Origin of the sequence: Sorangium sp. So ce1153 (genome assembly GCF_051521595.1) — a bacterium.
Taxonomy (GTDB): Bacteria; Myxococcota_A; Polyangia; order Polyangiales; family Polyangiaceae; genus Sorangium.
This window is the reverse complement of record NZ_CP150361.1, coordinates 8,858,121-9,088,806: the sequence shown is the minus strand read 5'-3', so window position 1 is coordinate 9,088,806 and position 230,686 is coordinate 8,858,121. Positions and strand designations below refer to the sequence as shown.

General features: G+C 70.8%; 154 protein-coding genes and 3 pseudogenes. 100 read left to right on the top strand and 57 right to left on the bottom strand.

The window, feature by feature from the left end; translation table 11 throughout:
* Positions 1-199 precede the first annotated feature (199 nt).
* Together WME85_RS32645 and WME85_RS32640 are read left to right on the top strand one after the other, a co-directional pair.
* Positions 200-305, top strand: a pseudogene (locus WME85_RS32645) (helix-turn-helix domain-containing protein); the annotation flags it as partial.
* A 570-nt stretch (positions 306-875) separates the two neighbouring features.
* Positions 876-2,183: an ABC transporter substrate-binding protein gene (locus WME85_RS32640; RefSeq protein WP_437827013.1), complete on the top strand. Its 1,308-nt coding sequence runs from the start codon at positions 876-878 to the stop codon at positions 2,181-2,183.
* Positions 2,184-2,289: 106 nt separating this feature from the next.
* Here WME85_RS32640 and WME85_RS32635 read toward each other — a convergent pair whose 3' ends face one another.
* The gene (locus WME85_RS32635) at positions 2,290-3,162 is read right to left on the bottom strand and encodes an STAS domain-containing protein (RefSeq protein WP_437827012.1); all 873 of its coding nucleotides are present in this window, start codon (positions 3,160-3,162) and stop codon (positions 2,290-2,292) included.
* A gap of 417 nt (positions 3,163-3,579) precedes the next feature.
* On the opposite strand from WME85_RS32635, the gene WME85_RS32630 reads away from it, so the two are divergent.
* Positions 3,580-6,021: a family 43 glycosylhydrolase gene (locus WME85_RS32630; RefSeq protein WP_437827011.1), complete on the top strand. Its 2,442-nt coding sequence runs from the start codon at positions 3,580-3,582 to the stop codon at positions 6,019-6,021.
* 39 nt (positions 6,022-6,060) lie between these two features.
* Here WME85_RS32630 and WME85_RS32625 read toward each other — a convergent pair whose 3' ends face one another.
* Positions 6,061-7,086: an NAD-dependent epimerase/dehydratase family protein gene (locus tag WME85_RS32625; RefSeq protein WP_437827010.1), complete on the bottom strand. Its 1,026-nt coding sequence runs from the start codon at positions 7,084-7,086 to the stop codon at positions 6,061-6,063.
* A 378-nt stretch (positions 7,087-7,464) separates the two neighbouring features.
* Between WME85_RS32625 and WME85_RS32620 the strand changes: the two genes are divergently transcribed.
* Positions 7,465-8,904, top strand: coding sequence for an FAD-binding oxidoreductase (locus WME85_RS32620; protein ID WP_437827009.1), 1,440 nt, complete (start codon positions 7,465-7,467; stop codon positions 8,902-8,904).
* A 77-nt stretch (positions 8,905-8,981) separates the two neighbouring features.
* Entirely contained in the window at positions 8,982-9,500 is a 519-nt protein-coding gene (locus WME85_RS32615; RefSeq protein WP_437827008.1) for an SRPBCC family protein, read from the top strand.
* Between the two features lie 99 nt (positions 9,501-9,599).
* On the opposite strand, the gene WME85_RS32610 is transcribed toward WME85_RS32615, so the two are convergent.
* A complete protein-coding gene (locus WME85_RS32610) occupies positions 9,600-10,817 on the bottom strand; it encodes an alpha/beta fold hydrolase (protein ID WP_437827007.1) in 1,218 nt (405 codons plus the stop codon).
* 493 nt (positions 10,818-11,310) lie between these two features.
* Between WME85_RS32610 and WME85_RS32605 the strand changes: the two genes are divergently transcribed.
* The 5 genes from WME85_RS32605 (at position 11,311) to WME85_RS32585 (ending at position 16,940) form a co-directional block, all read left to right on the top strand.
* Positions 11,311-13,581 (top strand): GMC oxidoreductase, encoded by a 2,271-nt coding sequence (locus WME85_RS32605; protein ID WP_437827006.1) that lies wholly within the window; start codon positions 11,311-11,313, stop codon positions 13,579-13,581.
* 89 nt (positions 13,582-13,670) lie between these two features.
* Positions 13,671-14,876 (top strand): esterase/lipase family protein, encoded by a 1,206-nt coding sequence (locus WME85_RS32600; protein ID WP_437827005.1) that lies wholly within the window; start codon positions 13,671-13,673, stop codon positions 14,874-14,876.
* Between the two features lie 195 nt (positions 14,877-15,071).
* A complete protein-coding gene (locus tag WME85_RS32595; RefSeq protein WP_437827004.1) occupies positions 15,072-16,025 on the top strand; it encodes a LysR family transcriptional regulator in 954 nt (317 codons plus the stop codon).
* A 14-nt stretch (positions 16,026-16,039) separates the two neighbouring features.
* The gene (locus WME85_RS32590; RefSeq protein WP_437827003.1) at positions 16,040-16,669 is read left to right on the top strand and encodes a class I SAM-dependent methyltransferase; all 630 of its coding nucleotides are present in this window, start codon (positions 16,040-16,042) and stop codon (positions 16,667-16,669) included.
* A gap of 142 nt (positions 16,670-16,811) precedes the next feature.
* Positions 16,812-16,940, top strand: coding sequence for a hypothetical protein (locus tag WME85_RS32585; protein ID WP_437827002.1), 129 nt, complete (start codon positions 16,812-16,814; stop codon positions 16,938-16,940).
* 16 nt (positions 16,941-16,956) lie between these two features.
* On the opposite strand, the gene WME85_RS32580 is transcribed toward WME85_RS32585, so the two are convergent.
* Positions 16,957-17,706 carry a helix-turn-helix domain-containing protein gene (locus tag WME85_RS32580; RefSeq protein ID WP_437568361.1) on the bottom strand — a complete coding sequence of 250 codons (750 nt, stop codon included), beginning with the start codon at positions 17,704-17,706 and terminating at the stop codon, positions 16,957-16,959.
* Positions 17,707-17,837: 131 nt separating this feature from the next.
* Here WME85_RS32580 and WME85_RS32575 point away from each other — a divergent pair, with 131 nt between their 5' ends.
* Positions 17,838-19,016: a cytochrome P450 gene (locus tag WME85_RS32575; RefSeq protein ID WP_437827001.1), complete on the top strand. Its 1,179-nt coding sequence runs from the start codon at positions 17,838-17,840 to the stop codon at positions 19,014-19,016.
* A 229-nt stretch (positions 19,017-19,245) separates the two neighbouring features.
* Here the strand turns inward: WME85_RS32575 and WME85_RS32570 are convergent, their stop codons facing one another.
* Complete coding sequence (locus tag WME85_RS32570) at positions 19,246-20,466, bottom strand: FAD-dependent monooxygenase (RefSeq protein WP_437842412.1); 1,221 nt, start codon at positions 20,464-20,466, stop codon at positions 19,246-19,248.
* 84 nt (positions 20,467-20,550) lie between these two features.
* On the opposite strand from WME85_RS32570, the gene WME85_RS32565 reads away from it, so the two are divergent.
* The 3 genes from WME85_RS32565 to WME85_RS32555 all read left to right on the top strand — a co-directional run bounded on the left by WME85_RS32565 (position 20,551) and on the right by WME85_RS32555 (position 23,998).
* Positions 20,551-21,507, top strand: coding sequence for a LysR family transcriptional regulator (locus WME85_RS32565; RefSeq protein ID WP_437827000.1), 957 nt, complete (start codon positions 20,551-20,553; stop codon positions 21,505-21,507).
* Between the two features lie 574 nt (positions 21,508-22,081).
* Positions 22,082-22,348, top strand: coding sequence for a hypothetical protein (locus WME85_RS32560; protein WP_437826999.1), 267 nt, complete (start codon positions 22,082-22,084; stop codon positions 22,346-22,348).
* A 912-nt stretch (positions 22,349-23,260) separates the two neighbouring features.
* A complete protein-coding gene (locus WME85_RS32555; protein WP_437842410.1) occupies positions 23,261-23,998 on the top strand; it encodes a cytochrome P450 in 738 nt (245 codons plus the stop codon).
* Here WME85_RS32555 and WME85_RS32550 read toward each other — a convergent pair.
* The 4 genes and pseudogenes from WME85_RS32550 to WME85_RS32535 form a co-directional block, all read right to left on the bottom strand.
* Positions 23,989-24,305 (bottom strand): annotated as a pseudogene (locus WME85_RS32550) (VOC family protein); the annotation flags it as partial. The gene WME85_RS32555 and the pseudogene WME85_RS32550 sit on opposite strands and share 10 nt — an antisense overlap.
* Positions 24,306-24,366: 61 nt before the next feature.
* Positions 24,367-25,140 carry a YsnF/AvaK domain-containing protein gene (locus WME85_RS32545; RefSeq protein ID WP_437826998.1) on the bottom strand — a complete coding sequence of 258 codons (774 nt, stop codon included), beginning with the start codon at positions 25,138-25,140 and terminating at the stop codon, positions 24,367-24,369.
* 110 nt (positions 25,141-25,250) lie between these two features.
* On the bottom strand, positions 25,251-25,622 hold the full coding sequence (locus WME85_RS32540) for a DUF2382 domain-containing protein (RefSeq protein ID WP_437826997.1): 372 nt from the start codon (positions 25,620-25,622) through the stop codon (positions 25,251-25,253).
* A 471-nt stretch (positions 25,623-26,093) separates the two neighbouring features.
* Positions 26,094-26,699: a hypothetical protein gene (locus tag WME85_RS32535; protein WP_437826996.1), complete on the bottom strand. Its 606-nt coding sequence runs from the start codon at positions 26,697-26,699 to the stop codon at positions 26,094-26,096.
* Between the two features lie 258 nt (positions 26,700-26,957).
* Between WME85_RS32535 and WME85_RS32530 the strand changes: the two genes are divergently transcribed.
* The 4 genes from WME85_RS32530 (at position 26,958) to WME85_RS32515 (ending at position 31,962) form a co-directional block, all read left to right on the top strand.
* Entirely contained in the window at positions 26,958-27,869 is a 912-nt protein-coding gene (locus WME85_RS32530; RefSeq protein WP_437826995.1) for a hypothetical protein, read from the top strand.
* Entirely contained in the window at positions 27,866-28,726 is an 861-nt protein-coding gene (locus tag WME85_RS32525; RefSeq protein WP_437826994.1) for a S8 family peptidase, read from the top strand. Before WME85_RS32530 ends, WME85_RS32525 begins: the two co-directional genes overlap by 4 nt.
* Positions 28,713-30,551, top strand: a complete 1,839-nt coding sequence (locus WME85_RS32520) for a hypothetical protein (protein ID WP_437826993.1) — start codon at positions 28,713-28,715, stop codon at positions 30,549-30,551. The genes WME85_RS32525 and WME85_RS32520 overlap by 14 nt, the downstream gene beginning before the upstream one ends.
* 547 nt (positions 30,552-31,098) lie before the next feature.
* Positions 31,099-31,962, top strand: coding sequence for a PAS domain-containing protein (locus WME85_RS32515; RefSeq protein ID WP_437826992.1), 864 nt, complete (start codon positions 31,099-31,101; stop codon positions 31,960-31,962).
* 108 nt (positions 31,963-32,070) lie between these two features.
* Here the strand turns inward: WME85_RS32515 and WME85_RS32510 are convergent, their stop codons facing one another.
* Complete coding sequence (locus tag WME85_RS32510) at positions 32,071-32,394, bottom strand: hypothetical protein (RefSeq protein ID WP_437826991.1); 324 nt, start codon at positions 32,392-32,394, stop codon at positions 32,071-32,073.
* A gap of 354 nt (positions 32,395-32,748) precedes the next feature.
* Here WME85_RS32510 and WME85_RS32505 point away from each other — a divergent pair, with 354 nt between their 5' ends.
* Positions 32,749-32,883, top strand: coding sequence for a hypothetical protein (locus tag WME85_RS32505; protein ID WP_437826990.1), 135 nt, complete (start codon positions 32,749-32,751; stop codon positions 32,881-32,883).
* 292 nt (positions 32,884-33,175) lie between these two features.
* On the opposite strand, the gene WME85_RS32500 is transcribed toward WME85_RS32505, so the two are convergent.
* The 4 genes from WME85_RS32500 to WME85_RS32485 form a co-directional block, all read right to left on the bottom strand.
* Positions 33,176-33,691, bottom strand: a complete 516-nt coding sequence (locus WME85_RS32500) for a hypothetical protein (protein ID WP_437826989.1) — start codon at positions 33,689-33,691, stop codon at positions 33,176-33,178.
* A 405-nt stretch (positions 33,692-34,096) separates the two neighbouring features.
* Positions 34,097-38,224: a CHAT domain-containing protein gene (locus tag WME85_RS32495; RefSeq protein ID WP_437826988.1), complete on the bottom strand. Its 4,128-nt coding sequence runs from the start codon at positions 38,222-38,224 to the stop codon at positions 34,097-34,099.
* Complete coding sequence (locus tag WME85_RS32490) at positions 38,221-40,074, bottom strand: CHAT domain-containing protein (protein ID WP_437826987.1); 1,854 nt, start codon at positions 40,072-40,074, stop codon at positions 38,221-38,223. The genes WME85_RS32495 and WME85_RS32490 overlap by 4 nt, the downstream gene beginning before the upstream one ends.
* 45 nt (positions 40,075-40,119) lie before the next feature.
* Positions 40,120-41,634, bottom strand: coding sequence for a sigma 54-interacting transcriptional regulator (locus tag WME85_RS32485; RefSeq protein ID WP_437826986.1), 1,515 nt, complete (start codon positions 41,632-41,634; stop codon positions 40,120-40,122).
* Positions 41,635-41,995: 361 nt separating this feature from the next.
* On the opposite strand from WME85_RS32485, the gene WME85_RS32480 reads away from it, so the two are divergent.
* Positions 41,996-42,571 carry a hypothetical protein gene (locus WME85_RS32480; protein ID WP_437826985.1) on the top strand — a complete coding sequence of 192 codons (576 nt, stop codon included), beginning with the start codon at positions 41,996-41,998 and terminating at the stop codon, positions 42,569-42,571.
* Between the two features lies 1 nt (position 42,572).
* Here the strand turns inward: WME85_RS32480 and WME85_RS32475 are convergent, their stop codons facing one another.
* Positions 42,573-43,727, bottom strand: a complete 1,155-nt coding sequence (locus WME85_RS32475) for a helix-turn-helix transcriptional regulator (protein WP_437826984.1) — start codon at positions 43,725-43,727, stop codon at positions 42,573-42,575.
* A gap of 730 nt (positions 43,728-44,457) precedes the next feature.
* On the opposite strand from WME85_RS32475, the gene WME85_RS32470 reads away from it, so the two are divergent.
* The 3 genes from WME85_RS32470 (at position 44,458) to WME85_RS32460 (ending at position 48,945) form a co-directional block, all read left to right on the top strand.
* The gene (locus WME85_RS32470) at positions 44,458-45,252 is read left to right on the top strand and encodes a sensor histidine kinase (protein ID WP_437826983.1); all 795 of its coding nucleotides are present in this window, start codon (positions 44,458-44,460) and stop codon (positions 45,250-45,252) included.
* A 655-nt stretch (positions 45,253-45,907) separates the two neighbouring features.
* Positions 45,908-47,389, top strand: coding sequence for a hypothetical protein (locus WME85_RS32465; RefSeq protein ID WP_437826982.1), 1,482 nt, complete (start codon positions 45,908-45,910; stop codon positions 47,387-47,389).
* Positions 47,386-48,945, top strand: a complete 1,560-nt coding sequence (locus tag WME85_RS32460) for a flavin monoamine oxidase family protein (protein WP_437826981.1) — start codon at positions 47,386-47,388, stop codon at positions 48,943-48,945. Before WME85_RS32465 ends, WME85_RS32460 begins: the two co-directional genes overlap by 4 nt.
* Positions 48,946-48,976: 31 nt before the next feature.
* Here the strand turns inward: WME85_RS32460 and WME85_RS32455 are convergent, their stop codons facing one another.
* Positions 48,977-50,830 (bottom strand): sigma 54-interacting transcriptional regulator, encoded by a 1,854-nt coding sequence (locus tag WME85_RS32455; RefSeq protein ID WP_437826980.1) that lies wholly within the window; start codon positions 50,828-50,830, stop codon positions 48,977-48,979.
* A 235-nt stretch (positions 50,831-51,065) separates the two neighbouring features.
* On the opposite strand from WME85_RS32455, the gene WME85_RS32450 reads away from it, so the two are divergent.
* Positions 51,066-53,273: a TOMM precursor leader peptide-binding protein gene (locus WME85_RS32450; RefSeq protein WP_437826979.1), complete on the top strand. Its 2,208-nt coding sequence runs from the start codon at positions 51,066-51,068 to the stop codon at positions 53,271-53,273.
* 216 nt (positions 53,274-53,489) lie between these two features.
* Positions 53,490-54,662, top strand: coding sequence for an amidohydrolase family protein (locus WME85_RS32445; RefSeq protein ID WP_437826978.1), 1,173 nt, complete (start codon positions 53,490-53,492; stop codon positions 54,660-54,662).
* A gap of 1 nt (position 54,663) precedes the next feature.
* Here WME85_RS32445 and WME85_RS32440 read toward each other — a convergent pair whose 3' ends face one another.
* Entirely contained in the window at positions 54,664-55,113 is a 450-nt protein-coding gene (locus WME85_RS32440; RefSeq protein ID WP_437826977.1) for a BMA_0021/BMA_0022 family TOMM bacteriocin, read from the bottom strand.
* 121 nt (positions 55,114-55,234) lie between these two features.
* Complete coding sequence (locus WME85_RS32435; RefSeq protein WP_437826976.1) at positions 55,235-59,467, bottom strand: TOMM system kinase/cyclase fusion protein; 4,233 nt, start codon at positions 59,465-59,467, stop codon at positions 55,235-55,237.
* A 330-nt stretch (positions 59,468-59,797) separates the two neighbouring features.
* Between WME85_RS32435 and WME85_RS32430 the strand changes: the two genes are divergently transcribed.
* Both WME85_RS32430 and WME85_RS32425 read left to right on the top strand, forming a co-directional pair.
* Complete coding sequence (locus tag WME85_RS32430) at positions 59,798-61,138, top strand: MFS transporter (RefSeq protein ID WP_437826975.1); 1,341 nt, start codon at positions 59,798-59,800, stop codon at positions 61,136-61,138.
* A 172-nt stretch (positions 61,139-61,310) separates the two neighbouring features.
* Positions 61,311-62,147, top strand: a complete 837-nt coding sequence (locus WME85_RS32425) for a hypothetical protein (RefSeq protein ID WP_437826974.1) — start codon at positions 61,311-61,313, stop codon at positions 62,145-62,147.
* A 21-nt stretch (positions 62,148-62,168) separates the two neighbouring features.
* Here the strand turns inward: WME85_RS32425 and WME85_RS32420 are convergent, their stop codons facing one another.
* Positions 62,169-63,236 (bottom strand): GDSL-type esterase/lipase family protein, encoded by a 1,068-nt coding sequence (locus WME85_RS32420; RefSeq protein ID WP_437826973.1) that lies wholly within the window; start codon positions 63,234-63,236, stop codon positions 62,169-62,171.
* 692 nt (positions 63,237-63,928) lie between these two features.
* On the opposite strand from WME85_RS32420, the gene WME85_RS32415 reads away from it, so the two are divergent.
* The 8 genes from WME85_RS32415 (at position 63,929) to WME85_RS32380 (ending at position 74,573) form a co-directional block, all read left to right on the top strand.
* Positions 63,929-65,170 (top strand): enolase C-terminal domain-like protein, encoded by a 1,242-nt coding sequence (locus WME85_RS32415; protein ID WP_437302891.1) that lies wholly within the window; start codon positions 63,929-63,931, stop codon positions 65,168-65,170.
* Positions 65,167-66,285, top strand: a complete 1,119-nt coding sequence (locus WME85_RS32410; protein WP_437826972.1) for a hypothetical protein — start codon at positions 65,167-65,169, stop codon at positions 66,283-66,285. The genes WME85_RS32415 and WME85_RS32410 overlap by 4 nt, the downstream gene beginning before the upstream one ends.
* Complete coding sequence (locus WME85_RS32405) at positions 66,282-67,055, top strand: SDR family NAD(P)-dependent oxidoreductase (RefSeq protein WP_437826971.1); 774 nt, start codon at positions 66,282-66,284, stop codon at positions 67,053-67,055. The genes WME85_RS32410 and WME85_RS32405 overlap by 4 nt, the downstream gene beginning before the upstream one ends.
* Positions 67,052-68,716 (top strand): MFS transporter, encoded by a 1,665-nt coding sequence (locus WME85_RS32400; protein ID WP_437826970.1) that lies wholly within the window; start codon positions 67,052-67,054, stop codon positions 68,714-68,716. The genes WME85_RS32405 and WME85_RS32400 overlap by 4 nt, the downstream gene beginning before the upstream one ends.
* Before the next feature lie 110 nt (positions 68,717-68,826).
* Positions 68,827-69,924, top strand: coding sequence for a PfkB family carbohydrate kinase (locus WME85_RS32395; protein ID WP_437826969.1), 1,098 nt, complete (start codon positions 68,827-68,829; stop codon positions 69,922-69,924).
* Positions 69,925-69,944: 20 nt separating this feature from the next.
* The gene (locus tag WME85_RS32390; protein ID WP_437826968.1) at positions 69,945-70,586 is read left to right on the top strand and encodes a bifunctional 4-hydroxy-2-oxoglutarate aldolase/2-dehydro-3-deoxy-phosphogluconate aldolase; all 642 of its coding nucleotides are present in this window, start codon (positions 69,945-69,947) and stop codon (positions 70,584-70,586) included.
* Positions 70,587-70,832: 246 nt separating this feature from the next.
* Complete coding sequence (locus tag WME85_RS32385) at positions 70,833-72,293, top strand: hypothetical protein (protein WP_437826967.1); 1,461 nt, start codon at positions 70,833-70,835, stop codon at positions 72,291-72,293.
* A 216-nt stretch (positions 72,294-72,509) separates the two neighbouring features.
* A complete protein-coding gene (locus tag WME85_RS32380; RefSeq protein ID WP_437826966.1) occupies positions 72,510-74,573 on the top strand; it encodes a dipeptidyl-peptidase 3 family protein in 2,064 nt (687 codons plus the stop codon).
* Between the two features lie 78 nt (positions 74,574-74,651).
* Here the strand turns inward: WME85_RS32380 and WME85_RS32375 are convergent, their stop codons facing one another.
* Entirely contained in the window at positions 74,652-75,539 is an 888-nt protein-coding gene (locus WME85_RS32375; RefSeq protein WP_437826965.1) for a phosphotransferase family protein, read from the bottom strand.
* Positions 75,540-75,777: 238 nt separating this feature from the next.
* Between WME85_RS32375 and WME85_RS32370 the strand changes: the two genes are divergently transcribed.
* Together WME85_RS32370 and WME85_RS32365 are read left to right on the top strand one after the other, a co-directional pair.
* A complete protein-coding gene (locus WME85_RS32370) occupies positions 75,778-76,218 on the top strand; it encodes a hypothetical protein (protein ID WP_437826964.1) in 441 nt (146 codons plus the stop codon).
* 36 nt (positions 76,219-76,254) lie between these two features.
* Positions 76,255-76,845 (top strand): antibiotic biosynthesis monooxygenase family protein, encoded by a 591-nt coding sequence (locus WME85_RS32365; RefSeq protein WP_437826963.1) that lies wholly within the window; start codon positions 76,255-76,257, stop codon positions 76,843-76,845.
* A gap of 217 nt (positions 76,846-77,062) precedes the next feature.
* Here the strand turns inward: WME85_RS32365 and WME85_RS32360 are convergent, their stop codons facing one another.
* The gene (locus WME85_RS32360; RefSeq protein WP_437826962.1) at positions 77,063-77,746 is read right to left on the bottom strand and encodes a TetR/AcrR family transcriptional regulator; all 684 of its coding nucleotides are present in this window, start codon (positions 77,744-77,746) and stop codon (positions 77,063-77,065) included.
* Between the two features lie 99 nt (positions 77,747-77,845).
* On the opposite strand from WME85_RS32360, the gene WME85_RS32355 reads away from it, so the two are divergent.
* The gene (locus WME85_RS32355) at positions 77,846-79,198 is read left to right on the top strand and encodes an alpha/beta hydrolase family protein (protein ID WP_437826961.1); all 1,353 of its coding nucleotides are present in this window, start codon (positions 77,846-77,848) and stop codon (positions 79,196-79,198) included.
* Positions 79,195-80,250, top strand: coding sequence for a DUF6268 family outer membrane beta-barrel protein (locus WME85_RS32350; protein ID WP_437826960.1), 1,056 nt, complete (start codon positions 79,195-79,197; stop codon positions 80,248-80,250). The genes WME85_RS32355 and WME85_RS32350 overlap by 4 nt, the downstream gene beginning before the upstream one ends.
* 40 nt (positions 80,251-80,290) lie before the next feature.
* Here the strand turns inward: WME85_RS32350 and WME85_RS32345 are convergent, their stop codons facing one another.
* Positions 80,291-81,502, bottom strand: a complete 1,212-nt coding sequence (locus WME85_RS32345; RefSeq protein WP_437826959.1) for a lactonase family protein — start codon at positions 81,500-81,502, stop codon at positions 80,291-80,293.
* 689 nt (positions 81,503-82,191) lie between these two features.
* Here WME85_RS32345 and WME85_RS32340 point away from each other — a divergent pair.
* Positions 82,192-82,824, top strand: coding sequence for a MarC family protein (locus WME85_RS32340; RefSeq protein WP_437826958.1), 633 nt, complete (start codon positions 82,192-82,194; stop codon positions 82,822-82,824).
* A gap of 27 nt (positions 82,825-82,851) precedes the next feature.
* Here WME85_RS32340 and WME85_RS32335 read toward each other — a convergent pair whose 3' ends face one another.
* The gene (locus WME85_RS32335) at positions 82,852-83,721 is read right to left on the bottom strand and encodes a PAS domain-containing protein (RefSeq protein WP_437826957.1); all 870 of its coding nucleotides are present in this window, start codon (positions 83,719-83,721) and stop codon (positions 82,852-82,854) included.
* A 786-nt stretch (positions 83,722-84,507) separates the two neighbouring features.
* Between WME85_RS32335 and WME85_RS32330 the strand changes: the two genes are divergently transcribed.
* Both WME85_RS32330 and WME85_RS32325 read left to right on the top strand, forming a co-directional pair.
* A complete protein-coding gene (locus WME85_RS32330) occupies positions 84,508-84,723 on the top strand; it encodes an NAD-dependent epimerase/dehydratase family protein (protein ID WP_437826955.1) in 216 nt (71 codons plus the stop codon).
* Positions 84,724-84,931: 208 nt separating this feature from the next.
* On the top strand, positions 84,932-87,064 hold the full coding sequence (locus WME85_RS32325; RefSeq protein ID WP_437826953.1) for a hypothetical protein: 2,133 nt from the start codon (positions 84,932-84,934) through the stop codon (positions 87,062-87,064).
* Positions 87,065-87,190: 126 nt separating this feature from the next.
* On the opposite strand, the gene WME85_RS32320 is transcribed toward WME85_RS32325, so the two are convergent.
* The 3 genes from WME85_RS32320 to WME85_RS32310 all read right to left on the bottom strand — a co-directional run bounded on the left by WME85_RS32320 (position 87,191) and on the right by WME85_RS32310 (position 88,929).
* Positions 87,191-87,613, bottom strand: coding sequence for a hypothetical protein (locus WME85_RS32320; protein ID WP_437826951.1), 423 nt, complete (start codon positions 87,611-87,613; stop codon positions 87,191-87,193).
* Between the two features lie 166 nt (positions 87,614-87,779).
* Positions 87,780-88,283 (bottom strand): DUF1801 domain-containing protein, encoded by a 504-nt coding sequence (locus tag WME85_RS32315; protein ID WP_437826949.1) that lies wholly within the window; start codon positions 88,281-88,283, stop codon positions 87,780-87,782.
* Positions 88,284-88,503: 220 nt separating this feature from the next.
* Positions 88,504-88,929 (bottom strand): DUF6184 family natural product biosynthesis lipoprotein, encoded by a 426-nt coding sequence (locus WME85_RS32310; protein ID WP_437826947.1) that lies wholly within the window; start codon positions 88,927-88,929, stop codon positions 88,504-88,506.
* A gap of 672 nt (positions 88,930-89,601) precedes the next feature.
* On the opposite strand from WME85_RS32310, the gene WME85_RS32305 reads away from it, so the two are divergent.
* The 7 genes from WME85_RS32305 to WME85_RS32275 all read left to right on the top strand — a co-directional run bounded on the left by WME85_RS32305 (position 89,602) and on the right by WME85_RS32275 (position 99,168).
* Positions 89,602-90,816 carry a glycosyl hydrolase family 8 gene (locus WME85_RS32305; RefSeq protein ID WP_437826945.1) on the top strand — a complete coding sequence of 405 codons (1,215 nt, stop codon included), beginning with the start codon at positions 89,602-89,604 and terminating at the stop codon, positions 90,814-90,816.
* 115 nt (positions 90,817-90,931) lie between these two features.
* Positions 90,932-91,768, top strand: coding sequence for a hypothetical protein (locus tag WME85_RS32300; RefSeq protein ID WP_437826943.1), 837 nt, complete (start codon positions 90,932-90,934; stop codon positions 91,766-91,768).
* Positions 91,769-91,786: 18 nt separating this feature from the next.
* Entirely contained in the window at positions 91,787-92,383 is a 597-nt protein-coding gene (locus tag WME85_RS32295; RefSeq protein WP_437826941.1) for a hypothetical protein, read from the top strand.
* 94 nt (positions 92,384-92,477) lie between these two features.
* A complete protein-coding gene (locus WME85_RS32290) occupies positions 92,478-93,485 on the top strand; it encodes a quinone oxidoreductase family protein (RefSeq protein ID WP_437826939.1) in 1,008 nt (335 codons plus the stop codon).
* 756 nt (positions 93,486-94,241) lie between these two features.
* Complete coding sequence (locus tag WME85_RS32285) at positions 94,242-95,759, top strand: DUF1592 domain-containing protein (protein ID WP_437826937.1); 1,518 nt, start codon at positions 94,242-94,244, stop codon at positions 95,757-95,759.
* Between the two features lie 13 nt (positions 95,760-95,772).
* On the top strand, positions 95,773-97,125 hold the full coding sequence (locus tag WME85_RS32280) for a DUF1552 domain-containing protein (protein ID WP_437826935.1): 1,353 nt from the start codon (positions 95,773-95,775) through the stop codon (positions 97,123-97,125).
* Positions 97,126-97,680: 555 nt separating this feature from the next.
* Positions 97,681-99,168 (top strand): PQQ-dependent sugar dehydrogenase, encoded by a 1,488-nt coding sequence (locus WME85_RS32275; RefSeq protein WP_437826934.1) that lies wholly within the window; start codon positions 97,681-97,683, stop codon positions 99,166-99,168.
* Between the two features lie 310 nt (positions 99,169-99,478).
* Here WME85_RS32275 and WME85_RS32270 read toward each other — a convergent pair whose 3' ends face one another.
* Positions 99,479-100,630 carry a hypothetical protein gene (locus WME85_RS32270; RefSeq protein WP_437826932.1) on the bottom strand — a complete coding sequence of 384 codons (1,152 nt, stop codon included), beginning with the start codon at positions 100,628-100,630 and terminating at the stop codon, positions 99,479-99,481.
* Between the two features lie 481 nt (positions 100,631-101,111).
* Between WME85_RS32270 and WME85_RS32265 the strand changes: the two genes are divergently transcribed.
* The 3 genes from WME85_RS32265 (at position 101,112) to WME85_RS32255 (ending at position 107,360) form a co-directional block, all read left to right on the top strand.
* Positions 101,112-101,543 (top strand): DUF4180 domain-containing protein, encoded by a 432-nt coding sequence (locus tag WME85_RS32265; protein ID WP_437826930.1) that lies wholly within the window; start codon positions 101,112-101,114, stop codon positions 101,541-101,543.
* Positions 101,544-102,024: 481 nt separating this feature from the next.
* A complete protein-coding gene (locus WME85_RS32260) occupies positions 102,025-103,158 on the top strand; it encodes a cytochrome P450 (RefSeq protein ID WP_437826928.1) in 1,134 nt (377 codons plus the stop codon).
* Positions 103,159-103,451: 293 nt separating this feature from the next.
* The gene (locus tag WME85_RS32255; RefSeq protein WP_437826925.1) at positions 103,452-107,360 is read left to right on the top strand and encodes an ATP-binding protein; all 3,909 of its coding nucleotides are present in this window, start codon (positions 103,452-103,454) and stop codon (positions 107,358-107,360) included.
* 63 nt (positions 107,361-107,423) lie between these two features.
* Here the strand turns inward: WME85_RS32255 and WME85_RS32250 are convergent, their stop codons facing one another.
* Entirely contained in the window at positions 107,424-109,184 is a 1,761-nt protein-coding gene (locus WME85_RS32250; protein WP_437826923.1) for an ABC transporter ATP-binding protein, read from the bottom strand.
* 491 nt (positions 109,185-109,675) lie between these two features.
* Between WME85_RS32250 and WME85_RS32245 the strand changes: the two genes are divergently transcribed.
* A complete protein-coding gene (locus tag WME85_RS32245; RefSeq protein WP_437826921.1) occupies positions 109,676-109,813 on the top strand; it encodes a SapB/AmfS family lanthipeptide in 138 nt (45 codons plus the stop codon).
* A gap of 253 nt (positions 109,814-110,066) precedes the next feature.
* Positions 110,067-112,694 (top strand): class III lanthionine synthetase LanKC, encoded by a 2,628-nt coding sequence (lanKC, locus tag WME85_RS32240; RefSeq protein WP_437826919.1) that lies wholly within the window; start codon positions 110,067-110,069, stop codon positions 112,692-112,694.
* Between the two features lie 73 nt (positions 112,695-112,767).
* Here lanKC and WME85_RS32235 read toward each other — a convergent pair whose 3' ends face one another.
* Positions 112,768-113,664, bottom strand: coding sequence for a hypothetical protein (locus WME85_RS32235; protein WP_437826917.1), 897 nt, complete (start codon positions 113,662-113,664; stop codon positions 112,768-112,770).
* A gap of 166 nt (positions 113,665-113,830) precedes the next feature.
* Between WME85_RS32235 and WME85_RS32230 the strand changes: the two genes are divergently transcribed.
* Entirely contained in the window at positions 113,831-115,150 is a 1,320-nt protein-coding gene (locus WME85_RS32230; RefSeq protein WP_437826916.1) for a flavohemoglobin expression-modulating QEGLA motif protein, read from the top strand.
* An 80-nt stretch (positions 115,151-115,230) separates the two neighbouring features.
* On the opposite strand, the gene WME85_RS32225 is transcribed toward WME85_RS32230, so the two are convergent.
* A complete protein-coding gene (locus WME85_RS32225) occupies positions 115,231-117,297 on the bottom strand; it encodes a hypothetical protein (RefSeq protein WP_437826914.1) in 2,067 nt (688 codons plus the stop codon).
* Between the two features lie 414 nt (positions 117,298-117,711).
* On the opposite strand from WME85_RS32225, the gene WME85_RS32220 reads away from it, so the two are divergent.
* From WME85_RS32220 to valS, 6 genes are all read left to right on the top strand, one after another.
* Positions 117,712-117,951, top strand: coding sequence for a ComEA family DNA-binding protein (locus WME85_RS32220; RefSeq protein ID WP_437826912.1), 240 nt, complete (start codon positions 117,712-117,714; stop codon positions 117,949-117,951).
* Between the two features lie 397 nt (positions 117,952-118,348).
* Positions 118,349-119,440, top strand: a complete 1,092-nt coding sequence (locus tag WME85_RS32215; RefSeq protein WP_437826910.1) for a lipase family protein — start codon at positions 118,349-118,351, stop codon at positions 119,438-119,440.
* 161 nt (positions 119,441-119,601) lie between these two features.
* On the top strand, positions 119,602-120,315 hold the full coding sequence (locus WME85_RS32210) for a hypothetical protein (RefSeq protein WP_437826908.1): 714 nt from the start codon (positions 119,602-119,604) through the stop codon (positions 120,313-120,315).
* 790 nt (positions 120,316-121,105) lie between these two features.
* Positions 121,106-121,312 (top strand): hypothetical protein, encoded by a 207-nt coding sequence (locus tag WME85_RS32205; protein WP_437826906.1) that lies wholly within the window; start codon positions 121,106-121,108, stop codon positions 121,310-121,312.
* 272 nt (positions 121,313-121,584) lie between these two features.
* On the top strand, positions 121,585-122,331 hold the full coding sequence (locus WME85_RS32200) for a ferredoxin--NADP reductase (protein WP_437826904.1): 747 nt from the start codon (positions 121,585-121,587) through the stop codon (positions 122,329-122,331).
* Between the two features lie 164 nt (positions 122,332-122,495).
* Positions 122,496-125,198, top strand: a complete 2,703-nt coding sequence (gene valS / locus WME85_RS32195) for a valine--tRNA ligase (protein ID WP_437826902.1) — start codon at positions 122,496-122,498, stop codon at positions 125,196-125,198.
* Between the two features lie 142 nt (positions 125,199-125,340).
* Here valS and WME85_RS32190 read toward each other — a convergent pair whose 3' ends face one another.
* A complete protein-coding gene (locus WME85_RS32190) occupies positions 125,341-127,482 on the bottom strand; it encodes a DUF6055 domain-containing protein (RefSeq protein WP_437826901.1) in 2,142 nt (713 codons plus the stop codon).
* A gap of 412 nt (positions 127,483-127,894) precedes the next feature.
* Between WME85_RS32190 and WME85_RS32185 the strand changes: the two are divergent.
* From WME85_RS32185 to WME85_RS32175, 3 genes and pseudogenes are all read left to right on the top strand, one after another.
* Positions 127,895-128,199, top strand: a pseudogene (locus tag WME85_RS32185) (hypothetical protein); the annotation flags it as partial.
* 2,311 nt (positions 128,200-130,510) lie between these two features.
* The gene (locus tag WME85_RS32180; RefSeq protein WP_437826899.1) at positions 130,511-131,959 is read left to right on the top strand and encodes an SPRY domain-containing protein; all 1,449 of its coding nucleotides are present in this window, start codon (positions 130,511-130,513) and stop codon (positions 131,957-131,959) included.
* Between the two features lie 294 nt (positions 131,960-132,253).
* Entirely contained in the window at positions 132,254-133,975 is a 1,722-nt protein-coding gene (locus tag WME85_RS32175) for a hypothetical protein (RefSeq protein WP_437826897.1), read from the top strand.
* A 73-nt stretch (positions 133,976-134,048) separates the two neighbouring features.
* On the opposite strand, the gene WME85_RS32170 is transcribed toward WME85_RS32175, so the two are convergent.
* The 4 genes from WME85_RS32170 to WME85_RS32155 form a co-directional block, all read right to left on the bottom strand.
* Positions 134,049-134,318 carry a response regulator gene (locus WME85_RS32170; protein WP_437842407.1) on the bottom strand — a complete coding sequence of 90 codons (270 nt, stop codon included), beginning with the start codon at positions 134,316-134,318 and terminating at the stop codon, positions 134,049-134,051.
* Between the two features lie 63 nt (positions 134,319-134,381).
* Positions 134,382-134,729 (bottom strand): hypothetical protein, encoded by a 348-nt coding sequence (locus WME85_RS32165; RefSeq protein WP_437826895.1) that lies wholly within the window; start codon positions 134,727-134,729, stop codon positions 134,382-134,384.
* Between the two features lie 424 nt (positions 134,730-135,153).
* The gene (locus WME85_RS32160; protein ID WP_437842383.1) at positions 135,154-136,062 is read right to left on the bottom strand and encodes an IS630 family transposase; all 909 of its coding nucleotides are present in this window, start codon (positions 136,060-136,062) and stop codon (positions 135,154-135,156) included.
* On the bottom strand, positions 135,957-136,286 hold the full coding sequence (locus tag WME85_RS32155) for a helix-turn-helix domain-containing protein (RefSeq protein ID WP_437826894.1): 330 nt from the start codon (positions 136,284-136,286) through the stop codon (positions 135,957-135,959). The genes WME85_RS32160 and WME85_RS32155 overlap by 106 nt, the downstream gene beginning before the upstream one ends.
* Before the next feature lie 187 nt (positions 136,287-136,473).
* Here WME85_RS32155 and istA point away from each other — a divergent pair, with 187 nt between their 5' ends.
* The 5 genes from istA (at position 136,474) to WME85_RS32130 (ending at position 141,986) form a co-directional block, all read left to right on the top strand.
* The gene (istA, locus tag WME85_RS32150; protein ID WP_437826892.1) at positions 136,474-137,961 is read left to right on the top strand and encodes an IS21 family transposase; all 1,488 of its coding nucleotides are present in this window, start codon (positions 136,474-136,476) and stop codon (positions 137,959-137,961) included.
* Complete coding sequence (gene istB / locus WME85_RS32145) at positions 137,958-138,746, top strand: IS21-like element helper ATPase IstB (RefSeq protein ID WP_437826890.1); 789 nt, start codon at positions 137,958-137,960, stop codon at positions 138,744-138,746. The genes istA and istB overlap by 4 nt, the downstream gene beginning before the upstream one ends.
* A 1,032-nt stretch (positions 138,747-139,778) precedes the next feature.
* A complete protein-coding gene (locus WME85_RS32140; protein WP_437826888.1) occupies positions 139,779-140,189 on the top strand; it encodes a hypothetical protein in 411 nt (136 codons plus the stop codon).
* Positions 140,186-140,887: a hypothetical protein gene (locus WME85_RS32135; protein WP_437826886.1), complete on the top strand. Its 702-nt coding sequence runs from the start codon at positions 140,186-140,188 to the stop codon at positions 140,885-140,887. The genes WME85_RS32140 and WME85_RS32135 overlap by 4 nt, the downstream gene beginning before the upstream one ends.
* A gap of 4 nt (positions 140,888-140,891) precedes the next feature.
* Positions 140,892-141,986, top strand: a complete 1,095-nt coding sequence (locus WME85_RS32130) for a hypothetical protein (protein WP_437826884.1) — start codon at positions 140,892-140,894, stop codon at positions 141,984-141,986.
* 1,030 nt (positions 141,987-143,016) lie between these two features.
* Here the strand turns inward: WME85_RS32130 and WME85_RS32125 are convergent.
* The 5 genes from WME85_RS32125 to WME85_RS32105 all read right to left on the bottom strand — a co-directional run bounded on the left by WME85_RS32125 (position 143,017) and on the right by WME85_RS32105 (position 149,070).
* Positions 143,017-143,319: a hypothetical protein gene (locus tag WME85_RS32125; protein ID WP_437826882.1), complete on the bottom strand. Its 303-nt coding sequence runs from the start codon at positions 143,317-143,319 to the stop codon at positions 143,017-143,019.
* Positions 143,320-143,885: 566 nt separating this feature from the next.
* Positions 143,886-144,482, bottom strand: coding sequence for a hypothetical protein (locus WME85_RS32120; protein WP_437826880.1), 597 nt, complete (start codon positions 144,480-144,482; stop codon positions 143,886-143,888).
* A 317-nt stretch (positions 144,483-144,799) separates the two neighbouring features.
* On the bottom strand, positions 144,800-146,035 hold the full coding sequence (locus tag WME85_RS32115; protein ID WP_437826878.1) for a protein kinase domain-containing protein: 1,236 nt from the start codon (positions 146,033-146,035) through the stop codon (positions 144,800-144,802).
* Positions 146,036-146,355: 320 nt separating this feature from the next.
* Positions 146,356-147,222 (bottom strand): hypothetical protein, encoded by an 867-nt coding sequence (locus WME85_RS32110; protein ID WP_437826877.1) that lies wholly within the window; start codon positions 147,220-147,222, stop codon positions 146,356-146,358.
* Positions 147,223-148,485: 1,263 nt separating this feature from the next.
* Complete coding sequence (locus WME85_RS32105; protein ID WP_437826875.1) at positions 148,486-149,070, bottom strand: hypothetical protein; 585 nt, start codon at positions 149,068-149,070, stop codon at positions 148,486-148,488.
* 96 nt (positions 149,071-149,166) lie between these two features.
* Here WME85_RS32105 and WME85_RS32100 point away from each other — a divergent pair, with 96 nt between their 5' ends.
* Entirely contained in the window at positions 149,167-149,391 is a 225-nt protein-coding gene (locus tag WME85_RS32100; protein ID WP_437826873.1) for a hypothetical protein, read from the top strand.
* A 575-nt stretch (positions 149,392-149,966) separates the two neighbouring features.
* Here the strand turns inward: WME85_RS32100 and WME85_RS32095 are convergent.
* Positions 149,967-150,128, bottom strand: coding sequence for a hypothetical protein (locus WME85_RS32095; RefSeq protein ID WP_437826871.1), 162 nt, complete (start codon positions 150,126-150,128; stop codon positions 149,967-149,969).
* 224 nt (positions 150,129-150,352) lie between these two features.
* On the opposite strand from WME85_RS32095, the gene WME85_RS32090 reads away from it, so the two are divergent.
* From WME85_RS32090 to WME85_RS32075, 4 genes are all read left to right on the top strand, one after another.
* Positions 150,353-152,245 carry a DUF262 domain-containing protein gene (locus tag WME85_RS32090; RefSeq protein WP_437826869.1) on the top strand — a complete coding sequence of 631 codons (1,893 nt, stop codon included), beginning with the start codon at positions 150,353-150,355 and terminating at the stop codon, positions 152,243-152,245.
* A 160-nt stretch (positions 152,246-152,405) separates the two neighbouring features.
* Positions 152,406-153,560, top strand: coding sequence for a restriction endonuclease (locus WME85_RS32085; RefSeq protein ID WP_437826867.1), 1,155 nt, complete (start codon positions 152,406-152,408; stop codon positions 153,558-153,560).
* A gap of 486 nt (positions 153,561-154,046) precedes the next feature.
* On the top strand, positions 154,047-155,486 hold the full coding sequence (locus WME85_RS32080; protein ID WP_437826865.1) for a trypsin-like peptidase domain-containing protein: 1,440 nt from the start codon (positions 154,047-154,049) through the stop codon (positions 155,484-155,486).
* Between the two features lie 100 nt (positions 155,487-155,586).
* Positions 155,587-158,385 carry an effector-associated domain EAD1-containing protein gene (locus WME85_RS32075; protein WP_437826863.1) on the top strand — a complete coding sequence of 933 codons (2,799 nt, stop codon included), beginning with the start codon at positions 155,587-155,589 and terminating at the stop codon, positions 158,383-158,385.
* Between the two features lie 395 nt (positions 158,386-158,780).
* Here the strand turns inward: WME85_RS32075 and WME85_RS32070 are convergent, their stop codons facing one another.
* A complete protein-coding gene (locus WME85_RS32070) occupies positions 158,781-160,475 on the bottom strand; it encodes a recombinase family protein (RefSeq protein WP_437826861.1) in 1,695 nt (564 codons plus the stop codon).
* A 136-nt stretch (positions 160,476-160,611) separates the two neighbouring features.
* Here WME85_RS32070 and WME85_RS32065 point away from each other — a divergent pair, with 136 nt between their 5' ends.
* Together WME85_RS32065 and WME85_RS32060 are read left to right on the top strand one after the other, a co-directional pair.
* Positions 160,612-162,147 carry a hypothetical protein gene (locus WME85_RS32065; RefSeq protein WP_437826859.1) on the top strand — a complete coding sequence of 512 codons (1,536 nt, stop codon included), beginning with the start codon at positions 160,612-160,614 and terminating at the stop codon, positions 162,145-162,147.
* A gap of 268 nt (positions 162,148-162,415) precedes the next feature.
* On the top strand, positions 162,416-165,529 hold the full coding sequence (locus tag WME85_RS32060; RefSeq protein WP_437826857.1) for a PAS domain S-box protein: 3,114 nt from the start codon (positions 162,416-162,418) through the stop codon (positions 165,527-165,529).
* Between the two features lie 33 nt (positions 165,530-165,562).
* Here the strand turns inward: WME85_RS32060 and WME85_RS32055 are convergent, their stop codons facing one another.
* The 3 genes from WME85_RS32055 to WME85_RS32045 all read right to left on the bottom strand — a co-directional run bounded on the left by WME85_RS32055 (position 165,563) and on the right by WME85_RS32045 (position 170,322).
* Complete coding sequence (locus WME85_RS32055) at positions 165,563-167,113, bottom strand: ATP-binding protein (protein ID WP_437826855.1); 1,551 nt, start codon at positions 167,111-167,113, stop codon at positions 165,563-165,565.
* Positions 167,114-167,197: 84 nt separating this feature from the next.
* Positions 167,198-167,989, bottom strand: coding sequence for an OmpA family protein (locus WME85_RS32050; protein ID WP_437826854.1), 792 nt, complete (start codon positions 167,987-167,989; stop codon positions 167,198-167,200).
* Positions 167,990-168,129: 140 nt separating this feature from the next.
* Positions 168,130-170,322 (bottom strand): OmpA family protein, encoded by a 2,193-nt coding sequence (locus WME85_RS32045; protein ID WP_437826852.1) that lies wholly within the window; start codon positions 170,320-170,322, stop codon positions 168,130-168,132.
* 462 nt (positions 170,323-170,784) lie between these two features.
* Between WME85_RS32045 and WME85_RS32040 the strand changes: the two genes are divergently transcribed.
* The 3 genes from WME85_RS32040 to alaS all read left to right on the top strand — a co-directional run bounded on the left by WME85_RS32040 (position 170,785) and on the right by alaS (position 177,173).
* A complete protein-coding gene (locus WME85_RS32040; RefSeq protein WP_437826850.1) occupies positions 170,785-173,061 on the top strand; it encodes a TIGR04551 family protein in 2,277 nt (758 codons plus the stop codon).
* A 268-nt stretch (positions 173,062-173,329) separates the two neighbouring features.
* On the top strand, positions 173,330-174,169 hold the full coding sequence (locus WME85_RS32035) for a HEAT repeat domain-containing protein (protein ID WP_437826848.1): 840 nt from the start codon (positions 173,330-173,332) through the stop codon (positions 174,167-174,169).
* A 253-nt stretch (positions 174,170-174,422) separates the two neighbouring features.
* The gene (gene alaS, locus WME85_RS32030; RefSeq protein WP_437826846.1) at positions 174,423-177,173 is read left to right on the top strand and encodes an alanine--tRNA ligase; all 2,751 of its coding nucleotides are present in this window, start codon (positions 174,423-174,425) and stop codon (positions 177,171-177,173) included.
* Positions 177,174-177,348: 175 nt separating this feature from the next.
* On the opposite strand, the gene WME85_RS32025 is transcribed toward alaS, so the two are convergent.
* Positions 177,349-177,741, bottom strand: coding sequence for a hypothetical protein (locus WME85_RS32025; protein WP_437302809.1), 393 nt, complete (start codon positions 177,739-177,741; stop codon positions 177,349-177,351).
* Positions 177,742-178,519: 778 nt separating this feature from the next.
* On the opposite strand from WME85_RS32025, the gene WME85_RS32020 reads away from it, so the two are divergent.
* The 3 genes from WME85_RS32020 (at position 178,520) to WME85_RS32010 (ending at position 183,137) form a co-directional block, all read left to right on the top strand.
* Complete coding sequence (locus WME85_RS32020) at positions 178,520-180,421, top strand: HTH domain-containing protein (RefSeq protein ID WP_437826844.1); 1,902 nt, start codon at positions 178,520-178,522, stop codon at positions 180,419-180,421.
* A 181-nt stretch (positions 180,422-180,602) separates the two neighbouring features.
* Positions 180,603-181,490, top strand: a complete 888-nt coding sequence (locus WME85_RS32015; protein WP_437302807.1) for a LolA family protein — start codon at positions 180,603-180,605, stop codon at positions 181,488-181,490.
* A gap of 168 nt (positions 181,491-181,658) precedes the next feature.
* Positions 181,659-183,137, top strand: a complete 1,479-nt coding sequence (locus WME85_RS32010; protein ID WP_437826842.1) for a protein kinase domain-containing protein — start codon at positions 181,659-181,661, stop codon at positions 183,135-183,137.
* Positions 183,138-183,333: 196 nt separating this feature from the next.
* Here WME85_RS32010 and WME85_RS32005 read toward each other — a convergent pair whose 3' ends face one another.
* Positions 183,334-184,122 carry a glycerophosphodiester phosphodiesterase gene (locus WME85_RS32005; RefSeq protein WP_437826840.1) on the bottom strand — a complete coding sequence of 263 codons (789 nt, stop codon included), beginning with the start codon at positions 184,120-184,122 and terminating at the stop codon, positions 183,334-183,336.
* Positions 184,119-185,123, bottom strand: coding sequence for a hypothetical protein (locus WME85_RS32000; RefSeq protein WP_437826838.1), 1,005 nt, complete (start codon positions 185,121-185,123; stop codon positions 184,119-184,121). The genes WME85_RS32005 and WME85_RS32000 overlap by 4 nt, the downstream gene beginning before the upstream one ends.
* 133 nt (positions 185,124-185,256) lie before the next feature.
* On the opposite strand from WME85_RS32000, the gene WME85_RS31995 reads away from it, so the two are divergent.
* From WME85_RS31995 to WME85_RS31970, 6 genes are all read left to right on the top strand, one after another.
* Positions 185,257-186,045, top strand: a complete 789-nt coding sequence (locus WME85_RS31995; protein WP_437826836.1) for a hypothetical protein — start codon at positions 185,257-185,259, stop codon at positions 186,043-186,045.
* 81 nt (positions 186,046-186,126) lie between these two features.
* Positions 186,127-187,182: a DNA-processing protein DprA gene (locus WME85_RS31990; protein ID WP_437826834.1), complete on the top strand. Its 1,056-nt coding sequence runs from the start codon at positions 186,127-186,129 to the stop codon at positions 187,180-187,182.
* A gap of 127 nt (positions 187,183-187,309) precedes the next feature.
* Complete coding sequence (topA, locus tag WME85_RS31985; protein WP_437826832.1) at positions 187,310-189,913, top strand: type I DNA topoisomerase; 2,604 nt, start codon at positions 187,310-187,312, stop codon at positions 189,911-189,913.
* Positions 189,914-189,952: 39 nt separating this feature from the next.
* Positions 189,953-191,371 carry a methylenetetrahydrofolate--tRNA-(uracil(54)-C(5))-methyltransferase (FADH(2)-oxidizing) TrmFO gene (gene trmFO / locus WME85_RS31980; protein ID WP_437826830.1) on the top strand — a complete coding sequence of 473 codons (1,419 nt, stop codon included), beginning with the start codon at positions 189,953-189,955 and terminating at the stop codon, positions 191,369-191,371.
* 234 nt (positions 191,372-191,605) lie between these two features.
* Positions 191,606-193,087, top strand: a complete 1,482-nt coding sequence (locus tag WME85_RS31975; RefSeq protein ID WP_437826828.1) for a DUF2330 domain-containing protein — start codon at positions 191,606-191,608, stop codon at positions 193,085-193,087.
* A 291-nt stretch (positions 193,088-193,378) separates the two neighbouring features.
* Positions 193,379-194,512, top strand: a complete 1,134-nt coding sequence (locus tag WME85_RS31970; RefSeq protein WP_437826826.1) for a phospholipase D-like domain-containing protein — start codon at positions 193,379-193,381, stop codon at positions 194,510-194,512.
* 306 nt (positions 194,513-194,818) lie between these two features.
* Here WME85_RS31970 and WME85_RS31965 read toward each other — a convergent pair whose 3' ends face one another.
* From WME85_RS31965 to WME85_RS31950, 4 genes are all read right to left on the bottom strand, one after another.
* Positions 194,819-196,615 (bottom strand): protein kinase domain-containing protein, encoded by a 1,797-nt coding sequence (locus WME85_RS31965; protein WP_437842405.1) that lies wholly within the window; start codon positions 196,613-196,615, stop codon positions 194,819-194,821.
* Positions 196,616-196,899: 284 nt separating this feature from the next.
* On the bottom strand, positions 196,900-197,367 hold the full coding sequence (locus WME85_RS31960; protein ID WP_437826825.1) for a hypothetical protein: 468 nt from the start codon (positions 197,365-197,367) through the stop codon (positions 196,900-196,902).
* Positions 197,368-197,714: 347 nt separating this feature from the next.
* Positions 197,715-203,570: a HAMP domain-containing protein gene (locus WME85_RS31955; protein WP_437826823.1), complete on the bottom strand. Its 5,856-nt coding sequence runs from the start codon at positions 203,568-203,570 to the stop codon at positions 197,715-197,717.
* A 550-nt stretch (positions 203,571-204,120) separates the two neighbouring features.
* The gene (locus WME85_RS31950) at positions 204,121-204,741 is read right to left on the bottom strand and encodes a hypothetical protein (RefSeq protein ID WP_437826821.1); all 621 of its coding nucleotides are present in this window, start codon (positions 204,739-204,741) and stop codon (positions 204,121-204,123) included.
* Between the two features lie 413 nt (positions 204,742-205,154).
* On the opposite strand from WME85_RS31950, the gene WME85_RS31945 reads away from it, so the two are divergent.
* The 3 genes from WME85_RS31945 to WME85_RS31935 all read left to right on the top strand — a co-directional run bounded on the left by WME85_RS31945 (position 205,155) and on the right by WME85_RS31935 (position 208,216).
* Positions 205,155-206,327 (top strand): mechanosensitive ion channel family protein, encoded by a 1,173-nt coding sequence (locus tag WME85_RS31945; protein WP_437826819.1) that lies wholly within the window; start codon positions 205,155-205,157, stop codon positions 206,325-206,327.
* A 402-nt stretch (positions 206,328-206,729) separates the two neighbouring features.
* A complete protein-coding gene (locus tag WME85_RS31940) occupies positions 206,730-207,848 on the top strand; it encodes a CBS domain-containing protein (protein WP_437826817.1) in 1,119 nt (372 codons plus the stop codon).
* A gap of 215 nt (positions 207,849-208,063) precedes the next feature.
* Positions 208,064-208,216, top strand: a complete 153-nt coding sequence (locus tag WME85_RS31935) for a hypothetical protein (RefSeq protein ID WP_437826816.1) — start codon at positions 208,064-208,066, stop codon at positions 208,214-208,216.
* A gap of 142 nt (positions 208,217-208,358) precedes the next feature.
* On the opposite strand, the gene WME85_RS31930 is transcribed toward WME85_RS31935, so the two are convergent.
* The 4 genes from WME85_RS31930 to WME85_RS31915 form a co-directional block, all read right to left on the bottom strand.
* Positions 208,359-208,907: a hypothetical protein gene (locus tag WME85_RS31930; protein WP_437826814.1), complete on the bottom strand. Its 549-nt coding sequence runs from the start codon at positions 208,905-208,907 to the stop codon at positions 208,359-208,361.
* A gap of 10 nt (positions 208,908-208,917) precedes the next feature.
* A complete protein-coding gene (locus WME85_RS31925) occupies positions 208,918-209,448 on the bottom strand; it encodes a YtxH domain-containing protein (RefSeq protein ID WP_437826812.1) in 531 nt (176 codons plus the stop codon).
* Positions 209,449-210,219: 771 nt separating this feature from the next.
* Positions 210,220-210,792, bottom strand: a complete 573-nt coding sequence (locus WME85_RS31920) for an OmpA family protein (RefSeq protein ID WP_437826810.1) — start codon at positions 210,790-210,792, stop codon at positions 210,220-210,222.
* Positions 210,793-211,054: 262 nt separating this feature from the next.
* Positions 211,055-213,601: a PAS domain S-box protein gene (locus tag WME85_RS31915; protein ID WP_437826808.1), complete on the bottom strand. Its 2,547-nt coding sequence runs from the start codon at positions 213,599-213,601 to the stop codon at positions 211,055-211,057.
* A gap of 283 nt (positions 213,602-213,884) precedes the next feature.
* Here WME85_RS31915 and WME85_RS31910 point away from each other — a divergent pair, with 283 nt between their 5' ends.
* Positions 213,885-214,391 (top strand): hypothetical protein, encoded by a 507-nt coding sequence (locus WME85_RS31910; protein ID WP_437302787.1) that lies wholly within the window; start codon positions 213,885-213,887, stop codon positions 214,389-214,391.
* A 172-nt stretch (positions 214,392-214,563) separates the two neighbouring features.
* Here the strand turns inward: WME85_RS31910 and mug are convergent, their stop codons facing one another.
* A complete protein-coding gene (mug, locus tag WME85_RS31905; RefSeq protein WP_437842403.1) occupies positions 214,564-215,076 on the bottom strand; it encodes a G/U mismatch-specific DNA glycosylase in 513 nt (170 codons plus the stop codon).
* A 200-nt stretch (positions 215,077-215,276) separates the two neighbouring features.
* Here mug and WME85_RS31900 point away from each other — a divergent pair, with 200 nt between their 5' ends.
* The 8 genes from WME85_RS31900 to WME85_RS31865 all read left to right on the top strand — a co-directional run bounded on the left by WME85_RS31900 (position 215,277) and on the right by WME85_RS31865 (position 230,546).
* The gene (locus WME85_RS31900; RefSeq protein WP_437826806.1) at positions 215,277-218,513 is read left to right on the top strand and encodes a hypothetical protein; all 3,237 of its coding nucleotides are present in this window, start codon (positions 215,277-215,279) and stop codon (positions 218,511-218,513) included.
* Between the two features lie 126 nt (positions 218,514-218,639).
* Positions 218,640-219,293 (top strand): YdeI/OmpD-associated family protein, encoded by a 654-nt coding sequence (locus WME85_RS31895; protein WP_437826804.1) that lies wholly within the window; start codon positions 218,640-218,642, stop codon positions 219,291-219,293.
* Between the two features lie 65 nt (positions 219,294-219,358).
* Positions 219,359-222,574 (top strand): hypothetical protein, encoded by a 3,216-nt coding sequence (locus WME85_RS31890; RefSeq protein ID WP_437826802.1) that lies wholly within the window; start codon positions 219,359-219,361, stop codon positions 222,572-222,574.
* A 151-nt stretch (positions 222,575-222,725) separates the two neighbouring features.
* Positions 222,726-226,016, top strand: a complete 3,291-nt coding sequence (locus WME85_RS31885; protein ID WP_437826800.1) for a hypothetical protein — start codon at positions 222,726-222,728, stop codon at positions 226,014-226,016.
* 317 nt (positions 226,017-226,333) lie between these two features.
* On the top strand, positions 226,334-226,939 hold the full coding sequence (locus tag WME85_RS31880) for a hypothetical protein (protein WP_437302782.1): 606 nt from the start codon (positions 226,334-226,336) through the stop codon (positions 226,937-226,939).
* 109 nt (positions 226,940-227,048) lie between these two features.
* The gene (locus WME85_RS31875; protein WP_437826798.1) at positions 227,049-227,963 is read left to right on the top strand and encodes an MYXO-CTERM sorting domain-containing protein; all 915 of its coding nucleotides are present in this window, start codon (positions 227,049-227,051) and stop codon (positions 227,961-227,963) included.
* Between the two features lie 237 nt (positions 227,964-228,200).
* Entirely contained in the window at positions 228,201-229,670 is a 1,470-nt protein-coding gene (locus WME85_RS31870) for an alpha-amylase family glycosyl hydrolase (protein WP_437826796.1), read from the top strand.
* 42 nt (positions 229,671-229,712) lie between these two features.
* The gene (locus WME85_RS31865) at positions 229,713-230,546 is read left to right on the top strand and encodes a glutathione S-transferase family protein (protein ID WP_437826794.1); all 834 of its coding nucleotides are present in this window, start codon (positions 229,713-229,715) and stop codon (positions 230,544-230,546) included.
* The last annotated feature ends 140 nt before the right edge of the window (positions 230,547-230,686 follow it).

Below are 230,686 nucleotides of genomic sequence, written 5' to 3'. Positions count from 1 at the left end.
ATCCGAAAAGGTGCACTTGGGCCACTCTGACGTTTGCATCGTTCATGGTCGACGCGCTGCGCGACCGTGGACGGCGCGCTGACGCGCTGCACGGCCGCGGGCGACGCGCTGCGCGACCCGAGGTGGGGCGACTTCACCAGTCGACTCGCGAGCGGCCAGGCTGGTCATCAACTGAGCGGCCAGGCTGGTCATCAATAGCGAGGGGCCGGCCACGGCGACGACGCTGGCGGCCCGCCTCGGCCTCGATACAGGCGCGACGTCGTACCACCTGCGCCAGCTCGCCCAGCACGGCTTCCTCGTCGAGGACGAGGAGCGCGGGAACGCGCAGGACCGGTGGAAGGCCGTCCGCCGGTCGACGCGCACGGCGCCGGCCGATGCTCCCGACGCCCACGCCCTCGCTGGCGGGAGGTGGACGGGCGGCCGTCCCCCTCGGTGTCGCCCGACCCGGCTTGCCCGTGACCGGCCACCCGACGGACCGCCGAGATCTCCTGGCGAGGAGACGGCCCTCCACACGCTGGCTCGACAGCTCTGGAGCGCGGCCGGGAGCGCCGGTGAAGAGGCGGTGAGCCGCTCGATCCACAGCCGGCTCCACGCTCACGGTCCTGCTCTTCTCTCGCCCTGAAGACCGCGATTCGCCGACAGACACCGCGGTCGTCGACACGGACATGGCAGGTGTGAGCTGTGTTGCAAGGTGGTGCGAGTGTCCACGGTGATGCCACGTCCGGATCACGTACCATTTGTCGCGTGTGCCCTTGACAGAACGGTCCGCTGTGCGTTGTCATCCGCGCCGGGGGTCAAGCATGTTGCTTGGGATGCTTGCCGGTCCGGAACGCATGGATCGAACCGGCGCCTGGTTCGCTCGCCGCGGTCGACACATGCGCTGGATGCGGGCCGGGCTGCTCGTGGGGCTCGCTTCCCTGGGCTCGGCGTCGTGCTCGCCCACGCCGTCCGAGCTCCCCGAGGACGCGGTCGTCATCGGGGCGCTCCTGCCCTTCACCGGCAGCGAGTCGGCCATCGGGCGCAACCTCGAACAAGCCATGTTGCTCGCGGTCGACGATCTGAACGCCGCGGGGGGGCTCGACGGGAGGCCGTTCGGCATCCGGAGCCGAGACAGCCACTCCAGCGTGGAGCGTGGGTTCGAACAGCTGCTCGACCTGCTCTATGTGGATCAGGTCGCCTACCTCGTGGGACCCGAGGAGAACGAGCTCGCCCGAGAGATCGTGCGGGACGTGAAGGAGCTCGACGTGTTCCACATGCAGCCGGGGTATGCCGCGCCCACCATCGCGCGCAGCGAGACGAGGGGAGGCCGGATGCGGCTCGCCCCCACCTCGCTCGACGTCGGCTGCGCGCTGGCGAGGCTCGCTATCCAGGCGCGCATCGACACGGTGAACAGCCTCGCCGCGCGGGACGACTACAACACCAACGTCAGCAGCGCGTTCTCGACCCAGTTCGCGCGGCTCGGGGGCAGGATCCTCCCGTCGGTGACGTTCACGTCGGGCGAGCAGACGTACACGAAGAAGATCGAGTCCACGTTCGCGGCGAACGCCGAGCGCACGCTCCTCGCGGCGTACCCCGCCACCGCCTCGACCATCGTGACCGAGTGGGCCGTCTCCGGACGCCCGGGCACCTGGTTTCTCGGTCCGGCGCTGCGCACCGACGTGCTCCTCGCCAACATCCCGACGGGCTCCCTCGACGGGTATTTCGGGGTCTCGCCGTCGCTCAGCCTGCGGAGCGAGTGCGATGTCACGGGCGCGGCCGAGGAGAAGGTCGCCTGCGCGACCGGGAACGCCGCCGCCTTCATCGACCACTTCTCGCGCCGGTGGGACGGCGAAGCGCCGCTGCCCGCGGCGCACTTCTACTACGACGGCGTCGTCCTCATCGCGATGGGCCTCGTGTACGCCCAGGCGACGAGCGGGACGATCCCCTCGTCCGGGAACGAGCTGCAGAAGATCGTTCGCGAGCTCAACAACCCCGACAACGAGGCGGCCTCGTGGCGGGACATGGGGGCGGCGATGGCCAAGCTCCGCGCGGGGATCCCGCTCCGGTACGTCGGGGCAGCCGCAGAGTACGAGTTCGACGAGTACGGGGCGAACATCCACCGGTTCATGCAAAGGTGGACCATCGAAGGCGACGCCTTCGTCGACCTGTCCCCCGTCTCCGTGGCGTGCAACACCGATATATGATCTCGCCGCAAGCGAGCGTCTCGCGCAGGATCACGCAAGAACGATCGTCACGCGACGCGGGGCGCCGCGCGCGCAGGGGCCTGGCGCGACCCAGCAGCGGTGAGCGTCAAGGCGGGGGAGGCGCCGACGCCGAGCCCGCCGCGGTCGCGAAGGCGATCGCGCTCTGCAGATCGCGTCGGGTCACGATGCCGGCGAGCTCGATGTCGAGGCCGACGATGGCCCGGGACACCTCGGGCCGGATGCCGGTCAGGACGACCTGCGCCCCGAGCAGCCGGACCGCCCGCGCCACCTGAAGGAGGGCGTTCGCCGAGCTCGTGTCGATGTGCGGCACGCCGGTGACGTCGATGATCGCCACCCGCGCCTGCCGCTCGACCACCTTGCCCAGCAGGTTCTCCATCATCTGCTGCGCCCGCGCCGCGTCCAGCGCGCCGACCAGCGGCAGCACGAGGACGCCCTGGCTGATGGGCACGATCGGCGTCGACAGCTCCACGAGCGTCTTCGCCTGCATCCGGAGCGTATCCTCGAGCCGCTTTCGCTCGGTGATCACCTCCGTGAACAGCATGATCCCGCCGATCTCGCCGCCCGTCGTGTGCCACGGGAAGATCTTCCAGCGCACCCAGTCGACGCGCCCGTCGGCCCGCGGGAAGGGCTCCTCGTCATTCCCCTCCGAGGCCCCCGCGAGGCAGCGCTGGTGGACCGCCCGCCAGTGCTCGGGGATCTCTGGGAATAGCTCGTAATGGCTTCGGCCGATGATGTCTGTGTCCTTCAGGCCGAGATCCACGGTCCATTGGCGACTGGCCAGGATGTAGCGCATGTTCCGATCGAACATGGCCACGGCGGCCGGAGTGTAGGTGACGAAGAGGCGCACGTGCTCCTCGCTCCGGCGCAGCGCCGCCCGGAGGCTATCCCGCTCCTGCTCGACCTGCTCCAGCTCCTGGATGCGCTGCCTCAGGCGCTGGATCTCCGGAACGACATCCATGGTATCCGCTTCACGTGTCATCGGTCTGTCCAGTTCCATCACGCCCTGTATATCAAAGAAGCGCAGCGCATGGCGAACGGACGAGCGCGGCGCCGGCGCTGACGGCGCGCGGCCGCCGCTCGCCGCGCCTCGCGCGCGATGCCGTTTCAGCCCGCTCCAGCCCGCTTCAGCCCGCTCCTGGTCGCACAGTCAAGCCGATTGGTATTGACATTGCTCTTGTGAGCGTTCACATTGCGCCCGGGGCTCATCCTTAGGGAGCTGATGAACCCTGCACGGCTCGTCGTGCGCACCCGCCGGGGTTGCTCGCGGCCGGGATCTGCGGCCAGAGGGCTCATCCCCGAGCTGGAGAGGCGCCCGCGAAGGCTCCGCCGGCGCAGAGCTCAACATGCCAGCCGTGTCGCGCGGTAGGACATGACCATGAGAAATCACAGCGCTTTCATCACGGCGATGATCCTGTTCGGGTCTCTGCCCATCTCTTGCGGAGGGGACGAGCGACTATCGCCCCTCGAATATCCGCTGACCATCGAGGCGAAGGGGGACGGGACGACCGATCCGCCGCCCGGGACCTACCTGCACAGGGCCGGCACCGTGGTGACCGTGACCGCCAGGCCCGCGCCGAGCGCCGACTTCGCGGGATGGAGCGGGGCCGCGAGCGAGGCGGACGATGTCGTGGAGATCAAGGTGGACGGGAGCAAGGCGCTGACCGCCGCCTTCGAGACAGCGATCTGGCCGAAAGAGCCCCAGTCCACCTACCTCAATCCGATCCTGCCCGGCGATCACCCGGACATGAACATCTATATCGAGGGGGACGATTTCTACATCACCGGCTCCAGCTTCAACATCTCGCCCAACGTCGAGATCCTGCACTCGCGGGACCTCCTCCACTGGGAGCGTGTCTCGCGGGTCGTCGATCCGGCGTGGCCCGGCCTGGAGGCCTCGACCTCGGCGGGGGGCGGGACGTGGGGCGGCTTCATCGTCAAGTCCGCCGCCGGCTACAGGGTCTACTTCGCCGTCAACTTCAACCAGTACTTCGCGGAGTCGGACAGCCTGGCAGGACCCTGGGGAGAGCCCATCCACGTGGAGCCCGTGGGCCCCTACACGCCACCCGGAGAGGACCCGGAGCTCGTGTCGTTCGACCGCGGGACCGGCTACGACGACTCGGTGTTCATCGATGACGACGGGACCACGTACCTGGTCGTGAAGGCGGGGCAGTGCAAATGGAACGGAGCGATGGGCGGCGAGGCGAACAACTTCGGCGTCAACCTCCTCCAGAAGATCGATCCCGAGACCGGACAGCTCAGCGGCGAGTCCATCGATCTCAGCTTCGTCAACTGGGACGTGCAGAACGGGGGGTGCGGCGATCCCGCGGCCGACCCCGACAGCGCGGTCGAGGCCAACTGGGCCGAGGGGCCCACCATGACGAAGCGCAACGGCTTCTACTATTACTTCGACTCGACCCACACAGGGTGCGGCGGCGAGCAGTACGGGTGGCGCTCGGCCACGCTGAGCAGCGACCCCGACGACTGGACGCCGCTGGGCAGCGTCCTCACGGGAGAGGCCCCGTTCAGCGGCGCGCAGCACAGCACGGCGCCGTTCCAGATCGCCGACGGCACGTGGTGGGTATTCTCCCACTCGTACGAGTGCGACACCAACTGGCGCGGCCTGGGCCGCCAGGGGTTGCTCAGCCAGGTGACCTGGATCGACGACGAGAGCGGCGCCGGGGTCCCGGTCGTGAACGGCCGCCTCGGCGAGCCGGCGCCGGCGCCGGCGCTGCCGCCCAGCGACATCCCGTTCCTGCTGCCCGTCAACGACGAGTTCACCGGGGACAAGCTCGCGCCGGCCTGGACTTTTTACGGCAACATGCCGGCCGATCGCACCTCAGTCACCGACCGCGCCGGGTGGCTCCGGCTCAAGCCGGCAGAGGACGAGACGCGGTGGGTCGTCCAGAAGGACGCGCTGCACGCCAAGGCGATGATCGTGAAGATGGACTTCGCCCCCAAGGCGGAGGGCGACGCGGCTGGCGTTCGCCTGGGCAACCCCGTCCCCGAGCAGGATCTCACAGCGTTCCCGACCTGGGCCAACGCCATCAGCCAGGAAGTGTCGGTGGCGCGCGTCCGGGCGGACGGTGACGACCAGATCCGCTTCTCGTTCCGGTCGGTCGTCCCTGTCCTGAACGCCGACGGGAGCGCCTATGAGTCGGTGGACGCGACCGAGATCAGCTTCGATGCCCCGGCGCCGGGCGAGCGCACCCTCTGGCTGAAGCTGGTGCACGGCAAGGACCACGAGGCCACCGGCTGGTTCAGCACGGACCGCCTGACCTGGACCCAGGTGGGCGAGCCGATCGATATCAGCGCGCTCGAGAACTACGACACGGTCAACACCGGCTGGGTCGGCAGCCAGGCCGGCGTGTTTGCCAGGGGCGCGAGCGCGGACTTCGACCTGTTCACCTACCGCGACGGCTTCACCGCGATCCCGGCCGCCGAGCCGGATCAGGAGTCCGGCACCGAGGTGGTGTCGAGCCAGTCGGCGGGGCCGGTGCTCGGCGGCCTGGAGGACGGCGACTGGGCCATGTACGGCAGCGTCGATCTGGGCAGCGGCGGCGTGGCGTCGGCCGAGATCGAGCTGCAGGCCTCCAGCGTGAAGGGCGGCGCCGTCGAGGTATGGCTCGACCCGCTGGCGGGCGGCAGCCGCGTCGCGACCTGCGATGTCCCCGCCACGGGCGACTGGGAGGATTGGACGACCGTCACGTGCAAGGTGAGCGCCGCTGGCTCCCACGAGGTCTACCTGAAGGCGAAGGGCGGCTCGGGTGAGCTGCTGCGCCTGGTGTCGCTGCGCTTCATGCCCGGCGGGAAGCAATGAACGGATGAGCGGCCTTGGCCGCCGCCGGTCGCCGCCAGCTCACGCGGCGGCGACCGGCGCTCCCTCCGCCTCGGACCTGCTCGCCTGGGTCTTGTTTGCCCTGGCCATCTCCTCGAGCCCGGCATCTCGCGAGACGGTGCCCCGGTAGCCGAGCTCGCGGCGCGCCTTCTCGTCGTTCACGGTGACCTCGGCCCCGAAGAGCCGCACGACCGTGCGCGTGATCGGCGGCGCGCCCTTCAGGCGCAGGCCTGTCCACGTCCACTCGGCCACCTGCGCGAACGCCGCCGCGAGCCACCTCGGGACGCTGCGCCCCCCTGGATCGACGCCCTGCGTGGCCAGCAGCCTCGTGACGAACTCCCGGGTCTCGATCGGCGGACCGTCCGTGAGGAAATAGATCTCGCCGCCGCGGCCCTTCTCCGCGGCGAGGATCATCCCCTCGCACAGGTTCCGCACGTGGCAGGTCGACGTCAGCGCGCGGCCGCCGTCGATCCACATGAATTTGCCGGCGCGGACGGCCTCCACGAACTGTGGCAGCAGCGATGTGTCCCCGAGCCCCCAGATGAGCCGCGGGCGCACGACCACGGTCGCCAGCTCCGGAGAGCTCGCGGCGACGACCCGCTCCTCGGCGAGGCCCTTCGTGAGCGGATAGAGTCCCACCGGGCTGGGCGGGCGCGGCCGGCGCTCGTCCACGTTCACGAGCGGGTCGCCCCCGAGGAGGACGGCCTCGGTGCTGACGTGCACGAACCGGCGAGCACCGGCCGCCCTGGCCGCGGCGAGCGCGTGCTCCGTGCCGGCGACGTTGGCCCGCAGGTAATCTTCCCTGGGCCCCCAGTCCTGCACCAGCGCGGCCGCGTGATAGACCCCCTGCGCGCCCGCCATGCCCCGGCGGAGCGCGTCCACGTCGTCGAGGTCGCCGCGCACAGGCTCCGCGCCCGACCTGCTCACCGCCGCTGCCGCAGCATCGGAGCGCGCGAGCGCGCGCACCACCTCTCCTCGCGCGCGCAGCGCCGCGATGAGATTGCGCCCGACGAACCCGGAACCACCCGTAACGAAGCTGATCGACATCAGATTCCTCCCTTCACCGCTCCTCTGCAGTGACTCCTCTGCAGTGACTCCTCTGCAGTGCCTCATCGAGCTCGCCCCATTCCGCCGCGGGCGGACCGGGTTTGAACTCGGCAGCTCTCTCGGTAGCTCTCAAGGATACATTGACACCTGCGAAATACGTCTTGTACTCTCTTTATCGCAGGCGCGGGAGGAAGAAGCCTCGCGAGCGTCGACACGACGACCGCGGGCGGGGGGAAACGTTGAGAGCCTGCTGCCATGGAGTCGGTCTCCCGGGCGCGCAGTATTGCGCCCGGGGCGTCCGCCGCGTGCGGCACGGCAGATCGAGCAACAGGGGGGAGGCGCAGCTCGCGGAGCGGGCCGTGCGCCGGAGGCGTGCTCATGTCCCAACCGTACAAGTTCACCAGCCACGAAGGTTTCGCCCACGACAGCCTCGACAGCCTCGGCTACGACTGGGAGCGGATCGGGGCGCCGCAGATCAAGCCCAGGTACCCGTTCAAGATCTATCTGCCGATGACGACCGACGACATCGTGCTCGCCGTCAAGGAGACACGGTCGCTCGGTCAGAAGCTGATGATCCGGAGCAAGGGGCACTCGAGCAACGATCTGGTCCTCGCCGACCGCGGGTGCGTGCTGGTGATCGAGAAGCTCAACCGCATCCTCGATCTGAACGAGGCCGAGCGGACGGTGACCGTGCAGGCGGGCGTCGTCCTCGCCGAGCTCGACCTCCACCTCGCGGACAGGGGTTACGGCCTCCCGATCATCGGCGACCACAACCACATCACCGCCGGCGGGTTCGCCTCGGTCGGCGGGATCAGCCCGGCGTCGCACCGCTTCGGCATGTTCGTCGACAACGTCCGGCGGCTCGAGTACGTGAACCACGAGGGCGAGGTCGTGTCGTGCGGCCGGAACGAGCGCCCGGACGAGTTTTACCGCGTTCTGGCCGGCGCTGGCCAGCATGGCGTCATCGCAACCCTCACGCTCGACGTCATCCGGATCGACAAGTTCAACGTCATCCTGCAGAACGACAGGCGGCTGTACGCCGACCTCAAGAAGTTCCTCGACGAGGCCGGCCAGCTCATCCGCGACCCCGGCCAGGCGCTGATGGAGCGCGGTGTCTGGCTCGACTACGCCGTGCTCGGCACATCGGTCCGGATCGGCCAGTTCTCGAGCTACCACGAGGCGCCCCAGAGCCCGCTCAAATCGCTCTGGAACAAGGCTGCGTACGGCTACCTGCAGACCCTCGGGCTGTACGCAGGGCGCCTGCCGACCGGCGTCGATCAGGCGGTGAAGTACCTCGGCATGGCGGGCGTCGTCCTCAGCCCGCGTTACGCCTCGACCAAGAACATCGAGACGTTCACCGACCGGATCCTCGACTCCTCGGTCGGCGATCCGACGCGCATGTTCATCGTCCTGGGGCCGGCGGAGAGGTTCGCCCCGCTCTTCAACCGGCTCTACTCGCTCTTCCTGGAGTACCGCCTGAAGACCGGGTGTTTCACCTTCATCGCCATCTATGTGAAGGCGATCCGGTCCGATTACCTCGCGAACGGCGACCCGAGCAAGCGCTTCTGCGAGCTGATGCTCTACTGCGGCATCGACCCGGACAAGATGACGGAGCCGGTGCTGGAGGAGATCGTCTCGCAGATCGACGACGTGACCATCGCCTTCGGGGCGTACCGGTACATGCACACGAAGACCGTGAAGGACGAGAAGCGCCGCAGCCGCATCGACCCCAACGCGGTGCGCGCGTCCCTGGCGCTGCCGCACAGCGCCGGCGCGAACGGGACCCACCGGCTCGAGCAGCCGGACGCCGGCGAGTGACGGCGACGACCGGGAAGCTCGCCCCGGGGAGCTGACCGGCTCGTCCCTCCGCTTTTCGATTGCGCGCGGGAGGTTCGATGCGCTTCCTCAATCCTTTCTGGTTCAAGCTCGCGCCCGCCGATCTCGATTTCACGCGGCGCGCGCCGTCTCGGATCGAGGTGGCGTCCTTGCTCCAGGCTCCGCCGGAGAGGGTATTCGAGATCTTCGCGAAGCCGGAGGGCATGCGCGACTGGATCGCGGGCTTCGTCGGCTGCACGTGGACGAGCCCGGAGCCCCACGGCGTCGGATCCACGCGCGAGCTCGAGCTCGACGCCATCACGTTCCGGGAGCATTTCATCGGGTGGGAGCCGGGCCGGCGCTTCTGCTTCGCCATCGACGCGACGACGATGCCGCTGATGCGGAGGATGGTGGAGGACATCCAGCTCGATCCATCAGGCGCGAACGCGACCCTGCTGCGGTGGACCGTGCACTACGAGCCCAGGGGCCTCGTCCAGGCCATCCACCCGCTCGCGCGCCGCTTGATCGGCGCGGGCTACCGCGCGTCCGCGGAGAGGCTCTCGCGCTATCTCCTGAAGAACACCGCCGCCTCGGCGTGAGACGCGAGCCGCCGGGGTGGCCGGCGGGGCCGGGCCGCCGCCCGGTGGCGGTCCCCCGGTCCCCCCGATTGCGGGATCCGGGGGGACCGCGGCGCGCCGTCAGCGCCGGTGCTGGCGGAAGTAGTCGACGAACGTCGGGAAGATGTCCCTGTCGCAGTTCTTCCCCATGAAGACGTCCTGATGCCCGTAGTTCGGGAAGACGTGCAAGCGGTGCCTGCCCGGCACGATCTTCTCGAGCCGCTGGTGGCAGACGATGTTCGAGTCGGTGAACACCCGGTTGTTCGCGCCGGTGACGAAGAGCACCGGCGTCTGGATCTCCGGCGCCCTCGACAGGTAATCATCCGGCAAGGAGCTGAACCGCGGGTCCCTGGGGTTGTACTTCACCGCCCGGCTGTCGTTCTGGACCATCTTGTAGACGTGGCGGTAGTAATTCATGCTGGTGGCGCCGTAGAGATCCCCGCCCCGACGGTGGGTGACCTCGTGAAGGTTCTCGTGGCTGTAGAGGGCGGGCCAGCCGGTGCCCCACATCAGGCTGAGCATGTGACACGCGGGGACGTCGCACTCCCGGTGGAACGCCGAGACGACCTTGGAGAAGATCTTCCCGCGGCTCAGGACGGGGTCGTTGCTCCATTGCGGGCTCAGGTGGGGGAAGCTCAGGACCGACTCGACCAGGAACGGCGCGAGCCTGAGCTTGAGCTTCGACCACCCCGGCACCCGCGGCGTGAGCCCCACGCTGTTGGCGATCACGCTCGTGACCCCCCGGATCGACCCGCCGAACAGGCCCATCATGAACGAGACCGAGCCGAGACAGTGGCAGATCACGTGGATGCGCCGGTCGCCGATGTGCTCGCGCATCTTCGCGAGCGCGGCAGGGAAGTCGAAGAGCGCGATGTCGTCGAAGCTGTACCGGTGCGGCGTGAGGTTGTACGGGAGGCGGTTGCTCATCCGGAAGTCCACGGACCAGACGTCGGTGAAGCCGTGATCGTGGAGGTAGCGGACGATGTTGGTGTGCTCCGGCATGATGAACATGTCCGTCGACGTCGTCAGGCCGTGGATCAGGAGGACGACATCATCGCTCGGCGCTCGCTTGAACCGCGCGAGCCTCAGCCCGAGCTTGTCGTCCGTCGTGAACGGGTGCTCCGTGATCTCGGCGTCGGGCACCCCCTCGTACGTGAAGAGCGGGATCTCGCGCGCGACGCCCCCCGCCGAGCGATCGCCCCCGACGGACTGGACTGCAGTGGTCCGCGCGGCGGCGGGCGCGCCGATCGAGGGTTGAGCGCCCGGCTCTGGCCCGGTGGTCTGCACTTGCATGGACATGAGATCGTACCTCCTCAGGGGAATGGCCCGCGACGGCGGCGGCTCGTGCTCGAGGGCACCTGCGCCCTGGAGCTGTCGTGCTGGCCGAACGCCAGCCGTGCGCGGATCGGATCGCGGCGTCCGGAGCAAGGGCGCGCGCTCCCCGACCAAGCGCGCCTGCTCCAGTCTGCCTGAGGCGATGATGCCGCCCTGGCGGCGAGCCGTCAACCGCTCAACGCACACCGGACCACGCGTTTCGATCCAGTGTGGATAAACGCGCTGACCCGGCATTGCGACGCAGCGCTCATGCCACGTGAGCCGCGCCCGCGCATGCCAGGACCTTGCTGCATGTCCTTTTAGGCTTCTGAGGCCCGGTCGACCATGGTAATCCATGGTGGGCTGGGTGGGGTTGGTCTGAGCCATCACGACGGGCGCGCCCCGGTCGCCATCCTCATCGGGCGCACGAGCACGATCGGGTGCAGGGAGGGGCGGTGATATGGTTTACGATTCCGTGGTGATCGGATCGGGATTCGGCGGCGCCGTGGCGTCGTGCAGGCTCGCCCAGGCGGGTCAGCGTGTGGCGATCCTCGAGCGCGGGCGCCGTTACCCGATGCACAGCTTCCCTCGCGACTGGGGGAACCTGTCGAAGGGGTGGTTATGGCGAGAGGACCAGGGGCTCTTCGACGTGAAGCCCATCAACGAGATGCTGGTCGTCCAGGGGGCTGGCTACGGGGGCGGCTCCCTCATCTATGCCAACGTCCACCTCCGGCCAGAACCGAGCGTCTTCGCCAGGGGCTGGCCGAAGGGCTACGACCGCGAGACGCTCGACCCCTATTTCGATCTCGTCGGCTACATGCTCGACATCAAGCCGATCGGCGCGGCGGCCGGGGGCTCGTTGCCCGCCAAGGCCCTGCTGATGAAGAAGGTCGCGAAGGCGCTCGGCCGCGAGGACCAGTTCTTCTATCCGAACATCGCCGTCGACCTCGGCGAGCCGGGGGTCGTCCACCGGAACAAGTTCGGCGTGCAGCAGAGCGGCTGCAATCACTGCGGTGAATGTGACGTGGGCTGCAACATTCACGCCAAGAATACCCTCGATCACAACTACCTCGCGATCGCGGAGCGCCACGGCGCCGACGTCCGCACGCAATGCGAGGTGATCCGCATCGCGCAGACGCCTTCGGGCTACTCTGTCACGTACAGGGAGCACCGGAAGGGCGGCGTCCTCGCGAGCGTCGAGGCGACGAGCGTGTTCGTCTGCGCGGGGGCGGTGAACTCGACGGAGCTGCTGCTCCGCTGCCGCGACGAGCACAGGACGCTGCCGCGGATCAGCCCGCGCATCGGACACGGCTACTCCGCCAACGGCGATTTCCTGGCGCTCGCGGTCTGCTCGCAGGAGATCTACAAGCCCGCGAGCGGCCCGACCATCACGACCGGCATCGTGTTCTCCCGGGGCGAGGGCGAGGACAAGATCTGGTTCGTCCTCGAGGAGGGCGGCTTTCCGAGGGCCGTCGCCCAGCTCCTCGGGCTCATGGAGAGCCGGGGGCGCCTGCTCTGCGGGGGCGGGGACCTGCTGCGGGACGACATCGAGCGTCGGGTGCAGGAGGCGATGCGCAACCATCCGGGCGAGCCGGGCGCCAACGCCGCCGTCCTGCTGGCGATGGGGCGCGACCGGGCCGACGGGCAGATCAAGCTCAGGCCGATCGATCGTGGGCTGTGCGTGAAGTGGAACTCCCTCGCGAACCTCGCCCTGTACTCGATGGAAGAGCGGCTTTGCAAGGACGTGGCCAGGGCGCTTGGCGGCCAGCTCGTGAGCAGCCCGTTCTGGGAGGTCCTTCACCAGCCGGTCGCGGTCCACAACCTGGGCGGCTGCATGATGAGCGACGATCCCGAGCACGGCGTCACGGATCCGACCGGGCAGGTCTACGGATACGAGAACCTGTACGTGCTGGATGGCGCGCTCCTGCCGGCGGCGACAGGGGTTAACCCGTCGTCCACCATCGCCGCCGTGGCGGAGCGCAACATCGAGGCGATCATCCGGCGGCTCCCGGGAAGGTCGGGCTGGCACGCGCCCGAGCGCGCCGCCGCCCGCCCCATCGAGGATCCGCTCGGGCGCGTCGTGATCCCGGCCGGCGGCACCGCGCTCCCGGAGACGCAGGCGCTCGATCTGAGCTTCACCGAGACGATGAAGGGGTTCTTCCACATCAGCCATGCTCCGCTGGACGACTACCGGGGCGCGGAGTCGATCGGCAGGCGGGTGCGCTCGTCCGTCCAGTTCACGCTGACCATCACCATCCCGGACCTCGACCGCTTCATCTCGGAGAGCGCGCACGCGGGCGTCGCGAACGGGCGGCTGCACGTCGACGGCATCACGGACCATGAAGGGGCCGAGGTCGTCAACGGGGTCTTCAACCTGTTCGTGAAGGAGAGCAACTCCCGCGAGCGCAAGATGCTTTATGCGCTGCCGTTCGTGGGCGCGGACGGCAAGCACTACCTGCTCGACGGCACCAAGGAGGTCTTCGACGACCCGGGGTTCGACGTCTGGTCCGACACGACCACGCTCTTCACCGTGATCCGCGAGGGGCATGGCCGGTCGGATCCGGTCGTCGCGACAGGCGTCCTGCACATCCTCCTCCCCGACTTCCTCGAGCAGCTCACCACGTTCAGGGTGGGGGGGACGGACGACAGGCGCGAGAAGGTCGCCGCGATCGGCCGCTTCGGCAAGATGTTCATGGGAGACCTCTGGGACGTGTTCGCGCGGGCCAAGCTGTCGAGTCTCCCGTTCTGAGCCGCGCGGCGCGGCGGCCGGCGCGCCGGGGCACGCCGGGCCGCTGAAGAGCGACCACAAACTGCGTTTGTCGTGGAGGAGGTCCCATCATGTCGTCTCAGACAGCGGACGTCGTCGTCCTCGTGCCCGGCTTCCTGGGCTTCGGTCGGGTCGGGGAGTTCTATTATTTCGCCGAGCGCGTCATCTCGGTCATCCGCGGGGCGCTGGAGATGCGCCTCGGCCGCCCTGTCCCCGTGGTGCCGTGCTGCACGCTGCCCATGGGTCGCCTCGCCCACCGGCAGGAGTTCCTGCTGAAGTGGCTCGTGTCGCTCGACGCGCAGTTCGACGGAGCGCAGCGCATTCACCTGGTCGGCCACAGCGCCGGCGGCGTCGACGCAGAGCTCCTCACGTGCGCCGAGTCGATCTTCCACGACGGGGGTTCGTGGGGCGACGCCGCGCGGGTGCGCAGCAAGCTCGCGTCGGTCACCGCCATCGCGTCGCCGTTCCACGGGACGTACCTCGCGACCAGCGAGGTGGCGCGGTTCATCCTCTCGCCGAGCCTGAACCTGCGCTCTGCCCGGTCCGTGGCGCGGATGGCGTGGATCCTCGCCTGCCTCGTGCCGCGCGTCGCGCAGAGCGCGGACATCGTGAGGGGGATGGCGTCGGCCAGGCCCGAGACGGCGAAGTTCCTGTTCCAGCTATGGCAAAGCCGCGAGCTGATCGACGACCTCTCGCCGGTCTCGATGGCGCGGCTCCGGAGGCGCTGTCGCTCCGAGGGGCGCGTGCCCGTGACCTGCTTCGTCACGACCACGCTCACGACGGACCAGGCCTCGCGCGAGGCGGATGCGTTCTTCCTGGAGCTGCGCCGCCTCACGGCGGAGCACGATCCGGCCGGGGCGCCCTCGCCCGCGCGAGCGGCCCTCGCGCTCCTGGCGCAGCACGCCGAGGCCGCGATCCGGTGTCCCGAGGTGACCACGCCGCGCTTCGACCTCGCCGCCAGCGACGGGGTGGTCAACAGCGCCTGCCAGATCCTGGATCCCACGAACCCCGCCGGGCTCGGCGGCATCTGCGTGGCAGACCACGCCGACGTGCTCGGCCACTACGACCGGAAGGACGAGTTCATCCCCGGCCCGCCGCTCAACGCCGGCCTGTTCCACAGCGGATCCCGGTTCGGGGACGACCAGTTCTTCGAGCTCTACAAGCGCGTCGCCGCGGCCATCGTGCGCGCGATCGAGTCGAGCGCGGCAGTCGCGGCGGTCCCGGCGGTCCCCGGCGCCGGCGGCGCGAACGGACGGGCCTCGTTGCCGGAGGCCTGAGCGGGGCCCGCGCTTCGGGCGCGGGCCTGGGCCTCCTTTATCCTCGGTCCTCTTCGCGCTCGGCGATGCCTGGGCGTTCTCCTTGACGCGCGCCTCGGCCGTCACGTCGACCCGCAGCGCCTCGGCGCCCTCGGTCACGACGGCTCGTGTCTGCATCTGTCGCGCGCCCGCGCGAGGGGTATGCTGGCGGGCATCGTGGACTGGGATGACGTGCGCCATTTTCTCGCGCTCGCGCGAACGGGCTCCGTTCGCGCGGCGGGCTCGATGCTGGGCGTGAGCCACTCGACCGTGGCGCGGCGGGTCGAGGCCCTCGAGACGCGGCTCGGCGTGAAGCTGTTCGACCGGCACCGCGATGGGTACCTGCTGACGGACGCGGGCAACGAGATGGTCTCGGGGGCGGAGCGCGTCGAGCGGGAGATGGCCGCGCTGGAGCGCGGCCTCGCCGGGCAAGACGCGCGGCTCGAGGGGCCCGTGCGGGTGACCTGCACCGACCCCTTCATCGCGAAGATCCTCCTCCGCGCCCTGGCCGGCCTCTGCGAGCAGCATCCCGGCATCGAGCTCGAGCTCGATGCCGACGCCAAGAACCTGGATCTGTCGAGGCGCGAGGCCGACATCGCGGTCCGCGCGCTCCTTCCGAGCGCGTCCCCGCCGGAGCACCTGATCGGGCGGCGGCTCGTCCCCATCACCGTCTGCAACTACGTGGCGACCGCGCACGCGGTCCAGCTCGACCCCGAGCGCGGCGCGCGCCCCGCGCGCTGGCTCGGATCCAACCTGCGCAAGATCGCCGAGGAGCTCGTCGCGTCGTCGAGCTATCCCGAGGTTCCGATCTGGGGCACGTTCGAGTCGATGGCGATCATGATGGAGGCCGCACACGCGGGCCTCGGCTTCGTGATGCTACCCACTTACGCCGGCGATCCGGAGCCAGGGCTCCAGCGCCTCGCGAAGCCGGACCTGCGCTACGTCGCCGACTTCTGGCTCCTCAGCCACCGCGACCTCCGGGACAACGCGCGCCTGCGGGCCGCGCGCGAGGGCATCACCGCGGCGATGACAGAGCGCGCAGCGCTGTTCCGCGGCGAAGCCGAGCGGTGGCGCGAAACTGCGCCCTTGCGTCGCGAACTTGCACCGGGCGCAGACGCGCCGCGTGCATAGAATCGTCGACCACGATGAGCACCGACGCCAAGTTCTGGGACGACATCGCCGAGAAGTACGCCGCCAAGCCGGTGGGGAACGTCACGGCCTTCGAGCGCAAGAAGGCCATCACCCGCGAGCTCCTGCGCCCGGGCTCGACAGTCCTCGAGATCGGCTGCGGCACCGGCTCGCTCGCCCTGGAGATGTCGCCGTTCGCCGGCCACATCCACGCGATGGACGTCTCGTCCGAGATGATCCGCATCGCCAATCAGAAGAAGCAGGTCCAAGGCGCGACCAACGTCACCTTTCGCCAGGGCACGCTCGACGGACCTGCTCCGTATGAGCCCGAGCACTTCGACAGCGCCTGGGCCTACTCCATCCTCCACCTCGTCCCCGATCGGGGGCGCACCCTCAAGACGATCTTCGACCTCCTCAAGCCCGGCGGCTCGTTCATCTCGTCCAACGTCTGCCTCGGCGGCACCTGGGTGCCTTACGGCGCGCTCATCACCGTGCTGCGCTGGTTCGGGAAGGCGCCGGTCGTCCATGTCTACGATCGCGAGACGATCCTCCGCGAGATGCGCGAGGTAGGGTTCGTCGAGATCGAGGAGAGGGAGGTCGGTGGTGGGGGGATGGTTGCGTTCGTGGTGGCGAAGAAGCCGGGGTAGCGCGCAACTCGCTGCGACCGAAGATCATGCGACCGAGTTGCCGGCGACACGCGCCGGCGGGCTCAACGCCGCGGCGAGGGAGGCGCTCTTGCGCTGACTCGGTGCGCTTCTTCGCGGACCTGCCGAGCACCGTCGAGTCCGCGTGTACGCCCGCGTTCGACGGGTATCGGGCAGCGTCGTGCTGCAGGCGATCGTCTACTCGGCGGCCGGCGACACGACCGAGAGCTCCGACGACTACGGCCCCGCCGTGACGCTCGACGGCTGCCCGTGAACCGTCGAGGACGCGGCTACGTCGAGACGAACTCCCGGCGCAGCAGCGTGGGGGAATACCCCAGCATCCTCCGGCACGTCCGCGACAGGTGCGCGAGATCCGAAAAACCCGCGAAATGCGCTGCGTTCGTGTTGTCGAGCCGCACGCACGACGCGATCGCGATCAGGAGCCTCCGCCACAAGAGGTACGTGCGGATCGGCACCCCGACGTCGCGCACGAACAGCGCTTGCAGGTGCGCGGCGGAGAGCCGGGTCCTCGCCAGCACGAGATGCCGATCGGCGTCCGGATCGCGCAGCGCCTCGACCACGCTCGCGACCCGCGTGTCGAGATCGCGGCGCGGGGCCTCTTCCGCAAACCATGCTGCGGATTCGCACGCCAGACCCGCGAGCACGTCAGGGCGCGACAGCGAGGCGCGGTGCGAATGGAGGGCGCCGCCGAGGCGCGCGGCGAGGCGGCCCTCGAGCGGTGAGGCGCGACCCCGCTGGCGGGCGTAGACGGCGACCTCGGGCGCGAGCTCCGGATCGTGGTGGAGCACGATCGCGGGGCCCGGGCAGAAGGTGGCGTGATCCACCTCGGGGGGAACCACGACGACGCGCGCGCGGATCGGCGGGCTACCCTCCTCGGTGACGGTCACGTCGCCGTCGAGCCCGGCGTAGATCATGGTCGCGTGCTGGGCGTGGAGCGTCGAAACCAGCGACGGCGAGGCGCGCGCCGCGAACGCGTCCGTGATCACGCCGCCGATCCGGGATTCGTTCAAGCGCAGCATGGCGTAGGGCCGTACTGTAGCCGCATGCCTCGACCCGCTGCGCGCCTTTCTCCGGGGATCGCGGCGCGGGAGGCATGCTCGGGCGTCCGTCCGGGTCGCACCCCAACTCCGAGCGATGGAGGTCGAACGACGTGCTGAACTTCATCTCCGAAGACATGCGCCGCAACCCGTACCCGCTCTACGCGCAGATGCGGAGCGTCTCTCCGGTGCTCGCCGTGCCGGGCGGCGAGATCTGGATGATCCTCGACTACGAGGGTGTCAAACGTGCGATCCACGATCACGACACCTTCAGCTCCCGCGCGGCGCCGCCGGGCGGCGGGCCTCTCGACTGGATGATCTTCACCGATCCGCCGCGCCACACCAAGCTGCGATCCGTCGTGGTGAAGGCCTTCACCCCGCGCTCGATCGCGGGCCTCGAGCCGCGGATCCGCGAGCTGTCGCGCGAGCTCGTCGATCGGACCATCGAGCGCGGCGAGATGGATCTCTGCGCCGACTACGCCGTGCAGCTCCCCATCCTGGTGATCGCCGAGATGCTCGGGATCCCCCTCGCGGATCGCGATCGCTTCAAGCGCTGGAGCGACGCGATCCTGAACCTCAGCCAGACCATCGGCGGCGGCGAGGAGGGGGCGCGCGCAGCGCGGGAGTTCGGCGCGGCGCGGGAGGAGATCCGCGCCTACCTCGCGGGCATCCTCCCCGAGCGCAGGCGGGCGCCGGAGGACGATCTGCTGACCCGCCTCGTCGAGGCCGAGGTCGACGGAGAGCGGCTCGTCGAGGACGAGATCCTCGATTTCTTCCTGCTCCTGCTCCTCGCCGGGAGCGAGACCACCACCAACCTGATCACCAACGCGATCCTCTGCCTGCTCGATCACCCGTCCGAGCTCGCGCGCCTCCGCGCCTCTCCCGCGCTCTGGCCCTCGGCCATCGAGGAGGTGCTGCGGTATCGCTCGCCGGTCCAGGCGGTGTTCCGCGCGCCGCGGCGCGACGTCGAGATGCACGGCCAGCCGATCCCGGCCGGCAAGCTGGTGCTCGCGATGATCGGCTCGGCCAACCGCGATCCGAAGGTGTTCGAGGCTCCCGAGCGCTTCGACGTCGGCCGCGATCCCAACCCGCACGTCGGCTTCGGCCACGGCATCCATTTCTGCATCGGCGCGCCGCTCGCGCGGCTCGAGGCGAAGGTGGCGCTGCCCGATCTGGTGTCGCGGCTCGAAGGGCTGCGGCTCGCGAGCAACGCGCCGTGGGAGCCGCGCAAGACGCTCCACGTGCACGGGCCGACGCGGCTGCCGATCCGGTTCGAGCCGGGGAGGCGTTGAGGCGTCTCAGCCGCGCAGCTCGAGGGCTCGCTCAAGTGCCACGGTGCTCGCCGCGCTCGTGCTCGCGGGCCGACAGCATCTCCGCGGTGCTCTAGCCCTACTTTCGCAGAGTGCACCCGCCGATGCTCAGGAAGGTGCAGGTTTTCTGGGTGCTGCGTGACGTGCTGCGACCCCCGATCGCAAAGGAGCGCGTCGAGCGCAGCAGGCCAGGAAGATCGCAAGCCCCTGGCTACCGCCGCTTCGGATGGGCATCGCCGGCGCCGCCATCGTAGCTCTTGAAATCGAACGGCAGCGTCAGCGCTCCGAAGTCCGGGATGCTGCCGGCGGCGGCGGTCTGCCCCTCGTCGGTCGGTTCGTCAGGCTTTGCGTTCTGGTCCAGCGCGATGTCCTGATTGCGGATCACGTAGGCGCGCAGGGCGTCCTCGTACGCGGCGATGCCGCCCACCAGATCCTCCTCGTGCATGGCGATCTCACTGGCCAGAACGTAAGCGCCGACCATCGCGACCGAGGTAGCCTGCCCCGTACCCAGAGAGACGGCGTAGCCAGCATCGCCGACCAGCACGATCCGCCCGCGTGACCAGCTGCTCATGCGGATCTGGCTCAGCGAGTAGAAATGGAAGTCGGTCGCGCGCAGCATGTGCTCCACGATCTGCGGAATGACCCAGCCTGCGCCCGCGACGCGGTCGGCGAGCAATCGCTTCTGCGCGTCGATGTCGCGGAAGTCGTGGTCGAACCCCTTCGGCGCGTTGAAGCCGAGATACGTCCTCGCGTGGACATCCTTCTGCAGGCCCATGACCAGCGCGCCGACGGAGTCCGGCTGCCGGTACATGACCTGCCAGCGCTCGAGACCGAGGAAGTTCGGCATGCCGAACGTCGCGACGTACAGGTCGCCGAAGGCGCGGATGAACTGCTCATCGGGGCCGAAGGCGATCCGCCGCACCCCCGAACCCAATCCGTCGGCGCCGACCACCAGCTCGAAGCGGCGAGGCGCAGCCTTGGCGAACGTGACGTCGACGCCCGACTCGTCCTGGGTCATCGACGTGATGGTATCGGCGAAGAGGTACTCGACCCGGGGGCCCACGGCTTCGTGGAGCACGTGACACAGGTCGTCGCGCAAGATCTCGATGTCGGGGCTGTCGAGCCGGCCGCCCGTCAAGGTGCTCTCCGTGCTCCGAAAGATCTCCTGACCGGCCGAGTCGACCACGGAGATGCCCGTCAGCCCCGTGCTCCGATCGCGAAGCGTGGCGAGGATGCCCATCCGCTCCGCGACCTCCAGGGCCGGCCCCCGAACGTCGAGCGCGTGCCCGCCCGGGCGCAGGTGCGGCGCACGCTCGACCACCGTGACCGCGAAGCCGCGGCGGGCGAGCCAATAGGCGACGGTGAGACCGGAGACGCTGGCGCCGGAGACCAGCACCCGGGAGGCGGGACGCGTCGGGATCGTCGAGTTCATGGCGGGCAAGGTATGTTTCTCGAACCGAGCCGTCCAAGACATTGATCGCACGGCTATGATGCCTGTAGGGTAACGGTCGAGACCATGGAGCTCCGACACCTGCGCTATTTCGTCACGATCGCCGAGGAGCAGAGCTTCCGCCGAGCCGCCACCAGGCTCCACGTCTCGCAGTCTCCATTGAGCCGGCAGATGAAGGACCTCGAGGAGGAGATGGGCGTTGAGCTCTTCGCGCCCGAGGGGCGCGGGATCAAGCTCACGGCCGCCGGGAAGTCCTTCGCGGAGAGAGCCAGGAGCATCCTCGCGAGCGTTGACGCGGCCGTCGACGAAGCCAGGGGAATCGCCGAAGGCAGGCTCGGAACCGTGGTCATCGGCTTCGAGACGGGCACGACCTTCATGGGCTCGTTCTTGTCTCTCGTCGCGGCGTTTCGTCGGCGAGCGCCCCGCATCGGCCTCCAGCTCGTCCCCATGAGCAGCCTGGAGCAGTGGACGGCGCTGCGGCAGGGGACGATCGCCTTCGGCTACGGGGCCTACGCGCCCGAAGACGGCGCCCTCGGCCACCTCGAGATGACGCGCGAACGACTGGGGCTGCTGCTCTCCCCTGAGCATCGGCTCGCACGGCTCAAGAAGATCCGGCTTCGAGACCTCGAGAGCGAGCGCGTGCTGCTCCAGCCACGTCAGCTCTATCCGAGGCTCCACGCGGACATCATCACGGCGGCGCGCGCGCAGGGCGTGACGCTGCACGTGACGGCGGAGGTGCTCGACCTGGAGGCGCTCATGGCCCTGGTCGTGATCGGCGACGCGGTCACCTTCCTCTCGGAGAAGTTCTGGGAGCTGGCTTCGCAGACCTCGCTCCTGTGGCGGCCCGTCGAAGACCTCCACATCGATCTGAGCGAGGTCGTCACATGGCGCGCGGAGGACGACGGCGCGCCCGTGGTGCGAGCGCTGATCGAGGCCGCGCGAGAGGTGAGCCCGCTCCTGCAGCACGCCGCAGGCCGCGCGCGCTCCTCCAGGGCCGCCAGGCGAAAGCGCGACGAGCGCTGAGGAGTTTTCCCGGGCGGTCACGAGAGCAACACGCGTCGCCTCTTCGCCTGGGCGGCTGCTTTGCCTGTGCGTGAGTCATCTCGTGGCCCGCCGCTCCGGGTAGCTGCCGAATTGTCCTTCCGTGGTATCGAAGGGACGCGTGGTGTCACGGCGCCGTGCCATTTCGAGCGCGGTGCGAGCACGCTGCTGTACGCACCAATGGATGCCGAGGCGGAGGAATCAATGCGGCAGGTCGAGCAATGAATTTACCGGCGGCATGATCCGGTTGGGGGGCGCCCCGCGTCGGGTACTTGAGCCGGTACGCGATGCGCCCGGCCTAAGGCTGCGAGACGCGATCACTTCCCATCCGAGCGGGCCGATCCCACGGTTCAACCTTCGCCGCATTCCAGCAAGACTGGAAGCCAAAAATCGACATCGGCCCGTGCCCAGACCGGCTCCCCCACGTTCTCCATCGGGTGAAGGGGCCGGCGGCAACGGCGGGCCGCTTCCGGGGCGCCGCGCTGCATGGGCCGGCCAGCTCCCCTCCATCCACACGTTGCGAGCTGCAGAGCTGGATATGCACAAGAATTATCTCATGGCGTCGATTTTCATTGCGACCGCGCTCCTCGCGGCCGGCTGCAAGACGGGGAAATGCGCGGATGCCGTCGAGCACGCCGAGGCCTGCGGGGTCGACGCCCTCGAGCTCGACGACGACCTCTCCGGCTGCTCCGAACACGAGGAGTGTCGCGCGTCGTGCGTGCTCGACGCGCCCTGCGACGAGATCAAGGCGTCTTTCGCCGGCGGCACGGACCGCAGCACGGAGGCCTGGCGCTGCTACGAGCAGTGCCCTCTCTCTGATTGATGGCCATTTTACCGATCGGGTTTTCTCGGCTCGGCCAGACCAACGCCCGGACGGACACGTGTGCCCACGGCACGCCGATGCGCCCCGTAGCGCGCTCGGCGCCGCCCGGACCACGCTCTTTCGACCCAGGACCGAGCCATCATGACGCTCGCGGTCCCACCTTTTCGGTTTACTGCGCTATACTTCTTCGCGCTGCGATCCGGCTTCTTTTACCTACGTGCCGGGAGGGCGCCTGCCGGCACGGGCCCGCTGGCACCGCGCTGGCATGTGCCGCGTCCCATGCCAGCGCTGGCGCCGGGAGCAGGTGATCGCGCCGCTCCCGGAGGGCGTCACCGATGAGGTATCCTCCGGGCTCGGCCCGCTCCTCCCCAGGGCCGTCCAGGAGGCGACATCGTGAAGGCAGCTCCGGAGCAGATCCCGCCGCCGAGGGGCTCCCTCGGCGCGCTCTTCAACCCCTTCCTCCCCGAGCAGGTCGAGGACCCTTACCCGATCTATGCGCGCGCGCGGCGCGAGGAGCCGGTCTTCTATAGCCCCCGGCTCGACGTGTGGATCGTCACCAGGTACGCCGACATCGTGGCCGTCCTGCGGGACACGGACCGGTTCTCGTCCTTCAACTCGCTCTATGTCAGGGCCGAGCCGATCCCCGAGGTCCGCGCGGTCCTCCGCGAGGGGTACGAGGAGTTCACCTCGCTCGTGCAGAGCGACCCGCCCGATCACACGCGCGTGCGCGCCGTCTTCGGCAAGGCCTTCACCCCTCTGCGCGTGGCGGCGCTGGAGGGGCACATCCGCGAGCTCACGCGGGAGCTGATCGACGCCTTCATCCGCGATGGGCACGCCGAGCTGGTCTCGCAGATCGCCCTGCCGCTGCCGGGGTACGTCATCTGCGATCTGCTCGGGGTGCCGCGCTCCGAGATGAAGCAGCTCAGGGCGTGGCACGAGGACAAGCAGGCGCTGATGGCGGGGAGCGCGCCGCCAGAGGCGCAGGTGGCGAGCGCCCGCGGATACGTGGCGATGCAGCGCTATTTCCAGGCCCAGATCGGGGCGCGCCGCGCCGAGCCGCGGGAGGACCTGCTCTCGCTCCTCGTCCCGGAGGAGATCGGCGGGAGCGCGGCGCTGAGCATGCAGGAGGCGGTCTGCAACGCGATGGATCTGCTGGCCGCCGGGCACGAGACGACGACGGCCCTGCTCGCGAGCGGGATCGACCTCTTGCTCGCGCACCCGGAGGTGGCAGAGGCGCTGCGCGGGGACCCGTCGCTGATCCCGGGCGCCATCGACGAGATGCTGCGCTGCGAGTCCCCGGTCCGCGGCTTCTTCCGGGCGGTGACGGCGGACGCCGAGGTGGCCGGGGTCCGTATCCCGAAAGGCGCACGGGTGTACCTGCTTTATGCGTCGGGGAACCGGGACGAGGCAGAGTTCGCCGACGGCGAGCGCTTCGACATCCACCGCGGGGACACGGGCAAGCACCTCGCCTTCGGCAAGGGCATCCACTTCTGCGTCGGCTCGCTGCTGGCGCGCACGGAGGCGAAGATCGCGCTCGAAGAGCTCCTCGTGCGGCTGCCCGGCCTGCGGCGCGGGAAGGACCCCGCGCGCCGGAGCCCGTTTATCATCATGCGCGCGTTCGACTCGCTCCCCATCGCGTGGGACGCGTAGCCCTCCCCCGCGCCGCGCTGGCGACGTGGCAATTGTACCCCTTGTGCCTTCAGCTGGCGCTGCAGTCGCGGATATGGGTGAACGAGGCGAGCTTCTGGGCGTTCTGGTCCCAGCCGGGGTTGAAGGTGAGGATGTTCTTCTCGAACATCCCTTGAAACAGCCCGATCACGTGGTCGCCGTCCTTCAAGAGCAGCCAGTTCTGCGCGGCATCCCCGGCGAAGGCCTTGAAACCGAACTTCTCGTAGAACCTCCTCGAAGCCTCGAGATCCTTGACAGCCAGGCTGATCGAAAACGCGCCGAGCTCCATGCTTTGCTCCTTCCGGTACGGAGACGACCGTCTTCTCTGGCGGGATTTCCGACGCACGGAGCTAGGCTTTGCCCGAGACCTTGTCCCAGGCGTGGCGCACCGCGGCCTTCATGTGCTCCCACGTGCCAGGATTGCGCTCTTCCCACGCCTTGCCCGCTTCGGGCTCGATGCTCGTCCAGTCGTGTCCCTTGAAGTTCTGGGACGTCCCGAGCTGGTAGCCGAACAGGTACGCCGGGGCGACCTGATCGTAGGCATAGCCGTGCGTGGAGTACGGGCCGGCCTCGTAGTGCTTCCGGAAGTCAGCGTCGTACTGCTCGTATCCCCGCATCCCGTTCGTGCGCTCGACCGCGCTGATCGGCTCGACGTGCACCTCGGTGTGGCGCAGCGTCTCCCGGATCTGCTCGGCCCGCTGGGTCACCGCCTTGCTGACGACGACCTCCTCGATGACGCGCGCCTTCTTCGCGACGACGGCCTCCTCGTCGGTCTCGACGAGCTCCACCGTGCCGGACTGGAAGGTGTCGAGCGCGGCCGGCTGAAGCGGCCGATCGACCGGGTGCCGCTCGACGTGGACGTGCTCCTCGCGCAGCATCACCGACTCCTGGACCGGCTGCTCGACAAGGCGACTCGACACGCGCACGCCGCCGCGGTTCACCTCGCGCTTGCCGACCTGCAGCTCCTCCTCGATCACGGGGACGGCGACCTGCTCCTGCAGGACATCGGCCCGGAGCTCCTCGGTCTTCGCTGTCTTCTCGGTCGCGGTCCGGGTCGTCTGCTGGGACTTGCTCAGCTGTTGAGCACGCTGGGACGGCGACATGGAACGATCGGTGTGATTCATGGTATGACCTCCATCATTGTGGCCCCTCGGGGCGTTTCTCTCCCTCGCGCCGCGCGCGAGGTGGGGTTTGCTGATCGGGGCCCTGGATGCCGGGGCCCCTCGGAGACGCCTCAGCCTCCATCACGTCCGCGCGGGGGGACGCGCTCGACCTGGACGTCCTCGCTCCGGAGCGTCACGTGCTCCGGCGGGCTCATCTCGACCGAGCGGACCCGGGTGATGTGGAGCTCCTCCTTGAGCAGCAGGCGCTTCTCGACGACGAGCACCTCCTCGACGACTGGCACGATCAGGGTGTCGCCCTCCTGCCGGGTCGCGGGCGGCTCCTTCACCACCTGACCGATGGCGACGCGCTCCACGAAGACGCGCTCGCGCTCGAGCGGCTCCGCGACCGCCTCCACCCGCTCGTGGACCTGCTTGGTGATGCGGACACGGCCAGACTCGATCGTGCGCTTCGTCACCTCGAGCTCCTGCGCGACCACAGGCACGATGAGCTCGTCGACGGTCTCTGCGTTCCCGCCGGGCGGTTCCTGTCTGCTGCTCGAGTTCTGCACAATTCCCCGGTGCGCGCTCCGCGGAGCGCAGTCGGTCCCCTCGCTGACGTGCTCTCTGCGAGCGCTCCCAGGCCAAGCACGGCCCGGGCCAATGGCGGTCACGGGCGCGGGGCGCCGCGTGAAGCGTGATCGCGCCAACGCGCGCGCCGGGCCTCACGAGGCATCGCGCCACACGCCAGATAGAGAGATGTATTTACAAATGGATTGTCGCTCTGAAGGACGGCGCCAGAGACGATGACCAGAAGGCCACAGGTGAGACAGCAGCGCGGTTCAGCTCAGGGCGTATTGCGAGGCGTTGCCGGAGTAGCCCGCTCGCCTGTCGGAGCGTCTCTGCTGGAGTCGCCTGCTCGCGTGGAGCTCGCGGAGCTCAGGGATCTCGGGGGCTCCTCGCTCGCCCCAGCGGGCTCACGTGTCGTAGGGGCCGCCCGCCTGCACGGCCTGGCGGGCGAGCTGCTCCGCGCTGACCGCGGGCGGGGACGCGTCTTCCGGGACGTCCGGCGCGATGCCGAGCGGGCGGCCAGCGAGCCCCCGCGCCATGTCGACGAGGATGGCCACGGTCCCCCAGGCGAGCGCGAAGGCGACGCCGGCGTCGACGATGGCGCGGTAGGGCGGGGACATCTGCCGCACGAGCAGGATGAGCGCCACGATGCCCGCGATGAGCGCCCACGTCGCGATCAGCCGGCGGCGCGTCGCGTGGAAGAGCGCCATGCAGTAGAGCGGCGCCAGCGCGACGTGGAGCGGCCGCCGGCGCTCCGCGAGGTGGAGCGCGCGCGCGACGACCCGCGGCGAGAAGCGCTGCTGAAAGCCGCGGTACCCCTCGAAATAGGCGATCACGACCGTCCACGCGACAAGCAAGATGAGCTGGCCCGTCGTGAGCGCGTGCGTCGTGAGGATGCGAGCCGCCGTCGCGCCGAGCCGATAGATGGCCTCGACAAGGACGGCCACGACGCCGAGGACACCCCACAGCACGACGGCGAGGCGGCGCCGCTGCTCGCTCGCGGGCGGGCTCATCGCTCCCGCGCCGGAGCGAGAGGTCCGATGAGCCGCGACGCGTGCGCCGCGGGCGCGGGCGATCGCTGCGGACAGCGCGATGGGCAGCTGGATCGCCGCATGCCCTCTCATGCTAGGAGAGGCGCGGAGCACGTCAACCGGAACCTCGCGGGCGGGAGCGCGTCTTTCGTGTATGACGCGTAGGGCGCGTAGGGCGCGTCCGGCGCGGACGTGATGGCGGTTCGCTCCGGCGGCTTCCGGGGGTAGCATCGCCGCCCCATGCCGCTCGCCGATCGCTCCGCGCCGGGCGCTCCGCCCGCCCCGGCGCGGGCCCTCTCGCCCCACCCGCACGCGCTGCGGTCGCCGCTCGCGCCGTTCACCGCGCGCCTGCGCGATCTGCTCTCGACCGTGGAGTCGGCGGCGCTCCTCGGCGCGGTCGAGGCGCGCGTGCGCGGGCTCGGCGAGCACCTGCGCTTCGCCTGCCTCGCCATGCCTTGCGCGGAGGCGCTCGTCGCGCTCGAGATGGAGGCGCTCGGGCGGCTCACGGTCCCCGTCGTCGCGGACGCGGCCGGCTTCCGCGCGTCGGGCGCGGAGTTCCCGCCGAGCGGCACCCCGTTCGCGTACCTGCTCGGCGGCGGGGGCGGGCACGCGGTGGCGCTCTCCGACGGCGAGCCGATGATCGCGCCGCTGCGGCCGCTCCTGGCCGCGGCGCCGGCGGCCGCGATCTTCGTGCCGATCCGCGTGGGCGCGGCGACCGTGGGGGGCGCCGCGCTCTTCTCCCGCGATTCCCGCGCCGCGCCGCTCGGGGGGCGGGAGCTCGACCTGGCCGAGCGGCTCGCCGAGGTCCTCGCCCTCACCGTGGAGTCGTTCCGCACCGAGCGCGTCGTCTTCGAGCTCTTCGCGCGCGCGATGCCAGACCTGCTCGCGCCGGCGCCAGGTCAGGCGGCGTCGGGCGCCGGCGAGCCGGAGCCGGAAGGGGCGGCCGCGCCGCCGACGTCGCTCCGCGCCGCGCTGGAGCGGCACATCCACGCGCTCCGCCTCACCCCCGAGTACCGCCGGCGCCTGGAGCTCGCGGCCGTGGTGGGGCGGCTCGCCGAGCGCGGCGAGGCCGAGGCCCGCCTGGCGCTCGACCTGCTCGCGCGGATCGACGCCTACGCGAGCGGCGCGCAGGGGGAGGGGAGCGGGGCGTGACCGCGGCTGCTCCGGCAGGAACGGGCGGCGAGCGCGGCGGAGCCGGCGGCGAGCTCAGGGGCGCGCGTCACGGCGCGGGCGTGCGGGTCGCGCTGGTCGACTCCGGCGTCGACGCCTCGCACCCCGCGCTGCGCGCGGCGGCGCTGCGCCACGTCGCGCTGGTCCGGCGCGGCGGCGCGCACGAGGTGGCGCCGTGCGCGCCAGGAGACGTCAGCGGGCACGGGACCGCGTGCGCTGGCATCGTCCACCGCATGGCGCCCGGGGCCGAGATCACGAGCGTGCGCGCCCTCGGCGACGACGGGCGATGCTCGCGCGACGGGCTCATCGCGGCGCTGCAGTTCTGCGTCCGCGAGCGGTTCTCCGTGGTCAACCTGAGCCTCGGCATCGACATCCCGAAGGGCGCGCCGCTCCGCCCCGGCGACCACCGCTCCCTGGTCGAGCTCTACGAGGTCGCCGACGCGGCCTACACGGCGCAGGTCGTGGTCGTGGCCGCCGGCCCCAACGCGGCGGCGTTCCGCACCTATCCAGGGCGCTTCAAGTCGCTGATCGGCGTCGGCCGAGGGCCGTTCCAGGACCCGGAGGCGCTCCGGAGCGAGCTCACGCTCGACCACGAGATCCTCGCGCCCGGCGACGAGGTGCTCGCGCCCGCGCCCGGCGGCGGCGAGCAGCGCTGGACCGGCACGTCGTTCGCGGCGCCCCACGTGACCGCGCACGTCGCGCGGATCCGCGCGGCCTGGCCGGAGCTCTCGATCGAGGCGGTGAAGGCGGCGCTGCACGAGCTCGCGCGCGGTGCAGGCAGGCGCGCGGAGGGGAGCGGCGCCGCGGAGGAGCCGGAGGAGCGCCGTGCGCCCGCTTGAGCCGCTCGACCGCGTGTCGCCGCTGCCGCGGCTGCTCCGCAGCGCGCCGGCCGGGGAGGTCCGCGCCGAGATCGAGCGCGTCGAGGCGCTGCTCGGTCGTGGCGGCGAACCTGGGGCGGGCGGCGCGCCGGTTCCCGGCGGCGGCGAACCTGGGACGGGAGACGCGCCGCTCCCCGGCGGCGCGCTCCTCGCGGCGGCGCTCGGGTTCGCGCGCGGCGCGCTCGCGCTGCGCGAGGGCGCGCTGGACGCCGCGGTCCTGCACCTCGACGGGGCCGCCGCCGCGTTCGGCCGCGAAGGTGAGGTCGAGGGCCGGGAGCTCGCCCGTTGCGAGGCGGCGCTCGCGCGCCTGCGCCGCGACGGGCGGTCTGCCTGCGCGGCCGCCGTCGAGGAGCTCGACGCCATCGCGGGCGCGGGCGCTCCCGGCCGCCGCGCCGCCGTCGTCGCCGGCCACTACCGCGGCGCGGCCGAGCGGCTCCTCGGCGACGCCGCGGCCGCGCAGCGCACGCTGCTGTCGGCGCTGCGCCGGTCGGAGCCGTTCCTCGACGAGCGGGCGCAGATCCTGAACTCGCTCGGCACCCTCTACGTGACCCTCGGGGCCCACGGCGCGGCGGAGGCGCTGCTGGAGCACGCGGCCGAGCTCCACCGCCGCCGCGGCGACGCCGTGGGCGAGGCGATCGCCTGCGGCCAGCTGGGCGCGGCGGCGCTCGGCCTCGGCGCCCTCGAGCGCGCCCGCGCCCCGCTGCAGCGACAGGAGTGGCTCTGCGCGCGCCTCGGCGACGCGTTCGGCCGCGCCCGGGCGCTCACGTTCCTGTCGGATCTGGCGCTGGAGCTGGGGCGCGCCGACGACGCCCTCGCGCTCGCGACGTCCGCCCGCGACGTGGCCGCGCGCGCGGCGCCGCCGCTCCGGACCTGGATCGCCTACGCGGCGCGGGCGATCGGGCGCGCGCGGCGAGACCTCGGCGATGCCGGCGCCGCGGCGGCGCTCGACGAGGCGGGGGAGATCTTCCGCGAGCTGGGCCATCCGCTCGGGGCGGCGCTCGCCGCCTGGGATCGCGCGTCGGCCGGGGCGCTCGCGCCCGGGGAGCTTCTCTCTGGGTGTGCGCCGGGCGACTGGTTCTCCGCGGCGTGGGCGCTCGGCTCGCTGGGATTGCCCGCGCGGGTGGCCCAGCTCCTCCGCGAGCGGCTGGAGATCGACGAAGGCATGCCGCGCGCGGAGACGGAGGGCGGAGCGCCGGCGCCGGACGGGGAGACGCGCGAGCGGGCGCTCGCGGCGGCGGCGCAGACAGCGCCCCACGTCGCGGTGCAGCGCGAGGTCGAGCTCGTCTATGACCGGCCCGAGGAGCTCGCCGGGATCGCCGCCCGGAGGGCCGCGGCGCACCGCAACCTGGGTCGGCTCGCGGCGCTGACGCTGGCCCCGCCGGGGCTCGTCGTCGCCGCGGTGGCGGCCCCGCGGCTCGGCGCCCGCGGGACCGCGCTCCCGCCCGAGCGCGCGGCGGCGGCGTGCGTCGCCGATCTGCCCGGGATCGCGGTCTGGATCTGGCCGGCGGCGACGGCGCCCGCCGTCGTGGGCCGAGACCTCGCCGAGCTGGGCGCGGCGGTCGGCGAGCCGCCGCGCGCCGCGCTCGCGCTCGCGCCGGCGGGGCGCGTGCTCAGCCCGCCGTTCGCGGGTGACGCTGGGCCCGAGCTGGAGGCGGTCGAGGTCGGCGCGCTGCTCGCGCTGGCCGTGGCGCTCGCGCCGGGCGAGCTGCGCCTGGAGCCGCGGCTCGGCTGGGACGGCGACTCCTGCGCGGCCGTGGAGGCGCTGGGGTTCGCCGTCACGCGCTGACACGGCCGCGGCTGTCCCTCCGGCGCGGGACGCGGCGCGATCGCGGCAGCGCGGGCCTCGGGTCGTCGGCGGAGAGCCCGTTCCAGATCACGAGGATGGCACACCTCGTATCGTGTGCGCGCGGCACCGTGCTCATCACTCCCTCCTTCGAGCAAATGCCGTTTCGCGAGGTCGGTCCCGCTCGCTGCTCACGGGTTACGCGGTTCCGGACGGCGATCGCTCGAACCATGTGAGTAAGGCAACGTGAGCGCGGACGCGCCGCTGTTCTACAAACGACGCGCACATGGCCCTGCCGAGCATGGCATCGCACGCTGACGCACGCGGCGTGGGCCTTTCTTCCCTGTGTTCTCGTGCGGGCTCGGCAGGCGCACAGACAGGCTCTGACCACGCGACCTCCGCAGCAGGGGGCGACACGGCAGCGATCGAACGGCTGTTCTTCTCCTGGTTCACCGGGGCGAGCTTGTTGTGGATCGAGGCGCACCCATGTTACGCCTCGATCCGGTGCGGATCGTGCATGGCACGCAGGGGTAGGGAGGGGGGCATTCCAATGATGAAGGGTCCGGATGACCGAGAAGAGCTGAGCCGTCTGCGTCAACGCGTCGCCGAGCTGGAGCTCGCGGAGAAGGCCTGGCGCGAGCGTGAGCTCGCTCATCTGTCGCTCCTCGACCTGGTCCCTCAAAGCATCTTCCGGAGCGATCTGGACGGGCGGTGTGTCTTCGCGAACCGCGCGCTCCTCGAGTCGGTGGGGACGACCCTGGAGCAGCTCCGCGGAAAGACGCCGTTCGATATCTACCCGCGCGAGCTGGCCGAGAAGTACAGGCAGGATGACGCCCACCTGTTGAAGACCGGTCAGGTCTTCGAGACGATCGAGGAGCACAGGGTGCCTGCGACCGGAGAGACGATCTACGTCAGGGTGATTAAGGCGCCGGTGCGCGACCTGCGCGGCGAGATCGTGGGGATCCAGGGTATCTTCTGGGACGTCACGTCGGAGCACGTCGCACGGCAGCTCTCGGACGAGAGGGAAGCGCATGCGGCGGCCGTGCGAGAGCTCAGCACGCCGCTCATCCCGATCGCCGACAAGGTCGTGGTCATGCCGCTCATCGGCACCATCGACAGCACCCGCGCGAACCAGGTGCTCGAGACGCTCCTCGATGGCGTCGTCGCGAGGCAGGCGTCCGTCGCGATCCTGGACATCACCGGCGTTCGCGACGTCGACTCGAGCGTGGCAGATTCCCTCGTCCGCGCCGCCCGGGCGGTCGGCCTCGTCGGCGCGAAGGTCGTGCTGACCGGGATCAAGCCGTCGGTGGCGCAGACCCTCGTGGATCTGGGCGTCGATCTAGGGTCGATCGTGACGTCTGGCACGCTCCAGAGCGGCATTCGGTACGCGTTGCAGCAGATGCACCCCGCGTAGGCTCCGTCGCCGCAGCCAGCACCGGGGCGAGAGCGCGGGCCGGGGAGGCCGACGCGTACGAGCGCCGGGTTGTCTTCCGCGGGGGCGTCATGAAAGCCCCCGGCGCGCTCACGGGGTGAACGCCGCGACGAAGCCGTCCAGGGGCGCTGGGAGGGAGATCGGGCCGGCCCCGAAATCGAGGGCCGGGTCGCCATCCGCGTGGCCGGTGATCGCGAGCGTGCCGAGGGGTGACACGGCGAGGTCAACAATGTCCGCGCCTGCGATCGGGAGCGTCCAGAGCTCCGCTCCGTTTGCGCTGAATTTGGAGAGGCTGTTCTCGGAGGTGACAAGCATGTCGCCGGCGGCGTCAAAGGCGATCGTGGCATACCGGTGGACAAACGGGATCGACCGGCTGAGGACGTGCTCGCCATCGGCGTCCAGCTTGACGAGCATGCTCCCCGCGGGAAGCGCGTCGCCGCCGCAGCTGAAGCCGCCGGTGGTCTGGCCGACCAGCGCATCAATGCCTTTGCGCTACCGAGCAAACGCCCGTCGCGCGCGAGGACACACCCGGCTTCGGCAGCCCGGATCCAGCGCCATTCCGAGGCGAATTGCGCTCCGGCGTCAGCGTGGCGCACCGCAACCTGGGTCGGCTCGCGGCGCTGACGCTGGCGTCCCCGGGGCTCATCGTCGCCGCGGCGGCAGCGCCGCGGCTCGGGTCCCGCGGGGTCGCGCTCCCGCCCGAGCGCGCGGCGCCGACCTGCCCGGGATCGCGGTCTGGAGCTGCCGGCGGCGACGGCGCCCGCGGCTGTGGGCCGCGACCTCGCCGAGCTGATCGCGGCGCTCGGCGAGCCGCCGCGCGCCGCGCTCGCGCCGGCGGGGCGCGTGCTCTGCCCGCCGTCCGCGGGCGACGTCGGCGCCGAGAGCTGGAGGGGATCGAGGTAGGCGCGCTGCTCGCGCTGACTGGCGCGCTCGCGCCGGGCGAGGTGCGCCTGGATCCGCGGCTCCGCTGGGACGGCGAGGCGTGCGTGAGTGTGGCGGTCGTGGGGGGTCGTCATGTGACGCTGAGCAGGCTCGCGCCCTTCCACCGGTGAGGAGCACACGGGCCCGCTTCGAAAGCAGTCCAACTTCACAGCGCGCCCGAGCCTCCACCTCCGCTCACTCACCTGCCCCGGCAGCCGCTGCGCCGATCATCCCCCGGGACCGGGCAGGTGAGATCGACCCCCGTCGACATGCTTCAAAACGTGAGATCGAATGTGGTCGAGATGAGCCCTGCGTTCCAGCCAGACTGGGCGATCGGCCCAGTCTTCTTTCCCGTGAGAAGAGTCCTTCCTCTGTATGTGGCGCTGCCGGCAGCGATGAAGTTGGTGACTGTGTATGGCCAGGAATATGCGCCAAAGAACCTGCATGCGCCGCCGCTGCTCGTGGTAGTGAATCTGTCTTTATCCGTGTATCCACAAGTGGAGCACTCGTGGTAAGATACCTCCAGGATGCAGGTAGCCCCGTTTGCGCTGCCGAACCATCCTTCCTTGGTGTTGATGTTGATGTTGATCCAGCCCCCCGTGCCGAACCCGGCGGCGTCGCGCGCTTCCCCGATCTCCTCCGCTCCGTTGTCCGGCGTGGTCGCGACCTCACCCGATTCGTCCGCTTCGTCATCGCCGGAGAGCGACCCCGATGCATCGGCGACGCACCCGGCTGCATGAACTCCAAATGAGCCTGCAGTCAGCAGAAGAAGTATTCGTTTCCAGGACATGGACCTATCCCTCCAGAGATGTGCGACGTAGATCCTCTTCGCAGCGATTGTCCGGCGCAATCAATGCGCACCTCGTCGTTCCCACCGCGGGCCGCGGTGGTCGCGCTCGCGCGAGGAGCGCACCGAGCCAGCAACCATCGGGGAGATAATCAAGCCTGCGATGCTCTCTGGAAAGTACGAAGAAATGCGTACCTTGAGCGCAACCTCCGCTACGGCTTGAAGCGTGATACGCGGATGCCCGCACGCGCCCTCGGCGTCCATCCTTCCAGAGTTGCGTGTCAATATCGCTCGGAATGAAGGCGATCGGCTGCTGCGCGCCAGCACGGTCAGCCCCCGGCGAACCACGTCGGGCGAGGTCGTCCTCGGAGCACGAAGGAGGGCGCCGTCTTGCGCAGCGCCTGCCTCTCAGGCACCGTTGACGACGAACGCTCCCCAGTAGTACGGGTGCTCGAACGGTCGCACCGTCGGGGTCCGCTTTGCGATGAGCCGATAATGACGCCACAGTCGGAGCAGAGCCGCCGCGTCTTCCGGCAGAGACATTCGGTAGCAGTGCTCAGCGTACGACGCTACTCGACCGACAGGCGCATCACGAACCCACCCCTGGGCCTCGCGCAGCGCCGACGCCGCGCTCATCCTGCCGCTTGCGTAGTTGCAGTAGAAGCGATCCATCAGCAGCGCGGTGGAAAAATCGGATACGCTCCAGAGGCTGCTCACGACGCTGGGCACCCCTGCCAGCATGAAACCCGCCGGCAGGCCAACGTACTCGTCGACCCCGCGCACCACATCCGTCAGGCCGGTCTGGCACGCGGAAAGCGTGACCAGCCGGGCCGCGGCGAGGTCCATGCGGCCGCGCTGGAGCTCGTCCAGCGTGAGGCGACCGTCCGCGAGGCTCAGGCTCGATTGGCCAGGGTCATCCCAGCTGTAAGCGGCGTGGCAGGCGAAGTGGATGCACGCCCTGCCGCGCAACCCGGCCTCGACCGCCTCCCGGGTGGCATTCTGCTGCGAGCATACCTCCCGTTCCGCGAAGCGCGCTGCGATGGCCTCGCCCTCGACTCGCGCGAAAGGGAGCCTTGCCTTGGCGGACGGCTCAGGGTTCACTACAGCATACAGCCCGACTCCTGCGGGGCGGCTCGATCTCTCGCTCAGGCTGCTGAGGACCGCCACAGAGGGAGCGTATGTGATCTCGTAGCGCTCGTAGAGCCGCTCCACGGGCTCGCCCGGCAGCAGCGCGGCGTGAAGTGGGACGAGGAACAGCCAACCCGAAGGCAAGATCACGAGCCGGTCGATACGGGCAGGCAAGCTCGGGAGGACCGGTGCGATGAGCTTCTGTCCCACCTCGGGAAGCATACGATCAAGGATGAGTCGGTATCTGCCGACGTCGCTGCTCCAGGCGTCGCCTCCACCATCGGTCGGCGCGTCCGGACCTGCGTGCAGACTCGTCACGAGCTCCTCTAGCCACGCGGGATGGACGCCTGGTAAGTCGATCGCCCGCGGGGGCTCGCTCGGATCACGCGTCAGGACGAGCGCGACCGCTTCCCTCTCGGTGATGCAGAAGGAGAGCATCGCGGTGCGTTCATCCGGAATTGCAGCGCGGAGCGTGACAAGGTCGAGCTCCCGAAGAAAGCGGGGCGCGTGCTCGCGAATCTGCCCGATCACGGCGTCCAGCGCGGCCGCGGCTCCACGCGCCGCGTCGGCCCAGGCTGCGTGCTCCTCGGGCGTTCTCCGTGCTCCCTCAGCCGGGCTCACGCCGGGAAGGAGGTAGACCCTGGCCGAGGCGCCCGCCCGCTCGAACGTGGCCCAGAGGCTGTCCGGCACACCTTCCGGACGAGGCTCCCGCAACCGCAGCGCCTCAAACAAGAGGCGCGCCTTGCCGCGCTCGTGGATCACCCACGCTCGCTCGACGTCGCCGAGCCGAGCAGCGGCGATCACGGCGTGCCGGTGGATCGCGGCATTTTGAGATATCTCCGCTGACTTGCTCGCGGCCGAGAGCCCGGCCCGGTACATCCGCTCGCCCGCGTCCATGGCGACGTCGTACGCTTCCGCGGCCGCGTCCCAGTTCTGCCGCGCGAAGTGCAGGGTGCCGAGGTTGCTCGCGGCGCGGCGGGCATCGTGGGGGGCCGCCTCCCTGGTGAAGACGCGGAGCGCCTCCTCGAAGCAGCGGAATGCCCGCTCCGCGTCCTCATCTCGCACGTCACCGCCGCGACCGGCGAGGGCGATGCCGAGGTTGTTCTGCGCTGTCGCATACGCGATCGGCTCTGCCTCCAACGTGAAGAGCCGCAGCGCCTCTTCGAAGCACCTGATAGCCTCGACCGGGCGGCCCGCATCGAACGTCGCGAGCCCCAGGAGAGCCTGGCCCAGGGCGATCTGGACCCACCCATACTCCACGGGGTAACGCTCCTTCGTGAAGACGCGGAGCGCCTCCTGGCACGAGGCGATCGCCCGCCGAGAGTTCGACCCCGCGGCGTCCGTTGGGAGCTCGAGCTCGGCGTTCGCCAAGTTGGCGTGCGCGAGCGCATAGTCCGAGGGGTCATGCTCCGCGGTGTACACGTCCAGCGCGGCGCGGTAGCAGGCGATCGCTTCGCGCAGGTTCGCCGTTCGCTCGCCCACGGCGCGCTGCGCATAGGCACCGCCGAGGTTGTTCATCGTACGCGCGTAGCTGTAGGGGGCCGCCTCTCGAGTCCGGACGCGTGCGGCGTCGAAGTAGAACGCGATGGCCAGTTCGATGTGCGCCGAGCGGTCGCCCACAGTAACTCCATCGTGGGCGTTGCCGAGGTTGCTCTGGATCATCGCATAATCATGAGGTGATGAATCCGGAGTATACACGCGCAGCGCCTCGTTGAGGTAGGCGATCGCGCGACGGCGATTTTGTACGGGATCTCCTGTCGGGAGTGTCGTGTACGCCACGCCGAGGTTGTTGCACGCGAGCGCATACTCCTCGGGATGGGTGGCGAGCGTGAACACCTGCAGCGCGTCCGTGTAGCATGCAATGGCCTGCCGGAGATTCTCGCTCCGATCGCGCACGGGCAGATCGGCATAGGCGGCGCCCAGGTTGAGCTGCACAGAGGCGCGGTCGCGGGGCGCGTCGCTCAGAAGGTACAGATCGAGCGCCCTCTCGTAGTGCTCGATCGCCCGCAGGAGATTGGCCGTACGATCATCTGGCCGACCGGCATAGGCCATGCCGAGGCCGTGCTCGGCGAGCGCCACGTTGTCTGTCTGGCCCTCCCGGCGAAACCATCGGAGCGCCTCCTCGTAATGCGCGATGGACAGCCGCAGCTCCGCCTCGGCAGCACCGGCCTCTGGCAAAAAGGTTGACTCCATGACAGGCGATGCGGCCACTTGCAGCGCAGCTCGCTGACGGCGCTGCGCCTCGCCGGTGTAGCGGGGGAGCTGCGCGGGGTTGCTCCCTCGATGGTTGACTACGCGAAGACGGCGGCATTCGCCCAGGTAGAGCTGGATGTCTGCGTGCTCATCAGGGTGCTCGTCACGCGTGAGGAAGCGCAGGGCCTGCTCGTAGCAGGCGATTGCCAGCCCGAGCCAGCTGCGACGATCTGCGGCTGGATACGCGGCGTAGGCACTTCCCAAGGCGCTCTGTGCGCGCGCGTAATCAAGAGATGCGGACTCTGGCGTCCAGATGTCGAGCGAGCCCAGAAGGCACGCGATCGCCAGGTCCAGACGCTCCTGCCTGCCCTCCTTGGATGGGAGATCCAGCAGCGTATTGCCGAGGCTGAACAACGTCATTGCAAACTCGAAAGGTTCAGCATGCAGGCGCCGCAGGGGCAGCGCTTCGTTGAACCATGTGATCGCCCGTTGGAGGTTGTCACTCCGATCTTCACCAGGGAAGGCGAAATAGGCGCAGCCGAGCTCGTGCAGCAACGCGCCACGAAAGGCCGGATACTGGTCCGCATCAGCCCGCTCGAGGGCATGCTCGAGAACCTGAATCAGCAGGCGTGCGGCTCCCGGCTCGACCGTGCTCCGGGGCTTGAGCCAGGTGGCCACGTCCACGTGTGTCTCCAGCTCGGGCGGCGTCTCTACACTGTTCCATCCATCTCTCTCACGATACGCCCGAACGATGCCTCGCTCGCGACAGCGCCCGAGCAGAGCGCAGTGCTCGAGAACGAGCAGCCGACGGCTCCCGTCTTCCTGCTCTGCGGCGCAGGCTTCCAGCGCGGCGATGACCTCCGGGCGTAGTAGCTCGAGGTGCTGCTCGAGGAGGTCGCGAGACTCGGGCCAGCTCTCGGCATTGAGGAAAGCAGCCGCGGTTCTGCCAATTTCCGCCTGGTCGTATGTTGCCTCCTCCGCGAGCGCAGTCTCCACGCCGATCTCGGCGCAGCGTTTCAGAAGCGCGCCGAGCTCGAGCAAGATGCCCCGTGCGTCCTCGTCCTGCTGTTCGGCGGTGAGCTTGGCAATCTCCTTCACGCCGTCCGGTCCGATCAGCGCGGGGTGATCTCGGAGGCATCGGTAGCGCTCGCCGGGCGTGCGGGCCTGGAGCAGCGCACGGATGGACACCGTCATCGTCGCGTCATCGTCGCTCATCGTTGTACCCTCGCGCTGGGATTCGCGAAGACCGTGAAGGCGAGCGCCGCGACGGGATCGACGCGGCGGACGACGGCGCGCGCGTCGCGCGTCGCTTCGCCCACGGTTGCGCCCTCGAGCAGGCGTGCATAAAAAGCTCTCGTGAATCGGTATGCCGCGTAATCGTCGACGGCCCAGATCGGACCTACGACGGCGGCCGCTCCTGCGTGGACGAAGGCCCTCGCGAAGCCACCTAACCCGGTCAACGACAGCTCCTGGCGGCCGGAGTGACATGCGTTGAGCACGACCACCGGCCGCGTCTTTCCGCAGTTCTGCACAGTCCCCGAGATATCGTCTGAGGTGAGCTTGTCCCCGTTGTCCAGCATGATCGCTGCAGCACCCATGTCCATGCTGGGGCGCCTTCCATGGCCAGTGAAGTGCCAGGCGTCGTGCGTACCCTTCTTCATTGCATCGATCACCGAGAGCCACGAGGCGGGGATGTCCTCGATCTCCCGCCCCCCTCGGGAGAGTGAGCGAATGAATTTCCGCTCCTTTTCGGCGTATGGAAGGCTCGACGCAAGGCAGGTAACCAAGGCGATGCGGCGGAGGGCGCCCAGCGCATGTTTCATCCCGCGGTTGTTGGGTATCCAGCGGGTCATCGCGAACGCCTCGCAGAGATGCGGCCCCTCCACGGTGTGGCCGTGCTCATCTCTCCGCGTCATCCGGAGCAGCTCCCAAGGGATCCACGGCTCCTCTGACTGAACCAAGATCGTCTTGATGCGTCGTTGCAACGACCAGAGAAGGGAGCGCAGCTCCTCCGGCAAGAGGTTCTCGAACAGATCCGCGCCGATGCGAGCCAGCTTCTCCCTCGCCAGCGTCCTGTCCGAGATGGTAGCGAGAGGAAGCTGGTTGATCTTGTCATGAAGTGCATCGAAAAAATCGCGAGGATCCGCGCGAAGCTCCATCGGTCCGTACTGCTTCAGATTGATGTCCAGGGATTGGTCGGCCGCCGTCACCCTCAGCAAGATCTCGTGGCACCCGGTGTGGCCGTTCTGGGCCAGGATGAAGTGCATCATGAGATCAGGCTGCGCGGGCAGGAGCGCCGCGATCGGCCGGCGCTCCGGCTTGTGACGCTCTTCCGGCACCATCTCCTCGGGCGCGGTGTCCCTCTCCAGCCGCATCCGGCAGACCTCCTGCCCGGCATGGAAGCAGAGCACGTCCACGCTGGCCCGGCATCGCTCGGTCGCGCGCACCTTGAACTGAAGCCTGGGCGTCTCTGCCTCGGAGGTGACCACCAGAGACGCCTCACGACGACCATCCAGCGCGAGCCCCCGGCGTGGATGGACCACGATATCCAAGCTTGTCCCAGGCTGCATCGCGGAAGGGGAACGCGAGAGGGCCTCGGAGCGGACGGCCCAGACGACAAGCGAGCAGGTATGCCCCACCATGAGCGGGTCTGGCAGGTAAACTTCGATCGAGAGCGGCACCTCGCCCCCCTCGACGGCGCCGACCCGGAGGCCGAGAGGAGGTGGCAGGGCGTCGTCGAGGAAGCTGACGACGCGATCGCCGTCGAGGATGACGCAGCGCTCCGGAGCGGCCTCGGCGTCGGCATACGCATCCAACGTCGGCGTGCAGTTGCTGTCATCGAGGCCGAGCGCCTCGAACAGGCCGAGGTGCCCAGGCACCGTGGCGAGCCGAGCAGTGAAATCCTCGGTCGTGTAGAGATGATGCTTGCCCTGCTGGCCTCCGCGCCGGCGCACCACCACGGCCGTGGGGGCCAGGCGTCGTGACGCCTCCTGCGCCAGAGCGGCCGACAATTCGGCGTCGAGCAGGAGGAAATCCTCATTCGCGATTTCGTGCAGGTAGACCATGGGGCAAGATATCACGTTCGGCCGCGCTGTTGCCGCGGGTCGCCCTCACCCGACGTGGAACACGCGGTGCTCCGCGAGCCACCCCGGCCCCCAGAGATCGATGGCTATCCCTCGACCTAATTCGATCTGTGCCTGGTCAGGCATGACCGGCTCCGGATCAGCGGTATCGATCGCGACGGCTCCTCGGACTGCCGGGGGCGCGAGGTGTACGACGATCTGCTCGAGGCCTGGCGCTCCGCTGAGCTTGATGTCCACCGCTACTGGCTTGTCCTCCGTGACGCGCTTCCTGTCCACGATCGCCGGTGACGGCACCGGCTCGCGTCCCCTGACATGGGTGATCACGAGCACTCCGAGCTGGGCATTGCACCTCGTTCTCACCTCGATGCGCAGAAGATCGCCCGTACGGGCGACAGGTATCTCCTGGGTCCCGAGCGGAGCCCACACCCCGTGCCGCCGTTCGAGCAGCCACGTCTCCGCCGGAGGCCAGACCGCCTCGAGCTCGTCGCCGACGTGCCGGACGATGCCTGCGCGCTTCAAGACCGCGAGGTTGGTGTCCACGGTCCGGGCGTCCTCTACCGCAAGGATGTCCTTGAACTCCCCCTTGGTGAGCGGGCCCCCGAGCAGCCTCGCCGCGAGCCGCCTGGACGCCTCGGTCGATCCCGCCGCCTTGGGGCGACCGCGCCTGGGCTGGCCACCGGTGCTCCCGGGCGCTTCGTCACGGAGGCAGCGCTGGATGAGGAGCGCGAGCTGTGCGCAGTCACCAGGCGGCGCCGCGGGGGCGCGCACGATCTGGGGTGCCGGTGCGCGCTCCTCGGGCAAGTGCGCCTGGGTCCACTCGCGAAGGAGGAGTCGTCTCGCGTCCTCCAGACCGAGCGTCTTGCTGCGCTTGATGAAGGTCTTGAGCTCCCGCACATTGCCTGGCCAGGCGTTCGGCAGCGTGGATAGCTCCTCCACGGCGCGCACTACCTCGGCGCGGGTCGACGGAGCAGGAATGTGCTCGTCGGCGAGTCTACGGGCGATCTTCAAGGCGGCGCCATCCAGATCCCGGAGCGGCGGCATCGCCAGTGGGAGCGTGTTTATTCGATAGTAGAGGTCTCGCCGGAATCGGCCCGCAGCGCAAAGCGCCTCCAGGCCCTGATTCGTCGCGCAGACGAATCGGCACTTCGCCATCTCGCTCTTGTCGCTGCCGACACGGCGGTACTCTCGCTCCTCCAGCAGGCTGAGCAGCTTGGGCTGGAGCTCGAGCGGCATATCTCCGATCTCGTCCAGGAACAGCGTCCCATCCTGGGCAGAGGCCACCGCGCCGTGCCGGAAGGTGGCGCCGGTGAATGCGTTGGCGACATGGCCGAAGAGCTCGCTCTCGACGAGGTTCGACGGTATCGCGGTGCAGTTCAGGTGAATGAACGGACGTCCGCGCCGCGTGCTCCTGTCATGGATCCACTTGGCGAGCGTGCTCTTGCCAGAGCCGTGAGGGCCCGTGAGGAGCACGGGATCGTCGCTCTTGGCGATCTGCTCGGCTGTCCGCTGGTCTTCCGCTCGCAGATACACGTCGATTGACATGAGTACCTCGTAGGGTGGCTGCGCCAGCGTGGTCGGCGCGTACGCAGAACATACAGGATCGCAGCCCGGATGCCAGGGGCTATCGGGTCTCTGCAATTTGCGACAAATAGCTGCTCGCAAGCCCGATGATCTCTCTCTCCCGCGGACGGGCTCTCCTGCGCGGTTCGGCGGAGATTCCGCCTCGTCAGTCGTCGAGACGGCAGGGCACAGGGGTTGCCAGGCCTGAGTGACATCAAGCCAGGCAGCGACCTCCGCGCCGTGAATGCGGTCGAGCGAGAAGAGATAGCTGCGGGCTTAGCGCGTCACCTTCGCCACCGGGAGCCGCATCATGCCCATTTACGTCTACCCTCCTGAGCATCCCATGACCCAGATTGTCAGACGGCGCTTCAGGCTGTCGTCGTCCAAGTACTATGTCGGCTGGAGCGACGGTTTTGACGAACAGTTCGATTCGCGCGCCGTCTTGTTTGCGTACGGCGAGCGCCCCGACGCTGATCCCCTCGCGACGTTCAGGATCGTACACCGAGCGTACGGCGGTGTCGTTGGTAAGCTGCCAGTCGAGACGGGAGACATCAGCGCGTTTGTTCACCTGGATGGAGATGTAGATCGTGCCGTCGAGGGGACCAGTCTTTGTTATGTCAAGGCCGTTCATGGTATGAACGTGGTCCATGGTGCAGTAAGGTGGTTTCTTTCGAAGGGTCTGCATCGTGGATATGTGATCCATGATCCGCGTAACAAGATCATGAGAAGGTTTCACCTCGACCTGCTCGGGCTCAAGCTGGTGCCGAATGCAAAGGTCATCTTCGGATCGTTCAAGCGGAGGAGGACCCTCGAGCCGGTGGAGTGGCATGTTGCGCAGGGAGATGAAGAGACCTTCGCCAACGCAGTGAAAAACCTGGAGAGGGCGGGCGCGGTGCCGGTGCCGATCGTGGAGGTGTAGCCTAGCCAGAAGCGTGTTTTCTCACGAGCTCCGCGAGCTCGGGCCGAGAATGAACGCCGAGGGCCCGATAAACACGCTCGGCGTTCTTTCTCACGGTGCCCTCGGCGATCGCCAGCTTACTGGCGATCTGCTTGTATGAGAGACCTGACTCCGCGAGCAGCGTGGCGACCTCTCGCTGCCGTCGAGGAAGCGCCCGGAGCGACCCATCTCGTCCTGCCGCGATCGGGCGGTTCCACAGCGTTTCCCGAAGGTGGATCAGCGTGATGTCCTCGTTGATAGCGTAGCTCTCTTTGGCAAGGCAATGCACGTTCACGTCGAGGCAGCCGGAGCCGTCAGGGCATTGAACTGTCTGTCTGACGTCAGCGCCGGCTCGGGCCAGATGTATCAGGTCATCGACACGGCTACGCCACGCGGCGTCCCGGCGGAACCCATATTTTTGAGAGAGCAGCACCGCCCGCCGGTTGACCTCGAGGAGCGCGCCGTCCGAGCGCACTACGATGTATCCAAGTGACTGCTCCTGCATGATTTGAAACAAGATCTGCTGATGCGGGATCAGCGGCAGCCTCACGCGCTCCAGCGCCTCCTCGATATCACGGCAGAGAAGCTCCAGGAGGCGGCACTCCCGCCATGTAGGGAGGCGCGCATCGATCCCGCTGAACAGCCACAGGACGACCACCTCGGGCGTCGCGCGTTGCGCCGCGGTGGACAGGATCATGCCGGTCACGTTGTCGAGCCCAAACTGAGGGTACATCAACTGATTATAGGGCATTCGCTGGAACGCATCTTCCCCCAGCGCGTCGGGGCCGCGGAGCGCTAGCCCGGCCGGCAGCGTCATGGCCAGAGGGACGGCCGGGTCGTCCTCGATGAGACGCGCCCTTTCCGTCAGGAAGCCCTCCGGTACATCGTAGATGAAATTGACGAGATTGCTGGTACGCGAGGTTGGCAGCACATCGATCATGCCGGCGGCGAAGGGAAGCAGCCCGCGGATCGCGTCGAAGGTCGCGAATGCAGGCGACGACGCCGTGATTCGCCGCAGCGCGTTGCGTGTCGAGATCGCGAGCTTCGCCTCGCCGGAGGACCACGCGATGCGTGACCTGCGGGCGCGACGGATCGCATTTCCCACCATAACGTCGATCGGCAGCGCTTCTTTGCTCATCTTGCACTCCCTCTGTCGCCAAGGTGCTGTCTGGATTTTAGATGGGTCACGTCTCACGACAAAGCGATTCCGCTCGCGCGGAAGTCCAAGGGAGGCCCGCGACGAGCTCCACGGGGTTGTCTGTGACCCTGCAGGTACGCAGGTTTGCGTAGTTGACATGTTGATCGGGTCGTGCGGTTCGCGTCCAGGTGCTGGACCTTCAACGGATTTTGTCCTCGTGGAGTTCGCCGAACCGCGGCGCGCCGGCCAGGCGCGTGTCGAGCTCCGGGGCTGCCTGCGGCGCTCGCGAGCCGGCCGCGTGCTTACAGCGCTGACGCAACCGGTGCTCTCCACGGTGCCGCCGGCTCGACGGCGTTCCCTCTTCTTGGCTCGCCGTCCTCGACGGAGGCAACAGCTCCCGCATCCATGGCGGCTGAGCACGCTGACGTCGCCGATGACCCCTGCGGCACGCTTCTCGCGGCCTCCGCACGCTCGATCTGCTCCTCTTGGCCAGCGGGCGAGCCTGGCTTTGCCCCTCGCGGACACCGCCTCCGCCCCTTTGCGTTGCCGAGCAAAGCGCCCGCCGCGCGCGAGGACAATGCCGCCCTCGGCAGGCCGGATCACGCGCAAATTCCGGGCGAATCGCGCTCCGGCGCGAGCGTGGGCGGGTGGCATCGCCGATGCTTTGCCGATGCTCTGGACGCTCGACGAACGATCACCCACTCCACCATGGGATCTCATCATGCCCGCCATGAACGCTCAGCTCGCTGGAACCCTCGACGCACGCTGGCCCGCTCGCGCCTCCGCCAACGACAGAGGGGCCGCGTTCCGGGACGAGTTCCTGACGCTCGCGTCGCACGAGCTCAGGACGCCGCTGACCTCGCTCGCGCTCCAGGTGCAGAGGATGAGGCGAATAGGCGCGCGGCGACCGGAGGAGCCGCCCACGTGGGACGACTCGCTCGAGGTCGTCGGCCGGCAGGTCAACAGGCTCACCCGGCTCTGCGATGACATGCTCCAGGCGATGAGGCTCCGCTCGGGCGAGCTCGCGCCCCAGCGCCAGCGGGTCGATCTCGGGGCGCTCGTCCGGGAGGCGGTCGCCGGCCTCGCCGTGGAGCTCCGCGCCCCTCACGCCACCATCTCGGTCGACGCGCCGGATGGCACCGTCGGCTGCTGGGACCGCGAGCAGATCGGTCGCCTCGTGTTCCACCTGCTCAAGAACGCCGTCATGTTCGGCCAGGGCCAGCCGATCTTCCTCGAGGTGAAGGCCTGTGCCGGCGGCGCGCGGCTGCTCGTCCGCGATCGAGGCATGGGCATCGCGGAGGAGGACCAGGAGCGCATCTTCGCGTGCTTCGAGCGCGTGGGCGACGTGGAGCACTTCGGTGGCCTCGGCCTCGGGCTCTACCTCGCGCGCGAGATCGCGCGCGCCCACGGCGGCCACATCGGCGTCGAGAGCTCGCCGGGCCGCGGCGCGACGTTCCTCGTCGAGCTCCCCCTCGAGCCCGCGCCTGCCAGTCAGGCCCGCGCCGCGCGCTCCTCGACCCCGTAAACCACCCGGGGCCGGGTAGCGGTCAACTTTGCCCGGAGAGAGTCCACATGAAGGCGGGAAGGCGGGAAGGTTATTAAATTTTTCTTCCCGCCTTCCCGCCTTCATGTTCAAATTTGACCACTACCCGGGGCCGAGAGGTCACCGGGCTCCCGATCCTCGGGAGCGCCCGCGGGCGCCGTCCGGCGCGCTGCATTCCCGCATTCCCCCTCAGATCCAGCGCGACATCGGCGTTCGTTTCGCCGCGTCGCCGTGCGCCCGGCCCTCGCCATGGCAGGAAGCGCTCGGCCGAGCGGGGATCGACGCCGGCGACCTCATGACGGGATGGACCGAAAGGGCTCCTCGCGGCGAGATCTCGTGATCTTCGGCCACGTCGAGGGCGCTGTCGCCCGCGGCCAACGGCGGCGCGTCCGCCGGCGCGCAAGCCGTTGCTCGATGAGGCAATGGCCCCGCGCGTTCATCCCCGCTCGCGCGGCCACCGCGCCGATCTCCCGGCGAATCCGCGTGGGCGCCGCCGGCACGAGGCGTGCTCTGACGATGACGAGGTGACGACAACAGCGGCGAGATGCGCTGTCCGCTTCGACGAATGCGCGATCGAAGCGGATCCGTTCGCGCGACGGGGGGCTCCGTCGCGACGCGCGCGCCGCAGGGGAGGACCATGAAATTCGAGGCGACAAGCGAGCTCACCAGCGTGGTGCTCGGCGACCGGCAACCCACCATCGTCCCGGGTAGTAGGAGGGATACCGAGGCTCATCGCGCCCGTCATTCCGGGGGTGCGAGCGCCGCCAGCGGCGTCGCGAGGCGGCCCCTCGGCACGGACGACCCCACGGATCTCCATGGCGCGAGGGAGACCGGCGGCGCCTCCGCCGCCCCCCGCTACCAGAGCGCGGTGACCCAGCCGGCCGCCGGCCTGGCCAGGGCACCCGAGCTCCTCGCCGCGAAGCAGCGCGTGCTGTCCGGCGGCAGGCTGCCGCCGCCCTGGGCTCGCTTCGCGGGGCCCGCCGAGGTCGACGCCTTCCTCGGTGAGCTCGATCAGGCGATCCGCCCCTTCGAGGACTCCCTGCGGAGGGCAGGGGCGAGACACGTGGACAGGGCCGCCCAGCTCAAGGCCATCATCAAGAAGGCCTCGATCCAGACGAGCAAGACCCGGTTCGAGGACCCCCGGGACATGGCGGAGTTCGACGCCCGGCTCGATCAGGTGGTCCGGAGGGGTGAGCCGGTGGTGCTGGCCATGCCGGAGGGGGGCGGCAAGGTGCCGGTGCCGCTCAAGACAGGGAGGTTCGGCAGGGAGCCCGATTTCGCGGAGTTCCTCGGCCTGAAGATGCGCGCGGCGCTGGCGCGCGTCCTGCGCGAGTTCCACCCCGGCGGCGCCCACGTGGTGGTCGTGCCGGACACGTGCCTGCACACCCGGGATATGGGCTTCTCCGCGCGGGAGACCCGGAATCACCTGCGACAGCTCTGGCGCGATCTAGCCCGCCTCGGCATCCGCGACGAGGTGATCGTGGCCGATACCCTGGCGTACCTCCCCGGCGAGTGGGACCTGATCATCCAGCGGAGCGTGGCCGAGGTGGTGGCGTCGATCGCCGCGGACACGGCCGTGAGGGAGTCGGCGGCAGCCCAGGCGAGATCGCTGCTGTTCATCAAGGAATGCGGGCTATCGGACGAGGACGAGGCGGTCCTCTTCTATGCCGCCGCGGCCGGTTACCCGGAAGGCGTCCCCGCCCGGCTCGCCGCGCAGGCAAGGGAGTTCCAGGCGGAGACAGAGCGGGTGACGCCGCTCTACATGGCCATCAACCATCATGGCATCCGCGGCCTCGGGTTGATGGAACGGGTGGTCGACGGGCTCGGCTTCTCGAGCGCGAGCTACCTCCGCGCGAGCGTCCACGCGAAGCCCGGGTGCCCGCGGCCAGCGCTCAGCGTCTTCCACGCCCTCGCGCCGGTCGCGCTCCTGCCGATGCACGCCCTCGGCGTGCGCGTCATCGACGAGACGCCTCGCTGGGGGCTCTCGTTCGATGTCGTGGGGCGGATGCGCGGCTGGCAGGCCGTCTGCGAGGCCACCACGGGGCGCTTCCTGTTCTACGAGACAACGCAGCAGGACGTCGAGATGGGCGCCGCTGCCGACGAGCGAGCGGCGGCATGACGAAGCCGCGAAGGCCGGCGGGCGCGCCCGCCTCACCCCCTCTCCAGGAACGGAGCAGCCGCGTGCAGGAGTTCGATACGATCGTGGTGGGCGCCGGGATCACCGGCCTTTATTGCAGCTACCGACTGGCGCAGAGGGACCCTCGCCGCACGGTGGGCCTGTTCGAGGCCTCGGACCGGTTCGGCGGGCGGATCGAGACGGTCGAGATGGATGGATTCCTCGCGGAGTGCGGCCCCATGCGGTTCCACAGGCGCCGGCAGCCCCTCCTGATGGGGCTGCTCGACGAGCTCGACCTGAAGACCCGGCCCTTCGCCCCCTACACGGCCGAGCCCGCCGAGGGGCCGCGGCACCCGCTCGCCCCCGGCGAGGCCGGACCTGCCGATCGCCCGCACACGACGCTCGAGCTGATGAAGCTCGGCATCATCAGGATCCTGAAGGACACTGCGTGGAGGAGCCCGGGGGATCCGGACGATCCCCGGGACGAGAAGCACGGGGACTGGCTGAAGAGCCTCGACGAGGACGACTACGCGGGCATGCGCCGCCGGGCCAGGCAGGGCGGCGCGTTCCTCCACGAACGGGGGTTCTGGAACGCGCTGAGCGACGTCCTCAGCCACGGCGCCGTGCTCGCGATCCGGGATCTGGGCACGTTCTACCACCTGATTCCAGAGAACCCCAACGCGATGGACTGGATCATCTTCTGGCTGCGCGCGCTGTCCGGGGAGGGGGAGGGGGACGCGCCCCTCGTCAGCATCGAGGGGGGATCAGGGGCGCTCCCCCGCGCCCTGGTGCGGAGGCTCGAGCAGCGCCCGGAGCAGGTCTCCATCCACCTCCGTCACGCGCTCACGTCGCTCGAGGCGGCGGAAGGGGGGCGGCTCCGCCTGCGGTTCGCCCGCGGCGAGGAGACCGTGGAGGCCGTCGCGAAGCACGTGATCCTCGCCCTGCCCAGGAGCCCGCTGATGCGGCTCGCGGGCTGCTTCTCCCGCGAGATCCAGCAGGACCTCGATGCGGTGTTCGGGTTCCCGCTCCTCAAGTGTTTCCTGGTCACGGACGCGCCGTGGTGGACCGGGCGCACGCCACCCCAGCGGAACGCGTCGCTGATGCCCGCGAGGGAGGTCCACTACAGCTACCGCGAGAGCGACGGCAAGGGGATGGCCATGCTCTACACCGATCGACCGGCCACGGAGTTCTGGAAGGTGTATGTCGAGGGCGACGTCCACGATCGGGCAGAGATCGATCGCAGCGAGGAGCTGAAGCGACAGCTCTTGAAGTACCTCGGGGTGGACCTGCAGGCGCCGGCGGAGGCGCAGCGCGCCGCCGGGACGGTGACGACCTGGGGAATCCGGGACTGGAGCAGAGAGCCGTACGGCGCCGGGTGCCATACATGGCGGCCAGGGGCGAGGTCCTGGGAGGTGCTCGAGAGGCTGAGAGCGTTCCAGCTCCCCGGCAACGCCGCGCCGGCCGGCAACGTCCATGTCTGCGGCGAGGCGTACTGCGATTACCAGGGGATCGAGGGGGCGCTCCGCTCGGCCGAGAGCGCGCTGAAGACCGTGCCCTGATCCTCGATCCGGCGAGACGGCGCGAGTCGCGCTACGCATCTCCGGGCGGCGCGTACCCGAGCCGCTTGATCCCGAGCGCCTTGAGCTTGTAGACCAGCGTGCGCAGCGGCATGCCGAGCGCGCGCGCCGCCTCCGTCTGATTCCCGCCCGCCTTGCGGAGCGCCTGGACGATCAGGTCGGCCTCGCAGCGCTGCAGCTGCGTCTTCAGGAAGTCCGCGCCCGGCGGGGCGCTCGGGAGCTCGACGCCATCGCACGGCAGACCGTGCTCCGGCGCCGGCGCGGCCGGGGGCGCCGCCCGGGCGCGCTCGGGCAGATCCTCCTCCGCGATCCACTCGCCCTCGGCGATGACCACGGCCCGCTCGATCGCGTTCCGCAGCTCCCGCGCGTTCCCCGGCCAGGAGTACGCCCGGAGCCGCGCGAGCGAGCCGGCGTCGAAGCCGCGGATGGCGCGGCCGTTCGCCTGGTTCGCCTGCTCGAGGAAGCGGAGCGCGAGCGGCTCGATGTCCTCCGGGCGCGCCCGGAGCGGAGGGATCGTCATCGTCATCGCGTTCAGGCGGTAGAGCAGATCGGTGCGGAACGCGCCGGAGGCGCACATGGCCTCGATGTCGCGGTGGGTCGCCGCGACCACGCGCGCGTCGACGTCGATCGGCTTGTTCGAGCCGACGCGGGTCACCTGGCGGGTCTCGAGGACCCGCAGGAGCGCGGCCTGCGCCGCGGCCGGCAGCTCGCCGATCTCGTCGAGGAAGACCGTCCCCCCGTCCGCCGCCTCGAACACCCCCCGCTGCTGCTGCCACGCGCCGGTGAACGCGCCGCGCTCGTGGCCGAAGAGCGTGCTCTCGACGAGCTGCTGCGGGATCGCCCCGCAGTTGACGCACACCATCGGCCGCCCGCTCCGTGGGCCGCGATCGTGGATCGCGCGCGCGACGACCTCCTTGCCCGTCCCCGTCTCGCCCAGCAAAAGGACCGGGATCGACGACCGCGAGACCCGCGTGACCATCTCGAGGACGCGGAGCATCGCGGGGCTCACGGCCACAGGATCGGCGTGCCCGGGGCCCGGGCTGCTCTTCCATGTCCCGACCGGCGCCGACCGCACCGGCTGCTCCACCGTCGCGCTGCGCACCGCGCTCCAGCACCGATCGAGCAGCTCCTCCGCCACCGTCCCCGCCTCGGGGAACGTCGCGAAGCCCGAGAGCACCACGGGCGCGCCGCCCGCGGGCGGCTCGGCCAGCGCGCGCACCAGATCGAGCGCCTTGTCGGCCCCTGCCTCGAGGAGCAGCGCCGCCACCACGTCCGAGCTGTAGAGCGCGATCCGGTCCACGGGCCGCAGCAGCGCCCGCACGCGCAGGAACAGGTGGCTCACGTGGGCGCCCTGCGGGCGGGCGGATCGGGCCATGACGACGGCGAACCGCTGCCCGAAGTACCGCGCGCGCTTCACCTCCTCCTCGAGGGCGACGCGGAGCTGCTCGTGGCTCATCAGGCCAGGCAGCTCGCTCTCGGCCGCCGTGATCGAGCGGACGGCGACCACCACCTTGCCGAGGAGCACCTCGTCGCCCGGCTTCACCTCGGCGCGGGCGACGCGCGCCCCGCCGAGCCAGGTGCCGTTGGTCGAGCGCAGATCCTCGATGAGGACGCTGTCGCCGGACTGGGTGAAGCGGGCGTGCTCGCGCGAGAGGCTGGCGTCGCGGATCTGGACCTGCGACGGCGGCGCGCGGCCGATGACGACCGGCGCGCTCGGGCTCAGGACGACGCGCTCGGCGCCGTCGCGGTGATAAACGAGCAGGGCGACGCGTCGGTCGTCCTGCCTGACACGCTGGATCGCATCGATGAAGCTGCTCGACAGCGGCGTCGTCTCCATGCCGCTGTCCCTCTCGCGAATGACTGCCACGCTGCTAACCCCCTCTCACAAGACCTCGACCGGGGCTCTGTCGTCGTGCCGCTCGTGCCGCTCGTGCCGCCCGCGCCGCCCGTGCCGCTCGCGCCCGCGAGCCTGCGCTGGCGCGCGGCGGCCAGCCCGCCCGTCCGCCGCGCAGGCAGGCGCTCGCTGACGCTGAATTGCGCACCGGCACGGGCGTCTCCCGCGAGCCGCGACGCACCAGGTGGTTCACCAGGGTCCGGTGTTCATGTCGCTCATGCAGCGCGTCTTGCAATTCAAGCACCACCTGCGCGTCGAGCCCGGCGGTGACAAGGAGACCTTGTTCCTGATCGGCGAGCGCGAGCGATTCATGCTCCGCGGCCGCGTCTATCGCCTCCTCGGGCCGCTCCTCGACGGCCGGCGGACCGCGGGCGAGCTCGTCGCCGCGCTCGACGGCGAGGTCTCCGCTGCCGAGGTCCACTACGCCCTGAGGCGGCTGGAGGAGCGGGGCCATCTCGCCGACGCCACGCCGGCGCCGGAGATCGCGGGCTTCTGGCAGGCGCTCGGGGTGGACGCCGCCCGCGCCGCGGAGCGGCTCGCGTCGACGCCCGTCGCCGTGCGGGCGGCGGGAGGCGAGGACCCGGACGCGCTCGCCGGCGCCCTCGCGGAAGCGGGCGTCGTCGTGCAGCCGGAGGCCGCGATCGTGGTCCTGGTGACCGGCGATTACCTCGACCCCGAGCTCGACGCGTGGAACCGGCGCGCGCTCCGGGAGGCGCTCCGCTGGGCGCCGGTCAAGCCCGGCGGGGTCGAGCCGTGGATGGGGCCGATGTTCCGCCCCGGCGCGGGGCCGTGCTGGGACTGCCTCGCGCACCGGGTGCGGCACAACCGGCCGGTCGAGGCGTACCTGGAACGGCGGCGCGGCCTCCGCGAGCCGCTCCTGCCGCCGCTCGTCGGCCTGCCCGCGGGCCGGCGCGCGGCGCTCGGGCTCGCCGCCGTGCTGCTCTCGCGCTGGCTCGCCGCCGGGGGCGCCGGCCCGCTCGACGATCGCCTCTACAGCCTCGATCTCGCGCGCATGCGGCTCGCGGAGCACCCGGTGGAGCGGCGGCCCCAGTGCCCGGCCTGCGGCGACCCGGAGGGGGCGCGGGCGCGCGCGCTCGCGCCCGTGGCCCTGGAGCCCCGTCCGAAGCGCTTCACCGACGACGGCGGCCACCGCGCCGTCCCGCCCGAGGAGACCCTCGCGCGCGTCCTCCGCCAGGTGAGCCCGTCGACCGGCCTCGTCGCGAGCGTCGGTCCGCTGGAGGGGCGCGATCACCCGCTCCGGCCCGTCCACGGCGCCATCCACCGCGCCTGTCCCGCGGGCGACTCTCCCGCTTTCGCCGACTTCCACCGCATGAGCAGCGGCAAGGGCCGCACCGTCGCTCAGGCCCGGGCGAGCGCGCTGTGCGAGGCGATCGAGCGCTACTGCGCGACCTACCACGGCGACGTGCCCCTCCGCCGCGCGCGCCTCTCCGAGCTGGACGGGGGCGGCATTCCCCCGGACGCCCTGCAGCACTTCAGCGAGGCGCAGCGCCGCGCGGCGGAGGCGGGCGGCGCCCCGCCGCGCGACGCCTGGCTGGCCGTCTCGCCGCCGTACGACCCGAGCGCGGCCATCGACTGGGCCCCTGCGTGGTCGTTGACCCATGGGAGGCGGCGCTACCTCCCGGCCGCGGCTTGCTATCTCCACCTGCCGGCGGCGTCCGGCGAGCAGCCCTGTTCGTTCAACCCGAACGGGCACGCGGCCGGCAACTGCATCGAGGAGGCGATCCTGCAAGGCTTCCTGGAGCTCGTGGAGCGGGATGCGGTCGCGCTCTGGTGGTACAACCGCGCGCGCCGGCCCGCCGTCGATCTGAGGAGCTTCGGACAGCCCTACTTCGACGCGCTCGAAGGGCACTACCGGGAGCTCGGCCAGCGCCTCTGGGTGCTCGACGTCACGAGCGATCTCGGCGTCCCGGCGTTCGTCGCCCTGGCGCGGGCGGCGGGCTCCGCCCGGCTCACGTTCGGCTTCGGCTGCCACCTCGAGGCGCGCCTCGGGGTGCAGCGGGCGCTGACCGAGCTCAACCAGCTCTTCGACCCGCGCGGCCTCGCGCCGGCCCGCGGCTGGGACGGCGCGTCCCTGGCCGGCGAGGCCTACCTGTTCCCCGACGAGGAGGCGCCGGCGCGGACGCTCGGCGACTACCCTTTCGTCCGGCGCGACGACCTGCGCGACGATGTGATCGACTGCGTGGAGCGCGCCGCGCGCGCCGGCCTGGAGACCGTGGTGCTCGACCAGACGCGGCCGGACACCGGCCTGTGCGCCGTGAAGGTGGCAGTGCCCGGGCTGCGGCACTTCTGGCCCCGATTCGGGCCGGGGCGCCTCTACGACGTCCCGGTCCGCCTCGGGTGGCTCGAGCACGCGAATCGGGAAGGGGACCTGAACCCGGTGCCGCTCCACGTCTAGAATACCGATCACGTTGAGACCCGGAGAAATTTCACAGGGAGGCGGGGAGGCGGGGAGGAAGAAAAAAATGAAGTTCTTTCTCTTGCCGTCTCTCGCTCCCCGCCTCCCTGCCTCCCTGTGAATATTCTGTTTTCTCTCGTGGTTTCAAATCGTTTGTCGCTCCAGTCAGTCCACGGTTGGCCCCACGCAGCCCACGTTCGGCGGAGGAGACATCCCATGCGCGACGGCTATCGGATCCTCGACGCGGATCGTCACGTGATCGAGCCGCTCGATCTGTGGAAGGTCCACCTCGAGCCGGAGCTCCGCGCTCACGCGCCGTACCTCGCGTATGCCGGCGAGGGTGAGCCCCTGGCCGACCGCGTGGCGTCCCCTGGACCGGAGGGCCTGATCCCGCTCCCTCCGCGGCCGATGATGGACGGACGGCCGATCCATCACCGGATGAGCGCGCGGGCGTGGCGAGCGGTCGCCTCGGCCGGCCGCCGGCGGTCCGCGTGGCTCGCGCGGCTCGGCTCGCTCGAGCTGCCCCAGGCCCACATCGCGGACATGGATCGCGAGGGCATCGACGTGGCGTTCCTGTATCCGACGGTCGCGCTGATGCTCCTCGGCATGGCCCCGCTGGAGCCGGCGCTCGCGGGCGCGCTCGCCAGGGCCTACAATACCTGGTTGCGCGGCTTCTGCGATCACGAGCCCCGGCGCCTCCGGGGGGTGGCGTTGATGAGCCCTCACGATCCGGCGCAGATGGTGCCAGAGCTCGCGCGGGCGGCGGCGCTCGGGTTCCGCGCCGTCGTGCTCCGGCCGAACCCCGTCGCGGGCCGGACGCTGGGCGACCCCGCCTACGAGGCGTTCTGGGCCGAGTGCGAGCGGCGCTCCATCGCGGTCGCCGTCCACGAGGGCGCGCACGCGTCGCTGCCGGCCGCCGGCGCGGATCGCTTCCACAGCCGCTTCGCCCTGCACGCTTGCTCGCACCCGATGGAGCAGATGATGGCGCTGCTCGCCCTGATCGAGGGCGGCGTGCTCGAGCGCCACCCTGGCCTGCGGGTGGCCTTCCTCGAGGCCGGCTGCGGGTGGCTGCCGTACTGGCTCTGGCGGCTCGACGAGATCGAGTACCGCAGCCTGGCCGAGGAGGTCGCGCCGCACGTCCGCCGCGAGCCCTCCGCGTATTTCCGCCGCCAGTGCATCGTCGAGATCGAGCCCGACGAGCCGCACCTGGAGCAGGCGATCCCGTGGCTCGGGGAGGACCACGCGATCTTCGGGACGGACTTCCCCCACATCGACCACGACGCGGGCATGGTGGAGCGGGCGCTCGCGCTCCGCGGCAGGCTCCCCGGCGAGGCCCTCCGCAAGATCCTCTGGGACAACGCCGCGCGCTTCTACGGGGTCGGGGAATGACTCAGCAGATGCAGGCGGGAGGCAGAAAGTCGCTCGCGATCTCGGCCAGCGCGACGGGCTGATCCTCGAGCGCCGGCGGCGGTGGGACATAGAGCGTGATGGCGCGCGACGACGGATCCCTGCCCTCTCGCTGCTCGCAGAAGCGCCACGCCTCGCCGTTCGACGAGATCGGCTCCCGCGCCTCGCGGACGGTGAGCTCGATCCCCGGCGGCAGCGAATAGCTGCAGCAGACCATCAAGAACTCCCGCGGATCCCGCTTCAGGCTCTCGAGCTGCGCCGGGTCTTCCCAGCTGAGCGCGACGGCCCGCAGCCACGCTGTCTCGAGCTCCAGGAGGCCGTCGTCCAGCGCGACTCCTTCTCGTGCGGAACCAGCTTCGACAGGTCCACCGTCGAGCTGCGCGGGTGTGCTGTCAGTCCCCGACCTGTACTTCGATGATTGGCCGAAAAACATGGCTCTCTCCATTGTCGATGCCGTAGGCGCACCATGGAACGTGCAGCTCATGGAGCCGCCGTCGTGTTCCGTCGAGCCTTCCGCGCGTGATCGGATGCGCTCGAGAGCGTGCCGCGGCAGCTCAACCGGCCACCTCTTCGAGCATCGCTCGCGCCTCGGCGAAATCGGGCAGAGCGGCGTACTCGAGAGGCCAGCTGCCGATCTCTCCGAGCAGAGGGCGCGCTTCATCGCGCCGGTCCTGCCGCACGAGCATACGGCAGAGCGCCAGGGTCGAGCGCAGCTCGATCATCCGCGCACCTTGCTCGCGCGCGATCTGGACCGAGCGCTGCAAGCACCGCTCGCTCTCCTGCTCGGCGTCAGCGCCGCAGAGGGACAGTGCCTTCAGGCGGTAGAGCTCCGGGACGTAGTAGACGTCGCCCGACTCCTCGGCGAGCCGCAGGCAGACGGCGAGCTGCTCGACCGCGGCGTCGTGCTGCCCGCGCTCGGCCTCGAGCTCCGCCATGAGAGAGAGCCAGTACGGCAGCCCAACCTGCTGGCCGGCGTCCCGGATCGTCTCGATGTGCCGCCTCAGCTGATCGAGGTCGCGCTGTGCCCAGCAGCGCATGATCAAGCAGAGCTCCTTGAACCAGAGGTGATGGTGCTCCATCAGCTGGAGGAGGGAGTCGGTCACCGCGGTGACCTGCTCCCGTTCGCGGCCGAAGTGATAGATGCCGGCCAGGTAGAGCAGCGCCATCCCGAGGCTGTTCGGGTGGTCGAGCTCGCGCGCCCACGCTACCGCGGCCTGCCCGCGGGTGAACGCCTGCGCCGGGCAGCCCATCATGTAGAGCACCATCGCGAGCGTGATCAGCGCATAGAGCTTGGAATCAAGGCCATAGACGAAAGCGTGCTCTCGGTGCGCCGAAGGGTCGTAGAGCGCGATGACGCCGTCGAGCTCCCGGCGCGCCTCCGCGAGCTTTCCCTCATGCCACATGCACTGCCCCAGCAGCAGCATCGACGAGACCAGCTGGCCGGTGTCCTGCGACTTCCTGGCCATGCCGAGGAGCCGCTCCGCCAGCGCCCGCGCCTCGCGGCGGTGGCTCCCCATGTGGTGGTACATGAACATCGCCCACAGCGTCGGCGCCGTCATCGGGCTGTCGCCGAGCTCGTCGCTCAGCACCTGGCAGCGCTTGACCGACGCCGAGAGCTCCCGCGGCATGTACCCGCGGCGGTCCAGGAGCGCCAGGATCAGCAGGCTGTTCAGCCGCAGCTCGGCGAGCGCGCGCTCCCGGCCGTCCGGCATCGCCGAGAGCCAGCCGAGCGCCTGCGTCACGTGGCCGACCGCCTCGGTGTCATCGGCGTTCGCCGGCCGCTTCAGCGCGCGCTCCGCCGCCGCCTCCGCGTAGGCGATCGCCTGTTGCTTCTGCTCGGCGGCGGCGTGGTGGTGCGCGAGCAGGTCGGGCCGCGCCGCGACGATCTCGGGAAAGCGCGCCTCGAGCGTCCGCGCGATCTTCGCGTGCACCTGCCGCCGGCTCCGCTTCGAGAGCGACTCGTAGGCCGCGTCCCGGATGAGCACGTGCTTGAACTGGTACGTCGGGTGGTTCAGCCGGCGCTTCCTGTGGATGAGATCCGCGGCCATCAGCCGGTCGAGGTCCTCCTGCACCAGCTCCCCGTCGAGCGTGGACACGGCGCTGAGCACCTCCTGGCTGAACTCCCGGCCGAGCGCCGCGGCGATGCGGGCCGTCTCCTTGGCCCTGCCGAGCCGGTCGAGGCGCGCCATCAGCAGGCCTCGCAGCGTCGTGGGGATCGCGAGCGCCGAGATCGGCTCGGAGAGCGCGTAGTGGTCCCCCTTGTCCACGAGCGCCCCGGACTCGAGCACCATCCTCGTCAGCTCCTCGACGAAGAGGGGGACGCCGTCGGTCCTGTCGACCACCTGCGCCAGCACGGGCTCGGGCAGCGAGCGGCCGCCGGCGAGGCGCGCGACCATGTGCTCGACGTGCGAGCGATCCAGGCGGCCGAGCTGGATCTGGAGCATGCCCGACGTCGACCAGGGCGGCGAGAACTCCGGCCGCGCCGTGAAGAGCGCCATGATCCGCGCCGAGGGCACGTCGGCGATCATCATGCCGAGCCACTCCAGGCTCGTCGGGTCGGCCCACTGCAGGTCCTCGACCATGAACAGCACGGGGCGCTCCTCGGCCATGTCGAAGAGCATCGTCACGAGCGCGTTGAGCGTCCGCTCCTTCTGCCGAGGCGGCGGGTCCAGCGGGGCGGCGTAGCGCCCGTCCAGGGGGATCGACAAGAGCGCCGCGAGCAGCGGCACGGTCTCCACGAGGTCGAACCCGCGGCGCGAGAGGAGCGCCTCGAGCCGGGCGAGCCGGCGCCCCGGCGCGTCGTCCTGACCGGGGTCGATCAGCCGATCGAGCAGCTCGATCATCGGGTGGAGCGCGCTGTTGCGCCGGTCGGGGGTGCAGCGGCACTCGAGGCAGCTGTGCCACTCGCCCTGGAGCCGCCGGGCGAGCTCCCAGGTGAGGCGCGACTTGCCGATCCCGGGGCCGCCGGTGACGAGGGTGCTCTGCCCGATGCCCTGCCGGACCTGGCTCCAGCGCTGGAGCAGCAAGTCGAGCTCCTGGCTCCGGCCGATCAGCGGCTCCGTGTCGCGGCCGGCGGTGCTCCGGTCCTGGGTCGCGGGGGGGATCTCCTGCCCCATGCGGTAGATCGCGATCGGCCGGTCCGCGTGCGAGAGGTCGCGCGACGTCTCCTGCTCGAACATGAACCGGCTCCGGAGCAGCCGGAACGCGTCGTCGGTGACGACGACCGTGCCCGGGGCCGCGAGCGCGCTCAGCCGGGCGGCGAGCTGCGGTGTCGTGCCGAGGTGCTGCGTGTAGCCCTGGGACTGGCCGGCGATCACCAGGCCGGCGTGGAGCCCGATCCGGACCTCGAGCGAGAGGCCCCGCGTCGCCTGCAGGCGCGCGCTGCGCGCGCGGACATCCGCCACGATCTCCAGCGCAGCGCGGGCGGCGCGCCGGGCGTCGTCCTCCTGCGCCGACGGATACCCGAAGTGCAGCAGGATCTGATCGCCCAGCGCGCCAGCGAAGCGCCCGCGGTGGCGGCGGGCGATCTCGGCGCACACGTCCTGCTGCTCGCCGAGCAGGTCATCGATCTCCTCGACGTCGATGTTCTTCAGCGACGGGCCGGAGGCCGTGAAGGCGCAGCAGACGACGGTGAGCGGACGCCGCTCGCCGTCGAGGCCGCCGGCGCTCGCGCCGTCCACGCGCGTCGCCTCCGGCGCAGCGGGTCGCTCCACCGAGGTGGGCGTGGCTGGAGAGGGCAGCGTGGAGGCTTCCGCGCCGCCTCCGGGCGCCGCCCCGGTCTCTCGCGGCCTCCGGTCGAGCGGCGCCGTCTCGCCCACGTCGTCGCGCCACGGGCCCTCGCCCGCCGCGGCCGGCGCGCGGCCCCGCGGCGCGCCCAGCTCTCGCGCCGTCTCGGTGAAGTCCTCGCGGCTCAGCCCCTCGACGTCGCAGGCCTCGAGCTCGCGCAGCAGGCCCGAGGCGGTGACGACGCGCTCGGCCACGTCCTTGCGGGTCGCGCGCCGCAGGAGCGCGCCGAGCGCGTGCCCGAGCAGCGCCCGGGGGATCGGGATCGGCTCGGAGCTCGCCTGTCGGAACAGCACCTCTTGCAGCGACCTGCCCTCGATCGACGGCCGCCCGGTGAGGCACTCCAGGAAGACGAGCCCCCACGCGTACAGGTCCGAGCGCACGCTCACCGGCTCCCCGAGGAGCTGCTCGGGCGCGGCATAGGCGGGCGTACACAGGATCTCGTTGCTCGGGGTGAGCTTCGCGTCGACGCCCTCCATCGCCCCGGCGATGAGCGCGCCGATGCCGAAGTCGAGCACCAGCGCGTTCCGCCGCGCGCCGGTGGAGACGATCATGATGTTGCTGGGCTTGAGGTCGCGGTGGACGACGCTCTGCGCGTGGGCGCAGCCGAGGGCGTCGAGGACCTGGAGCATCAGGTGCCGCGCCTCGCGCGGCTCGATGGCGATCTCCTCGGCCAGCACCTCTGCCAGGTTCCGGCCGGGCACGAACTCGAAGATGGTGTAGAGGGTGCCCTCGTCCGTCTGTCCGGCGTCGATGAGCCGGACGATGTTGGGGTGGTGGAGCTGCGCGCAGAACCGCGTCTCCTGGTGGAACCGGGCGCAGCGACGGGCGACGTCGGCGGGCTTGCCGCCGCGCATCGGGTGCATGACCTTGATGGCCACCGCTTGCCCGGTGGCGAGCTGGCGCCCCTGGTAGACATCGGCGAAGCCGCTCTCCCGCAGCGCGGAGACGATCTCGTAGCGCCCCTGGAACACGGAGCCCGAGGCGATGCCGGTGCGGCTCATCGTCCGTCCCTCCGCCGTGCGGCGCGGCGTGATCGGGCGAGCGGCCGTGACCCGGGAGGAGCTGTGCGCCGCGCCGGCCGGCTCGCCTGGTCGATGGCGCGCTCGCAGGGGGCGGCCGCCGACCTCTTCATCACCGCCTCTCCACGGCCGACCTCGCTGCTCACGCTAGCTCATATAAGGTGTGGAGCCGCCGACGTCCGCCGAGGGGCGCCCCGTTCCGGCGCGCCTCATGAAGAAACACGGGAGCGCGCTCGCGCCCGGCCGGCGTCACCGGCCATGGCGGCGAGGCGGGCCGGTGGGCGGCGCGCCGCGGTGCTAGGCTCACGCCCCGTGACGCCACCAGCCCGCACGCATCGTGGAGGCTCGACGCTCGCCGCGATGGGGCGCGCGTTCCGGCACCCCAACTACCGCCTCTTCTTCTTCGGCCAGGGCACGTCGCTCATCGGCACCTGGCTCACGCGCGTCGCCACGAGCTGGCTCGTCTACCGTCTGACGGGCTCCGCCCTGCTCCTCGGCTTCGTCGGCTTCGCCGGCCAGATACCGACGTTCCTCATCGCCCCCATCGCCGGCGTGCTCGTCGACCGCTGGGATCGCCACCGCGTCCTCGTCGTCACGCAGGTGCTGGCGATGGTGCAATCGGGGCTGCTCGCCGCCTTCGCGCTCACCGGCACCATCACCGTCTGGCACGTCCTCTTCCTGGCCGCGTTCCAGGGGGTGATCAACGCCTTCGACACGCCGGCGCGGCAGGCGTTCGTCGTCCAGATGGTCGACGCGCGCGAGGACCTCTCCAACGCCATCGCGCTGAACTCCTCGATGGTGAACGGCGCGCGGCTGATCGGCCCCTCGGTCGCCGGCGTGCTCATCGCCGCCGTGGGCGAGGGCTGGTGTTTCGCCATCGACGCCATCAGCTATCTCGCCGTGATCGCCTCGCTCCTCGCGATGCGCATCGCCCGCCCGGAGCGGCGCGAGCGGAAGCGCGGCGACGTCCTCGCCGACCTGCGCGAGGGGTTCCGCTACGTCTCCTCGTTCGCACCCATCCGCGCGATCCTGCTGCTGCTCGCCCTGGTGAGCCTCACCGGCATGCCCTACACGGTGCTGATGCCCGTGTTCGCGGGCGAGGTGCTGCACGGCGGCGCGCACACGCTCGGGCTGCTCATGGCGGCGTCGGGCGTCGGCGCTGTCACCGGGGCGCTCTGGCTCGCCTCGCGGCGGACCGTCCTCGGGCTCGGGCGCGCGCTGTGGGTCGCCGGCGCGCTGTTCGGCGCGGGCCTCATCGGGTTCTCGCTCTCGCGCTCGGTGTGGCTGTCGGTGCCGCTCATGATGGTCACCGGCGGCGGGATGATGGTGCAGATGGCGGCCAGCAACACGCTCCTCCAGACGATCGTGGACGAGGACAAGCGCGGCCGCGTGATGAGCTTTTACACGATGGCGTTCTTCGGCATGGCGCCGTTCGGCAGCCTCATCGCCGGCTGGCTGGGCGGCCGCGTCGGCGCGCCCGCGACGGTGCTGTGGGGCGGCGTCGCGACGCTCGCCGCGGTCGGCCTCTTCGTGCGCAAGCTGCCGGAGCTGCGGCGGCTCACCCGGCCGATCTACGTGCGGCTCGGCATCCTGCCCGAAATCGCCGAGGCCCTGGGCCGGACCACCGAGGTGACGTCGCCGACCAAGGAATAGGCGCTTCAGAGAGCGCCAGAGATCGGCCACCCCGCGTCGTCCCAGCGACCCTGAGATTGCACTGCATTTTTCTTCTCTCGAGGCGCGTTTCTCTCTCTCCGGTCGCCGGCGCTATCGCGTGCTGTTGCGCGTGTGTGTAGACGGGTAAGGTTCCCTGGAAGGAGTACGAAGCATGGTGAGGTTCCTGGCGACGAACATCGTTCTGCTCGCGTTCGCGGCGGCTGGCCCGGCCGCGTGTACGGGATCGGAGGACAGCCCTGCGGACGCCGGCGGCAGCAGCGTCGCGAGCGGGAGCGGCGGCGCGGCGGCCGCCGGCGGACAGACCTCGGTCAGCAGCAGCGCCGGCGGGGACGGCGGGTCGGCAGGCAGCGACGAGGGGAGCGGCGGCGGCGGAACAGGCGGCGCAGGCGCGGGAACCGGCGGCGCTGGCGGCGCGGGAACCGGCGGCGCAGGCGCGGGAACCGGCGGCGCAGGCGCGGGAACCGGCGGCGCGGGCGGAGGCGGGACCGGCTGCGTGGGGATGGGCGGGATCACCTACACCCTCGCGATGGCGCCCGCGCCGACGGCGGATCAACAGTCTGCCTACGACATGATCACGAGCGCCATGGATGAGGCGCTGTCGCACTACAACTGCTACACGAGCATCGACAAGAGCCTGAGGGTGTCCTACGAGCCTTCCGTCGCGACGGCGGACGGCAACGTCAACGGCTCCATCAGGTTCGGCGCGCGCAGCTCCATGAACTACATCACCGCGATGCACGAGATCTCTCACACCCTGGGGGTCGGCAGCAGGGAGTTCGGGGCGCTGGTGGTGGACGGCGTCTTCACGGGCGCGGAGGCGACGAGCCAGCTCAGGGCGATCACCGGGAACGAGAGCGACGTCGTGCACGCGGACACCCAGCATTTCTGGCCGTACGGCCTCAACTACACGACCGAGGTCGAGACGACCGACGATCTCGTGAACCACTGCAAGATCGTGGTCGCCATCCGTACGGACCTGGGTTTCTGAGGGCGCCGCGCGGGCGCGGCCTCACTCGAGGTACGCGGCCAGGCCGAGCTCCTGATCGCGGATGGCCCCGGCCATGAGCTCGGCGATCTGCGCCGCGCCCGAGCGCGAGAAGTGCGTGTGATCGTCGCAGAAGAACTCGCCGACGGGCCCGCCGGTCGTCGCGCTCACGTCGCCCCCGGGGACCGGACAGAAGCCAAGGGTGTTGTACAGCGCGACGCTCTGCTCGTGCAGATCGATCACCGGCACGTCGTACTCCGCGCCCGCCTCGTGGGTCGCGGTCACGTAGCCGCCCCGGGTCCCCCGGGCCGTGGTGCCGCTGCAGGAGATCGCGCTCACGGGCGTCACGAACACGGGCTGGGCGCCCCGCTCCTTGGCCGCGAGGGCCATCATCCCGTAGCTGCTCTTGAACGCGTCGAGCCCCACGTGCCGGTCGCACGTGCGCGAGCCGTCGTTGATGCCGAACTGGATGAACACGTAATCGCCCCGCTTCATGCCGTCGAGCATCTGGACCCACCTGTCCTGCAGCACCGGCTCACCGCTCGCGTCGCGGGTGAGCTCGCACTCCCCGGTGCTGTCCATGGTGGTCTTCACCTCGTAGAGCCACGTGCGCACGCTGCGGCCGCCGACGGCGCTGTTCACGACGGTGACGCGCTCGTCGAAGAGCGCGTCGAACTGGCCACCCCAGCCCGACGGGCAGGGCGTCTGCCCGTTGGCGACCGTGGAGTCTCCCGCGATCCAGATCGTGATGTCCTCCGGCAGCGGCGCCGTGCCGCCCGACCCGGCGCCGCCCCCGCCGGCGTTGCCGGTCGATCCCGCCGAGCCCCCCGCTCCCGCGGTCGCGTCGCCGCCGGCCCCCGCGCCGCCGGCGCCCGACGCCGACGCCGACGCGGTGCTGCCCGCGACCGCGCTCGAGCCGCTCGCTGCGGGCAGCCCGCTCCCGCCGGCGCCGCCGGCGCCGCCCGTCCCGCCGCCGCCGCTGCCCCCGGGCGCCTCCGGATCACCGTTGCAGGCGGCGGTGAGCAGCGCGAGCCAGGCCACCCGGGAGGCCATCCGCAGGGCGGAGGCTCGATCGATCGAATCCAGGAACATGGGTTTCCTCCAGTCACGAAGAAGCATGAGCTGATGTACACAGGACGCCGCGCCGGAGGGCCCACGAACGGGAGCACAACGAAGCGAAGCAGCGCGGCGACGTCGAGCGGGCACCGCTGCTTCCCTTGTGTCGGCTGCACCCTCCAACCAATCACCATAAGGAGTAGATTTTCCGAAGCCTCTGGTCGAGCCGCGCTCCAGGGCTCACTTTTCGTGGCTTGTCGCAATTTTTAAAGAGCAGCAAAATGCGCCCTCGCGCGCCGAGCCGCGAGCCTCACCGGCCCGTCGTCAGATTTCGTACAGCGCGGAGCGAGCGGCGTGATCACTTCGTCGTGGTGCGGGAATTCACCGGCGCCGTACCGCACAGCGTCGTGCAGTCAACGTCGCCACAATTTTCTCGTCATGGCCGCTGATCTGGCCTGCGCTCTGCAGCAGATCAGGCGATGACACGCCGGGTCAGGTGTCGCTGCCCTCGGCGTTCCTCTGTCTTGTCGAGTCAGCTCGGAGAGCTGCAGACGGGGTGAAATCTTGGGACATCCGGTCCCCGTACCGCGTCGACACGAGGGGCGTCGCGCCTTCGGGCGATGATTCATGCGGTGATCATCCAACGATTGAGTTATTGGTGCCCTGGCGAACCTTGACGGCCTGGTGATGGGTGCCGGCAGCGCGAGGTCCCTGGAGTCCTGTCCTGCATGAGAATCGTCGACATCCGCGCCACCACCGTCACCGTGCCGCTCGAGGCGCCCCTGCGCCACGCGAACGGCTGCCACTGGGGCCGCTTCGTGCGCACGATCGTCGAGGTCGAGGCGGACAACGGGCTGGTCGGTCTCGGCGAGATGGGCGGCGGCGGCGAGTCGGCCGAGGCCGTGTTCCGCGCGATGAAGAGCTACCTCGTGGGCCACGACCCGGCCCGCCTCGAGGAGATGCGGTTCAGGATCGCGAACCCGACGGCCTCCCTCTACAACAACCGCACCCAGGTCCTCGCCGCGCTGGAGTTCGCCTGCCTCGACCTCCTCGGGCAGGCCTTCGGCGTGCCGGTCCACGACCTCCTCGGCGGCAAGCTGCAGGACGAGGTCCCCTTCGCTTCCTACCTCTTCTTCCGGTACCCGAACGCCGACGGCTCCGGCGAGGTCCGCACGCCGAAGCAGCTCGCCGACGAGGCGAGGGCGCTGAAGAAGAAGCACGGGTTCACCTCGCACAAGCTCAAGGGCGGCGTGTTCCACCCCGACTACGAGCTCGAGTGCTACCGCGCGGTGGCCGACGCCGTCGGCGACGATCGCGTCCGCTTCGACCCGAACGCCGTCTGGTCGACGGAGCAGGGCATCCGCTTCGGGCAGGCGATCGAGGACCTCAACAACGACTACCTCGAAGACCCCGTGTTCGGCCTGCACGCGATGCGGCGCACCCGCGAGAAGGTGCGGATGCCGCTCGCGACGAACACCGTCGTCGTCGGCTTCGAGCAGCTCGCCGCCAACGTGCTCGACACGGCCGTGGACGTCATCCTGCTCGACACGACGTTCTGGGGCGGCATCCGGCCCTGCGTGAAGGCGGCGGGGATCTGCGAGACGTTCGGCCTCGGCGTCGCCGTCCACTCCTCGGGCGAGCTCGGCGTGCAGCTCGCGACGATGCTGCACCTCGGCGCCGTCATCCCGAACCTCTCGTTCGCCGCCGACGCGCACTACCACCACCTGAAGGACGACGTGATCCGCGGCGGCCCGCTCCCGTACCGGAACGGGAAGATCCGCGTCCCCGAGGGCCCCGGCCTCGGCGTCCGCCTCGATCGCGAGAAGCTCGCCCACTACGCCGAGGAGTACCGGCGCCTGGGCTCCTATCCCTACGACAGGGACCCGCTGCGCCCGGCCTGGTGCGCGACCGTGCCGAACGACCGCTGGGCCGATCCGAAGGACGACCGTATCCCCGAGGTGCCGCGATGACCCTCGCCGAGCGCGTCTCAAAGGCCGTCGACGCCGCGCCCATCGTCGATCTCCACACCCACCTCTTCGCGCCCCAGTTCGGCGCGCTGAACCTCTGGGGCGTCGACGAGCTCCTGACCTACCATTACCTCGTCGCCGAGGCCCTCCGCGCCGCGCCGAAGGTCACGCCCGAGGCGTTCTTCGCGCGCGACAAGGCCGCGCAGGCAGACCTCGTGTGGGAGGCGCTCTTCGTCCGCCGGTCGCCGCTCTCCGAGGCCACCGCGGGCGTCGCCACCGTGCTCGACGCGTTCGGCCTCGACCCCGCCGCGAAGGATCTCCGCGAGGCGCGCGCCTTCTTCGCCAGGCGCCGCGTCGAGGAGCACGTGGAGGACGTGCTGCGCCTCGCCGGCGTCACCGCGCTCGCGATGACGAACGACCCGACCGACCCGGCCGAGCGCGCCGTATGGGAGTCGGGCGCCGCGCCCGATCCGCGGTTCCACGCCGCCCTGCGCCTCGATCGCCTCGTCGCCTCGAACGACCTCGCGTCCGAGCTCGACCGGTGGATCGCCCGCATGCGGCCGCGCTATCTGGCGATCTCCGTCAACGAGGTCTCGCCCCCGCCGCGCGCCGTGCTCGACGCGTGCCGCGCGCACGACCTGCCGTTCGCGATGATGATCGGCGTCCGGCGCGCGGTGAACCCCCGCCTCGGCGTGGCCGGCGACGGGGTGAGCACCGCCGACCTCGTGCCCCTCGAGCGGCTCGCCGCCGACAACCCCGACGTCCGCTTCCTCGTCACGACGCTCGCGCGCGAGAACACCCACGGCCTCTGCGTCGTCGCGCGCAAGTTCGCGAACGTCCTGCCGTTCGGCTGCTGGTGGTTCATGAACAACCCGAGCCTCATCGAGGAGACGACCATGATGCGCCTGGAGATGCTCGGGCCGACCTTCGTGCCGCAGCACTCGGACGCGCGCGTCCTGGATCAGCTGATCTACAAGTGGCGCCACACGCGGCGATCGATCGCCCGCGCGCTGACGCGACGCTACGAGGCGATGCCCGTGCCGCCGACCGACGCGCAGATCGAGCGCGACGCGCGGGCGCTCATGGGCGGTATCGCCGGGGAGTGGCTAGGAGCATGACGACCTTGTTCGATATCGCGGGCCGCACGGCGGTCGTGGTGGGCGGCACGTCCGGGATCGGGCGCGCGCTCGCCCTCGGCCTCGCCGAGGCGGGGGTCCACACCGTCGCCACGGGCACCCGAGCCGATCGGGCGCGCGCGGTAACCAAGGAGATCCGCGCCCGCGGGGTCCGCTCGCACGAGGCGACGTGCGACGTCGGCGACCGCGCCTCGCTCGACGCCCTGCGCGACAGCGTCGTCAAGGCGCTCGGCGGCGTCGACATCCTCGTCAACTGCGCCGGCCGGACCGCCCGGAAGCCGACGGCGGAGGTCGGAGACGCGGAGTGGAGCAGCCTGCTCGACACGAACGTCACTGGCATGCTGCGCGCCTGCCAGTCGTTCTACGGCCCGCTGCGGGAGAGCGGCCGGGGGCGCATCGTCAACATCGCCTCGCTCTCGAGCTTCGTCGCCTTCCACGAGGTCGCGGCCTACAGCGCGTCGAAGGCGGCCGTCATGTCGCTCACCCGGAGCCTCGGGGCCGAGTGGGCCAAGGACGGCATCCGGACGAACGCCATCGTGCCGGGGGTCTTCGTGACCGACCTCAACCGCGCCCTCCTCGAGGGCACCCCGCGCGGGCAGGAGCTGCTCGCCCGCACGCCCCTCGGCCGCTTCGGCGAGGCGCTCGAGCTGATCGGCGCGGCGCTCTTCCTCTGCTCCGACGCGGTGAGCTTCATCACCGGCACCAGCATCGCCGTCGACGGCGGCTTCCTCGCCTCCGGGGTGAACCAATGACCGCCACGACGCCCGTCGCCTCGGAGCGCCAGGTCGCCATGACCCGCGTCCGCTGGACCGTCTGCGCGCTCCTCTTCTTCGCGACGACGATCAACTACCTCGACCGGCAGCTCTTCTCGCTGCTCGTCCCGTTCTTCGAGAACGACCTGCGCCTCGGGCCGACGGACCTCGCGCTCATCAACGTGAGCTTCCTGCTCGCCTACGGCTTCGGCATGGTGTTCGTGGGGCGCTGGATCGACCGCGTCGGCACCCGCAAGGGGCTCAGCGCGACGTTCCTGCTCTGGAACGTCGCCTCCGCGGCCCACGCCTTCGTCGGCAGCTTCGGCGGCTTCGCCGCGATCCGCTTCCTGCTCGGGGTCGGCGAGGCGGGCAACTTCCCCTCCGCCGTGCGCACCGTCGCCGAGTGGTTCCCCAAGAAGGAGCGGGCGCTCGCGACCGGCCTGTTCAACTGCGGCTCGAACGTCGGCGCCATCCTCGCCCCGCTCCTCGCGGTGCGCATCGCGGAGGCGTACGGCTGGCGCACCTGCTTCCTCCTCCTCGGCGGGGTCGGCGTCGTGTGGATCTTCTTCTGGACGCGCTTCTACCGGCGCCCGGAGGAGCACCCGAAGGTGTCGATCCAGGAGCTCGCGCACATCCGCTCCGACGCGAAGGAGTCGACCGAGTCCCTCGGCGTCGGCGAGGTGTTCGGGATGCGGCCCGTCTACGCGATCGCGATGGCGAAGTTCTTCACCGACGCGCCGTGGTGGTTCTACCTCACCTGGCTACCGAAGTTCCTTATCAGCGAGTTCAAGCTGACGCCGACGTTCATGGCCTACGCGATCCCCGTCGTGTTCATCGTCGCCGACATCGGCGCGATCGGCGGCGGCTGGCTCTCCTCCAGGCTCATCGCGAGCGGCCGCTCGGTCGGCACCTCGCGCAAGCTCGCGATGCTCGCCTGCGCGCTCGCCGCGGTGCCGGTCATGTCCGTCGGGCTGCTCGTCGACGTCCCGACCGTCGGCGGCGTCCCGTCCGTCTACGTGGCTGTCGCGATCCTGTCGCTCGCCGCGGCGGCGCACCAGGGCTGGAGCAGCAACCTCTACACGCTCGTCTCGGACACCCTCCCTCGTCCCGCCATGGCGACGGTGGTCGGCATCAAGACGGCGTTCGGCGTCGTCGGCGGCGCGCTCTTCCAGATCTTCGTGGCCCGGTCGCTCACGCTCACCGGCTCGTACGCCCTGCCGTTCATGCTCGCCGGGAGCCTGTACCTCGTCGGGCTGCTCGTGCTGCACCTCCTCTTGCCGCGGGTCGAGCCGGTCACGCCGAAGCGGCGCGTGCCGCAGGCCTTCATCATCGCCGGCGGCCTGGCGATGCTCGCCGGCATCGCGGCGACGCAGTTCACCCTCAACCGCCCCCCGTACGCCTCCGTCGCCGACTACCGCGCGACGCGGACCGCCCAGCTCAGCGCCAGGGGCGCGCCGACCGAGGGCCCCGCCGCCCGCGTGGGCTGGATGGACGCGCGCTGGTACTTCTGGCCGACCGCCGAGGGGACCAAGGCCGAGCTGGTCAAGTTCGATCGCGACGGCCGGCCGATCGTCGAGACCAAGGGCGCCGGCGCCAAGGGCTACTCGGGCCCGTCCGCCGCCGAGGTCCAGTCCTCGCGAGCGCCTGGAGGCGGTCAGTGACCACCGCCCCCGGCGCGCTTGCTCGCTCCTCGGCGGCCCCGCCGGTCGCCGGAGCGCTCCGCCTCGACAAGGCCCTTCCGCCCCGCGGTGGGCGCGCTTACCGGTAAGCCATGTCCATCACGCTCCGCGATCCTGCCTCCTGCCGCTGGGACCTCGTCTCGCTCGGCGAGGTCATGCTCCGCCTCGATCCAGGCGACGGCCGCATCTCGACCACCCGCACCTTCAACGCCTGGGAGGGCGGCGGCGAGTACAACGTCGCCCGCGGGCTCCGCCGCTGCTTCCGCCTCCGGTCGGCGATCGTGACCGCCCTGGCGGACAACCCCGTCGGCCGCCTCATCGAGGATCTCATGCTGCAGGGCGGCGTGGACCTCACGCACCTGCGCTGGACGCCCCATGACGGCGTGGGGCGGACGGTGCGCAACGGCCTGAACTTCACGGAGCGGGGCTTCGGCATCCGCGGCGCGGTCGGCGCCTCGGACCGCGGCCACACCGCCGCTTCCCAGCTGAAGCCCGGCGACGTCGACTGGGACGCGATCTTCGGCGCGGAGGGCGCGAGGTGGTTCCACACAGGCGGCATCTTCGCCGCCCTCTCCGAGACGACGCCGGGCGTGGCCAAGGAAGCGATGGAGTCGGCCAGGCGGCACGGCGTCATCGTCTCCTACGATCTCAACTACCGCCCTTCGCTCTGGAAGTCGATCGGCGGCCAGGCCCGGGCGCGGGAGGTCAACCGCGCCCTCGCGCCGTACGTCGACGTGATGCTGGGCAACGAGGAGGACTTCACGGCCGCGCTGGGCTTCGAGGTCGAGGACCTCGACGACGCGCACAAGAACCTGCACGTCGGCGCGTTCGAGGCGATGATCCAGCGCGTCATCGCGGCGTTCCCGAACATCCAGGCGGTCGCGACGACCCTCCGCGTGGCGACGTCCGCGACGCGCAACGACTGGAGCGCGGTGCTCTACGAGGGCGGCCGGCTCTACCAGGCGCCCGAGCGCAAGGATCTCGAGATCTACGACCGCGTGGGCGGCGGCGACTCGTTCGCTTCCGGCCTGATCTACGGCTTTCTCACGGGCAAGGGGCCGCAGTGGGCGGTCGACTGCGGCGCGGCGCACGGGGCGCTCGCGATGACGACGCCCGGCGACACGACGATGGCCACCCTCGACGAGGTACTCAAGGCGATGAAGCTCGGCACAGCGCGGGTGGATCGATGAGCAAGGCGATGAGCAAGACGATGAGCAAGCAAGACGTGCTCGGGTGGATCCAGCGCACGCGCGTCGTGCCCGTCGTGCGCGCGGGCTCGGCCGAGGAGGCGCTGCAGGCGGTCGAGGCGCTCCTGGAGGGCGGCATCGACGTGCTCGAGATCACGATGACCGTGCCCGGCGCGGTGGAGGTCGTGCGCGAGATCGCGGCGCTCCACGGCGAGCGGGCGCTCGTCGGCGCGGGCACCGTGCTCGACGCCCGCACCGCCGAGGCGTGCGTCGAGGCCGGGGCGCGCTTCGTCGTCAGCCCCGCGCTGGACGAGCCGACGGTGAAGGCGTGCCGCGCGATGGACATCGTCCACGCCCCCGGCGCGCTCACGCCGACCGAGGTGGTGGCGGCGCACCGGGCGGGCGGAGACGTCGTGAAGGTGTTCCCCTGCGACGCCCTCGGCGGCGCCTCGTACCTCAAGTCGCTCAAGGCGCCGTTGCCGCATATCCCGCTCATGCCCACCGGCGGCGTGACGCTGCAGAACATCGGCGCCTTCCTCGCCGCGGGCGCGGTGGCGGTCGGCGTCGGCGGCAACCTGGTCGATCTCAAGCTCCTGCGCGAGGGGCGCCGCGAGGAGCTCGTCGCCCGCGCCCGCGCGTTCCGCGACGCGTGCCGCCCGACGTGAAGTGAAGCGCGCGCAGCAGGCGAGAGCGCCGCTCGTCTTTTCCATCCCGGCTTCCATCCCGGCCTGCGCCGCCGGGAGAGATTGACCTGCCGCCCGGGTCACGCTCTGCAGGGCACGACGAAAAAGTACAATAAAATCAATGATTTACGGCGATCTCGGGCATCCCGGGCGCCATCGAGAAACTGAGGGGCTTCGAACATGAACCAATCGCAGGTTGCGAACCTATTCGGTGCGTCGATTTTCCTCGTGGCTGCGGCCGCGCACGCCCAGGCCCCCGCGCCGGCTGGCGGGCAGGCGCCGCCGCCGGCCGCCGCTGCGCCGGCCCAGCCGACGGACGCCGCCACGACGCAGCTGCCGACGGGCACCGATGCGCCGGCGACGCCGCCGCCGCTCCCGGGCGGCGCGCCCGCGGCCGCGGCGCCGCCGCCGGCTCCCCCCGCGGAGGCGACGAAGCCCGCCGTCCCGGCCGCCGTTCCCGTGACCTCCAAGTGGAAGGCCACGATCTACGGGATGGCCGAGTTCAACATCATGCACGACTCCACCCAGAGCTTCGGCGAGTCGGTGGGGGCCACGGTCGTCCAGCGCGACGACACCTACGCTGGCTCGCACGGCCGCACGCACTTCACGACGCGCAACTCGCGGTTCGGCGTCAAGGTGAGCGCGCCCGAGTTCGCGGGGATGAAGACCACCGCCAACCTGGAGCTCGACTTCTTCGGCAACCAGCCGCCCACCGTCTCCGAGGCGTCGCTCGTGAGCAGCGGCACCTTCCGCCTGCGTCAGGCCAACATCAAGGTCGAGTCGGAGTACGTCGACGTCCTGATCGGCCAGTTCTATCACCTGTTCGGGTGGCAGCCGTTCTTCTTCCCGGCCACCACGTCCTTCTTCCCGGTGATGAACCAGGTCTTCGGCCGGATGCCGCAGCTCCGCGTCGGCCACACCTTCAAGACCGATCCCGTAAACCTGGAGATCGCCGCGGCCGCCGTCAAGCCGCCGCAGCGCGACGCCGAGGTGCCGGACGTGCAGGCGGGGCTCCGCTTCGGCATCAACGGCTGGAAGGGCATCCACACGCTCGGCGCCGGCGGCATGTTGATCGACCCGCTGACCATCGGCGTCTCGGGTCTCTACCGCCACTTCCGGGTCCCCGAGTTCGCCGCCGTCCCGGTCGACGCGAGCTCGGCGGACGGATACGGGCTCTCGCTGGACGCCATGATCCCCGTCATCCCGGCCACCGCGCTCGACGACCCTGGCAATGCGCTGACGCTGACCGGCTCTTTCTTCGCGGGCACGGGCATCGCGGACATCGTCGGCGTCGCGAACGGCGTGCCGCAGCCGGCGCTCCCCGACGGCGCGACCTACGCGCCGGGCATCGACAACGGCCTCGTCGTCTACGACGCGAACGGCAACCTGAAGACCATCGGCTGGAAGGGCTTCATGGTCGGGCTCCAGTACTACCTGCCCCCGTCGGGGCGCATCTCCATCTCCGGCAACTACACCCAGGGCTGGAACGACCGGGTGACGGAGGAGAACGGCTACGCCGGCCTCCGCACCGCCTTCCGCGAGTCGCGCTACATCGATGGCAACGTGTTCATCGACATCACGCCGGCCCTCCGCACGGGGCTCTCGTTCCAGTACTCGGAGCAGACCTTCGCCGACGACGTGACCGCGACCAACGAGCGCCTCGAGCTGTCGGTCTACACCTTCTTCTGATCAGCGCCGCCAGCGCCCGTTATCAGCGCCGCGGGCGCCCGTTCTGCTCAGCGCCGCGGGCGCCCCGCTGGCCACCGAGCGGGCGCGATGCGGGGCAGGGGGTGATCGCAGCGCCGGTCGAGCCCGGCACCCGCCACGACCGTCCGTGACGAACCCCTGCGCCGCGCCGCGGAGGCCTTCTCGCCGACGGGCGCATTCGGTACTGATCCCGCCACGATGTACCGCCAGCACCTCGTCGCCCCCCTCGCCCTGTGCGCAGTCCTCCAGTCCGCCTGCTCTCCGGCCCAGCCGCCGGCCGAGCCTTCCCCGCCGGCGCCGCCGCCGCCCGCGGCCGGGGTCGCGAGCGCGGCGCCGGCCACCGGCGCGGCCGCGCCGGGTAGCGCCGCGCCCGCGCCGGCCAAGAGCAGCGTCAAGGTGCTCGAGGAGGTGGGCGGCGTGACCGCGGCCTCGTACGCGCCGCGCGGCTTCGACAGGCTCACGGCCGAGCAGCGCGCGCTCGCTTACCACCTCGCGCAGGCCGCGCTCGCGGGAGACCCGCTGTTCACGATGCAGACCTCCAGGTACGCCTGGCCCGCGACGGAGCTCATGATCCAGCTCCTCGCGCAGAAGGACAGGCTCGATCCCGCGCTGCGCGACAGGCTGGCGACCTACCGGAAGATGCTCTTCCTGCACCACGGGATCCACGACGCGCGCACCGGGCAGAAGCTCGTCCCCCCCTTCTCGCAGCAGGAGCTGGAGGGCGCGGCCAGAGCGCTGAACATCGCTGTATCGAAGGACCTGCTCGCGGGGCTCTTCGACCCGAAGGTGGCGCCCGTCGTCACCAACAAGACGCCTGGCAAGGGCAAGGACCCTTTGCTCGAGTCCGCGGCCAACCATTACGAGGGGGTGAGCAGCAAGGACCTCGAGAAGTTCAAGGAGAAGTACGAGCTCAACGGCCGTATCGTCAAGAAGGGCGGCAAGCTCGTCGAGGAGGTCTATCGGGCCGGCGGCGACGGCGCGCCGCCCGGCGTGGGCGCGAAGGAGCTCGGCCGGGTGGTGAAGCACCTCGAGGCCGCCGTCGCGCTCGCGCCGCCCGTGGAGCAGGGGGCGCTCCAGCACCTCATCCGGTACCTGAAGACGGGCGAGCCGGGCGAGTTCACCGAGCACGACGTCGCCTGGCTCAAGCAGGTCTTCCCGGTCGACTACATCCTCGGCTTCATCGAGACGTACAACGACGTCCGCGGGCGCAAGGGCGGCTTCGAGGGCATCGTGTTCATCGCCGATCCGGAGCGCGATCCGCCGCTCCAGGCGCTCGCGAGGAACGCGCAGTACTTCGAGCAGAAGATGCCCTGGGAGGCGAGGTGGAAGCGCGACGCCTTCCAGGTGCCCGCGGCCGCGGCCGTGGTCGCCATCGCGGCCACGGGCGACGGCGGGCCGTTCACGTTCTCGGGCGTGAACCTGCCGAACGCGCAGGCGATCCGCGAGAAGCACGGCTCGAAGAACTTCGTGGTCCTCTCCACGATGGATACCCGCGAGGCGCTCACCTACGACAAGACCAACGACGAGTTCGCCCCGGAGGAGGCGCGCGCCGAGATCCGCCGCTGCGGGCGCCACCTGAACTTCGCGGCGACCTCGTTCCACGAGGTCACCGGCCACGGCTCGGGCAAGGTGAACCCGGATCTCAAGGCCGATCCGGCGGAGCTCCTCGCCCCCTACTACTCGGCCCTGGAGGAGAGCCGCGCCGAGCGCGTCGCCGACTGGCTGACAGGCGATCCGAAGACGGTGGAGATCGGCATCCTGCCGGACGCCGCCTGCGCGCGGGTCTTCCCCGTCTACGCGGCGATGACGCAGCTCGTGATGCTCAGGAATGTCCCGCAGGGCGACGTGGCCGAGGAGGATCACCTCCGCGCGGAGCTGATCGCCTTTGGCTGGGTCAAGGACAGGGGCGCTGTCGCCGTCGAGGTGCGCCAGGGCAAGACCTTCTTCGTGGTGAAGGACCCTGACGCCTGGCGCAAGGCCTCGGGCGAGCTGCTCGCGGAGCTCCACCGGATCAAGGCCACGGGCGATCGGGAGGCGCTGAAGGCGCTGGTCGAGCGCTACGGGAGCCGGATCAACCCGGCGTGGCGCGACGAGGTGCTGGCCCGGCTCAAGGCGCTGAACCTGCCGCGCACCATCGCGACGATCCCGCCGATGCTCACGCCGATCCGCGACGCGGCGGGGAAGGTGGTGGACGCGAAGGCCGAGCAGACGACCTCGCTCGATGCCTACATCGCGGCCCTCGAGCAGGTCTGGGCCGGCTGATCCCGGGACGGGCCACGGACGGCGCGGGCCACGGGCGGCGCGCGCCGCGGGCGGCGCTCGGCTCATGGCATGTCGACTTCAGCCGTGCGCCGCGGGCTCGAGCAGCACCTCTCGGCACCACTGATGCAGCCGCACGTCGTCTCGAGCGAACGACCAGCGGGCGGCCAGCCAGCGCTCCGCCGGCGCGAGCAGCGCGTCGAGGCGCCGGGCCTGCAGCCACTCGCGGGCGAGGCGCCGATCGCGATCCGTGGCGGTCGGGGTGATGAACGGCGTGAGATAAGCGACGGCCGACAGCGGCTCTAGCCGGGCGTCCCCCAGGGCGGATGGGCCCCCGAAATCGACCACGGCGCTCACCTCCCGATCTTCGACGAGCACGTTGCCCGGGAAGAGATCCATGTGAACGAAGCTCGGCCGAGCCGGCTCGGGCAGCGCGGCCGCGAGCCGCGACGGATCGACGCCCGCGAAGGCGCTCCCGGCGGACGCCAGGCTCTTCCTCGCGCGTTGCTCGAGGTAGGCGCGGTGAGAGCTCGCCCGGATCGGCTCGGCCTCGCACAGGTCGCCGTACCCTCCCTGGTCGAGGCGCAGGGCGCAGAGGCGCGTCGAGGCCTCGAGGAAGCGCGTGACGAGGTCGTCGCGCGCGGCGCCCGTCACCTCCCCGAGCACGCGCAGGAGAGGCCGCCCCGCGAGGCGCGGCTCGATCGTGATGAAGCGCCCGTGACGCTCGGTGATCTCCAGGACTCGCGGGATCGAGAACGGCACCGCGCTCGCGCTCTGGCGCAGGTCCTCGAGCAGCCGGGCGCGCAGGTCGACCGCGCCCCGCGCCGTCCCGGGGTGGTGGACGCGTGCGATCCTGTCCTTGCCGAGCGCGAAGACGCACGCTTCACCGCCGATGCCGAGCAGCGCGTCCTCGCTCAGGCCGAGGTGGCTCATCACCGACAGGAGCGGGGCGTCGTCCCGGATGCTCACGGCGCCCTTATCCTCCATCCGTCTCTGGCCATCAACACGCCATCAACGCGCCGCCGCCTCCGACTCCTTCAGGTGAATAACGCGTCGCGCTATCTCCATCTGCGTTCACGCTGACCGTCGCGAACGAAATCGCATCCGCGGTTGAACGTTCCGCGATGGTCCGGGAACGCAGGTCCATTCGGTGATGCAGCGGTGGCCCCAGGCGGGGCGCTCGCGGCGCGCCCTCAAGGAGTCCCAGATGATGCTCGTCTCCTCTGCCCGCGCGGCGCGGAGCGCGGCGCCGCGGCACGCCCGGCGTCGGCTCGTGAAGCCGCTCCTCGGCCTCACGGTCTTCGCGGCGCTCTTCGTCGCGCTCGCGTGGCGGCTCGACGGGCCCTCCGCGGCCGCTGGGCCCCTCGACGCGGTCGCCGCGAACCCGCTCGGCCAGCTCTCCCGCTCCGCCGCCGATCGCGCGTCCGTCGCCGGTCGCGTGGAGGAGCGCCTCCCGGCCGGCTCGTACACCTATGTCGCCGTGCGCGACGGCGAGGCCCTCACCTGGGTCGTCACGCTCGGCGACGCGCCGCCGCCCGGCACGCCGGTGCAGGTGCGCAGCATGGGCCGCAGGACGGACTTCCACTCTCGTCGCCTCGAAAGGACGTTCCCCGAGCTCGTGTTCGGGATCGTCTCGCGCGCCGACTGAGCTCCCCGGAGCACACGAACAGAAAGGACCACGACCATGAAGACACGTACGTTGAACGAGACGATCGAGCTCTCCTCGCGCGCAATCGCCGCCACGATCGTCGCTGTGCTCGGGGTGATCCTGTCGGGGTGCGGCTCCGACTCGGGCGGGACGGCGCCCCAGACTTCCGACCCCGAGTGCACGGGCGGCGCGCTCGAGGCCGATCTGCAGGCGTCGCCGCTGAGCGGGCCCGGCGTGGATCCCGAGACAGGCAAGCTCCGGCCGCCGCCGGAGGGCTCGTCGTACACGATCAGCGCGACCTACGGCGTCCCGCTGCCGGGGGACGCCGCGCGGGAGAAGTACATGCAGTATTTCGGGGCGATCCAGGCGCAGCTCGCGTCGCAGCCCGGCCTCGTGGCGATCCAGCTGGCCCAGTCGCCTTCCTGCGGCTCCGGGCGCACGCTGGCCGTCTGGGCCTCGACCGATGAGATGTACGCCTTCGTCATGAGCCCGGCCCACCTGGCGGCGATGGACGCGGTGAGCGAGCTGATCGAGCCGAACTACGCGGTCACCCACTGGGAGGCGGCCAGCACCGACGAGATCACCCAGGAAGAAGGGGCCCGTCACATCAAGGCGAGCGAGCCCTAGAACATCGATACGTTGAAACCCGGAGAAATTAAACAGGGAGGCGGGGAGGCGGGGAGGAAGAAAAAAATGAAGTTCTTTTCTCTTGCCGTCTCTCCCTCCCCGCCTCCCCGCCTCCCTGTTTAATTTCTGCTTTTTCTCGTGGTTTCAACCCGTTTGTCGCTCCAGGCGCGATGAGCTGACGCCGCCGGCCTCGCCCCGAGGGCGCCGGCGACGTCGTTCACCCGCGCTTCCGCCGCCGGCCGCGAGGCGCGGGGGATGGCGTGATGTCCGCGGACGGCGCCGTCGATGGCGATGGCGGGGGCGGGGGCGCCAGGGTCTGGCGCGCCAGCTCTCGCACGTAGGCGAGGCGGTCGGCTGGCGAGCCGAGCGCGCCCAGGCCCTGGAAAAGCCCCGCGAAGAACGCCGGAAAGAACACCGCCGAGAGCGCGGTCACGACGCGGTGCGCGGCCGCGCGCTGGTCGAGCCCGGGCACGGCCGCCTGGACGAGGTCGCGCAGGCGCTCGATCACGGGCGCGAACAGCACCGGAAAGGGACCGCTGTAGTCGTCGCCCTGAAACGCGTCGTTCAGGTGGGCCCTGCTCAGGTTCGGGAAGCGCAGGCAGCCCTCGAGGTAGTAGCCGAGCAGCCCGCTGAGCGCGTCCATGGGCTCGCCAGGCACCCGGGCGAGGAGCTCCTCGCCGTCCTCGAGCATGTGGCGGATCGAGCCCTCGAGCGCCGCCGCGAGGAGCGCCTCCTTGGACCGGAAATAGTAGTTCACCGCGGCGATGTTCACGCCGGCCGCGGCCGCGATCTTGCGCACCGTCGCCTGCCCGATGCCGTGCTGCTCGATCTGCTCGATCGCAGCGACGACGAGCCTCTGCCGTGGATCGTCCGCGTCGGTGGGTCGGTCTCGGTCGTTCATACAGGTGTTTGAAACGCACCTTGACAACCCTCCGCGCCGGTGTCAACAATTGAAACACTTGTTTGAATCGATTGTTTTATCGGCCCTGGAGGTGCACCGATGATCGAACGGCGGAGATTTCTCACCCACACGGCCGCCGCGGGCGGCGCGGCCGCGCTCGGCTTCGCCGCGGGCCGCCGCGGGCTCGACAAGGAGGTCGCTTCCGCGCGGTTCCACGGCGACGACATTCTCGGGCGAAGCGAGGGGGCGGGCGTCTGGTATCGCTACAAGTTCGTCGGCCAGCCGGTGATGGATGCGCAGATCGTGTTCTGGCTCGGCCTCGCGTCGATGGGCCTGACCGACGTGGGCGAGGTGCTCGACACGGCGACGCGCATCCGCCCGGGCGACGAGCGCTCGTGGTTCGAGCAGTGGCTGGCCACCGCGGCGCGCGTGCGAGGCTACGGGGAGGAGGCGGAGGCGCGCGGCCACACGCGGAGCGCCGCGTCGCACTTCCTCCGCGCGGGCGCGTACTACCGGGCCGGGCTCATGCGCTACGCGGACCGCGCCGATCCGCGCCTCGTCGAGGCGACGATCGCGGCGCTCGACCTGCACGGGCGGGCGCTGCGCATGCGGGGCTACGACTCGAGGCAGGTCGACATCCCCTACGAGCGCGGGGTGCTCCACGGGCGAGTCCATTACGCGGCCGGCGTCGAGCGCGCGCCCACGATCGTGCTCCAGCAGGGTCTCCACGCGTGGCCCGAGGACACGATGTGGGTCATCGACGGCGCGCTCGAGCGGGGCTACCACGTCCTCTCGTTCCACGGCCCGGGCCAGGGCGCCTCGCTGCGCCTCCATGGACACCCGTTCCGGCCCGACTGGGAGGTCCCTGTGGGCCGCGTGCTCGACTTCGCCGAGCGCGACGGGCGGCTCGACGCCGATCGGTTCGTGCTGATGGGCCTCTCGTTCGGCGGTTACCTCGCGCCGCGCGCGGCGTCGCGCGAGCGCCGCCTGCGCGCCCTCGTCGCCAACCCGGGCGTCGTCAGCTGGCGCGACGCGATGCTGCGCCACTTCGCGTCGATGCCCGGCGTGCTCGAGCTGCACAGGCGCGGGCCCGCGGCCTTCGACCGCGCCATCGACGCCGCGTCGGTTGTGCTGCCCGACGCTCGCTGGTACTTCGACGACGTGACCTGGAAGCACGGCGTCTCGACGCCGCACGAGGTGATCGACGAGCTCCGCAAATACGACAACAGCGACGGCGTCGCGGACATCCGCTGCGAGACGCTGATCATGGAGGGCAGCGCCGAGGACGCGTCTCCGGGCGAGTCGGAGCGCCTCCTCCGCGCGCTCACGTGCCCGAAGCACATGATGGTGTTCGACGCGAGCACCGCGTCGCAGGTGCACTGCCAGGGCGGCAACCAGCTGCTGGCCCAGGCGCGGCTCTTCGACTGGCTCGACGAGCGGGTGGCGCGATGAGGCCGGCCGATCGCGCCGCGGCGCGCTCCCTGCTGAACCTGCTGAACCTGCTGAAGAGGCGAGGGGGGGACGGCCCCCGCCGGAGCGCGCGGACCTCGCGGCTCCTCGTCCTCGCGGCGCTCCTGTGGGTCTTCGCGCCCGGCGTGGCGTGGGCCCAGCTCCCCGATCTCGTGGACCTGAGCGCGCAGTACATGCCGGGCGTCGCCCTCGAGGATCCGCGCCCCACGCGGGCGCAGGTCGCGTCGTACGAGGTGACCGCCAACGTGCCGATCCCCCTCGGAGAGAAAACGTTCCTGATCCCGGGGGCGACATACCACGTCGAGGCGGTCTCCTACGCCGATGCCGCGCCCGGCTTCGACCAGCTCCGGGCCTTCCACTCCGTCGACGTCTCCGCGCTCTTCGTCCAGCTCCTTCCCCGGGACTGGGCGCTCTCGCTGCGCGTCGCGCCGGGGCTGGCGGGCGACTTCGAGGGGTTCGACGGCGGGCTCGCCCGCGTCAGCGCGCTCGCGCTGGCGACCCACACGCTCTCGGAGAAGCTCGTCCTCGGCGGCGGAGCGCTCGCGTCCTTCAGCTTCGGGTCGTTCCTCCCGCTGCCGGCCGCTTACGTCGAGTGGGCGCCGAGCCCGTACTTCCGACTCGAGGCCTTCCTGCCGGGCTTCGCGGCGGCGAAGCTCACGTTCTCGGATCGCCTCGAGGTCGTCCTGCGCGCGGACGTGGCGGGGAACGCGTACGCCGTGCGCGATCCGCGCGTCACGGGCGCGTGGCCCTGCGCGGCGCAGCTGGCCGACGATCCTGCGACCGAGCAGGATGAGCGGGTGGCGCGGCCCGAGCAGTGTGTCGACCACATCGCCTACTCGGTCGCGACCGCGGGCGTCACCCTCGGCGTGCGCGCGTTCTCCTCGGTGTGGCTGACCGCCCAGGCGGGCCACAGCCTGTTCCGCCGCTTCGAGCCGATGAACGCCGACGACGACGGCATCCCCGGAGGCGGCCAGAGCCTCCCGAACGCGTTCTTCTTCCGGGCCGGCGCGACGTGGCGTATCCCGAAGACCTGAGGCGCCGGCCGCCACCGGCGAGCGCCTCGGTCCCGGAGCCTCACCGCGCGGCGATGCCCTGGGCGCCGCCGCCAGGCGTCAAGCCGCCCACCTCGCCGCGCGGGATCAGGCTGCCGTCGCGGCTCACCTGGAAGGCGGCGACCGTGCCGGCCCCGGCGTTGAGGGTGTACAGGAACCGACCGTCGCGCGTCATCGAGAGATCGATCGGCGCCGTTCCGGCGGCGAACGAGGCGGACACGCCGTCGTCGAGCAGCGTCAGCCCGCCGCGCGCGTCGACCTGGAGCCCGGAGAGCGTGTTGCTGCCCGTGTTGGCCGTGAAGACATAGCGGCTGTCGGGCGCGCCGGTGATCCAGCAGGTCGCCCGCTGGAACGTGTCGACCGTGTCGCTGATGACCGCGAGGCTCCCGTCCGCGCGGATGGCATACGAGGAAACGACGCTCGTGTCGCCGGTCGCGGGCACGCCGTCGCCGCCGACCTCCGCCACGATGAGGTGCCCGCGCCGATCGAAGGCGAAATCGAACGGGACGAGGCCGCGGGAGATCGTCGTGACCGGCGCGCCGCTGGGCAGGCCGCGGCGGTTCACGGGGAACACGTGGATCTGATTGGATCCCTTGCCCGCGACGACCAGCACCTCGCCGTCGGGAGAGAACCCGATCTGGCCCGGCGTCGCGCCGAGCGACGGCGGGGTCGTGCCGCCGAGCCCGAGATCGCGGATCGATCCGGCGAGCGGGGCGAGCTCGCCGCGCGAATCGACGTGAAAGCCGGCGATAGTGCCCTCGCCGCCCACGTTGAGGACATAGAGCAGGTCTCCGTGCGACGCGACGCTGACCGGGAAGTCGCCGCCCGAGTCGATCACGTCGAGCAGCGTCAGGCCGCGCGGGCCGACGCGGAACATCGACACCTCGTTGCTGCCCGCGTTCACGGCGAACAGGAGCTTGCCGTCGTCGCTGAGCACGAGCGATCCCTGGGAGCCGAGCGCGTTGACCGGCCGGGTCGGCGCGCCGAGCCCTCCGGTCGCGTACGTGCCTGCGTACGAGAGCGAGCCGTCCGCGGCCCGGTCATAGGCGGCGACGGCATTGCCGTCCTCGGCGTTGGTCATCACGAAGACCTGGCCGTGCCGGTGCCCGCCGGGGCCGTGCGCGCCGTGCGCGCCGTGCGCGCCGTGCGCGCCGTGTGCCATTGCGTCGCCGGGCGCGCTCGCCGCAAAGAGTCCGAGGCTCAGGGCCGTGATGCTCATCGTGCTGCGAAACATGAGATAGCTCCTGCGGAATGGCGCCGCGAACCTGGCGGCGCGGGCTTTGGTGTGCGTGGGTCGTCGAGGCGCACCTCGGCCGTGAAGGCCGAGCCGGGCGCCGTCGAGCTCACCGGGCCGCGCTTCCCTGCGCGGCCCGTCGAGCGGGTTCGTCGGTGCTACGCGGCAGCCCCGGCGCGGTTTCGCGGCTGCCTCGATCGGCCGCGGCGCGCTGCGCCTGGGCGACGTTCCGCCCGCGGCGGTCCGGGCGAGACGGGCCGGCCGAGGCGGTGCCAGAGAGAAGGCCACTTCCGTGCAGGCGCTCTCTCCATGCACCCTCGCGCTCTCGGTGGCCTGTTACCTCGTCTGGCAGACAGGGCTCTTCCCTTGGTGGGTTGTGGATGACGCGAGGGCGACAGGGAGAGCCTGAGCAGACGTCGCGCGGGCTACTCGAAACGCGCGGCGCCCGGCGCGTCGAAGCGCGTGATCTCGACACGACCGCGCCGGCGGCGGGCGGCCGCGCCTGTCCATCCCCTCGACCGCCGGTCCGTTCTCGTCCGGCGTTCGAGGCGCTGGAAAGACAGGCGACCAGGGGCCGAGGTGGAGCCGCCGGCCGGGGAGAGTGCTACTGAACTCGCCGTGCGCAGCGTCGACCTGTACCCCCACAGCACCCCTCGGCGCGCCGGGACCCGTTGCGGCGGCGGGCGGCCATGAGCGGGTACGTCTCGCTCTTTCTCGTGTCGCTGTCGGCGGTCTTCTTCGTCGTGGACCCCATCGGCATCGTGCCGCTGTTCCTGACCATGACCGCGGGCGATCCGCCGGAGAAGGTGCGGCGCACGGCGCGGCGGGCGTGCGCTGTCGCCGGGGGGCTGATGCTCTTCTTCGCCCTCTTCGGCGGCGTCATCTTCAAGATCTTCGGCGTCTCGCTCGGCGCATTCCGCGTCGCGGGCGGCATCCTGCTGCTCATCACGTCGCTGGACATGCTGCGCGCCCGCGCTTCCGCGACGCGCATGACCCCGCCCGAGGAGCAGGAGGGCATCGCGAAGGAGGACGTGGCGCTGGTGCCGCTGGCCATGCCGCTCCTGGCCGGGCCGGGCGCCATCGCCACGGTGATGGTGCTCATGTCGCGCGGGGGCGACGACCTCGTCGCCATGGCGCTGGTGCTCGCCAGCGTGGCCATCACCTTCGTGGCCTCCTACTTCGTGCTGCGCGGCGCGGGGCTCTTGCAGCGGGCGCTCAAGGCCTCCGGCGTGGCCGTGCTCGAGCGCGTCATGGGCCTGATCCTGGCCGCCATCGCGGTGCAGTTCATCGCCGACGGCGTGAAGGCGCTCTGGCGCGCGTGAGCTCGCGTCGCGCGCGGCGCGCCGGCGTCAGCGGGCTGGCGCGCTGGCCGCGCGCTTCGCCCCGAGGCGGCTCATCGCATATGCGAGGCCGCTCTGGAGCGTGCCCTGCGTGGTGATCCGGCCGAAGTCGACGCCCAGCCCCACGAGCGTCCTCGCGATCTCCGGCCCGATGCCCACCATCACGCTCCGACAGCCGAGCAGCTCCGCCGCCTGGACGGCGCGCACCAGGTGGCGCGCCACGGCGGTGTCGATGACCGGCACGCCGGTGATGTCGAGGATCACGAACTCCGCGCCCCGCTGACTGACGGCCTCGAGCAGGCTCTCGAGCGCCTGGGCGGCGCGCCGGTCGTTGATCTCCCCGACCAGCGGCATCAGCAGGATCCCCTGCCAGACCTGGATGACCGGCATCGCCACCTGAGCGAGCAACGACGCCTGCGCGTCGATGATCGCGCGCTGCTCCCGGTTCTCCGCCGCGATCCGCTCGGCCTCCATGTGCCGCCGCTTCAGGTCGGTGATGTCGGTGATGAGCCCGCAAAGGCCGACCACGTCGCCCCGCGCGTTCTTCATGGGGAACTTGCGGGTCCAGATCGTGCGCGTCACCCCGTCCGAGCCCGTGGCGACCTCCTCGTTCTCGTTCGGCTCGCCGGACTCGAAGACCGCATCGTCGTAGCTCCAGAAGAGGTCCGCCTGGTGCTTGGGCCAGTAATCCGGGTCGCTGCGGCCGATCAGCTCCTCGTAGCCCCGCCCGATCAGCCGGCAGAAGCCCGGATTGCAGGCGATCCAGCGATGTTGCCGATCCTTGACGAAGATGGGGTCCGGGATGGTGTCGATGACAAGCTGGAGCAGCTCGAATGTCTTCCAGTCCGAGACGTCGATGCAAGGGAGCGTGAACGCCATGCCGTCAAGCCGATCTCCCCCCGGCCAGCCTCTTCTTATCAGCCATTGTAGCTGGCTCTGCAAGGCCAGAATATCGATACGTTTCTGAAAGCCGGAGGCGAAGATGTGTTGGCGCACTCCAAGGCGTCTCGAACGTATTTCGCCTTTCTAACCGTCACCACAACTTTACGCGGAGGCTTCACATAGATACGGGCGCGTGAGCGCTCCGCGAGCGCCAGCTCAGCGCGCCGGCGAGGGGGCGGAGCTGCGCCGGGATCACCGCGCGCGGTCAGCGCGAGCCCGCGCCTCGCGCGGGCGAAGGGCGGCGCGTTCACGCCGACGCGAGCCGACGCGAGCCGGCGCGAGCCGACGCGAGCCGGCGCGAGCCGACGCGAGCCGACGCGAGCCGACGCGAGCCGACGCGAGCCGACGCAGCGCCGCGCTCACCGCGGGGGCGTGAGGTACAGGCGGCTCGCCGCCGTCGCGGCGCCGCCCGCGTCCGACGCCACGAGGAAGTCCCGGAGCAGGTCGACGTCGAGATCCTTCTCATGAATGTGATTCATGATTCAACTACATCCTCTTCACGCGACTTCATGGTGGGGCGGCTTGATCTCGCGAGCGTCGCCTGGGTGGGGGCTCAGGGCTGAGGAATCCCCTCACTTGCAGCCATTTCAGCGGAGAAATTGAACAGGGAGGCGGGGAGTCAGGGAGTATCTGAAGATTTCCCTCGCGTCTCCTCGCCTCCCTGTGAATTTCCCGAATAGTTTGAAGGGATGCCTCGGGGCTCAGCGGGAAAGGGTGGTGCTCATGCGGATACTGGTCACCGGAGCGACGGGGTATATCGGGTCACGGGCCGCGCGGCGGCTCCACGACAAGGGATACGCCGTCATCGCGGCGGTGCGCGACGAGGCGAGCGCGGGGCGCCTGCCTGGAAGACGACATCCCGCTCATCGCGGCGCGTCTCGCCTGAGCGCGGCGCTGCCCTCGACAGGCGCCGGGCGGGCGCCCGCTCCGGCGTCGTGAACCTCCCGGTGCTGGTACGATACGATGACACCTGCGGCGGTGGCGTGCGCGGCGCGGGCGGCGCGCGCGGCGCGGAACGATGTCTGCCGCCGAAATTCGTCGCGAGGCGAGGGCGCGAGCGGATAACCTATTGAGTTTCGAGCGCCACCCTCGCTCGCCGCGGATCGGTCGGGCGGCGGGGTGCAACCCGCGCTCTCAGGAGGACGCCTTGGACGCTTTGGACGAACGACGCGCTGTCGCCTTCTCGTGCTGGATCCCTGTTGCCGCTGCCGCGTGCGCCATCGCCGCCTCGAGCGCGGCCGGCTGCGCCCCCGCCGGCGGCGAGCCCGCCGGGGTCGCGCCGGCGGTCCGGCACGTGCGCGTCACCCAGGCCGACGTGGACGCCTTGCCGCCGGGGGAGCGGCTCCGCCTCGACCTCGGGGCGGCGCGGGTCGCCTACCATGTGGCGCTCGACCCGGCGCTCGACGCCGAGCGCATCCTGCTCGTCTCGGCGGCGGGCGCCGAGGCGTCGCTGGCGGCCGAGATCGAGGCGATCGAGCGCCGCGCGGCCGAGCCGCTCGCCGCGGTCGACGGGCGGCTGGTCCTCGCCGGGGACCCGGCGGCCTTCGAGGAGCTCGACGCGGCGGAGCTCGCCGCGCTGCGCGCGCGCGGCGAGCTGGTGAAGGAGATCGAGGCGCGATCGCCCGGCGCGAGGCCGCAGTCGACGGACCCGTGCGGGCGCACGGGCGTGTACCTGGGCAGCGATCTCCAGGGCGGCGCGGCGCCGAGCGTGTGGAGCAGCCACGTGGCCCTGATCTGCGAGGTGATCTGCGCGCCGGGGGCGACCGAGGGCTGCTACGGCGGGCCCGCGGTCACGCAGGGGGTCGGCGCGTGCCAGGAGGGCCAGCGCGCGTGCAACCTGACCGGCACCTCGTGGGGGCCTTGCAGCGGCGAGGTGAGGCCTTTGTCCGAGGCGTGCACCTCGACCACGGACGTCGACTGCAATGGCACGGTGGGGTGCGCGCCGGGGCACCTCTGGAGCAAGCTCTTCGGCGACGCGACCGCCCAGTCCGGCACGAAGCTCGTTTACGACCTCGCCACGGACGCGGCGGGCAACCTGCTGCTCACCGGGAGCTTCTCCCGCTCTCTGCCGGTCGGGTCGCAGACGCTCGTGGGCGGGCGCGGGTCGGACGCGTTCGTGATCAAGCTCGATCCGGCCGGCAATGTCCTCTGGGCGCGCAGCTTCGGCGGCGACGGCCCGGACCTGGGCGTCGGCATCGCCACGGATGCGTCAGGGGACGTGTTCGTCACGGGGAGCTTCTGGAACACGGTGGACTTCGGGGCCGGTCCGCTGGTCAGCGCGGGCAAAGCGGACGTCTTCGTGCTGCGGCTCGACGCGAACGGCACGACGCTCTGGAGCCAGCGGTACGGCACCCCGGACGCGCAGCAGCCGGAGGCGATAGCGGTCGGCCCCGGGGGCGAGATCACGGTGGCCGGGCGCTACTATGGTCCGGTCGATTTCGGTCAGGGGCCGCTGCCGGCCAGCGACATCACGAAGACCTTCGTGCTGCGGCTCGACCCCGGCGGCGTCCCGGTGTGGAGCCGGGGGTTCGACGTGGAGCACGTGATGTGGCCGAAGGACCTCGCGGTGGACGCGTCGTCGGGCGACGTGGTGCTCGCGGGCTGGACGCAGGGCTGGGTCGACCTCGGCGGCGGGCCGGTGAGCGGCGCCGGCGGGAAAGACGGGTTCGTGGTCCGGCTGGCGTCGAGCAGCGGCGCCACGGTCTGGGGGAAGACGGTCGGCGGGCCGGAGGACGAGCAGGTGACGGGCGCGGCGCTCGACGGGGCGGGCGGCCTGGTGGTGGCCGGTTGGTTCGGCGGGCAGGTGAGCCTCGGCGGGGGCGTGACGTTGACGAGCGCGGGGAGCACGGACGCGCTCGTCGCGAAGCTCGACGCGGGCAGCGGCGGCGTCCTCTGGAGCGAGGCGCTCGGCAACGCGTCGGCGCAGGACGCGAGCGCGGTCGCGCTCGACGCGGCCGGCAACATCGCGCTGCTCGGGCACTACCGGGGCGCGGTGGACCTCGGTGACGGGCTGATGACCTCGTTCACGGACTTCTCCATGGGCCGCTTCCTCGCCAAGCTGGATCCGGCGGGCTCGCTCCTGTGGAGCCGGGGGCACGCGTTCCAGAGTTACTCGATCCTGTACGGCGCCGAGGAGGAGCGCGGCCTCGCCATGGACGCGGCGGGGAACGTCTTCTTCAGCGGCGTGGCGTTCGACTCCGCCTGGTCGGTGGAGTACGGCGGCGGGCTGCTCACGCCGCTCGGCAACATGGACTTCGTCGTGGCGAAGTACGCGCCGTAGGCCGGCGGGCAGGGCGGCCCCCGGCGGGGGCGGCGGGTTCTGGACTGATCGTTCCAGAATGAACGTCCCGGATCCGGCCGCAGGAGCGAGGAGCACGGGGTCCTCAGGGGGGGTACGACCGCCGGGTCAGCGCCGGCGTATCCGCCCGACGGACCGGCCGAGCGCGTAGGACATGCTGCGAGGTGGCGTGCCCTGCGGCGCCGGCGCCGCCGACGACGACGGGGACGCGTCGCTGGCCCGAGCCCTCGCTGCGGCCTCGTGCGTCGCCCGCGAGAGCGCCGCCTCGGCCTCGGCGACCCGCTGCTCGAGCCAGACGAGGCGGGCCCTCGCTCCCGTGAGCTCGTGCGAGGACCCCTGAGGGCGCCTTCGCTGCCGCCCCAGCGCCCGGCCGAGGTGGTACATGAAGCGGCTGAACGGACGGCGAGCGCGAGGACCGAGGTTCGCTTCCGCCTCGACGAGGATCAGCTCCGCCCGCACGCGCCGCAGCCGCTCCTGCAGCTGCTGGACGTGGAGCCGCACCACCTCGATGTCGCTGCGGTACCTCGACATGACGACCCCGTTCTCGTAGCCGAACCGCGCTGCGGGCGCCAACCCCGCGGCGGCCGCACGGCAGCCCCGGCAGGTGCCGCAGCCTGGCCCTCGTCGGTCGTCCAGGGGGGGCGAGCTCCGCCGCGGACAGGGCGCTCGGCGGAGCTCGCCCGCTGCCAGGAAGAGGCTAGACCCATCGGAGCCACGCGCGCAGCACCGCCTCAAGCGCTGCCCGCTTCGCGTGGACGTCCTCTCCGTCGCTGAACGTCACGAGGCAGCGATCCTTGGCAAGCCACTCGAGCAGGCCAGCCGGGTCCGCGATCTCGAGCCCCTTCACCGCGGTGTCCTTCACCTTGGCTCCGAGGTGAAGGATGAGCCGGACACGGTCCTTTGTGCGCAAGTTGAACGTGGCGAAGTGTTCGGTTGTCCTGAAGCTCGGCGCGTTCCATTTGATCTCCTCGCGGATCGCCGGGCTGACGCCGAGGATGATCTGCCGCAGGGCCACGACCTCCTCCTTCAGCGGATGCTCCAGCTCGCGGAGGAACGCGGCGACGGCCGGGTTCTCCTGCGCGTCGCCCGGACCGGAGGGCGCGGCGGGCGCTCCAGCGGCCTCCCGGGGCTCGCTCCGCTCGGGCGGCGCCTTCCGCGCCTTCGCGCGCGGCTTGCTCGGCTTCTCGGCTGTGCGCTTCATGGTGCGCTGTATACCCGCCTCGACGGAGCGAGCCAAGGCGCCCTTTCACGGGATCTCGCTTGGCCCGACAGCCATGATCGGACGCGTCGAAGGGTAGAAAAGGCGAAGCAGTCCGAGGGGCATACGAAATCGCCGCGCTCGTCGCTGTGACGTGAGGCGACGGCCGCCCTGCCTCGCGGCGGCCGTCGCTTCACCCCGCGCCGCATCGCGCGGGGACGGGTCACTTGTCGGCGGGATCAGAGCACACGTTCTCGGCGCTGCACTCGTCCAGCGCGGCGATGGCGTCGAAGAAGCCCTCAGAGCAGGCGGCCGCCTTCGCGCGCTCTTCGCACACGTCGTAGCGGCTGTCATTGATCTGTCCCGAGCCGCACTCGGTCGCGGGCCAGAGCTCGCCCGCGCGATCCGCGAAGTCGCGCTCGCAGTCCTCTTCCGTCGCGTAGGTATGGTCGTCGGTGGTCCCGTAGCCGGGGCAGCCCGCCTCGGTGTCGGCGTAGCGCTCGCACGCCGCCTCGGAGATCTGCTCGATGCGCGCTTCGCGCGACGCCTCACCGGGAAGCACATCGTTGACCGTATCCGAAGCGTCGTCGCAGCCGACGGTCCCGACCATGATCGCGGTGGCCAAAGAAGCCCAGAGACACTTTTGCATGTTCGTTTTCTCCCTCACGGCTCGCCAGGATGTCTGATGGCGGCCTCGCGCGTAGCCCGCTTCGCAGTCCTGCGTCGCGAGCTCGCTATCCAGTTCCACCCGATCTATCAAGCACCGGCCATGCCACGTCGCTCCGCGCCGCCCCCGCTGGCGCTCGGACCGGCGCTGCGCCCAGAATACGCGCGTCCGCGCCCAGGGGCCGCCGGAGCATGGGCGCACGCTTGTGACAGATTGCGACGCTGCGTGGCGCGATCGTCCCAATAGGCCAGCCGGTGCCTGGAGCCTGCCAACGGATTCGCCGCGAAGCCTTCTTCTCTCCTGAGGTCTCCCGGGCCGAGCAATCGAGATGGATCCGCAAGGCTGCATGAGGGACAGAGGCCGACCGAGCCGAAGAGCCCTCTCGCTCGCCAGCAGGCGCGCTCGTCAATGTGCAGAAGCTCGATCTGGAAAGATGGCTTGCGCTGGAAATGTGACCTGAGCGGAAAAGGCAGTCCGGGCTGGAGATGCGCGCGCTCGGACGCAGGGCGTTTTTCCTGAAGGATGAGCGCTCGCGGCGACATTCAGCCTTGGCACGCACACTCATGTCGTTCTCTCCACCCGAACATCACGAACGGAGGATATTTCATGTCGAGCTTTTCCTCACTTGCGTCATCGTCACGACGAGCCGGAACGTTGAAGCGGGCGCTGCAAGGGCTGACGCTGGCGTTGCTCGGCGCCGCGGGCACCGCGCAGGCCCAGAACCACCCGTACGGCAGCCATCACCAGGCTTATGACGCGTCTACCTTGCGCGTCTCGGCCGGCGCTGCCGCCGCCGACAGCGCGACGTCAGACTTCTACTGGCAGTGGAAGCGCCGCTATGTGAAGACCGGCTGCCAGTCCGATGAATACCGCATCCAGGCCAGCACGGGCGACGGCGCCTACGTCGTCTCCGAAGGCCAGGGCTACGGCATGCTGATCGCGGTGATGATGGCCGGGCAAGACGCGCAGGCGCGGACGATATTCGACGGCTTGCACCGCTACAACCGCCGTCACCCCAGCCAGAACGACCCCGACCTGATGGCCTGGGCGCAGGATGCCAGCTGCAATGACATCCTAGACCACGACTCGGCCACGGACGGCGATCTCGACATCGCCTACGCGCTGCTGCTCGCGGACGCGCAGTGGGGCTCCGGCGGCGCGATCGACTACGCGTCCGAGGCCAGCCGCGTGCTCGGCGCGATCGCCGCGAGCAACGTCAACCCGACGACGCACCTGGTCAACCTCGGCGACTGGGCCATGTCGTCGGACGACCCTACTTATTACTATGCCACGCGCAGCTCCGACTGGATGCTCGGCCACTTCCGCAGCTTCATCGGCCGCGCCGGCGCCGACTGGTCGCAGGTCCTGAGCGCGCATCAGACGCTGATCGAGACCATGCAGAACAGGTACGCCAGCTCGACCGGCCTGCTCCCCGACTTCATCATCAACACGAACACGACGCCCCGCCCCGCGTTCGCCGAGTTCCTCGAGGCTCCGCACGACGGCCGCTATTCGTGGAACGCGAGCCGCGTGCCGTGGCGCCTCGGCATCGACGCGGCCATCAGCGGCGACGCGCGCTCGCGCGACGCGGCCAGCAGGATCAGCCGGTGGATCCGCGGCAAGACCGGCGGCAATCCGAGCAACATCCGCGCCGGCTACTACCTCGACGGCCGCGCGATCGAGGCCTACAACGACATGGTCTTCATGGCGCCGTTCGCGGTCGCCGCCACCACGGACTCCGGTGGTCAGGCGTGGCTGGACAGCCTGTGGAGCAAGATCGTCTCCACCGCTCCCACCGAGGACTACTACGGAGACACGCTCAAGCTGCTGACCATGCTGTGCGTCTCACGTAACTGGATGACGCCCTGATCGGACGCCGGCCGCGGCGCCGGCGCGCGCGGCCCGCCGGTGGGGCTCGTCGGTCGACCTGCGGTGGCCCGGCGCTTTCCACGACCACGACCGTGGTGTACCGTGCGCCGCCGTCATGGACTGGAAAGAGAGCTGTCGCTCCCGCCTCCGCGAGCACCTCGACCTGCGCGGGGACCTCGCCCCTCCCTGGGAGCGCTTCCCCGACTACGAGCGCCACACGATCGGCTGGCGCATGGGCGCTGGCGAGGACTGGATGGGGCTCTGGGGCGTCTTTCTCGAGCAGCTCGGCCGGGATCCCGAGACCCGCATCGCCTACCTGCGACGCCACCCGCCCGCTCCGGTCAGCTGGGCAGATGCCGTTCACAGGGTCCTGTATCCCGCAGAGGAAGGAGACGACGACGACGGCGACGAGGACGACCCGGCAGCGGCGGCCCAGCGTCGCTCCGCGCTCCTCGGGCAGGGCCTCATCGCGTCCGACGTTGCCTTCACCACGTGGCTCGGCCAGCAGAGAGGCGTGCGCTGGCCATGGGAACACCACGACACGCCCGAGGGGGCGGCCCGCTACGACACCCGCGAGCTATGGTTCTGGTCGCGCCAGGTCGCCGCGCTCCGGGGGAGCGGCGGATGGGCGCCGCCCGCCGTGCCGGGCGGCTGGCGAGCTTGCGCGAGCGCGCTGGAGAGCGGCGACGCAGGTTCGGTCGATCCTCGCCACGGTCTCCTCACGCTCGCCCGGCTGCTCTGCGCCGGGGACGTGAAGGCGCCCTGGCAGCTCGGCCTCGCGCTCGCCGACTTCGCCGACTCCTATGATGACGAGATGGGCTACGTCGACGCCTTCCGGCTGTGGGGCATGTCGGCCTTCGATGACGCCCACCAGCTGCGCCGGTACCTCGAGGCCACGCGGGCGCCGTCGGACTGGGAGGCCTGGGTCGCCGATCAGCTCCCCGTCGATTGAGTCGGGTCAAGGAAGAGGGTGAGTGAGCTCATGCTGGCTTATACGTTCTGGCACTGGAGACGACCAGAGACCGAGGCGAAGGAATACGAGCGCCGACAGCGGGCGTTCCACGCCGCGCTCGCTGCCGCGCCTTCGCCGGGCTTTCTCCGCTCCTCCAGCGCCGGGCTCTCGGGCGCGCCCTGGGCGGCAGGTGGCGGCGACGCGTACGAGGACTGGTACCTTGTGGAGGATTTCGGCGCGCTCGGCGCGATGAACGACGCCGCCGTCTCCGCCAGCCGCGCGGCCCCCCACGACGCCGCGGCCGCGGTCGCCAGTGGCGGCGTCGCGGGGGTGTATCGCCTGCGGAGCGGGGCGGCGCTGCGCTCACCGGGGGTCAGCCACTGGTTCGGTAAGCCCGAGGGGATGTCGTACGGTGAGCTCTTCGCGCGGCTCACGCCGGTGGTGGAGCAAGCGGGAGCTGCCCTGTGGATGCGGCAGATGGTGCTCGGACCTGGAGAGTTCTGTCTGCACGCAGCAGCGCCCGTGTCGCTGCCTGCTCCGCTCGATCCGCGGGTCATTCCGCTTCGGCCGGTCTGGCCGGACCTGGCCGGCACGGGCGCGGCGCCGGCGCGCTGAGGGCGGGCTCCGCGTTCACGTGGTCAGCGCGCTTCCAGCGCGACGCCGCGTACCCGCTCCAGATCCACCAGATCGATCGAGAGGACTGCAACGCATGAAGGCCATCGGAATCCATCACCACGGCGACGCCTCGCAGCTCGTGCCCCTGGACCTGCCCGAGCCCGAGCCCGGGCCGCGCCAGGTGAGGGTCCGGGTGATCGCGTCGTCGGTCAATCCGGCCGATATCCGGGCGCGCTCGGTCGCGCCCGGGCCGCGCCGCATCGAGCGGCAGTTTCCCCTGGTGCTCGGCTATGATTTCTCCGGCGTCGTCGACGCTGTGGGCCCCGACGTCGAGGATCTCGCGGTCGGCGACGAAGTGTTCGGCTCGCCCAGCCTGTTCGGGCAGGGGGCGAACGCGGAGCAGGTCGTGGTCGACAGCCGGACCATCGCGCGCAAGCCGGCGGCCCTGTCCCACGAACAGGCTGCCTGCCTGTCGCTGGCCGGCGTCACGGCCTGGGAGTGCCTCGCGCGCGCGCAGGCAGCGACCGGCGCCGGCGCCGGCGCCACGGTGCTGATCACCGCGGGCGCCGGCGGCGTGGGGCACCTCCAGGTGCAGCTCGCGCGGCACCTCGGGCTGCGCGTGGTGGCGACCGCCAGCCGGCCCGAGTCGACCGCGCTGTGCCGCGAGCTCGGCGCCGCGCGCGTGCTCGATCACGCCACGGAGGACGTGGGGCAGGCCTGCCGGAGCCTGACCGGCGGCGCGGGCGTCGCGGTGGCGTTCGACAACGCCGGCGGCCGCGCGCTGGACCAGGCGCTCGACGCGGTGGCGCCGATGGGCACCGTCGTGAGCATCGTGCCGACGCCGGTGCCGGTCGCGGACCGGCTGTTCATGAAGGCGGCGTCGCTCATCTATCATGTGATGGGGGCCGCCTCGATGTGGCGGCTCGACCCGCACGCGCAGGGCCGCGCGCTGGCCGCCGTCGCGGCGCTGGCGGCGCAGGGCCATGTCAGGCCCGTCGTCGCCGCGAGCTACCCGGTGCGCGAGCTCGGGCAGGCCCACCGCGCCATCGAGTCGGGTCGCACCGTGGGAAAGATCGCGATCCGCGTGGCGGACGGCTGGTGACCCGTCCGCTGGTGACCCGTCCGGGCGAGCGGCGGTGAGACCGCCGCTGCTCGCGGCGGAGAGCCTGGAGCTGGCGCGGCGAGCGCCCCTGCAACAACCATTCTGAGACAGCGCGTCCCCCTCGCCCTGCCCTGCGCGCCGCCGTCCGAGGCGGCGGTAAGTGATGTGAGCGCTCACAACACCACGGCTTCGAGTTCGCTTGATCGACTCCTCGCCTCGCGGCTGGGCCCGCCGTCCTGGCGCGACGGCTGTCGGCGCTCTCGACCGAGATCTGCGGCATGACGCGGCGCTCGCCCCTGTGCGCCGCTCTGGCGCGATGCGCCGGAGAACAGCCAATCCGCCATCGTATGGCGGCAATGGACTCCACGTCGCGAGAGCGTGGACTCCTTGATGAGATGAATTCCATCAAGGACGCCGAACGGCCATTCCACGGTATCTCGACGTGTGTCTTAACGGAGTCAGCGCTTGACGAGTGCGAACCTTCCACGTACGTAGTGACCGACGGTAGGAGGTCAGGGTATGGCTGACTTGAAGTATCGTCGCTGGCGAGCTGGTCACGTGTCTATCGCGACGTCCTCGCTGACGTTGTCGCTGACGTTGTCGCTGACGCTCGCGCTGACGCTCGCGGCCGGGTGCGACCCCGGGCAAATAGGAGCGGCAGACTCCGGGCCGGGGGAGGACAGCTCCGGGTCCGGACCAGGAGGTCCCCAGGCGGCGTGCGGGGGGACCGAGCGAATCTTCGCGCCGCAGCGGCGTTTGACGCGGTTCGAATACAACAACACGGTTCGAGATCTGCTCGGTACGTCGCTCACCCCTGCCGATCAGTTTCCGGTCGATGAGATCGCGGGCGGCTTCAACAACAATGCGTCCGTTCTCACGGTGTCCCCGCTGCACGCCGAGAAATACCTCCTGGCCGCCGAGGAGCTCGCGGCCGAGGCCGTGGCGCGCGACCTCTCCGGGCTACTCCCGTGCGACCCGGCGGCCGTCGAGGGGCGAGTCGAGGAGGAGGCGGCGTGCGCGCGGCGGTTCGTCGAGGACTTCGGCCGTCGCGCCTACCGCCGCCCGCTCGCGCCCACGGACGTCGATCGGCTGATGCGCGCCTATGAGGCGGGGCGCACGGGCGGGTCGCTGCGCGAGGGCGTCGAGGTGGTGATCCGGGCCGCGCTGCAGTCGCCGAAGTTCCTCTTCCGCCTGGAGCTGCGGCACGATCTCGATGGCTCCGCGCCGAGGGGGCGCCTCGATCCGTACGAGATGGCGTCGCGCCTTTCCTACCTGGTCTGGGCCTCGGGCCCTGACGACGACCTGCTCGCGGCCGCCGAGGCCGGCCTGCTCGAGACCCGCGAGCAGCTCGCCGAGCGAGCCCGCGAGATGCTGGAGAGCCCGAAGGCACGCCTCGCTATCGTGGAATTTTACAAGCAATGGCTCAACCTCGGGAAGCTCGAGAGCATTGTTAAGGAGGAGGGCTCGTTCCCCGGGTATGACGATGAGCTCGTCGCCGGGATGAGCGCGGAGACCCCTGCGTTCATCGAGCACGTCCTCTGGTCGGGGGACCGGAAGCTGTCCAGCCTGCTGACGCTGCCAGTCGGCTTTGCCACCGAGCCCGTCGCCCGCCTCTACGGGGTGACGGTCCCGCCCGGGTCGACCACGCCGCAGCTCGTGGAGCTCCCGCCCGAGCAGCGCGCCGGGGTGCTCACGCAGCCCGCGTTCCTGGCCGTCCACGCGCACCCCGATCAGACCTCCCCGGTCCTGCGCGGCAAGGCCATCCGGCAGAAGTTCATGTGCCAGGAGCCGCCGCCGCCGCCCCCCGACGTCGACCTCACGCCGCCCAAGGGCGAGCGGGGCGTCACCGCGCGCGAGCGCTTCCAGCAGCACTCCTCCGATAGCCAGTGCGCGGGCTGCCACCAGATGATGGATCCCATCGGCTTCGCGTTCGAGAACTACGACGCCATCGGCGCGTACCGCACCGAGGAGGGCGGGCAGGCCATCGACACCTCTGGCGAGATCTTCCTGTCCGACGACATGGACGGCCCGTTCGTCGGCGTCCGCCAGCTGGCGGAGAAGCTCGCCGGCAGCGAGCAGGTCCGCGACTGCCTCGCGACGCAGTGGTTCCGCTACACGGCGGGTCGCTTCGAGACCGACGGCGACCAGTGCTCGCTCGGCGCGCTGCGCGAGGACTTCAGCGGCACCGAGGGCGATCTCGTGGAGCTCATCGTGGCCACGACGCAGACCGAGGCGTTCATGTACCGCAGCGCGATCGCAGCAGAGGAGGAGTGACATGAGACCGCGAATGATTTCTCGACGACGGCTGCTCCAGGGCTCGCTGGCGGCGACGGCGGCGATCCCTCTGCTCAACGCCGACTGGGCGCGCGGGGACGAGACCACGGCGCCCAAGCGCTTCGTGGTGTTCTACACGCCCAACGGCACGCTCGAGTCGCAGTGGATGCCCCAGGGCACCGAGACCAACTTCACGCTGAGCCCGCTGCTGCGGCCGCTCGAGCCGTTCAAGGCGAAGCTGATCCCGCTGCGCGGGATCAACATGAACGTGGTGGTCAACTCCAACATCGGCTCCGAGCACGCGCGGGGCATCGGCGGCCTGCTCACGGGGCGGGCGCTGCTCCGGGGCAATTTCAAGAGCTTCAACTCCAGCAACGCCGGCTGGTCGTCGGGGATCTCGCTCGACCAGCACATCGCGAACAAGCTGAACCCCTCGACGCTGTTCCGCTCGCTGCAGCTCGGCGTCCAGGTCCGCGACGCGGAGGTGCGCGGCCGGCTCTGCTACGGCGGACCCGACCAGCCGATCCCGCCGCGCGAGGACCCTTACGACACCTTCGAGCAGCTCTTCGGGGCCGCGGTGCCGGGCCAGGGCCAGGGCACCTCCGACGCGCTGGATCGGCTCCGCGCCCAGCGACGGACGGTGTTCGATCTCGTCCGTGAGGACATCGCGGAGGTGCGGCCCCGCATCGGCGCGGAGGACCGCGTGAAGCTCGACGCGCACATGCAGTCGATCCGGGAGATCGAGCAGCGCCTGTCGAGCGGCGGCGGCGGCAGCACCGCGACCGCGGGCTGCAAGCAGCCGGAGCTGGGCGCGCGCATCGACCTCTCGGACGACGCGAACATGCCCGCCATCGGCAAGCTCCAGATGGATCTCGCGGCGGCGGCGCTCGCGTGCGACCTCACCCGGATCGTCACGCTCCAGTGGTCGTACGCCGAGAGCGAGCACCTCTACCCGTTCCTCGACCTCCAGGGGAACCACCACGCCATCTCGCACCAGTGGGACACCGCGGGCAAGGCGCAGTACTCGAAGATCCACACGTGGTTCGCGGAGCAGCTCGCCTACATGCTCGGGAAGCTCGACTCGTACGCCGAGGGGGATCGCACGCTCCTCGACAACACCGTCGTCCTGTGGGTCACCGAGATCAGCGAGTCGACGCAGCACGCGCTCACGAACATGCCGTTCTTGCTCGCCGGCAGCGCGGGCGGGGTCTTCCGCACCGGCCGCTTCGTCGACTACCTGGCGAGCGGCGGCGCCGCGCGCCAGCACAACGACCTGCTGCTCACGATCGCGAACGCGATGGGCACCGACGACACCACGTTCGGCGACCCGGCGTTCTGCACCGGAACGCTGCCCGACCTCACGTAACGCGTCCCTCTGGCTCCGGCGCGGCAGCGGCAGCGCGCCGGCTCCGCGGCGTCCTGGCGATCACGAGAATCGCTGGCGCCGTGGTGGTCCGAGCGCGCGGCGCGCCTGCTCCGAGCGCGCGGCGCGGTCGCGGTCGCGGTCGCGGTCGCGCGGTCGCGCGGTCGCGGTCGCGGTCGCGCGGTCGCGCGGTCGCGCGGTCGCGGTCGCGGTCGCGCGGTCGCGCGGTCGCGCGCTGCGCTGCGCTGCGGGTAAATTTTTCTCCTGAGCTCGCCTTCGATCTCGCTGACTCCGGGGTGAACCGGTTCAGTTGGCCGGCGCTCCTGCGTCCTGTATGATCGAAACCGGCGCTTCCGGGAATCATGGCGGGACCATCCCTGCGCGGCGTGGACGACATGCCGTGAGGGGCTTCATGGCTTGCGCGAGCTCGATGACATGAGCTCTCAGCTCCGTCACGCCTTCTGCCACCAACAGCACAGGAAACCGTAAGCTCGATTCCTGACCACTCTCTGGACTTGTCTGAAGCGGACGGTCCCGTTTTCAGGTATAATACGTCCCATGATGAAGCAACGAACGATCGTGGCCTTCGGGCTGGCTCTCGCGCTGGGGCATGGCGCGTGCAGCGACGATGGCACGTCCAGCAGTGGTGATTCTCCTCAGAGCTCGGCGAGCACCGGCTCGGGTGCGCAGCAGGGGAGTACCGGACCTGGCAGCGGCGGCTCGTCGCCGGCCACCACGGGGGCCGGGGCGGGGACGACCACGGGTGCGGGCACCGGCACGGGCGGGGGCTCGGCGCCGGCCGGGAGCGGCGGCTCGACGGCCGATGTCGGAAGCGGAGGCGGCGAGCCGACGGTGTGCGACGCGACCGTGGCCCCCGACGTCGGGAAGATCGCGCTCGCGCCGGTCGTCACCACGGGCGTCGACAGGCTGGTTTACGCCGCGCAGCCGAAGGGCTCGAGCGACTGGTATCTCGTGCTGCAGACCGGGAAGATCCGCGTGTTCACGGGCGGCGCGCTGCGCGAGGGGAACTTCCTCGACGTGAGCAGCCAGATCCAGCTCAGCACGGGGGCCTTCGACGACGAGCGCGGCCTCCTCAGCATCGCGTTCCCGCCCGACTACGCGACGAGCGGCAAGTTCTACGTGATGATGACGGCGACCACGGGCGCCAACATGAACCGTGACACGGTCTATGAGTACCAGCGCTCGGCCGACCCTTACGTGGCGAACGCGACGCCCACGAAGACGATCGTGCAGCTCGACTCCTCCGCGGTGAACCACAACGGTGGTCATGTCCTGTTCGGGCCCGACGGCATGCTGTACGTCGGCACGGGCGACGGGGGCGGTGGCTGCAACGACAACAAGCCCGGAGCGCCGCAGGACCCTGGCACGCTGTTCGGGAAGCTCCTGCGCCTGGATCCGAACGCCGCCGCGCCGCACGCCGCGAGCGGCAATCCCTTCGACGGCAACAGCGCGCGGGTCTGGCATTACGGGCTGCGCAACCCGTATCGCTTCAGCTTCGACCGGCTGAACGGGGATCTCTACATCGGCGACGTAGGTCAGGATTCCTATGAAGAGGTCGACTACGTGCCCGCCGGCATGAGCGGGGTGAACTTCGGCTGGGCGGCGTACGAGGGCGACCATGCGGATACGTGCAATGGGCGCACCCTGCGCGAGGGCTCGACGTACACCAAGCCGATCTTCGACGCTGACCGGCGCCGGAGCGCGACGGGGCCGTTCCGCGATTGGGTCTCGGTCATCGGCGGCTATGTGTACCGGGGCGCCGCGCTGCCGCAGCTCCGGGGCGTGTACCTGTTCGGCGATTACACAGGTGAGCGCATGGCCGCGCTCGTCCAGTGCGGCGCGCAGACCTCGCCCGTCACGCAGATCCTCAAGAACCGCGATCCGAACGCGCCGAACGCCCCCGCGTTCACGCGCCAGGGTGGCCTGCCGACCTTCGAGGATCTCACCGCGATCGTCGAGGACAACGACGGCGAGCTCTACTTCGTCGCGAACCGCAACAGCCTGGTGAAGCTCGTCCCCGAATGAGCTAGCCCGCCTGGCGCTGCCCGCACAACCCGCGGTCAGCGCCAGCGCGGCTACCCCTCACCCTGACGAACCCATTGCAGCGCGGGTGAGCCGCGATCCATCGCGACGCTCACCCGTCTCATTCGATATCGCGCAGATCCTTCAGCCCCCGCTCAGTCTCTGCGCTCCCCCCCTCCTGTAATGCCCCCAGCGGCGGTCACCCGCTGCGGATACGGGCCCAGATCGGCGTTTTCGGCGCGCAGGCGTACTCTTGTACGCCGAGCACCGAAAACGTCGAGGTGGGCCCGTATCCGCAGCGGGTGCCCGCCCATCAAGGGTCGGGAGGGGGGTAGTTGGCCTCTTTCATGCTCTCGATCCAGCGCGTGACGGCCTGCACGCCGGCGTCGTCGACCTTGTGCGTCCCGATGCGCGGCATCTGGCCCTCGAAGCCGCGCAGCACCTGGCGGGCGACGAGCAGGCTGCGGGCCGGATCGCCTGGCCGGATGTCGTACCAGTAGCCTGGATCGGTGTTCTCGAGCCCCTCGTACTTGGCATTCTCGGCGGGGCGCTTGTTGATGCCGGTCCGGACGGCGTCCGTCGTCGCCACGCTGCCGAGGTCGGCCGCCTCGAGCCGCAGGTAAAGGCCCGTGTCGCGGGCCGGCGCGTCGACGCTGTCGTTATGGCAGCTCACGCCGCAGTTCGCGTGCATGTAGCCGAGCGCCTCCCGCTCCACCTCGTCCCCGGGGATCGCGAGGGCGAGCTGGCTCCCGCCCTCGATCAGCCCTGCCTCGACGAGCGTCTCGCGCGTGAGCCCCTCGGCCCCCGGGCCGAGCATCAGCGCGTCCCAGCCGAGGACGTAATCCGCGCGCCCGGAGTGGCATTCCTTGCATTGATCGCGCGTTGGCACCGTGTGCCCCGTGCCGCGGACGTCGGGCACGCCCGTGTCGTTCTGCATCTGGATGGCCTCGCGCCCGTCCTCCGACCAGACATAGCTCGTGTAAAGCCAGCCGTCCGCCGTCTTGCGCAGCAGCCGCGTCTCCGCGAGCTGCAGCGCGCCGTCCGCGCCCGGCACGCGGAACTCCTTCCAGAACTGCGTGCCCTCCGGGAACTTGAAGGCATCGGGATCGCTCGCGTCCACCTTCTGTCCCGCGGGGATCGACACGAAGCGCCGCTTCGCAGCGCTGTCGCTCCAGAGCTCGATCGCCGGCTTGTACTCGAGGACGCCGCACGCGAGCTCGCGCTGGTCGAAGTCTCCGTAGAGGCCCGTACAGCGCAGATCGACAGGCAGCGCGCCGTCGAGGGGCGCATCGCAGTTCACGCCGGTGGGCATCACGAACTCGGCGCACGCCGCGCCGCCGCCGGAGCCGCCCGCCTGCGCACCGCCTCCACCACCGCTTCCGCCACCGCCGGGTCCGCTCGCGTCCGGCCCCGCGCCGGTCCCGGGCGAACCCTCACCACCACCTTGATCACACGCGGCCGCCAACAGCAGCGCACATAAGACTGAACCTTTCCTCACGGCGCGAATCGTCATGCATCGGATTCTGCCACAGAATGGCGCACGCGGCCTGGTTCCCGGCTGTCGGATCGAACAAAATGGCGTTGTCCACAGGTTGGATCACGAAAGGAATGTTTTGCTCGAGTTGAACGACGGGCGCTCACATCCGCGATGTGAACGCTCTCAGCCACCCTGAGGATGGGGTGTTGAATACCCACCCGCCCGAGGCTCACTCCCGGGATCGGGACCCGCCGCCGATGGGGACGATGTCGACCTCGGCGCCCGCGCGAGAGTGACACTCCTCGGTGGGGTCCCAGGAGCTTGCCGCGCGGAGCGACACGGTACGAGCGCCTCGTCCGGCCTGGCGCGCCGCGTCTGTACAGCGGCGGCCTCGCAGGGGTACCATGGACGCGGGCGCAGCGGATCATTCCGCTGGCAGGGCGTACCGAGCTGTCGTGCGAGGGAGACGATGGAACTGAAGGTGGTCGACGAGGGCGGTGTTCAGTTCGTGGAGGGCGCGCCGGGCCAGGCGCTCATGTCGAGCGTTCGCGACGTGGATCGCGTGCTGGAGGCCTGCTGGTCGGACCGGGTGGAGTGTGCCCTGCTCTACGCGGCGAACCTGACCCCGACGTTCTTCGACCTGAGCTCGGGAGAGGCAGGGGCGATGCTGCAGAAGCTGAGAAACTATCGGATCCGGCTCGCCGTCGTGTGCCCGCCCGGGGGCGTGGGCTTCAGCAGCCGGTTCGGGGAGATGGTGGCCGAGGAGCGCCGCGGCAGAGACTTCGGGGTGTTCGACACGCGTGAAGCTGCCGTCGCGTGGATCCGCCTGGATGCGAGCGCCGGTGATCCGACTCCCCTCCACGATCCGGGAGGCCGCTCCGCCGCGGAAGAGAAGCCGTAACCCGTGCCGGGCCGCGCCTCTCCCCGCTCGAGCGCTCAGCCGCGGTCCGGGGCGCCCAGCGGGACGAACTGGCGATAGGGGACCCCTCTTTGCCTGACGAAGACTGTCGGCGGGAGCCAGACTCCCGACCAGGCAGCCGTTTCCGTGGTTTACCCGCAGAGCGGGGATGAGCGCGGTGTCCGGACGCTTGCCGTATCGCACCCGAGCGCAGTGGACGCAGACGTGTCCACGTCCCGCACCGAGGACGCGCTCCTGCTCCAGGGAGCGCTTGCGTACAGGACACATTATATGGCAAATGTGTGATGCGCATTGGCGTCGGGGGACACGATGGCGGTCGCCGTGCCGAGGGGGGTGTCCTCTCGAGCGCTGCGCCGGAGTGTGCCTCGCTGGATCGACGAACCGGGAGGCAGCCGCGATGAACGCTCCGATCAACGTGTTGGACCCAGATCTGCGTGCGAATCCGCATCCCTATTATGCCGAGATGCGGCGCGTGAGCCCCGTTTGCCAGGTCGATCCCGGCGGCATGTGGGCGGTGACCCGGTACGAGGACGTGCTCTTCGTGATGAAGAACCCGGCGCTCTTCTCGTCCGAGGGCTTCAAGGTGGCGTGGCAGCCGCCCTGGGTGGGCTACAACCCGTTCGCGAACTCGATGCTGGCCATGGACCCGCCGGCGCACACGCGGCTGCGCAGCCTGATCCACCGCGCGTTCGGGGCCGCCACCGTGGCCCGGATCGAGCCGCGCCTCCGCGCCGTCGCCGTCGAGCTCACGAACCGGCTCGTGGAGGAGACCGACTTCGTCCAGGCGGTGGGGCACCCGATGCCGGCCTTCGCCATCGGCGAGATCCTCGGGCTCGACCACGCGCTGCACGCCAACTTCAAGCGGTGGGCCGACGACATCGTGGCGATCACGCCCGAGCTCCCGCTCCCGGAGGACGCCCAGCGCGTGCGGACGACGATCGCGGAGCTGAGCGGGTACCTGATGGAGGTCATCGCGAAGCGGCGCCGCGCGCCCGTGGACGACACGGTGAGCGATCTCGTCCGCGCCGAGTCCGACGGGCAGCGTCTGACGGACACCGAGATCGTCGACTTCCTCGTCCTCCTCCTGCTCGGCGGGCTGGAGACGACGACGCACCTCCTCAGCAACTCGCTCCTCTTCCTCGCCGACCACCCGGAGATGATGCGGCAGCTGCACGCCGAGCCCGGCCTGATCCCCCTGTTCGTCGAGGAGATGCTCCGCTACGACGGCCCGGTCCAGGCGCTCGCGCGGATAGCCACCTCGGACGTCGTGCTCTCCGGGGTGACCATCCCGCGCGGAGCGCTGGTGATCCCGATGCTCGCCTCAGCCAACAGGGACGAGGCGAAGTTCAAGGATCCGGATCGGTTCGACCTGCACCGCGGCTCGCAGGGAGGGCTCCATTTCGGGCACGGCGTCCACTTCTGCATCGGGGCCGCGCTGGCCCGCATGGAGGCGCGGGTGGCGCTGGAGGCGGTGATCGCGCGGTTCCAGCGGGTCGAGCGCGTCCCTGGAGAGCTCCAGTACAACCGCACGCTCACGGTCCGCGGCCCTGTCACCTTGCCGCTCCGGTTCACCCCGGTCAGCGCCGCCGGTCAGTAGCCTGGCCATCCGTCGCCCGCCCGGCCTGCGCCCCGGGGTGCTCCGCGTCGAGTCCGCCCGTCACACCGGGCTTCGTGGACACCCCACCTCCGGCGTGCCGCCTCACGCCTCGTACAGGAGATGTCCAACGTTCCAACGAACGTATTCAACGAACTCATCAATTCGACCCGGGGACTCCGTCCGGCGCCGCGGCGCTGGATGACCGGCGGACCGGGGGTGTGGTACAAGCGGACGGTCGTCATGACGAGGCAGCGCGGGGGGCGTCTCGATGGGGTCGAGGAGCGGACATCGGCATGAGTTGGATCGAGGCGGCGAGCGCCGGAAATAGCCTGGATCCGGCCGGCGCCGCGCTCTCGGGCGGCGGGGAGATGGGGGCTCTGATTCGCTCGATCGACTGGTCGGCGACGCCGCTCGGCCCGGTCGAGGCGTGGCCCCAGTCGCTGCGCACCGCGCTGTCGATCCTGCTCTCGTCCGAGCACCCCATGTTCCTCTGGTGGGGCCGCGAGCTGATCCAGTTCTACAACGACGGCTACCGCCCCATCCTGGGCTCCAGGAAGCACCCGGCCGCCATGGGGCAGGCGGGCCGCGCGTGCTGGAAGGAGATCTGGGACGTCATCGAGCCGATGATCGAGACGGTCTTCTCGGGCGGGGCGACGTACCTGCGGGACGGCCTGCTCATCCTCGATCGGAATGGCTTCCTCGAGGAGTGCTATTTCAACTACGGATATAGCCCGATCCGGGACGAGAGGGGCGCTGTCGCGGGCGTGTTCGTCGCGTGCTCCGAGAGCACCGGGCACATCCTCGGACAGCGGCGGCTGCAGCTCCTCGGGGCGCTCGGGACGAGGGCGGCCGACGCCAAGAGCGTCCGCGACGCCTGCCGCGTGGTGATGGAGGCCCTCGCGGAGGCCGGGCGCGACCTGCCGTTCGCCCTGCTGTACCTCGTCGACGTCGACCAGGACGGCGCGCCGGCCTCGCTCGCCGGGACCGCCAGGCTCGACCCCGGCCACCCCGCGGCGCCGGCGGCGGTGAGCCTCGATCCAGGGGCTGACGACGCGGTGTGGCCGCTCCACCGCGCGCTGCGCGAGGAGGTCGAGGTCGACCTGTCGGAGCTGCCCGCGGGCGCCCTCCCGCTCCCGGGCGGGCCGTGGCCGGACGCCGCGCGCCGCGCCGTCGTGGTGCCGCTGCCGCGCGCCGGCGCCAGCGGCCGGCCGGCCGGGTTCCTCGTCGCGGGCGTCAGCCCCCGGCTCGTGCTGGACGACGACTACCGCAGCTTCCTGCGGCTCGTGGCCAGCCACAGCGCGGCGGCCATCCAGAACGCCCGGGCCAGCGAGGAGGAGCGGCGCAGGCTGCTCGCGCTCGCCGAGCTGGACCGCGCCAAGACGGCGTTCTTCAGCAACGTCAGCCACGAGTTCCGCACGCCGCTGACGCTGATCCTGGGGCCCGTGGAGGACGCCCTCGACGACGCGGAGCAGCCGTTGCCCCCGCGGCAGCGCGAGCGCCTCGCGGTCGTCCACCGCAACAGCCTCCGGCTGCTCCGGCTCGTCAACACGCTGCTCGACTCCTCGCGCATCGAGGCGGGCCGCATCCGCGCGAACTACCAGCCCACCGATCTCGCCGCCCTCACCGCGGACCTGGCGAGCTCGTTCCGCTCGCTCCTCGAGCGCGCCGGCCTCTCCCTCACGGTGGATTGCCCGCCGCTCCCCGAGCCGGTCTACGTCGACCGGGAGCTCTGGGAGAAGATCGTGCTCAACCTCGTCTCGAACGCCTTCAAGTTCACGTTCACGGGCGGCGTCCGGGTCTCCATCGAGGCGGTCGACGGCTCGGCCGTCCTCTCGGTGGCGGACACGGGGACCGGCATCCCGGAGGCGGAGCTGCCGCACCTGTTCGAGCGGTTCCACCGCGTCGAGGGGGCGAGGGGGCGGAGCTACGAGGGCAGCGGCATCGGCCTCGCCCTGGTGCAGGAGCTGGCGAAGCTCCACGGCGGCAGCGCGGCCGTGGAGAGCCGCGTGGGCGAGGGCAGCCGCTTCTCGGTGTCCGTCCCGCTCGGCAAGGCGCACCTGCCCGAGGACCACGTCGAGGTGGCCGCCGCGCCGGCCCCGGCGGGGCGCGGCGCGGCGCCGTTCGTCGACGAGGCCGCGCAGTGGGGCCGCGGCGAGCCGGCGCCGGAGCCGGCGCCGGCGGCGGGCGCGGCGCCGGCGGCGGGCGAGGCGCCGGCCATCAAGCTGCCGGGGCACGTGCTCGTCGCCGACGACAACGCGGACATGCGCGAGTACGTGCGGCGGCTGCTCGCCGCGGAGGGGTGGGCGGTGGAGGCCGTGGATAACGGCCGCGCCGCCCTGGAGCGCGCCCGCGCCAGCGTCCCGGACCTCGTGCTCACCGACGTCATGATGCCCGGGCTCGACGGCTTCGGCCTGCTCAGGGCGCTGCGCGCCGACGAGCGCACCCGCGGCGTCGCCGTGGTGATGCTGTCGGCGCGCGCGGGCGAGGAGGAGCGCGTCGACAGCCTCGAGGCGGGCGCCGACGACTTCCTCGTGAAGCCGTTCTCCGCGAGGGAGCTCCTCGCGCGCGTCCGCATCCACGTGGAGCTCGCGCGCCGACGGCGCGAGGCCGAGGGGCAGCGCCAGTACCTGAACGACCTCTTCGTGCAGGCCCCGGGGCCGATCGCGATCCTGCGCGGGCCGGATCTCGTCTTCGAGGTGGTGAACCCGCTCTATTACCAGCTCGTCGGCCAGCGGGCGCTCGTGGGCAAGCCGCTCCGGGAGGCCCTGCCCGAGCTCGACGGTCAGCCCGTCTGGGATCTCCTCGACAGCGTGATGCGCACCGGCGAGCCCGTCGTGGGGAAGGAGCTCCTCGTGCGGCTCGATCGCCGGGGCGACGGCACGACGGAGGACGTCTTCTTCAACTTCGTCTACCAGCCGATGCGCGACCGCGACGGGGCGGTCGAGGGCATCTTCGTGTTCGCCTTCGAGGTGACCGACCAGGTGAGCGCCCGCCGCCGCGTGGAGGCGCTCGTGGAGGCGCTGAAGGTCGCCGATCAGCGCAAGGACGAGTTCCTCGCCATGCTCGCGCACGAGCTCCGCAACCCGATGGCCTCGATCAGCCTGTCGCTGTCGCTGCTCGAGGGGCTGGAGGGCGACGAGCCCAAGTCGGCGCGCTACCGGGAGATCGCCCGGCGGCAGGTGGGCCACCTCGTGCGGCTGGTGGACGATCTGCTCGACGTCTCGCGCATCACGCGCGGCACGGTGGAGCTGCGCCTCGACGAGGTCGATCTCGCGGCGCTCGTGCAGGACGCCGTCGCCGCGGCGCGGCCGGCCGTGCAGGCCCGGCGGCACGAGCTGTCGCTCTCGGTGGGGGCGGGGGGCTTCGGCATGCGGGCCGACGCCACGCGGCTGGAGCAGGTGGTGACGAACCTGCTGACCAACGCCGCGAAGTACACGCCGCCGGGGGGCGCGATCTCGGTGCGCCTGACCTGCGAGGCGGCGGGCGGCGCGCTCGAGGCCGTCCTGCGGGTGCGCGACACGGGCCGCGGTATCCCGGCGGCGATGCTGGAGAAGGTGTTCGAGCTCTTCACGCAGGTCGAGCAGACCATCGACCGGAGCACGGGCGGGCTGGGGCTCGGGCTCACGCTGGTGCGGCGGCTGGTCGAGATGCACGGCGGCAGCGTCGTCGCGGCGAGCGCCGGGGCGGGGCAGGGCAGCGAGTTCACCGTCCGCCTGCCGCTCGGCCGGGGCGCGGCGCCGTCGCCCGCGCCGCTCGGCCGCCTCGGCGAGCAGCCGTCGCCCGCGCCGCGCGCGGAGCCCCGCCCGCCGTCGCTGGTCGAGGCGGCCGAGCGGCGCCGGGTGCTCGTCGTGGAGGACGCGGAGGACGTGCGCCGGGTGCTGCGGGAGCTCCTGGCGGCGCTGGGGCACGAGGTGGCGGTGGCCGCGGACGGGGTGGATGGCCTGGCGAAGCTCCTGGCGCTGCGCCCGGAGGTGGCCTTCGTGGACGTCGGGCTGCCCGGCATCGACGGCCACGAGCTGGCCCGCCGGGCGCGGGCCGCGCCTTCCGGCGAGGCGGTCTATCTGGTGGCGCTCTCGGGCTATGGTGGCCCGGAGGATCAGGCGAGATCCAGGCGGGCCGGCTTCGACCTGCACCTGACGAAGCCCGTGGGCGTCGCGACCCTGCAGCAGGTGCTCGCCGCCCGGCGCGGCTCCCTGGTTTAGTACCTCGTCCTCCTGGCTCTATCCCGGCGTCCTCGGCGCTCTCTGCGGTCCACCTCTCGTCACTCACGCGCTCACGAACTGCCGCTCCACCAGCCGTCGATACAGCCCGTCCTGCGCGACCAGCGCCGCGTGGTCCCCGCTCTGCACGATCCTGCCGCCATCCATGACGAGCACGCGGTCGGCGCCCATCACGGTCGAGAGCCGGTGGGCGATGATCAGCGTCGTGCGGCCCTTCATCAGCGTATCGAGCGCCGCCTTCACGAGGTGCTCGCTCTCTGTGTCGAGCGCGCTCGTCGCCTCGTCGAGCACGAGCAGGCGAGGGTCCTTGAGCACGGCGCGCGCGATGGCCACGCGCTGCTTCTGCCCACCGGACAGCTGCACCCCGCGCTCGCCCACGAGCGTCCGGTATCCCTCCGGAAACCTGAGGATGAAATCGTGCGCGTTCGCCGCGCGCGCCGCGGCCTCGACCTCCTCGTCCGAGGCGCTCGCCCGTCCATATCGGATGTTGTCGGCGACGCTGGTGGCGAACAGGATGGGCTCCTGCGCGACGATGCCGATCTGCCGGCGCAGCCAGCTCGGCGACAGCGCGCGGAGGTCGTGCCCGTCGAGCAGGATGCGCCCCTCGTCGGGGTCGTAGAGCCGCATCAGCAGCGAGGCGATCGTCGATTTGCCCGCTCCGGACGAGCCGACCAGCGCGATGACCTCTCCGGGCCGCACCGACAGATCGATCCCTTCGAGGACGGGCACGTCCCTGCGCGCCGGATAGCTGAACCCGACCCGCTCGAGCTCCAGCCGCCCCTGGACGGCGGGCGGCTCGATGCCGCCCGAGAGCGGCATGGCCGGCGCGCGGTCGAGGAGCTCGAACACGCGCTCGGCTGCGCCCAGCGCCCGCATGAGCTCGGCCCACAGGTCGCTCAGGCCGGCGAGCGAGAAGGCGACGAGGAGCGTGTAGAAGAGGAAGGCGGTGAGCTCGCCGATCGTCAGGCGCCCGGCGACGACGAGGCGGCCGCCGTACCAGAGCACGAGCGCGGTGGCCGCGTAGCCCGCGAACGTCACCACCCCCGAGAAGGCACCCGAGGCGCGGACGCGCGCCCTGGCGCGCTCGAACGACTCCGTCACCTGGCCGGCGTAACGCGCGAGCTCCTGCTCCTCGGCGGCGAACGCCCGGACGGTGCGGATCCCCGACAGCGCCTCCTCCGCGATCTCGCCGGAGCGCGCCAGCGAGTCCTGGACGGCGCGGGAGAGCTTGCGGAGCTTGCGGCCATAGATCACCGCGCCGAGCAGCACGGGAGGGATCACCGAGAGCATCAGCAGCGTGAGCCGCGGGGACGTGTACACGAGGAACCCGAGGCCGCCGACGACCGATACGCCCAGGCGCAGCGCCATCGAGATATGGACGCTGACGGCGTTCTGGAGGACGGTCGTGTCCGAAGCGAGCCGGCTCGTCAGCTCCCCTGTCCGGTGATCATCGAAGAAGGCCATCTCCTGCCGGAGGACGTGATCGAACAGGCTCGCGCGCAGCCGGGCGACGACGCGCTCCCCGGCGGTGGTGAAGAGGACATACCGCAGCGCGACCGCGACGGACTGAAGCGCGATGAGGGGCACGAGCCAGAGCGCCGCCCTGTCGAACGCCGCGACGGGCTTCCCAGGCCCGAGCGCGTCGTCGATGAGCCGCTGGATCACCTGAGGGAGCAGCAGGCCCATTCCGCTGCCGATGCCCAGGAACAGGGTGCCGAGGGCGAGGCTCACGAGCTCGGGTCGGGCGAGGCGGAGGAGACGTAAAAGGTGCGTGGGGCTGCGCCGCCCCTCGTTAGAGCGCTGCATTGGCCAGCTTCAGCCTAGCAGGGCCCGGGCGCCGAGGCGCGCGATACGGGCGTTCGCGTGACGCCGCACGTCCGCGCTCGAGCGAGGCGCGCCCGCGCCGGATCGGGATATCGATTGACCAGGGAGCGACAAGGGCGCGACAACCGTGCCCGGTCGAGGCCGCTTGCGCTGGACATCTATTGACCACGAGATTGCGGCATCAGCAGGATGCGTGCGGACTCAGCGTCGCATCGTGGCATAGCGCTACAGGCCGGCAATTCTGCCACCGCGTTCATGAGACATTTTGCCAGCTCGAATTCTATCATGAAGAACCTCATCTGTTTTGATGTGCAACGTGTCTACTATGATAGATACGAGTGTTTACTAACGCGGTAATGTTTTGCTCCTCCTGGAAAATAGGCGCGCGTTCCACCATCGGAGACGGATCCGCGATGTCACTGAGGTCTGGCCTCGCTCTTGCTGAACCCCTCCTCGACCAAAGGAGGTCAATTATGAAGAAGATCCTGAAGCTCCAGACGCTCTCGATGAACAACCCGACCACCGGCGGCGGCGGCGGCGGCGGCGTCCCCTCGAACGCCAGCCTCCTTCTGCCGTGTTCGAACTCGGTGGCCAGCCTGCTCCTGTGCTAATCGACGCTGTGAGGGAGTGATCGGCGACCCTCGGGTCGCCGATCGTATGCAAAGTCATCTTCAGGACTTCGTGTCCGGGAGATGACTTTGCTTTTTCATGTGCCCTGCTCCTCGTCGCTGGGCGCGTCCACGTTCGAGCGCCGGAGGCCTCGAGCGGCCGCCTGTGGCGGCAAGGTCAGCGCACTCCCCCGGGCGTGCCGTCTCCTCGCAACCGTTTCAATGAGGGCTCATGCTAGGCATCGACAGAAGAGCAATGGATCGTATCGTCGACTTCGTCATCGCTCATCCAGAGCGGTACGAGAGCCTGGAGAGGTACCGGTCGGAGGGCGCAGAGTTCAGGGAGCTGGTGAAGCGCCTCGTGCCGGACGGCTGGACGGTCGGCGAGGGCCAGGGCCCGTGGTGCGAGGCCCATCCATCGAAGCTCCGGGTGCCTGACGCCGGGTTCAAGATCCACCTGTCGACCGCGCACGAGAGCGCGAGGGAGATGCTGGCGGCGGTCGTGCCGCTCCTCGTGGAAGAGGGCGCGTCGTTCAAGGTCCTCGTCGACGAGCAGATCCTCGACCTCGGCAACTCGACGTTCTGGGGCCGCGGGGCGTGCGGGAAGTTCGTCACCATCTATCCTGCTGACGTCGAGCAGCTCACCCGGCTCATGCCGCGCCTCCACGACGCCACGAAGGGCTTCCGCGGTCCCTACATCCTGTCCGACAAGCGGTACAAGGACAGCAAGGTGCTCTTCTACCGCTACGGCGGCTTCAGGAAGGCGCAGCGGGTGAACGCGTTCGGTGAGCCGGTCGCCCTCCTCCGGACCGCCGACGGCCAGCTGCTCCCGGACGAGCGGCTGCCCTACTTTGCTCTGCCCGAGGGGGTCGACGATCCATTCCCGGAGACGGAGGAAGAGGACGACGAGCTCATCCTGAAGGGCAGGTACAAGGCCACCGAGGCGCTGGGCACCTCCAGCAAGGGCGGGATCTACCGTTGCCTCGACCTCGAGACGAACACGGAGGTCGTGGTCAAGGAGGCCCGCCCGCTCGTGAACCGCGGGCGAAAGATCCCTTACGACGCCATCGATTGCCTGAAGAACGAGTATCGCGTCCTGAAGCGCCTCGACGGCACGGGCGTGGCCCCTCGGCCCATCGAGCTCTTCCAGGAGTGGGAGCACTGCTTCGTCGCCATGGAGCAGGTGGAGGGGGTGTCCCTCGCGTCCTACCTCGCCCGCTGGCGCTCCAACCTCCTCCTCGTGCCGTCCCCGACCGCCGACCAGGTGCGGACGTACTGTGAAGAGTTCCTCGCCATCGCGAGGAACATCCTCGCGGGCGCGCGGACCATTCACGAGCGCGGCGTGGTCATCCAGGACGTCTCGCCGCGGAACATCGTGTTCGACCCGGAGCAGGGGACGATCAAGTTCATCGATTTCGAGGCGGCTTACATCGCCCAGGGCGACGCCGAGCGCCTCTACATTCCCATATCCACGCCTGGCTTCGGCGAGGCGAGGGGGATGGATCGGCTGCCGACCTTCGCGGACGACTACAGGGCGCTGAGCCGGGTGCTCGGGGAGCTCCTCTACCCGGTCACGTCCTTCTTCTCGATCGCGCCAGAGCGCCGGGCCCCTGCGTTCGCGCATTTCGCGCGGGAGCGGGGCATCCCCGAGGCCATCGTGCGGCTCACCCTCGGGGTGGGCGAGCAGCCGGAGCGGGTGGACGCGCTGCTCTCGGAGGCCGAGCGCAGCCTCGAGGGCGTCGCCGCGCCCGAGCGGATGCCGCCCCTGCGGGGTGACGATGAGCTCCGGAAGATCGTCGGGGCCATCGGGAATTATATCGTGGATCAGATCCAGCGCGGCGACGATCCGCTGGAGCTGCCGGCGGATTACCGGCGCTCCATGACGAATCCGCTGAGCGTCGCTTATGGCGCGTCCGGCGTCGCGCTCTTCCTGAAGCGGACGAGGGGAGAGGTCCCCGCGGTGTTCCTCGACGCGCTGGTGCGCGAGGCGTCCGGGATCGGCGACGACCGGTATGCGCCCGGGCTCTACATCGGCAGCTCGGGCGTCGCGTGGACGCTCCTGGAGCTCGGGATGCGCAAGGAGGCCGAGGCGCTGATGGAGGCCGCGCAGCGGTCGCCGCTCCTCCACGAGAACGCCGACATGTTCTATGGGGCGGCCGGCTGGGGGCTCGCCAACCTCTTCTTCCTCGCGCAGCTCGGCGATGAGAAGTACCTCCGGAACGCGGTGGACGCGTTCGACCACATCAGGCCGAAGCTGGAGCAGGACAAGGGAGGGTACTCCTACAAGAACACGGACGCCGTCTATCACGGCCTCGCGCACGGCGCGGCCGGGATAGGCTACTTCCTGCTGCGGCTGTACCGGGTGACGGGGCGGGAGGAGCACCTCGATGTCGCGCGGGGGCTGCTCGACTTCGAGCTCGCGAGCGTCGAGGAGACCAAGCCGGGGTTCGCGCAGCTCAGGCGCTCCGTGGGCGACCGGCTGGTCTACCCCTACTGGCGTATCGGCAGCGCGGGGGTCGGCGCCGTCGCGCTGCGCTTCCACGCGGCGCTGGGGGACGATCGGTACCTCGAGATGGCCCGGAAGATCGCTCGCCAGCTCGACGGCAATTACACCGTCTTCCCCACGAACTTCTCCGGGATGGCCGGGCTCGGGAACTTCTTCGTGGACATGCACCGCCGCACGGAGGAGGCGAGTTACCTCGAGGAGGCCCGCCGGTTCGTCGACCGGGTGATGCTGTTCGCGCTGGAGAAGCCCTCGGGCCTCGTGTTCCCCGGCGAGGAGCTCCTCCGCCTCTCCACCGATTACGGGACGGGCTCCGCCGGGACGGGGATGTTCATCCACCGGATCGTCGCGGGCGGCGGGCTTCCTTACCTCGACTTCTGACGGGATTCTGACGGGATCCGCGCGCGCCGAGCGAGCCTCGCCGGGCGGCGGCGGCGGTGAGCGCGGCTGCGCTTCAGCGCGGGCGCGGGCGCGGGCGCGGCAGGCGTACGATCTTGGCGCCCGGGCGGGGATCGATCGGCGGCAGCGCGAGCACGAGCCGCTCGATCTGCGGCAGCGCGTGCTGCACGGCGCCCTCGGCCTGGAGCTCGGAGAAGGGGCCGGGGTAGGCGAGGACGAGGCGGTAGATGTTCGCGAAGGCGCGCGCGTAGACGCCGACCTGCTCGTGCTGGCTGACGAACCTGCCGTGCGCGGCGGCCTCGGAGGCCGCGGGGCCCCGCACGCGGTCGATGGCGCGCGCGATGGCGACCTGCCGCCGCCACGCGGTCGGGCTGCGCGAGCCGCGCTCCCGGATCTTCTGGAGGTGGCCGGCGATGGCCTCGCGCTCCCCGGGGCCGAGCGATGTGGTCGCGAGCGCCTGCTCCAGCGCGGCGTCGTCGAGCTCGAGCAGATCGATCAGGTTCACACCCACGCGCTCGACGTCGTCGGCCCACTGCGCGAGGAGCACCGCGTAGTCGACGTCCACCTCGTCCCGGCGCGGCTCCGAGGTCCCCCAGATCACCGGGGAGGTGTCGTCCACGACGATCGCGCCGAGCGCGCCCGCGCGCGACGCGAGCCCTTCCAGCTCGTCGTCGAGGCGGTGCGTCGACCCGCTGCCGTGCGCGGGCCGCTGGTCCGCGGCCTCCGACGAGAGCCCCGCGAACGCAGCGGAGAGCTCCTCCAGCTGCCGCGCGACCCTGGCGGGCTCGCCGGGCGGCTCGGCGAAGCGCGCGACGAGCCGCGAGCCGTTCGGCAGCGCGCACCACACCGCGCGCGGGTCGGCGGGGGGCCGGCCGCCGAGCTCGATCAGGGCGTCATCGGCCGAGAGCTCGCGCTGCACGAGATCCAGGAAACGGAGCAGAGCAGGGTCCATGGCCGAGCAGCCTACTCCACTTGACCGCCGGTGGCCCTCGGCGAGCTGGCCTCGCCGACGCCCTCGTGAAGCTCGATCACGTCGAGCGCTGGCCCGCGTCGCCCGAGCTCGCCGGCCGGCGCGGAGCCGCTTCCCGCGCCCCGCGGTCCGGGCGATCCTGCGATCCATGAGCATCGACCGCGCCGTGCTGGAGCAGCTCGAGAGGGTGGGCGGCCGCCTGGCGGAGGCCAGGGCCCTCAAGCTGCTCGACGACATCGCCTGGCCGCGCGAGGTGGAGGAGCGCTTCTTCGCCTCCGGCGAGGATCGCCTCCCCGAGGTCGAGTACCGCGTGGATCGCGACGCGCTCGGCCGGCGCATCGCCGAGCTGCGCGAGCTGCTGCTGTCGATCGACGGCGACGCGCCCGCGCTCGACTGGCTGCGCGACAACGTCCGCGCGCAGATCCAGGCCGCGGCGCTGCTCGAGGCCGTCGGCACGCGCGAGTTCTCCGCGCGCTCGCGCGAGCTCTACGGCGGCGCGCGCACGCCGTTCTTCGGGGGCGCGCTCCGGAACATCGATCTCGCCGAGCACCTCACCGCGCGCCTTCAGATCCACGGCTGGGACGAGGCCAGCGATCCCGAGGAGGAGCCGCTCGACGCCGCCGCGCTGCGGGACCAGCTCGCCGCCCGCGTCGCCGCGCGGAGGCCGCCGCTCCACATCGAGATCGCGCTCGACCCGCGCATCACGGCCAAGGTGGTGGCCGGCATGAGCCGGATCCGCATCCGGCCGGAGGCCACGTTCGCGTCGTGGGAGGCCGAGGGGCTGTGGCACCACGAGGTCGAGACGCACGCGCTCACCGCGCACAACGGCGCGGCGCAGGCGCGGTTCTCGTTCCTGCGCTCGGGCGGCCCCCGCACCACGCGCACCCAGGAGGGGCTCGCCATCTTCGCCGAGCTGTACAGCCGCTCGCTCTCCATCGGCCGCCTCACCCGGCTCGCCGAGCGGGTGCGCCTCGTGGACATGGCCGAGCAGGGCGCGAGCTTCCTCGACCTCTACCGCCACCTGCGCGAGCGCGGCGCCGAGCGCCGCGACGCCTACTTCGACGCCCAGCGCGTCTGCCGCGGCGGGCTCTGCGAGGGCGGCGCGCCCTTCACCAAGGACGCCTGCTACCTGGCCGGGCTGCTCGAGGTCTACGCCTTCCTCGCCGCGGTCCTGCGCGGCGGGCTGCGCGACGAGGTGGAGCTGCTCGTGTGCGGCCGGATCGCGCTCGACGACATCGCGGTGCTCGCGGAGCTGCGCGCGGCCGGGGCGCTCGAGCGGCCGCGCTACCTGCCGGGCTGGCTGCGCGCGTGGCAGACGCTCCTGCCCTACTTCGCGTTCACCTCGTTCATGGACGGCATCGATCTCGGCCCCGTGGAGCGGCACTTCCAGGAGCTGCTCCGCGTGGCCGCGGAGGCGCGGCCGGCGGGGGAGGGGAGGCGGCGCCGCCCCCGCCCGCCGGAGGGGTGAGCGGCCGGGGGCGGGGGGGCGGCGCGCCGATCTTCACACGGCGCGCGGCACGGGCGCGCGCGCCGGCGAAGGGACTGCGGTCAGTTCGTGAACCGGACGTTGTCCACGACGTACGGACCCGAGCCCGGGTTCACGCTGAGCTCGATCGTCAGCGACACGTCGCTCGGCGACGCGTTCAGCGCGGTCACGGTCGGCGCCGCGAGCGTGAACGTGACGGGCGCGAACGCGTTCTGGTTGGCGGCGCTCAGGTTGGTCGTCCCGACGAACTGGTTATGGATGCCGGCGGACGGGATAGAGATCAGCACCACCAGGCTCCCCAGCCATGAGGGGTTGGGCTGGACGGGCGATGTGAAGAAGTCGAGCGTGAGCTTGTTGCCCACCGGCGTGAGGCCCGCGGTGCTGAACGGCGCGCTCTTGACCTGGTTCCACGCGTTCGGCGTCTTGATCCGGAGCGCCTGGATGCCCTCGGTAACCCAGCCCGTGGTGAGCGAGAGCTGAGCCTGGGTGGACGTCCACAGGTTCGCCTTCTCGAACCCGAGGACCGGATTGCCGAAGAGGAAGTCGTTCATCACCTGCTCGCGGTACGGGAGGAACTTTTCCTTGAGCAGGTTCGAGATCTGGAATCGCGTCCTGCCCGGCTCGCCCTCGATCTCTTCCGTCAACTCGGAGGTGTGGGTGAAGAGGAGGTTGTTGAAGGGGATCGGCGCGTCGAGGCCGACCTCGACGTTTCCGCCTTCCTCGTCGTTCTTGGTCAGGTGGCACCCCGAGCAGGAGATCGTCTGGGCGCGCGCCAGGAGCTGCTCCGGCGTGAGCGGGCTGCCGATGGAGGTGAGCTTCTGCTGGATGTCGCTCCTGAAGGTCGACGGCTCGGGGCCGAGGGCGATCCGGTAGTTGTTCTGGTTGGTGATCAAGAGCGCCTCCCCGGAGGCGTAGGAGGCCGGCACGAGCGTGGGATAGTCGAACCGATTGATGTCCCCGGCGGAGGCGAGCGACTCCACGGCGTTGTTGACGAACCACGATCGAAAGCTGACGGCTCGAGCATCGGTCCAGGCGGGGTCGAAGAGCGCCGCGGCCGGGTTGTCGTCGACGGGCGTCGGGATCGCGAGCAGCTGGCAAGCGCCGCCGGTGCACTGGCGCGAGAGCTTGAACTCCCGGAGCGCCCATTCGTCCTGCTGGAAGGGAAACGGCCGCAGGAAGTCGTTGACGCGGATCTGGCCGCTGCCCGCGGCGAAGCGGTCGATGTGGATGACGGGCGAGGACCCGGGCAGCCCGTCGAAATAGAAGCTCCGCAGCTCCGCCGCCCGGTCCTGGACGGTCTTGGCAGGGTCCGACTGGCTCTGCCAGAACTCGACGATCGGGCGGCAGCCTTCGCGGCCCAGGCTCGGGTTCGGGTTGGGCAACCGCGACTCGAAGATGATGAAATTGCGCATGCCCCCGTTCAGCGTGGGGTGCCCTCCACGCCGCGTGAACACGACGCGGTACTCGCCGCAATCGGCGCCCGTCGGGCTGGCAAGGTCGAAGCGGTTCACGAGCGTGGTGGCCAGGTACCCGTCGTCCGGCGGCGCCGCGAGCGGGTCTGTGTCGGCCTCCTGGCCGACGGCCCGGCTGCACTGGACCGGGAACCCGTTGATGGACCCGTCGCGAGACTCGGTCATGAGGCCCGGAAGGACGATGGGCGGTGGGCCTTTCGGCGCCGGGGGCGGGTTGGCGAGCACGACATCATCGCAGTGCGGCCCGAGGCTCGGGCTCAGCCCTTCGCCGGCCTTCCTGTACGTGTCGAACATCTGCCGAAACAGCTTCAGCGGCGTGAGGCCCGGGACGTTCGCCTGGTCGACGAGCTGCTGCAGCACGTCCTCCAGCGTGAACTCGGACACGATGTCCGTATCCGTGACGATGAGCGACTTGCGCGGATCGACCGGGAAAGGGGACGTGAGCGCCTGGGCGTCGGCGCCGGTGGCCTCCGCGACGTCGTCTGGCGCGCCGTCCATCGGATCGCTCGCCGCGCAGGAGATCGTGGGCAGCGCGAGCGCCAGGAGCGCGGCGCGGCGCGCCCTCTGCCACGCCCTGGCGGCGCGAGGCTCTCTTCTTGAGCGCAGGGTCAATCCGAAGCACGACGGGTCGAGGACCATGAAACCTCCTGGAAGCATTCGAAGCGAATGCTCGCTGAGTCGGCCCGTTGAGCCGACGCATCCGTGGATGCCGTCCTGGACGTTCGTCCTTCATCCTATTTTTGAGCGCGCATAATTTTCGATAGGCAGGTCGCACGAGGTGCGGCGGTTTCCAGTGTGAGCGAGTTCCTGTGACACTGTTTCTCTGGCGGCGGTTCACGCTCCGCAGCGCGGGAACGGTCATGTCGTCGAGGGCGGGACACGACCGCCGGTGAAGGCGTACCCGCGCCCGTCGTGCATGCCCTTCACCTCGACGCCCTTCGCCGATGTCGCTCGGCTGCTCCGGCGGATCTGCTGTTCGGCCGTGCGAGGGCCCCTCGCCACCGCGGGTACGATGCACAAGGCTGCTCCTGGCGGCCAGAGGCCGCGAGAAGCACGGCGCGAGGGGGGCGAATGGCTGAGATCAACGACATCAACAAGGCGAGCGCGGCGGAGCTGCAGCGGGCGTTCCAGGTGAGCGAGGAGCGCGCGCAGATGATCCTCGCGAGGCGCGAGGAGCTGGGAGGGTTCAGCAGCTGGGAGGAGATCCAGCAGGTGACCGGCATCAGCGATGAGACGATAGAGAGCCTGAAGGACGCGGGCTTCCACGTGGTCGTGGCCAGCACGCCGTTCCGACCTGCGAAGCAAGCGTGATCCAGCGGGCGAGAGGCCTGGTGCCTTCCTCGGCGGCCGCGCGCCCCCGGGACGCCGCGCAGGCTCGATCCGCGCGGGGCGGCCCCGCCGCGCAGCTTCGGCGGGCTGCTCTTGCGTGGTTGCGTGTCGTCGCGCGCGAGTCGAGGCGGCTCTGTTCAGCACGGTCGCGAGGCGGCTTCGTCCTTGTCGCGAGGTTCGCCCTGTTCGCCGGACAGCTCCGCAGCTTGCGCAGGGTGCGCCTCTGGCGCCGATCGCTCGCCGGCGGTAGACCTGTCGAGAGCACGCGCAGGGCTCGCCGCAGGGTGCTCGCCTGTCCGGCTCGCACGAGCCCGGCTCGTACGAGGCTGCGTCCTGGCAGGCCAGTCCGGCTCGATGACGCTCGATCACGGGAGGGCTCATGACCGATTCAATCGTTGCTCCGCCGCCACGGGAGGCCCTGGCGCCGACGGCCGCCTCCAGGCCGGCTGCCCTGGCCGACCCATCCGCCGAAGAGGGCACGATCCAGCGGCTCTTGCGCGTGGATCCGGCGATGCGCGAGCCGGACCCCGAGGCCACGCTGGTCCTGTCCCTGGCGTCCGCGTGGATGTACTCGGACCTGGACACGCTGGAGAAGGCGATGGCCGTCTACGGCGACTGGGACTTCGCCCGGGTCAGCGTGGAGAACAACGCGCTCTTCGTGGCGAGCGACGTGTGCTTCATCCAGAGCAAGTGCAGGCGGCTGCTCATCCTGTGCATCAAGGGGACGGAGCCGAGGAACATCTTCAACTGGCTGACCGACGCGAGCGTCGCGTCGCAGCGGTTCTCTGCGCTCGGGCGGGTCCACGGCGGCTTCGCGCGCAACGTCGACGTCATGTGGTCGGTCATCGACAGGTATCTCGCGGCGGCGCTGCGCGGCGAGAACGTCCGAGATGTCCTCCCGGGCGTCGAGGCGTCCCCGCGCCCCGGCGCCGGGGCGAGCCCGGACGCCGGCGCCGCGCCGGGCAAGCTGGAGGCGCTCTACATCACCGGTCATAGCCTGGGCGCCGCGATGGCGGCCCTCACCGCCGCGCGCCTGTTCGCGGACGGCAGGTACGGCGATCTCCGGCAGCTCCTCCGCGGGGTGTACACGTTCGGGCAGCCGATGGTCGGCGACGCGGCCTTCGCCACCAGGGCCGGAGAGCTCCTCGGCGACAGGCTCTTTCGCTTCGTCTATGCGAACGACATCGTGCCGCGCCTGCCGCCGCTCTCGACGGGGCGCTTCGTTCACTTCGGGAGGGCGTACCGCTCGACGGGCGAGGGGTGGACCTATGAGAGCAAGGTCGCGGGCCAGACGCGCACGTTCCTCGTGAGCACGGCGGTCGGCGTCTTCGCCTGGGTCAAGCAGCAGCTGCCCATCATCCGGTGGCTCCCGCTGCCCTTCTCCTGGGGCGACCACTCGCCGGCCAACTATGTGGAGGCGTCGCAGCAGGGCACGAGCCAGCCAGCGATCTTCCGGTTCCGCTTCGACTGAGAGCGGTTCTCCGCCGCGTCGCGACCCTTGGAGAAAGGGAGCGGCGCGACAGGTCGACGCTGCGTCCACTATGTGCTTCACACGAAGATGCTGCTTCCATTCCGGAAGTGCAGAGAGGCGCGCATTGACCCCTGGCGCTGTTGATGTATGACGCTGCGCTGATGGAAGAGGTCCGTTCCTGCATCGCGCATCCGCACGCGCCCTCGGCGCACCGCCGGGCGGCGCGAGCTCGTCTCGCCGCGGGGGCGCTGGCGCTCGCGGCCGTGGCGGTCGCGTCGAGCGCGGCCGCGCAGACGCCGCCGGAGCGCGCGGCGCCCCCCTCGTCAGCGCCGCCCCCGCTGCCCGCCGCGCCGCCCGTGGCGGGTCTGCCGCCGGGGGCCACGTGGGAGGAGACGGTGGCTGCCTACCAGGCGACCATCACGGCGCTCGAGCGCCAGGCGCGCTTGGCGGAGGCGCGCGGCGCCGAGGAGGAGCGGCGCCGCATCGCGCTGGAGATCGAGGCGACGGAGCGGGGGTTCCGCGACTTCGAGGAGCGGACGACGGAGCGGAACAGCGATGTCATGATGGTCTCGGGGCTCGTCCTCGCGAGCCTCGGAGGTGTCGCCCTCCTCGGCGGCATGGTGCTGGTCGTGGCGCACCGCGACGACGTCGGCGCGCAGCGCCGCGAGAGCCAGAGGGTGGTGCTCGCCACCGCGATCGGAGGGGTGGCCGGGGTCGCCGTCGGCGTGCCGCTCTACGTCATCGGCAAGAAGCGCGTAAGGACAGACGTCGAGCCGAGCGCGCCTGTCGCGGCGCGCCTCCTCGTCGGTCCAGGCGCCGTCGGTGCGTCGCCCGGAGCAGGCCCGCTGGCGGTGGGGCTGCGCGTCGCCTTCTGAGCGGCGGCGCCGCGCGCCGACCGGAAAGCGGCTCACGTCGACGCGCCGGCCGTGCCGGTCGGCGACGATGCATGGCAGAAGACAGCCCTCCTCCACAACCCCGGAGCCAAAAACACTTTGCAAGCGCCCGACTGGATGCTAGTGTCCGTCTCGACGCGTCGCCCGCGTCGACCATGCTCATCGCGCGCTAAAACCACCGCTCTGTCCCGCGGCCCTCAGGGCTGATCGCCTGTTGCCCAGGTTGGCACGGCGCCCCTGTGCTGCGGCGTGTGAGCAGCCACGACAGCGACCCGCGGACCCCCGCGCGAGCTCGCGTCGTGCGCTGTGGGGACGGAGCGGGGCCGACGAGCGAACGCGCCCGAGGCGCTGGAGGTCGCTGGAGAGGTTTGCCAGGAGATCCTTGATCTCATGGCATCTCTCCTGGCGGCGCGCTGCCCCGCGCTCGCTGGTCGCTCGCTCGAAGCGCCGGGCCGCTGGCTCGTGGCGCGACGGCTGGACTCGTCATCTCTCCTGACGGAGAGGCGCTGAGGCGTCTCCGCAGGAGCGCGCGGCGAGTCGGGCTGTCCCGTCGCGACGAGGGGTGAGGTGCGTCGAGAGAGCGCCAGTCGAGCCGCCGGGAGAGGCCTCCTGCGTCAGCGGCCATGGCATCGGTGTGCCCGCAATTCGGGGGTGGACGATGAATGGAGGGTGTATGAGAGCCGGTTCTTCGAGGGTTTCGTTCAGCGCTGGCGCTGTTTCTGCCGTGGTGAAGATCGAGATGATCGAGGCGATCGATCGACAGGAGGGTCCTATGCAGCCAAATACGCATCTCCCCGCTGGCCACCTGGAGCTGGGTTCGACGAGGACGACCGTGCGGCGCCCGCCGCCGAGAGGGCAGCTCCCGGGGTCGAAGCCGATCGACCGGGAGCCCCGCCCGCCGCGCCGGCTCCCCGGCATGGATCGCGGCCGGCCGACGGTGAACATCCCGCAGCGCCGCCGCATGGGCGTGCAGCGATAGTCCCCGGGCAGCGCGCGCCGCCGGATCGCGGAGCGCGGGCCGCGGCCCGGCGGCCCGGCGGCGCACGCCGGCGGCGCGGGGTCGGGAGGCCGGGACTTCCGCGATTCCGCGTCCTCCGACGGCGCGCCGCCCGCGCTCCCCCCCGCGCCGATCGTGATTGGGCCGAGGCGAAGGCTGCGGTAAGACCTCACCGCCTGCGCAGCCCCCGGCCGCGCGGCCCCGCAGCCCCCGGCCGCGCGGCCCCGCCGCCTCGTCTCCGCGGAAGCCCGACCATGATCCACGCCGAACCGTTTGAAGCCCGCCTCGTCGCCGCCCGGCCTCTCAGCCCCTTCGTGCGCGAGCTCTCGTTCGAGCGCGCCGACGGCCAGGCGTTCCGGTTCGAGGCGGGACAGTGGGTCAACCTCGTCCTCCCGCTCGAGGCCGGCGAGGTGAAGCGCGCCTACTCGATCGCCTCCGCCCCCGACGGCTCTCCCCGCTTCGATCTGGCGGTCACGCTCGTGGAGGGCGGCGCCGGCTCGGAGTACCTGCACCGGCTCGAGCCCGGCGCCGCGCTCCGCGCCATCGGCCCGCACGGGCTCTTCACCCGGGATCCCGGGGATCCCGCGCCTTCCCTGTTCGTCGCCACCGGCACCGGCGTCACGCCGCTCCGGAGCATGCTGCACGCCTCCCTGCGCTCCGTCGCCCACGGCCTCTCCGCGCCCCACCTGTGGATCCTCTTCGGCGCGCGCTTCGAGGAGGACGTCATCTACCGCGACGAGCTCGAGGCGCTCGCGCGCGGCTCCGACCGGATCCGCTACGAGATCACGCTCTCGCGCGGCGGGCCCTCCTGGTCCGGCCGCCGCGGCTACGTGCAGGAGCACGTGCCCGAGCTCTACCGCGAGCTCGCGGCGAGGAGCGGCGACCCGGCCCCGCACGTCTTCATCTGCGGCCTCGATCGGATGGTGTCGTCCGTGCGTGAGCTCGCCCGCGGCGAGCTCGGTGCGCCCCGCAAGCACGTCCACGTCGAGCGCTACGACTGAGCCGCCGGCCTCTGGCGGGGCGCGGCCCGCGGATCTCCGGCCGCGGATCTCCGACCGCGGATCGCGGTCGATCGACGCGCCGCGCCTTGAGCGGCACCCTGGGTACGACGTAGGATGCCCTCCCCGCGGGAGGTACCTGCGGGGTCTGTTCCGCAGGTGACCACGTGACGACCAAGAAGACGTTCCGCACCATCGATCCCGCGACGCTCCCGAAGCACTTCGACTCGCCCGTCGCCGAGCAGCGCCTGGCCGACGCGTGGGAGGCCGAGGGGACGTACCGTTACGACCCGTCGCGCCCGCGCGAGGAGACCTTCGTGGTCGACACGCCCCCGCCGACCGCCTCGGGCTCGCTGCACATCGGCCACGTCTTCAGCTACACGCACACGGACGTCGTCGTCCGGCAGCGCCGCATGCGCGGGCTCAACATCTTCTATCCGATGGGCTGGGACGACAACGGCCTGCCCACCGAGCGGCGCGTGCAGAACTACTTCCACGTCCGCACGGACGTGCGCACGCCGTACGAGCGCGGCCTCACCTTGCCGCAGGCGGCGCCGGAGGCGCTCAAGAAGGAGCCGCCGCGCATCGTGTCGCGGCCCAACTTCATCGAGCTCTGCCACAAGGTCACGCGGGAGGACGAGCAGGTGTTCAAGGCGCTCTTCCGCCGTGTCGGCCTCTCGGTCGACTGGCAGTACGAGTACGCCACCATCGATGATCACTGCCGCCGGACGGCGCAGCTCTCGTTCCTGGATCTGCACGAGAAGGGCCACCTCTACTCGGTCTTCGCGCCCACGATGTGGGACGTCGATTTCCAGACCGCGGTCGCCCAGGCCGAGGTCGAGGATCGCCCGCAGTCCGGCGCGTTCCACGACATCGCGTTCGCGGTGGAGGGGACGGGCGAGCAGCTCGTCATCGCCACGACGCGCCCGGAGCTGCTCGCGGCCTGCGTCGGCGTCACGGCGCACCCGGACGACCCGCGCTACGAGCACCTCTTCGGCAAGACGGCGCTCACGCCGATCTTCCGCGCCCCGGTGCCGATCTTCCCGAGCACGCTGGTCGATCGCGAGAAGGGGACGGGCATCCTGATGGTCTGTACCTTCGGCGACGCGACCGACGTGATCTGGTGGCGGGAGCAGAAGCTCCCGCTCCGGCAGATGCTCGGCAAGAACGGCCGTGTCCTGCCGGTGACGTTCGGCGAGGGCGACTGGCAGAGCCGCGACGCGGCCGCCGCCAACGCCGCGTACGCGCCGCTCCAGGGCAAGGGCGTGAAGCAGGCGCGCGCGGCCGTGGTCGAGCTCCTCCGCCGCGACGAGCACGCGGCCGCCCCCGGCGCCGGCCCGGCGCTCCGGGGCGAGCCGAAGCCGATCGAGCGCGCGGTGAAGTTCTTCGAGAAGGGCGACCAGCCGCTCGAGTTCGTGCCCACGCGGCAGTGGTTCGTCCGGCTCTCCGACAAGAAGGCCGAGCTCCTCGAGTACGGCGACAAGATCCAGTGGCACCCGGATTTCATGCGCCTCCGGTACCGCAACTGGACCGAGGGGCTGCAGGGCGACTGGTGCATCAGCCGCCAGCGCTACTTCGGCGTGCAGTTCCCTGTCTGGTACCCGCTCGACGCCGAGGGCAACCCCGATCACAGCCGGCCGCTGCTCGCGACGCGCGAGATGCTCCCGGTCGACCCGACGGTCGACGTGCCGCCCGGCTACGAGGCGTCGCAGCGCGACAAGCCCGGCGGCTTCACGGCGGAGAGCGACGTGTTCGACACGTGGTTCACGAGCTCGCTCACCCCGCAGATCAGCTCGCACTGGGGCGACGATCCGGGGCGCCACGCGCGGCTGTTCCCGGCCGATCTGCGCCCGCAGGCGCACGACATCATCAGGACGTGGGCGTTCTACACGATCGCGAAGGCGATGCTGCACGAGTCGTCGGTCCCGTGGCGCCACATCGCGATCTCGGGGTGGATCCTCGATCCCGATCGCAAGAAGATGTCGAAGAGCAAGGGCAATGTCGTCACGCCCATGCACCTGCTCGACACGTACTCGTCCGACGCGGTCCGCTACTGGTCGGCGAGCGCGCGGCTCGGCACGGACACGGCCTTTGACGAGAAGGTGCTGAAGATCGGCAAGCGCCTCGTCACGAAGGTCTGGAACGCTGGCAAGTACGTGCTCAGCCAGTCCGCGGAGGTCCACCCGATCTCGGAGGAGCTCGACCGGGCGTTCGTGCACAAGCTCTCGGCGGTGGTGGAGGCGGCGTCGCGCTCGTTCGACGAGCACGAGTTCGCGGCGGCGCTCGAGCGCACCGAGGAGTTCTTCTGGCGCTGGTTCACCGATGCTTACCTGGAGCTCGCGAAGGCGCGCGCGCGCGGCGAGGCTGGCGCTGGCGAGGCGGCGCGCGGCTCCGCGGTGGCGGCGCTGCGGCTCGGGCTCTCGGTGCTGCTGCGGCTGTTCGCGCCGGTGCTGCCGTACATCACCGACGAGGTCTGGCGCTGGGTGTACGCCGGGGAGACGGGCCAGCCCTCGATCCACCGCGCCGCCTGGCCGGCGGCGGCGGATTTCGCGGACGTCGCGGCGCCCGCGGACGCCGGGCTGCTGGATCTGGCGGCGGCGGCGATGGCGGCGGTGAACAAGCGCAAGAGCGAGCTCGGCGTGAGCGTCGGGCGGGTGGTGACGCACCTCGCGCTCGGGGCGAACGCCGCGACGCTGGCGCGGCTGCGGCCGGCGCTCGGGGACGTGCTCTCGGCGGTGCGCGCGGGCGCGCACGAGCTCGTGGAGCGGCCCGGGCTGGCGGACGGCGAGGTCGAGGTGGTCCGCTGCGACGTGGAGTCCGCGCCGGCGGGCGCGGCGGCCGGCGCGGCGGAGGCGGCGGCCACGGAGTAGGCCGGGCGCGCGCGCTTCGTCAGCGGCCCTGGTCGGCGACGCCGGCGGGGCCGCGGGCATAGCGGCCCTGGCCGGCGGGGCCGCGGGCATAGCGGCCCCGGCCGGCGACACCGGCGGGGCCGCGGGCGCGACCGGCGCTTCTTCAGGGCCTCCAGGCGTACGGCGGGGCGACCGTCACCTCGGTCGCGGACTGGACCCCACCCCAGTCGTCGGAGACGAAGCCGTAGTGCGTATTGCTCGACTTCGACGAGGCGACGAACTCGACGTCCCCGAGCAGCCGCGCCGTGCCCGAGACGGACTGGCCGTTGCCGAACCAGGCGAGCGGATAGAACGTCGTCTGTACGACCGCCGAGCCGCTCACGTCGAACCCGCGCGCCTGGATGCCCGCTCCGCCTTGCCCGACCAGGCTGAGCGCGCCGATCCGCCCGCCGGTGACGGTGCCGTTGACGATCGTCGCGTGGTCCTCGACGCGGACGTCTCCGCTCACCTCGCCGCCGATGATCCTGGCGTAGGGACCGACATGGACGCTCGCCGGCGTGCCCGAGGGCGCGCAGCCGCCGCCGTTCTCGTGCCTCTCCGTGCCCGAGGGACACGCCTCGATCTGACCGTCCCGGAACCCGGCGGGCCAGGCGCCGTCGAGCTCCACCATGTAGGGATAGCGATGGATGGACGGGTACGTCGGGCCGTCGGATGGATTCGTCCAGACCAGCTTCTTGTATTCGGTCGGCGTCGCGACAACGACCAGGTAGAGGTTCTCGCCCGGGCTGACGCAGAAGCTCAGCTCACCGTCGGTCCCTCGCTGCAGCGGGCTGTAGCGCGCCGTGGTCAGCTCCGGATCCGTGGCCACGAGGCCCCAGCGCCAGCCGGAGCTGGCGCCTTCCTGCGTGACGCCCCGGAACACGACCCGCACGCTGGCCGCGTCCGGCTCGGGGTGCAGGCGCGCGACGTTGTAGCCCCACCGCTGCGGCGCCCAATGGTACGGCGAGACGAAGCGGCGATCCTGCGCCCAGTCCGCGCCGAGCGCCTCGAGCTCCGTGAGCCTGAGCCGCCGCTCCGTGCGCCCTCTCGCCGTCAGGTCGGGCTCGATCGAGCCGTAGGCCCGGCGGTACACGCTCGACTGGTCGCCGGCGTCGGCGGGCGGCGGGTCCCGGTAGTCCCAGGTGATGTTGTGCATCGCCCACTCGCCGAACAGGTCGTTGAGCTGCTCGATGTCCCAGCCCTGGCTCAGCATGAGCTTCTGCCACGGGTCGCGCTGGCCGCTCGGCGCCTGATGGGCCCACATGTCGTTTACGGCGCTGTAGCAGTGCCTGTCCTTCAGGAACTCGAAGAACTGCCAGTTGCAGTAACGGTCGCGTGTGTTGCCGTAATAGAGGTGCGGCATGTTCACCAGCATCTCCGAGCAGTGCACCTCGTCTCGCCAGATCTGGTGCGGCATCCAGTTCGCGTGGCTCTCGAAGATCCAGCAGCCGTCTCCGCCGCACTCCGGGAATGCCTGCGTCGTCGACTGCACGCCGTGCATGAACTCGTGGGCGAGCCCCCAGCGATCCCTGGCGGCGCCGGGGCCGATCCACATCCCCATGTAGCTGATGCCGTCGCGGGTCCAGCCGCCGCCCCAGAGCGGAAAGCTGTTGTCGAAGTGGACCGCGGCCTTCCACTTGTCTTCCGAGCTGCAGTACGGCTCGGGGAAGAAGATGGGGCTGCCGAAGTAGGCGTCCCAGATGCTCTCGAGGGTGTCCGCCGCCGCGCGCGCCTGGTCCAGCGTGATCTCGGTGCTCTCTGGCCAGTAGAAGGCGAAGTGCTCGGACTCGTGGCGCAGCGGCGCGCGCGTCTCGCCGCCGTCGCGCGGCGCGGTCCAGGTGCCCGCGGCGCAGCTCACCGGGGTGCTCTGGCAGCTCGTCGCCCAGGCCGTGGTCGTCGTGCCGTCCTGGCAGGCGCCGGGGCTGTCGCTGCCGCCTGTGCCGGTCGTCGCGCCGTCCGGGGGCGCCGTGCTGCCCGTCGAGCCTCCGGTGTTCGCGGCGCTGCCCCCCGTGCCGGCGGCGCCTGAGGTAGCGGCCGCGCCGCCGCTGCCCGATGTCGGCTCGGGCGCGCGCTCCTCCGCCGCCTGACCGCACGCGGCGAGGAGCCCGCTGACGAGGAGCAGAAGGCCTGTCGCGCGCCGCCGCTCCCGCGGCGCGCGGAGGGTGTGCCGGGCGCCCGCTGGCGCGTGGAACGAGCCCGAGCCGCCGGGGCGCTCCGGGGCGGCGTGACCGTGCTCCGCCCGTGGATCATGAGCCTGGTTGCGCATGCTGCATTGTCGTTCTGTGCGCGTGGGCCAGGCAAAAGAAATCATGGCCTCGCGGGTCGGACCCTCGATGTGTTGAGGCCGCCGAGGTCCGGAGGCCCGGCGGTCCGGCGCTTGGAGGAGGACCCGACATCCGGAGCATGGAACTGCCTATGGTTTCTTGGTATCTCGTGTCCTGGGTCCTGCCTTGCTTTACCGGAATTACCGCGGCACCGCCCGCGTGAGGACACGCGCCCGAGGGCTCGTGCGAAGTACCTGAGGGTGGCGATGCACGCGCTGGACCTGGTCGAGGATCGGTTCGAGATCGAGGTGCTCGCCGGCTCCGGCGGGATGGGCGACGTCTACCGTGCGCGCGACCGGCTATCGGGGGACGCGGTCGCGCTCAAGGTGCTGCAGCGATCGAGCGTGCGCGACGCTGTGGAGCGAGCGTCACGGGCTCCGGATCCGCCTTGCGCCGCTGCCGCGGCGTGCGAGCGAGCGGCTGGTGCGGGAAGTGCTCGCCGACGCCGTGGGGGACGAGCAGGTGGAAGCGCTCCTCGCGCGCGCCGAGGGCAACGCCTTCGTGCTGGAGGAGCAGATCCGCGCGGTCGCCGAGGGCAGGGGCGAGAGATGCCCGAGACGGCGCTCGCGATGGTGCAGGCGCGGCTCGAGGCGCTGGGGATCGAGGAGCGGCGCGTCCTGCGCGCGGCGAGCGTCTTCGGGGAGACGTTCTGCAAGGGTAAAACAATTCGGAGACGCAGAAATAATCTACTATGATTTCGGATAGTTGGATGCTATGCCGGCAGCAGTGATGGCGAACGCTGGCAGGTAGGGCGAAGGGCGGCCACGTGGACCCTGGGGGCGCGGCAAACCGGTCCTGGATGATGCGAGGCGTCACCGGCGCGGCTTCGGAGCGCCGCTCCCGCGGGGGCACGGGCCAGGGCAGTGCTCGATGGGCCCGCCCACTTACGCCGCAGGAGCACGCCCGCTGGTACGGCACCTGCGCGGCGGAAGCGCATGCCCCTGTTGCCGATCAGGTGGGAGCCGGAATGTGACGACGTCCAGCGATCACACCCGAGCGCGTAGGACGCCGGCCCATCGAGCACAGCAGCGTGCCCACCGTGCTCGCGTCGGGCAAGATCGCTCCCTCGCGGTACTCGCCGTGCTCGCCGCGATGCGGCTGCGCGCGGCGCCGTGCCGCTCTTCGGCTATCTGCCCTCGCTGCGCCGACGCCAGTGAAGCTTCACGGGCGATGGGCGGAGGGATCCTTCGGCGGGGGATCCTTCCGCCTCCCGGAGCGGCAGCGCGGCCCATCATCGCCCCCCCGCGCGTCGCGGCGAGCTCCTCAGGCTCCGCCGCCCTGGAGCGGCAGCGCGGCCCCTCAGCTTTGATCGCGACTACTCGCTGGGTCGTCCGATGCGCTATTGGCGGCGCAAACTGGGAAACTTGCGGGGACATCGCGGACTGACGATGCGGGCGCAAGCTGGCGCGAAGGCCGGCAGACCGAGGGACCGGGCTCACGGGAGCAGCCGCATGCAACGGGAGGCGAGCTGCGGAGGCGTTGCCAGCAAGAGCCGTTTCACTCAATCGCTGTACCAGCCCCAGCATGCATCATAGTGAGTTCCCCATCCTTTAGACTGGCAGAAGGACTCAGCTCGCGAATTGCACTCCCCATAATCGATCCAATCGTCGGAGCCGACACCTTCGCGCTTATTGTGAAATTGGCAGCGAGTTATACAGTATTGATATGGGTAGCCGCGGCCATTCCACCCCTCGCAGTACCAGGTAAGCGCCTCTTGTGCGGTGCCAACTTCCTCCGCGACTGTATCCGCCTCATGGTTGGCGGAGGCATCCTCATCGGCTGGCGCTCCGATGCAAGCCGCGAATATTACAGACGATGCAAGGCCGATTGCGTAACGCATATGCCTATTCATCTCTACCTCCTTTGGTCTGATGAGCTCGCGTCTGTGGCGCGCCGCTCGGCTGCAGAGCATTCATTAGCAAAGCGGGATCTATCACTTGGCGTGATCTCGTGTCAACACCTTTTAGGCGGACTCAACGGGGCTTTAGTGCTCATAGTCGATTTGTAAAACGGCGGTAACGAACTGGTCGAATGCTACCAGGACGGAAGGGATTGGGCTCTGTACCCGGGGCCATCAGCGCGCGCTCCGCTGGACGCCGCGCAATCCGTAGTCCTCGGCGCCCCTTCAGAGCCATTGCCGCGTTCGGCTATTCGCCTGCTTCGCCCCTATCACTCCGGGGCGTTGTCGATGAGTTCGGACGGATCAAGCGGACCGATATGACGAGCTCATCAGATGAGCTGTTGTCACCGGGGACCGTGGGCGACTGCGCCCTAGCGTTAAGTCTCTGCGGGGGGTAGGTGGGCGGTTTGTCGTGGCCGTCCAGTTTCGGGCGCTACACACATGGTTGACGAACATCCCGCACCGCTAAACGGCCGCCGCGCGGCCTCCTCCTCGCACTGAACAGTAAGATGATTGCCTGTGGCGGTAGGCGGCGCGCTGGGTCGCTGTATGTGGCGGTATGTAGTCGAGCCGGGCCGCCGCCATCGGAGGTCACCTGGCGGCCCGGGGCGCGCACGAGTAGATCGGTCGGCGCCTCGGGCTGCCGGCGGTACCAGAGGAGCGAGCGCACTCGTGCCCACAGGGTGAGGCCTACCGCCGCCGGGAGGTGGCTTTCGCGGAGCCGCATCGACTTGCCGATGAGCAGGTTGCCGCCAAAGACGTCCGGCCGCTATGGGGCGCTGTCGTCTTCCTCGTGGATAGGCCGCACGAGCGCTTAGCGTGGGATGGCCGCAGATGGGTCGGGGTGGTGGCGGTTCAGACATCGTGGCACTGCATGGTTCGGTTCCGTACGCAGTAGCCGTCATGACTGCTCGGAGCTCGTTGCTCACACATCGCTCACACTGAGTATGAGCTCGACTAGGACTGCTGCGTAGATTTTTTAGTAGAGAGCGACCGTCGTACTGGATAGCATCGCCGTTGGCGCTGACAATTAGTCAGGCACTAGCCCCAACGACTCTTTGGAGGATCCTATGCGTAATAGCGCGGTACTATTCTTCGCCGTTGTGTCGGCGTCCTTGCTCCTCGGCTGCGACATCACCATCGTTGCCGCCGAGAACGACAGCAGCGGGGGTGCCGAGAACAACGGCAGCGGGGGCGCCGAGAACAACGGCAGCGGGGGCGCCGAGAACAACGGCAGCGGGGGCGCCGAGAACGACGGCAGCGGGGGCGCCGAGAACGACGGCAGCGGGGGCGCCGAGAACAACGGCAGCGGGGGCGCCGAGAACAACGGCAGCGGGGGCGCCGAGAACGACGGCAGCGGGGGCGCCGAGAACAACGGCAGCGGGGGCGCCGAGAACGACGGCAGCGGGGGCCACGCGCCGGACAGCCCGGCTACCGCGGCCTGCAACATGCGCCTGATGCCGGAGATCGATGTCCACGGTGCGCTCCACATCTCGGAAGATGGTCTCACCGCGAGTTCCTCCAGCAGCGGCGATACCATGCGCGGCAGTGCAAGCCATGTAGGCGGGCGCTGGTATTTCGAGGTCGCCATCGACAGCACCGGGTGGAACTCCCCGATCATCGGTGTGCAAACGGCCGACTTATGGGCGCTCGGTAATGGCGATAGCGGGCTGGGGGCGTACATCCACAGGAGCGGAATGATGTCGAGCTACGATGAGAGCTTCGACACCTCCGGCGGCGAGCCCTACGGCGCTGGTGACGTGGTGGGCGTGGCTGTCGATCTCGACGTGGGCCGCGTCTTCTTCAGCAAGAATGGGGCCTGGATGGACGGCGCAGAGCCGGCCGCGGGTACCGGCGGGAAGGAGGTCATCGTGCTGCCCGGCGCTGGCTCGTACTACCCGGCGTTCTATCTCTCCGACGGAGCGGGCATGACCGTCAACTTCGGCGGCGCGGCATTCGCCTACCCTCCCCCAGCCGGCTATGCGCCATTCGCGGCGGGGCTAGAGGCTGACGCAAGCGAGGATTGCGTTGATCCCGGTCCCGAGGGCGAGCCCGCGCCTCCAGCGCCGATGACGGCCACCTGCGACTCGGAATTCACCAGCTATGGCGCCTCGGAGATCGGCGGCGACGAACTGCACATTATCGGAATTTACCAGTCCAACGGAGACAACACTGCAGAGGTCGACGTTCATGTAGAGCGGCAGGGCAACATTGTTCTCGCCCTCGCCAGCCACGCACCGGTGCGCTTCCGCGTAACGGCCGCTTCGGGCGCGACTATCTCCCGGATTATTCTCTCCAGTGTCGAGCTCTCCTCCGTGAGCGCGCCCGCGGGGATCCCGGTCCAGAGCTACATCTTGGTGGAGTCCGGCGAATGGCTCGGCAGTGGCCACCAATGGCCAGCCTCGACCGGCGGCTCTGACACCCAGGCGCTGGTCCGGTCCGTGGAGTCGCTCACCGGACTCGAGATGAGCAGCTTCGGTGGCTGCTACTACGGCAGATCCTTCACGCTGATCGACTAAACTAAGTCCCCCTCCATTCACTTGCGCCTTCACACCCACCGAGCGCCGCCCATCGCGCGGGCGCGAAGCCCGAGCTTCGACGCCGCATGACCCGAGGTTCTTGGGGCGCCGGTCTCGGCGGGCGTTGAGGCGAACGTGTGCCCGCGGCGCGCTGCCGTGCGTGAAATGCGCTGCAATATGGGGCAATCGCCACGCCACGGGGGCTCGACCAAGGGCGATGGCGGCGGGTCGACGTTGCGGGATGGGACTAACTTGTCTTACCCTCCACGACGCAGCACCACAAGGAGCGCCACAATGAACATCTCTCTTCTTCAACGAATCGTTCCTGTCTTTGCTTGCACCTTCCCCATCGGCGCCCTCGCGGCCGCGTGCGGCTCGACCGACGTGCCGTTCGGGGCCGAAACGAGCGCTGCGCCGATCGTGCCGACGCCACCGCCCGGGCCCGACGGCAAGCTGGCGGGCGTCGCCCCCGGCACCGCGTGTGAGTTCGGTGGCTTCTCGTGGGAGGCCAAGCCCTTCGCCCTCTACCCCGACGAGCAGACATGCCTCGGCGATCAGTGGGTGCGCTACGACGCGGGGCTCGGCCTCTGGGTGGGCCTGACGACCTGCGCGATCGACGAGACGCGCGTCTACCTCGCGGCCTCGCCCGAGGGGACCTTCGCGGCGGCGGCCGACTGGGCCGGGCACGGCCAAGACCACTGCGAGCTGGTCAACGCCGCCTTCACCCTGACCAACGAAGACGACATCACCAGCGGCGGCTGCACCGACTGCTCGACCGGGCCGAACCTGCCGCTCGAAGGCCTGCCCGCCTTCGCCCGCGGCAACCTCGGCGAGCCCTTCAGCTTCGTCGCGGTCACGCCCGAGTGGTCGCACCAGGTCTCGCGCCTGCGTTGCGGCGTCCAGCTCGGCTGCGCCACCTCCCCGCCGCCCCCGCCGCCCCCCCTCGCCTGCGGCGTGCCATACGCTCAGCCCTGGGCCTTTCCGAACAAGCTCGGCTGTAGCGGCGAGGTCTTGGCCGAGCGGAGCATGAGCAACAGCGACGACCCCTTCGAGTGCCAAGCCTTCTGCTCGGCGACGCAGGGCACGACGTGCTGTCACTTCGACTTCGAGAGCGAGGGGCTCTGCCGGGCGACCAACGGCGCGCCCTCGCTCGACTTCGGCACCAGCTACTCGGGCACATCGACCTGCCCGCCAGCCGCCCCCGAAGGCGCCGGCTGCGACCTGCCCGTGCCGCCGGGGCCCGGCGGCGGCGTGTTCGGCGGCTGCAGCGGGGCTACGTTGGCCGAGTGGCCGCTGTCGCTCGCCGACGGCGCCGCCGGTTGCCAGGCCCTCTGCAACGGCGTCGAGGGCGCCCGCTGCTGCGAGGCCACGTTCGGCCGGGACACGTGCCGCGCGACCGACGGCGCGCCCCTCGCTGACGACGGTAGCGATTGGTCGACAGGGGCCGCGGCTTGCGGCGCGGCGACGTCGCCTCCGGCGGGGCTCACGTGCCAAGTGGGCCGCTGGAACGCCCCGGCGACGAGCTGCACGGGCAACGTTCTCGCCTCGGGCAGCATGGACAACTTCGATGACCCCGAAGAGGCGGGGCGGCGTTGCGCCAGCGCGGGCGTCGCGGGCTCGTGCTGCATGTACCACCTTTACGGCGACGGGAGTTGGTTCCTGACCGACGGCGTGGCGCAGAGCGGGGGTCGCGATTGCGGCGATGGCAGCAGCTGCTACGCTGGCGGCGCCTGCTCGAGCACCCCCTCGCCCGCACCCGGGGCTTGCGGCGTCCCCGCCGGTCGCGGTTCGGGCGGCGAAGAAGACATCGGCTGCGACGGCAACGTGCTGGCCGAGCAGAGTATGAACAACAGCGACGACCCCGTCGAATGCCAAGCCTTTTGCGAACGCATCGCCGGGGCACGCTGCTGCCACTTTGATCTGGGCAGCGTAGGGTTCTGCCGCGCGACCGATGGGTCCCCGTCGCTCGAATACGGCGCGGGCTGGTCGGGCGCCTCGGTTTGCGCCGCGCCCTGACGCGGTCGCCGCGCGCGGGTGAGACGCCGTAAGCTCCCGACCAACGCCATCGTGATCCTCCGTGCGGAGCCGGCTACCTGTTCCATCGCAACGAAGGAGGAAGAGATGGCGACGAGGGTGGAGTGGACCGAGCGTGTAGAGCGATGAGCAGGTAACCGGCCACGTTAAGGCGATAGGCCTCATCCTTGTCGCGCTCGTCCGTAGAGCTCGTCAGCACCAAAACCAGCATGCTCTTGAGCGCGGGGTCGGCACGCACCTGCCGCAGCAGTTCCATGCCGCTCATTCGGGGCATCACCAGATCGAGCAGAACCAAGTGTCGACGTGCATCGGAAACCGCGGAAATTTGAGCGCGGGATTTTGAGCTCCACCCGCGGCTCGGAGCCCCCGTCGGAGGCCCGCTTGCCCATCACCCGAGGTTCCGCCCCGGGAGGGCGGAGCGTGGGTCAAGGGCGGCGCAGCCGGCTCGCGTAGCGAGCGCACCCTTGACCCGCGCGAGCACTCCCGGATGCTGACTGCGCGGTGGGCCGACTTCACCGATTTTCTTCACCGAGTTTCCGCGCAAGTACGAGCTCACCAACATCAAGCGCCGCTTCGCCGGCACCTGGTCGCCCCGCAGCAAGGCAAGCGCCTCGACGCCGTCGTGGGCGATCCACAACGAAAACGCCGCCGTAATCCCTCGAAGCGCTCGCTGCACGCCCATCACGTCGTCCTCGTCGTCTTCCACGAGGATGATGTTCAGAGTTTTCGCCTCCATCTGTGCCGTCTGCCTCCTGTGGCTCTTCGCCATGACGCACCGGGAGTGAGTCGATGTCCACCGGGTTGGCGCAGCCAGCTCGGCGGGGTGGCCGTGGAGGTCGACGCTCGTCGCAACACGTCGGTGATTGGTCAAGAGAAATGGCTCGTGGTGCCGCGGTTTTCCGGCGGAGACTGTTCGCCAACCAGTTGGCTGATGAACACTCCCACCGCGTAGCCGCCTGTGCACCTGCGCAACACCACCGCGGCGAAGCCCTCGAGCAGTGGCGGGGGCCGCGGGATGGTCGGGGCTGCGGGGCCTGCGGAGCCCCATCGGACGATCCGTAGCCGGTCTCGTGGCAGCCCGCCGATGGCGCCGCGACGTGCGGTGCTCGCGGCCGGCGCGGACGCGAGCGCGACGTCGTGCGGCTCCAGGCGCGTGAGCGCTAGTTCCGCCCGCCTGAAGTTCTGCCGCGGTTCGTGGACCAGGACGCCGGCCGGTAGGTCCAGTGAAAGGGCTGGTCGGTCTGGTTATGCCAGAGCATGTAGGCGTAGAGCGCCTCACGAAGCTCGTCCTTGGAAACGAAGGAACCACGAGCAAGAACGCGCGCGTGCAGGATCGAGAAGGCGCACTCGATCTGGTTCAGCCACGAGGCGTGCTTGGGCGTGAAGTGGCGCTTCCACCGAGGGTGTTCGTCGAACCAGTCGAGCACGTCGTCCGTGTCATGCGCGGACAGGTTGTCGCAGATAATGTGGCCGTCGCCTTCGGGGTAGCAGGCATCGACGACGTTGAGCAGGTCCACGAACGTCAGGCTGTTGTGGTCTTCGGAGACGAAGCCGAACAGCTTGCCCCGACGGACGTCGAACGCGCCCATCAAGGTCAGCGTGCCGTGGCGGATGTACTCGAACTCCCGACGCACCGGCTGCCCTGGTCGCATCGGCAGATCGGCGTAACGGCGTTCGAGGGCTTGCATGCCGGTCTTTTCATCGAGGCAGATGATGTGCTCATCGGTCGGCGTGTCGTAGTAGACGTGCAGCACGTCGTCGCGCTTGTCGCGGAACTCGTCGTCCTGCGACGTTAGCCACATTTTTTGCCGGTGGGGCTGCAGGGCCGCCCGGCGCAAGATGCGCCGGACCGACGACTCGCTCGCCTCGATCCCGTTGCGCAGCACCTGCGCGCTCAGCAGAGCGCAGGACCATTGCGTGACGGGAACCCCCGCGTCCTTTGGTGGACGACAGGCCTCGGCTTCTACCCGCGCACAGTCGGCGGCCGAGAGAGAGAGGGCGGACGCCCTGACCGCGGGGCATCCGCAAGCTTGCTCTCCGGAGCCGGACCGCGAAACCGCGCACGCCAGCGCTGAACGGTCCGGGGATGGACGCCGAGAATCTTGGCGACATCGCCCGGCGTTACGCCGTCGGCCATCAGCAGCAACGCCTCGCCCCGCCGCACGATGCGCTTTTCCGTCTTGTCCGGACGCAGGGCCGCCTCCACCGTCGTGCGCTGGTCTTCCGACAGCGCGAGCGGCACGGTGCGCGGCCCCGGGTGCGATCGGCCTGCCCAGGGTGCGGGATTGATCATGCTCCCGGGCTAGCGGAGCCCGGCATCTACGGCCAAATTTCTGGCGGCCGGAACTAGCTGATCAGCGACAATTACTTCTGCCGCCTGACGACAACTAGATTTGCCGGTGGTGGCGGCCGTGCGGACGGCCTGTGCGACGGTGCGGAGCGGAGGGCTCCGGCCGGGTGCCGGGGCTCGAGGAGCCCGGATGGTCAGCGACAGGCAGGTCCGCGTGCTGAGGAAGAAGCGGATGGAAGGCAAGACGTTGGAGGCGGCTGCGGCGGCCGCCGGGATGAGCGAGAGGACGGCGCGGACGTGGCAGCGCGGGCCGCTGCCTTCGGAGACGAAGCAGCCGCGGGCGTGGCGCACGCGACCGGACCCGTTCGCGGAGATCTGGGCGACGGAGGTCGAGCCGCTGCTGGTCGCGGACAAGGAGGGCAAGCTGGAGGCGAAGACGATCTTCGACGACCTTGTGCGCAGAAAGCCCGGCGTGTTCGAGCCCGGACAGCTACGCACGCTCCAGCGGCGCGTACGGGAGTGGCGCGCGCAGCACGGGCCGGAGAAAGAAGTCTACTTCCCGCAGGAGCACACGCCGGCGCGCATGGCGTCGATGGACTTCACGCACGCCACGGAGCTCGACGTCACCATCGCCGGCGTGCTCTTCGTGCACCTGTTCTTCCAGCTCGTGCTCGCCTACAGCGGCTGGCGCTTCGTCGAGCTCGCGTTCGGCGAGACCTTCGAGGCGCTCGTCAAAGGCCTGCAGGGCGGGCTGTGGGCGCTCGGCGGGGTGCCCGACAGGATCCGTCAGGACAACCTGTCAGCGGCGACCCACGAGCTGGTGAAAACGGGCGGGCGCACGTTGACCCGGCGGTTCGCCGAGGTGGTCGAGCACTACGGCTTCCAGGCCTCGCGCATCCAGCCCGGCGAGTCGCATGAGAATGGAATCGTAGAGAAGGCACATCACCTGCTCAAAAGCGCGCTCGCTCAGGCGCTCTTGTTGCGAGGCAGCCGCGACTTCCCGACCGTCGAGGCCTACATGGCATTTGTCGGGCGCGTCGTCGAGGAGAAGTTTCACAAGGGCCGTGAGGCGCTCCTCGCCGAGGAGCGCGCCGCGCTCAAGCCGCTGCCCTCGTGCCGCGTGCCCGAGTACACGCGCGTGGTCGTTACGGTCCGCAAGTGGAGCACCATCCCGGTCGCGGGCCGGATCTACTCGGTGCCTTCGCGGCTCATCGGGCATGAAGTGGAGGCACGGCTATTCGCCGATGCCGTCGAGGTCCGGTACGCCGGCAAGGTGGTCGAGACGATGCCGCGGGTGCGCGGCGAGTGCGCGCATCGCATCGACTACCGCCACGTGGTCTGGTCGCTGGTGCGGAAGCCGGGGGCGTTCGCGGCGTATCGCTACCGCGAGGATCTGTTCCCGTCGCTGGTGTTCCGGCAGGCCTACGACGCTCTCCGCGAGCGCCGCGGCGATCGCGCGGACGTGGAGTACGTGCGCGTGCTGCACCTGGCGGCGAGCACGGGTGAGCGCGCGGTGGAACAGGCGCTCTCGGCGTTGCTCGAGCGCGGCGAAGCGTTCGACTACGCGGCGGTCAAGGCGCTGGCGCAGCCGGAGACGCCGGCGATACCGGCGCTGCGCATCGGCGCGCCCGACCTGGGCCAGTACGACGCGCTGCTCGCGGCCGGAGGTGGGTCATGAGCGCCGCGACGTACACGCCCGAGATGGGCGCGCGGATCACGGCGCTCTTGTCGGAGTGGAAGTTGCCCACGGCGGCCGGCGAGCTGGTGCGAAGGCTGGTCGCTGGTGGGCACGGCGAGGCGCTCGGCATCGTCGCCGAGGTGCTGGAGCTCGAGGCCGCGGGGCGCAAGGAGCGGCGCACCGACCGGCTGCGGCGCGCCTCGAAGCTTCCGCCGGGCAAGACGTTTGACACACTCGACAAGACGCGCGTGCCGCAGTCGGCGCTGCTGCGGGTGCAGGAGCTATCACGGGGCGACTTCGTGGATCACGCCGGCAACGTGCTGCTCTTCGGCATGCCCGGCGTGGGCAAGAGCCATCTGGCCTGCGCGCTCGGCCACGCGCTGGTGGACGCGGGCAGGAGCGTGCTGTTCACGCCGACCTACCAGCTGGTGCAGCAGCTTTTGGCAGCCCGGCGCGACCTGAGCTTGCCACGGGCGCTGCGGGCGCTGGACGTCTTCGACGCCATCCTGCTCGACGACCTGGGCTACGTGCAGCAGACCGCGGACGAGGCGGAGGTGCTCTTCACGTTGATGGCCGAGAGGTATGAGCGCCGGAGTCTGATCATCACCAGCAACCTGGTCTTCAGCGAGTGGGACCGGATCTTCAAGACGCCGATGGCGACAGCGGCCGCGATCGACAGGCTCGTGCATCACGCGACGATCATCGAGATCGAGCGCAAAAGCGTGCGGGCGGAGGAAGCGAAGAAGCGCAACGCAGGCAAGAGGAACAGCGAGGACGACGGATGAGGGAGGCGGCGACGGTGCGCTGCGAGGGGGTGGGGCGCGGGGCGCGTCGGGGCACCGCATCGCCGCTGCGGACGCGCGGCCGCGGTGTCGATGGCGTGGGCGCGAGAGGCATGGACGGCGAGAGAGCGGAAGGAGGACGGGGGAAGGGAACGGCCTCGGCACGCAGTGACGGGCCCGGGGACGCGGGAGCGCGTCGGGGCACCGCGTCGCCACGGCGGGCTCACGGCCGAGGCCTCGATGGCGTGGGCGCGAAGGAACGGGATGCGGGCGGAACGACAACTACGGCGGAGGTGACGACAACTACGCGAGGAGCGAGCGCGCGAGGGAGCGGCGGAAGCAGGACGGGGAACACGACGACAATTACGGCGGAGGTGACGACAACTACGCGAACGGGATCCCGAGGGGCGGAGCGGAACGGCGAGAGGAAGGACCTGGCCGCAACCGGCAGAAATAGTTGTCGCTGACCGGCAAGAGTAGTTGACGTCGATCACTAGCGCGTCGTCGTCGCTGATCGCGCAGGCCGCCGCGAGGGGCCGCGCTCGCGGGCGGCGTGGCCGCGCGAGCGACGGCGTGCGGCGCCCCGCGCGCGGCCGTCACAGCGCGCCGTCACCACCGCCCGTGCACGGCGCCGCGCTGGGTCGGGCTTGCAGCCGACATCGTGCAGCCCGGGGCGTGTGGCCGGTAGCGCGCTCTCGCGGCGGCGTCGACAGACAGCTGGCGCCAGCAGGCCGACACGCGCCGCAGCCGCGCAGGTCGCTGCGCGCTGGCGCACGCTCCGGACGGTACGAGCCCTGGCCCGTGTAGTGTTCTCGTCGAGATTCCGTTTGACGCCGATCCCGTGATCAGAAGAATGGGCCGCGTCGCCACGTTGCTCGCGTGTTTCGGACGACCGGGAGGGAGATGATGAGGACGACAGACCGGCAGATCTCATCGTCGGCAGTGTTCGCTCTCCTGCTCAGTGTCGTTCCGACGCAGGCAGACGCATCCGAGCTGAGTGCCGGAATTGGCTTCGGGGGGATCCAGGCTGGCACCGTGACGTACCTGGCGGTGAGTCCGCACGCGGGAATATCGTGGCGCATCAACGGCAACATCCTATTAAATGTTCACGATCTGCTCAGCGTCGTGCCTCCAATCCAGATAGGTGGGGCCGGTGTCTACAATAGCACCATCGCCGCGCTCGGGTATGGTTGGAAGAACGGCGATTTCAGCGCTGGCCCATCCCTCGCGATCTACTTCATGCCGGCTTGTGGAAGCACATTGTGTGGGCACGTTGCCGGGATGGCGGCAGGGGCACATACGCAAATCAATGCGTACATCGCAGGGCCGCTCGGCGTGTCCGTGAGCGCCAATGTCGATTGGATCGGCGGGAGCAGCCTTGTTATCACAGGTTACGTATCGGTGCTTGTTGTTGTTGGTCCAGTGCTTCGATGGAGTGTAAGATGAACGCAAAAGGAATTCTTCTTCCGATTTTGGCTGTCGCCATCTACATGCTGGCGGCCTGCAACTGGACGGTAGGAGACTGCTATCCCCGTGAGGAGTGGGTTAAGGGTGAAGGCGCAGGTGGACCAGTCGGGCCGCCCGTTCCCGTCTACACCTCCGTCGCGTCGGGTGACTTCGGGGCGGAGCCGCCGGAAGGCGGCGAGCGCAAGATCCAGTGCAACAAGACGGAGGACGAAGACGAGGAGGAAACCCCTAGCGACAGCTCGGACAGGCCTACAGCTAGCCCGACGAACCCGCCGGATCCCTGCCAGCAGAGCGGCGCCCCGAGCATGGGGTGCACAGGTACTAAGCCGATTGACCCGCGGGTCTTCAACTTTGTTACGACCCTCGCCTACGATGGGACCAGCGTGGCAGGTGGGTGGCAGGAGGCAACCGCAAAACTGATTTTTGGCCACAATCTAGAAGGCGACGCCGCGTGTGTGGTCATCGTCGGGATGCCCATACGAGCAAAGGCTTGGGGAATGATCTCAGCAGAGACCGCAGCGATCTATAGTACCGATGTCGCGAATCGGTGCGCCGATTATCTATACGAAGAGGGCGGTCGGGATCTCCCGCCGGGTATATTCTGTGACAGACACAAAGGTTGCATGAGAGAACGGTTTCCGAAGTATTACGAAGAACTTGGTGCCAGGGTCAAGTGATTCTATGAAACACAGCATCGATGAGCTGCTCGAAATTGTCGATCGATACTACCGTCGTGGTGTTGGAGTCGCCGATAATGGCGAGATTGACGCCCAGCTCTGCGAGAAGACGGAAGAACACGCCCGGCTCGTGGCCGCGCGGATCCAGGCATCAAAGGACGAGCGCTGGCACTCCATGCTGCGTCGCGTCGGAGACCGCTTCCCTGGGATGCTCATGAACCACTCGCTACATCTCCCCACCGGCGGCTGGGACGGCTGCTATTCCTTTACGATCGATCTGCCCGATTCTACGGGCCGAACCCTGTGGTTCCAAGTAAGCTTCCTGGCTCCTTACTACATCGTCCACAGCTCGCGCACGATCGAGATCGTCAAACGAACGAGGGACTTGTTCTCTGTCAACTTTCGAGGCATGTATATTCTTGTTCATCGAAGCCCGTTGGATCCGGGTTTCGTGTCGCAACCGGACTATAGTCTCAGGTTCGCTACCGTCAGGGAGAAATATGTCTCCTTTGACTTGCTGCCCGACGAGCAAGCATGTGCGGAGTGGATCTCACGTGATATTGAAGCGACCTTCGGTTGCGAGCGCATGCCGCCAGAGATCGGGACCGTGCTCGTACCGGACGTGACAGCGGGCCTGCGGCTTCCCGGGGAGGTAAGACTCTACGATTGCCTGTTTTCGAACCAGCATACATGGGTGAAGCCATCGCCGTCTGAAGTGTCGGCGCCCGGCGCAGACATCGAAGCGAGCAAGCTTACAGATTCGCTCGTCGCGGTGCTTACCGTGCTCGCGGCGCTCTATAAAATCGCCTGGTCCCTGATGCCTGAGGTGCAGAGCCATTCTTCCTACTGGGTGATGACAACGGATGGCGTCCTGCGCAAAGAGGAAGTTATGAGAGTGCTTGCAAAAGTTCGTATGCTCATGGATCCGCCGAAGACTCCCCGCGGCATCGCGTCCAAGCGCGAACTCGAAGCCGCCATCCGCGAGATCGAAGCGCTGGTCGCTGGGTGGAACGGTGAAGGCGAGCCGCCAGCCTCCATGGTCGCTTGGGCCTCCAGCTTCCTGGAAAGTTGGCTCGTGGACTCGGACCCCGAAGCGTGAGGAGCGGCCGTACGAGCTGACGGACCGGTTGACGCTGAAGGCGGCTACGATAGGCACGCTATTGCGTGCAGCAGAATACGCGCGACTCTCCGAGCTTCGCAGGTTCAAGAAATTCCGGCGGAACCGAGCGCGGCGAGCAAGTTCCTGCGTCGGCCTGCGTGAACTCCGCGCGTACCGCCCGGAACGGCGAGGGCGCAGAGGTGTCAGCGCACAGGCGGTCACCTAAGCCGAGTCCAAGTGCCTCGGCCGCAATCGGGTTGTCGCATTTCGCTCCGGCGTACAGGTGAACGTCGGCCACGCAGTCGCCACCGGTCGGAGCATCGCACTCACACGGCGGACAATCGGGCTCGTCATTCGGCTTCTCTGTGTAAATCCTCCGATCAGAGAACCCAGAAGGACACGTGCCGTCGGGTTCAGGATCGGCGCATAAGGTGAAGAGCGTGGCGGGCGCCTTGTCAGAGATGTACGGGCAAGCCAGGACCATCTTTCGGGCGTTAGGCGGCGGCAGGGCTTCGCACGGCGAAAGGGTGGGCGGCTCGAACGTCACGGTGGCGACGGCGGAGCTCGACGCAGGCGGCGGCAGAGCGACGCACGATCCGTCCCATCCCGCGCCAGCATCGAACGCGACCTCCACGCCGTCGTCGTCGTCGTCAGGACATGTTGACGCATGCGCTGTCACCCGGGACGGCAGCGCACACGCGGCCGGGCCACACGTGCACCCATTGCATTCGACAACCCCTTGGGTCCACCCTTGCCAATACATGAGGCGATACTGGGGACACGGAGGACGGTCCGAGTACGGGCCAACCCAGAGCCAGGACAGTCGGTCCGGATCGGGGAGTTGATATGGATCGGGCTCAGGGCCCGGTTCTCCGCACGCGAGAAACGTTGCCAGGCTGATCAGCATGTACGGCAGTGATCGCATCGTCGACCCCTCGCTGTTCGGAAGTATTGGACGCCTGAAACGCTGATAGAGATCGCGACCATGCCTACGCGGCGAGCCAGGTTCCGGGCCATCGCGTGAGCGCTTCTAGCGGTCGCAACAGGCAACGTGCGTTTTCTCCTCCTCCAGTCTGCCGCTCACGATCACGGACTCTGAAGGAACGCACGTGGCGGGTTCGCTCTGGAGCGCAAAAATGCCCATCGAAACGATGTCGCCGTCGCCGATGGCCGACGTGCAGGCTGGCGCATCGACTGCGGAAAGGATGGTGGTAATCAGCGGATCGCCGCAATTTTCGTTGCGGAACAGTACCGTCTCTGCGACGCACTTGCCGCCGCTGGGCGAGCCACACGTGCACTCGGAGCATTTGCGTGTATCGTTAACTAGCAACATTTCGTATCGTCTTGTGTAGCCGCTCCAGCAGTCTCCATTCGGTTGCGGAGGGAAGCATACGTTGAACGATTCCGGGTGGGTGTCAGAGGGACCGGGCGCGCAAGCCCTGACGAAGTTCATGTACGCTCGCGACGGATTGGGTCTTGACACTACGGGCTCGCAGGGAGGCTGCGTCGGCGGCTCAAATGTGATGGATTCGAAGGATTCTCTCAAAACGGGTGAGGCCAGTGGTCCACAACCTGAAGGATCAGCCTCCAGCATGACTGCACCGGCATCGTCGGAACAGATCCAAGGATGTGCGATGACCTTGGACGGCATCGTGCAGACAGAATCTCGACACTCGCAACGTTCGCACTCGTACCATTCTTTATCCGCTGTCCATCCTTCCCACAACATCTTGCCGGTGCAGCTTGGAGCGCTATCGATCGTACCTCCGTAGAGATAGAACTTGGTGCTGGGATCCGGCTCTGGCAGCTCCGGCGCATCCGAAGAGCAACCGATGAGGAACGATATTACTACTGTGAACGGCGGAACCGGTCTCATTGCGTGCACCTTCCCTGTTCGAATTACCTGTCCTCAACGAGCCTCAGCTGAGAGCAGCAAAATTTGCTTGTTGCTCCGCGCGTGATCTTTCCCTTGATGGTGGAGAGGCTTGATGTTGGCGAGCACGTGCCTGGTGCATCCTCTGCGAGGATCACGCGTGCCGCTGCCAGCGGTGAGTCTGCGGGCGTATCGGCGCACAAGGTATCCCCTTGTGGGATTCCATTGATAGAGATCATCAGATCCGTGCAGCCTGCGTCGCGGAAGAGCAGGACATCGGCCTTGCAGCTTCCGCCTACCGGGGCCTCGCAATCGCAAGGTGTGCACAGGCGGTCGTCGCTGATCCTCTCTGCGAACTCGAAGCGCGCCGAGAAGCCCGGTCGACATTCCCCGTCCTGCTCGGGCGCGATACAGACCAACCAGTTGTACTCTGCGTCATATCCGGTCCATGGGCAGGCTCTCGCAAATCTACCGGAGATAGGCGGCGGATCGAACTGCTTCAACGGGGCGCAGCTCGGTGCCATGGCCGGCGGATTGAAGGTGACAGATGCGAGCGCGTCGTCTGGCAAACGTGGCGTGATGTTCGTGCACCTTGCAGGATCCTTCGTCACAATATCGAGCATGAGCGGAGATCCTTCGTCACCGCAGCCGGGTGTCTGGTGCGCTGTTATCGCCGATGGCGGCATGCAGACCGCAGGGCCGCACTCGCACTCCCCGCATACGCCTTTGCCAGGCGCCTCTACATCGGCCCAACCATCCCAGTAGTCCAGGCGGCCGTCCGGGCATGGGGGAAGATCCGGGGTTCGCGCGACCCAAAGCAATACCGGGTTGTCATCTGTTCGCGGGCCGTAGATGTCGAGCTCATCTCCACAGCCGAACAGCAAAGGCAAGCTTAGAGCAACACAAGGTACCGTTCGCATTGTGATCCCTTCCCCCTGTTTCAGTACTTGTGCGGCCCGCAAGCAACCAACTCGTAGCAGACGTCGCCCTCGTTCGACGGCGTCTTCACGGCTTGCCGCGTGGAAACGGCATGGCGGCCCGTGACGGCGCGAGGCTCGACAGGCGGCGGTGCTTGGCGCGCATCGGACGGCCGCGGGGGAGGTTCTCTGCTGGCTCGGAGCGCTGCTACCTGGACATGCTGGACGAGCCGCGCCAGGCGCGGCGCCGCTCTGCGGGGGGACTGCCACCACCAGAGGAGGAGCGCTCCCGCGCTCCCGAGCACGAAGGCGAGGGTGAACACGGCGCCGAGGAGGCGCATCGGGGAGATGCGCCGTGTGGTGCCGCTCGAGCGCGGAGGGATCGAGAGCGCCGGTGGGACGGGCAGCACCGGGGAACGCGGAGGAGTCGAGGGGGCCGGCAGTACGGGCAGTAACGGATCGAGGTCCGGTAGCTCGGCCGAACGCAACCGCGACACGACCGGAGGCGCGTGGGAGACGGTGTCCGGCGCGTTCCGCGGCGGCATCGCGCTCTTGAGCGTGTCGGGCGCTCCGGAAGGCCGCGGCGTGGCGACCGGAGACGCATGGGCGATGTCATCCCGCGGTGGCACCACGCTCTTGACCGTATCGGGTGCATCGGAAGTGCGCGGCGTGGGGAACTCGCTGGCTCGTCTCCGCTGTTCACCCGAGGCCGACTGCTCCGCCTCGTCCTCGACAGAGATCGGCGCTTCCTCGTGCGGCGCGCGCCGAGAGCCCGCTGGTTCCCCAAAGATGTGCGCGTGGGGAAGCTCCGGCGGTCCGCCAAGCTCCTCCCACTCGCAGGCAAAGGGAGTCAGAACAGAGAGCATCTTCTCGATGCTCGGCTGCCGTCGGTTGGGATCTTCGTCAAGGGCGGTTTTTATCATCACCTGAAGCACGGGAGGAATTCCCGCGGGGAAACTCCGGTGAGGGGCCCACGGCGAGAGCGCGCGTTTGCACAGGAGCTCGTACATGAGGGTGCCGAAGCCGTAGACGTCCGCGCGAGGTCCCAGCCGACCACCCGAGATGAGCTCCGGCGGTGCATACCCGTACGGATCTTGGCGAGCTTCCTCCGCACCGAGCTGAAAGAGACGCGCGAACCCGAAGTGCGTTATCGCGTAGCGGCCATCGCCGACGATGAAGGCCCGATCGGGACTGAGGGCGCCATGGATGATGGAGAGCGCATGCGCACGCATGAGACAGCGGCCGATGTTGATCAGCACCTTGAGATCCGCCGGCCCGAGGTCGTTCTCGCGCGTCGCGTCGACCAACGGGATCGCATCGCTGAGCACCGGGGTCGCTGCCCATGCTACGGAGCCGCTCACCCCGCCGTAGAGCACGCGGACGATCTCCGGGACCTCGTCCGAGAGGTGCTGAAGGCGCGCGATGTCTTCAGCGAACACGGCCTCATCGAGAGGCGTACCGTCGCGGACGTGCAACCAGACGAGATCCCTCTTGTCGCCGATTTGCCGCGCGAGGAAGTGACGGACCATGCCGCGCTCCTCGTTCAGGATCTCGTGGCCTTCCCAGACATGGCCGATGGCTACCATACGAGCTTGACCTCCGCGCCTCCGGCTCGCGTCCTGATCTCGGCCTTGCCCCGGGGAAAGACCACATAGACGACGGTCGCGACGCCGAGCGCTGCGCCTGTGACGAGGGCAGCCGTGCCCAAGCCATGGAACACGTTGGCTCGTGTGTTGGCCGCGTTCGCTTCGTCGTAGACCTTGCTGAACTGTGCACTGCTCGGGAGCATCGAGCCGTCTTGCAAGCGAGACACCTTGGCAGCCGTTTCACGCTCCGCGGCGTCGCTGGCCAGGCGAAGGCCGACGCCTGCACCGAGCAGGGCGACCGAGCCGGCCGCGCCGGTGCCGACGATCCAGGGGTTCCGCCGGGAGAGCGCCGACGCTGGAGCGACCCGAGCCGGCACACCGGATCTCGCAGAGGAGGCCTTCGGAACCTCGAAGGTGAGGGAGACGTGCCGCGAGTCCCCCGCCGCCACCTTCACGAGCGCACGGGCCACCTGCCCCTGCTTTCCCGTCGCCGTGACCTCGTGCTGTCCGGGCGCGACGAAGACACGACCGCCCGGGCTCACCTCGCGACCGTCCACGATGATCCGCGCCGTGCCCGGCGGGGCGCTCACCTGGAGTTCCGCCATGCGCCCCCGGACCGCCGCGAGATCGGCGTGTCTCACCTCGTAGCGGCGGCGCTCCAGGTCGTTGGTCGGTGCGGGCATCTGCTCGACGCACTTGGTGAGCTCCTCCTCGGCCTGCTCGAGGCGGTCGAGGCGCAGATCGAATTGCCCGAGCTGGCAGATGGCCATCGGCGTGGGATCGAGCGCGTAGATCTGCGCCCAGTAGTCGCGAGCGCGAGCGATCTCAAGCCGCTTCGCGGCCTTCTCCGCCTCTTGCATCAACTCTTGAACTTTTCGGTCCCGCTCGGATGGATCAGCGGCGCCAACGGAAGGGAGCAAGAGGACCGCGGCGAAGGTCGCGGCGCGTGATGCGCGCGTAAGGAGAGCAGCAGGGCGCACGGTTCACCTCGTTGGGGGCTGATACACGCTTCCATGAATTGCCTCGCCAGACTCGATGGGATCCTATCCGGCGCGGCGTTGCTATCTACATCATCCAGAGGTCGGCGGGGAGCGTCCCACGCGTCGCTGTCTCGCGCGGCGAGGCAGTCGCATTGCGTCTTCGGCTGTGAAATTCCCGGCAGGTGTCAAAAAAGTGCATGCGGTGAGCGGGACAGACAGCCACGACCCGGGAAGTGCGTGCGTTCATGGTGGAACCACAGCGCGCCGCCCGAGGTCGATGTGCCAGCGGCCGGTTGGCCGTCCACGGGAGGGCTCAGGAGACGCGACGCGCGAGCCGAGCGCGACGGACCGGCAACGTGTGCGACCTACACGTCCCTGCGAGGGGTCGCGCCGGATTCCGTTGTCGCAAGAAATTGCGTGTGCCGTTCGCGTTTACAGCCGAGCGGACGCGAGGGAGATCGGCAAGCCTGCGACGGCGGCCAGCGGCCCCAAGGTACCGTGCGCGATGGAGGTGTGCAGGGTCCCAACGTGGCGCCCGCGTTCCGCACCGCGGTGCGCCGCTCGGATCCGCGGCGCACGCCGAGCGCCCCGAGGCGGCCGCGCTGGTGTGGCGATGTCCGCGAGCTGCGGCATGCGCCGGTGGCCTGCTGACGACCGCTCTCTTGGAGCTGCACGACGGCGCCGGTGCTTGATCGTTCCGCGCGCGGGCAGCTCGTCGGGGAACGCGCCGTGGGGCACGTCGCGGTCACCGCGCGCTGACGGCCGAACGCCTGGGGCTGCGCACGATGCGGCCCGTGCAGCAGCGTCGCCCGCCACCGCGGCCCGACGGCCACGCGTCTGGAGCCGCCGATGGCGCAAGGGTAGCTGCTCCTGCCATATCGACCCTCCGTTGTTGTCGTGTTTAGGGTTCGGACGGAGCCTGAACGAGAGCCCGTGAGGAGGCCCGAAATGGTAATTCTGATGATCCGGTAACTCGTCGCGAGTTACCGGGATCTGGTCAGGCGAAGAAACGCTCTGGTGACACGCAGTTAGGTCGTTTCGACGGAGCGCCCGAGGGGCCGATCTTGGGGGGGCGATTTGGTAATTCTGCGCGGGTGCCAGGCACCATGATCCGCGGTGCTGCCCGATCGGTGCGCGGGCTAACTAGAACGGTGCCCCCTCGTCGAGGTCGTCATCGGCGCTTTCGTTGTCGGGGTCGCTGTTGGACTCGAGCTTGCCGGCGAGGTGGAAGGCGATCAGGGACATGACCTCGTCGAACTGGTTGGCCTGCTGCTCGGCGGCGTCGTCTCCATGGGGCTGCGCGGTGGGGCTGCCCTGCTCATCGGCTCGGGGCTTCTTCTCGCCGGGCTGCGCGCGGGGGTAGGCGGGTCGCCCCCTCTGGCGCTTGGTCGCCTTGGCGGCATTCGGCTCGTCCGAGGGTGGCGGCATCCGGCGCGGCGGACGCTCGCCCGCGAGGACCTTGCGGGCCCTCTCCTCCTGCTCCACGACCGTCTCAGCGTACGCCACGAAGCGCAGCGCGTAGAACGGGACGCCGGCCATATCGAGCTTTTCACCCAGAAGGGGCGGCAGCCGCGCGATCCGTGCGTACTGGCTCCGGCGCGCCTTCGACACCTGCGCGCGCACGTTCGGCGGCGTCTGGTACCAGAAGGCAGCGCACCAGGCATAGGTGATGAATTCCGGCACCAGCAGACGCTCTTGGTGACGTTCGTCGAAGCCGTAGGTCGTCACGAAGCGGGGCGGCGGGGGCCTCCTGCGGCGCTGGAAGCGCCCTCCATCGCCGCCTGGCGTGGGCGCCAGGCGCGCGGCTTCTTCCTGGAGGCGCTTGTGCTCCCGCTCCAGCTCCGCCGCCCTGCGCTCGAGCGCCCGCTCCCGTCGCGCGAGCTCCCGCCGCTCCTGCTCGATCTGATGGCGCTCGAAGGCGACCTGCATCTCCTGCTCGTGGTGGTCGCTGCGGTCCTGGGTGAGCAGCTTAACGACCACCGGCAAGCCCACGACGAGGGCTGGTGCGGCAGCGGTGAGGGCATGGACCAGCGGCGAGGGCTGCGGTGACTGGGCGGCCTGCGGCGGCTGTGGTGGCTGCGTGGCCGGCGGGGGCCGCCGGTCAGGGAAGTCCATCCGTCCCAGCGTACGGATGGACGCGGCCGGGTCGAATCCATACCCGGTTTACGACGGCGTAAACCGATCGCGTCCTTAGCGCCATCGCTGCCGGATGCCGATACATTTCGCAGGGTTGGCCGTACAGCCAAGGAGGGATCAAGCGTCGTTTGTCGCGGCGCTGCGCGCAGGAACGAGCTTCGTACCAAGCGGGACGCGCAAGCGAAGTCGAGGTCGACGCCGGTGAGGGCAGGGTCGTCGATGTCCGCCAAGTCGGGGGCATGGCGGCCCTCCTCGAGTGCCTCGGCGCGGCTGCTCGCCGCGGCGTTCGTGCAGGTCGAGGCGTGCATCGGCCAGCTCGGGGCCGTAGCTCGCCAGCGTCCGCCTCGACGTCGGCGGCCGCTCCCCGGTCGACCAGGGCCGCGGCGCCAAGCCGGCGCACGAAGAGCTCGCCGGCGACGGCCCCGAGTTCGACCAGGTGGACGGCCACGGCCCCGAACTCGCCGGCGCTGAGCACCAGTGTCCAGGCATCAGCGCCCGACGTGGCGGTCGATGCGCGCGGACCGCCCCGAGCTCGCCGGCGTCCTCCTCAACGCCAGCGCCCGCTCCCTGGTCGACCGGGTCGTGGCGCCGAGCCCGCGCACGAGGAGCTCGCCGGTGACGGCCCCGAGCTCGACCAGGTAGACGGCCACGGCCCCGAGCTCGCGCGGCGCTTTTTCCTGAAGTAGTGGTGAGCGGGCGGGAGGGATCGCGTAGGCCGCAGAGCTCAAGGATCGCGCACGACGGGCGAGAACTCCGATGCCGTTCGGGATCCATGTGGTAGAGTCCCGGCGAAACGGCGCTGAACCCCTATGGGCGCGCGGATCGTCCCGAGCAGGGGGCCGACGTCGGTCGATGAAGCTCCGAGGACCAGCACATGCCCAGCGAGTTGCAGACTCTCGACACGATCTTTAATAGCCGAGTCTTCCGGATCCCCGATTACCAGCGCGGCTACGCGTGGGGGGAGCGGGAGCTGAAGGCGTTCTGGCAGGATCTTGACCGTCTTGGCAGCGACCAAAAGCACTACACCGGCCAGCTCACGGTCGAGCAAGTTCCCAATCAAGGGTGGAAGGCTTGGGACGAGGATCGCTGGCTCATCGAGGGCAAAAACTATAAGCCCTTTTACGTCGTGGATGGGCAGCAGCGCCTCACGACGGCCATCATTCTCGTCAAGTGCTTACTTGACTGTGTGTCAGACGATACAATGCTGACATTTACCGACAAGCCCGATCACATCAAGAAGTACCTCCTTCAGGCCAGCACCGTGAGTCGTTCATACCTATTTGGATACGAGCGGGACAACCCGAGCTACGAGTACCTGAAGACCCAGATTCTTGGTCAGCCTTCGAATCAGTACCAAGGTACCGAGACGACCTATACCGCCAACTTGTGCGGAGCGCGCGACTTTTTCCGCGCTCGGCTGAAGGGGGCGCTGCTCGAGAACATCGAGCGTTGGTTCAAGGCCCTGACGCAGCGTTTCATGTTTGGATGGTATGAAGTTGAGGGCGACCTCGATGTGTTCATCGTGTTTGAGACAATGAACAATCGTGGCAAACCACTCTCGCGACTGGAACTGCTTAAGAACCGGCTGATTTACCTGTCGACGCTGGTCCCCAATCCAGCGACCGACAGCGATCGCCAGGCATTGCGACGCAACGTGAACGATGCGTGGAAGACCGCCTATGAGTTTCTGGGCCGAAGCAAAGATCGTGTTCTAGATGACGACGAGTTTCTTCGCGCACATTGGACTATGTACTTCACCTATGCGCGCGACGACGCGGGGCAGTTTGCATCATTTCTGCTCGATAGGCACTTTACCTCGGAACGTGTCGATGCTGGCGTGTTGACTGCCGGCGAACTGCAGCACTATGCCACCAGCGTGCAGGAATCGGTGAAGGCGTGGTACTCGATCAATTTCCCCGCCGATGCCGCCGGACTCGCTCCCGAGGTCAAGCTGTGGCTCGAGCGACTCGACCGTGTTGGCCGGGGAGCATTTGGTCCGCTGGTCATGGCTGCGCTCCAGAAGAACGCGACTTCTGCTGCCTTGGTGTCTCTCCTGATGGCGGCCGAGCGCTTCGTCTTTGTTGTTGGCCGGCTGTGCCAACGAAGGGCGGACACCGGCGACAGCGAATTTTATCGATTGGCTGGCGAAGTGTTTCGCGGCGAAAAGAGCCTTTCGGATGCGACGAAAGCCATTCGCGAAAAGACAAGCATCTACTTCTCTCGCGAGAAGATGATTACGGATATGCGAGAAGAGCGAGAAGGTTTCTATAGTTGGGGGGGGATCCGGTATTTCTTGTTCGAGTACGAACAGGAGCTGAAGCGGCTGGCCGGGATGAACACTGAGAAAATCAGCTGGCAGAGTTTTGCCGCGTCAAAGAAGGATCACGTCACGATCGAGCACATCTACCCGCGAACGCCAAAGGCCGGCGAGTGGCCCACGTTCGATGCAAGGGACGAAACGGAGCGTCGCGCGCTGCTCCATTCGCTCGGGAACCTTCTTGCTCTTTCAGCCAGTAGGAATTCGACGTTCTCCAACAGATCGTTTGTTGATAAGCGGCAGGACGCCGATTGCGGGTACTCGAAGGGATCCTATAGCGAGATCGCTGTCGCGCAGGAGACGAATTGGACGCCGCAGATGATCCTGAGCCGCGGCCTCACGATGCTTCTCTATTTGGAGACGCGATGGCAGATCTCCTTGGGCTCGCGCGCAGAGAAGCTGCGACTACTTCGTGTAGAGTTCTTGGAGCCGGCAACGCCCCAGCCGTAACTTTTCTTAAAGTCCGCCGAACAAGCCGCTGGAGTCCGACGCACGGACGCGCGCTACGCCCGCGGCTTAGCGGCCAGGTGTTGTGCGGCAAGCGTCGTGCCAAGTGGGGCCTCGCCCGCGACTGAAAACGTGTTGACCAGAGCCAACGATGGCGCGCATCGTGAACACGACTATCGGCAGTCACAAGGCCGACGGCCCAGAGCACCTAAGGCATTTCATGGCAGCCACACGCAAAGGACGCGAACCTTCCCTCCTGTCTCTGTTCGTCAAGAACTGGGGCGGCTTTGAGGAACTGATCGCCAACATGCACAAGACTGGAAGTGTCTCTGTGCAGCGAGACGTGAAGCTGACCGGTGTGAGAGGCGTTCCCCGGCAGATCGATGTTCTGGTTACGCATCTGGAAGGCCCGTACCAATTCAGGACCATCATCGAGTGCAAATATTGGAATTCAAAGATCAAGAGAACGCACGTTGATGCCATGGTCACGGCAATTCAGGATCTGAATGTGTCCAAGGGCGTCTTCTTCACGACAAAAGGGTACCAATCCGGCGCCAAGAAGCTGGCCAAGTCAGCCGGCATTGACATATTTGTGGTGCGAGAACTGACGGATCACGAATGGGGGGGGCCGGGTAGGCTGTGGGATTTCTACGTTCAGGTCATTTCACGCTCGATCGGAAACCTTAAACTCAACGAAGTGTTTGCCGTGCAAGGCGCCGGCTTGCAGGCGCCCCAAATCTCTGTGTCCATTGGACTCGGCCCCGGCGAGGGCAGAACGGAAACGCCGGCGTTCAATGCGCAGAAGGCGCCGCATGAATGCACGCTCGAATACTTGTTGGAGATCGGCTCGCGCAAGGCGCTTGATCAGGTGGACATCGCTTCCACTACGTTTAACAATAGGACAGACTGCGTAGTGTACCTGAAGGTGGAGCGCGTGCTGATGCCGTTTGATCCGCCGCTACAAATCAAATTCGGCGACGTCTGGTTTGCGTGTCCTTCTATCGAATTCGATCTCGGTATCAGAGTGGACCAGAAGCGGATTCATGGTGACAGGGCTAAGCACTGGGCACACGCCGTGGCCATCGAGGACTGCATCAACGAGGTCTCCTATGCTGCCGGCAAACGACACGCCGACAAGTTCGCAACCATTGCGCGGATGTCCGATGCCCAGGATCAGTCGAATCAAAGTGGAGATGATGTGGTAAAAAATGGATCGCTTATTAGGGTTTTTTCGCCCGAGCTCTTCGATTTTCGTGAAGTGTCAAATCTGGTTCCAGTGGTCATTCCGGGTCTCATGTCTTTGAGGCCGAATACGTAGGTGGGTGACGTGCGGAGCCAACAAATGAGCCCAAAGTCTTATGGAAGCAAGCTTCGCGCCTCTAAGAAACGTGGAAGGGCGCGCGCCAGCGAAAACGACAGGATGCGGCTGGGGAGATGGCTGAGCGAAGCGAACTCGTGATGAAGGTGCAGGACTTGCTCTTCAGGGTGTTGACGCTCAGGCTGGCTGATGGCTCGCCGAGCTGACCCCTCGATGGTCATCGCGGGCGTGCTCGGTGGGCGTCAAGGAGGGCGATGGCCATCCCTGAGGCGTGCGCCGCTGGCGGCCTCGTGATGCCATCATCGCTTGACCGTCGACGCCGGCGCCGGCGGCGGCAGAAAGCTCCTGTGCCCCGCAGGCCACCCGGGCGGTCGAGCTCTTCGGTACACCGAGCAGCACGGCGAGTCCGAGCAGCTCGCCCGCGCTGGACGCGATCACGGGCCGATGCTAGCCAGCCGCCCCAACCGACACCTCCGGAGGTACCCGATGTCCGACGAGCCCCTGACGAAAGACGAACGGACCGCGCTTCGCGAGGCGATTCTCTCTGCCTTTCGCAAGGGCGACCTCAAGATCCTCGTCCAGGATACGCTCGACGTCGACCTCGACGTGGTGGTGGAGGACGGCCCGTACGGCGCCGTCGTCGCGAGCTTCATCGACTGGCTCAACAGCCAGGGCAAGGTGCGCGAGCTCGTTGCCGGCGCGCGGCGCGACAACCCGGGAAACCCCAAGCTACGGGCGTTCGAGGCCGCCTACGTCCAGGCACGCGCGCCGGAGGCCGGCCATCCTGCAGGCGCGGTGCTCTCGTCACGGTTGCGCGCCGAGCTCGCGAGCTCGCTCGCGGCGATCCCGGCTCTCTCTCGCCGAGAGGCTCGCGACGAGCTCGTCGCGGCCGCGCCACGCGCTGGGTCGCTCAACCGAACCCCTTCGAACGCCCGCAACGACTTCGAGCTGCTCATCGACCAGCTTCCGGCTCGGCAGCTCTCCTCGCTCGTGGAGCGCGCCATCCCGCTCGCCGCGCACGATTCGGCACTCTCCCAGCGACTCCGGGAGATCGCAAGCTCGCTGTCGAGCGCGGATTTCCGCGTGCCCACGCCCGCGAAGCTGCCGAGCGGAGACACGCCCGACCCCGAGCTCCTCCTCTTCGGCGGCGTCGATGCCCGCCTCGCGCGCTCGTTCCTGGAACGGGCGCTCCAGGTCGGGAGTAGCACCGCGCGGCTCAAGGTGCCGCGCTGGTTCAACGGCGTCGCGGACGGGGGCTACGGCTACGGCACCGGCTGGATTGTCGCGCCCGGCCTCCTGATCACCAACGACCACGTGATCGACGCGCGCGATCGCACGTTTGAGCAGCGCTCCGAGCCGGACGACTACCGCCGGCAGGCCGAGCGCACGGAGGCCTGGTTCGACTATTTTCAGGAAGGGCCGGAGCCCGTGTCCGCGACCGCATCAAGCCTGGTCGCGTTCAACGTGGATCTCGACGTCGCCCTCGTCCGTTTCGACGCTCCGGCCGCGTTCGCCGGCCGCACGCCGCTTGAGCTCGTCGCGGTCCAACCCCGGTTATCTCCGAGTCACCGGCTTAACATCGTCCAGCACCCCGCCGTTGGTCAGCCGCCCGTCGGCGGGCCGCAGCGGTACGCGATCCGCAACAACTTCTTCGCGAACATAGACGCCACGGGGCGCCTGGTCCGGTACGTCACGGATACGGAGCCGGGCGCCTCCGGGTCGCCGGTGCTGGACGATGACTGGAAGGTCATCGCGCTGCATCACTCGTCGATCCCCATCCCGCCGCGGCACGTGTCGACGCTGGACATGCCCCGGCCCGTGGTCACCCGCTATCACAACGAGGGCATCGCGATCCACGCGATCCTTGATTGGCTCCGGGCCGACAATCCGCAGATCCACGCAGAGATCGTCGCCGCCCGCGCATGACCACGGAGCGAAGGCCGCCGGGCAGCGGCCGCGGAACCGCCTGCCGGCGCGGCGCTTGCTGTAAACTCCGCGGCATCGCAGAGCGAGAAGCATGGCAGGGATGAGCTCGAAGGTGGACCGATCGATGATCAAGGACCTCCATGAGGCGCTCCTCGCCGCGTATCCCACGTACAGCGAGCTCGAGCGGATGGTCCGCGTCGAACTCGGTGAGAACCTCCACACCATCGCCGCGAACAGCAATCTCAAGGATGTCGTCTTCGAGCTCCTCAAGTGGGCCGAGACGCGCGACCTCATCGGCGATCTGCTCGGCGTCGTGCGCGCAGCGAACGAAGACGCCGCGGCGCGAGCGAGCGTCGCGGCACGCATCCCCGAGACGTTGCGCCCCGGCCTCTACGCGCGCTCTCCCCGCCTCGATCGAACCGTCGCCGCCGTCCTCGTGGCGCTTGACGAGGGGCACCGAATCGTCGCGCTCTATGGCCGGCCCGGCGACGGTAAGACTCAGGTCGGCCAGCAACTCGCGGCCCGCCGCGAGGGCGATGTCTACTTTGCGCTCCCACGCGTCGACGAGCACGGCAACGACGATGTCTGGCGCGATGGTCTCCGATCCCTGGCATCGGAGCTGCTCGGACCGTCCTCCGACGCGCAGGACGCGGCCGCGGCGGCGGCGAGGATCCGGAAGGCGCTCGCTCGTCGAGGGGACGTGCGCCTCATCCTCGACAACGCCGACCGCCCGAGCCCGATCGACGTCGGCTCGCTATTGCCGGCCGGCACGCCGGCAACCTGCGTCCTCATCGGCGCGTACGATCAGGGCGTTGCGCGGTCGGTCCAGCTGCCGCAGCCCACCGACGACGAGTTCCGCGACATCTTCCGGCAGAGCGCTGGGCCGGACGTCTCGCTCTCCTCGGAGCAATCTCGCGTCCTCGCCGACATCGGCGCCGCGGTGAGCAACAGCGCGATCGTCGCGTTGTGCATCGGCCAGGGGTGCTCGTCGGCGCACCTGTCGGAGGATCTCGGCACGTACCGCCGACTGCTGTCCGAGGCGGGCTTGTCGGACGAGGAGCGGATCCAGCGGGTGATCGACAAATGCTGGGCCTCGTTGGGGCGCGAAGAGCGCGAGCGGGTCGCCTTCGTCGCCGCGTTCGGCGAGGCGGAGATCCCGCGCTCGTGGATTCCGGAGCGGCTCGCCGCCGGCAGCCCGAGGAGGTGGAAGCTGCTCGATGCTGCCGGCGTGATCGAGCGCGTCCACGATCGCGTCCGCATCCATCGCCTGATCGCGCGGCACGCCGAGAGCCAGTGCGACGTCGACGTGACGGCGGATCTCACGGCGGTGCTGGAGGCCTGGACCGACGATCTGGACGTCCTCGACGAGCTGAAGCTCGACGGCATCCGAGCGCACGCGTTCCTGCACGCTGTTCGGGCTCTGGTCAGACGCGGCTCCCTCCGCGGGACCCCGGCCGCTGTGGCGGCAATCGAGAAGACGTACATCGATCTCGCGCCGATCCGCGGCGACCAGTCCGCGCTGGAGAAGCGCGTCCGCTTGCTGGTGCCCGAGTCGCGCGACGTAGCGACGTTGCACCCGGCGGTGCTCGGGCAGATCGTCGACACCCTGGGCAAGGTGGCGCACCCAGACCTCGCGCGCCTGCGCGGCCAGGCTCTCGCCGAGCTGCGGCGGCGCGTCGCTGCGCACCCGCTTCCCGAAACGATGGCCGACGAGCGTGCCTGGCTCGACGCGTCAGCGGTGCATCACCTGGGCAAGCACCTCCAGAAGAACGGCGCGTCCGACGCGGAGCGGCGGGAGGGCGCGGCGCTGTTGAAGGACGTCGACCGCTACGCGGCACTGGTCCCGAGGACCTCGCCGTACGCCGCGCGCTGGCGCGTCAGGGCCGCAACCGCCCGCTTGCAACTCGCCATGGAGAAGATCGTTCCGACGGAGGAGGCGGCGACGCTCTTGCTCGAGATCGTCGACGATCCGCAGTTCGAGAGACCGAGATATCTCCGAACGAAGATCATTGAACGACTCCTCCGTCTCGGACGCGTGCCGCAGGCGATCTTGCCGGAAGCGCGTCGGGGCGAGCTGCTCGCCCAGGGCCTCGGGCTGTGCAAGAGCGTCGCCAATCCGACCACGCAGGCCGAGTTTCTTCAGTTTGCCGGCACCGAGATCGGTCGCATGCGCGAGCCAGCCATCTGCGAGCTGCTCCTCCGCGCGGCCGATGCGGTGCTCGCGCGCCTCGATCCCGCCACGAGGGACTACAAGCGCGCCGCGGCGTCGATCGCGCACGCGTTCCACAAGGCCGCGGAGCTTCGCGCCGACACGCGCGCCGTCGAGGAGCTCTCGAGGGCGCTCGAGCTGTACGCCAGGGCCGATGTTGGTCGGTTCGTCGGAAATCGCGCGGCGGCCGTCCTGCGCGATCTCGGCTTACCAGACGAGGCGTTAGCCATCCTCGACGTCATCATCGAGGCCTTGCCGATAACTGGCGACGACACATACTGGATCGGTCTTGAGCGCGCCAAGGCCCTTCGATGGGCAGGTCGAGGGAGCGAAGCAGAGTCTGTCGTCAACCTGCTCTTGTCGGAGCATCCACGGTACGTGACCAGCCTGACGGACGAGCGCGCAAAGGAGCTGTGTACGACGGGTCGGTGGCAGGATGCCGCCGCGCTCCTCACGGATAATGCGCTCCGGTACGAGCAAGAGGGGCAAACCATGTTTGCAGAGCGGTGCCGGCGCTGGCTGGCGAACCGCGAGGAGGAGCAGCGCGGGCCGGGGGGACTGCTCGAGGACGAATGGCTCTGTGAACGACGACGCTCTACGCTGAGCGTCGTAGAGCGCTCGTCGGTCGACACCGTCGCACGACAGCACGCAGACTCGATTCTGCGATCGCTGCGCAGCAAAACGGCATAACGGCGGCGCGCTTGCGCGCAGCTAGCAGCGCCGGGGAGAGAGGGAGGGAAATTCAAACTTCACCCTTGGTGCCGCGCGAACTTCTAGTCGCTGAGCCCGCTCCGTCCCCCACTTCCTCCCTCGCGATGGTGTTAGTGAGCACCGTTGTTGATGCCGATGGTGCGCTTGTCGATCCAGCTCCTTGATGGCGGGGCGGCCGGCCCACCGCAGCGCGCCATCGCCGTGCCTCCACAAGCCGTGGCGCCCAGCCCCCGCGCAGGAGCGAAGAGCGCGAGCAGCAGCGCCAGGCCATCGCGCAGTACCGGCGAGCCTGCGAGCGCTGACAGGAGCGGCCGAGCAGGGGGCGCACCGCGTCCATGCTAACGCGCCCCCTCCAGGGGGTGGACGCGGAGCGGTCAGCCCCGCGAACGTTCGACCGGGGCGGGGGCACGTTCCGGCGAGCCGAGGTAGTCACGCGCCGACATCGACGGCGCGGGAAGCGCAGCGACGACCGGGGACAGCGAGGCGACGGGCGATGGTGCGGGGAGCGCAGCGACGATCGGCACAGGGCGGAGCGCTGGCAGCTCCTGCGCACCATGCGCCGCTGATATCTGCGATGGATCGCGCCATGTGATCCTGATCTGCTTGTCCTTCGTCGCCTCGACTTTCGAGGAGAACGCGCGGATTAGCGTTCGCTGGATGTCTACATGCAAGATGCTCCACTCGTCGACTATCTGCTGGACATACGCATGCGCGTGCTTCCGGGTCTCGATGGTGTCGTTGCCCACCATGTCTTTGAACTCGGTTTCCTTTGCTTCGATTGCTGCGAGCGCGTCATCGAGGCGATTCAGTTCTACCTTCACGTCCTCGACCGTGAAGAGCCCCTTCGCGACAAACTCCACGACGCGCTGTCGCGAGATCTTGATCTCCCGCCGCTGGGCGGCAAAATCCGGCTTTTCGATCTGGCGCGGCGGCCTGGTGAGCGAGGTGAGTAGCGAGCGAGCAAACGCCAGGAACTGCGCTCCCACAGCGGCGTCCGCTTCCGGCTGACGGAGCCATGCGGAGGACTTGCACCGCACGCCCTTCTCTTTCTGCTCAACATGGCCGCGGCAGACGTAGTAGCCGACTTTGTGTCGGCTGCTGCGGGGTACCGGAATCGCGGCAACGCTGCCGCCGCATTCTGCGCAACGGCAGATGCCTCGCAGCAAGTGGTTGGCGGTCGCAGACTCGGCTTGTGGCTTTCTCCCGCGGCGCCGGTCTCTCAGTGCAAGCTGGACGTTGTTGAAGGTCTCGTCGTCGATGATCGCCTCATGCGCGGGGATCCATTCAGCCGGAAGTTGCACGGCGCCGCGTGTCGCCTTCGGCCGCACGGCGGTTTTTGCAATGCGGCCCGTATAGACGCGGTTACGCAGCGCGATGAGCACCCAGGCGCGTCCGAACGCTTTGACGTTGCCGTACTCCTGGCGAAGCCGCTTCGCGATCTCGAGCACGCTGCAGCCTTCGAGCGAGAGCGCAAACATGCGGCGCACCACCGCGGCGTGCTCCGGAACCACGCGGAGCGGCAGCGGCGTCTTCGTTCCTTTGGGCTTCGGCTGGCGTTCGTAGCCGAACGGCGGCTGCCCCTCGACGAAGTACCCCTGGACGCGCAGGTGCTTGCGCCCGCCCTCGGTCCGCTCCTTGATCCGACGCCGCTCCTGTTCCGCGCCGACCGCCCAGTTGGCCAGCGTGTCCTCTGCCATCGGCGAGCGCGAATCGAAGCCCTTGTCAATGGCGACGAACACGGCGCCCTTGCGCATGATCTGCCGGACGTTCTTCACGATGAAGACCACGTCGCGGCCGAAGCGGTCGATGTCCGTCACGATCACCATGTCGCCGCGGCGGACGTCGGCCAGGAGAGCGGCGACCTTCTTCCTGTTCGCTTCGTTCTCCTCGCCGCCGCTCTCGACTTCCGGAAACAAGATCGGCTCCGGGAGCGCGTGGAGCCGGCAGTAGTTGCCGATCTTCTCGGCCTGGGCTTCCAGGGAGACGCCGGCGATCTCCTGCTCCCTCGTCGAGACGCGCGGGTAGCCGAGCGTCCGCCGGATCGCGGTGTTGGGGGTTGCGTCTCGCATTTGTTTCACCTGTCCGAAAGGTTGATCCTACTCTGGCCGACCAAGCTGAGCAAATCGCCGGTTTCAGCCGGATTTTCCGCCTCTCCTGCGTCTACTAAAAGCTCCGCGGCTCTGGGAAGGAGGGGTCGCGGCCCTCGTGGGTGGCGCGCCGGTGGCGCGGCAGCTCGGCGAGCTCGCCCGGCGGGAGCTCGTCCTGCGGCGGCACGAGGTGCGCATCGCCGGCGAGGTCGAATACCAGTTCCGCCACGCGCTGGTGCGGGAAGCCGCCTACGGCATGCTCACCGAGCGCGACCGCCGCGTCGGGCACGCGCTCGCGGGCGAGTGGTTGGACCGGGCTGGCGGCGCTGACGCCATGGCGCTGGCCGAGCATTTCGAGATCGGCGGCGCGCCGGCGCGGGCGGCGGACGCCTACTTGCGCGCGGCCGAGGAGGCGCTCCGGGGCGGCGATCTCGGCGCGGCGGTCGAGCGGGCTGACCGCGGTCTCCGCGGCGGTGCCGCCGGAGACACGGCAGGCAGGCTCCGCCGGGTCCAGGCGGAGGCCCATGTGTGGCGCGGCGATCTCTCCCTGGCCGTGGAGCGAGGCGCGGAGGCGGTCGAGCGGATCGAGCGCGGCTCGGCCGCATGGTTCTCGGCCATCACGCAGGCGGTCATCGCGCTGTCCAAGCTGGGCCGGCTCGATGAGATAGAGCGCTGGATGACCCTGGCGGCAGGCACAATCGCCACGGTCGAAGCGCAGAGCGTCAAGCTCGTCTGCCTCGCCAACGGCGCGACCCAACTGACCGTTGTCGGTCGCTACGCGGAGGGGCGCTCGCTCGTCGAGACCGTCGAGCGCGCTTTCATGAACATCAACGTACGAGACGTGAGGGCAATCGCGCAGCTCCACGAAGCGCGCTCTTGCCTCGCCATCTGCACGGGCGATCTGGTCGCCGGCATGGAGAGGATGGGCGTCGCGCTCCGCGCCTTCGAGCAGGCCGGTGATCACCGGAATGCCTGCAGCGCACGCGCCGGTCTGGGCTGCGCTCACGCGGAGCTCGGCGACTTCAAGGGGGCCGAGACGATGCTGCGCGCGGCCCTGGAGGAGGCCGACCGGATGCACTTGCACGACCTGAAGCTCGCCTCGAAAGCGAACCTCGCGCAGGTCCTCACCTATCGCGGCCAGCTCGTCGAGGCGCGGGCGCTTGCCGAGGCCGCTGCGTCGGAGAGCCAGCAAGCGGGCATCGTGCGCACAGAGCTGTTCGCTCGCTGCTACCTCGCCAAGGTTTGCGTCGCCCTCGGCGATCTCGATGCCGCCGAGCGCGAAGCGCGCGCCGCGGTTGCGCTCTCGCCGAGCGCCCCGACGCTCGGCGTGCAGGCCTCCGCGGTCCTTGCTCGCGCGCTGCTGGGGCTCGGCCGCACCGAGGAGGCCATCACGACGGCCGCCGAGGCGAGCTCCCTGCTGGAGTCGTTCGGCACGCTCGAAGAGGGCGAGTCGCTGGTGCGGCTGGCCTTCGTCGAGGCGCTCGCAGCGGGTGGAAGGCAGGACGAGGCCGCCGCCGCGATCGCGTCCGCCAGGGCGGCGCTGCTCGCGCGCGCCGACAAGCTCAGCGACCCGGGCTGGCGCGGGCGCTTCCTGCGCGACGTCCCGGAGAACGCCCGCACGCTCGACCTCGCGCGGCAGTGGCTCGGCCGGTAGCTGAAGCCGCCGTGCTGGCCGGCCCGCCTCCGGCTGCCTGAGCTCCTTTTTGCCAAGGCCGCTCAAGTTGCCTGTGATTCCGAGACCTCCTGCTGAGGATCACCCCCGCGGCGCTTGCAGCATGCGCTGACGGCAGACAAAAGGTCACGATGTTCATCGGCGACCCTTCGCCCATCTGTCGAGCTGTCCGGCTCGAGGGAGAGACGTTCTGAAGGCTACGCCGGATCGTCCGTGCCTCTGGCCGGACCGGGGGGCGGCGAGCCCTGGCATGTCCGGGAACTTTCCGACGCACGACCCCTGCAAGAGGGGGCAGGTCGCGGATGAGCTGCAGCTGAAGGCGGCCCTCCTCGATCAGGTCAGCGAGGTGGCCTTCGCCTGGGAGCTCGGCGGCACGCGCGGCATCGTGTACTTTGGCCCTGGAGCCGAGCAACTCTACGGCTTCCCGGCGCGTGAAGCCATCGGGCGGTCGAGCCACGCTCTCCTGTCCACCGTGTTCCCGGTGCCGCTCTCGCACATCGAGAGCGTGCTCGAGCGCGAAGGCCGCTGGGCGGGCGAGCTCCAGCACACGACCCGCGATGGGCGGCAGCTCCTGCTCGAGAGCCGGATGCGGCTCGTCGAGCGGATCGAGGGGAACGAGCGCCGGCGGCTGGTCCTGGAGACGGGGCGCGACATCACCGTCCGCTGGCGCGCCGAGGAGGGCCTGCGCAAGAGCGAGGAGCGGTTGCGGCTGGCCCTCGAGGGCGGCCAGCTCGGCATCTGGGAGTGGGATGTGCCGAGCGGACACGTCTTCTGGTCGCGCGAGGCGTTCGAGCTCGTGGGCGTCAGCGATGCGCAGCTCGGCAGCCACGTGGACGGCTTCACCCGGCTGATGCACCCCGACGACAGGGACGCCGTGTGGGCGCAGGTCGAGAGCGCGCTGCGCGGGGAGGCAGAGTACTCGTGCGAGTTCCGCATCATCGACTCCAGCGGTCGCGAGCGCTGGATCTACAGTCGCGGGCTGGTGCAGCGGGACCGCGAGGGGCGGCCGCTCCGGATGACGGGCGTGCTCGGCGACATCACCGCCCGGAAGCTCGCCGAGCTGGCCCTGCGCGAGAGCGAGGCGCGCTTCCGGAACATGGCGGATCACGCGCCCGTCATGATCTGGGTCACGGGCCCCGACGGGTCCTGCTCGTACGCCAACCGGAGCTGGCTGGACTTCACGGGGCAGACCGAGTCGGCCGTCCTCGGCCTCGGCTGGCTCGAGGCGGTCCACCCCGAGGATCGGCCGGCGGCAGCGGAGGCGTTCCTGCGGGCCAGCGGGCGGGGCGAGGCCTACAGGACGGATTTCCGCGTGCGCCGCAGCGACGGCGTGTACCGCTGGTGCCTCGACTCGGCGTCGCCGCGGCTCGGCCCGCGCGGCGAGTACCTCGGCTACATCGGCTCGATCATCGACATCACCGAGCGCAAGAACGCGGAGCTCCTGCTGCAGGAGAGCGAGGACCGGCTCCGCCGCGCGGTGATGGCGGCCCCGTTTCCCATGATGATTCACGCCGAGGACGGGCAGATCATCAACATGAACCGCGCGTGGCTGGACCTCAGCGGGTACACCCGCGAGCAGCTCCCCACCGTCGAAGCGTGGACCGAGAGGGCCTACGGCCCGCGGAAGGGCGCCGTCCGCGCCGCGATCGAGGTCATCTATGGCCTGGAGGGCAAGCCGATCGAGAACGAGTTCACCATCACCACGGCGAGCGGCGCCCGGCGCACGTGGGCGTTCAGCGGCGCGCCGCTCGGGAAGGACGCGGCGGGGAGGCGCCTCGTCATCAGCGCTGCCCACGATATCACCGAGCGGAAGCGGATCGCCGACGCGCTCCGCGAGACCGAGGCGCGGTTCCGGGAGCTGGCCGACGCGATGCCGCAGATCGTCTGGACGGCGGGCCCCGACGGCCATGTCGATTACTTCAATCGCCAGTGGCACGAGCGCACCGGCACGACGGAGGCCCAGGCGCTCGGTGAGGGCTGGGTCTCCGCCTTGCACCAGGACGATCGCGAGAGGTGCCTGGCCTTGTGGCACCGAGCGGTCGTGACCGGCGAACCCTATGAGATCGAATACCGCCTCGGGGGTGCCGCCGGCCGCGAGCACCGCTGGTATCTGGGCCGCGGCGTGCCTGTCCGCGGGCCGGACGGCGACATCGTGCGGTGGTATGGCACCTGCACAGACATCCACGACCAGAAATGTGCGGAGGCGAGGCTGAAGGAGGCGGATCAGCGCAAGGACGAGTTCCTGGCGATGCTGGCGCACGAGCTGCGCAATCCGCTCGGGCCCATCCGCAACGCGGTCGAGATCCTGCGGCGCGTCGCGGGGGAGCAGCGGTCGCTCGCGCGGGCGTGCGGCGTGATCGATCGGCAGGTGTCGCACATGGCCCGGCTGGTGGACGACCTGCTCGACGTCTCGCGCGTGGCGCGCGGGAGGATCCAGCTCCGGAAGGAGCGCTGCGACCTGGCCAGGCTGCTCCGGCAGACCGTCGAGGACTACCGCAGCACGCTGGAGGCGAGCGGCCTGTCGCTCGCGCTGGAGCTGCCGGCCGAGCCGGTCTGGGTCTCTGGCGATCCCACGCGGCTGTCGCAGGCGGTCAGCAACGTGCTGCACAACGCCAACAAGTTCACCGACGCCGGGGGCCGGGTGACGTTCATGCTGTCAGCGACCTCGGAGAGCTCCGCGACCATCCTCGTCCGCGACACGGGCATCGGGATGGATCCGGCGATCCTGGGGCGCATGTTCGAGCCGTTCAGCCAGGCCGATCGGAGCCTGGATCGCAGCCGGGGCGGGCTCGGCCTGGGGCTGTCGCTCGTGAAGGGCGTGGTCGAGCTCCACGGCGGCACGGTGTCGGCCGAGAGCGCGGGCATCGGTCATGGGACCGAGATCGCCCTCCATCTGCCGCTCTCGCGGGGGCCCGAGTCGTCCCCGGAGCGCGCGGCGCCGTCGTCATGTGTCGACTCGAGATCGCTGCGCATCCTGATCATCGAGGACAACCAGGACGCCGCCGAGACCCTGCAGGCGCTCCTCATCATGGATGGCCATCGGGTCGAGGTGGCCCTTTCCGGTCATGCCGGCGTGGAAGCGGCCCGCTCGTTCCGGCCGGAGGTCATCCTGTGTGACATCGGTCTCCCCGGCGGCATGGATGGATATGGTGTGGCGCGGGCCCTGAGAGGGAGCGCGGGGGAGGGGAGCGCGGGTGAAGGGAGCACGGGCACCTCGCCCTGGCTGATGATCGCGCTGACCGGCTATGGCCAGGAGGAGGATCGGCGTCGTGTGCTGGAAGCCGGCTTCGACGTGCACGTCATCAAGCCGCTGGATCCGCGCTCTCTGCAGGAGCTCCTGGCCTCGCTGCCGATCCCGGCGTGAGGCGGCCGGCGGCGTTCCTGGACCTTGGCGCGATCAGGCGCGGATCACGGCGACCTCGCGGCCGGCGGGGGTCAAAGCGGATTCGCGGCGGGTGCGCTCGGCGATGGGAGGCTGCCCCGAGCGCTGGTCGAAGAGGATGAGCCAGCCGCGCTGGAGCCCCAGCCCGGCGAGGTACTCGTCCAGCTGGGCGAGCCCCTCGGCCAGCGGATCGGGGCGACCGTCGCGCCAGACCTTGAGCTCGATCGCGAGCGTCGCGCCGGCGTAGCGAACGCAGAGGTCCATCCTGCCCCGGCCGATGGCGTACTCGCGGTCGACCGTGCCGCCGCCGTTCACGACGCGGTGGAGGAAGGCCATGAGGACGAGGTGCGGCGCGATCTCGTGGTAGGGCGCCACGCCGAGGAGCGTCTCGCCGTGCTGGCGCCAGAAGGACAGAAAGGCGTCGAGGAGACGATCGGCGTCGAGGCGGCCGTCCTCGGTGAGCCAGGTGGCTTTGATCTGGGGCAGCGATGCGCGGATCGGAAATGCGAGCTCGCGGACGATGATCTCGCGGTAGATGGGATTGGCGATGTCGAGACCGCCTTGCGAGGTCATGCGCACGAGACCTAGATCGACGGCGAAACGAAGGTCGTCAGGAGGCACATCGGGCAGCGTGGAGCCGGCGAGCATGGGCTCGATCACGGCGCGGATGCGCGGCTCGCGCAGGCGCTCCACGAGGCTGTCGAGGTGGGTGTCCTGCCGCTCGATGAGGATCTCCTTGGCGCGATCGACGTCCGCGATCGTGATGGCCTGCGCGCGATCCTTGACCAGGACATCGACGAGCTGGCGGGCGAGCGCGTTGACGAGCCACGGCTGGCCCCGGGTGAGCCCGACAGCGCGATCGACCGCATCTGGCTGAAACACCTGGCCTGTGTCCGAGGTGTGCTGGGCGTAGAGCGCGGCGACCTCGTCGCGGGTGAAGTTGCGCAGCGTGAGCGACTCGACCTTGATGTTGAAGGGGCTCGACGTGCCGAGCCGGTCGCCGCCGCCGGACGCGACCTTGTAATCGCGCACGTCGCGCAGCCCGATCAGCGCGAGCGCATGCGGGAAGCCGCGCGGGCGACCCGGGTACCCGCTCCGGAGCTGACGAAGCACCGACACCAGCGTCGTGTCTCGCAGGGCGTCGATCTCATCGATGAACACGACGAGCGGCCGCGACGCAGCCTGGGCCCAGGCGCCGAGCGCGGCCCCGATGCGCTGCCCGGGCGGCGCATCCGGGAACGGCGGCGGCCCGAGCTCGGCCGGTAGCTGCCACGTGGCGGTGCGGCGCCACTCCGCGAGCACGGCGAGCTCCGCCGCTCCGGGGTCGTCCGGGAACGGAGCACCGACCTCCATCGAGACGAGGATCGCCAGGTAACGCCCTTCGCGCGTGAGCGCCTCGGCGAGCGTCAGCAGCGAGGTCGTCTTTCCGATCTGCCGCGGCGCGTGCAGGACGAAGTAGGATTTGCGGTCGATGAGGTCGCGTACCCCGGGCAGGCGCTCTTCCGGGGGGAGCATGTAGTGATCGGCCGGATTGCAGGGGCCTGCCGTGTTGAACCAGCGTCGCATCGCACCGCGAGTCTAGGGACCCGAGCGCGGCGTAGCCAGCGCGCGCTGGCGGCGGGGCTCGCTCGACTTACGTCCGGCCCGCCGTCACTTCGTGGCGAGCTTCGTGAGGTCCAGCATCTCGTCCACGTCCGGCATCACGATGAGGTCGCACCGGCGGTTCTTCTGCTTGCCGGCCGGCGTGGCGTTGTTCGCGATGGGGTCGGTGTCCCCGAACCCGGCCGCGCTCCAGTGGCGCGTCGGCAGCTGGCCTTCCTTGCCGATCAGGAACAGCAGCACGGCCCGCGCGCGCATCAGCGACAGCCCCCAGTTGTCGTAGTACGGACCGTTCTTGTAGGGCTGGCTGTCCGTGTGCCCGGCGACCTGGTAGTCGCGATCCACCAGCGACTTGTCGCCCCGGATGACGTCCGCGATCTTCTTCAGGATCGCCTGGCCGTCCTTGCTCAGGGTGTCCTTGCCCGAGTCGAAGAGGACGTCGCCGGGCAGCGAGATGACCATCCGGTTCCTGCGGACCTGGACCTCCAGGCCGAGCTTGGTCAGCTCCTCGAGCTTCTTCCGGAGCAGGTCGAACCGCGCCTGGATCGCCTCGAGCTGCTTGGCGCGCGCCTTGTACTCCGCCAGCGCCTTCTCGCGGTCCTCCAGCGTCGAGCTCATCTTCGAGATGTCGGCGCCCTGGTCCGCGAGCTTCTTCTCGAGCTCCTCGACGCGCTGCTTCGCATCGGCGAGCTCCTTCTCGAGGTCCGCCTCCCTCTTCTGGCTCCGGTTCTGGAGCGAGTTGTACTTGTCGAGCTGCGCCTTCCACTCCTGCTCGGAGTGGCCGCAGCCCGCAGCCAGCAACGACGACAGCACGAGCGGTAGTGCGATGAGTGTCCGGTTCATGAGCGCTTTCTCCATGGCTCCGTCAGGCGGAGCGGGATGCTGCGGCCAGGAGCCTCGCTCAGCTCGGGCGAGAGATCCAGAGGGGAGGACGGCGAGGTCCGGCCGTCCGGGCGGCCGGATGCCGGCGGGACAGGTGAAGATCAGGGCTTCGGCGGAGGAGGCATCAGGTCCAGCGGCGCCGCTCGCGGCGCCGGCCGACGCGGGGCCGCCGCGGGGGCCGCAGGCGGAGCTGCGGGCGCAGGCGTCGCCGCAGCCGGCGCAGGCGGAGCTGCGGGCGCAGGCGTCGCCGCGGCCGGCGCAGGCGTCGCCGGCGCGGCGGCCGACGGAGGCGCCGCCGCGGGCGCGGTCGTCGCCGGCGGCTCCAGGCCGCCCGCCGCCTGCGGCTTCTTCACCGAGTGCAGGATGACGAACTCGACGCGCCGGTTCTTCTGGCGCCCGAGGGCGCTCTTGTTGTCCTCGATCGGCCTGTCCGGGCCGTAGCCCTTCGCCACGAGCTGCTTCGCGTCGATGCCCTTGCTCGTCAGGTACGCGACCACGGCCTCGGCGCGCTTCTGCGACAGCGCGCGGTTCATGTCCGCCGGCCCGGCGTTGTCCGTGTGGCCCGCGACCTCCACCTTGAAGATCTCCGGGTGCAGCTTCAGCGCGGAGACCACGGCGTCGAGCACCGCGAAGCTCTGCGCGCCCTGGATCTTGTCGCTGTTGATCGCGAACTCGACGCGCTGGAGGATCTTGATGCTCTCCTCGCCGACCTGCACGAGGCTCGCCCCGCGGTCCGGGCAGCCGTCCAGGTCCTCGACGCCGTTCAGGTTCTCGGGCTGCTTCGGGCACTTGTCCCTGTCGTCCGGGATGCCGTCCGCGTCGGTGTCGGGCAGCTCGTCGGGGCAGCCGTCCTCGTCCTTGAAGCCGTTCTTCACCTCGGGCTGGTCGACGCACTCGTCCTGATTGTCGAGGATGCCGTCGCGGTCGTTGTCCGGGTCGGTGCAGCCGTCCTCGTCCTCGAACCCGTCGGTGTCCTCGGCCGCGTCGGGGCACTTGTCGGCCGGATCCGCCACGCCGTCCTCGTCCTTGTCGGGGCAGCCGTAGTACTCCGGCGTGAGCACGCGCCCCGGCTGATCCGGGCACTTGTCCTGCGCGTCGGCGACGCGATCCTTGTCGCGGTCGGCCATCTCGTCGGGGCAGCCGTCCTTGTCGTCGAGGCCGTTGATGACCTCCGCCTTGACCGGGCAGCGGTCGCTCTCGTCGGGCACGCCGTCCGAGTCCCCGTCGTCCTCGGGGCAGCCGTCCTCGTCGGCGATCCCGTCCCTGTCCTCGGGCTGCGCCGGGCACCGGTCCGCCCCGTCGGCGACGCCGTCGGCGTCCTCGTCCCCGGGCTCGTGCACGAAGAGGATCCCCGCGATGGCGCGCGCGGCGGGCACCCCGATGCCCTGGACGACGCCCGCGCCCCCGCCGACGGTGAACACGAGGCCGAGGTCGCGCGGCGCGATCTGGAGCGCGCCGTCGACCTCGAGCGAGTTCGTCCCGCCCTGCGCGCTGAACTCGGTCGCGCCGTACCCCTCGGCGATCGCGCGGAGCGCCGGCGTGATCTGGTAGCCGAGCCCCCCGCCGTAGCGGAGCTCGACCGGGCCGACCTCCGTCGCCGCGATCCGCGCCGCCTCCGGCAGGAGCTTGCCGCGCAGGTTGAGCCCGAACGACAGCGGCCCCGCGCTGCCGTCCAGGATGAGCCGCAGCCCCGCGGTCACCGGCGACGAGCTGCCCAGGTAGCTCCCCTCGCTGGTCGCGTGCCCGAGCGGGAAGCTGACGTCGGCGGCGGCGCCGAGCACCAGCGGATCGCGCGGCCCGCCGAGGAACCGCACCTTCGCCTCGAGGGTCGGGTCGCCCGCGCCGAACGCCTTCAGCCCTTCAGCGGCCGGCGCGCCTGTCGCGGCGTCGATGCCCTGGCCGCTCACGTACGCGACGGGGAAGCGCAGGCCGGCCTGGAGCCACGGCGTGGGCGTGATCGACGCGAGCAGGTTCCAGGTGAGCATGTCCGAGATGACCGGCACCTCCTGCTTCCCGGTCGCGCCGGGGGCGGAGCAGTCGGTCGCGGAGACGCAGCGATCGACGACGAACGGCTCCCGGGCGTAGTCGAACAGGAGGCCCGCCGTGACCCCGAGCGACGCTTCCATCCGGGCGCCCTCGACGCTCAGGTAGTTCCTCGACCCCGGCGCCGGCTCGAACCGCTGCGCCGAGAACTCCCCCTCGAGGACCGCCTCCTGCGCGCGCGCCACGTTCGAGACGAGCCCCACCCCGGCGCATACGATCGACAGCAGACACAGCGCTCGCAGCGTTCTCATCTATCCCCTTTCAGCCATCTTCCCGTGAGCGCCCTGCAGCGCACAGCGCGGTGCAGGGCGTACGTGCGCTGGGACAGAGGCGCTCCGCGCGGACGGTGAGGCGAGTACAGCAGCCGAGGCGCGCGGCGGCATCCACCGCAACGTGAGCGAATCTTCCCGGATCGCGCGCAGATTTCCAAGGGGGCTCAAATCGCGCGCGGCCCCCGCCGCGGCCTCGCGCGAGCGGCGACGCCGCCGCGCGCTCGCGCCCACCAGCTCGCGCGCACCAGGACGGCGGCTCGGGTGCTGCCTGGACGACCCCGGTGCGCTCCCGGGGCCGGGTTCCAGGGGTCGGGGCCGAGCGGCGCCTTGACCACACCGGCCGGGCATGAGACATCGGCCCCCGGCTCCGGGCCACCGAGAGCTCGGAACCTCAACCTCTTCCTGCGCGCGGGGCAGAAAACGCGCGAACGAACCAAGCAGATGCCCATCTCGTCGCGGTCTCCGGGAACGTCGTGCAGCCCTGGCACCCCTCGCCGTCGCCTCCGGTCGGGCCTCGCGCTCGCGCTCGTGCTGGGCGCGTCCTCCGCGTCCGCCCAGCCGGCGCGCCGGCCGGCCCAGCCGCCGGCGGCCCCGGCGCAGCCGCCTGCCGGACAGGCGGGCGCTCAGCCCGGCGCCGCCCAGCCCGGCGCCGCGCCGGCGCAGCCCGGCGCCGCTCCTCGCACCGCAGCGCAGCCCGGTGCAGCGCAGCCCGGCGCGGCGCAGCCCGGCGCCGCGCAGCCCGCCCCGGCCCAGCCTGGCGCGGCGCAGCCCGTCCCCGCGCAGCCCGGCGCGGCGCCGGCCGGCGGCGACGACGTGGAGGCCCTCGAGCCCCCGGCCGCGTCACCCGAGCCGCTGATGCCGCCCGCCGGCACCGCCGCTCCCTCCGCGCCGCAGCCGGCCAGGCCGGCGGCCTCGGAGGGGCCCGCGGCCGCCGCGCCGGCCGAGCAGCCGGAGCGGAAGGCGACCCAGGGGGAGGTCGGCGCCCGGCCCAGCGAGGTCTACGCCGAGGACTGGTGGTCTCACGCGCGGCCGACGTTCGAGTTCCACGGCTACTACCGGCTCCGGTGGGAGCTCTTCAACAGCTTCGCCCTCGGGCGCGTCGACGCGCGCGATGAGGCGCTCTGGCCGCAGCCGGCCGACAACTCCTACGACCAGACCCACGCGGTCAACCTCTGCAACCCGAGCGAGAGCAGCACCGGCGGCACGCGCTCGTTCGAGTGGTGCAAGAACGACACCCAGGCTGGCGCGAACATGCGGTTCCGGCTCAACCCCGAGCTGCACATCAGCGACAACCTGCGCATCCTCTCGCAGGTCGATCTCCTCGACAACGTGGTGCTCGGCTCGACGCCGGACGGCTACGTCAACCAGCCGGGCGCGGACGGCTACCGTGTCGCCAGCCGGGGCGGCTACTCGCCGCTCGGGGCCTTCTCAAGCACCCAGTGGGCGCCGAGCGCCGGCGTCAACTCGACGAAGGACTCGATCGCCGTCAAGCGGATCTGGGGTGAGTACATGACCCCGATCGGCCTCCTGCGCTTCGGCCGCATGCCGAACCACTGGGGCCTCGGCATGGTGGCGAACAGCGGCGATGGGTACGACTCCGACTACCAGTCGACCGTCGACCGGCTGATGTTCGTCACCGGCATCAAGAAGTACGACATCTACTTCGCCGGCGCGTGGGACTGGACCAACGAGGGCGCGACGAGCGCCTCCTTCCAGGATCTCGAGGGCCAGCCCTACGACCTCGCCCAGTACGACGACGTCAATCAGTACGTGTTCGTCGCCGTCCGCCGCAAGAACCCGGAGCTCCAGAAGCTCGAGCTCGCCCGCGGCAACATGGTCGTGAACGGCGGTGTCTACTTCGCTTACCGGCAGCAGACGCTGGCGAACGACAGCACCGCCGCCAGCCCCCCGGGCGCCCCCCTCGGTCAGACGGCCGACAACGTCGCGCAGGGGTACGTGCACCGGGGCGCCGAGATGGTCATCCCCGACCTGTGGTTCCAGCTCCTCTACAAGAAGTTCCGCTTCGAGCTGGAGGCGGCGATGATCTACGGGTCCCTCGATTTGCGCGGGCAGGACGAGAGCGATTACGCGAACGTCCTCTCGCCGGACGACAACGGCTGGGGCATCCGGCAGTTCGGGCTCGCGACGCAGGCCGAGCTCATCGAGATGGAGGGCCGGCTGCGCGTCCACTTCGGCTTCGGCTACGCGACCGGCGACGACGACGTGCCCTCCCTGGAGCCCCGGGGCAGCGGGATCGGGGCCATGGATCCCCAGAACTCGACCGATCGCACCTACTCGACCTTCCGCTTCCACCCCGACTACCGCGTCGACCAGATCCTCTTCAGGAACATCCTGTCTCGGGTCCAGGGTGCCTATTACTTCCGTCCTGGCGTGGACTGGGACTTCGCTCGTGACAAGAACGGTCAGCGGGCCGGACTCGGCGCCGCGGCCATCTGGAGCCGCGCCTCGGAGTTCGTTCAGGCGCCCGGAAACGCCCGGGATCTCGGCATCGAGCTGAACGCTCAGCTGTACTTCCAGTCGAAGGACGGGACGCTCAACGACGATCCGGACAAGATGGGCGGCTTCTACACGGCGGTGCAGTACGGCGTGCTGTTTCCGCTCGGCGGGCTCGGCCAGCTCCAGGGAGAACAGGCAATCCAGGAGATCGACCTGGAGACAGCCCAGACGGTGCGCTGGTATCTCGGTATTCTCTTCTGAGCTGACGCGCCGACCCGGACTCAACCGTAGCAGTGTGTCTGGAAATAAGCGCTCCGGGCGGCAAAGTGGTCGCGCGGCGCTGGAAGGCGACAACGTCGCCGTGCTCGTCATGAGTCCTGCATGAGCCATCCGGGGCCAAAGGGGCCTTGATCTCGCGACCGTCCTGGACCAAGGATAAGTCCGTCTGGGCGCCAGGGCGCGTCGCGAGGCTGGTTGGTTCACCGAGGAGAACGGATGGGCGAAGGCCGCCGATCTCCGGAGGGACGTGATGGTTCGTCGTCTCTTCATTGCGATGATCTTGGCGACCTCGATGATCCTCGGGGGCACTTCCCCGTCGGTCGCCGAGGACGGCGACACCTCGGCTTTCCGCGACATCGCGGTCGGCAAGGACTACCGGCTGCGGGTGGCGGCGGCGCTGGCGCTCAGCCGGTCGAAGAGCCCGGGCGCGCGGCCGGCGCTCGAGAAGGCGCTCAAGGACGCGCACCCGGCGGTGCGCGCCTCGGCCGCGGCGGCGCTCGGCGCGCTGGGCAACCCGGCGGCCGTCCCGGCGCTCAAGGCGGCGCTCGACACCGAGGGGGCGCCCACCCTGAAGCGCCAGATCCAGGCCGCCATCGAGAAGCTCTCGAAGTCGTCCGCGCGAGCCCGCTTCCTCGTCAGCCTGGGCAAGTTCGAGAACCGCTCCGGCGTGAACGACGCGATGCTCGGGTCGCTGCTCCGGCAGCACACGCGCAGCCGCGTGTCGCAGTTCGCCGACATCGAGATCGTGGCCGACGGCAAGGACGTGGCGGCGGAGGGGAAGACCCGCAAGCTGCCCGCCTTCACGCTGGACGGCTCCGTCACGCAGCTGAGCAAGCGCCACGGGGCTGACGGGGTCGGCTACGCGGCCAAGGTCGAGTACGTGATCCGCGAGATGCCCAGCCAGACGCTGAAGGGTTCGATGATCGGCTCCGCCCAGGCGGTCGCCGAGGCGCGCCGCGCCAAGGGCCGGAGGGAGCTCGCCCAGCTGCAGAGCGACGCTGTCGCCGGCGCGATCGAGAGCGCGCTCCAGCGGGCGCCGCTCGCCCTCGAGGCCGCCTCCGGCACGAGCGGCCTCCCCGCCGGCCGCTGATCCGCCCCCGGGCTCCGCCCCCGCGGCGTGCCCGCCGTCCGCGACCCGCCACGGCGCGCCGGCGGTCGCCGCGTTGCGCCGGCGCGGCCGGTCGCGGCTGAACGACCGGCGCCGAGCCGGTCGCGGCTGAACGACCGGCGACCCGGCGCGTCCTCCACGGAGGCGCCTCCGTGGTGGCGCCTCCGTGGTGGGCGGCGCGGCCCTCGAGCGGGGAGAAGCCGCTGCCCGGTCGTGCTAGACCGCGCCTCCTCCTATGTCCACCGCCACGCCTGCCAGCTCCGACCAGATCCGACGCACGTTCCTCGAGTTCTTCGCCCAGCGCGGCCACGAAGTCGTCCCGAGCGCGCCGCTCGTGCCCCAGAACGATCCGACGCTGATGTTCGTGAACGCGGGCATGGTGCCGTTCAAGGACGTCTTCACCGGCAAGGACAAGCGCCCCTACCAGCGCGCCGCGTCGAGCCAGAAGTGCATCCGGATCAGCGGCAAGCACAACGACCTCGAGAACGTCGGCGTCACCGCGCGCCATCAGACGTTCTTCGAGATGCTCGGCAACTTCAGCTTTGGCGACTACTTCAAGGAAGACGCGATCGCCTTCGCCTGGGAGCTCCTGACCAAGGGGTATGACGTCTCGCCCTCGCGGCTCGTCGTCACCATCTACAACGGCGAGGGGGGCTTCCCGGCCGACGACGAGGCAGCGGCGATCTGGCGCAAGGTCACCGGGTTCGGCGACGACCGGATCCTGCGGCTCGGCCTGGCCGACAACTTCTGGACCATGGGCGACGTCGGCCCGTGCGGCCCCTGCTCGGAGATCCACTTCTTCCACGGGAACGAGCCCGACGTCTCGCGCTTCGGCGAGGAGCCGCGCATCGACGGCACCGGCTGGACCGAGATCTGGAACAACGTGTTCATGCAGTACGAGCGCACCGAGAAGGACGGCCCGCTCGTCCCGCTGCCGGCGCCGAGCATCGACACGGGCATGGGCCTGGAGCGCATCGCGAGCGTGCTCCAGGGGGTGACGGCGAACTACGACACGGACCTGCTCCGGGGGCTGGTCGACAAGGCGGCGGAGCTCAGCGGCAAGCCGTACACGGGGAGCGGCGCCGACGACGACGTGTCGATGCGGGTCATCGCGGATCACGCGCGGACGACGGCGTTCCTGATCGCCGAGGGCGTGATGCCCGAGCGGCAGCGGCGCGAGTACGTGCTCCGCCGGGTGATGCGCCGCGCGATCCGCCACGGGCACCGGCTCGGGATCGACAGGCCGTTCCTGCACGAGGTAGCGCTCGAGGTGGTCCGCCGGATGGGCGACACGTACCCGGAGCTCCGCGACAGGCGGGAGCTCATCGCCCGGGTCACCGAGGACGAGGAGGTCCGCTTCCGCTCCACGCTGAAGCGCGGGATGAAGATCCTGGACGAGCGCTTCGCGGAGATGCGCTCGTCGGGCGAGAGGACGCTCCCGGCCGCGGCGGCCGCGGATCTCTATACCACCTACGGCTTCCCGCTCGACCTGACCCAGGTGATCTGCGCCGAGTCGAACTTCGACGTCGACGTCCCGGGAGCCGAGGCGGTCATCCACGGCGCCGCCGAGGCGGACGGCCCGATCGATCCGACCGCCGCCGTGGACCAGGCGCACCGCTCGGCGCGCGCGGCGCTCGCGCAGCCGGTCGTCTTCACGGGCTACGAGCACGAGGAGGGCGACAGCGAGATCGTCGCGATCATCCGGGTCGAGGTGCAGGGCGAGGGCGACCGGGCGCGCAAGGTGCGGACGCTGGTCGAGCGCGCCGAGGCGGGGGCGGCGGTGGAGATCGTGGTCCGCGAGACGCCTTTCTACGCCGAGTCGGGCGGTCAGGTCGGCGACAGCGGCGAGGTGACGGCCGACGGGGTGCGCGTCGAGGTGACGGACGCGCAGAAGCCGCTCACCGGGCTGGTCGTGCACGAGGGCGTGGTCCGCGAGGGGGCGATCTCGGTGGGCCAGCGCGTCCACCTGGAGGTGGACCACGCGGCGCGGTCGGCGACGCGCCGCAACCACTCGGCGACGCACGTGCTGCACTGGGCGCTGCGCAAGGTGCTCGGCGAGCACGCGCAGCAGAAGGGCTCGCGCGTCGGCCCGGACATCCTCCGCTTCGACTTCACGCACAACCGGCCGCTCACCCGCGAGGAGATCTCGCGGATCGAGGACCTGGTGAACGAGAAGGTCCTCACGAACGACAGGGTGACCACCGAGATCCTCCCGATGGACGAGGCGCGTCGGCGGGGCGCGATGGCGATCTTCGAGGAGAAGTACGGTGACACCGTGCGAATGCTCACGATGACGCCCGAGGTCGTGGAGCTCTGCGGCGGCACGCACGCGCGCGCGCTCGGGGACATCGGGCTGTTCAAGATCACGAGCGAGGGCGGCGTGGCCGCGGGCGTGCGCCGGATCATGGCGACGACCGGGCTGAACGCGCTCGCGTACACGCGGAACGTCGAGGCCGAGATCGCGCGGGCGCGGCAGGTCGCGAAGGCGCAGGGCGGCGACCTCGCCGAGAAGATCGGGAAGATCGTGGCGCACGAGCGGGAGCTCGAGAAGAAGGTCGCGGAGCTCGAGCGGCGGATCCTCGAGGGCGCGGGCCCGGCGCAGGGCGGCGGCGGCGGCATCGACGCGATGCTGGAGGGCGCCCGGGAGATCGGCGGGATCAAGGTGCTGGCGCGCCGGGTGCCGGACGGCACCAACCCGGGCGCGCTGCGCGATCTCGCGGAGAAGCTGCGCGACAAGCTCGGCGATCGCGCGGCGGTGCTGCTTGGCGCGGCCGTGGGCGACAAGGCGCAGCTCGCCGTGATGGTCTCCAAGTCGGCCGCCGAGCGGCTCAAGGCCGGAGAGCTCATCAAGCCGATCGCCCGCATCGTGGGGGGCTCGGGCGGCGGTCGCCCCGACATGGCGCAGGCCGGCGGGACCGACGTCGCGCAGCTCGACGCGGCGATCGCGGCGACCTACGTCGAGGTCGAGCGGGCGCTCGCCTCGTAGCGCCGCGGCGCGCGCCGCGCTCCGCACGCGTGCGGCGCGCGACCGGGTGGTGCTGTCATTTGCCCAGAGAGGGTTCACATGAAGGCGGTAAGGCGGGAAGATCATTGAGATTTTCTTCCCGCCTTACCGCCTTCATGTTCAAATGACAGCACTACCCGCGACCGCGCCGCCGCGGTCAAGCGTCACGCCACTTGGTGCGCGCGAGCGGGAGCAGCCTCTGGTCCTTTCCGCCCCTCCCGCGGCGCGCCGGCAGCCGGACGGGCTCGCCCGGCGCGGCCGCTCGGGGCCGCGCGCCGGGGGCGTGGGCGCCGATGGTCGCGCGCACGATCGGCGGCAGGAACACCGACTCCAGGTCCACGCGCGCGAGCGCGCCCGCGATCGTTGCGATGCGGTCCGGCAGCGACGCGTTGGCGTCGACCAGGATCAGCCGCCGGCCGAGCACCTTGCAGAGCCCGCCGCGCGGATTGCGCGCGTCCGACAGGTGCGGATCGAACGCCTCCATCCTGACGGCGATGCCGACCTTGCTGGCCGCCAGGGTGAGCTCATCGAGCAACCGCGAAAGCTCCACCCACACAGCGTAACCCTCTTATCCGGGAGATGGCAAAGCGCAAAAGCGATGTCGCAGCCGCGCCGGCCGGCGCGCCGGGCTGGCCCGCCCGCGCCGCGCGCCCCGGCGGGGCGCGGCCGCGAAGCCGGCGGCGCGCCGCCCGGGAGCGCTCTCCTTCGTGCGGCTTCGTGCGGCTTTGCCCGGCCCGCGGGGCGCGCCACGTCCAATCGCGTTCTCCATCATCCGATGATCGCGCCGCGCCACGCGGCGGCCAGGGCGGCCGCGCGACAACCGCTCTACCGATCTCCCGTATTCACCTTATCCCGTGCTCCGGACTGGCCGACAGCTGCCCTGTCGTCACATCGATGTTCGCGCGAGCCCCGCGCGCTTCTTTCGTGTGTCGCGTCGTCTGTCGCGTCGTTTGCCGTCGGTTTGTCGCGTCGGTTTGTCGCGTCGGCTGTCGCCTCACGCGGCGCCCCGCGACGAGCGCGCTGTCCTCGCTCGTCACGGGGCGCCGCGGCGCGCGGCCGATCTGGGCTTCGCGCCGGCGGCGCCCTGGTTCCGCGCCCATCAGGCCGGCCAGCAGCTTATCTTGAGCCAGATCGCACGCCCCGTTGACCGCGGTTTCCGAGCGTGCTACGAGCAGGCCGTTCCGCGCGTCGTGGCCGAGTGGGAGCGAATGTGCGTTTCCCGGCTGCGGTGGGGTATCCCGCGCGCTTCGTCAGCCACTTTGGACGGGGCGGCCGCGATGGGGACGACGAGGGCGCCCGCCGGGCGGCGCGCCCGAAGGGCGAACAAAATGACGTTCACGGATGCAGCCGCCGAGGTGCTTCGCCTCGTCGGTAGACCGCTTCACTATAAAGAGATCACCGATATAGCGATCGAGAAAAACCTCCTTAGCCACGTTGGTAAGAGCCCAGAGGTCACGATGGGCGCCCGCCTGGCGGCGACGCTGAAGAAGGACACGGCGGACAACCCCCTGGTGCGGGTGAAGCCGGGCGTCTTCGCGCTGCGCGAGTGGGACGAGAAGACGATCAAGTCGGGGCTCGACGGCAAGAAGGCGAAGCGCGGCGGGAAGCCGGAGGCGGTCAAGGCGCGCAAGGACGAGGAGCAGCCGACCCTGTTCGAGACGGCCGCGGACGACGAGGCGGCGGAAGAGGGCGATTCGGGCGCTGCGGCGGCCGAGGCCGGGACGGAGACCGAGGCGGCCGAGGCCGGGACGGAGACCGAGGCGGCCGGCGAAGAGGCGCAGGCCGCGGCTGCGGTCGACGACGAGGACGAGGATGATGCCGTGGTCGGCGCGACCGGCGCCACCGCGCTGAACGGCGTGGAGATCGCGGCAGCGCGTGAGCACGTGCCGCCGCCGGCGCCGTCCTCCCCGCGCGCCGCGAGCACCTACATCGACGAGGAAGAAGGCGAGCTCGAGGACGCGGAGCCGCCGGGCCCGGACGAGGCGATGCGGGCCGAGGCCGTCGCCGGCGCCGCCGAGCTCTTCGACGAGGAGGACGACGACGACCAGCCGATCCTCGGCGGCGAGGACCGCGCGACCCCCGGCTCGTCGGGCGAGCAGGGCGAGGGGCGCCGCCGCCGCCGTCGCCGCCGCCGGGGCCGCGGGACCGCGGACGCCGCCCCGAGCGCCGGGGGGCTGCCCTCCTACGTGGCGACGCCCGTGTTCGAGGCTCGGCGCGAGAACGGCCGCGAGCCGCCGCGCTCCGATCGCGGCGAGCGCGAAGGCCGCGCCGAGCGCTTCGATCGGCCCGAGCGCGTCGATCGGCCCGAGCGCGTCGAGCGCGCCGACCGGCCCGAGCGGGCCGAGCGGCCGGAGCGGACTGACAGCTTCGGCGCCGAGCCCGTCTACCGCGGTCCGCAGGTGATCGAGCTCACGGGTGGCGAAGGGCACGCGCTCGACGACCTGGCCGGCCGCGATCTCGCCGACGCTGTCGCGGGCATCCTCTCGACCTTCGATCGGAACGCGGGCGCGGTGTCGCTCCGGCAGATCGCGGAGACGGCGCAGCGTCGCGGCCGCCTCGCCGGCGACGTGCAGCTCGTCCAGTCGCAGGTCGCGGCCGCCGTGCGCGCCGACAACGCGCGCCGGACGGCCGCGGGGCAGCGGCCGCGCTTCCGCTTCGCCGGCGGCCGGATCGCGCTGACCGACTGGCTGCTCCCGGGCGACCTCGCGCGGCTGGAGCAGGAGGCGCTCGCCGCCGTGGATCGCTACCGCGACGCCGCGCGGCGCGCCTTCGTGCGCAAGCTCTCCGAGCTCCCGGGCCACGCCTTCGTCGAGATCTGTGTCCTCGCCCTCGAGCGCATCGGGCTCGGCCAGCTGCGCGCGGTGCGCCGCGCCGGGGCTCCGGGCGGCGAGAGCCACTTCTCCGGGGCGCTCCGCACGGCGGGCGACGAGATCAAGCTGGCGCTGGTCATCCGGCGGGACGGCCGCGAGGTCGGCCGCGAGCGGGTCACCGAGCTCCGCGGCTCGCTCCACCACTACGGCCCCGCGACCGCCGGCTGGATCCTGACCGCCGGTCAGATGCTCTCGGGCGCGCGCGAGGAGGCCGCGATCCCGGGGACCGCGCCGATCTCCCTATTCGACGGGCTCGCGGTGGCGCGCGTCTGTGAGGACAACGATGTCGCTGTCCTCCGCGCCCGCCTCCCGATCGCGATCCCCGACGTCGATCTGCTCGAGGCGCTCCGCGCTTCCTGACCCCTGTCGCGCGCGTCCGGCCGGGGCTCGCTCCCGCCGGACGCGCGGCGCCCTTCCGTTCTCACCCTCGCTGGCGCCCCGGCTCCTCGGCCGGCCCCTCCTGGCTCCCCGGCCTCCTTGGCGCCTCTCGCGACGCTTCCGCGGTTGACGGGCTCGGGGATCCTTGTCAGCGTCCGCGCCCATGCGCCATCGCGCGATCGCCTGGGCCGCGCCCCTCGCCGTGCTCGTGACCGGATGTGCTTCCGTGGCTCCGCCTGCGTCCCGGTTCCCGACCGCCGACGCGGCGCTCGACCGGATGAAGGAGACGTATGCCTGCGTGAACGGCGTCCAGGGCACGGCCAAGATCGATCACTTCTCCCGCCAGGGCAGGATCCGCGGGGACGTGTACATCCTGGCGGTCAATCCGGATCGGGTCCGGTTCGATATCGTGAGCCCCTTCGGCGCCAACCTCTACACGCTCACGTCGGATGGAACCCTGTTCCAGATGCTCGACGTCGGCCAGAAGCAGCTTTTGCACGGGCCAGCGAGCGCGTGCAACCTCGCGCGGCTCACCCAGGTGCCCATCCCCGGGCACGCGCTCGTCTCGCTGCTCCGCGGCGAGGCGCCGGTGCTCGTGCACGAGCCGCGCGCCGCGTCGATCGCGTGGGACGGCGACGGCTTCTACCGTGTGCTGATCCAGAGCACCCGCGACGCGACGCAGGAGATCCACCTCGAGCCGCGCCCGGACGACTGGCGCCTGCCCTGGAGTCAGCAGCGCCTGCGCGTCAGGCAGGTCCGGGTCGCGCAGCGCGGGATGGACCTTTATCAGGCCGAGCTGAGCAATCATGAGGTGATCCGCACCGCGCCGCCGCGCGTCGATCCGGAGGGCATCGACGATCCGATCCCGCCGAGCGGCGGCGTCTGCCAGGCGGAGGTGCCGAGATCGATCCGCATGCGGGTCCCGAACACCGAGGACGACGTCATCTTTCAATACAAGGAGGCGAAGTGGAATCCGCCCCTCATCTCAGGGGCGTTCACCCAGCCGATCCCTGGCGGAGTCATCCGTCGATATGTCGACTGCCAGGACTGAGTCGGTGGACTCAGGTTATTCCTGAGAGCCTGCGTTGGCGCGTCGACCTCCGCGCGGCGCCGGCTGTGTCTGCCAACTTCCGTCTTCTTCCGTCTTACGGCGTGGACGCCGCCCTCGTGAACGTCTAGAAATGCGCAATCCACCTCGCCCTGGCGAGAGGAGTCGGCGATGGACGTCGAGCCGGGAACGATCGTCGGCGAAAAATACCGGCTGGAGGGGCCGCTCTCGCGCGGCGGGATGGGGTCCGTGTGGGTGGCCCGGCACGTCCAGCTGGGCGCGCCGGTGGCCATCAAGTTCATGGACCCGGAGCACGCGGCCTCGCCCGAGTTCCGCGCGCGCTTCTACCGTGAGGCGCGCACGGCGGCGAACCTCGAGAGCCCGCACGTGGTGAGCGTGCAGGACTACGGCATCCAGGGGACCGTCCCCTATCTCGTCATGGAGCTGCTCCGGGGCGAGGACCTCAGCCGCCGGCTGCGGCGGGTCCGTCGCCTCCCGCTCGCCGAGGCGGCGCGCATCGCGATCCAGACCTGCAAGGCGCTGCGCCGCGCGCACGACTCCGGGCTCGTCCACCGCGACCTCAAGCCTGGCAACCTGTTCCTCGCGCGCGTCGACGACGAGGAGGAGATCGTCAAGGTCCTCGACTTCGGCATCGCCAAGCAGCTCACCGGCAAGCTCCTCAGCGGCGAGACGACGAAGACCGGCGAGCTCCTGGGCTCGCCTTTCTACATGAGCCCGGAGCAGGCGCGCGGCGACAAGGACCTCGACGCGCGCAGCGACCTGTGGTCGCTCGGGGTCATCCTCTTCCGCGCGGTCACGGGCAGGCTCCCTTTCGAGGGCGACGTGCTCGGCGCGGTCCTGTCGAGGATCCTCGTCGAGCCGATCCCGCAGGCGACGCAGCTCGCGCCCGACCTGCCGGCCGAGCTCGACGACTTCTTCCTGCGCGCGCTCTCGCGCGATCGATCCCAGCGGTTCCAGTCGGCGCAGGAGATGGTGCTCGCCTTCGTGGGCGCGGCGGGCGACATCGGCGTCCCGCTGCCGGTGCCGTCGGTGCCCCGGCCGCCGCCGCCCGCGTCGCGCACCGGGACGCTGCTCGGGCTGTCGCCGGGCGGCACCGCCGAGCCCGAGGGGCCGGGCGACGCCCGCGCGCTCTCCTGGTCTGGCTCGGAGGCGCCGCGCCCGCAGCTGGACGCGCCCGCGCCGCTGCCCGAGCCGTCGCAGCCCGGCACGCTCACGGCCGCCGCGGCCGGGGAGGTCCCCGACACGCGCAGGCCGCGCGCGAGCGCGACGTGGCGCTGGCTCCTGGCGTGCGGCGCGCTCTCGGTGATCAGCGGGACGGTCGCGATCACGGCGCTGCGTCCCGTCGGCGACGAGAGCGCCGCGCCCGCGCTCGCGCCGGGGCAGCCCGCCGCCGTGCTCCCGGCCACGCCGCCGGTGGAGGTGGTCCGCGCGTCGACGCCCGTCGTGAATCGCCTGCCCGTCGCCGCCGGGGGCGCGCCCGTGACAGACCCCGCGCCGCCTTTGCCGGCGCCCTCGGACGGAGCGGAGCGGGGGGCGGCCGCCGCGCCCCAGGCCTCGCCGGCACGCCCGGCGAAGCGCCGGATCCCACGCCGCTCGCGCGAGCTGGTCGACCCGTGGCAGGGAAGATAGCGGTGGCCGCGCCCGCGTTCGTCGGCCGCGCCCGCGTTCGTCGGCCGCGCCCGCGTTCGTCGGCCGCGCCCGCGTTCGTCGGCCGCGCCCGCGTTCGTCGGCCGCGCCCGCGTTCGTCGGCCGCGCCCGAGCTCGCCGGTCGCGGTCGAGCCTGCCGGCTTCGCCTGAGCTTGCCGGTCGCGCCTGACGACGCCGGCTACGCCAGCGCGTCGCGGAGGCGGCGCGGCGCGTCCGTGATCAGCCCGTCGACGCCGAGCGCCGCGAGGTCCTGCGCTTCGCGTGGGTCGTTCACCGTCCACACGTTGACCACGCGCCCCTGCCGCTTCAGGAGCGCGATGCGCTCGGGCGACGCGATCGTCCGCTCGATGTGCGCGGCGAGCGCCCCGAGCGCCGGCGTGAGGCGCACGGCCGCGTCGTGGTAGCGGCTCCGGTGCACGAGGAGCGCGCGCGGGACGGCCGGCGCGAGGACCCCGAAGGACGCGAGCATGACCGGATCGAACGACGAGACGATCACCGCGTGACCGGGATCCCAGGCGCGCAGGAGCCGCGCGGTCGCGCGCACGACGGCGGCGCGGTCGGGCACGTCCCGCTTCATCTCGATGTTGACGGCGAGCCTGCGCCCGCGCGCGAACGCGAGCACCTCGGCGAGGAGCGGCACCCGGCCGCCGCCGAGGTCGACCCGCCGGAGCTCGTCCCAGCGGAGCGCCGCCGCCGCGCGCGCGTCGGCGCCGTGGGTCACCCGCTCGAGGTCCGGGTCGTGCAGCGCCACGACCTCGCCCGAGCCGCACACCCGCACGTCGAGCTCGATCCCGTCGGCCCCCTGCGCCGCCGCCTCCTCGAAGGCCGCGAGCGTGTTCTCCGTGGGCGCGCCCTCGCCCCGCACGCCCCGGTGCCCGAGGAGGAGCGGCGCGCGCGCGGCCGCGCCCCGCGACGACGACCCCGGCTCGCGCGCGTCACGGCGGAAGCGCAGCTCGGCCCAGGTCAACGCTCGGGCTCCTCGTTGAGCTCCTCCGCGACGGTGCGGGCCGCCTCGCGCGCGCGTTCCAGCGCGGAGAGCGGGAAGGACGCCGCGCCGACGGCCGGGTGCCCGCCCCCGTCGTAGCGGCGGCAGATCGGCGCGATGTCGCGATCGCGCGGGACGCCGCACCAGGGGTTATAGCCGACCGAGAGCTTGTAGTGCTGCTTGTGCCGGGAGAGCGTGACCGAGTAAACGCACTCCGGGTACATCGCGTACGTCATGAACTTGCCGACCGCCTCGAGCGGCGCGTCGGAGAGGTCGACCAGCACGACGCGGCCGAGCTTGCGCGCGCCGCGCTCGATGCGCGCGACGAACGTCTGCCGCGAGAGGGAGAGCGGACGCCAGAGATCCTGGATATCGGGGGCGCGCGCCACCTCGCTCACGGGCTGCTCGACGAGCCGGGGCACCACGGACGCGAGGAACGGCCCGTCCCCGTGGTGCTCCACGACGGAGGCGAGCTGCATGATCGGCTCCTCGCGGCTGACGGCGGCCTCGGCCGAGGGGAAGCGCGCGGTGTCGATGACGTCGGCCCACCGGATGAGCTCATCGACGCCGGACATCTCGACGCTGAAGTGGTCGCGGCCGACGTCCGCGATGAGCTTCGTGCACGAGCCGTAGGCGGCGTCGTAGAAGACGTGCGGCGCGTCCCCGGCGGCCCTCGACCCCGTGGCGCCCGCGAGCGCCGCGTCGCGCTCGTCGTCCGAGCCGAACCCGGTGATGTGGTGGTCGAAGTACCACGTCAGCTTCTTCGTCGGCGTGTAGCGGAAGTCGAGGATCGCGTTCTCGTCGCCGTCGAGCCACGAGGGAGGGATCATCGTCATGCCCGGGCCGTACCCGCAGGAGCGGTAACGGAAGGCGAGCGGCTCGCCGGGGCGGAGCGCCTGCATCAGGCGGGTGAACAGCGCCGCGCTCGCCATGCCGTCGAAGCAGTGGCCGTGCGTCGCGACGACGATGTCCCTGGGCTTCATCGGGCGAGGGGGTAGCACGCTCCATGGCCGGCCGCTCGCGGGCCGAGCATCGCGCGGCGGTTCTGGTACTCTCCGCGCCGTGCGGCGCGCCCTCGCTCTCCTTCGTCTGTGTCCGTTCAGGCCGGCGCGCCGCTTGCTCGCCGCGTCGCTCGCGCTCGCCGCGCCGGGCTGCGGCGGCGCGTCGGCGTCCCGCGTCGAGGTGCTGCAACCGAGCCCGCCCCCCGCGCCGGCCCCGGCGCCCGCGCCCGAGGTGCGGAACCCGCCGCCGCCGAGCGATGCGCCCGAGCCGGACCCCGAAGCGTCGCGCCTGTTCCTGAGCCGCGTCGGGCAGCAGCGGCAGCCGGCGAGCGCGCCGGTGCCGCGCGTGACGGCGCTCGCGCTCGAGAACACGGCGCGCGGCGAGGCGAGGGGGATGACGGCGATGGGCGACGTCGTGTCGCTCGCGATCGCGGAGGGAGAGAGCGGCGCGATCCCCGTGCGCGTCGCGCCGGGGGAGTGCGCGGTGTTCATCGCGCAGGGCGGGCTCGGCGTGATCGAGGTCGACCTCTTCGTCACGAAGGGCGCGGCGCCCGCGCTGCAGATCGCAGCCCAGGACGCGGACAGCGGGCCGATCGCGGTGATCGGCGGCAGGGGCGCGTGCTTCTCCGCGCCGGGCAACGCGCCGCTCGCCGTGAGCCTCCACGCGCAGGTGCGGCGCGGCGCCGGCGTCGTCCTTGTGCAGGGCTACCGCGGCCCGCGCCCGCCCGCGCCGCCGGCCGCATCGCCGCCCGGCGCGACCCCGCCGGACACGGCGCCGCCGAGCGCGTCCCCGCCCGCCGCGCCCGCGTCGTCGACCGCGCCGCCCGCCGCGCCCGCGTCGTCGACCGCGCCGCCGCCCGCCGCGACGCCTCCTGGCGCCTCGCGCGTCGCGCCGCCCCGGTAGCGCGGGGACGCCCGGCGCGCGTCCGACCGCGCGCTCCTCATTTCGCGCAACTCGGCGCGGGCGCCGGTCGACACGCCGCGTATGGCGTCGATCGAGATCCTGCCCTCCGATCCATCCTACCCCGCGCCGCTCTGGGCCCTCGTGACGGAGTCCGAGGCCGCGCCGCCGACGCTCTACGTGCGCGGCGTGCTCCCCGCGCGCCCTGGCGTCGCGATCGTCGGGACGCGCGCCGCGAGCGACGAGGCGCTCCGGTTCACCCGCGCGCTCGCCGCGGCGCTCGGCGACGCGGGCTTCTCGATCTGGTCGGGCGGCGCGCGCGGCGTCGACGCGGCCGCGCACGAGGGCGCGCTCGAGGCGCGCGCGCCGACCGTGGTCGTGAGCGGCGGCGGCCACGCGCGCCCGTACCCGCGCGAGCACGCGCCGCTCTTCGATCGCATCCTCGCCGCGGGCGGCGCGCTGCTCGCGCGCGTCCCCGACGACACGCCGCCGCTGCCGGGGCTGTTCCTCCAGCGCAACGCGGTCCTCGCAGCGCTCACGCTCGCGACCGTCGTCGTCGAGGCGGGCGTCGAGAGCGGCGCCCGCTCCGCCGCCGCGGCCGCCCGACGCCTCGGTCGCCACCTCTGCGTCGTGCCCCACGCGCCGTGGAGCCCGCGCGGCGTCGGCTGCGCGCTCGAGCTCGTCGGCGGCGCGCGCCCGATCACGCGCGCGGCCGACGTGATCGACGTCCTCGGCGGGCCGGCGCCCCCGCCCCGCCGGCGAGCGCGGCGTGCGCTGCGCAACAGCCCGCCCGCCACCGGCACGCTGCCGCTGCCGGACGCGGCCTTCGCCGCGCCGGCTGGCGCTCCGCCCGGGAAAATCGTACCTGCGCCGGCGGCCGGCGCGGGGCTCGGCGGGGCGCTCCGCGCGGAGCTCGGCGGGGCGATCGGCGCGGAGAATAACGCGGAAATCACCGCGGAAATCACCGCAGAACAGCGCGCCGTCCTCGACGCCCTGGACGCCCACCCGGCGCACGTCGATGAGGTCTGCGAGCGGACGGGCCTTCCGCCCAGGCGCGCCGTGGAGGCACTCTTGACGTTGACGCTCCAGGCCGTAGTAGTAGAGGGGCCCGCCGGGTTGTTTCGGCGGGCTCTTCGTTGAAGGGGCACGTCGGCTCACCCTCCCAGTGCGGTTCCGGGTGGCCGCCTCCTCGCGGGGGGGCCTCCCTCGCACCGAAGGCAGCCCTTCAATCCTCTACCAGCCCCGACACGTTGCTCAGAAGGTGGTGATGGCCAAGACGCTCGTCATCGTGGAGTCGCCGGCGAAGGCGAAGACCATCAAGAAGTATCTCGGCAACGGGTACGAGGTGTTCGCCTCGAAGGGGCACGTCAAGGATCTGCCCAAGAAGCAGAACGCCGTCGACGTGCAGAACGATTTTGCCGAGACCTACGAGGTCATCGAGGGCAAGGAGAAGGTCCTGGAGGAGCTCAAGTCTGCCGCGAAGAAGGCGGACGAGGTGCTCCTGGCGACCGACCCTGATCGCGAGGGAGAGGCGATCGCGTTCCACATCTCGGAGGAGATCAAGAACCCGAGGCTCAAGGTGGCCCGGGTGGAGTTCCACGAGATCACGAAGAAGGGGGTCGACCACGGCGTCCACAACCCCCGCAAGCTCGACGAGAACTTGTACGACGCCCAGCGGGCGCGGCGCGTCCTCGATCGCATCGTCGGTTACGACGTCTCGGCGCTCGTCTGGTCGAAGCTCGCGTTCGGCCTGTCGGCGGGCCGGGTGCAGTCGGTCGCGCTGCGGCTCATCGTGGATCGCGAGCGCGAGGTCGAGGCGTTCGTCCCGGAGGAGTACTGGAACATCGCGGTCGGCCTCGCCGCGGCGAGCCCGCCGCAGCGCGCGCCGTTCGTCGCCAAGCTCGCCTCCGCCGACGGCAAGAAGCTCGAGGTGACCAACGGCGAGGTCGCCGCGAAGGTGCGCGCCGACCTCGAGGCGGCTCGCTACCGCGTGGCGAAGGTCGTGCGGCGCGAGCAGAAGCGCAACCCGCCCGCCCCGTACACCACCTCGAAGCTCCAGCAGGACGCGACGAACTACCTGCACTTCGGCGCCAAGCGGACGATGCAGATCGCGCAGGCGCTCTACGAGGGCATCGACCTCAAGCGCGACGGCGGCCCGGTCGGCCTCATCACGTACATGCGTACCGACTCGACGCGCGTGAGCGACGACGCGATCGCCGAGGTGCGCGGCGTGGTCGCGAAGCGGTACGGCAAGGAGTTCGTCCCCGAGCGCCCGAACGTCTACAAGTCGAAGAAGAACGCGCAGGACGCGCACGAGGCGATCCGGCCGACGAGCGTCGAGATCCACCCGGACTCGATCAAGAAGCACCTCAAGGACGAGCAGTACAAGCTGTACAAGCTCATCTGGAACCGCTTCGTCGCCTCGCAGATGAACCCGGCGGTCTACGACCGGACGACGGTCGAGATCGACGCGACGCCCACGGCCGCGGCGCCCGCGTACCGGAGCTACCTCGCCAGGGCGAGCGGGCGCATCCTGAAGTTCGCCGGCTGGCTGCAGGTGACGGAGGGCCAGCAGGAGTTCGCCGGCGAGGAGGAGAGCGCGGGCGCCGCGGCGGAGGGCGGCGCCGCCGCGCCGGCGCCCGCCGAGGCGAGCGCGCTCGCGACGAGCGACGCGGAGCGGGCCGCGCCCGGCGTCCCGGCCGAGGAGGACTCGGAGGCGCTCCTGCCCGACATGAAGGAGGGCGAGGCGCTCGCCGTGTCGCCCCCGGGGGTCATCACCGACCAGAAGTTCACGCAGCCGCCGCCCCGCTACAACGAGGGCTCGCTCGTGCGCGAGCTGGAGAAGCGCGGCATCGGCCGCCCGTCGACGTACGCCGAGATCATCAGCAAGGTGCAGCAGCGCGCGTACGTGGAGAAGCGGGAGGGGGGCGCGTTCCAGCCGACGCTGCTCGGGAAGTTCGTGGTCGACGGGCTCGTCCGGTCGAACCTCGACATCATGGACCCGAACTTCACGGCGCAGATGGAGGAGGAGCTCGACGAGGTCGGCGCCGGCAACCTGAAGCGCGAGCAGCTGCTCAAGCGCTTCTACAAGAAGTTCCGCGAGCAGCTCGACAAGTCGAAGAAGCTCGCGCCGTGGAAGCCCGAGGCCGAGAAGACCGACATCGTCTGCGACGAGTGCGGCTCGATGATGCTCAAGAAGTGGGGCAAGAACGGTTGGTTCTTGAGCTGCGAGCGCTACCCGAAGTGCAAGGCCACGCGCGACCTGTCCGACGCGCGGGGCACCGCCGCCGTCCGCGAGACCGACATCTCGTGCGACAAGTGCGGCAAGCCGATGATCATCAAGACGGGGCGCTTCGGCGACTTCCTGTCGTGCACCGGGTACCCGACCTGCAAGAACACGCGCCCGGTGCCGCTCGGCGTCGCCTGCCCGAACTGCGGCGGCGATCTCATCGAGATCCGGCCGCGCAAGAAGGGCGGGCGCACGTTCTACGGCTGCTCGAACTGGAACGCCGAGCAGAAGTGCGACTTCAAGCTCTGGCAGAAGCCGGTGCCCATCCCGTGCCCGCAGTGCGGCGCGAAGTTCGTCACCCGCACCGGCGGCAAGAAGGCCATGCTCGTCTGCGCGACCAAGGACTGCGGCTTCAAGCAGGAGATCGTCGAGGCAGAAGGCGAGGACGGCGCCACGGACGGCGCCGTCGCCCTCGACGCCGCGGCGGTCGACGCGAGCGCGGCGCCCGCCGCCCGGCCCGAGCCGGCGGTCGCGCCGCCCGCAGCCGCCCAGCGGCCCGAGCCGGCGCCGAGCCCCGGCGCGGCCGGAGGGGCAGCCGAAAAGCCCGCGCGGGCCGTGCGCGCCCGCCGCACGGCGAGCTAAGACGGTCGCGAGATCCCACCCACATCCCTGGTGAGCTGTATGAACGGAGCAGAGAGCCCGCGCGACGTCGTCGTCGTCGGAGGCGGCCTGGCCGGCTGCGAGGCGGCGTACCAGCTCGCGCAGCGCGGGCTGCGCGTGCGCCTCGTCGAGATGAAGCCGCACAAGCGCACGCCCGCGCAGACGAGCGATCGGATGGCCGAGCTCGTGTGCTCGAACTCGCTGCGCGGCGCGGCGCTGAGCAACGCGGTGGGGCTCCTCAAGGAAGAGCTCCGGCGCGTGGGCTCGCTCGCCTTGCGGTGCGCGGACGAGACCTCGGTGCCGGCCGGCGGCGCGCTCGCCGTCGACCGCGAGCGGTTCGCGGAGGCGATGACGCGGGCGATCGAGGCCCACCCGCGCATCGCGGTCGAGCGGCGGGAGGTGACGGACATCCCCGCCGAGCGGCCGGTGATCCTCGCGACCGGCCCGCTCACGTCCGACGCCCTCGCGGCGAGCCTCGCCGCGGCCGTCGGCGCCGAGCACCTCGCCTACTACGACGCGATCGCGCCGATCGTCAGCGCCGACTCGATCGACTGGTCGCGCGTGTGGAAGCAGTCGCGCTACGGCAAGGGCGGCGCCCTCCGCGGCGAGCGGGCCGCGCCGCCGGAGCAGCGGTCGGCGCTGCCGGAGGACGCGGCCGAGCGGCGCGACGACGCCGAGGTAGGCGACGAGGCCTATGTGAACTGCCCGTTCGACGAGGCGCAGTACAAGGCGTTCGTCCGGGCGCTCGTCGAGTCGGAGAAGGTGGAGGCGCGCGACTTCGAGGAGGTGCGCTACTTCGAGGGGTGCCTGCCGTGCGAGGTCATGGCCGCGCGCGGCGAGCAGACGCTCGCGTTCGGGCCGATGAAGCCGGTCGGGCTCACCGATCCGCGCACCGGCCGGCGCCCCTACGCGGTGCTCCAGCTGCGCCCGGAGGACGAGGCCGCGACCGCGTACAACCTCGTCGGGTTCCAGACGCGCATGAAGTTCGCCGAGCAGCTCCGGGTCTTCCGGATGGTGCCCGGCCTGGAGGAGGCGGACTTCCTCCGCATGGGCTCCGTGCACCGGAACACCTTCGTCGACGCGCCGGCGCTCCTCGGCCCGGCGATGGAGCTCCGCGCGCTCCCGGGCGTGCACCTGGCCGGCCAGATCGCGGGTGTGGAGGGCTACGTGGAGAGCGCCGCGGCCGGGTTCGTGTGCGCGATCCTCCTCGCGCAGCAGCTGCGGAACGAGCCGCTCCGGCCGCCGCCGCCCACGACGGCGCTCGGCGGCATCCTGACGCACCTCGGCCGCAAGCAGCCCACGTATCAGCCGTCGAACATCACCTGGGCGCACATCGCGCCGCTCGATCCCGCGCACGGCAAGCTGCGCAAGCGCGCCCGCTACGAGGCGATGGCCGAGCGCGCCCTCCGCGACCTCGGCGCGTGGTGGGCCGCGGGCTGACGGGCGAGCTCGACGCCAGTGGACAGCGCGGCAGCGCGGCAGCGCGGCAGCGCGCCCGCGAGCGGCTCTGAACATCCGTCTCCGCGGCCGGGCGCGCGGCGCGCGGCCCGCGCCAATCGTGCGCGGGCCGCCCGCCGCGCGCCAGCTTCGATACCCTGGCGGTGGTGCGTCGCGCGCCGCCTGCGGGCTCCGGGAGCCCGCCCACGCGCGGGCCCGCGCCCACGGAGGTAGCCCATGAAGCTTCGCTTGTTCGCGTTCCTTGCGCTCGCTGTCCCTGCCGCCATGCTCCTGCCGCCGCGCGACGCGCTCGCGTGCGGCGGGTGCTTCGCCCCGGTCACCCAGACCACGGTCGTCAACGCGCACCGGATGGTGCTCTCCATCTCGCCTGTCCAGTCGGTGCTCTGGGACCAGATCCAGTACGCCGGCGACCCGAGCGAGTTCGCCTGGGTGCTCCCGGTCAAGCGCGGGGCGACGATCCAGGTCGGCTCGGACGCGTGGTTCGAGACGCTCGACGCCGCCACGTCGGTGCGCATCACGGCGCCGAACTCCACGTGCGGCGGGAGCGGGGGCGGCTGCGGCGTGCTGATCGGCGGCGCCGCCTCGGACTCGGCGGGGGGCTTCGGCAACGAGCAGGTCACGGTGCTCCACCGCGGCACCGTCGGTCCGTACGAGACCGCGACGCTCGCGACCGACACGCCTGGCGCCCTGAACAAGTGGCTGGACACGAACGGCTTCGGCGTCGACGAGTCGACGCAGCCGGTCATCGACGCCTACGTCGAGGAGGACTTCGACTTCATCGCCCTCAAGCTCCAGCCGGGCAAGGACGTGAAGGAGATGACGCCGGTGCGGGTCGTCATGCCGGGGGCGAACTCGACGCTCCCGCTCCGGATGGTCGCCGCCGGCACGGGCGCGAACGTCGCGATCACCCTCTTCGTCATCGGCGAGGGCCGGCAAGCGCCCGAGGGGTTCGCCGCCGCGAGCGTCCCCCACGACCTGCTCGCGTGGGACTTCGCCTCGCAGGAGTCGAACTACGGCGCGCTGCGCGAGAAGGCGCTCGCCGCGGCCGAAGGCGGCCGCGCGTTCCTCACGCCCTACGCGCAGCAGGGCTCGCTCTTCTCGCCCGTGTCGAGCTCCGCGGCGCCGTTCGGCGTGCAGTACACGACGAGCGGCTCGACGACCCCGGTCGACACGATCGCCGCGGCGTTCGCCCAGCAGGGGCTCGCGAACGGCGAGACCGAGGACACGGCGTGCGCCGTGCGCTTCGCCGAGCTCGCGATGGAGGACCGCGCCGTGGGCAACCCGTGCCCGGCCGGCGCCTCGCTCTCCGATCCGAGCTGTGACGGGGTCGCCTCGGGCCAGATCGACGCGCGCGAGCTCGCGTGCGGGCCGCTCGACGACCTCGCCGTCGCGATGATCGGCCTGCACCCGAAGGACGTCTGGCTCACGCGTCTCGAGGCCAACCTGCCGCGCGCCGCGCTCGACACCGACCTCGTCCTGGTCCCCGCGGCGCAGGAGCGGGTCGACAACTGGCTGCGCGCCCGCGCGAGCGTCCACGCCGAGGTGCTCTGCGGGGCGGCGACCCCGGTCCTCGACGGCGACCGTACCTCGCGGTCGCGGGGGCAGGGCACGCTCGTGGGCATGACGCTCGGCGCCCTCGCGCTCGCGGCGGCGGTCGCCCGCCGCGGCGCGCGCCGCTTCTCCGCCCGCCCGGCCTGACCGGCGGCGCTGTGGCGTGACGGCCGAGCGTGGCAGTCTGCCACGTCGCGAGCCTCCTTCAGCGGAGATCTCCGCGCGATCGCGCCTCGGCGTGGTGGCATACGGGCTGCTTGAGCATTGCGTCGAGGGCGTGCGGGCCACTGCGGCAATCGTGCAGCAGCCGTCCAGCGCCCAGGACGCGACATGACCTGCTCGGTGCTGACTCTTCCAGGCTCCAGGGCGAACTCCAGATCAAGTCACGCAGAGGCCGGCAACGCGCACGCGCCTCACACCACGCGCCTCCTGCCCGGGATGACGAGGGTGCTCGAATCGCTCCTCGATGACATCGCGCGCGCCCAGGAGAAGATCTGGGTCTCGACGTACATCTACCGCAACGACCAGATGGGTCATCGCTTCGCCGACGCCTTCGCGGAAGCCGCGCGGCGCGGCGTCGACGTGCGGCTCCTCTACGACGCGCTCGGCAGCCACAGCACGCCTGGGGCTTTCTTCGAGGACATGAGGGCTCGCGGCGTCCGCACCCGCGCTTACCGGCCGCTCAGCACCGTCCTCCGCGGGGGCGCCCTGTTCCCGCGGGAGCACTCGCGCATCGTGGTCATCGACGGCGCCGGCTACGTGGGCGGCGCCGCGTGGGCCGACGAGTGGCTCCCGCGCGATCAGGGCGGCGGCGGCTGGCACGAGGTCTGTAGCCGGGTGATGGGGCCGTGCGTGGCCGACATGGAGCGGGTGTTCGAGTGCCGCTGGATGCTCGCCAACGACGCACAGGGCCGCTCCTTCGATTACTGGACGGGCGGCGTCTACGATGACGTGGAGTTCATCACCGACGCGCCCACGCCGCCGGCGGTCATCTACGAGCGCCACCTGGAGCGGGTGCGCGCGGCGCGGCGCCGCGTGTGGATCGAGAACGCGTATTTCTGCCCGCCTCGCGGGCTCGAGCGCGAGCTCATGGACGCCGCGCGCCGCGGGATCGACGTGAAGATCATCGTGCCGCGCAACTCCGATCTCCCGACCATCCGCAACGCAAGCCTGGCGAGGTACAGGTCGTGGCTGGAGAACGGCCTGCAGATCTACGAGTTCCTCCCCTCGATGCTCCACTCGAAGTTCGCGGTCATCGACGACGACTGGGCGACCGTGGGCACCTTCAACGTGAACCCCACCAGCCTGCGGTGGGTGAGCGAGGCGAACCTCATCGTGAAGCAACCTGCCTTCGTGAGGGACGCCGCCCAGCTCTTCGAGCGGGACCTCCAGCGGTGCGAGGAGGTCTGCCTCAACAACCTCCCCACGCCAGGGCCGCTCGCGCGCATCCGGAACGCGCTCTGGAGCATGGGCCTCGACCTGCTGGAGCCACGCTATGCGGGCGCTCGCTGGAACAATGCGCTCCCGGAGCGCGAGCGCGACGGCGGGCTGCTCCAGGCGCTCGGGGTCTAGAATCCCGAGCACGCTGATCAAGCGAGCAATGAACCGCCAAGACGCCAAGGACGCCAAGACAGGATTCTCTTCTTGGCGTCCTTGGCGCCTTGGCGGTTAGACTTTCTGCGCTTTCCAGGCAGTTTCAGCCCGTTGTCGCTCTGGCTCGGCCCGGGCCGCCGACGCGGCGCGAGACCCGGGTGACGACAGAAGACCGAAAGTCGAGGCGCAGGGGACGCGAGGGAGAGGCCTGCTCCCCGCGTCCTCTGCTCCCCGTCGCTCGAGCGCCTGTGGCCCTGAGCCGCAGCGCCCCATGGCGCCGCGCTGCTACGGAGAGGGCGCCGCCAGGGCGCCTGGCGACGGCTCCGCCGCCCCACCGTCCGGGGCTGGCGGCGCCTCCTCGGCCGCTGCCCTGTGCGTCTCGGGCTCCTGCCTGGCCGCCCCCGCGTCCTCGCGGGCCTCGATCGCGCTCGCCGAGCCCTCGGCAGCCGGCGGCGGGCAGGCCGCTTCTCCGCCTGCCTGCCCGCCATTCGTGGAGCAGGCCGCGCTCCCCGCCTCGGGCGTCGACCCGGCCGGGGCCGCCTGCGCGAGGAGCAGCGACGCCTCCACGCCCGCGTCGGCCGCGGGCAGCTCCGGCAGCGCGCTCGCCGCCGGCGCCGGCGGCTTCGCTTCCGCCGCGGCCGTCGCCATCGCCGGCGCCGCGGGGGCAGGCGCCTTCACGGTGCGCGCCGGGCGCGGCGCCACGGTCGCGACCGGCGGCGCCACGAACCCGCGCGCCATCGTCGCCGTGAGGGAGCTCGGCTCGGCCGCTGGCCGCGCTGGCGCCTCGACAACCGTCGCCGCCGTCGCCGCGGGCGCCGCCGGCGACGTCGGCGTCAGCTCGGCGACGGGGCCCGTCGCGACCGGCGCCACGCTCCACGCCGCCGCCCCCGCCATCAGCACGAACCCCGCCGCCGCGACGCGGCGGAACGGGAAGCGCTCTCGCAACGACGGCCGCAGCGACGCCGCCGCGATGCCCGGCGGCGTCCCCACCGCCGTCGCCTCGGACCACGCGCGCTCGCCGCTCTCCTCCAGCAGCTTGCGCCCGACCACCACCGGCGCCCTGGGCCCGCTCTCGCCCGGCGCCCTCCGCGCGGACGCCATGGGCAGCTGCAGCTCCATGGCGTCCTCGGCGCGGCGCGAGTGCAGCGTCGGCGCGGAGCTCACCACCATCGGCCGCGGCGACGGCGCCGGGACCTGGCTGCTCCGCTCATCCAGCCATTGCGCGCGGAGCGACGCGCCGCACACGTCCTCCGAGACGCCCCGCGAGAGGAGCCACGTCGCGAGCGCGACGCCGAGCTCGCGCATGCTCCCCCAGCGCTCCGCCGGGTCCTTGCGCAGCCCGCGCTCGACGATCGACCACAGCGCCGGGTCGGTGCCGCACCGCTCGACCAGCGACCGGACCGGATCCTGGATGATCGCGCGCAGCGTCCCGAACCCTTGCTCCCCGGCATACGGCGTCTCCCCCGCGATCGCCTCGTACAGCATCGTGCAGAGCGCCCAGATGTCCGCGCGATGATCGACGTGCCCTTGCCCGAGCGCCTGCTCGGGCGGCATGTACTGCGGGGTCCCGATCACGGCCGCGCCCGTGGAGCCGGACTCCGGCTCGGTCCACGTGACCTTCGCGATCCCGAAATCGACGACCTTCGGCTGGATCCTCCCGTCGCCCTGATCCGCGAGCATCACGTTGTCCGGCTTGAGATCCCGGTGAACGACGCCCCGCTCGTGGGCCGCGTGCATCGCGCTCGCGACGGGCAGGAGGATCGCGACCGCCGCCTCGGGCGGGAGCTGCGGCTCCCGGCAGAGCACGTCCCGCAGGGCCTCGCCCTCCAGGAGCTCCATCACGATATAGGGTGTGCCCTCCGCGGTCTTGCCGAGATCGAAGACACGCACGATCCCAGGGTGGCTGAGCTTCGCCGCCGCCCGCGCCTCGCGCAGCAGCCGCTCCGCGATCGCGGGAGAGCGCATCTCCGGGCGCAGCACCTTGATCGCCACGTTCGCCTCGAGCGCTGTGTTCGCGGCGACCCAGACAGAGCCCATCGCCCCCTCTCCCGCCTTGCGGAGGAGCTGGTACTTGTCGCCCACCAACGTGCCGACCTCGAAGCGTTCCCCTAAGGTGTGCTCGAACCCCTGGGTCATGTTGATTGACATGCGCTCTCCTGCCGCCTGCTCCGGCCATCCCGCCGCTCACCACGCCACGCCATGCTTCGACGCCAGATCTGGAGCATCGCGCATGCCAGGCGCTCCTCTCGGGGATCGCCTGAAATACCGCGCGGGCGCGTCGGCGGCAGCGCGCCTCGGCGAGGCAAGTTGCCACGCACCGAGCGCAGCCGCGGCACGCGAGCGCCCAGCGCGCGACTCCTCGGGATCTAGATGAAGCTGTCGTAGGGGCGCTTCAGCCCGCTGTCGCTCCGGACGTCCTCGGCGCCGGCATACTCGAGGATCATCTCCAGGATCTCGGCGTCTCGCGTCGACTGGGCGTGAACGCCGACGAGGATCTCACCCTGCTGCAGGCCGCTCTCGTAGGCGCGCGCGCGGTGCTCGGGGACGCCGGCGCCGACGAGCGCGCCGACGAGCCCGCCGGCCGCGCTGCCCGCGCCCGCGCCCGCGAGCGCGGCCTCGATCGGCCCCGCCACCACGAGCCCCAGCCCGGGGAACATCAGGCTCGTTCCGACCGCCGCGAACGCGGCGAAGGCCGCGCCGACCGCCGCGCCGACAGCGCCGCCGACGCCGGCGCCCTCCACTGCCCGCGAGCCGGTTCCGGTCTCGACGTGCTGGCCGCGCGCGCCATGGCTCATCACGACGCTGATGGCGTCGCGCTTGTATCCACAGCTCATGACGCGCTCAATCGCCCTCTCGGCTTCCCCCCGTGTCTTCAACAGACCGGTCACCAGCTTTGCCCTCACTGACAGGCTCCTTTCCCCAAGACCGTCCCCGCGCAGCCGCGTTCCCTCGCTGTATTCTGGAGTCCCACACCGGTCAGGCAGACCGCGTGCCAGGCAAGGACGCCGGAAATGCCGGGGATCCTGCACAATCGGCTGTGGACGGTCGCGCAACCCCTGCGCAGAGATGCCACACTGGGGCGTCATTGCAGCGCAGACGAACTGTCAGCTTGCGCCAGGGGTGGGCCGTGAGGTGGGGTGGTGAACCGGAGTGAACCGAGGTGGAGCAGGAGGAGACGAGCTCAGCGATGCAGCCAGATCCGGAGCAGCGCGAGCAGCTGCTCCGTGTCGACAGGCTTCGAGATGTAGTCGGTCGCGCCCGCCTCGAGGCACTTCTCGCGGTCGCCCTTCATCGCCCGCGCCGTGACCGCGATGATCGGCAGCGTCTGGAAGACGGCCCGCTTGCGGATCGCGCGGATGGTGTCGTATCCGTCCATCTCCGGCATCATGATGTCCATGAGGACGACATCGATGCCGCTGGTCCGCTCCAGGCGCTCGATGGCGGCCTTGCCCGTGTCGGCGGCGAGGGTCGTCATCCCGTGGCTCTCCAGGACGGTCTTCAGCGCGTAGATGTTGCGGAAATCGTCGTCGACGATCAGCGCGCACTTGCCGGAGAGCGCCGTGGCGGACTCGTGGAGCTGCTCCACGATGAGCCGCTTCGGCTCCGGCAGGTCCGGGATCCGGCGGTGCAGCGCGAGCGTCACCTCGTCGAAGAGGCGCTCTCGCGACTGGACGTGCTTCACCGGGAGCCGCTGCGCCAGCCGGGCGATCTGCACCTCGTCGTCCCCGGCGATGTCCGCCGGCGTGTAGACGATCGCCGTCAGGTCGGCGAAGCGCCCGGCACGGTCGAGGTGGTCGATGAGCTCGAAGCCGGGCATATCGGGCAGGCGCAGCCCGAGGACGATGGCGTCGAACGGCTCGCGCTCGACCGCGGCGAGCGCCTCCCGGCCCGTCGACACGGTGGCGATCGTGATCCCCTCGTCCGAGAGCAGCTCGGCCACGGGGTCGCCAGCTGCCTTGTCCGGCTCGACCAGGAGCAGCCGGCGCTGCGGCGAGCTGACCAGCGCGTCGAGCCGCGCGAACGCCTCGTCGAGCGCCGTCCTGCTGCTCAGCGGCTTGTTCAGCAGCCCCACCGCGCCCATCCGGCGCGCGCGGCACCGCTCCTCTTCCGTCTCCGTCGTGATCACCTGGACCGGGATGTGCCGCGCCTGGAGATCGCGCTTCAGGCAGTCGAGCACGCGCCACCCGTCGATGTCGGGCAGGTTGATGTCCAGCGTGATCGCCAGCGGCCTGAGCTCGCGCACGAGCGAGAGCCCGGTCGCGCCGCGGACCGCCACGACAGCCTTGAAGCCGTGCTCGCGCGCGACGTCCACGAGGAACCGGGCAAACACCGTGTCGTTCTCCACGATGAGGATCGCGCGATCGCCCGGACGTACGCTTTCGCTGTCGTCGATGATCTGCGTGTCCGTGGTCGTGGCCAGGCGGTCCGACGGCCGGCTGCTGTGGACGGGCTCCTCGAGGACCGGCGGGGCGTCGAGCACATGGGCTGGCTGCCGCCGCGCCGCCCGCACGGGCCGGTAGGAGCGCGGCAGGTAGAGGGTGAACGTGCTCCCGCGGCCCGGCGCGCTGACGAGCACGAGGTCGCCGCCGAGCAGCCGCGCGATCTCCCGGCTGATCGCGAGCCCGAGCCCGGTGCCGCCGTACTTCCGGCTCGTGCTCCCGTCCGCCTGCTGGAACGCCTCGAAGATGATCTGCTGTTTGTCCGGCGCGATCCCGATGCCCGTGTCGTGGACGGAGAGGGCGATCACCGCGTCGGCCCGGCTGAGCACATCGTTCTCACGGCTCCACCCCTCGCGGGCCACTGTCACCTCCAGGATCACCCTGCCGCGCTCGGTGAACTTGAAGGCGTTGGAGAGCAGGTTCTTGAGCACCTGCTGGAGCCGCTTCGCGTCGGTGAGGATCGACCCCGGCAGGTCCTGCGAGAAGGCGAGCTCGAACTCGAGCTTCTTCGCCTCGGCGACGTGCCGGAACGTCCGCTGCACGTAGTCCGAGAGGTCCTTGAAGCTGATCTCGCCGACGTCGACGACGACGGTGCCCGACTCGATCTTCGAGAGATCGAGGATGTCGTTGATGAGCGCCAGGAGGTCGGTGCCTGACGCGTGGATCGTCTTCGCGAACTCGACCTGCCGCGCGGTGAGGTTCTGGTCGTTGTTCCTGGAGAGCTGGTCCGAGAGGATGAGGAGGCTATTCAGCGGGGTCCTGAGCTCATGGGACATGTTGGCCATGAACTCCGACTTGTATTTCGAGGTGAGGGCGAGCTGCCGCGCCTTCTCCTCGAGGGCCTGCCGGGCCTGCTCGACCTCGTGGTTCTTCCGCTCGACCTCGACGTTCTGCTCGGCGAGCAGCCGCGCCTTCTCGCCGAGCGCGGCGTTCGTCTCCTGGAGCTCCTCCTGCTGGCTCTGGAGCTCGCGCGCCAGCGACTGGGACTGCTTGAGCAGGTCCTCGGTGCGCATGTTGGCCTCGATCGTGTTGACCACGATGCCGATCGACTCGGTGAGCTGATCGAGGAACGCCTGGTGCGTCGGGCTGAAGCGCTCGAGCGACGCGAGCTCGATGACGGCCTTCACCTGCCCCTCGAAGATCACGGGCATGACGATGATGTTGACCGGGGGCGACTCGCCGAGGCCGCTCGTGATCGTGATGTAGTCGGGCGGCGCGCTGACGAGGAGGATCTTCTCCTTCTCGAGCGCGCACTGCCCGACGAGCCCCTCGCCCAGCTTGAACTGGTTGTCCACGTGCTTGCGCTGCTTGAACGCGTAGCTCGCGAGCAGCTTGAGGACGGGCTCTTCCCGGGACGAGTCCATGATGTAGAAGACGCCCTGCTGCGCCGTCACGACGGGGGCGAGCTCGGACAGGATGAGCCGGCCGACGGTGAGGAGATCCTTCTGCCCCTGGAGCATGCGCGAGAACTTGGCGAGGTTGCTCTTGAGCCAGTCCTGCTCGCTGTTCTTCAGCGTCGTGTCCTTGAGGTTCCGGATCATCTCATTGATGTTGTCCTTCAGCGCCGCGACCTCGCCCTGCGCCTCGACCTTGATCGACCGGGTGAGATCGCCCTTGGTCACGGCGGTGGCGACCTCGGCGATCGCGCGCACCTGCGTGGTGAGGTTCGCCGCGAGCCGGTTCACGTTGTCGGTGAGGTCCTTCCAGGTGCCGGCGGCCCCGGGGACGCTCGCCTGCCCGCCGAGCTTGCCCTCGACGCCGACCTCGCGCGCCACCGTCGTCACCTGATCGGCGAACGTCGCGAGCGTCTCGATCATGCCGTTGATCGTGTCCGCGAGCGCGGCGACCTCGCCCTTCGCGTCGACGACCAGCTTGCGCTTGAGATCGCCGTTGGCGACCGCGGTCACGACCTTGGCGATGCCGCGCACCTGGTTCGTCAGGTTGCCGGCCATCGAGTTCACGTTGTCGGTGAGGTCCTTCCAGGTGCCGGCGACGCCGCGGACGTCAGCCTGTCCGCCGAGCTTGCCCTCGGTGCCCACCTCGCGCGCGACGCGCGTCACCTCCGAGGCGAAGGAGTTGAGCTGATCGACCATCGTGTTGATGGTGTTCTTGAGCTCGAGGATCTCGCCCTTGACGTCGACGGTGATCTTCTTCGAGAGGTCGCCGTTGGCGACGGCGGTGGTGACGGCGGCGATGTTGCGGACCTGCGAGGTGAGGTTGCCGGCCATCGAGTTGACGGAATCGGTGAGGTCCTTCCAGGTGCCGGCGACGCCGCGCACCTCGGCCTGCCCGCCGAGCTTGCCCTCGGTGCCTACCTCGCGCGCGACGCGGGTGACCTCCGAGGCGAACGAGCGGAGCTGATCGACCATCGTGTTGATGGTGTCCTTGAGCTCGAGGATCTCGCCGCGGACATCGACGGTGATCTTCTTCGAGAGGTCGCCGTTGGCGACGGCGGTGGTGACGGCGGCGATGTTGCGCACCTGGGCGGTGAGGTTGCCGGCCATCGAGTTGACGGAGTCGGTGAGGTCCTTCCAGGTGCCGGCGACGCCGGTCACCTCGGCCTGCCCGCCGAGCTTGCCCTCGGTGCCTACCTCGCGCGCGACGCGCGTCACCTGCGCCGCGAAGGCGCTCAGCTGGTCGACCATCGTGTTGATGGTGTTCTTGAGCTCGAGGATCTCGCCCTTGACGTCGACGGTGATCTTCTTCGAGAGGTCGCCGTTGGCGACGGCGGTGGTGACGGCGGCGATGTTGCGCACCTGGGCGGTGAGGTTGCCGGCCATCGAGTTGACAGAGTCGGTGAGGTCCTTCCAGGTGCCGGCGACGCCGCGGACGTCGGCCTGCCCGCCGAGCTTGCCCTCGGTGCCTACCTCGCGCGCGACGCGGGTGACCTCGGAGGCGAAGGAGTTGAGCTGATCGACCATCGTGTTGATGGTGTTCTTGAGCTCGAGGATCTCGCCCTTGACGTCGACGGTGATCTTCTTCGAGAGATCCCCCGTGGCGACGGCGGTGGTGACGGTGGCGATGTTGCGCACCTGGGCGGTGAGGTTGCCGGCCATCGAGTTGACGGAGTCGGTGAGGTCCTTCCAGGTGCCGGCGACGCCGCGGACGTCGGCCTGCCCGCCGAGCTTGCCCTCGGTGCCTACCTCGCGCGCGACGCGCGTGACCTCGGCGGCCAGCGAGCTCAGCTGATCGACCATCGTGTTGATGGTGTCCTTGAGCTCGAGGATCTCGCCCTTCACGTCCACGGTGATCTTCTTCGAGAGATCGCCCTTCGCGACGGCGGTGGTGACGGTGGCGATGTTGCGGACCTGGGCGGTGAGGTTCGACGCCATCGAGTTGACGGAGTCGGTGAGGTCCTTCCAGGTGCCGGCGACGCCGCGGACGTCGGCCTGTCCGCCGAGCTTGCCCTCGGTGCCTACCTCGCGCGCGACGCGGGTGACCTCCGAGGCGAAGGAGTTGAGCTGGTCGACCATCGTGTTGATGGTGTTCTTGAGCTCGAGGATCTCGCCCTTGACGTCGACGGTGATCTTCTTTGAAAGGTCGCCGTTGGCGACGGCGGTGGTGACGGCGGCGATGTTGCGGACCTGCGAGGTGAGGTTGCCGGCCATCGAGTTGACGGAGTCGGTGAGGTCCTTCCAGGTGCCGGCGACGCCGCGCACCTCGGCCTGCCCGCCGAGCTTGCCCTCGGTGCCTACCTCGCGCGCGACGCGGGTGACCTCGGAGGCGAACGAGCGGAGCTGATCGACCATCGTGTTGATGGTGTCCTTGAGCTCGAGGATCTCGCCCTTCACGTCCACGGTGATCTTCTTCGAGAGATCTCCCGTGGCGACGGCGGTGGTGACGGCGGCGATATTGCGCACCTGGGCGGTGAGGTTGCCGGCCATCGAGTTGACGGAGTCGGTGAGGTCCTTCCAGGTGCCGGCGACGCCCTTCACCTCGGCCTGCCCGCCGAGCTTGCCGTCGGTGCCTACCTCGCGCACGACGCGGGTGACCTCCGAGGCGAAGGAGCCGAGCTGCTCGACCATCGTGTTGACGGTCCTGGCCGTCCGGAGGAACTCGCCGTTCAGTGGCCTGCCGTCGACCTCGAGGGCCATCATCTGCGAGAGATCGCCCTTGGCGACGGCCCCGATGACGCGCGCCGTCTCGGCGGTGGGGTGGACGAGATCGCCGATGAGCTCGTTCATGCACGCGATCTCGTCGGCCCAGGCCCCGCTCACCTCGCCGATGAAGGCGCGCTGCGACAGCTTGCCCTCCTTGCCCACCACGCGGCTCAGGCGGTGGAGCTCCCTCGCCATCTTCTCGTTGAGATCGACGACGTTGTTGAACGTGTCGGCGATCTTCCCGTCGACCCCGGACCAGTCGAAGGGCAGCCGCACCGAGAAATCGCCCTTCTTGAGCGCCGTCAGCGCCAGCAGCAGCGTCCGCCGGTCGAGCGCGTCGCTCGCGATCGGCGGCGCGGCGCGGGCCCCATCTCCCCCGGGGTCCTTCTTCGCGCGCGCGGCGCCGTGCAGCCCGTCCCCGGACGCGCCCTTCTTTCCCTTGCCATTGCCAGCTCTCGCTTTGCGGGCCGCCTTGTCGAGGTCGCTTCGCTGCTCCATGCCGCTCTTCTCCTGGTCACGCCTGCAGGCGATGCCGATCGGTTGAGGGAAACGAGATCGCGCCCCGGACGCGGCAGCGCCCCGGAGCGCGGCGAGCGGCTCGACGGGGCAAGCCCCGGAGCGCCCTTCCGCCGCCGCGAGGCGGCGAGAGGAAAGGCCCGCTCGCCTGGGAAGGCCGAGTCGCCGACTGGCTCGGGCGGCTCGGGCGATCGCGGGACGCTCGCGCCGCCGAGGGGCGTGGCTCTCGCTGCCCGACCGAGGAGGTTCCGTCGGGTCCCATCGATGTCAGGCTTCGGCGCACGGTGGCCGTGCGCGCCCGCACCCGCCGCGCGACAGCATAGGTTCGTATACTACGCACGCGCGCAGCCGGGCAAGCATCGCGCCCAGGGCGTCGCTCTTTGCGTGCGGCGTGTGGGGGGTCAGCTGCGCTGCGGCGAAGGGGCCGCGCAGTGAGGTTGTCGGGGGGCGAGTCGCGCGTAGGTTGTCGGGGGGCGAGTCGCGCGCGGGTCCTGGCAGGGGTGTGCTGGGCGCGGGCGCCTGGTCGGGGACCTCAGGCCACGTCGGCCTTGGGTGTCCGGCGCCGCGGCGGCACGACGCTCGTCTTCTTTCGCGGCGTCACGATACAGTAACGCCCTGCCTCTCCGACCCTCTCGTGGACGCCCGACTCCATGGCGGTCCGCGTCGGCCTGAGCGGGGGCAGCCACCGCGACACGCTCGCGAGGCACGAGGGGCGCTCGGGGAAGGGCGAGTGGCGGGGGTGCGGCCGCTCCGGGGCCGCCTCGGTCGCGGTGTCGTGCGGCCGCTCCGCGCCCGCTTCGTGCGTCCGCTCCGGCGCGGCGTCGTGCGGCCTCTCCGCGCCAGCGTCGTGGAGCGGCCGGTCGGACAGCGCGCCATGGGGCGGCCGATCGGACATGGGATGCGGCGGCCGGTCGGACAGCGCGCCATGAGGCGGCCGGTCGGAGGGCGGGCCGTGCGGCGGCCGCTCGGTCGGCGAGCCGTGCGTCGCCTCGAAGGCGGCGCCGCTCTGCGCAGGGAGCATACCGGACGATGCGCGGCGCCTCGCCGTGCTCGCGGCGATCCGTAGCCGGAGATCCTCGACGTGCTTCGCGAGCCGCTCGGTCTCCTCCGTGAGGCGCGTGAAATCATCGACCTGGCTTCTGCGCTCTGACATAAAACGAGTCCTTTGCTGCGTTTATCAGGCGATCTCGACTCTTGGTGATTGTCCTGCACGTCACGTGCCGAGCGACCAGAGGGCGGCTGAACGGAACGTGCAAGGCCGTGTGAAGCCCCTGTGTGGCGAATTGCCGCAACGTGGCAACGCTGCCTCCACCCTGTGATCAAGGTTGCTGGGGCGTCGCGCGGGGCGCAGCGGGCGCAGGCTGGAAGTGGTGGGGGCCGCCGTGGGCGGCACGGCCTGTGCCATGGCGAGGGCGCACAAAGGATGGATGAGCCCGGCGCGCCTCGCTGCGCCACGGATCGTCTGCGAGCCCGCGAGCACGGCCTGTGTTCGGCGCCTCCGGCAGCTCGACCCATCGAGCACCGAGGCGCGCGCGGCGCTGATTGGCTGGTTGAAGGAGCAGATGGATGCAGAAATCGGTCTTCGAATCGCTTGGCGCCCGGCTGGGGATCCCGACGGAGGGCCCGTGGCAGTGGCTGATCGTGGCGGCGAGCGTTCCGGTCGGCCTCGGGCTCGCCCGGCTCGTGGTGCACGGCTTCCGGCGCGCCGGCGCGGTGGTCGCGCGTCGGACATCGACACCGTGGGACGAAAAGATGCTCGACGCGGCAATCGGCCCCATGACTCTTTGTCTCGGCGTGGTCCTGACGGCTGGCTTCGCCAAGACGACGCCGATCGGGCGGGAGATCGTGGCCGATCTGCGGTCGCTCCTCTCGGCGCTGTTCATCGCCGGGGTGGCGTGGCTCCTGATGCGCATCGTGGGTATCCTGACGGAGGTGCTGGACGCGCGCGCCCTGCGGCACCTCGAGGAGGGGAGCGAGTCGTCCCGCGGGCTCCGCACGCAGGCGCGCGTGCTGGAGCGGGTCGCGCGGGTGCTCATCGTGATCGTGGCGGGCGCGCTCGTGCTCCTGAACTTCGAGACCGTGCGGAACGTCGGTGTCTCGCTGCTGGCCTCGGCCGGCATCGCGGGCGTCGTGCTCGGCCTGGCGGCGCAGAAGCCCGTCGGCGCGATCCTCTCCGGCCTCCACATCCTGTTCACCCGCCCCATCGACCTCGGCGACAAGGTGGTGGTGGACGGGCAGTTCGGGACGATCGAGGAGATCCGGCTGACGCACGTGGTCATGAAGATCTGGGACGAGCGGCGGCTCATCATCCCGACCGCGCGGCTCCTGGACGAGTCGTTCGAGAACTGGACGAAGCACGGCGCGGAGAAGCTCGGCACCGTCGAGATCTACGTGGACTATCGGACGCCGGTCGAGTCCGTGCGCCAGCGTTTCGAGTCCATCCTTCCGAACAGCGAGCTCTGGGACAGGCGCGTGAAGGCCGTCCAGGTCACGAACGTGACTGAGCGAACCATCGAGGTGCGTTTTCTCATGTCGGCCACCGACTCGGGCAAGCTGTTCGATCTGCGGTGCTGGGTGCGCGAGGAGATGCTCCGCTGGGTGCGGGAGCTCGAGGAAGGCCGGTTCTTACCGCAGGAGCGCTTCACGCGCGCCTCGCCGGTCGCCGAGGCGGTGGAGCGGCGTGGCCCTGCCTCGGGCCGCGCGCGGCGGGCTGACGGGGTGGCCGATGTCGCGACGTGACGGAGCGCGCCTGCTACGTAGCGGAACGCCACACCGCGACATCCAGGCGTGGCGCCGTGCAGGCGCGCTCATCTGTCACTTTGCGGTCCCGTAAACTCCCCGTTTCACGCGCGTCAAGTCGACGATGGACGGAGGCGCGGAACAGGCCTTCATGCCTGCCCGCGCGCTGCTGGCCTCGCCGCGAGCGGCGCGAGGGTATGTGGGGCGCGCCACCGGTCGCAGGAAAGCGGCACGTGCTTTGCAGCTAAATATAGAAAGATCCGAGAAAAATGCCCGTCAGCCGTGATCGTGCGACGAGGTTCTCGCCACCTCCCCGGGGGGGAGAGGGGGTCGGTAGCAGGTCGGAACTGTCCTTGCCGGCTATGCGCAGCTGCCTGCGCGGGAACCCAGGAGCAACACGCCATGAATTGGGTCATCAAGATCACGCGGATTGGCGGTATCGAGGTCGTTGCGCACGCCGCGTTCGGCCTGCTCATCCCGCTCGGCGCGCTCCAGTGGGGGGCGCGGCACGGCGGGGGCGGCGCGCTCTTCGGCTGCGCCCTCGGCGCGGCGCTGCTCGTGTGCGTGGCGCTGCAGGCGCTCGTGCAGGGCGTCGTGGCGCGGCAGGTGGGCCTCCGGCTGAGCGAGGTCGTGCTCTCGCCGCTCGGCGCCGTCGCGCGGCGAGCGCGGCCGGTCGCCGGGTGGGCGCAGAGCGGGGCGCTCGGCCTCGCCGCGAACTTCGCTGTTGCGGCGCTGTTCTTCGTGGCCGTCGGCGCGCAGCACGGGGCGAGCGAGCTCCGGTGGGCGTCCGTGCTCCAGGCCGCGGAGGCGCCCTCGCGCGAGACGGCGGTCGTGTGGATCGCCAGCGCGAACCTCGGGATCGCGATGCTCGGGCTCCTGCCCGCGCTGCCGCTCGAGGGGGGGCGCGTGCTGCGCGAGGCGCTGTCGCCGCTCACCGGCAGCTGGCTCGCGACGTCGATGGCGGCGACGCTCGGGCAGGTGATGGCGGCCGTGCTGTTCTTCATCGCCCTGTTCAGCGGGCAGCTCCTCGTCGCGGCGCTGTCGGCGATCCTCTTTTTGGGGGCGCGGCGGGAGTGGAGCGCGGCGCAGGTGGTGATGGCGCCGGTCGAGGTGCCCGAGGCGCGACCGCTCGAGGGCAGGGCGGTCCAGCTCTGGCCTGGCGAGCTCGTGGGCGACGCCGCGCGGCGGATCCTGGCGAGCCAGGAGCCTGATTTCCCGGTGGTCTACGAGGATCGCGTGATCGGGATCGTGACGCGCACGGACGTGATGCGCGCGCTGGCGGCGGGGGAGGAGGGGGCGTTCATCGCGTGGATCATGCGGTGTGACGTGCCTCGGGTGGCGGCGGACGTGTCGCTCGACGAGGTGGGGCGGAAGATGGTGGAGAAGAACACGCCGGTGGTCGCGGTGTTCGACGGGGAGAGCTACCTCGGGCTCGTCAAGCACTCGGACATCGCGGGCGCGCTCACGCGCGGGCGCGGAGGGCGGCTGGGGAGGATTCACCTGGCGCCCCAGGTGGGGTAGGCTTCCTCTCTCTCTCTCTCAGCGTGAGACGGGCTTGCCGGGCAGCCCGGCCCGAGGGCAGGGTGTTCGTCGCGCGGGGTGGGGGCCCCGCCGAACTCGCATGTGCCCTGAGTCCTCCGGCAAGCCGGAGAACTCAGGGCACATGCTCAAACACGGCCCATCCCCCACCCCGCGCGACGAACACCCTGCCCTCGGGCCTACCGTTCGCGAAGACGGTGACCATTGATCGAGTAGGTCTCTGCAAGGCTGAAGGCGTCTCGACCAAGGCTGCAGGCCTCGACAAGGCTGAAGGCGTCTCGACCAAGGCTGCAGGCCTCGACAAGGTTGAAGGCGTCTCGGCCGAGGCTGCGGGCCTCGACAAGGGGTGAACGCGTCTCGACCGAGGCTGCAGGCCTCGAGTGAGGCTGCGGGCATCTCGGGCGAGGTTGTCGACGGCTCGAAAGCGAAACGCCCCGCCTCCGGGGGGGAGGTGGGGCGTTCGTGGGGGGACCGTCCGTGGGAGGCGGAGCCTCAATCGGTGCGCAGGAAGTTGAGCTTGAAGGAGACCACGAGCACGAGCGCGTCCTGGCTGATGCGCCGCTTGCCCCAGGCGACCCCGATGTGAAGCCCCTCGATCGGCTCGAGGTTGGAGGGGAGACCTACGGTGTGCGTGAGCGTCTTCGTGAAGTTCCACTCAGGCTTCTTGTTCGCGAGCGCCGCGTTGACGGCCTTCATGATCGTGTGGTCGATGAGCGCGGGGATGCCTCGGATGTCGGCCTCCTCGAGCTCGATGTTGAACGCGAGCACGTTCCCCTGGTGCCGCTCGATGATCTCAGGGGAAATCAGGACCTTGAGCTCATCGAGCTTGATGGTTGGGGTCACGCCCGCGATCGACCACTTCAGCTCCGCAGGACAGTCGACACGCAGGCCCATGTCCTCGACCAAGGTGATCTCGGTCGCCTTGCCAAGGTAAAGCCAGCGGTCCGTTTTCTCATCATCATCCAGATGGATCTTCACAGGGAGGAACTCGCCCAGGATCTGGGCGAGTTCCTCCCGCGTGATAATGGCTTCGAGCCACACGTGCGGCGCCTCAGCTCAGGTGGTGACCGCTCTCGCCGCCCTGGCGCCCGGAGCCCTCGATGCCGTAGTGCGAGTTGCCGCTCTCGGTCGAGGAGACCGCGCCCTTCACCGCGTCGACCGCGCCGCCGACCTTGCTCTGGATCTGGTGCTCCGCCTGCTCGACCCCCTGGGTCGCCTGGCGCTTCAGGCCGTCAAGGCGGTTGAGGATCTCGCGGCGCAGCGCCGGGCCGGACGTCGGCGAGAGCAGCACGGCCACGCCCGCGCCCACCGCGATGCCGGCCCCGAAGAACGCGAGCGTCGTGAGGGGGCTCCGCCGGCGCGCCAGCCCGACCCAGCCGAGCACGTCGTCGAAGCCGATCGCCCCGATCGTCGCGGCGATACCGGCGACCGCCTTCGCGACGTCGAGCGCCGTCGTCTTCGCGGTCGTCGCCGCAGCCGTCGCGGTCGTCGCCGCGGCCGTCGCGGCAGCGCCAGCGCCGACGGCCGCCGACTCGTACACACCCTTTGCAGCGCCCACCGCGTCATTCAGTCGGTTCGTCATGGCTCTTGTCTCCTTGTGACGGACATGACGTCCGCCGGTTCGTGACCCGATGCATTGCAGGCCCCGGACCAACTCCCCCGATCGCGCTGTACGGCCCGCTTGCCCCGGACGAGCCCCCCTGCCGCCGTGGCGGACGCGTGACGAAATGCCACATCTGTCGTGACGCGCCTCGGGGCAACGCGTGCACCACGCCGACCGCCCCGCGCCCTCGGCGCCGCCGCCCGCAGCTCCGCGCGCCCGCGCGCCGCCGATAGCTGCGCCGCGCGCGCATCGCCGCATGCCGCTGTGCTCGAGCGCGCATCGCCGCCGAGAGCTGCGCCGCGCGCATCGCTGCGGCCGCTGTGCTCGAGCGCGCACCGCCGCACGCTGCTGTGCTCGCGCGCGCATCGCCGCAGGCCGCTGTGCTCGCGCGCGCATCGCCGCCGAGCGCTGTGTCGAGGGTGCCTCACCGCCGGAAGCCCTGTCACCGCGGAAAGCAGTGTCCAAGGTGCCGCGTCGCGGGAGGCTGTGTCGAGGGTGTGGTGTTGCGGTGGGCTGTGTCGCCCGCGCTGCCGTCACCAACGGAACGGGCGCTCTCCTTGGAAGGAGTCGTTTCAGGCTGCGGCCCCCCGCGAGGAACACGGCTTGCCGAGCGGGGCGCGCCCGCACAGGAGACGGGCCCAGATCGGCGTTTTCGGCGCGCAGGCGTACTCTTGTACGCCGAGCACCGAAAACGTCGAGGTGGGCCCGTATCCGCAGCGGGCGCGTCCCGCTCAAGCGGGCGCGTCCCGCTCAACGGGGGGCGTGGACTACGCCGAGTAGCACCACGTCGACGCGGCGATCATAACCGTAAGAGTACATCGGCTGATTGCCGACCGCCTCGGAGGCGCCCGTCGCGCGCGTCGAGATGCGATCCGCAGGCATGCCCTCCTTCACGAGGAGCTCCTTCACCCGCGTGGCGCGGCGCAGCGAGAGATCCTGATTGTATGCCTGCTTGCCGCGCGGATCGGCCCGGCCCACGAGCTCGATCTTCACGTCCTTGAGGTTGGACGAGAGCAGGCAGTCGACCACCGCACGGAGCTCCAGCTGCTCCTGCGGCAGCGGCTCGGCCGAGTCGAAGGCGAAGTTCGTCTTGGGCAGCCGGCAGACATCGGCGATGTCCGCACCCAGGGTGAGCCCGATGAACCGATCCTCGCCTTCCCGCAGGTCAGGCCACTCCACCTTGTAGACACCATCAGGGCCCGGGTTGGGCATCCTGGGCTCCGCATTCCGCGCCTGCTCCGGCGCCGGTGCTGCGGCGCACGCCGAGAGGAGCGAGAGCGCGAGCGCGCCCAGGAAGAGTCCGGGCAGTTTGAACATGGACATGATGAGACACCCTCCTTTCAAGGTCCGCGGCGCGACAAGAGCGACTCGACGCCAGCGGACAAGGAGCAGTGACCTCTCGTCCCGCCGTCACCGGCGCTCGCTTCGCTTCAAGCCACCTGTCGTACCAGGGGTGTCTCGACGTGAATCAAAGTCCATGCCGGGCCGGCCCGCTCTGGCGCGGCCGTCACGCCGCCGCCCGGCCCGGCTGAGGCCGCACGCGCGGCGTGGCAGGTCGCGGCAGGTCGCGGCACGTCGCGGCACGTCAGCCAGGCGCCGACGGCTCCCTGGCCTCGAGCTTCGGCCAGGTGAACCGGAAGGTGGCGCCGGCGCCGAGGGAAGACTCGACCCACGCGCGCCCACCCTTGCTCTGGACGATCTTCTGCACGACCGACAGCCCGATGCCGGTGCCCTCGACCTTGTCCCGCGCCTTCAGCGTCTGGAAGATGCCCCAGATGCGGTCGTGGTACTCGGGCGCGATGCCCGAGCCGTTGTCCGAGACCGAGAACTCCCAGAACGGGCCGGCGTCGCGCGCGCTGATCCGGACCTCCGGATCGGTGCGCCCCGCGTGCTTCAGGGCGTTGCTGATGAGGTTCAGGAACGTCTGCTGGAGCGGCGCGCGCTCGGTGACAAGGACGGGCATGTCCGGGACGATCTCCACGCGCGTCTCGGTCGGCGGGGCGAGCAGCTCGACGATCTCCCGGAGGAGCTTGCCGACGTCGATCGACTCGGGCTTCTCGCGGACGCGGCCCGCGCGCGAGTAGCTGAGGATGCCGTCGATCAGGTTCTCGAGCCGGTGGACGCGACCGCGGAGCAGGTCGAGCTGCTTCCGGCTCTCCTCCGTCATCTTGTCGTTCAGGTCCTCCTCGATCCACTGCGAGAGGTTCGCGATGCCGCGCAGCGGCGCCTTGAGGTCGTGGCTCGTGACGTACGCGAACTGATCGAGCTCCTTGTTGCTGCGCTCGAGCGCCTGGACGAGCCGCTGCCGCTCCTCCTCGGCGCGCTTCTGATCGTCGATGTCCGTGTACGTGCCGAACCAGCGGACGATGCGCCCCGACCCGTCCCGCGCCGCGACCGCCCGACCGATGAACCAGCGGTAGGCGCCGTCGGCGCGCCGGAGCCGACACTGGTTCTCGTACGGCTCGCCCGTGCGGAGCGCGTGCCGCCACGTCTCGAGCGCCCGCTCGTGCTCCTCGGGGTGGATGGGCCGGCTCCAGCCCTCGCCCCCCGTGTCCTCGGCGCTCAGCCCGGTGTAGTCGTACCAGCGCTGGTTGAAGTACTCGTGGTGGCCGTCCGGGCGGTTCGTCCACACGAGCTGCGGCATCGTCTCGGCGAGCAGCCGGAACTGCGCCTCGCTGTGCTTCAGCTCCTCCGCGAGCGTCTCGACCTCCTTGCGCACGGTGACCTCGCGCTCGAAGAGGAGCGCGTTGTCGACGCTGAGGGCCGCGCGCCGCGCGAGCTCCTCGGCGAACTGCACGTCGGTCTTCGAGTAGCGCCGCCCCGACTCCGCGTGCACGAGCGTCATGGCGCCGAGGACGCGGCCGCGCGCCGCCAGCGGCACGACCACGGCCGAGCGGAGGCCGAGCGCGCGGGCCAGCCGGAGGTGCTCCTCGTCCCGCGCGATCGCGACGAGCAGCTCGTCCGTGATCTCCGGGACCCACTCGGTCTCGCCGGTCCGGAGCACGTTCGGCACGCCGGTGGCCGACGCGGGATCGACCGGGTAGCGCTCCTCGATCTGCTGGACGAACGCGATCTTCTCGCGGTCGGTGTGCTGGACGGCGACGCGCTGGATCGCGCCGTCCTGCCCCTGGATGTCCACCGCGCACCAGTCGGCGAGGAGCGGGACGACGAGCCGGGCGAGCTGCCCGAGCGTCTCGCGGAAATCGAGCGAGGACGAGAGGATCTCGCCCGCGCCCGCGAGGAGGCTGACGTTCGCCTCGGCCCGCTTGCGCTCGCTGATGTCGAGCACGTAGGTGAGGTTGCGCCGCTGCGTCTCGATCCGGGCGGAGCCGACGAGGACCGACACGCGCTTGCCGTCCTTGCGGATGTACTCCTTCTCGAACTGCTTCGTGACGCCGTGGGCGCTCAGCTCGTTCACCGCGTCGCGGTGGACGTGCTCGTACTCCGGCGGGGAGAGCTGCTGCCAGCTGAGCGCCCCCGTCTTGAGGTCCTCGCGGGTGTAGCCGACCATCGTGAGGAAGCAGTCGTTCGCCTCGATCACGCGCCCTTCATAGTCGCTGAAGAGCAGGCCCATCATGCTCGTGTCCATGATGCGCCGGAACACCTCGTCGCTCGCCTGGCGCTCGAGCTGGCGGAGCGCCGCCTCCTGCCGCTTGATCTGCTCGGCCCTGCGGTGCAGCTCGACGAAGACGGCCACCTTGGCGCGGAGGATGTCGGGATTGAACGGCTTCACGACATAATCGACAGCGCCCTGCGCGTAGCCGCGATACAGCCGGTCCTCGTCCTCCGGCAGCCCCGAGATGAAGATAATCGGCGTGTGCCGCGCCTGATCGAGCCCCCTCACGCGGGCGGCCGTCTCGAAGCCGTCGATACCGCGCATCTTCACGTCCATGAGGATCAGCGCGAACTCCTCGCGGGTGAGGTGCTCCAGCGCCTCCTCGCCGGATTGCGCGGCGACGAGCCGCTGGCGCAGCGGATCGAGCACGGCCTCCAGGGCGAGGAGATTCGGGCGATGATCGTCGACCAGCAGAATGCTCGCGACGGGCTCGGATGAAGCGGCGGGCACAGGAGCGCCAGGCTGGAGCGGGGCCTTCGCGTGCTGCAGGCCCAGTCCTGGCTTTCGGTCGAGCATAACGATGACGGTTAACGGCGCCCGGAGCGTCTGGCAAGCGAAAGCGGCGCTCGCGCGGCGGTGCCCACTCTCCAGCTTCCGTGGGGCGTCTCCGTGGCGGCGGCCTCGCCTAGCCTACCTAGCCTAGCCTAGCCGCGCGCGATCGGGCTCCCCGCGCCACGCTGTGGCGATCCGTCTCGCGTGGCGAACGGAGGCGGCTGTCGCGCGCTTCGAGCCGCGCCGCGGCCTCCGGTCGCTCCTCGCTGGCATGGGGCCTGCTGGATGCGTCGGCGAGGGTGTACGCATGCGATTCGGACTCAAGCTCGCCTTTCTCGTCGGAGCGCTCGCCGGCGCGCTGCCATCGCCGTCGGCCGAGGCGTCCGACGGCGCGGGGCTCTTCGCCCTGCCGCCGAGGCGGCTCGAGGCAGCAGAGCGCGCGGCGATGCCGGCGCCGGAGCCGCCCGGAACGGCCGGGAAGACGGTGATGGCGCTGATCGAGCGCGCGGTGCGGGCGACCATGGCCCCGAGTCCGGCGGAGCTGCGCGTGGCGCCCCTTGTGAGCCGAGGTGGCGGCGGCGGGCTCCGTCTCGTCCTTCCTGTGTGCGAGGACGGCTGTTCGCGCTACGCGTCGCGCGGAGTCCTGCTCGTCACGCCGGAGACGCCCGACTCGCCGATGGCCTGGCTCGCCGCGGTAGGCAACCGCGGCGCGCAGCCGACCGAGGGGCCGCCCGGCCTCTTTGCCCTGCGGGAAGAGGCCCGCGGCGCGCGCGCGAAGGTGCCCCAGCAGGAGGAGAGCGCGCTGCCCGAGTAGGCGCGCCGCCGCGTCGAGCGGGGGAGAGCGCGACGGGGAGATCGCCTTTGGGCGCGACGACCGCCGAGCTGGCCTGGTGGCGAGAGGTCGAGTCAGCGCAGGAGGGATGTCGCGCGACCGCGGCCGGTGGAACACCACCTTTCGGGAGATCCGCGCTGGAGCGCTCCGCAGCTCACGGCGGGATGGCGACCGGCGCGACCGCCTCGCGCAGGGCGCGAAACATGGCTGCGAGCTTCTCCGGCTGGTAGCTGGCGTTGAGTCCGCTGGGGTTGGGCAGCACCCAGATCCTCGTCGCGTCGATCGTCTCGGGTTGCGGGCCGGGCGCGGCCTGGGGCCGCCCGAACGCGCTGCGGTAGGCGCCGATCCCGAGCACGGCGAGGAAGCGAGGGCGGTACCGCCGCACCTTGGCGGCGAGCCGCGCCCCGCCCGCGGCGAGCTCCTCGAGCGACAGCTCATCGGCCGATGCGGTCGCTCGCTCGACAACGTTGGTGATCCCGTATCCAAGCTTCAGCAGGTCGCGTTCCTCGGAGGGGGAGAGCACGCGATCGGTGAAGCCGCCGGCGTGCAGCGCCGGCCAGAACCGGTTGCCGGGGCGGGCGAAGTTGTGCCCGACGGCGGCGGTGTAGAGGCCCGGGTTGATGCCGCAGAAAAGGACGCGGAGGTCGGGCGCGATGACGTCCGGCACCGTCTTGCCGGCGGCGGCGAGGAGCTCTTCTTTCGTGGGTCGGCGGGGACGGCGAGGGGTGGGCACGGGCTTCAAGGGCGCGGCGGCGTCGGCCGCGCGCCGCGCGCCGCAGCTTACGTCGGCGTCGCGGGGGATGAGCGCGCCTGTCGTCCGGTGCAGGCAGATCGACCCTGGACGGGGGCTTTACGGTAGATACCGTCGTGATTTCCCCGATGCTGGCGCGCTCGCTCGGTCTGCTCACCGCTCTCGTCGCGTCCGCCTGCGCGATCGCGCCCGCGCCGAGCCGCTCGAGCGGCGCCGTGACGTCGGCCCGGCCGCTGCGCGCGCGCGCTGGTGTGTCAAGCGTGTCGGGCGCGGCGGGCGGGTGGGGCGCGCTGGGCGCGGCCGGCGTCGCCCCGGGGGGAGCTCGCTACCTCCAGGGGATCGGGGAGGGCGCGTTCCGGGTGACGCACGACGAGGCGGGCTCGGCCGTCGTGGATCGCGTCGTCGTCGGCGGCGCGCGGCTCGAGCTCGGCGGCGACGGGCGCGTCGTCGCGGCGGCGTGGGAGCCCGAGCTGTGGGCGGCGGGCGATCCGATCCTTGGATCGCTCGCGATCGCGCCCCACCTCGGCGGGGGCTTCCTGCACTGGAGCCGCGGCAGGGCGTTCCGCTCGCGCGGCTTCACGGGGCCGCTCGCGGAGGTGGCGCTCGGCGGCGGCGCGCGCGCCGTGCGGGGCGCCCGGAACGGGCTCCAGGGCGTCGTGGTGCTCACCGAGCAGGGGCCGCGGGCGCTCTTGCCCGGGGAGGATCGCGGCCGGGCGCTCGAGACGCCGGGCGTCCATGATCTCGCCGCGCTGGACGCGGCGCGCGCCGTGCGCCTCGACGTCTTCGGCCGCGCCGCGACGACGGCGGACGGCGGCAGGACGTGGATCGACGTCGGCCGGCGGATCGGGCTCGCGTCGCGCGGCATCGGCGTCGCGCCGGACGCGCTGTCGCTCGACACGGCGCTCGGGCGCGCGGCCGTGCTGCCGGACGGCTCGCTGGGCCGCCCTGACGGCGACCTCGGCGCGATGACGTCCGCGGGCGGGTCGTTCCAGCCGCGCTTCGCGGGCTCCCGCGCCGGCGAGCGCGAGGAGCAGGCCGCGCGCGAGATGGCGCCGCTCGCCGCGGCCGTGGCCGCGGGCGCGCTCCTGCCCGACGGGACCGCGCTCGGGGTGATCGAGCGCGGCGCCGCGCGGATCGACGCGCGGACGGGCGAGACGCGCGCGCGGTTCGCCGGCTGGTTCCCGGACGGGCTGGGCTGCGCGCCGGTGCGCGCGCAGGACGGGCTGCTCTTCCTCTGCACGTGGGACGACTACGAGGGCTACGGCAGCTATGTCCTGCGCTCCGAGGACGGCGAGCCGCCGCGGCTGGAGCGCGCCTTCAGCGACGAGGGGTTCTTCGTGGCCGACGACGGCGGCGCGGTCGGCTTCGTCGGCGGCTGCGCGCTGTCTCCGCGGCTCGTCACGGACGAGGATCGCGATCGCCGCTTCGGCGAGGTCGTGGTCCACCCGAGGATCTGCGTGCGTCGCGGTCCGGGCGCTTGGGTCGAGCAAGCGATCGAGGTAGGCGACGGGCAGGCGCTCGTCGGCTGGGCGCCGCGCCGGGACGGGAGCGCTGTAGCGCTGCTGCTGGGCGAGCGCGACGCGCTGCCGCTGCCCGTCGGCGCGCCGCGGGGCCGCGACGAGGGGGGCGCGCGCGTCGTGCGGCTCCCGGGGCACCTCCCTGGCTGGTACTGGACGCCGCCGCCGCGCGACGCGTCGCGGGTGCTCGTCGACCGACGATTTCGCGCGCGCGAGGACGGCGGGGTCGATGGATGGCTGTCGTCGATCGAGTGGCCCGATCCGGTCGGGCAGGCGAGCCTGGGGGTGACGATCGCGTGGGACGGGGAGGTCGCGCTCCACGCGCTGCCGCCGGAGCCGGCGGGGATGGTGGTGACCGGCGATCACGGCGTGCTCGTCACGCGGGGCGCGGAGCTCTACGAGACGCTCGATCACGGCCGGACGTGGCGCTCTGCCGGGCGCTCGCCCGTGCCGCCGTCGTCGTTCCAGGGCGCCTGCTCCGCCCTCGGCTGCGCGCTGGCCGGCGTGGTGCGCCTCGGCTGGGGCGCGGGCGCGCTGGCCCCGGCGGTCGCCGCGGCGCCGGCCGCGGGGGCGGCGCCCGGGAGCGGCATCGGCCGTCCGCCGGCGCCTCCGGGCGAGCTGCCGGCGCTCTCGTGCGCGCCGGTCGGCCTGCCGGCGCCGCTCCCGGGCGCTGTGACCGACGCCGTGAGCGAGGCCGGCGCGGAGCGATGGACGGTGCCGACGCCGTACGGGGACACGATCGAGATCGTCGCGGACGCGGCGGCGTCCGGGCGCGACAGGCGGCCTGCAGAGGAGGCGGAGGAGCCGGACGGCGCGACGCCGGAGACGGGGGATGCCGCGACGGGGAAGGGCGGCGCCGCGGCGGGGAAGGGCGGCGCCGCGGCGGGGAAGGGCGGCGCCGCGACGGGGAAGGGCGGCGCGCCGCTTCGGACGCACAGCGCGCTGCTCCGGCCTCCGTTCGATCTGCGCGGCGACGCGCTGCGGCTCAACGCGACCGAGCTCGCGGTGAACGGCGGGCGCGGCGCGCAGCGCGCCGCAACGGTGCCGCTGCTCGGCGCGGGCGGCGAGGCGGCGCTGCTCGTCCTCACCGAGGCGGGCGAGCTGTTGCTCGGGCCGGAGGGCGCGCGGGCGCTGCCGGCGTTCGAGCCGCGCCGGAGTTACGCGGACGGCGCGGTAGGCCGGGCGCCTGGTCTCCTGATCGAGCCGGGCCGCGCCCTCGTGCTCGGCGAGCTCCGGCGCCGCGCGGCCATCGAGGAGCACACGCCGGAGCCGCGGCGGCCCGCGCGCATCGTGGGGCTCGACCGCGACGAGCTGCGCGGCAGGCCGATGGCGCTCGCCCGGCGCGACGACGGTGAGCTCGGCGTGCTGGTGCTCGACGGCCCCGCGCCCGAGACCGCCGGCGTGGCGCTGCTCGACCGCGCCGCGGGGACGGCGGGCGAGGTGGCGGCGCTCGCGCCGTGGTCGACGCTCACCGCCGCGACCGACGCGCGCTGCCGCGCCATGGGGGGCGCGTGGCGCGCGCTCGTGACGCTCGAACCGGAGAGCGCCCTGCGCCTGGATCGGCGGGCGTTGCCGGCCGTCGCGCTCGGGGACCAGGGCCTCGCGCAGGTGCGCTGGGGGCGGGAGCGCGTCTGCCTCGAGGCGCTGCACGTCGCGGTCGCCGACGCGCGGCGGCGCGGCGAGGCCGCGGTCGACGGGGCGCTGATCGCGCGGTGGACGGCGCCGCGCGGGCAGGGGAGCGGCGGGGGTGCGGGAGGCGGAGAGGGTGTGCTGCGGACCGCCACGATGGCGCAGCCGCTCAGGTGCCTCGCCAGCGCTCGGCCGGCGGGCGACTGAGTCGCCGCGCGCCTGGTGTCCTTGGCGCTCCTGGCGTCCTTGGCTGTCTGTATTCTGCTCCTGCCCGATGGACCAGGAACGTCGTTGGACAGGTAAAGACAAGGCTCTCGCCTCCCGAGGCTCGCGATGACCGCCCCGAATCCGCTCGCCAGGAAGCTCCAGATCAAGCCCGATAGCCGCCTCCTGCTCCTCGGCGCGCCCGACGGCTTCGCCGCCGCGCTCGAGCCGCTGCCCGAGAGGGTCACCGTCGCCACGGCCGCGCGCGGGCAGTTCGATGTGGTCCACCTCTTCGTGCGCCAGGCGAAGGACCTGGAGAAGAACGCGCCGCGGGCCATCGGCGCCGTCCGCGACGGCGGCGTCCTCTGGATCTCCTATCCGAAGCGGTCGTCGGGGGTGGAGACCGACCTCACGCGCGACGTGGGCTGGCAGGCGGTCGTGGACGCGGGCTGGGGCGGCGTCGCGCAGGTCGCGATCGACGGGATATGGTCCGCGCTGCGCTTCAGGCCCGAGGCCGACGTGAAGCGCAAGCCCGACTCGGCCGCTGCCCCGAAGCCGAGGGCGGCCGCGGCGGTCACCACGCCAGAGGACCTCGCCGAGGCGCTCCGGAGACACGGGGCCGCGCGCGCCGCGTGGGATGCGCTGTCGCCGTCGCACCGCAAGGAGTACGCGCGCTGGATCGAGGAGGCGAAGACGGCCGCCACGCGCGCGCGCCGCGTCGAGAAGAGCACCGAGATGGTGGCTGCCGGCGTGAAGGACAGGAACGAGAAGTACCGGCGTTGAGCGCCCCCTCGCGATCGCGCCGCGGCCGGCGCGGGGCGGAACCCGCGCGCCAGCGGCCGGACCTCGTGGCATCCCTCCTCGCCGTGCCCCGCTCCTCGACCCTCGCCGCGCGCGCCGCGAGCGCGCTCTCCCGCGCGCTCGGCCACCTGCCGCTCGTCGTCGCGCCGGCGCTCGCGGCCTGCGGGGCGGCCGCCGAGCCGGCGCCAGCGCTCCCCGGCGCGCTCGAGCCGCCCCACGGCGCGCGCGCCCTCGCTCCGCTCGCCGCGCCCGCCGCGCTCGGCCCTGCCCGGTACGTCGCGCCGCCGGTGCCGGGCCTCGTCGAGCGCGTGATCCTCGACGGCCACGAGGTCGACAGGGTGGTCCTCAACGGCCAGCGCGCGGAGCTGCATGGCCTGGAGCGGATCGCGCCGCTCGGCGCGCGCGCGTCGAGCCCGGAGCTCGCCGGCGGCGCCGCGTTCCCCGCCTGGGCTCGGGCGAGCGCGCAGCGCTACCTTTTCTGGAGCGGCAAGGAGATCCACGCGGCGGCCAGCTTCTCCGGGGAGCTCCGCAGGCTCGCCGCCCTGCCGGGCGACGTGGTCAGCGTGTTCCCATGGCTCGACGGCCTCGGCCTGATCTCGTCGGCCGGGAGCTTCGCCGTCCACGGCGCGAGCGGCGTGCTGCGGCCGCTCGGCCTGCCGTCGATCGTCGCGGCCGCCGCCGCCAGCGAGCGCCGCGCGCTCGGCCTCACCGTCTTCGGGCGCGCGCTCCTCACGGTCGACGCCGGGGCCTCGTACCGCGACGTCACCGCGGAGCTCGGCGACGCGGCGTCCCTCGAGGTCCGCGGCGACGAGATCGTCGTCTCGCTGGCCCACGGCCTCGAGCGGGCCATCGACCCGAGCGGCCGCGTCGGCGAGCCCCGCGCGCCGCGCGCGCAGCCGCCGGCGGACGCCGATCCGGGGTGGCTCCACCGCGCGCCCTTCGCTCGGCTCGCGGACGCCGTCGCCTCGGGCCTGCCGCTCGCCGACGGCGGGGCCGCGGTCGCCTCGGGCGGCTTCGTCGGCCGCGTCGACCTCGCGAGCGGGCGCGCGTCGTCCGGCGCGCCCCTGCCGCCCGGCAGCGGCGCGTGCGCGCCGTTCCGCGCGAGCGACGCGCTGCTCGCCGTCTGCGCCGGCCCGGATCGCGCGAGCGTCGTGGACATCGCCAGCGGCGACGCGCGCGCGCCGAGGATCGAGCGCGCCTTCGAGCTCCGGCCCGGCGCCGAGCGGGACACCGATCGCTTCGTCGGCGTCGACGGCGAGGCGCTCGGCTACCTCGGGCCGTGCGAGGGGCTCCCGCGGCCGCGGCTCGACCTCGGGGAGCTCTCGCGCGGGGCGCTCGCCGGCGGCGCCGCGCAGCAGAGCGCGGTGCTCTGCGTGCGCCGCGGGCCGGGCGCCTGGGTCGAGCACCGCCTCGATCCGGCGGACGCGACCGACGTGCTCGCCTGGATCCCGCGCCGCGGCGGGGGCGCGGTCGCCCTCGTGGCGCGCCCCGGCGTGTTCCTCCGCGACGTCGAGCGCGTCGAGGTGCGCGGCGCGCTGCGGGTCGTGCGGATCGCGCGGAGCGAGCCGCCGCTCCTCCTGCCCCAGCAGGGCGACAGGCCGCCGGAGCTGCTCTCTCGCGCGCTCGCCGCGCTCGCGGACGGCACGGTCGAGGGCTGGCTCCCCGCGCAGGGCCACGCGGCCCGCCTCGCGTCGGTCACGATCGACGCGGCCGGCCGGCCGCGCCTCCACGCGCTGCCGCCGCGCGCGAGCTCGATCGAGGCGTCGGGGCCCTTCGCGCTCGTCGAGACCGAGGACGGCAGGCTCTTCGAGACGATCGATCGAGGCAAGCGGTGGTCGCCCGTCGCGCCGCCGCCGGGCAGCGCGGCCGCGCGCCTCGAGGGCTGCTCCGCGGTGGGGTGCCGCGTCGGTCCGTTCCTCCGGATCGGGTGGGCGTCGGCCCCGCGCTCCGGCGCGCCGCCGCCCGACGCGGCCGCCGCGGAGCCGCCCGCCGGCCGCGCGCAGCGCGAGGCGCCCGCGCGGCCTTCGCCTCCGCCGCCAGTCGTGCGCCTCGCCTGCAGCTTCGCGGGGCCGCCTGCCGCGGCGCGCGTCCCGGAGTCGCGCGGGTTCGGCGCCGTCGCCGCGCCGCCCCTGCGCGGCGCGAGCCCGCTGCGGCTCGGCGCCCTCGGGCAGCTCACGCTGCCGTCCTCCAGCGCCGCGCTGCAGGCGCCGTTCGCCGACGCGGAGCTCGCCTGGATCGCCCCGCTCGACGTGGGCGCCGAGATCCGCCGCGCCGTCGTGCCGCTCGGGAGCGCCGGGCTGGCCCAGCTCGCGTACCGGCCCTACGAGGCGCAGGTCGGGCTCGTGATCGATCGCGACGGGCGCGTGGCCCCCGTGGCGGCCGGCGCCAGGGAGGCGTGCCTCGCCGGCGTGCTGGACGCCGCGCTCGTGACGCGGCCGATCGGCGGCTGCGCCCCGCCGCGCGCGGTCGGCGTCGACCTCGGCGACCGCGCGATCTTCCTGAGCCCCCGGCACGACGGGCTCGCGGTGAGCGCGGTCGAGCTCCGCACGGGAGCGGGCGCGAGCGCGCGGCGCGCTGTGTCGACGAGCGCGCTCCTCGCGATCGGCCAGCCCCCGCCGGCGCTCCGGGAGCTCCACGTGCAGCGCGCCGCGCGCGCGGCATCGGCGAGCGCGCAGCAGGCGCGCTTCGCGTACGGCGCGGGCGCGCGCGGGGGCGAGCCCGTCTTCGTGGCGGTCGCCGCGTCCGGCGGCGCGGTGCTCGCGCCGGTCGATCCGGAGCTCGGCACCCTCGGCCCGGAGGAAGCGCTCGCGCCGCTCGGCGAGCTCGGCGCGGGCAGCGCGCCTTCCTGCGCGCCGCGGCGCGGGGAGGCGCGCGTGGTGCTGCCGTTCGGCTCGGAGATCGGCCTCGTGCCCGGCGCGCTGCCGGGGGTCATCGAGGCCGGGACGGCCGGCGTCGCGGTGATCCGGTGGTCGCGCGACCGCGCCTGCCTCGACGCCGTGGAGCTCAGCGTGCGGGACGAGCGCTACGAGACCGATCTCGGCTTCTACGAGCCTCCCGGCACCGTGAAGAAGCTCGTCGCCCGCTTCGCGGGGCCAGCGCCCGCGGCCTCATCCGGGGCGCCGGCGAGGGCCGCTCGCGGCGGGCCTGGCCCCGCTCCGTCGCGGAGCGAGCCGGTGCAGGGGGCCGGCGGCGGCAAGCTCGTGCTCGTCCTGCACGGCCAGGAGGTCCGGCAGCCGGTGCGGTGCGAGGCGGTCGGGCGTTGAGGCGCGCGGCGACGGATCGAACGGCCCCGCCCTGGCCCGCGCAGCGCGCGCGGCGATGGGAGGGGTCGACCAGGAGCGCGCTGCGGTGCGCTCCCGGATCGCTTACCATGCGCGGCGTGAGCCCGTGCGGAGGGCGCTGGAGGCGCTGATCATGGAACGGCAAGGCGCCGCGCCGTTCGCCCTGCGGCGCGCGATCTTCGCCGCCGCCGCGAGGACCTCCCGCGCCGGCGTCCTCGTCGCGCTCGGCCTCACCGCCGGGTGCAGCGCCGCCCCGGAGCGCGCTCCGCGCCCGGCCGCGCCGGCGGCCGCTGCGCCTCTCGATCCTCCGCCGCTCGCTCCGGCGCGCTACGTCCTCACCGAGGGCATCGGGGTCCTCTTCGACGCCGCCGGTCCCGGCGAGGGCTCGCCCGCGCCCCGGCCGGAGCCCGCGCTCTACGAGGGGCTCCGCGTGCGCCTCGACGGCGGCGTCGTGCTCGCCGCCGCGCCCGCTTCCGAGCCGCTCCGCGGCTTCAGGTCCATCCCGGCGCGCCTCGGCGGCGGCTTCGTCCTGTGGTCCGAGGGCCGCGTCTACCGCGCCAGCGACTTCCTCGGCGCGCTCGCGCCGGTCGCCGACGTCGGCGCCCCGGGCGGCGCGCGGCCGTACCTCGACGCGATCCTCCTGCGCACCGACCGCGGTCTCCTCGAGATCGACCCGGCCACGCTCTCCCTCCGCCGCCACGGCGCCGTGGGTGTAGCTGACGCCGTGGCGCTCGACGCCCGCCGCGCGGCGCGCCTCGACCTGCTCGGCCGCGCCTCGGTCACGCTCGACGGGGGCGCCACCTGGACCGACGTGCTCGAGACGCGCGGGCTCGCCACGACGCTCCTCCAGGAGCGCGGCGACGCGATCGCGCTCCTCGGCCCGTCGGGCAGCCCCGCCCTCCACCTGACCGCCTCCGGCCTCGCGCCCGCGGAGCCCGCGCCGCCGCGCGACGGGCCGAGCCCCTCGCTCCACCTCCCGCCGGCGCCTGACCCGCTGCGCGACGCCGCCTCGAGCCGCGCGCTCGCCCCGGACGCCGTCGCGCTGGCCGCGGCGACCGGCGCGCTCCTCCGCGGCGGCAGGCTGCTCGTCGCGCGCGACGGCGGCCTCGCCCTCCTCGCCGCCGCGACCGCCCGGCCCATCGCCGAGGCGGAGATCGCGAGCCTCGACCCGCGCTACGCGCGCTGCCAGCCGTTCCGCGCGGGCGAGGACGTCCTGCTCGCCTGCGCGCACGAGGCCGCCCACGTGCTGCGCCTCGAGGCGGCGCTCTCCGCGCCGCGGCTGGAGGCGACGTTCCCCGCCCGCAGCCGCGATCCCGATCCGCTCGCGACCTCGAGGGGGTCGTTCCTCGGCGACGACCGCGGCCGCCTCGCCTTCGCCGGCCGGTGCGGCAGCGCGCCGCCGGGGCTCCACGACTTCGCGGAGACGCCGGACGACGCCGCGCGCGCCATGTCGGAGCGAGGCGAGCGCTCGCCGTGGCCGCCCGCGCTGCCGCTGCCGCTGCCAGGCGAGCCGCGCTCCGGCGCGACGCGCGCCGAGCGCGGCGAGCCGCTCGAGGATCGCGCCGCGCGCGCGTGCGTGCGCGCCGGGGGCGGCCGCTGGGTCGAGCGCCGGCTCGAGGGCGACGACGCTCGCCGCCTCTACCGCTGGATCCCCGGCGAGCGCGGGGCCGTCACCGCGCTCGTGCTGGAGGCGCCGGGAGGTCCGCCGGCGCGGGCGCCGGATCCTGGGGGCGAAGCGCGGCGCGGTCGGCCTCCCGCCTCCCGCGAGCGCGACGCCGCCGTTCCCGAGGGCGTCCGCGTGATCCGCGTGCGCGAGCGCGACCCGGCGCTCGCCGGCGGCGCCTTCCCGGCGCTCGCCGATGACGCCGCCTCGCCGCGCCTCATCGACACCGACTTCTGGGAGGACGACGACGGCGCCGTGCGCGGCTGGCTCCACCTGCCCGAAGCGGGCGACGGCGCCTCGCCGGCCGACGAGGCGCTGCCCGGGGCGGAGGCGCTCGCCCCACCCACGCCCGCCGCGCCGCGGCTCTCGCGCCGCCGCGGCGGCCGCGTCGCCGGCGTGCGCATCGACGCGCGCGGCGGCGTCACGGTCTTTCCGCTCCCCGCCGGCGTCACGCAGGTCGTCGCCGGCGGGCGGTTCGCGCTCGCGGCCACCGGCGACGACCTGCCGGCCTTCTTCGAGTCGACCGACGGCGGCCGCTCGTGGCGCCCGGTGCAGGGCCCTCCCGCTCGCCTGATCGAGCCTCCGCTCGACGAGGGCACCCCCTTCTCCTGCTCTCCGATCGGCTGCGCGATGGGCGATCAAGGCCTCGTTCGCCTCGGCTGGGGCGGCCCTCCGCCGCCGCCGCGCGGCGCGCCGCCGCCCTACGCCCCCGCCGCCGCCCCCGCGGTCCGCGCCGCGCCCCCGCCGCTCGTCTCCTGCCGCCTCGACGACGACCTCTCGTCCTTCCCGCCGCCCCCGGCCACCCCTGCGCCGCGCGGCGAGCCCGCGGCGCCGCGCGGTCCCGCGGCAGCGCGGCTCCCTGGCGCCGCGCCCCCGGTCGTCACGCTCTGGACCGCCCCGTCGTCCCCCCTGGGCACGCTCCGCGATGGCGCCTTCATCGCCAGCGTGCTCCCGCCCTTCGCGATCGCCGCCCCGCGCCGCCTGTCGCTCCGCGATGGAGCGCTCGCCACCGCGTCAGGCGATGCCGTCCCGGTGCTGCTCGCCCCCGGCGCGAAGGCGCCCGCGGATCTGCTGCTGCTCTTCCGCGAGGGCGGGCCGCGCGGCGAGAGCGGGCCGCGCGGCCTCCGCGCGCGCGCCGGCGCCGCCCTGCCGGCGCTGCTGCCGTTCGACCATGCCGCCGCGATCGCCGCCGCGGCCGAGCTGCCGGGCGGCGACCTGCTCGCCTTCGACGCTGCCAGGCGGACCCTCCTCCTCGCCACGCCGCGGGCCACGCTCCCGATCGCCGGGCTCGCGCCGGTGCCCGACGTGGCGGGCGTCCGGCTCACCCTCGGCCGGCGGCTCGACGCGCCCGGCTTCGCGATCGTCGGCTACTCCGTGGTTTCAGGAGAGGTGATCGCCGGGCCGCTCGACGTGGCCCGCGGTCAGGTCGGCCCGCTCGAGCAGCTCGGCTCCCTCTCGTCGCTCGCCGAGATCGGCGCCGGTGGCTGCGGCGGCGTGCGGCCGTCGCACCGGTTCATCGCCGAGCTGCCCGCCACGCTGCGGGTGGCGTCGAGGAGCGGGACGCCGCTGTTCGACGAGGACGCCCCCGCGGCGGCGCTGCTCGCCGGCGGTGGCGGCGCGCTGTGCGTCGAGGCGATCGAGCTGCGCGCCCCGGCCGGGGGCTCGCCGGGCCTCACCGCGGTGTTCGGCCCCGGCGGGTCCGCCGCGCTCCGCGGCGGCGGCGCGCGGCTCCGCTGCGAGCTGCTGCCCGACCGGCCCTGAGCTCCCGGCGACCTGCCCTGGTCTCCCGGCGACCGGTCCTGGTCTCCCGGCGACCGGTCCTGGTCTCCCGGCGACCGGCCCTGGTCTCCCGTCGACCTGCCCTGGTCTCCCGGCGACCGGTCCTGGTCTCCCGTCGACCTGCCCTGGTCTCCCGGCGACCTGCCCTGGTCTCCCGTCGACCTGCCCTGGTCTCCCGGCGACCTGCCCTGGTCTCCCGTCGACCTGCCCTGAAGAAAGAGCCTTCCCGACCGGCCCAGGCGAGCGGCGTGTCCCCGGAGATTCCGCTCCGGCGGGGCTCTCGTGCTAGGGTCGCCCCCATGCCCGCCCTTCGATCCTTGGCCCTGCCGATCGCGGTGGCCGCGTCGATGCTCGGCCTGCTGACCGCGTGCTCCGAGCGGCCCACCAGCTTCCCCGACCGCGACGGCGTCATCGCCGCCCAGGCCGAGTGGTGTGCCGCGCTCGCCAAGCTCCAGCGCGCCGGCGCTTCCTGGGAGCACATGAACGCGTGCAAGGCCGCCTACCCGACTTCGTCGCCGACCTACCTCCGCGCGATGACGAGCTGCTTCTCGCGCCGGATGGAGGCCGCCACCGAGAGCTCGCCGGACCGGAGCCAGATCATCCTGGAGTGCAACGACGAGGTGGCCGTCAACATCAACCCGGACGACCCGGTGGCGGCGCCCGTCCTCGAGTCTCGCTGCGCGCGAATGCTCCGCTGCGAGCGCGTCCCCATCCCCACCTGCAAGGCCACGTACGGCAAGCTCGAGTCGGCCCAGCGCGCGATGTTCTCGACCATCTACAACGCCACCGGCCGCTACGAGATCATGGATTGCTTCGACAACGCGAGCTGCACGGACAACGAGGAGGCCGGCCGCCAGGCCTGTTACAAGCCCACCTCCGACGCGCTGCTCTGGTTCCCGGACTGACCTCGCCCCGCCCCCAGGCGCTGGCGCCCGTCAGCCCGCGCCGCCGCGCCGCCGCCTCGCCCCCTCGTACGCACCTCGTTTCCACGAAATCCCTGGTAGCGTGCTGCGCATGCGAACCGCCCGACCTCGAACCGGTCACCTGTCCCAGCTCGGCGCGCGGCGCCAGCGCGCCGAGCGATCTCACGCCCGCCCCGCCCACGCCGGCGCGGCGCGCCGCCTCGACGGCGGCCGCCGGCTCCTGCTCGCGCGCATCGTCGCCGCGCTCGCCCTGCTCGGGGCGTGGCTGCCCGCGAGCGCCGCGCACGCGGCCGGCACCGTCATCATCGCCGATCGCTCCCCCAAGGAGGAAAACGGCCGCTGGAAGCTCAAGATGACGATCAACTACGGAGGGGCGCCGCACCTCGCGCACATCCCGATGTTGTTCGCGTTCACGCCGACGGTGCACTACGAGCGCGCGCTCACCGATCAGTCGCCCGAGAAGCCGATCCTGAACAAGATCCCGCTCCAGAACCAGCAGGGGATCAACGAGAGCATGGACGTCGGCTTCTCCGACGGCAGCGGCAAGATCTTCGCGGTCACGAAGTTCGACTTCATCCTCCGGCGCGATCGCGGCTTCGAGGCCGGCGAGTACGACCTCGTCATCAAGCGCGCGAGCGACGGCGTGCAGATGGGCCAGAAGCAGAAGATCACCCTCCAGGGCGACAACGAGATCATCGATCGCCGCGCGATCGTGTTCAGCGGCGAGAAGAAAAAGAAGGACGACAAGGCGGACAAGGCAGACGCAGAGAAGAGCGACGAGCCCGCCAAGGAGGAGGAGGGCGAGCCCGCTTCCGACGCCGCGGACGCCGAGCCGTCCTCCGCGGAGCTCCCGCCCGACGAGGCGCCGCCTCCGGTGGAGCCGAAGCAGGGCGGCTGCGGCTGCCGTCTCGCGCCCGACGAGGCCGCGGCGCCCTTCGCCCTGCCGCTCGTCGCGCTGGGCGCGGCGGTCGCGCTCGCCCGAAGGCGCCGCGGGCGCCGCGACTAGCCGCGCCGTCTTCGACTGCGCCCCCGCGCACCGCGCCCCCGCGCGCCGCGCCGGAGCAGCGTGGGCGGACCCGTCGCGGCGAGACGGGCCCTCTGTGCTGGACGTTGCGCGCGGACTCGGTCGATGGCGGTCGCACCTCGCGATCGCCCTTGCGGGGACCACCCGAGCGCGCAGAGAATCCCCGCCGACGCCGCCTGCCCACGACTCCCTCGCGGGCCCGCCGTCCCAACCCAATCGATGAGCTCCCTAGTCCCCGCCCACCAGCACCCCCTGCTGTACGCGATCTTCGCGCGTGTCTGGCTCCACGAGCTCTCGCGCGCCGCCAAGGCGAAGGTGACGCTCGCCAGCGTGCCCGACGCGGCGCTCGACCGGCTCGCCGCGCTCGGCGTCGACTACGTGTACCTGATGGGCGTCTGGACGCTCGGCCAGGAGGGCCCGCGCCAGTCGCTGTCGCACCCCGACCTGCGCGCCGAGTACGACCGCGTGCTGCCGGACTGGACGGAGGCCGACGTCGTCGGCTCCCCGTTCGCCGTCGCGCGGTACGAGGTCAACCCCGCGTTCGGCGGCGACGCCGCGCTCGCGGACCTGCGCCGGCGGCTCGCGTCGCGCGGCATCGGGCTCATCCTCGACTTCGTCCCCAACCACGTCGCGCGCGATCACCACTGGGTGAAGGAGAAGCCGGAGTGCTTCGTCGTCGGCGACGACGGCGCCCCGCTCAGCGGGCGCGATCCCTACATCCCGCCCTGGCCCGACACGGCCCAGCTCGACTACCGCCTCGCGGCCACGCGCGCCGCCTCGACCGAGGCGCTCCGCAGCATCGCCTCGCGCTGCGACGGCGTCCGCTGCGACATGGCGATGCTGGTGCTCGATGACGTCTTCCGGCGCACGTGGTCCAAGCGGCCGCCCACCGAGCGCAAGGCCGAGGCCACCGGCGAGTTCTGGGCCGAGGCGATCGACGCCGTCCGCCGCGACCACCCGAGCTTCGTCTTCATCGGCGAGGCCTTCTGGGATCTCGAGTGGCGCCTCCAGATGCTCGGGTTCGATTACACCTTCGACAAGAGCCTTTACGATCGGCTGAGCCACGCCTCCGCGTCGTCGGTCCGCGGCCACCTCGCGGCGACGCCCGACTACCAGCGGCGGAGCGTCCGGTTCATCGAGCACCACGACGAGCCGCGCATCGCGGCCGTGCTCCCGCCCGACCGGCGTCGGGCCGCGGAGTTCATCGCGGCGACGGTGCCCGGCATGCGGTTCATCCACCACGGCCAGCTCGAGGGGCGCACGGTGCGCGCCTCGCTGCACCTCGCGCGCGCCCCCGAGGAGCCGGTCGACCAGGCCTGCCTCGCCTTCCACGAGCGGCTGCTCACGGCCGTGCGCCGCCCCATCCTGCGCACCGGGAGCTTCGCCACGCTCACCCCGCGCGGCCCTGGCGCCGACGCGTTCGTCGCCTACCGGTGGGAGCCGCTCCCCGCCTGCGGCGCGCCCCGCAGCGCGGCGCCGCTCGTGGCGGTGGTCAACTTCGCCCCGTCGCGCGGCGGGTGCCGCATCCCGCTCGACATCGCCGGCGTCGCTGGCCGCAAGGTCCTGCTCGTCGACCTCATGACCGGCAACGAGCACCCGCGCGACGGCGACGAGCTCGTCGATCTCTCGCGCGGCCTCGGCGTCGAGCTCCCCGCGTACGGCATCCACCTCTTCGAGATCCGGCGCTGAGGCGGGCGGCGCGCCCGTCTCGCCCCGCGCGCGGAGGTCGTCATGTCTGATCCCGGCGCGGGCGCGCCTTTCCGCCTCGTCACCATCCCGTTCAGCCACTTCTGCGAGAAGGCGCGGTGGGCGCTCGACCGCGCCGGCGTGCCGTACCGGGAGGAGGCGTACCTCCCGCTCGCCCACGCGCTCCCGTCGCGGCGCGCGGGCGGTCGCCGCTCCGTCCCGGTGTTCGTCTCGCGGGCGGGCGCGATCTGCGACTCGACCGACGTCCTGCGCTACGCCGACGCGTGCGTCCCGGCGGAGCACGCGCTCTTCCCCGGCGAGCCCGACGCGCGCCGCGCCGAGGTCGAGGCGCTCGAGGAGCGCTTCGACCGCGAGCTCGGCCCCGCGGTCCGCCGCATCGCCTACTTCCACCTCCTGCCCGACGAGGAGGCCATGTTCTCCGTGATGCGCGGGTCGCTCCGCGCGCTGGAGGGCGCCGGCGTGGCGCCGCCCTGGTGGTTCGGGCGCGGCACCTTCCGCGCCTACTTCCCTGTCGTGCGCGCGATCATGCGGCGCATGATGCGCGTCGACGCCGCCGGCGCCGAGCGCTCGCTGGGCAAGCTCCGCGCGGTCCTCGACGCGGTGAACGAGCGCCTGCGCGACGGGCGCCCGTTCCTGGTCGGCGACCGGTTCTCGGCGGCCGATCTCACGTTCGCCGCGCTCGCCGCGCCCCTGACCGCGCCCGAGCGCCACCCGGCGCCGTTCCCGCCGGCGGGCGAGCTGCCCGCCGGCATGCGTGATCTCATCGAGGCGCTCCGCGGCGAGCCCGCGGGCGCGTTCGTCCGGCGCCTGTACCGAGACCACCGACACCAGAAGGCCGGGCTCCACGCGGACGGGTGACGCGCGCGGCGGCGCGCGCTCGCGCCGGCGGCGCTCCCGCTCAGCCGCGCGCCGGCACGCGCGCGAGCAGGTCCCGCGCCGGCGGCGTTCGCGCTCAGCCGCGCGCCGGCACGCGCGCGAGCAGGTCCCGCACCGCCAGC

Excerpts from the sequence above, each read along its gene's own strand:
- WME85_RS32640 (WP_437827013.1), top strand. The coding sequence starts at position 876 with ATGCGCTGGATGCGGGCCGGGCTGCTCGTGGGGCTCGCTTCCCTGGGC.
- WME85_RS32635 (WP_437827012.1), bottom strand. The coding sequence starts at position 3,162 with ATGGATGTCGTTCCGGAGATCCAGCGCCTGAGGCAGCGCATCCAGGAG.
- WME85_RS32630 (WP_437827011.1), top strand. The coding sequence starts at position 3,580 with ATGAGAAATCACAGCGCTTTCATCACGGCGATGATCCTGTTCGGGTCT.
- WME85_RS32625 (WP_437827010.1), bottom strand. The coding sequence starts at position 7,086 with ATGTCGATCAGCTTCGTTACGGGTGGTTCCGGGTTCGTCGGGCGCAAT.
- WME85_RS32620 (WP_437827009.1), top strand. The coding sequence starts at position 7,465 with ATGTCCCAACCGTACAAGTTCACCAGCCACGAAGGTTTCGCCCACGAC.
- WME85_RS32615 (WP_437827008.1), top strand. The coding sequence starts at position 8,982 with ATGCGCTTCCTCAATCCTTTCTGGTTCAAGCTCGCGCCCGCCGATCTC.
- WME85_RS32610 (WP_437827007.1), bottom strand. The coding sequence starts at position 10,817 with ATGTCCATGCAAGTGCAGACCACCGGGCCAGAGCCGGGCGCTCAACCC.
- WME85_RS32600 (WP_437827005.1), top strand. The coding sequence starts at position 13,671 with ATGTCGTCTCAGACAGCGGACGTCGTCGTCCTCGTGCCCGGCTTCCTG.
- WME85_RS32590 (WP_437827003.1), top strand. The coding sequence starts at position 16,040 with ATGAGCACCGACGCCAAGTTCTGGGACGACATCGCCGAGAAGTACGCC.
- WME85_RS32580 (WP_437568361.1), bottom strand. The coding sequence starts at position 17,706 with ATGCTGCGCTTGAACGAATCCCGGATCGGCGGCGTGATCACGGACGCG.
- WME85_RS32570 (WP_437842412.1), bottom strand. The coding sequence starts at position 20,466 with ATGAACTCGACGATCCCGACGCGTCCCGCCTCCCGGGTGCTGGTCTCC.
- WME85_RS32565 (WP_437827000.1), top strand. The coding sequence starts at position 20,551 with ATGGAGCTCCGACACCTGCGCTATTTCGTCACGATCGCCGAGGAGCAG.
- WME85_RS32560 (WP_437826999.1), top strand. The coding sequence starts at position 22,082 with ATGGCGTCGATTTTCATTGCGACCGCGCTCCTCGCGGCCGGCTGCAAG.
- WME85_RS32555 (WP_437842410.1), top strand. The coding sequence starts at position 23,261 with ATGAAGCAGCTCAGGGCGTGGCACGAGGACAAGCAGGCGCTGATGGCG.
- WME85_RS32545 (WP_437826998.1), bottom strand. The coding sequence starts at position 25,140 with ATGAATCACACCGATCGTTCCATGTCGCCGTCCCAGCGTGCTCAACAG.
- WME85_RS32535 (WP_437826996.1), bottom strand. The coding sequence starts at position 26,699 with ATGAGCCCGCCCGCGAGCGAGCAGCGGCGCCGCCTCGCCGTCGTGCTG.
- WME85_RS32530 (WP_437826995.1), top strand. The coding sequence starts at position 26,958 with ATGCCGCTCGCCGATCGCTCCGCGCCGGGCGCTCCGCCCGCCCCGGCG.
- WME85_RS32515 (WP_437826992.1), top strand. The coding sequence starts at position 31,099 with ATGATGAAGGGTCCGGATGACCGAGAAGAGCTGAGCCGTCTGCGTCAA.
- WME85_RS32510 (WP_437826991.1), bottom strand. The coding sequence starts at position 32,394 with ATGCTCGTCAAGCTGGACGCCGATGGCGAGCACGTCCTCAGCCGGTCG.
- WME85_RS32500 (WP_437826989.1), bottom strand. The coding sequence starts at position 33,691 with ATGTCCTGGAAACGAATACTTCTTCTGCTGACTGCAGGCTCATTTGGA.
- WME85_RS32495 (WP_437826988.1), bottom strand. The coding sequence starts at position 38,224 with ATGAGCGACGATGACGCGACGATGACGGTGTCCATCCGTGCGCTGCTC.
- WME85_RS32490 (WP_437826987.1), bottom strand. The coding sequence starts at position 40,074 with ATGGTCTACCTGCACGAAATCGCGAATGAGGATTTCCTCCTGCTCGAC.
- WME85_RS32485 (WP_437826986.1), bottom strand. The coding sequence starts at position 41,634 with ATGTCAATCGACGTGTATCTGCGAGCGGAAGACCAGCGGACAGCCGAG.
- WME85_RS32480 (WP_437826985.1), top strand. The coding sequence starts at position 41,996 with ATGACCCAGATTGTCAGACGGCGCTTCAGGCTGTCGTCGTCCAAGTAC.
- WME85_RS32475 (WP_437826984.1), bottom strand. The coding sequence starts at position 43,727 with ATGAGCAAAGAAGCGCTGCCGATCGACGTTATGGTGGGAAATGCGATC.
- WME85_RS32470 (WP_437826983.1), top strand. The coding sequence starts at position 44,458 with ATGAACGCTCAGCTCGCTGGAACCCTCGACGCACGCTGGCCCGCTCGC.
- WME85_RS32465 (WP_437826982.1), top strand. The coding sequence starts at position 45,908 with ATGAAATTCGAGGCGACAAGCGAGCTCACCAGCGTGGTGCTCGGCGAC.
- WME85_RS32460 (WP_437826981.1), top strand. The coding sequence starts at position 47,386 with ATGACGAAGCCGCGAAGGCCGGCGGGCGCGCCCGCCTCACCCCCTCTC.
- WME85_RS32450 (WP_437826979.1), top strand. The coding sequence starts at position 51,066 with ATGTCGCTCATGCAGCGCGTCTTGCAATTCAAGCACCACCTGCGCGTC.
- WME85_RS32445 (WP_437826978.1), top strand. The coding sequence starts at position 53,490 with ATGCGCGACGGCTATCGGATCCTCGACGCGGATCGTCACGTGATCGAG.
- WME85_RS32440 (WP_437826977.1), bottom strand. The coding sequence starts at position 55,113 with ATGTTTTTCGGCCAATCATCGAAGTACAGGTCGGGGACTGACAGCACA.
- WME85_RS32435 (WP_437826976.1), bottom strand. The coding sequence starts at position 59,467 with ATGAGCCGCACCGGCATCGCCTCGGGCTCCGTGTTCCAGGGGCGCTAC.
- WME85_RS32425 (WP_437826974.1), top strand. The coding sequence starts at position 61,311 with ATGGTGAGGTTCCTGGCGACGAACATCGTTCTGCTCGCGTTCGCGGCG.
- WME85_RS32420 (WP_437826973.1), bottom strand. The coding sequence starts at position 63,236 with ATGTTCCTGGATTCGATCGATCGAGCCTCCGCCCTGCGGATGGCCTCC.
- WME85_RS32415 (WP_437302891.1), top strand. The coding sequence starts at position 63,929 with ATGAGAATCGTCGACATCCGCGCCACCACCGTCACCGTGCCGCTCGAG.
- WME85_RS32410 (WP_437826972.1), top strand. The coding sequence starts at position 65,167 with ATGACCCTCGCCGAGCGCGTCTCAAAGGCCGTCGACGCCGCGCCCATC.
- WME85_RS32405 (WP_437826971.1), top strand. The coding sequence starts at position 66,282 with ATGACGACCTTGTTCGATATCGCGGGCCGCACGGCGGTCGTGGTGGGC.
- WME85_RS32400 (WP_437826970.1), top strand. The coding sequence starts at position 67,052 with ATGACCGCCACGACGCCCGTCGCCTCGGAGCGCCAGGTCGCCATGACC.
- WME85_RS32395 (WP_437826969.1), top strand. The coding sequence starts at position 68,827 with ATGTCCATCACGCTCCGCGATCCTGCCTCCTGCCGCTGGGACCTCGTC.
- WME85_RS32390 (WP_437826968.1), top strand. The coding sequence starts at position 69,945 with ATGAGCAAGCAAGACGTGCTCGGGTGGATCCAGCGCACGCGCGTCGTG.
- WME85_RS32380 (WP_437826966.1), top strand. The coding sequence starts at position 72,510 with ATGTACCGCCAGCACCTCGTCGCCCCCCTCGCCCTGTGCGCAGTCCTC.
- WME85_RS32370 (WP_437826964.1), top strand. The coding sequence starts at position 75,778 with ATGATGCTCGTCTCCTCTGCCCGCGCGGCGCGGAGCGCGGCGCCGCGG.
- WME85_RS32365 (WP_437826963.1), top strand. The coding sequence starts at position 76,255 with ATGAAGACACGTACGTTGAACGAGACGATCGAGCTCTCCTCGCGCGCA.
- WME85_RS32360 (WP_437826962.1), bottom strand. The coding sequence starts at position 77,746 with ATGAACGACCGAGACCGACCCACCGACGCGGACGATCCACGGCAGAGG.
- WME85_RS32355 (WP_437826961.1), top strand. The coding sequence starts at position 77,846 with ATGATCGAACGGCGGAGATTTCTCACCCACACGGCCGCCGCGGGCGGC.
- WME85_RS32350 (WP_437826960.1), top strand. The coding sequence starts at position 79,195 with ATGAGGCCGGCCGATCGCGCCGCGGCGCGCTCCCTGCTGAACCTGCTG.
- WME85_RS32345 (WP_437826959.1), bottom strand. The coding sequence starts at position 81,502 with ATGTTTCGCAGCACGATGAGCATCACGGCCCTGAGCCTCGGACTCTTT.
- WME85_RS32340 (WP_437826958.1), top strand. The coding sequence starts at position 82,192 with ATGAGCGGGTACGTCTCGCTCTTTCTCGTGTCGCTGTCGGCGGTCTTC.
- WME85_RS32335 (WP_437826957.1), bottom strand. The coding sequence starts at position 83,721 with ATGGCGTTCACGCTCCCTTGCATCGACGTCTCGGACTGGAAGACATTC.
- WME85_RS32330 (WP_437826955.1), top strand. The coding sequence starts at position 84,508 with ATGCGGATACTGGTCACCGGAGCGACGGGGTATATCGGGTCACGGGCC.
- WME85_RS32320 (WP_437826951.1), bottom strand. The coding sequence starts at position 87,613 with ATGTCGAGGTACCGCAGCGACATCGAGGTGGTGCGGCTCCACGTCCAG.
- WME85_RS32315 (WP_437826949.1), bottom strand. The coding sequence starts at position 88,283 with ATGAAGCGCACAGCCGAGAAGCCGAGCAAGCCGCGCGCGAAGGCGCGG.
- WME85_RS32310 (WP_437826947.1), bottom strand. The coding sequence starts at position 88,929 with ATGCAAAAGTGTCTCTGGGCTTCTTTGGCCACCGCGATCATGGTCGGG.
- WME85_RS32300 (WP_437826943.1), top strand. The coding sequence starts at position 90,932 with ATGGACTGGAAAGAGAGCTGTCGCTCCCGCCTCCGCGAGCACCTCGAC.
- WME85_RS32290 (WP_437826939.1), top strand. The coding sequence starts at position 92,478 with ATGAAGGCCATCGGAATCCATCACCACGGCGACGCCTCGCAGCTCGTG.
- WME85_RS32280 (WP_437826935.1), top strand. The coding sequence starts at position 95,773 with ATGATTTCTCGACGACGGCTGCTCCAGGGCTCGCTGGCGGCGACGGCG.
- WME85_RS32275 (WP_437826934.1), top strand. The coding sequence starts at position 97,681 with ATGATGAAGCAACGAACGATCGTGGCCTTCGGGCTGGCTCTCGCGCTG.
- WME85_RS32265 (WP_437826930.1), top strand. The coding sequence starts at position 101,112 with ATGGAACTGAAGGTGGTCGACGAGGGCGGTGTTCAGTTCGTGGAGGGC.
- WME85_RS32260 (WP_437826928.1), top strand. The coding sequence starts at position 102,025 with ATGCGGCGCGTGAGCCCCGTTTGCCAGGTCGATCCCGGCGGCATGTGG.
- WME85_RS32255 (WP_437826925.1), top strand. The coding sequence starts at position 103,452 with ATGAGTTGGATCGAGGCGGCGAGCGCCGGAAATAGCCTGGATCCGGCC.
- WME85_RS32250 (WP_437826923.1), bottom strand. The coding sequence starts at position 109,184 with ATGCAGCGCTCTAACGAGGGGCGGCGCAGCCCCACGCACCTTTTACGT.
- WME85_RS32245 (WP_437826921.1), top strand. The coding sequence starts at position 109,676 with ATGAAGAAGATCCTGAAGCTCCAGACGCTCTCGATGAACAACCCGACC.
- lanKC (WP_437826919.1), top strand. The coding sequence starts at position 110,067 with ATGGATCGTATCGTCGACTTCGTCATCGCTCATCCAGAGCGGTACGAG.
- WME85_RS32235 (WP_437826917.1), bottom strand. The coding sequence starts at position 113,664 with ATGGACCCTGCTCTGCTCCGTTTCCTGGATCTCGTGCAGCGCGAGCTC.
- WME85_RS32230 (WP_437826916.1), top strand. The coding sequence starts at position 113,831 with ATGAGCATCGACCGCGCCGTGCTGGAGCAGCTCGAGAGGGTGGGCGGC.
- WME85_RS32225 (WP_437826914.1), bottom strand. The coding sequence starts at position 117,297 with ATGCTTCCAGGAGGTTTCATGGTCCTCGACCCGTCGTGCTTCGGATTG.
- WME85_RS32220 (WP_437826912.1), top strand. The coding sequence starts at position 117,712 with ATGGCTGAGATCAACGACATCAACAAGGCGAGCGCGGCGGAGCTGCAG.
- WME85_RS32215 (WP_437826910.1), top strand. The coding sequence starts at position 118,349 with ATGACCGATTCAATCGTTGCTCCGCCGCCACGGGAGGCCCTGGCGCCG.
- WME85_RS32210 (WP_437826908.1), top strand. The coding sequence starts at position 119,602 with ATGGAAGAGGTCCGTTCCTGCATCGCGCATCCGCACGCGCCCTCGGCG.
- WME85_RS32205 (WP_437826906.1), top strand. The coding sequence starts at position 121,106 with ATGCAGCCAAATACGCATCTCCCCGCTGGCCACCTGGAGCTGGGTTCG.
- WME85_RS32200 (WP_437826904.1), top strand. The coding sequence starts at position 121,585 with ATGATCCACGCCGAACCGTTTGAAGCCCGCCTCGTCGCCGCCCGGCCT.
- WME85_RS32190 (WP_437826901.1), bottom strand. The coding sequence starts at position 127,482 with ATGCGCAACCAGGCTCATGATCCACGGGCGGAGCACGGTCACGCCGCC.
- WME85_RS32180 (WP_437826899.1), top strand. The coding sequence starts at position 130,511 with ATGCGTAATAGCGCGGTACTATTCTTCGCCGTTGTGTCGGCGTCCTTG.
- WME85_RS32175 (WP_437826897.1), top strand. The coding sequence starts at position 132,254 with ATGAACATCTCTCTTCTTCAACGAATCGTTCCTGTCTTTGCTTGCACC.
- WME85_RS32165 (WP_437826895.1), bottom strand. The coding sequence starts at position 134,729 with ATGGAGGCGAAAACTCTGAACATCATCCTCGTGGAAGACGACGAGGAC.
- WME85_RS32155 (WP_437826894.1), bottom strand. The coding sequence starts at position 136,286 with ATGATCAATCCCGCACCCTGGGCAGGCCGATCGCACCCGGGGCCGCGC.
- istA (WP_437826892.1), top strand. The coding sequence starts at position 136,474 with ATGGTCAGCGACAGGCAGGTCCGCGTGCTGAGGAAGAAGCGGATGGAA.
- istB (WP_437826890.1), top strand. The coding sequence starts at position 137,958 with ATGAGCGCCGCGACGTACACGCCCGAGATGGGCGCGCGGATCACGGCG.
- WME85_RS32135 (WP_437826886.1), top strand. The coding sequence starts at position 140,186 with ATGAACGCAAAAGGAATTCTTCTTCCGATTTTGGCTGTCGCCATCTAC.
- WME85_RS32130 (WP_437826884.1), top strand. The coding sequence starts at position 140,892 with ATGAAACACAGCATCGATGAGCTGCTCGAAATTGTCGATCGATACTAC.
- WME85_RS32125 (WP_437826882.1), bottom strand. The coding sequence starts at position 143,319 with ATGTTGCTAGTTAACGATACACGCAAATGCTCCGAGTGCACGTGTGGC.
- WME85_RS32120 (WP_437826880.1), bottom strand. The coding sequence starts at position 144,482 with ATGCTCGATATTGTGACGAAGGATCCTGCAAGGTGCACGAACATCACG.
- WME85_RS32110 (WP_437826877.1), bottom strand. The coding sequence starts at position 147,222 with ATGCAAGAGGCGGAGAAGGCCGCGAAGCGGCTTGAGATCGCTCGCGCT.
- WME85_RS32090 (WP_437826869.1), top strand. The coding sequence starts at position 150,353 with ATGCCCAGCGAGTTGCAGACTCTCGACACGATCTTTAATAGCCGAGTC.
- WME85_RS32080 (WP_437826865.1), top strand. The coding sequence starts at position 154,047 with ATGTCCGACGAGCCCCTGACGAAAGACGAACGGACCGCGCTTCGCGAG.
- WME85_RS32075 (WP_437826863.1), top strand. The coding sequence starts at position 155,587 with ATGAGCTCGAAGGTGGACCGATCGATGATCAAGGACCTCCATGAGGCG.
- WME85_RS32070 (WP_437826861.1), bottom strand. The coding sequence starts at position 160,475 with ATGCGAGACGCAACCCCCAACACCGCGATCCGGCGGACGCTCGGCTAC.
- WME85_RS32060 (WP_437826857.1), top strand. The coding sequence starts at position 162,416 with ATGTCCGGGAACTTTCCGACGCACGACCCCTGCAAGAGGGGGCAGGTC.
- WME85_RS32055 (WP_437826855.1), bottom strand. The coding sequence starts at position 167,113 with ATGCGACGCTGGTTCAACACGGCAGGCCCCTGCAATCCGGCCGATCAC.
- WME85_RS32050 (WP_437826854.1), bottom strand. The coding sequence starts at position 167,989 with ATGAACCGGACACTCATCGCACTACCGCTCGTGCTGTCGTCGTTGCTG.
- WME85_RS32045 (WP_437826852.1), bottom strand. The coding sequence starts at position 170,322 with ATGAGAACGCTGCGAGCGCTGTGTCTGCTGTCGATCGTATGCGCCGGG.
- WME85_RS32040 (WP_437826850.1), top strand. The coding sequence starts at position 170,785 with ATGCCCATCTCGTCGCGGTCTCCGGGAACGTCGTGCAGCCCTGGCACC.
- WME85_RS32035 (WP_437826848.1), top strand. The coding sequence starts at position 173,330 with ATGGTTCGTCGTCTCTTCATTGCGATGATCTTGGCGACCTCGATGATC.
- alaS (WP_437826846.1), top strand. The coding sequence starts at position 174,423 with ATGTCCACCGCCACGCCTGCCAGCTCCGACCAGATCCGACGCACGTTC.
- WME85_RS32020 (WP_437826844.1), top strand. The coding sequence starts at position 178,520 with ATGACGTTCACGGATGCAGCCGCCGAGGTGCTTCGCCTCGTCGGTAGA.
- WME85_RS32015 (WP_437302807.1), top strand. The coding sequence starts at position 180,603 with ATGCGCCATCGCGCGATCGCCTGGGCCGCGCCCCTCGCCGTGCTCGTG.
- WME85_RS32010 (WP_437826842.1), top strand. The coding sequence starts at position 181,659 with ATGGACGTCGAGCCGGGAACGATCGTCGGCGAAAAATACCGGCTGGAG.
- WME85_RS32000 (WP_437826838.1), bottom strand. The coding sequence starts at position 185,123 with ATGAAGCCCAGGGACATCGTCGTCGCGACGCACGGCCACTGCTTCGAC.
- WME85_RS31990 (WP_437826834.1), top strand. The coding sequence starts at position 186,127 with ATGGCGTCGATCGAGATCCTGCCCTCCGATCCATCCTACCCCGCGCCG.
- topA (WP_437826832.1), top strand. The coding sequence starts at position 187,310 with ATGGCCAAGACGCTCGTCATCGTGGAGTCGCCGGCGAAGGCGAAGACC.
- trmFO (WP_437826830.1), top strand. The coding sequence starts at position 189,953 with ATGAACGGAGCAGAGAGCCCGCGCGACGTCGTCGTCGTCGGAGGCGGC.
- WME85_RS31975 (WP_437826828.1), top strand. The coding sequence starts at position 191,606 with ATGAAGCTTCGCTTGTTCGCGTTCCTTGCGCTCGCTGTCCCTGCCGCC.
- WME85_RS31970 (WP_437826826.1), top strand. The coding sequence starts at position 193,379 with ATGACGAGGGTGCTCGAATCGCTCCTCGATGACATCGCGCGCGCCCAG.
- WME85_RS31960 (WP_437826825.1), bottom strand. The coding sequence starts at position 197,367 with ATGAGCTGTGGATACAAGCGCGACGCCATCAGCGTCGTGATGAGCCAT.
- WME85_RS31955 (WP_437826823.1), bottom strand. The coding sequence starts at position 203,570 with ATGGAGCAGCGAAGCGACCTCGACAAGGCGGCCCGCAAAGCGAGAGCT.
- WME85_RS31950 (WP_437826821.1), bottom strand. The coding sequence starts at position 204,741 with ATGTCAGAGCGCAGAAGCCAGGTCGATGATTTCACGCGCCTCACGGAG.
- WME85_RS31945 (WP_437826819.1), top strand. The coding sequence starts at position 205,155 with ATGCAGAAATCGGTCTTCGAATCGCTTGGCGCCCGGCTGGGGATCCCG.
- WME85_RS31940 (WP_437826817.1), top strand. The coding sequence starts at position 206,730 with ATGAATTGGGTCATCAAGATCACGCGGATTGGCGGTATCGAGGTCGTT.
- WME85_RS31925 (WP_437826812.1), bottom strand. The coding sequence starts at position 209,448 with ATGACGAACCGACTGAATGACGCGGTGGGCGCTGCAAAGGGTGTGTAC.
- WME85_RS31920 (WP_437826810.1), bottom strand. The coding sequence starts at position 210,792 with ATGTCCATGTTCAAACTGCCCGGACTCTTCCTGGGCGCGCTCGCGCTC.
- WME85_RS31915 (WP_437826808.1), bottom strand. The coding sequence starts at position 213,601 with ATGCTCGACCGAAAGCCAGGACTGGGCCTGCAGCACGCGAAGGCCCCG.
- WME85_RS31910 (WP_437302787.1), top strand. The coding sequence starts at position 213,885 with ATGCGATTCGGACTCAAGCTCGCCTTTCTCGTCGGAGCGCTCGCCGGC.
- WME85_RS31895 (WP_437826804.1), top strand. The coding sequence starts at position 218,640 with ATGACCGCCCCGAATCCGCTCGCCAGGAAGCTCCAGATCAAGCCCGAT.
- WME85_RS31885 (WP_437826800.1), top strand. The coding sequence starts at position 222,726 with ATGGAACGGCAAGGCGCCGCGCCGTTCGCCCTGCGGCGCGCGATCTTC.
- WME85_RS31880 (WP_437302782.1), top strand. The coding sequence starts at position 226,334 with ATGCCCGCCCTTCGATCCTTGGCCCTGCCGATCGCGGTGGCCGCGTCG.
- WME85_RS31875 (WP_437826798.1), top strand. The coding sequence starts at position 227,049 with ATGCGAACCGCCCGACCTCGAACCGGTCACCTGTCCCAGCTCGGCGCG.
- WME85_RS31870 (WP_437826796.1), top strand. The coding sequence starts at position 228,201 with ATGAGCTCCCTAGTCCCCGCCCACCAGCACCCCCTGCTGTACGCGATC.
- WME85_RS31865 (WP_437826794.1), top strand. The coding sequence starts at position 229,713 with ATGTCTGATCCCGGCGCGGGCGCGCCTTTCCGCCTCGTCACCATCCCG.